General features: G+C 46.9%; 231 protein-coding genes, 1 tRNA gene, 2 riboswitches and 5 other annotated features. Of the genes, 53 read left to right on the top strand and 179 right to left on the bottom strand.

Going from position 1 to position 230,686, the window contains the following annotated elements:
• Positions 1 to 218: 218 nt before the first annotated feature.
• The 3 genes from BLV22_RS09210 to BLV22_RS09220 form a co-directional block, all read right to left on the bottom strand.
• The gene (locus BLV22_RS09210) at positions 219 to 1,412 is read right to left on the bottom strand and encodes an iron-containing alcohol dehydrogenase (RefSeq protein WP_091614296.1); all 1,194 of its coding nucleotides are present in this window, start codon (positions 1,410 to 1,412) and stop codon (positions 219 to 221) included.
• 135 nt (positions 1,413 to 1,547) lie between these two features.
• On the bottom strand, positions 1,548 to 3,344 hold the full coding sequence (locus BLV22_RS09215) for a sigma-54-dependent Fis family transcriptional regulator (RefSeq protein WP_245724061.1): 1,797 nt from the start codon (positions 3,342 to 3,344) through the stop codon (positions 1,548 to 1,550).
• A gap of 243 nt (positions 3,345 to 3,587) precedes the next feature.
• Positions 3,588 to 4,022 (bottom strand): hypothetical protein, encoded by a 435-nt coding sequence (locus BLV22_RS09220; RefSeq protein WP_091614299.1) that lies wholly within the window; start codon positions 4,020 to 4,022, stop codon positions 3,588 to 3,590.
• A gap of 255 nt (positions 4,023 to 4,277) precedes the next feature.
• Between BLV22_RS09220 and BLV22_RS09225 the strand changes: the two genes are divergently transcribed.
• The 4 genes from BLV22_RS09225 to BLV22_RS09240 all read left to right on the top strand — a co-directional run bounded on the left by BLV22_RS09225 (position 4,278) and on the right by BLV22_RS09240 (position 7,139).
• Positions 4,278 to 4,940 (top strand): TVP38/TMEM64 family protein, encoded by a 663-nt coding sequence (locus BLV22_RS09225; RefSeq protein WP_091614302.1) that lies wholly within the window; start codon positions 4,278 to 4,280, stop codon positions 4,938 to 4,940.
• A 163-nt stretch (positions 4,941 to 5,103) separates the two neighbouring features.
• Entirely contained in the window at positions 5,104 to 5,532 is a 429-nt protein-coding gene (locus tag BLV22_RS09230) for an OsmC family protein (protein WP_091614304.1), read from the top strand.
• A gap of 103 nt (positions 5,533 to 5,635) precedes the next feature.
• On the top strand, positions 5,636 to 6,409 hold the full coding sequence (locus BLV22_RS09235; RefSeq protein ID WP_245724062.1) for an SDR family NAD(P)-dependent oxidoreductase: 774 nt from the start codon (positions 5,636 to 5,638) through the stop codon (positions 6,407 to 6,409).
• A gap of 64 nt (positions 6,410 to 6,473) precedes the next feature.
• Positions 6,474 to 7,139 (top strand): haloacid dehalogenase type II, encoded by a 666-nt coding sequence (locus tag BLV22_RS09240; protein WP_091614308.1) that lies wholly within the window; start codon positions 6,474 to 6,476, stop codon positions 7,137 to 7,139.
• A gap of 130 nt (positions 7,140 to 7,269) precedes the next feature.
• Here the strand turns inward: BLV22_RS09240 and BLV22_RS09245 are convergent, their stop codons facing one another.
• On the bottom strand, positions 7,270 to 7,950 hold the full coding sequence (locus tag BLV22_RS09245; protein ID WP_091614310.1) for a Crp/Fnr family transcriptional regulator: 681 nt from the start codon (positions 7,948 to 7,950) through the stop codon (positions 7,270 to 7,272).
• Between the two features lie 91 nt (positions 7,951 to 8,041).
• Between BLV22_RS09245 and BLV22_RS09250 the strand changes: the two genes are divergently transcribed.
• Positions 8,042 to 8,257: a glutaredoxin domain-containing protein gene (locus BLV22_RS09250; RefSeq protein WP_091614313.1), complete on the top strand. Its 216-nt coding sequence runs from the start codon at positions 8,042 to 8,044 to the stop codon at positions 8,255 to 8,257.
• 77 nt (positions 8,258 to 8,334) lie between these two features.
• Entirely contained in the window at positions 8,335 to 8,964 is a 630-nt protein-coding gene (locus tag BLV22_RS09255; protein ID WP_091614316.1) for a flavodoxin family protein, read from the top strand.
• Positions 8,965 to 9,109: 145 nt separating this feature from the next.
• On the opposite strand, the gene BLV22_RS09260 is transcribed toward BLV22_RS09255, so the two are convergent.
• The 10 genes from BLV22_RS09260 to BLV22_RS09305 all read right to left on the bottom strand — a co-directional run bounded on the left by BLV22_RS09260 (position 9,110) and on the right by BLV22_RS09305 (position 20,311).
• Complete coding sequence (locus BLV22_RS09260) at positions 9,110 to 10,132, bottom strand: LacI family DNA-binding transcriptional regulator (protein ID WP_091614319.1); 1,023 nt, start codon at positions 10,130 to 10,132, stop codon at positions 9,110 to 9,112.
• Positions 10,133 to 10,165: 33 nt separating this feature from the next.
• Positions 10,166 to 11,008: a sugar ABC transporter permease gene (locus BLV22_RS09265; protein WP_091614322.1), complete on the bottom strand. Its 843-nt coding sequence runs from the start codon at positions 11,006 to 11,008 to the stop codon at positions 10,166 to 10,168.
• Between the two features lie 5 nt (positions 11,009 to 11,013).
• Positions 11,014 to 12,312 (bottom strand): sugar ABC transporter permease, encoded by a 1,299-nt coding sequence (locus BLV22_RS09270; RefSeq protein ID WP_091614325.1) that lies wholly within the window; start codon positions 12,310 to 12,312, stop codon positions 11,014 to 11,016.
• 78 nt (positions 12,313 to 12,390) lie between these two features.
• Positions 12,391 to 13,674: an extracellular solute-binding protein gene (locus tag BLV22_RS09275; protein WP_091614328.1), complete on the bottom strand. Its 1,284-nt coding sequence runs from the start codon at positions 13,672 to 13,674 to the stop codon at positions 12,391 to 12,393.
• Positions 13,675 to 13,901: 227 nt separating this feature from the next.
• Positions 13,902 to 15,185 carry a GntP family permease gene (locus tag BLV22_RS09280; protein WP_091614330.1) on the bottom strand — a complete coding sequence of 428 codons (1,284 nt, stop codon included), beginning with the start codon at positions 15,183 to 15,185 and terminating at the stop codon, positions 13,902 to 13,904.
• 35 nt (positions 15,186 to 15,220) lie between these two features.
• Positions 15,221 to 15,997 carry a 3-hydroxybutyrate dehydrogenase gene (locus BLV22_RS09285; protein WP_091614333.1) on the bottom strand — a complete coding sequence of 259 codons (777 nt, stop codon included), beginning with the start codon at positions 15,995 to 15,997 and terminating at the stop codon, positions 15,221 to 15,223.
• Positions 15,998 to 16,220: 223 nt separating this feature from the next.
• A complete protein-coding gene (locus tag BLV22_RS09290) occupies positions 16,221 to 17,588 on the bottom strand; it encodes a sigma-54 interaction domain-containing protein (protein WP_091614335.1) in 1,368 nt (455 codons plus the stop codon).
• A 164-nt stretch (positions 17,589 to 17,752) separates the two neighbouring features.
• A complete protein-coding gene (locus BLV22_RS09295; protein WP_091614338.1) occupies positions 17,753 to 18,940 on the bottom strand; it encodes an acetyl-CoA C-acetyltransferase in 1,188 nt (395 codons plus the stop codon).
• Positions 18,937 to 19,599, bottom strand: a complete 663-nt coding sequence (locus BLV22_RS09300) for a 3-oxoacid CoA-transferase subunit B (RefSeq protein WP_091614341.1) — start codon at positions 19,597 to 19,599, stop codon at positions 18,937 to 18,939. The genes BLV22_RS09295 and BLV22_RS09300 overlap by 4 nt, the downstream gene beginning before the upstream one ends.
• A gap of 16 nt (positions 19,600 to 19,615) precedes the next feature.
• Positions 19,616 to 20,311, bottom strand: coding sequence for a CoA transferase subunit A (locus BLV22_RS09305; RefSeq protein WP_091614344.1), 696 nt, complete (start codon positions 20,309 to 20,311; stop codon positions 19,616 to 19,618).
• A 114-nt stretch (positions 20,312 to 20,425) separates the two neighbouring features.
• Between BLV22_RS09305 and BLV22_RS09310 the strand changes: the two genes are divergently transcribed.
• Positions 20,426 to 21,307 (top strand): LysR family transcriptional regulator, encoded by an 882-nt coding sequence (locus BLV22_RS09310; protein ID WP_091614346.1) that lies wholly within the window; start codon positions 20,426 to 20,428, stop codon positions 21,305 to 21,307.
• Between the two features lie 33 nt (positions 21,308 to 21,340).
• Here the strand turns inward: BLV22_RS09310 and BLV22_RS09315 are convergent, their stop codons facing one another.
• Positions 21,341 to 22,660, bottom strand: coding sequence for a short-chain fatty acid transporter (locus tag BLV22_RS09315; protein ID WP_091614349.1), 1,320 nt, complete (start codon positions 22,658 to 22,660; stop codon positions 21,341 to 21,343).
• 301 nt (positions 22,661 to 22,961) lie between these two features.
• Here BLV22_RS09315 and BLV22_RS09320 point away from each other — a divergent pair, with 301 nt between their 5' ends.
• Both BLV22_RS09320 and BLV22_RS09325 read left to right on the top strand, forming a co-directional pair.
• On the top strand, positions 22,962 to 23,882 hold the full coding sequence (locus BLV22_RS09320) for a prenyltransferase (RefSeq protein ID WP_091614351.1): 921 nt from the start codon (positions 22,962 to 22,964) through the stop codon (positions 23,880 to 23,882).
• A 103-nt stretch (positions 23,883 to 23,985) separates the two neighbouring features.
• Complete coding sequence (locus BLV22_RS09325) at positions 23,986 to 24,939, top strand: Gfo/Idh/MocA family protein (RefSeq protein WP_091614354.1); 954 nt, start codon at positions 23,986 to 23,988, stop codon at positions 24,937 to 24,939.
• Between the two features lie 50 nt (positions 24,940 to 24,989).
• Here BLV22_RS09325 and alr read toward each other — a convergent pair whose 3' ends face one another.
• On the bottom strand, positions 24,990 to 26,078 hold the full coding sequence (alr, locus tag BLV22_RS09330) for an alanine racemase (RefSeq protein ID WP_091614357.1): 1,089 nt from the start codon (positions 26,076 to 26,078) through the stop codon (positions 24,990 to 24,992).
• Between the two features lie 240 nt (positions 26,079 to 26,318).
• Between alr and BLV22_RS09335 the strand changes: the two genes are divergently transcribed.
• The 3 genes from BLV22_RS09335 (at position 26,319) to BLV22_RS09345 (ending at position 29,718) form a co-directional block, all read left to right on the top strand.
• Positions 26,319 to 27,200, top strand: a complete 882-nt coding sequence (locus BLV22_RS09335; RefSeq protein ID WP_091614359.1) for an aldo/keto reductase — start codon at positions 26,319 to 26,321, stop codon at positions 27,198 to 27,200.
• A 106-nt stretch (positions 27,201 to 27,306) separates the two neighbouring features.
• The gene (locus tag BLV22_RS09340) at positions 27,307 to 28,041 is read left to right on the top strand and encodes a YqcI/YcgG family protein (RefSeq protein WP_091614362.1); all 735 of its coding nucleotides are present in this window, start codon (positions 27,307 to 27,309) and stop codon (positions 28,039 to 28,041) included.
• 201 nt (positions 28,042 to 28,242) lie between these two features.
• The gene (locus BLV22_RS09345; RefSeq protein WP_091614365.1) at positions 28,243 to 29,718 is read left to right on the top strand and encodes a protein adenylyltransferase SelO; all 1,476 of its coding nucleotides are present in this window, start codon (positions 28,243 to 28,245) and stop codon (positions 29,716 to 29,718) included.
• Positions 29,719 to 29,817: 99 nt separating this feature from the next.
• Here BLV22_RS09345 and BLV22_RS09350 read toward each other — a convergent pair whose 3' ends face one another.
• Positions 29,818 to 30,747 (bottom strand): AEC family transporter, encoded by a 930-nt coding sequence (locus tag BLV22_RS09350; protein WP_245724063.1) that lies wholly within the window; start codon positions 30,745 to 30,747, stop codon positions 29,818 to 29,820.
• Positions 30,748 to 31,116: 369 nt separating this feature from the next.
• On the opposite strand from BLV22_RS09350, the gene BLV22_RS09355 reads away from it, so the two are divergent.
• Positions 31,117 to 32,703, top strand: coding sequence for an L-lactate permease (locus BLV22_RS09355; RefSeq protein ID WP_091614368.1), 1,587 nt, complete (start codon positions 31,117 to 31,119; stop codon positions 32,701 to 32,703).
• 57 nt (positions 32,704 to 32,760) lie between these two features.
• Here the strand turns inward: BLV22_RS09355 and BLV22_RS09360 are convergent, their stop codons facing one another.
• The 4 genes from BLV22_RS09360 to BLV22_RS09375 all read right to left on the bottom strand — a co-directional run bounded on the left by BLV22_RS09360 (position 32,761) and on the right by BLV22_RS09375 (position 36,450).
• Positions 32,761 to 33,465 carry a C40 family peptidase gene (locus BLV22_RS09360; protein ID WP_091614371.1) on the bottom strand — a complete coding sequence of 235 codons (705 nt, stop codon included), beginning with the start codon at positions 33,463 to 33,465 and terminating at the stop codon, positions 32,761 to 32,763.
• A gap of 361 nt (positions 33,466 to 33,826) precedes the next feature.
• Complete coding sequence (locus tag BLV22_RS09365) at positions 33,827 to 34,393, bottom strand: NAD(P)H-dependent oxidoreductase (protein WP_091614373.1); 567 nt, start codon at positions 34,391 to 34,393, stop codon at positions 33,827 to 33,829.
• A gap of 108 nt (positions 34,394 to 34,501) precedes the next feature.
• On the bottom strand, positions 34,502 to 35,689 hold the full coding sequence (locus tag BLV22_RS09370) for an MFS transporter (protein ID WP_091614376.1): 1,188 nt from the start codon (positions 35,687 to 35,689) through the stop codon (positions 34,502 to 34,504).
• A 122-nt stretch (positions 35,690 to 35,811) separates the two neighbouring features.
• A complete protein-coding gene (locus BLV22_RS09375) occupies positions 35,812 to 36,450 on the bottom strand; it encodes an HD domain-containing protein (RefSeq protein WP_022794018.1) in 639 nt (212 codons plus the stop codon).
• A gap of 241 nt (positions 36,451 to 36,691) precedes the next feature.
• Here BLV22_RS09375 and BLV22_RS09380 point away from each other — a divergent pair, with 241 nt between their 5' ends.
• Positions 36,692 to 37,345 carry a TVP38/TMEM64 family protein gene (locus tag BLV22_RS09380; protein ID WP_091614378.1) on the top strand — a complete coding sequence of 218 codons (654 nt, stop codon included), beginning with the start codon at positions 36,692 to 36,694 and terminating at the stop codon, positions 37,343 to 37,345.
• Between the two features lie 76 nt (positions 37,346 to 37,421).
• Here the strand turns inward: BLV22_RS09380 and BLV22_RS09385 are convergent, their stop codons facing one another.
• Both BLV22_RS09385 and mbcS read right to left on the bottom strand, forming a co-directional pair.
• Entirely contained in the window at positions 37,422 to 39,029 is a 1,608-nt protein-coding gene (locus tag BLV22_RS09385; RefSeq protein ID WP_091614381.1) for a solute:sodium symporter family transporter, read from the bottom strand.
• Positions 39,030 to 39,260: 231 nt separating this feature from the next.
• Positions 39,261 to 40,850, bottom strand: a complete 1,590-nt coding sequence (gene mbcS, locus BLV22_RS09390; protein WP_091614384.1) for an acyl-CoA synthetase MbcS — start codon at positions 40,848 to 40,850, stop codon at positions 39,261 to 39,263.
• Positions 40,851 to 41,067: 217 nt separating this feature from the next.
• Here mbcS and BLV22_RS09395 point away from each other — a divergent pair, with 217 nt between their 5' ends.
• Positions 41,068 to 41,403, top strand: coding sequence for a hypothetical protein (locus BLV22_RS09395; protein WP_091614388.1), 336 nt, complete (start codon positions 41,068 to 41,070; stop codon positions 41,401 to 41,403).
• 37 nt (positions 41,404 to 41,440) lie between these two features.
• Here BLV22_RS09395 and BLV22_RS09400 read toward each other — a convergent pair whose 3' ends face one another.
• The 6 genes from BLV22_RS09400 to BLV22_RS09425 all read right to left on the bottom strand — a co-directional run bounded on the left by BLV22_RS09400 (position 41,441) and on the right by BLV22_RS09425 (position 46,166).
• Positions 41,441 to 41,806 (bottom strand): Rieske (2Fe-2S) protein, encoded by a 366-nt coding sequence (locus tag BLV22_RS09400; protein ID WP_091614391.1) that lies wholly within the window; start codon positions 41,804 to 41,806, stop codon positions 41,441 to 41,443.
• Entirely contained in the window at positions 41,806 to 42,909 is a 1,104-nt protein-coding gene (locus BLV22_RS09405) for an amidohydrolase family protein (protein WP_091614394.1), read from the bottom strand. Before BLV22_RS09405 ends, BLV22_RS09400 begins: the two co-directional genes overlap by 1 nt.
• 234 nt (positions 42,910 to 43,143) lie before the next feature.
• Positions 43,144 to 43,467 (bottom strand): cupin domain-containing protein, encoded by a 324-nt coding sequence (locus BLV22_RS09410; protein ID WP_176967732.1) that lies wholly within the window; start codon positions 43,465 to 43,467, stop codon positions 43,144 to 43,146.
• Between the two features lie 97 nt (positions 43,468 to 43,564).
• Positions 43,565 to 44,779 (bottom strand): NO-inducible flavohemoprotein, encoded by a 1,215-nt coding sequence (hmpA, locus tag BLV22_RS09415; RefSeq protein WP_091614399.1) that lies wholly within the window; start codon positions 44,777 to 44,779, stop codon positions 43,565 to 43,567.
• Between the two features lie 293 nt (positions 44,780 to 45,072).
• The gene (locus BLV22_RS09420; protein WP_091614402.1) at positions 45,073 to 45,447 is read right to left on the bottom strand and encodes a DUF488 domain-containing protein; all 375 of its coding nucleotides are present in this window, start codon (positions 45,445 to 45,447) and stop codon (positions 45,073 to 45,075) included.
• Between the two features lie 17 nt (positions 45,448 to 45,464).
• Positions 45,465 to 46,166: an aspartate/glutamate racemase family protein gene (locus BLV22_RS09425; RefSeq protein ID WP_091614404.1), complete on the bottom strand. Its 702-nt coding sequence runs from the start codon at positions 46,164 to 46,166 to the stop codon at positions 45,465 to 45,467.
• Between the two features lie 170 nt (positions 46,167 to 46,336).
• Here BLV22_RS09425 and BLV22_RS09430 point away from each other — a divergent pair, with 170 nt between their 5' ends.
• Complete coding sequence (locus tag BLV22_RS09430; protein WP_176967733.1) at positions 46,337 to 46,789, top strand: flavodoxin domain-containing protein; 453 nt, start codon at positions 46,337 to 46,339, stop codon at positions 46,787 to 46,789.
• A gap of 68 nt (positions 46,790 to 46,857) precedes the next feature.
• Here BLV22_RS09430 and BLV22_RS09435 read toward each other — a convergent pair whose 3' ends face one another.
• The 6 genes from BLV22_RS09435 to BLV22_RS09460 form a co-directional block, all read right to left on the bottom strand.
• Entirely contained in the window at positions 46,858 to 47,616 is a 759-nt protein-coding gene (locus BLV22_RS09435) for an energy-coupling factor transporter transmembrane component T family protein (protein WP_176967734.1), read from the bottom strand.
• Positions 47,609 to 49,273, bottom strand: coding sequence for an ABC transporter ATP-binding protein (locus tag BLV22_RS09440; protein WP_091614412.1), 1,665 nt, complete (start codon positions 49,271 to 49,273; stop codon positions 47,609 to 47,611). The genes BLV22_RS09435 and BLV22_RS09440 overlap by 8 nt, the downstream gene beginning before the upstream one ends.
• The gene (locus BLV22_RS09445; RefSeq protein ID WP_091614415.1) at positions 49,270 to 49,863 is read right to left on the bottom strand and encodes an ECF transporter S component; all 594 of its coding nucleotides are present in this window, start codon (positions 49,861 to 49,863) and stop codon (positions 49,270 to 49,272) included. The genes BLV22_RS09440 and BLV22_RS09445 overlap by 4 nt, the downstream gene beginning before the upstream one ends.
• Positions 49,853 to 50,557, bottom strand: a complete 705-nt coding sequence (gene tenA / locus BLV22_RS09450) for a thiaminase II (RefSeq protein WP_091614418.1) — start codon at positions 50,555 to 50,557, stop codon at positions 49,853 to 49,855. Before tenA ends, BLV22_RS09445 begins: the two co-directional genes overlap by 11 nt.
• A 137-nt stretch (positions 50,558 to 50,694) precedes the next feature.
• Positions 50,695 to 50,798: riboswitch (TPP riboswitch) on the bottom strand.
• A gap of 136 nt (positions 50,799 to 50,934) precedes the next feature.
• Positions 50,935 to 51,495, bottom strand: a complete 561-nt coding sequence (locus tag BLV22_RS09455) for an NADPH-dependent FMN reductase (protein ID WP_091614420.1) — start codon at positions 51,493 to 51,495, stop codon at positions 50,935 to 50,937.
• Positions 51,496 to 51,560: 65 nt separating this feature from the next.
• Positions 51,561 to 52,865, bottom strand: coding sequence for a DUF2254 domain-containing protein (locus BLV22_RS09460; protein ID WP_091614423.1), 1,305 nt, complete (start codon positions 52,863 to 52,865; stop codon positions 51,561 to 51,563).
• 117 nt (positions 52,866 to 52,982) lie between these two features.
• Here BLV22_RS09460 and map point away from each other — a divergent pair, with 117 nt between their 5' ends.
• On the top strand, positions 52,983 to 53,738 hold the full coding sequence (gene map, locus BLV22_RS09465; protein WP_091614425.1) for a type I methionyl aminopeptidase: 756 nt from the start codon (positions 52,983 to 52,985) through the stop codon (positions 53,736 to 53,738).
• A 42-nt stretch (positions 53,739 to 53,780) separates the two neighbouring features.
• Here map and BLV22_RS15045 read toward each other — a convergent pair whose 3' ends face one another.
• Both BLV22_RS15045 and BLV22_RS09470 read right to left on the bottom strand, forming a co-directional pair.
• Positions 53,781 to 53,942, bottom strand: a complete 162-nt coding sequence (locus tag BLV22_RS15045; protein WP_176967731.1) for a YuzK family famiily protein — start codon at positions 53,940 to 53,942, stop codon at positions 53,781 to 53,783.
• Positions 53,943 to 54,086: 144 nt separating this feature from the next.
• The gene (locus BLV22_RS09470) at positions 54,087 to 54,422 is read right to left on the bottom strand and encodes a metal-sulfur cluster assembly factor (RefSeq protein ID WP_022794038.1); all 336 of its coding nucleotides are present in this window, start codon (positions 54,420 to 54,422) and stop codon (positions 54,087 to 54,089) included.
• Between the two features lie 217 nt (positions 54,423 to 54,639).
• Here BLV22_RS09470 and BLV22_RS09475 point away from each other — a divergent pair, with 217 nt between their 5' ends.
• Positions 54,640 to 55,026 carry a rhodanese-like domain-containing protein gene (locus BLV22_RS09475; RefSeq protein WP_091614428.1) on the top strand — a complete coding sequence of 129 codons (387 nt, stop codon included), beginning with the start codon at positions 54,640 to 54,642 and terminating at the stop codon, positions 55,024 to 55,026.
• Between the two features lie 139 nt (positions 55,027 to 55,165).
• On the opposite strand, the gene BLV22_RS09480 is transcribed toward BLV22_RS09475, so the two are convergent.
• On the bottom strand, positions 55,166 to 55,468 hold the full coding sequence (locus BLV22_RS09480) for a hypothetical protein (RefSeq protein ID WP_091614431.1): 303 nt from the start codon (positions 55,466 to 55,468) through the stop codon (positions 55,166 to 55,168).
• A gap of 250 nt (positions 55,469 to 55,718) precedes the next feature.
• Between BLV22_RS09480 and BLV22_RS09485 the strand changes: the two genes are divergently transcribed.
• Positions 55,719 to 57,083 carry an alanine/glycine:cation symporter family protein gene (locus BLV22_RS09485; RefSeq protein ID WP_091614926.1) on the top strand — a complete coding sequence of 455 codons (1,365 nt, stop codon included), beginning with the start codon at positions 55,719 to 55,721 and terminating at the stop codon, positions 57,081 to 57,083.
• A 48-nt stretch (positions 57,084 to 57,131) separates the two neighbouring features.
• Here the strand turns inward: BLV22_RS09485 and BLV22_RS09490 are convergent, their stop codons facing one another.
• Both BLV22_RS09490 and BLV22_RS09495 read right to left on the bottom strand, forming a co-directional pair.
• Positions 57,132 to 58,100 (bottom strand): 2-hydroxyacid dehydrogenase, encoded by a 969-nt coding sequence (locus BLV22_RS09490; RefSeq protein WP_091614433.1) that lies wholly within the window; start codon positions 58,098 to 58,100, stop codon positions 57,132 to 57,134.
• A 2-nt stretch (positions 58,101 to 58,102) separates the two neighbouring features.
• Complete coding sequence (locus tag BLV22_RS09495) at positions 58,103 to 58,948, bottom strand: 50S ribosomal protein L11 methyltransferase (RefSeq protein WP_091614435.1); 846 nt, start codon at positions 58,946 to 58,948, stop codon at positions 58,103 to 58,105.
• A 210-nt stretch (positions 58,949 to 59,158) separates the two neighbouring features.
• Here BLV22_RS09495 and fumC point away from each other — a divergent pair, with 210 nt between their 5' ends.
• Positions 59,159 to 60,547 (top strand): class II fumarate hydratase, encoded by a 1,389-nt coding sequence (gene fumC / locus BLV22_RS09500; RefSeq protein ID WP_091614438.1) that lies wholly within the window; start codon positions 59,159 to 59,161, stop codon positions 60,545 to 60,547.
• A 50-nt stretch (positions 60,548 to 60,597) separates the two neighbouring features.
• Here fumC and BLV22_RS09505 read toward each other — a convergent pair whose 3' ends face one another.
• A complete protein-coding gene (locus tag BLV22_RS09505) occupies positions 60,598 to 61,830 on the bottom strand; it encodes a YeeE/YedE family protein (protein WP_091614441.1) in 1,233 nt (410 codons plus the stop codon).
• Between the two features lie 127 nt (positions 61,831 to 61,957).
• On the bottom strand, positions 61,958 to 63,070 hold the full coding sequence (locus BLV22_RS09510) for an NADH:flavin oxidoreductase (RefSeq protein ID WP_091614444.1): 1,113 nt from the start codon (positions 63,068 to 63,070) through the stop codon (positions 61,958 to 61,960).
• A gap of 208 nt (positions 63,071 to 63,278) precedes the next feature.
• Between BLV22_RS09510 and BLV22_RS09515 the strand changes: the two genes are divergently transcribed.
• Positions 63,279 to 64,658, top strand: a complete 1,380-nt coding sequence (locus BLV22_RS09515) for a Glu/Leu/Phe/Val family dehydrogenase (RefSeq protein ID WP_091614447.1) — start codon at positions 63,279 to 63,281, stop codon at positions 64,656 to 64,658.
• Positions 64,659 to 64,761: 103 nt separating this feature from the next.
• Here the strand turns inward: BLV22_RS09515 and BLV22_RS09520 are convergent, their stop codons facing one another.
• From BLV22_RS09520 to BLV22_RS09535, 4 genes are all read right to left on the bottom strand, one after another.
• A complete protein-coding gene (locus BLV22_RS09520) occupies positions 64,762 to 65,424 on the bottom strand; it encodes a type 1 glutamine amidotransferase domain-containing protein (RefSeq protein WP_091614929.1) in 663 nt (220 codons plus the stop codon).
• Positions 65,425 to 65,578: 154 nt separating this feature from the next.
• Positions 65,579 to 67,021, bottom strand: coding sequence for a YfcC family protein (locus tag BLV22_RS09525; protein ID WP_245724065.1), 1,443 nt, complete (start codon positions 67,019 to 67,021; stop codon positions 65,579 to 65,581).
• 219 nt (positions 67,022 to 67,240) lie between these two features.
• On the bottom strand, positions 67,241 to 68,716 hold the full coding sequence (locus BLV22_RS09530) for a Na+/H+ antiporter NhaC family protein (protein WP_091614449.1): 1,476 nt from the start codon (positions 68,714 to 68,716) through the stop codon (positions 67,241 to 67,243).
• Positions 68,717 to 69,010: 294 nt separating this feature from the next.
• Positions 69,011 to 69,433, bottom strand: a complete 423-nt coding sequence (locus tag BLV22_RS09535) for a universal stress protein (protein WP_091614452.1) — start codon at positions 69,431 to 69,433, stop codon at positions 69,011 to 69,013.
• Between the two features lie 239 nt (positions 69,434 to 69,672).
• Between BLV22_RS09535 and BLV22_RS09540 the strand changes: the two genes are divergently transcribed.
• Positions 69,673 to 70,140: an NUDIX hydrolase gene (locus tag BLV22_RS09540; RefSeq protein ID WP_091614454.1), complete on the top strand. Its 468-nt coding sequence runs from the start codon at positions 69,673 to 69,675 to the stop codon at positions 70,138 to 70,140.
• 36 nt (positions 70,141 to 70,176) lie between these two features.
• Here BLV22_RS09540 and hemG read toward each other — a convergent pair whose 3' ends face one another.
• On the bottom strand, positions 70,177 to 71,562 hold the full coding sequence (gene hemG, locus BLV22_RS09545) for a protoporphyrinogen oxidase (RefSeq protein WP_091614457.1): 1,386 nt from the start codon (positions 71,560 to 71,562) through the stop codon (positions 70,177 to 70,179).
• A 180-nt stretch (positions 71,563 to 71,742) separates the two neighbouring features.
• Here hemG and BLV22_RS09550 point away from each other — a divergent pair, with 180 nt between their 5' ends.
• Positions 71,743 to 72,564 carry an SDR family oxidoreductase gene (locus BLV22_RS09550; protein WP_091614459.1) on the top strand — a complete coding sequence of 274 codons (822 nt, stop codon included), beginning with the start codon at positions 71,743 to 71,745 and terminating at the stop codon, positions 72,562 to 72,564.
• A 97-nt stretch (positions 72,565 to 72,661) separates the two neighbouring features.
• On the opposite strand, the gene BLV22_RS15185 is transcribed toward BLV22_RS09550, so the two are convergent.
• Entirely contained in the window at positions 72,662 to 72,847 is a 186-nt protein-coding gene (locus BLV22_RS15185) for a hypothetical protein (RefSeq protein WP_022795241.1), read from the bottom strand.
• Positions 72,848 to 72,990: 143 nt separating this feature from the next.
• Positions 72,991 to 73,545 (bottom strand): phosphatidylglycerophosphatase A family protein, encoded by a 555-nt coding sequence (locus BLV22_RS09560; protein ID WP_091614462.1) that lies wholly within the window; start codon positions 73,543 to 73,545, stop codon positions 72,991 to 72,993.
• A gap of 127 nt (positions 73,546 to 73,672) precedes the next feature.
• Here BLV22_RS09560 and BLV22_RS09565 point away from each other — a divergent pair, with 127 nt between their 5' ends.
• Both BLV22_RS09565 and BLV22_RS09570 read left to right on the top strand, forming a co-directional pair.
• Positions 73,673 to 74,398 (top strand): alpha/beta hydrolase, encoded by a 726-nt coding sequence (locus BLV22_RS09565; protein WP_091614464.1) that lies wholly within the window; start codon positions 73,673 to 73,675, stop codon positions 74,396 to 74,398.
• A 19-nt stretch (positions 74,399 to 74,417) separates the two neighbouring features.
• Positions 74,418 to 74,846 (top strand): GNAT family N-acetyltransferase, encoded by a 429-nt coding sequence (locus BLV22_RS09570; RefSeq protein WP_176967742.1) that lies wholly within the window; start codon positions 74,418 to 74,420, stop codon positions 74,844 to 74,846.
• A gap of 10 nt (positions 74,847 to 74,856) precedes the next feature.
• Here BLV22_RS09570 and BLV22_RS09575 read toward each other — a convergent pair whose 3' ends face one another.
• The 4 genes from BLV22_RS09575 to fabI all read right to left on the bottom strand — a co-directional run bounded on the left by BLV22_RS09575 (position 74,857) and on the right by fabI (position 79,409).
• Positions 74,857 to 75,177 carry an HNH endonuclease gene (locus BLV22_RS09575; RefSeq protein ID WP_091614935.1) on the bottom strand — a complete coding sequence of 107 codons (321 nt, stop codon included), beginning with the start codon at positions 75,175 to 75,177 and terminating at the stop codon, positions 74,857 to 74,859.
• Between the two features lie 356 nt (positions 75,178 to 75,533).
• Entirely contained in the window at positions 75,534 to 77,570 is a 2,037-nt protein-coding gene (ptsG, locus tag BLV22_RS09580) for a glucose-specific PTS transporter subunit IIBC (RefSeq protein WP_091614470.1), read from the bottom strand.
• Positions 77,571 to 77,759: 189 nt separating this feature from the next.
• On the bottom strand, positions 77,760 to 78,596 hold the full coding sequence (glcT, locus tag BLV22_RS09585; protein ID WP_091614472.1) for a glucose PTS transporter transcription antiterminator GlcT: 837 nt from the start codon (positions 78,594 to 78,596) through the stop codon (positions 77,760 to 77,762).
• Positions 78,597 to 78,626: 30 nt separating this feature from the next.
• On the bottom strand, positions 78,627 to 79,409 hold the full coding sequence (gene fabI, locus BLV22_RS09590; RefSeq protein WP_091614475.1) for an enoyl-ACP reductase FabI: 783 nt from the start codon (positions 79,407 to 79,409) through the stop codon (positions 78,627 to 78,629).
• A 117-nt stretch (positions 79,410 to 79,526) separates the two neighbouring features.
• On the opposite strand from fabI, the gene prpE reads away from it, so the two are divergent.
• Positions 79,527 to 80,264, top strand: a complete 738-nt coding sequence (gene prpE / locus BLV22_RS09595; protein WP_281241108.1) for a bis(5'-nucleosyl)-tetraphosphatase PrpE — start codon at positions 79,527 to 79,529, stop codon at positions 80,262 to 80,264.
• Here prpE and BLV22_RS09600 read toward each other — a convergent pair.
• The 4 genes from BLV22_RS09600 to BLV22_RS09615 are packed head-to-tail and all read right to left on the bottom strand — an operon-like array spanning position 80,240 to position 83,005.
• On the bottom strand, positions 80,240 to 81,136 hold the full coding sequence (locus tag BLV22_RS09600; protein WP_091614477.1) for an RluA family pseudouridine synthase: 897 nt from the start codon (positions 81,134 to 81,136) through the stop codon (positions 80,240 to 80,242). The genes prpE and BLV22_RS09600 overlap by 25 nt on opposite strands.
• Before the next feature lie 4 nt (positions 81,137 to 81,140).
• The gene (locus BLV22_RS09605; protein WP_091614940.1) at positions 81,141 to 81,935 is read right to left on the bottom strand and encodes an NAD kinase; all 795 of its coding nucleotides are present in this window, start codon (positions 81,933 to 81,935) and stop codon (positions 81,141 to 81,143) included.
• 23 nt (positions 81,936 to 81,958) lie between these two features.
• The gene (yjbM, locus tag BLV22_RS09610; RefSeq protein WP_091614480.1) at positions 81,959 to 82,594 is read right to left on the bottom strand and encodes a GTP diphosphokinase; all 636 of its coding nucleotides are present in this window, start codon (positions 82,592 to 82,594) and stop codon (positions 81,959 to 81,961) included.
• Positions 82,595 to 82,627: 33 nt separating this feature from the next.
• Positions 82,628 to 83,005: a UPF0738 family protein gene (locus tag BLV22_RS09615; RefSeq protein WP_091614483.1), complete on the bottom strand. Its 378-nt coding sequence runs from the start codon at positions 83,003 to 83,005 to the stop codon at positions 82,628 to 82,630.
• Positions 83,006 to 83,155: 150 nt separating this feature from the next.
• Between BLV22_RS09615 and BLV22_RS09620 the strand changes: the two genes are divergently transcribed.
• From BLV22_RS09620 to BLV22_RS09640, 4 genes are all read left to right on the top strand, one after another.
• Positions 83,156 to 83,743 carry a CYTH domain-containing protein gene (locus BLV22_RS09620; RefSeq protein WP_091614487.1) on the top strand — a complete coding sequence of 196 codons (588 nt, stop codon included), beginning with the start codon at positions 83,156 to 83,158 and terminating at the stop codon, positions 83,741 to 83,743.
• A gap of 75 nt (positions 83,744 to 83,818) precedes the next feature.
• A complete protein-coding gene (locus BLV22_RS09630) occupies positions 83,819 to 84,538 on the top strand; it encodes a lytic transglycosylase domain-containing protein (RefSeq protein WP_245724066.1) in 720 nt (239 codons plus the stop codon).
• A gap of 181 nt (positions 84,539 to 84,719) precedes the next feature.
• Complete coding sequence (locus BLV22_RS09635; RefSeq protein WP_091614495.1) at positions 84,720 to 85,106, top strand: globin domain-containing protein; 387 nt, start codon at positions 84,720 to 84,722, stop codon at positions 85,104 to 85,106.
• Positions 85,107 to 85,127: 21 nt separating this feature from the next.
• The gene (locus tag BLV22_RS09640) at positions 85,128 to 86,048 is read left to right on the top strand and encodes a ClpXP adapter SpxH family protein (RefSeq protein ID WP_091614498.1); all 921 of its coding nucleotides are present in this window, start codon (positions 85,128 to 85,130) and stop codon (positions 86,046 to 86,048) included.
• A gap of 45 nt (positions 86,049 to 86,093) precedes the next feature.
• Here the strand turns inward: BLV22_RS09640 and pepF are convergent, their stop codons facing one another.
• From pepF to BLV22_RS09675, 8 genes are all read right to left on the bottom strand, one after another.
• Entirely contained in the window at positions 86,094 to 87,908 is a 1,815-nt protein-coding gene (gene pepF / locus BLV22_RS09645) for an oligoendopeptidase F (protein ID WP_091614501.1), read from the bottom strand.
• A 29-nt stretch (positions 87,909 to 87,937) separates the two neighbouring features.
• The gene (locus BLV22_RS09650) at positions 87,938 to 89,128 is read right to left on the bottom strand and encodes a competence protein CoiA (protein ID WP_091614504.1); all 1,191 of its coding nucleotides are present in this window, start codon (positions 89,126 to 89,128) and stop codon (positions 87,938 to 87,940) included.
• A 95-nt stretch (positions 89,129 to 89,223) separates the two neighbouring features.
• Positions 89,224 to 89,886: an adaptor protein MecA gene (mecA, locus tag BLV22_RS09655; RefSeq protein ID WP_022795163.1), complete on the bottom strand. Its 663-nt coding sequence runs from the start codon at positions 89,884 to 89,886 to the stop codon at positions 89,224 to 89,226.
• A gap of 301 nt (positions 89,887 to 90,187) precedes the next feature.
• Positions 90,188 to 90,583, bottom strand: a complete 396-nt coding sequence (gene spxA / locus BLV22_RS09660; RefSeq protein ID WP_091614507.1) for a transcriptional regulator SpxA — start codon at positions 90,581 to 90,583, stop codon at positions 90,188 to 90,190.
• A 381-nt stretch (positions 90,584 to 90,964) separates the two neighbouring features.
• Positions 90,965 to 92,416, bottom strand: a complete 1,452-nt coding sequence (gene aldA, locus BLV22_RS09665; RefSeq protein WP_091614509.1) for an aldehyde dehydrogenase — start codon at positions 92,414 to 92,416, stop codon at positions 90,965 to 90,967.
• A 110-nt stretch (positions 92,417 to 92,526) separates the two neighbouring features.
• Positions 92,527 to 92,667: a hypothetical protein gene (locus tag BLV22_RS15050; protein WP_022795166.1), complete on the bottom strand. Its 141-nt coding sequence runs from the start codon at positions 92,665 to 92,667 to the stop codon at positions 92,527 to 92,529.
• Positions 92,668 to 92,686: 19 nt separating this feature from the next.
• Entirely contained in the window at positions 92,687 to 93,259 is a 573-nt protein-coding gene (locus BLV22_RS09670) for a GNAT family N-acetyltransferase (RefSeq protein WP_091614512.1), read from the bottom strand.
• A 203-nt stretch (positions 93,260 to 93,462) separates the two neighbouring features.
• On the bottom strand, positions 93,463 to 94,671 hold the full coding sequence (locus tag BLV22_RS09675; RefSeq protein WP_091614515.1) for a putative glycoside hydrolase: 1,209 nt from the start codon (positions 94,669 to 94,671) through the stop codon (positions 93,463 to 93,465).
• Positions 94,672 to 94,992: 321 nt separating this feature from the next.
• On the opposite strand from BLV22_RS09675, the gene BLV22_RS09680 reads away from it, so the two are divergent.
• A complete protein-coding gene (locus BLV22_RS09680) occupies positions 94,993 to 95,520 on the top strand; it encodes an HD domain-containing protein (RefSeq protein WP_091614518.1) in 528 nt (175 codons plus the stop codon).
• A 54-nt stretch (positions 95,521 to 95,574) separates the two neighbouring features.
• On the opposite strand, the gene BLV22_RS09685 is transcribed toward BLV22_RS09680, so the two are convergent.
• On the bottom strand, positions 95,575 to 96,450 hold the full coding sequence (locus BLV22_RS09685) for an NAD(P)-dependent oxidoreductase (RefSeq protein WP_091614520.1): 876 nt from the start codon (positions 96,448 to 96,450) through the stop codon (positions 95,575 to 95,577).
• 5 nt (positions 96,451 to 96,455) lie between these two features.
• A complete protein-coding gene (locus BLV22_RS09690) occupies positions 96,456 to 96,737 on the bottom strand; it encodes a YciI family protein (RefSeq protein ID WP_091614523.1) in 282 nt (93 codons plus the stop codon).
• A gap of 176 nt (positions 96,738 to 96,913) precedes the next feature.
• Between BLV22_RS09690 and BLV22_RS09695 the strand changes: the two genes are divergently transcribed.
• From BLV22_RS09695 to BLV22_RS09710, 4 genes are all read left to right on the top strand, one after another.
• Entirely contained in the window at positions 96,914 to 97,909 is a 996-nt protein-coding gene (locus BLV22_RS09695; protein WP_091614525.1) for a sodium:calcium antiporter, read from the top strand.
• 213 nt (positions 97,910 to 98,122) lie between these two features.
• The gene (gene trpS, locus BLV22_RS09700) at positions 98,123 to 99,112 is read left to right on the top strand and encodes a tryptophan--tRNA ligase (protein ID WP_091614528.1); all 990 of its coding nucleotides are present in this window, start codon (positions 98,123 to 98,125) and stop codon (positions 99,110 to 99,112) included.
• A gap of 83 nt (positions 99,113 to 99,195) precedes the next feature.
• On the top strand, positions 99,196 to 99,474 hold the full coding sequence (locus BLV22_RS09705) for a hypothetical protein (RefSeq protein ID WP_091614531.1): 279 nt from the start codon (positions 99,196 to 99,198) through the stop codon (positions 99,472 to 99,474).
• Positions 99,475 to 99,487: 13 nt separating this feature from the next.
• Positions 99,488 to 102,043 (top strand): CBS domain-containing protein, encoded by a 2,556-nt coding sequence (locus BLV22_RS09710; RefSeq protein WP_091614534.1) that lies wholly within the window; start codon positions 99,488 to 99,490, stop codon positions 102,041 to 102,043.
• 36 nt (positions 102,044 to 102,079) lie between these two features.
• On the opposite strand, the gene fabF is transcribed toward BLV22_RS09710, so the two are convergent.
• The 9 genes from fabF to argC form a co-directional block, all read right to left on the bottom strand.
• Positions 102,080 to 103,324, bottom strand: a complete 1,245-nt coding sequence (gene fabF / locus BLV22_RS09715) for a beta-ketoacyl-ACP synthase II (RefSeq protein WP_091614537.1) — start codon at positions 103,322 to 103,324, stop codon at positions 102,080 to 102,082.
• 153 nt (positions 103,325 to 103,477) lie between these two features.
• The gene (locus tag BLV22_RS15055; RefSeq protein WP_176967735.1) at positions 103,478 to 103,651 is read right to left on the bottom strand and encodes a hypothetical protein; all 174 of its coding nucleotides are present in this window, start codon (positions 103,649 to 103,651) and stop codon (positions 103,478 to 103,480) included.
• Positions 103,652 to 103,779: 128 nt separating this feature from the next.
• Positions 103,780 to 104,730, bottom strand: coding sequence for an ornithine carbamoyltransferase (gene argF / locus BLV22_RS09720; RefSeq protein WP_091614540.1), 951 nt, complete (start codon positions 104,728 to 104,730; stop codon positions 103,780 to 103,782).
• Between the two features lie 3 nt (positions 104,731 to 104,733).
• Positions 104,734 to 107,898, bottom strand: a complete 3,165-nt coding sequence (locus tag BLV22_RS09725) for a carbamoyl-phosphate synthase (glutamine-hydrolyzing) large subunit (RefSeq protein ID WP_091614542.1) — start codon at positions 107,896 to 107,898, stop codon at positions 104,734 to 104,736.
• Positions 107,891 to 108,970, bottom strand: a complete 1,080-nt coding sequence (locus BLV22_RS09730) for a carbamoyl phosphate synthase small subunit (RefSeq protein ID WP_091614545.1) — start codon at positions 108,968 to 108,970, stop codon at positions 107,891 to 107,893. Before BLV22_RS09730 ends, BLV22_RS09725 begins: the two co-directional genes overlap by 8 nt.
• Positions 108,971 to 108,994: 24 nt before the next feature.
• Complete coding sequence (locus BLV22_RS09735) at positions 108,995 to 110,152, bottom strand: acetylornithine transaminase (protein WP_091614548.1); 1,158 nt, start codon at positions 110,150 to 110,152, stop codon at positions 108,995 to 108,997.
• Between the two features lie 13 nt (positions 110,153 to 110,165).
• The gene (argB, locus tag BLV22_RS09740) at positions 110,166 to 110,954 is read right to left on the bottom strand and encodes an acetylglutamate kinase (RefSeq protein ID WP_091614550.1); all 789 of its coding nucleotides are present in this window, start codon (positions 110,952 to 110,954) and stop codon (positions 110,166 to 110,168) included.
• Between the two features lie 21 nt (positions 110,955 to 110,975).
• Positions 110,976 to 112,208, bottom strand: coding sequence for a bifunctional glutamate N-acetyltransferase/amino-acid acetyltransferase ArgJ (gene argJ, locus BLV22_RS09745; RefSeq protein ID WP_091614553.1), 1,233 nt, complete (start codon positions 112,206 to 112,208; stop codon positions 110,976 to 110,978).
• Positions 112,209 to 112,224: 16 nt separating this feature from the next.
• On the bottom strand, positions 112,225 to 113,256 hold the full coding sequence (gene argC, locus BLV22_RS09750; RefSeq protein WP_091614556.1) for an N-acetyl-gamma-glutamyl-phosphate reductase: 1,032 nt from the start codon (positions 113,254 to 113,256) through the stop codon (positions 112,225 to 112,227).
• A gap of 366 nt (positions 113,257 to 113,622) precedes the next feature.
• Between argC and BLV22_RS09760 the strand changes: the two genes are divergently transcribed.
• A complete protein-coding gene (locus BLV22_RS09760) occupies positions 113,623 to 114,459 on the top strand; it encodes a Cof-type HAD-IIB family hydrolase (RefSeq protein WP_091614562.1) in 837 nt (278 codons plus the stop codon).
• A 33-nt stretch (positions 114,460 to 114,492) separates the two neighbouring features.
• Positions 114,493 to 114,945: a GNAT family N-acetyltransferase gene (locus BLV22_RS09765; protein ID WP_022793227.1), complete on the top strand. Its 453-nt coding sequence runs from the start codon at positions 114,493 to 114,495 to the stop codon at positions 114,943 to 114,945.
• Positions 114,946 to 114,977: 32 nt separating this feature from the next.
• Here the strand turns inward: BLV22_RS09765 and BLV22_RS09770 are convergent, their stop codons facing one another.
• Complete coding sequence (locus BLV22_RS09770; protein ID WP_091614563.1) at positions 114,978 to 115,544, bottom strand: helix-turn-helix domain-containing protein; 567 nt, start codon at positions 115,542 to 115,544, stop codon at positions 114,978 to 114,980.
• Positions 115,545 to 115,611: 67 nt separating this feature from the next.
• Between BLV22_RS09770 and BLV22_RS09775 the strand changes: the two genes are divergently transcribed.
• Positions 115,612 to 116,322, top strand: a complete 711-nt coding sequence (locus BLV22_RS09775) for an AzlC family ABC transporter permease (RefSeq protein WP_091614566.1) — start codon at positions 115,612 to 115,614, stop codon at positions 116,320 to 116,322.
• Positions 116,319 to 116,621, top strand: a complete 303-nt coding sequence (locus tag BLV22_RS09780) for an AzlD domain-containing protein (protein ID WP_091614568.1) — start codon at positions 116,319 to 116,321, stop codon at positions 116,619 to 116,621. The genes BLV22_RS09775 and BLV22_RS09780 overlap by 4 nt, the downstream gene beginning before the upstream one ends.
• A 34-nt stretch (positions 116,622 to 116,655) precedes the next feature.
• Here the strand turns inward: BLV22_RS09780 and BLV22_RS09785 are convergent, their stop codons facing one another.
• The 5 genes from BLV22_RS09785 to BLV22_RS09805 all read right to left on the bottom strand — a co-directional run bounded on the left by BLV22_RS09785 (position 116,656) and on the right by BLV22_RS09805 (position 119,816).
• Positions 116,656 to 117,126, bottom strand: coding sequence for a BsuPI-related putative proteinase inhibitor (locus tag BLV22_RS09785; protein WP_091614571.1), 471 nt, complete (start codon positions 117,124 to 117,126; stop codon positions 116,656 to 116,658).
• Positions 117,127 to 117,154: 28 nt separating this feature from the next.
• Positions 117,155 to 118,000, bottom strand: coding sequence for a YitT family protein (locus tag BLV22_RS09790; protein WP_091614574.1), 846 nt, complete (start codon positions 117,998 to 118,000; stop codon positions 117,155 to 117,157).
• Positions 118,001 to 118,030: 30 nt separating this feature from the next.
• On the bottom strand, positions 118,031 to 118,786 hold the full coding sequence (locus BLV22_RS09795; protein ID WP_091614577.1) for a serine aminopeptidase domain-containing protein: 756 nt from the start codon (positions 118,784 to 118,786) through the stop codon (positions 118,031 to 118,033).
• 164 nt (positions 118,787 to 118,950) lie between these two features.
• The gene (locus BLV22_RS09800) at positions 118,951 to 119,265 is read right to left on the bottom strand and encodes a hypothetical protein (RefSeq protein WP_091614580.1); all 315 of its coding nucleotides are present in this window, start codon (positions 119,263 to 119,265) and stop codon (positions 118,951 to 118,953) included.
• Between the two features lie 179 nt (positions 119,266 to 119,444).
• Positions 119,445 to 119,816, bottom strand: coding sequence for a rhodanese-like domain-containing protein (locus BLV22_RS09805; protein WP_022793219.1), 372 nt, complete (start codon positions 119,814 to 119,816; stop codon positions 119,445 to 119,447).
• Between the two features lie 127 nt (positions 119,817 to 119,943).
• On the opposite strand from BLV22_RS09805, the gene BLV22_RS09810 reads away from it, so the two are divergent.
• Entirely contained in the window at positions 119,944 to 120,843 is a 900-nt protein-coding gene (locus tag BLV22_RS09810) for a PucR family transcriptional regulator (RefSeq protein ID WP_091614583.1), read from the top strand.
• Between the two features lies 1 nt (position 120,844).
• Here the strand turns inward: BLV22_RS09810 and BLV22_RS09815 are convergent, their stop codons facing one another.
• Both BLV22_RS09815 and BLV22_RS09820 read right to left on the bottom strand, forming a co-directional pair.
• Entirely contained in the window at positions 120,845 to 121,720 is an 876-nt protein-coding gene (locus BLV22_RS09815) for a fumarylacetoacetate hydrolase family protein (RefSeq protein WP_091614586.1), read from the bottom strand.
• Between the two features lie 21 nt (positions 121,721 to 121,741).
• Entirely contained in the window at positions 121,742 to 122,239 is a 498-nt protein-coding gene (locus tag BLV22_RS09820; RefSeq protein ID WP_091614589.1) for a hypothetical protein, read from the bottom strand.
• 231 nt (positions 122,240 to 122,470) lie between these two features.
• Here BLV22_RS09820 and BLV22_RS09825 point away from each other — a divergent pair, with 231 nt between their 5' ends.
• On the top strand, positions 122,471 to 122,911 hold the full coding sequence (locus BLV22_RS09825; protein ID WP_091614591.1) for a hypothetical protein: 441 nt from the start codon (positions 122,471 to 122,473) through the stop codon (positions 122,909 to 122,911).
• A gap of 48 nt (positions 122,912 to 122,959) precedes the next feature.
• Here the strand turns inward: BLV22_RS09825 and accB are convergent, their stop codons facing one another.
• From accB to accC, 3 genes are read right to left on the bottom strand one after another with little or no spacing between them, the layout of a single operon-like run.
• The gene (accB, locus tag BLV22_RS09830; RefSeq protein WP_091614594.1) at positions 122,960 to 123,445 is read right to left on the bottom strand and encodes an acetyl-CoA carboxylase biotin carboxyl carrier protein; all 486 of its coding nucleotides are present in this window, start codon (positions 123,443 to 123,445) and stop codon (positions 122,960 to 122,962) included.
• 29 nt (positions 123,446 to 123,474) lie between these two features.
• Complete coding sequence (locus BLV22_RS09835; RefSeq protein WP_091614596.1) at positions 123,475 to 124,107, bottom strand: TetR/AcrR family transcriptional regulator; 633 nt, start codon at positions 124,105 to 124,107, stop codon at positions 123,475 to 123,477.
• Between the two features lie 23 nt (positions 124,108 to 124,130).
• Positions 124,131 to 125,492, bottom strand: a complete 1,362-nt coding sequence (accC, locus tag BLV22_RS09840; protein ID WP_091614599.1) for an acetyl-CoA carboxylase biotin carboxylase subunit — start codon at positions 125,490 to 125,492, stop codon at positions 124,131 to 124,133.
• A gap of 241 nt (positions 125,493 to 125,733) precedes the next feature.
• Between accC and BLV22_RS09845 the strand changes: the two genes are divergently transcribed.
• Positions 125,734 to 126,591 (top strand): dimethylarginine dimethylaminohydrolase family protein, encoded by an 858-nt coding sequence (locus BLV22_RS09845; RefSeq protein WP_091614602.1) that lies wholly within the window; start codon positions 125,734 to 125,736, stop codon positions 126,589 to 126,591.
• An 18-nt stretch (positions 126,592 to 126,609) separates the two neighbouring features.
• The gene (locus tag BLV22_RS09850; RefSeq protein ID WP_245724067.1) at positions 126,610 to 126,900 is read left to right on the top strand and encodes a 4a-hydroxytetrahydrobiopterin dehydratase; all 291 of its coding nucleotides are present in this window, start codon (positions 126,610 to 126,612) and stop codon (positions 126,898 to 126,900) included.
• A 127-nt stretch (positions 126,901 to 127,027) separates the two neighbouring features.
• Here BLV22_RS09850 and BLV22_RS09855 read toward each other — a convergent pair whose 3' ends face one another.
• On the bottom strand, positions 127,028 to 127,471 hold the full coding sequence (locus tag BLV22_RS09855) for a DUF2188 domain-containing protein (RefSeq protein WP_091614945.1): 444 nt from the start codon (positions 127,469 to 127,471) through the stop codon (positions 127,028 to 127,030).
• A gap of 278 nt (positions 127,472 to 127,749) precedes the next feature.
• Between BLV22_RS09855 and BLV22_RS09860 the strand changes: the two genes are divergently transcribed.
• Positions 127,750 to 128,205: a DUF948 domain-containing protein gene (locus tag BLV22_RS09860; RefSeq protein WP_022793207.1), complete on the top strand. Its 456-nt coding sequence runs from the start codon at positions 127,750 to 127,752 to the stop codon at positions 128,203 to 128,205.
• Positions 128,198 to 128,506 (top strand): YtxH domain-containing protein, encoded by a 309-nt coding sequence (locus tag BLV22_RS09865; protein WP_091614605.1) that lies wholly within the window; start codon positions 128,198 to 128,200, stop codon positions 128,504 to 128,506. Before BLV22_RS09860 ends, BLV22_RS09865 begins: the two co-directional genes overlap by 8 nt.
• Positions 128,507 to 128,524: 18 nt before the next feature.
• Here the strand turns inward: BLV22_RS09865 and BLV22_RS09870 are convergent, their stop codons facing one another.
• From BLV22_RS09870 to BLV22_RS09900, 7 genes are all read right to left on the bottom strand, one after another.
• Entirely contained in the window at positions 128,525 to 130,249 is a 1,725-nt protein-coding gene (locus BLV22_RS09870) for a pyruvate oxidase (RefSeq protein ID WP_091614607.1), read from the bottom strand.
• A 133-nt stretch (positions 130,250 to 130,382) separates the two neighbouring features.
• Positions 130,383 to 130,874 carry a preQ(1) synthase gene (gene queF, locus BLV22_RS09875; RefSeq protein WP_091614610.1) on the bottom strand — a complete coding sequence of 164 codons (492 nt, stop codon included), beginning with the start codon at positions 130,872 to 130,874 and terminating at the stop codon, positions 130,383 to 130,385.
• A gap of 13 nt (positions 130,875 to 130,887) precedes the next feature.
• Positions 130,888 to 131,607, bottom strand: a complete 720-nt coding sequence (gene queE / locus BLV22_RS09880) for a 7-carboxy-7-deazaguanine synthase QueE (protein ID WP_091614612.1) — start codon at positions 131,605 to 131,607, stop codon at positions 130,888 to 130,890.
• Complete coding sequence (queD, locus tag BLV22_RS09885; RefSeq protein WP_091614615.1) at positions 131,608 to 132,048, bottom strand: 6-carboxytetrahydropterin synthase QueD; 441 nt, start codon at positions 132,046 to 132,048, stop codon at positions 131,608 to 131,610. It abuts the gene before it with no gap.
• Entirely contained in the window at positions 132,045 to 132,716 is a 672-nt protein-coding gene (queC, locus tag BLV22_RS09890) for a 7-cyano-7-deazaguanine synthase QueC (protein ID WP_091614618.1), read from the bottom strand. Before queC ends, queD begins: the two co-directional genes overlap by 4 nt.
• A 167-nt stretch (positions 132,717 to 132,883) precedes the next feature.
• The gene (gene dcd, locus BLV22_RS09895; protein ID WP_022793200.1) at positions 132,884 to 133,420 is read right to left on the bottom strand and encodes a dCTP deaminase; all 537 of its coding nucleotides are present in this window, start codon (positions 133,418 to 133,420) and stop codon (positions 132,884 to 132,886) included.
• 155 nt (positions 133,421 to 133,575) lie between these two features.
• Positions 133,576 to 134,082: an IDEAL domain-containing protein gene (locus BLV22_RS09900; RefSeq protein WP_091614621.1), complete on the bottom strand. Its 507-nt coding sequence runs from the start codon at positions 134,080 to 134,082 to the stop codon at positions 133,576 to 133,578.
• A 132-nt stretch (positions 134,083 to 134,214) separates the two neighbouring features.
• On the opposite strand from BLV22_RS09900, the gene BLV22_RS09905 reads away from it, so the two are divergent.
• Positions 134,215 to 134,607: a YhjD family protein gene (locus BLV22_RS09905; RefSeq protein ID WP_091614623.1), complete on the top strand. Its 393-nt coding sequence runs from the start codon at positions 134,215 to 134,217 to the stop codon at positions 134,605 to 134,607.
• A 79-nt stretch (positions 134,608 to 134,686) separates the two neighbouring features.
• On the top strand, positions 134,687 to 135,340 hold the full coding sequence (locus BLV22_RS09910) for a potassium channel family protein (RefSeq protein ID WP_091614626.1): 654 nt from the start codon (positions 134,687 to 134,689) through the stop codon (positions 135,338 to 135,340).
• Positions 135,341 to 135,466: 126 nt separating this feature from the next.
• Here BLV22_RS09910 and BLV22_RS09915 read toward each other — a convergent pair whose 3' ends face one another.
• Both BLV22_RS09915 and mgtE read right to left on the bottom strand, forming a co-directional pair.
• Complete coding sequence (locus BLV22_RS09915) at positions 135,467 to 135,940, bottom strand: RrF2 family transcriptional regulator (RefSeq protein WP_091614629.1); 474 nt, start codon at positions 135,938 to 135,940, stop codon at positions 135,467 to 135,469.
• A 132-nt stretch (positions 135,941 to 136,072) separates the two neighbouring features.
• Positions 136,073 to 137,431: a magnesium transporter gene (gene mgtE / locus BLV22_RS09920; RefSeq protein ID WP_091614631.1), complete on the bottom strand. Its 1,359-nt coding sequence runs from the start codon at positions 137,429 to 137,431 to the stop codon at positions 136,073 to 136,075.
• Between the two features lie 121 nt (positions 137,432 to 137,552).
• Positions 137,553 to 137,720: riboswitch (M-box (ykoK) riboswitch) on the bottom strand.
• A gap of 134 nt (positions 137,721 to 137,854) precedes the next feature.
• On the opposite strand from mgtE, the gene BLV22_RS09925 reads away from it, so the two are divergent.
• A complete protein-coding gene (locus BLV22_RS09925) occupies positions 137,855 to 138,751 on the top strand; it encodes an LCP family protein (RefSeq protein ID WP_091614634.1) in 897 nt (298 codons plus the stop codon).
• Between the two features lie 27 nt (positions 138,752 to 138,778).
• On the opposite strand, the gene BLV22_RS09930 is transcribed toward BLV22_RS09925, so the two are convergent.
• Together BLV22_RS09930 and BLV22_RS09935 are read right to left on the bottom strand one after the other, a co-directional pair.
• Complete coding sequence (locus tag BLV22_RS09930) at positions 138,779 to 139,378, bottom strand: CPBP family glutamic-type intramembrane protease (protein WP_176967736.1); 600 nt, start codon at positions 139,376 to 139,378, stop codon at positions 138,779 to 138,781.
• 71 nt (positions 139,379 to 139,449) lie between these two features.
• Complete coding sequence (locus BLV22_RS09935; protein WP_091614639.1) at positions 139,450 to 140,088, bottom strand: SDR family oxidoreductase; 639 nt, start codon at positions 140,086 to 140,088, stop codon at positions 139,450 to 139,452.
• Between the two features lie 124 nt (positions 140,089 to 140,212).
• Here BLV22_RS09935 and BLV22_RS09940 point away from each other — a divergent pair, with 124 nt between their 5' ends.
• Genes BLV22_RS09940 through BLV22_RS15060 form a run of 3 tightly spaced genes read left to right on the top strand, consistent with a single transcriptional unit; the run spans position 140,213 to position 140,938 of the window.
• Positions 140,213 to 140,437 (top strand): DUF1659 domain-containing protein, encoded by a 225-nt coding sequence (locus BLV22_RS09940; RefSeq protein ID WP_091614642.1) that lies wholly within the window; start codon positions 140,213 to 140,215, stop codon positions 140,435 to 140,437.
• Between the two features lie 36 nt (positions 140,438 to 140,473).
• Positions 140,474 to 140,695 (top strand): DUF2922 domain-containing protein, encoded by a 222-nt coding sequence (locus tag BLV22_RS09945; protein ID WP_091614645.1) that lies wholly within the window; start codon positions 140,474 to 140,476, stop codon positions 140,693 to 140,695.
• 54 nt (positions 140,696 to 140,749) lie between these two features.
• Entirely contained in the window at positions 140,750 to 140,938 is a 189-nt protein-coding gene (locus BLV22_RS15060; RefSeq protein ID WP_091614647.1) for a hypothetical protein, read from the top strand.
• A gap of 29 nt (positions 140,939 to 140,967) precedes the next feature.
• Here BLV22_RS15060 and BLV22_RS09955 read toward each other — a convergent pair whose 3' ends face one another.
• The 53 genes from BLV22_RS09955 to BLV22_RS10215 form a co-directional block, all read right to left on the bottom strand.
• Positions 140,968 to 142,149: an FtsW/RodA/SpoVE family cell cycle protein gene (locus BLV22_RS09955; RefSeq protein WP_091614650.1), complete on the bottom strand. Its 1,182-nt coding sequence runs from the start codon at positions 142,147 to 142,149 to the stop codon at positions 140,968 to 140,970.
• Positions 142,150 to 142,341: 192 nt separating this feature from the next.
• Entirely contained in the window at positions 142,342 to 142,794 is a 453-nt protein-coding gene (locus BLV22_RS09960) for a chemotaxis protein CheW (RefSeq protein ID WP_091614652.1), read from the bottom strand.
• A gap of 12 nt (positions 142,795 to 142,806) precedes the next feature.
• Positions 142,807 to 144,777 (bottom strand): chemotaxis protein CheA, encoded by a 1,971-nt coding sequence (locus BLV22_RS09965; protein WP_091614655.1) that lies wholly within the window; start codon positions 144,775 to 144,777, stop codon positions 142,807 to 142,809.
• Positions 144,778 to 144,988: 211 nt separating this feature from the next.
• Positions 144,989 to 145,645: a phosphate signaling complex protein PhoU gene (gene phoU / locus BLV22_RS09970; RefSeq protein WP_176967737.1), complete on the bottom strand. Its 657-nt coding sequence runs from the start codon at positions 145,643 to 145,645 to the stop codon at positions 144,989 to 144,991.
• A 22-nt stretch (positions 145,646 to 145,667) separates the two neighbouring features.
• On the bottom strand, positions 145,668 to 146,441 hold the full coding sequence (gene pstB / locus BLV22_RS09975; protein ID WP_245724073.1) for a phosphate ABC transporter ATP-binding protein PstB: 774 nt from the start codon (positions 146,439 to 146,441) through the stop codon (positions 145,668 to 145,670).
• Positions 146,442 to 146,514: 73 nt separating this feature from the next.
• Positions 146,515 to 147,414, bottom strand: a complete 900-nt coding sequence (pstA, locus tag BLV22_RS09980; RefSeq protein ID WP_091614663.1) for a phosphate ABC transporter permease PstA — start codon at positions 147,412 to 147,414, stop codon at positions 146,515 to 146,517.
• On the bottom strand, positions 147,415 to 148,365 hold the full coding sequence (gene pstC / locus BLV22_RS09985) for a phosphate ABC transporter permease subunit PstC (protein WP_091614666.1): 951 nt from the start codon (positions 148,363 to 148,365) through the stop codon (positions 147,415 to 147,417). It lies immediately after the preceding gene.
• An 85-nt stretch (positions 148,366 to 148,450) separates the two neighbouring features.
• Positions 148,451 to 149,446, bottom strand: coding sequence for a phosphate ABC transporter substrate-binding protein PstS family protein (locus BLV22_RS09990; RefSeq protein WP_245724068.1), 996 nt, complete (start codon positions 149,444 to 149,446; stop codon positions 148,451 to 148,453).
• A gap of 184 nt (positions 149,447 to 149,630) precedes the next feature.
• Entirely contained in the window at positions 149,631 to 150,371 is a 741-nt protein-coding gene (locus tag BLV22_RS09995) for an MBL fold metallo-hydrolase (RefSeq protein ID WP_091614668.1), read from the bottom strand.
• Between the two features lie 66 nt (positions 150,372 to 150,437).
• A complete protein-coding gene (rpmA, locus tag BLV22_RS10000; RefSeq protein ID WP_091614670.1) occupies positions 150,438 to 150,722 on the bottom strand; it encodes a 50S ribosomal protein L27 in 285 nt (94 codons plus the stop codon).
• A gap of 6 nt (positions 150,723 to 150,728) precedes the next feature.
• On the bottom strand, positions 150,729 to 151,067 hold the full coding sequence (locus BLV22_RS10005) for a ribosomal-processing cysteine protease Prp (protein ID WP_091614673.1): 339 nt from the start codon (positions 151,065 to 151,067) through the stop codon (positions 150,729 to 150,731).
• A 2-nt stretch (positions 151,068 to 151,069) separates the two neighbouring features.
• Positions 151,070 to 151,378 carry a 50S ribosomal protein L21 gene (rplU, locus tag BLV22_RS10010; RefSeq protein ID WP_022793176.1) on the bottom strand — a complete coding sequence of 103 codons (309 nt, stop codon included), beginning with the start codon at positions 151,376 to 151,378 and terminating at the stop codon, positions 151,070 to 151,072.
• An 11-nt stretch (positions 151,379 to 151,389) separates the two neighbouring features.
• Positions 151,390 to 151,462: a sequence feature (ribosomal protein L21 leader region), on the bottom strand.
• A gap of 38 nt (positions 151,463 to 151,500) precedes the next feature.
• Positions 151,501 to 153,015, bottom strand: coding sequence for an Rne/Rng family ribonuclease (locus BLV22_RS10015; protein ID WP_091614675.1), 1,515 nt, complete (start codon positions 153,013 to 153,015; stop codon positions 151,501 to 151,503).
• A 67-nt stretch (positions 153,016 to 153,082) separates the two neighbouring features.
• Complete coding sequence (locus tag BLV22_RS15065) at positions 153,083 to 153,256, bottom strand: hypothetical protein (RefSeq protein ID WP_022793174.1); 174 nt, start codon at positions 153,254 to 153,256, stop codon at positions 153,083 to 153,085.
• Between the two features lie 204 nt (positions 153,257 to 153,460).
• Entirely contained in the window at positions 153,461 to 154,258 is a 798-nt protein-coding gene (gene minD, locus BLV22_RS10020) for a septum site-determining protein MinD (RefSeq protein WP_091614678.1), read from the bottom strand.
• Between the two features lie 79 nt (positions 154,259 to 154,337).
• Positions 154,338 to 155,030, bottom strand: a complete 693-nt coding sequence (gene minC, locus BLV22_RS10025) for a septum site-determining protein MinC (RefSeq protein ID WP_091614681.1) — start codon at positions 155,028 to 155,030, stop codon at positions 154,338 to 154,340.
• A gap of 110 nt (positions 155,031 to 155,140) precedes the next feature.
• The gene (gene mreD / locus BLV22_RS10030; protein ID WP_091614684.1) at positions 155,141 to 155,665 is read right to left on the bottom strand and encodes a rod shape-determining protein MreD; all 525 of its coding nucleotides are present in this window, start codon (positions 155,663 to 155,665) and stop codon (positions 155,141 to 155,143) included.
• Positions 155,662 to 156,603 (bottom strand): rod shape-determining protein MreC, encoded by a 942-nt coding sequence (mreC, locus tag BLV22_RS10035; protein WP_091614687.1) that lies wholly within the window; start codon positions 156,601 to 156,603, stop codon positions 155,662 to 155,664. Before mreC ends, mreD begins: the two co-directional genes overlap by 4 nt.
• 26 nt (positions 156,604 to 156,629) lie before the next feature.
• A complete protein-coding gene (locus BLV22_RS10040; RefSeq protein WP_091614690.1) occupies positions 156,630 to 157,673 on the bottom strand; it encodes a rod shape-determining protein in 1,044 nt (347 codons plus the stop codon).
• Between the two features lie 327 nt (positions 157,674 to 158,000).
• The gene (gene radC / locus BLV22_RS10045; RefSeq protein ID WP_091614693.1) at positions 158,001 to 158,684 is read right to left on the bottom strand and encodes a RadC family protein; all 684 of its coding nucleotides are present in this window, start codon (positions 158,682 to 158,684) and stop codon (positions 158,001 to 158,003) included.
• A gap of 42 nt (positions 158,685 to 158,726) precedes the next feature.
• Complete coding sequence (locus BLV22_RS10050; protein WP_091614696.1) at positions 158,727 to 159,482, bottom strand: prepilin peptidase; 756 nt, start codon at positions 159,480 to 159,482, stop codon at positions 158,727 to 158,729.
• 103 nt (positions 159,483 to 159,585) lie between these two features.
• On the bottom strand, positions 159,586 to 160,878 hold the full coding sequence (locus tag BLV22_RS10055; RefSeq protein ID WP_091614698.1) for a bifunctional folylpolyglutamate synthase/dihydrofolate synthase: 1,293 nt from the start codon (positions 160,876 to 160,878) through the stop codon (positions 159,586 to 159,588).
• Positions 160,879 to 160,935: 57 nt separating this feature from the next.
• Entirely contained in the window at positions 160,936 to 163,575 is a 2,640-nt protein-coding gene (locus BLV22_RS10060) for a valine--tRNA ligase (RefSeq protein WP_091614701.1), read from the bottom strand.
• 40 nt (positions 163,576 to 163,615) lie between these two features.
• Positions 163,616 to 163,831: a binding site (T-box leader), on the bottom strand.
• Positions 163,832 to 163,880: 49 nt separating this feature from the next.
• Entirely contained in the window at positions 163,881 to 165,194 is a 1,314-nt protein-coding gene (hemL, locus tag BLV22_RS10065; RefSeq protein WP_091614703.1) for a glutamate-1-semialdehyde 2,1-aminomutase, read from the bottom strand.
• Positions 165,195 to 165,296: 102 nt separating this feature from the next.
• Positions 165,297 to 166,289: a porphobilinogen synthase gene (hemB, locus tag BLV22_RS10070; RefSeq protein WP_091614706.1), complete on the bottom strand. Its 993-nt coding sequence runs from the start codon at positions 166,287 to 166,289 to the stop codon at positions 165,297 to 165,299.
• Between the two features lie 11 nt (positions 166,290 to 166,300).
• On the bottom strand, positions 166,301 to 167,047 hold the full coding sequence (locus tag BLV22_RS10075) for a uroporphyrinogen-III synthase (RefSeq protein WP_091614708.1): 747 nt from the start codon (positions 167,045 to 167,047) through the stop codon (positions 166,301 to 166,303).
• Positions 167,047 to 167,982, bottom strand: a complete 936-nt coding sequence (gene hemC / locus BLV22_RS10080; protein WP_091614709.1) for a hydroxymethylbilane synthase — start codon at positions 167,980 to 167,982, stop codon at positions 167,047 to 167,049. Before hemC ends, BLV22_RS10075 begins: the two co-directional genes overlap by 1 nt.
• Positions 167,983 to 168,017: 35 nt before the next feature.
• A complete protein-coding gene (locus BLV22_RS10085) occupies positions 168,018 to 168,848 on the bottom strand; it encodes a cytochrome C assembly family protein (protein WP_091614711.1) in 831 nt (276 codons plus the stop codon).
• Between the two features lie 15 nt (positions 168,849 to 168,863).
• Positions 168,864 to 170,264, bottom strand: a complete 1,401-nt coding sequence (hemA, locus tag BLV22_RS10090; RefSeq protein WP_091614712.1) for a glutamyl-tRNA reductase — start codon at positions 170,262 to 170,264, stop codon at positions 168,864 to 168,866.
• 210 nt (positions 170,265 to 170,474) lie between these two features.
• Positions 170,475 to 171,056 (bottom strand): ribosome biogenesis GTP-binding protein YihA/YsxC, encoded by a 582-nt coding sequence (gene yihA, locus BLV22_RS10095; protein WP_091614714.1) that lies wholly within the window; start codon positions 171,054 to 171,056, stop codon positions 170,475 to 170,477.
• Positions 171,043 to 173,376 (bottom strand): endopeptidase La, encoded by a 2,334-nt coding sequence (gene lon, locus BLV22_RS10100; protein ID WP_091614717.1) that lies wholly within the window; start codon positions 173,374 to 173,376, stop codon positions 171,043 to 171,045. The genes yihA and lon overlap by 14 nt, the downstream gene beginning before the upstream one ends.
• Positions 173,377 to 173,611: 235 nt before the next feature.
• A complete protein-coding gene (clpX, locus tag BLV22_RS10105) occupies positions 173,612 to 174,886 on the bottom strand; it encodes an ATP-dependent protease ATP-binding subunit ClpX (protein WP_022793156.1) in 1,275 nt (424 codons plus the stop codon).
• A 327-nt stretch (positions 174,887 to 175,213) separates the two neighbouring features.
• A complete protein-coding gene (gene tig / locus BLV22_RS10110) occupies positions 175,214 to 176,551 on the bottom strand; it encodes a trigger factor (protein ID WP_091614720.1) in 1,338 nt (445 codons plus the stop codon).
• A gap of 145 nt (positions 176,552 to 176,696) precedes the next feature.
• The gene (locus BLV22_RS10115) at positions 176,697 to 177,716 is read right to left on the bottom strand and encodes a tetratricopeptide repeat protein (RefSeq protein ID WP_091614723.1); all 1,020 of its coding nucleotides are present in this window, start codon (positions 177,714 to 177,716) and stop codon (positions 176,697 to 176,699) included.
• Positions 177,717 to 177,865: 149 nt separating this feature from the next.
• Positions 177,866 to 178,456, bottom strand: a complete 591-nt coding sequence (gene leuD / locus BLV22_RS10120) for a 3-isopropylmalate dehydratase small subunit (protein WP_091614725.1) — start codon at positions 178,454 to 178,456, stop codon at positions 177,866 to 177,868.
• A 12-nt stretch (positions 178,457 to 178,468) separates the two neighbouring features.
• Positions 178,469 to 179,884: a 3-isopropylmalate dehydratase large subunit gene (leuC, locus tag BLV22_RS10125; protein WP_091614728.1), complete on the bottom strand. Its 1,416-nt coding sequence runs from the start codon at positions 179,882 to 179,884 to the stop codon at positions 178,469 to 178,471.
• A 17-nt stretch (positions 179,885 to 179,901) separates the two neighbouring features.
• A complete protein-coding gene (leuB, locus tag BLV22_RS10130; protein ID WP_091614730.1) occupies positions 179,902 to 180,990 on the bottom strand; it encodes a 3-isopropylmalate dehydrogenase in 1,089 nt (362 codons plus the stop codon).
• Between the two features lie 37 nt (positions 180,991 to 181,027).
• The gene (locus BLV22_RS10135; RefSeq protein WP_091614733.1) at positions 181,028 to 182,581 is read right to left on the bottom strand and encodes a 2-isopropylmalate synthase; all 1,554 of its coding nucleotides are present in this window, start codon (positions 182,579 to 182,581) and stop codon (positions 181,028 to 181,030) included.
• A gap of 4 nt (positions 182,582 to 182,585) precedes the next feature.
• Positions 182,586 to 183,590: a ketol-acid reductoisomerase gene (gene ilvC / locus BLV22_RS10140; protein ID WP_091614735.1), complete on the bottom strand. Its 1,005-nt coding sequence runs from the start codon at positions 183,588 to 183,590 to the stop codon at positions 182,586 to 182,588.
• A gap of 30 nt (positions 183,591 to 183,620) precedes the next feature.
• Positions 183,621 to 184,139, bottom strand: a complete 519-nt coding sequence (ilvN, locus tag BLV22_RS10145; RefSeq protein WP_091614738.1) for an acetolactate synthase small subunit — start codon at positions 184,137 to 184,139, stop codon at positions 183,621 to 183,623.
• Positions 184,136 to 185,863, bottom strand: coding sequence for an acetolactate synthase large subunit (gene ilvB / locus BLV22_RS10150; protein ID WP_091614951.1), 1,728 nt, complete (start codon positions 185,861 to 185,863; stop codon positions 184,136 to 184,138). The genes ilvN and ilvB overlap by 4 nt, the downstream gene beginning before the upstream one ends.
• A 130-nt stretch (positions 185,864 to 185,993) precedes the next feature.
• Positions 185,994 to 186,246, bottom strand: a binding site (T-box leader).
• Positions 186,247 to 186,283: 37 nt separating this feature from the next.
• Entirely contained in the window at positions 186,284 to 187,189 is a 906-nt protein-coding gene (gene ilvE, locus BLV22_RS10155) for a branched-chain-amino-acid transaminase (RefSeq protein WP_091614741.1), read from the bottom strand.
• A gap of 368 nt (positions 187,190 to 187,557) precedes the next feature.
• Positions 187,558 to 187,634 (bottom strand) — tRNA-Arg (locus BLV22_RS10160).
• Between the two features lie 72 nt (positions 187,635 to 187,706).
• Complete coding sequence (locus tag BLV22_RS10165; protein ID WP_091614743.1) at positions 187,707 to 188,237, bottom strand: metallophosphoesterase; 531 nt, start codon at positions 188,235 to 188,237, stop codon at positions 187,707 to 187,709.
• A gap of 41 nt (positions 188,238 to 188,278) precedes the next feature.
• Entirely contained in the window at positions 188,279 to 188,875 is a 597-nt protein-coding gene (locus BLV22_RS10170; RefSeq protein ID WP_091614745.1) for an XTP/dITP diphosphatase, read from the bottom strand.
• Complete coding sequence (gene rph, locus BLV22_RS10175; protein WP_091614748.1) at positions 188,875 to 189,651, bottom strand: ribonuclease PH; 777 nt, start codon at positions 189,649 to 189,651, stop codon at positions 188,875 to 188,877. The genes BLV22_RS10170 and rph overlap by 1 nt, the downstream gene beginning before the upstream one ends.
• Entirely contained in the window at positions 189,620 to 190,489 is an 870-nt protein-coding gene (gene racE, locus BLV22_RS10180) for a glutamate racemase (RefSeq protein WP_091614751.1), read from the bottom strand. The genes rph and racE overlap by 32 nt, the downstream gene beginning before the upstream one ends.
• 233 nt (positions 190,490 to 190,722) lie before the next feature.
• Positions 190,723 to 192,444: a phosphoenolpyruvate--protein phosphotransferase gene (ptsP, locus tag BLV22_RS10190; RefSeq protein WP_091614757.1), complete on the bottom strand. Its 1,722-nt coding sequence runs from the start codon at positions 192,442 to 192,444 to the stop codon at positions 190,723 to 190,725.
• The gene (locus BLV22_RS10195) at positions 192,444 to 192,707 is read right to left on the bottom strand and encodes a phosphocarrier protein HPr (protein ID WP_022793139.1); all 264 of its coding nucleotides are present in this window, start codon (positions 192,705 to 192,707) and stop codon (positions 192,444 to 192,446) included. The genes ptsP and BLV22_RS10195 overlap by 1 nt, the downstream gene beginning before the upstream one ends.
• Before the next feature lie 343 nt (positions 192,708 to 193,050).
• Entirely contained in the window at positions 193,051 to 193,848 is a 798-nt protein-coding gene (gene sdhB, locus BLV22_RS10200; protein ID WP_091614759.1) for a succinate dehydrogenase iron-sulfur subunit, read from the bottom strand.
• Positions 193,848 to 195,626 carry a succinate dehydrogenase flavoprotein subunit gene (gene sdhA / locus BLV22_RS10205; protein WP_091614761.1) on the bottom strand — a complete coding sequence of 593 codons (1,779 nt, stop codon included), beginning with the start codon at positions 195,624 to 195,626 and terminating at the stop codon, positions 193,848 to 193,850. Before sdhA ends, sdhB begins: the two co-directional genes overlap by 1 nt.
• Positions 195,627 to 195,665: 39 nt before the next feature.
• On the bottom strand, positions 195,666 to 196,277 hold the full coding sequence (locus tag BLV22_RS10210; RefSeq protein ID WP_091614765.1) for a succinate dehydrogenase cytochrome b558 subunit: 612 nt from the start codon (positions 196,275 to 196,277) through the stop codon (positions 195,666 to 195,668).
• 387 nt (positions 196,278 to 196,664) lie between these two features.
• Positions 196,665 to 198,014: a TrkH family potassium uptake protein gene (locus BLV22_RS10215; RefSeq protein ID WP_091614768.1), complete on the bottom strand. Its 1,350-nt coding sequence runs from the start codon at positions 198,012 to 198,014 to the stop codon at positions 196,665 to 196,667.
• A 106-nt stretch (positions 198,015 to 198,120) separates the two neighbouring features.
• Between BLV22_RS10215 and BLV22_RS10220 the strand changes: the two genes are divergently transcribed.
• Positions 198,121 to 198,507, top strand: a complete 387-nt coding sequence (locus BLV22_RS10220) for a DUF2507 domain-containing protein (RefSeq protein WP_091614770.1) — start codon at positions 198,121 to 198,123, stop codon at positions 198,505 to 198,507.
• 55 nt (positions 198,508 to 198,562) lie between these two features.
• On the opposite strand, the gene uvrC is transcribed toward BLV22_RS10220, so the two are convergent.
• The 12 genes from uvrC to BLV22_RS10280 all read right to left on the bottom strand — a co-directional run bounded on the left by uvrC (position 198,563) and on the right by BLV22_RS10280 (position 213,104).
• Positions 198,563 to 200,350: an excinuclease ABC subunit UvrC gene (gene uvrC / locus BLV22_RS10225; protein WP_091614772.1), complete on the bottom strand. Its 1,788-nt coding sequence runs from the start codon at positions 200,348 to 200,350 to the stop codon at positions 198,563 to 198,565.
• A gap of 103 nt (positions 200,351 to 200,453) precedes the next feature.
• Positions 200,454 to 200,768, bottom strand: coding sequence for a thioredoxin (gene trxA, locus BLV22_RS10230; RefSeq protein WP_022793132.1), 315 nt, complete (start codon positions 200,766 to 200,768; stop codon positions 200,454 to 200,456).
• A 112-nt stretch (positions 200,769 to 200,880) separates the two neighbouring features.
• Positions 200,881 to 201,471, bottom strand: coding sequence for a TetR/AcrR family transcriptional regulator (locus tag BLV22_RS10235; protein WP_091614775.1), 591 nt, complete (start codon positions 201,469 to 201,471; stop codon positions 200,881 to 200,883).
• A gap of 251 nt (positions 201,472 to 201,722) precedes the next feature.
• Positions 201,723 to 202,121, bottom strand: coding sequence for a DUF350 domain-containing protein (locus tag BLV22_RS10240; protein WP_091614954.1), 399 nt, complete (start codon positions 202,119 to 202,121; stop codon positions 201,723 to 201,725).
• Between the two features lie 26 nt (positions 202,122 to 202,147).
• Complete coding sequence (locus BLV22_RS10245; protein WP_091614777.1) at positions 202,148 to 204,505, bottom strand: endonuclease MutS2; 2,358 nt, start codon at positions 204,503 to 204,505, stop codon at positions 202,148 to 202,150.
• Between the two features lie 23 nt (positions 204,506 to 204,528).
• Positions 204,529 to 206,244, bottom strand: coding sequence for a DNA polymerase/3'-5' exonuclease PolX (gene polX, locus BLV22_RS10250; RefSeq protein ID WP_091614780.1), 1,716 nt, complete (start codon positions 206,242 to 206,244; stop codon positions 204,529 to 204,531).
• A 137-nt stretch (positions 206,245 to 206,381) separates the two neighbouring features.
• Positions 206,382 to 206,954: a CvpA family protein gene (locus BLV22_RS10255; RefSeq protein ID WP_176967738.1), complete on the bottom strand. Its 573-nt coding sequence runs from the start codon at positions 206,952 to 206,954 to the stop codon at positions 206,382 to 206,384.
• Between the two features lie 5 nt (positions 206,955 to 206,959).
• Positions 206,960 to 207,211, bottom strand: a complete 252-nt coding sequence (zapA, locus tag BLV22_RS10260) for a cell division protein ZapA (RefSeq protein ID WP_022793126.1) — start codon at positions 207,209 to 207,211, stop codon at positions 206,960 to 206,962.
• A gap of 135 nt (positions 207,212 to 207,346) precedes the next feature.
• The gene (pheT, locus tag BLV22_RS10265; protein WP_091614786.1) at positions 207,347 to 209,770 is read right to left on the bottom strand and encodes a phenylalanine--tRNA ligase subunit beta; all 2,424 of its coding nucleotides are present in this window, start codon (positions 209,768 to 209,770) and stop codon (positions 207,347 to 207,349) included.
• Between the two features lie 15 nt (positions 209,771 to 209,785).
• A complete protein-coding gene (pheS, locus tag BLV22_RS10270; protein ID WP_091614790.1) occupies positions 209,786 to 210,820 on the bottom strand; it encodes a phenylalanine--tRNA ligase subunit alpha in 1,035 nt (344 codons plus the stop codon).
• A 48-nt stretch (positions 210,821 to 210,868) separates the two neighbouring features.
• Positions 210,869 to 211,087: a binding site (T-box leader), on the bottom strand.
• A 55-nt stretch (positions 211,088 to 211,142) separates the two neighbouring features.
• Complete coding sequence (locus BLV22_RS10275; protein WP_091614792.1) at positions 211,143 to 211,910, bottom strand: TrmH family RNA methyltransferase; 768 nt, start codon at positions 211,908 to 211,910, stop codon at positions 211,143 to 211,145.
• 105 nt (positions 211,911 to 212,015) lie between these two features.
• Positions 212,016 to 213,104 carry a M42 family metallopeptidase gene (locus BLV22_RS10280; protein ID WP_091614795.1) on the bottom strand — a complete coding sequence of 363 codons (1,089 nt, stop codon included), beginning with the start codon at positions 213,102 to 213,104 and terminating at the stop codon, positions 212,016 to 212,018.
• A 266-nt stretch (positions 213,105 to 213,370) separates the two neighbouring features.
• Between BLV22_RS10280 and BLV22_RS10285 the strand changes: the two genes are divergently transcribed.
• Positions 213,371 to 213,778, top strand: a complete 408-nt coding sequence (locus tag BLV22_RS10285; RefSeq protein ID WP_091614798.1) for a sigma-w pathway protein ysdB — start codon at positions 213,371 to 213,373, stop codon at positions 213,776 to 213,778.
• 41 nt (positions 213,779 to 213,819) lie between these two features.
• On the opposite strand, the gene rplT is transcribed toward BLV22_RS10285, so the two are convergent.
• The 15 genes from rplT to BLV22_RS10360 form a co-directional block, all read right to left on the bottom strand.
• A complete protein-coding gene (rplT, locus tag BLV22_RS10290; RefSeq protein ID WP_091614801.1) occupies positions 213,820 to 214,176 on the bottom strand; it encodes a 50S ribosomal protein L20 in 357 nt (118 codons plus the stop codon).
• A 41-nt stretch (positions 214,177 to 214,217) separates the two neighbouring features.
• Positions 214,218 to 214,421 (bottom strand): 50S ribosomal protein L35, encoded by a 204-nt coding sequence (gene rpmI, locus BLV22_RS10295; RefSeq protein WP_022793119.1) that lies wholly within the window; start codon positions 214,419 to 214,421, stop codon positions 214,218 to 214,220.
• Between the two features lie 42 nt (positions 214,422 to 214,463).
• Positions 214,464 to 215,078 carry a translation initiation factor IF-3 gene (infC, locus tag BLV22_RS10300; protein ID WP_245724070.1) on the bottom strand — a complete coding sequence of 205 codons (615 nt, stop codon included), beginning with the start codon at positions 215,076 to 215,078 and terminating at the stop codon, positions 214,464 to 214,466.
• Positions 215,077 to 215,219: a sequence feature (ribosomal protein L20 leader region), on the bottom strand. Its footprint overlaps the gene before it by 2 nt.
• A gap of 57 nt (positions 215,220 to 215,276) precedes the next feature.
• A complete protein-coding gene (gene thrS, locus BLV22_RS10305) occupies positions 215,277 to 217,217 on the bottom strand; it encodes a threonine--tRNA ligase (RefSeq protein ID WP_091614806.1) in 1,941 nt (646 codons plus the stop codon).
• A 331-nt stretch (positions 217,218 to 217,548) separates the two neighbouring features.
• On the bottom strand, positions 217,549 to 218,658 hold the full coding sequence (gene mqnC / locus BLV22_RS10310; protein ID WP_091614809.1) for a cyclic dehypoxanthinyl futalosine synthase: 1,110 nt from the start codon (positions 218,656 to 218,658) through the stop codon (positions 217,549 to 217,551).
• A 143-nt stretch (positions 218,659 to 218,801) separates the two neighbouring features.
• On the bottom strand, positions 218,802 to 219,728 hold the full coding sequence (gene dnaI / locus BLV22_RS10315; protein ID WP_091614811.1) for a primosomal protein DnaI: 927 nt from the start codon (positions 219,726 to 219,728) through the stop codon (positions 218,802 to 218,804).
• 18 nt (positions 219,729 to 219,746) lie between these two features.
• The gene (locus BLV22_RS10320; RefSeq protein ID WP_091614814.1) at positions 219,747 to 221,150 is read right to left on the bottom strand and encodes a replication initiation and membrane attachment family protein; all 1,404 of its coding nucleotides are present in this window, start codon (positions 221,148 to 221,150) and stop codon (positions 219,747 to 219,749) included.
• A 16-nt stretch (positions 221,151 to 221,166) separates the two neighbouring features.
• A complete protein-coding gene (gene nrdR / locus BLV22_RS10325) occupies positions 221,167 to 221,646 on the bottom strand; it encodes a transcriptional regulator NrdR (protein WP_022793114.1) in 480 nt (159 codons plus the stop codon).
• A 171-nt stretch (positions 221,647 to 221,817) separates the two neighbouring features.
• On the bottom strand, positions 221,818 to 222,201 hold the full coding sequence (gene speD / locus BLV22_RS10330; RefSeq protein ID WP_091614816.1) for an adenosylmethionine decarboxylase: 384 nt from the start codon (positions 222,199 to 222,201) through the stop codon (positions 221,818 to 221,820).
• A gap of 373 nt (positions 222,202 to 222,574) precedes the next feature.
• Positions 222,575 to 223,606, bottom strand: a complete 1,032-nt coding sequence (locus BLV22_RS10335) for a glyceraldehyde-3-phosphate dehydrogenase (protein WP_091614819.1) — start codon at positions 223,604 to 223,606, stop codon at positions 222,575 to 222,577.
• A 138-nt stretch (positions 223,607 to 223,744) separates the two neighbouring features.
• Positions 223,745 to 224,338, bottom strand: coding sequence for a dephospho-CoA kinase (gene coaE, locus BLV22_RS10340; protein ID WP_091614822.1), 594 nt, complete (start codon positions 224,336 to 224,338; stop codon positions 223,745 to 223,747).
• On the bottom strand, positions 224,311 to 225,174 hold the full coding sequence (gene mutM, locus BLV22_RS10345) for a DNA-formamidopyrimidine glycosylase (RefSeq protein WP_091614825.1): 864 nt from the start codon (positions 225,172 to 225,174) through the stop codon (positions 224,311 to 224,313). Before mutM ends, coaE begins: the two co-directional genes overlap by 28 nt.
• Before the next feature lie 12 nt (positions 225,175 to 225,186).
• Positions 225,187 to 227,811: a DNA polymerase I gene (gene polA / locus BLV22_RS10350; RefSeq protein ID WP_091614827.1), complete on the bottom strand. Its 2,625-nt coding sequence runs from the start codon at positions 227,809 to 227,811 to the stop codon at positions 225,187 to 225,189.
• Between the two features lie 262 nt (positions 227,812 to 228,073).
• Positions 228,074 to 229,855 (bottom strand): two-component system histidine kinase PnpS, encoded by a 1,782-nt coding sequence (pnpS, locus tag BLV22_RS10355; RefSeq protein WP_091614830.1) that lies wholly within the window; start codon positions 229,853 to 229,855, stop codon positions 228,074 to 228,076.
• Positions 229,852 to 230,562, bottom strand: coding sequence for a response regulator transcription factor (locus BLV22_RS10360; protein ID WP_091614833.1), 711 nt, complete (start codon positions 230,560 to 230,562; stop codon positions 229,852 to 229,854). Before BLV22_RS10360 ends, pnpS begins: the two co-directional genes overlap by 4 nt.
• Positions 230,563 to 230,686 lie beyond the last annotated feature (124 nt).

The raw sequence follows: 230,686 nt of genomic DNA on the forward strand, positions 1-230,686 counted from the left end.
TGGCCGGGTTGTACACCTTGTCGGTGGCGGACCGGGACTCCACCCATTCGCCGCCGATAAAATTTTTCAATGTCGTTACTGCTTGTTCCTGCATAATAAAATTCCTCCTTTAATATAATAAACCGTTTAAAAAATTGAATACGCTATGACAGTAACGACAGAGCAAGAGAAGCAATCAGCCCTAACATCCCGATAATACTCATTTTTTCCCCTCCCAGTTACCTCATGGTTTCTTCAGCATAATTATAGTCATAGCAAACCCGATATAACTCTTTCATTTCCTCCAAAGAAGGCACTTTAGGATTTTTTCCAGGACTGCCGCTTTCAAATGCATCTTTCACCATTTTATCGACAGCGCTCTCAAATTCTTTTTGTTCAATGCCCCATTCCTGCAGATTAGGTATTTGTAAATCTCGGCAAAGTTCTTTAACAGAGCTAATAGCAATATCTGCCGCTTCTTCATTTGAATATTTTTCAGCTTCCGGCTTGAAGATCCTGCCTAAATCAGCTAAACGCTTAATGGCAGCTTCACGGCTGAACTCCATTACAGCTGGTAGAAGCATAGCGTTTGAAAAACCATGTGGCACATGAAATAGAGCTCCAATTGGCCGCGACATCCCATGAACCAGACATACAGACGAGTTTGAAAAAGCCCAGCCAGCCTGCAAAGCTCCTAAAGCCATTTTCGCCTGTGCCTCCAAGTCTTCTGGATCATCATACGTTTTTTTTAAATTAGAAACGATTAATTCCATAGCCGACAGCGCCATCATATCTGACATGGGATGCGCTTTTTGAGAAATGTATGCTTCAATGGCATGACTTAAAGCATCTACTCCGGTAGCAGCTTTGACTTTTGCAGGAGCGGATTTAGAGAGCTCTGGATCGATAATAGCCACTTCGGGCAAAAACGCCGGCTGCTTTATCATCATTTTCACTTCATTAGCAGTATTTGTAATTATCGTAACGTCTGTAGCTTCCGAGCCAGTACCGGCAGTAGTTGGAATGGCGATATGAGGCGAAGGTAAATGGGAAGTCTGCTTTTTCCCGCCCATATAATCACCTATATATCCACCATTGGTGCTGACCACCGCTACCGATTTAGCTGTATCAATGCAGCTCCCCCCGCCTATGGATAAAACTACATCACACTTCTCCTGATGGAAGAAATGTAATGCTTCTTCCACAAACTTGTCTGTGGGTTCTGATCCTACTCCGTTATAAACGACGCTCTCTACATTTTCTTCCTGCAGATAAGTACGACATTTTTCAATGTATCCTAATTGTTCCATCATTTGATCGCTGATGATAAGTGCTTTTTTCCCTTTTCGGATGGTTTCTTTTCCAACTTCCTGAAAGGAACCTTTGCCATAGTGAATTATTGCTGGCGACTGAAAAGCTGTAGGTATATTCATTAAATTTCTCCTCCTTTACATCATTCTTACTGCAAAAAGCATGCCAACTTGAAATCCCTTTATAATAACGCTTACAAAATAAAAACTGTAGAATTTTTTTACAATCTACAGTTTAGGTGTCATTAATATATACATTCATTTTAGGTTATATTTTTTTAACTTTTGATAAAGAGTGGTACGATGAATTCCTAATTCTTTTGCCGTTTTTAATTTATTTCCTTGATTTTTTTCAAGTGAACTATTAATAATCTGCTTTTCTTTCTCTTCATCATTGGCTTTCAAAATTGGAAGTTCTCCTTTTATACTTCTACTCTCTGTCTCTACCAATAAATAAGAAGGCAGGTGTTTCTTTTCAATTACTTCTTCTTCTAATAAGACCACCAGATTTTCTATTACATTTCTTAACTCCCGAATATTCCCTTCCCATTTATATTGAATAAAGACTTGCAGGGCTTCAGAAGAAATAGATTTCACCTCCACCTGATGCTTGCTGCATATTGACGTTAAATAGTGGGCAATGAGAGAAGGAATGTCTTCTTTTCTTTCTCGAAGAGGAGCAATGGGAATTTCTACGATATTAATTCTATAGTACAAGTCTTCCCGGAAGTTTCCTTTTTTTACTTCTTCATATAGATTCCGATTAGATGCGGCTATAACACGGGCGTCCGTTTTAATCGATTCCAGTCCACCCACCCGTTCAAATTCTCTTTCCTGCAGCACCCGAAGCAGTTTCGTCTGCATGTACGGTGGCATTTCGCCTATTTCATCCAAAAACAATGTTCCTTTCTGAGCTAATTCAAACTTCCCCGGCTTTCCGCCTTTTTTTGCTCCGGTAAAGGCTCCTTCATCATAACCAAAAAGCTCAGATTCAATTAGATGTTCCGGTACTGCTCCGCAATTGACGCTCACAAACCGGCCGGTTGAGAAAGGGCTTAATTCATGAATGCCCTGAGCAAACATTTCCTTTCCAGTTCCACTTTCCCCTGTTAGGAGAACATTTATATGCTTTTTAGCTATTTTCCTTGCCAACGATTTTGAGTGCATTGTACTTTCACTCTGCCCAATAATTTCATCAAGAGTAAACCGGGCACTGCTTTCGATGTTTAAATTTGCTGCTTCATTGGTTAATTGCTCACTTCTGTAGCTTTTTTGCATGTTTTCATATATTTTATATAACTCGTTTAATCCCTCGAAGATAAGCATCCCGACAGCTCCCACTACTTTGCCGTTCTTCCATAGCGGGAGCCGGTGAACCACCATTGCCTGGCCATTAATGTACTGGATAGCCCCACGCTCCGGAAGTCCGGTACGTACCGTCTGATGCAATTTTGTGTTTTCTATAATTTCTTCCACTTGCTTTCCTAACGCGTAATGTTTATCAATTCCGATAAAACGGCTGTACGCATCATTAAATTGAATAATAATCCCGTTATGATCTACTACTGCAACCCCTTCGTAAGCTCGTTCTAAAACAATATCCAAAATTTCAGCTGTATGTTCAAGTTTATCTGCTTTTTGTAATAAATCCGACAGGCCGTCCGAGATATTATTACGATTCAGAACCCCCAGAAGCTTATTGCTTTCATCTCTGACAACAAACCATGTTGAATCATTCCTGTAAACATTCAGCAGCGGCTCATTTTTCTGAATGATAATGAAATCTTCTTTACCTAAACAATCAGCAACCGGGCTGCTTCCTTCCCCAGATAATATATATGGAAGCAGCAGCCGCAGCGTAACGAGTCCAATTGGTTTATTATCACTGCTTACAATGACCACATTTTCCTTGTGGGAAGCTGCCATTAATTCCGCCAGTTCCTGCACACTGTTATCTGCTCTTGCGGTCAAAGGGACAGAATCCATCCAATCCTGCACTAAAAAATTTTCTTCCAGCTCTTTTATTCTTCTTTGCGGTTCGAAGCTATTATTCAAAACAAACCTCCTTGATTAAATTTCAATTAATAATGGTTCAAATACAAAAATTGTTATTATTATCTAACTTCCCGTTTTATTATAATACTTTAAACAATACAAATTGATAGATATGCAACAAGAACATATAGAAAATTCATTATAATAGAAAAATCGTTTTCAGTTTCATTACTATGCAAAAAGAAGCCTTGGCTAGCTCCCGCCAAGACTTCTTTGCGTATTCACTATCACTTTGTCCCGCTGTTATTTTGAAGCTGCAGTCGTTTTCATTTCTGTTCTTTGAGAGGCTTTTACAAGAAGTGTATACACAACCGCTACGACAGCCGTATAAAAGAAGTGGGTGGCGAGTCCCATTAACTGGGCAGGAGCGAATGCCTGTAAAAGAGCCGTTCCCTGCCCCATTAACAAAGGCATCATTACAAGAGGACCAATAATCCAAATCAGGACCGAATATAAAACCGTCAAACTAATAAGAGAGGAAAACCGGAGCGCGAGCAACCCAAAGCCGGCACCGAACACGATGCTGATCATTAGATGAACTATCCATCCTGCAAGAAGACCTGACGAGCCCATCATTGCTGACAGCATTTCAATCTGCCCCATTGTCTGCATAATAATCCCAAATAAGATTCCGCCTGCAATACCGCCGAGACTGCCAAAGAGAACTGTTCTTCCCATTTCGACCCCTCCTTTTTTGTTATGTTCATTGTATCCTTTGTGTATAAATATTAATGTAAGCTAGCTTACTATGCATCTTGTTCCAATTTTAAATATCGTGTAAGTTCCCTTACATTGCGGTACGTATGCTTTGAATAATTACTTTTCACCATGATACATTGTTTCAACAATAGTATTCTCCGCTTACTAAAGGTATAAATGCTTTTATAATGGGTACCACTTGGTACACCTGTGTTTCGAAAGGAATGAAGACTTGTGCTCCCACTTCCGCGCTGGCTGAAAATTGTTTTAGTTTTATTAGCATTCGGCACCGTTTCTTACTTCACTCATTTTCATTTGGAGATCCGTCCGCCCGATATCCGTGACTTCGTATTGTCGTTTGGATGGTGGGGGCCGGTTATTTTCTTCGTTATTTACACTATCGGTCCGTTTGTCTTCTTCCCGACCTCTGTACTGTCGCTTGGAGCAGGCCTTGCCTTTGGGGTCTGGCCCGGTGTTCTTTATATCATTATAGGGGCTACGGGGGCCGCGTCCACAGGCTACGTCATGGCCAGGCTGTTTGGCAGGTCAGTATTAAAAATGGACAGCTTCTCCTGGTCGGAAAAACTGTTCCATCAGATGGAAAAACGCGGATTCTTATATATTTTTGTCCTGCGCCTCATTCCCATTGTGAGCTTTGATTTACTCAGCTACGCAGGGGGGATCGCCAAAGTGCGTTTTTCTTCATTTATTCTTGCCACCGTTCTCGGGATGATCCCCGGAACATTTGCCTACAGCTTTCTTGGTGCCAGTATTGCTTCGGGCAATATTTTTATATTCATCATTGCTGCAGCTTTGTTTTTATTATTAATCGGCATCACGTATTACTTTCGGGATCCCGTAAAACGGTGGCTCGGCCTTTCTCCTGACAAGCCCTAAAAGGGCAGGGCCAAAATATCGGAACAGATGAATGAGTCCCTGTCCAGACAATTTAAATCACCGGGAAGAGCAAATGTAATCTATATTACACCACCTGTTTCAGGTCATAATCTGAAGGCAATACAACGAACAGCACCAATTATTCATTAGGAGGATTTTTATTATGATTGAACACATTAGCGCCGTATCTAAAGGAATGAACACCGAAAGCACTGCTGGAGATCATAAAATCGTCATCGATGAACCAGCCAGCATGGGAGGCACTGATGAAGGCGCCAATCCGCTTGGCACGCTGCTTGCTTCGTTAGCCGGATGCGAAAATGCGATTGCCAACTTTGTGGCGAAAGAAATCGATTTTGACCTTCAGGGTATTGAGTTTGATGTTAAAGGCGAGCTCGATCCCAACGGCATGATGGGCAAAGGCGATGTGCGTCCGTATTTTCAAAGCATCACGGTCAATGCTAAAGTGCACACGAGTGAATCCGATGAACGCATCCAGGAGCTTCAAGAAAAAGTCGATGCCCGCTGCCCGGTCTTCACGACAATGGCAGCTGCAGACGTTGATATGCAGGCAAATTGGGCTAAAGCGTAAAAACCCGTAGATTGAACGAATAGAAACAGGGGTATCCGGACAGGGTATTCCTGTTTTTCTCTTTCTCTATTTTTTTAGAACAAAAAATGAAAGGATCGATAGTATGTCTATGAACTTATTTTCTCTCTCCAGCCAGGTGGCTGTCGTCACCGGTGGCGGAAGCGGTATTGGAAAAGCAATGGCCGAAACACTCGCCGGCGCTGAAGCCCACGTGATTATTCTCGGCCGTACCCAAAGTAAAATTGAAGAAGCAGCTGACGAAATAAGCAGCGAAACAAATGCCGAAGTGACTCCTCTCACCTGCGACGTGACGGACAAAAATCAGGTGTCCGAGACAGTGGCACGTATTATGAACGACTTCGGTCGGATCGACGTGCTTGTTAATAATGCCGGCACCGCCGCTTATGGCAAGGTGGAAGAGATAAGCGAAGAAGATTGGGAGCATGTATTCAATACGAACCTGAAGTCTGCGTTTCTCATGACCCAGGCCGTCGTTCCCCATATGAAAGAAGCTAATTACGGCCGCATTGTGAATACGGCTTCGGTTGCCGGCGGGGTAAGCTTGTTCTTCAGCTCTGTCTATGGCCCTAGCAAGGCAGGACTTATCCACTTTACCAAACAGTTGTCGGGTGAGCTTGCCCCGTATGGTATTACGGTGAACGCGATCAGTCCATGGTTCTTTAAAACAGATTTTAATGCCGAATCCCTTGAAGACGACGACTTCCGGCACTCCGTTGAACAACGCACACCGATCCAGCGTACCGGCCGCCTCGACGAGCTCAAAACCTCTGTCCTGTATCTGGCTGCTCCCGGGTCGAGCTATGTCAACGGCCAGAACATTTACATTGACGGCGGCATGACTTCATTTGGGCTGTAACACGGCCGCCCGCCTTTTGAAATATGTTTACTTTGAAAATATAAATTAAAAAAGGAGCCTTTCAATGTCTGCAAACTCCATTTTTGCCTTTGATGTTTATGGAACGCTGTTTAATATTCAATCGGTCGATGCCACCTGTGAGGAGCATTTTCCCGGCCAGGGAGAAAGCATCGGCCAGCTTTGGAGACAAAAGCAGATCCAGTATTCCTTTCTCCGCCAGGCAATGGGAAAATACGTACCCTTTTCTTCTGTAACAAAAGATGCGCTGCGGTTCTCTTTAGCTTCTCATCACGCCGACTGGACACAGGAAACTGAACAAAAGCTGATGAAGGCCTACAATCATTTATCGCTCTTCGAAGAAAGCATGCACGTACTGCAGAAGCTGAAGGACCAGTCTGCCACCCTGATCGTTTTCAGTAACGGGTCAAGAGACATGCTCGAGCCATTGCTTGAACAGGCCGGGTTGAACGACTATCTCGATCACATCATCAGCGTCGATGACATTAAACAATTCAAGCCTTCCCCGGCGTCGTATCAGCTCGTGTTAGATACCGCCCGCGTGCCTCGCCATGAAATCACCTTTTTATCAAGCAATGGCTGGGACATCAGCGGCGCGAAAGCGTTTGGCTTCACTACGGCCTGGATTAACCGCAGTGAGCAGCCAACGGAAGAGCTGCAGCTCCCTCCTGATTACCACTACACTACGCTAAATCCGTTAATCGAAGGCTGAGTTTCTTTAATCAGATCTCAAAACACAAAATCCGTCCGACTCGTATTAAACACACGAACCGGGCGGGTTTTTTTCTTGTATAAAGGTTATAGTTATACATATTTATCAAAAGCAGCATTCATTTGCCGCTTCATATTTCATCTAATATTTTGTAAGCCCTGTCTGCATTAATGGATAGAAAGCCTTCCTGTTTAATAATCCCCTGCTTTTTAAATGAGCTCAATACCGCACTCGTCGTTTCCCTTGTAGATCCCACCATGTTTGCAATATCCGCATGTGTTAATTTCATCTCAATGGACTGCCACTCATGATGCCGCTTGCCTTCCTTTTCGCTCAGCTTTAACAGCAGAAACAAAATCCGGTACTTCACATCTGATAACGCGATTTTTTCACTCATGGAGTAGGTTTCCTTCAGCCGGTTGGACAATATATTGATCAGCTTCAGCGCAATCTTTGGATGCCGCTCAATGAATAGCTCAAACTCATCCACATTTATAATGCACACGTAGGTATCCGTCATAGCTTCAGCGTATACGTTTTCGTCTGTTAACGAAATGGAGCTCGTTTCCCCAAAAATATTCCCACTCGTCAAAATATCCACTGTAAACTGGCGGCCCTGATGATTCATCCGGTACAGCCGTACCTGGCCCTGCTTTAATAAAAAAAGGGCCGGTATAGGTCTTTCCGGGGAAACGATTACTGCTCCCTTTTTGATTGGTCGCATTTCACTCATTTTATCGATCGTGCGAAGCTCATCCTTTTTCAGTTCTTCGAACAAGCTGATCTGAGAAATCTCTGAAAGTTTATCCATGCTTTCTGCCCTCTCTTTCTATAAAATGTAAGTTATCTTACGGACGTCCCTGCCTGATACTTGTATCATAGCATAAAAGGGGGGGATTCCAATGGTGACACTTTACACCATTGACGGCTGTCAGGACTGTTGGCACTGGCGGGAAATGCTTGAAAAAAATCATATTTCTTTCAGGGAAAAAAACCTTTTCACCGACAAGCAGGCGGTGAATGATTTATTAGCCTCCATTGGAGAAGTGAAAGCCCCGGTCCTTCTTTGCCGCAAGAAACAGATTCCCCTTTCTTCCGTGCTTGCTTCTCACTGTTGAGCGTTTGAGTCATTTCATCCAGCCATGATTTGCACTATACTTTCATCCATGCGATGAATAACAAGGAGAGATGTTTCATGAGCCGTCTATACGCACTGGTACTCAACGCTTCCCTGAAAGGTTCCCCGGAGCCTTCCCACACTGAAGCTCTTTCGGATGAAGTACTCGATATTTTAAAAAGTAAAGGTGCAGAAACAAAGACCATCCGTCTTGCTGATTATTATATTCCCTATGGCATCAGCGGTGATATGGGGAATGGAGACGAGTGGCCGAAAATCTTTGAAGAAGTGCAGAAGGCAAACATTGTTATTATCGGAACACCGCTCTGGCTGGGAGAAAAAAGCAGCCTGGCCACGCTCGCCATTGAGCGGCTTTATGGCAGCAGCGGAGAAACTAATGCCTCCGGCCAGGCCGTTTACTACAATAAAGTCGGCGGTGTTGTCGTTACGGGAAATGAAGACGGTGCGAAGCACGCATCGGCCTCTATCTTGTACGGGCTTTCCCACATCGGCTTCGTCATTCCGCCAAACGTGGATGCTTACTGGGTAGGCGAAGCCGGCCCAGGCCCATCCTATATGGATGGTCACGGAAAAGAAAATGCGTTTACAAAAAAACACGTAGAGATGCTTGCCTACAACACATGGCATCTGGCCTCGTTCTTCCAGGAGCATCCTATCCCGCCGGAAGGCAATACGATGAATGAATAAAAATTAATTTACGGTAGAAAAAATCCCTCTGTGCGAAAGACAGAGGGATTTTATGCTTATTTAACCATTTATGCATCAGCGGCAAGCCGATTTGTCATCCGTTATTTATTTATACAGGGGATGAAGCTCGGGAAAAACTCTCTCTTTAATTCCACACAGTACATGATTCTCTTTTAACGAGATGATGAGGTACAATGGTGTGCTGAATATCTTTGTTGCCCGAATACATTAAATCCACTAAGCTCTCCGCTGCCCGCGCCCCTAAATCGAATATGTGAATATCCACTGTAGTAAGAGGAGGAGTGGACAGCTCGGAAAGCATAAAATTATTAAAGCTGACAATGGAAACGTCGTCCGGCACCTTTTTGTTCATGTCCTGGATCATTCGCAGCACCCCAAAAGCCATCATGTCGTCTGCAGCAATTATTGCGGTCGGCGGGCTCGAAAGTGACATTAATTCAATAGCCGCTTCCTGTCCGCCTTCTTTAATTTCTTCCCGATAAACAACATATTCTTCCCGGAATGGAACCGCTCTTTTCGCCAGGGCGTTTGAATACCCTTCTAAGTGATCTTTCGTTACCATTGAATTTTCATTTCCACCGATAAAACCGATTTTTTTATGATTAAGGAGCAGCAGGTATTCTGTAAGCATTCCGCCTGCTTTCACATTATCATTATTAACGTAGGATATTTGATCTAACTGTGCAGACGGACGTCCAATTAGTACGAAGGGGAAATTTTTCTCTAACAGAAAAGGCATGATGCGGTCATTCTCTTGAGAATACAAAAGAATGATTCCATCCACCCGGCTTTCCACCACCATTTTCACCACTTCATTGTAAATTTCATCCTCCGTCTGCCCTGTAGATAGATACATTCCTATATCCTTATCATGTATTTCAGACGTAATCCCCCTAATCACTTCTGGAAAAAAGGGATTTTGAAATGTCGACTGGGCCGACCTCGGCATCACAATACCTATAGTGTTTGTTGTGTTTTTAACTAAGCTTCTGGCATGGTAATTTGGATTATAGTCAAGCTCTGTAATTGCTTCACGAACCCTGCGTGCTGTACCGGGGCTAATTTTAGAGCTATTAGCAATGACCCGCGATACCGTAGACGCCGCTACATTCGCACGTTTTGCCACATCTTTTATCGTTACAGCCACTGGGGGTCCCTCTTTCCTGCCAGCTCTCATGGTTTATCCTTTTGTCGCTCCAGAGGTAAGTCCTGAAATTAACCACCGCTGCAATAGTAAATAAACGGTTGCAATTGGTACTGCAATTAGAACAGAACCAGCTGCAAAACGAGTGAAATTATTTGAAAATTGGTCGTTAACAAAATTAAATAAACCAAGCGCCAGCGTAAAATTTTCTTCACTTCTTAGTATAATGCTTGGGAGCAGAAAATCCATAAATGGCGTCATGAAATTAAATAATGCCACTACAGCGAGTATTGGTTTTGCAAGCGGGAGCATAATTTTAAACAATACAGAGAAGTGCCCTGCTCCATCAATTCTTGCTGATTCATCCAATTCCTTAGGAATTGTATCAAAATATCCTTTTACAAGGAACGCGTTCATCGGTATCGCTCCGCCTAAATATATCAAAATCAGTCCTAAAAGTGAATCCAGCAGCCCTACCGTGTTTAATAAAATGTATAGAGCAACCATGCCCATTAAAACAGGAAACATTTGTAGAATTAAAAATGTGTATATACCATACTTTCTTCCCCGGAAACGATACCTTGAAAATGAATATGCGGTCAAAGCTACAAAAAATGTAGCTACAATAGAAACCGTAGCGGCAACGATAAGCGTGTTTTTATACCACGTCACATAATTACTTGCGGGATCCGTGAAAAGCCAAATGTAATGCTCAAATGAAAGGTTTTTTGGAATGATGCTCGAAGAATACAGGTTAGTGCCTTCGTTTAAAGACAACCCAAAGGTCCAAAGCAGCGGATAAAAAATAATGATGAACATTACAGCTATCACTGCATAAATTCCGGTTACTTCCAAACGGGATTTCATACGTGCCGACATTACCTCTACCCCTCTTCCTGGAATGATTTTGTGCGTCTGAATTGAAGAATAGCAAATGCCGCAATCATCAGACCCATAATTAATGATATGGCTGCCGCCATGTTAAACATATTATTCTGGAAAGTAAGTTCATAAACCCAGGAAATTAATATATCCGTTCCTCCGGCATTTTGCCCTCTCACTGCCGGGCCGCCTTCATTAAATAAGTAAATGATATTAAAATTATTAAAATTAAACGAATACTGCATGATCAGCAGAGGGGCCGTAGCAAATAATACGTGGGGCAGAGTGATAAATTGAAATTTTTGAAGCTTTGATCCGCCGTCGACGTCCGCTGCTTCGTACCACTCTTTAGATACACTTTGCAGAACCCCCGTAAATAAAGCGAATACAAATGGAAAACCAAGCCATACCTGAATCATAATCAGAGCCGTGCGGGACCATAACGGATCTGTGAGCCATGGGACACTCTGCCCAAATAACGGTTCCATGATGCCCTGATTGACGGCGCCAAAATTATCATTAAACAACGCTGCAAATATAAGTATAGTTACAAAAGCAGGAACTGCCCATGGAAGGATAAATACCGTCCGGATCAACTTTTTTCCTTTTATTCTTTCATCGTTTACAAATACAGCTAAAACCAGGGCCAGTATAATTTGAAGGGTAGTGGCAACAAAAGTCCATACGAGTGTCCATGAAAGTACGGATATAAACGTTTCCCGCCAAATAGGTACATTGATAATGTTGAGAAAGTTTTCAAATCCCACCCATTCCAGCAGATTGCCCGGTGGTGCATTGTATCGGTCGTAATTGGTAAAAGCCAGCAATATCATAAAGAGCAGTGGAAAGACGACGACAAATATAAGAAGCAAAAAGCCCGGCGTTATAAGCGCGTATGGAAAAATAGCATCCCACCAGTTTTTAAATGCGTCTTTTACCGAGGGAAGGATCCAGCCTTCAGAAATCTTCACAGCGTCCTGGCGGGCATCCACGAGGTTAAAAATGTAAAATCCTGCTCCGACCACTATTAAAAACAATGACAGTATTCCTTGAATAATTAATGCCCGGGAATCATCAAGCCCAGGAATGGTGCCGAGTGTGCGCAAACCCCACAGGCCTACACTGATGAACTGGAAAAAAGATATAATGAATGCAGCCGCCATTAAAAAAAGAATGGTTCCTTTAATCCATCTCCTGTTATACCACTGCCCTGCTCCAGGGATAATACTCAAAAGTACAGCAAGGCGCACACTGTGCCGGGACTGTTTATTATTGTGTGAAAGTGCCCTTTCGTTTTGCATAAGAACCCCCCGTCTGATTATTGAACGCGGGCCTTCAGACTTGCTCAAAAGCCCGCGCCACATTTTAATAATTTAAAGTTATTCCTGCAGTTCAATCTCTTCTTTTATTTGACCTTCGGCCTCTTCAAGCACTTCTTTTGCAGCGGCTCCTTCTGCGATGTATTCATGAGCATCTGCCATTGGATCCCACACCTGCGTCATTTCCGGCACGTTTGGCATCGGCTCTGCATGTCTGGTTTGCTCAGCAAATCCTGCAAAATATTCGTCTTCCTGAATGAGATCTGACTCCACGACCGCTTTATTTGCCGGAACTTCTCCAGCGGTTTCAAAATATGTTTCTGAGCTTTCTTCGTTGGTCATAAATAATGCCAGTTCTTCCGCCCAATATTTGCGGTTATCTTCGACGAAATTAGAAACCATCCATCCCTTTACTCCCGAGAATGAAGTTAGTTCTTCACCGTCCTCTGTCGTTGGCAGAGTTGCTACTCCAAGGTTTTCTTCACCTATTGCTTCTTCATACCCCCGCAGAGACCATGGCCCGCTGACTACTGCCCCAACGTCTCCGCTTTCAAACAAACCATTCATCACGTCTGCAGTTATTCCCTGAGGGATATAGCCCTCTTCGTACCATGAACCGATCATTTCTCCGCCCTCTACAGCTCCATCAGTGGCAAGTCCAATATCCTCCGTATTGTAGGTTCCGTCTTCATTTTGTTCAAAAACGTATCCCCCATAAGCTGTGACAAACGGATAGGTGAAATAAAAGTTGGCTGCTTCCATAAGAAATCCATACTCATCATTACCGGCATCCGTGTGCTCTTCGGCTGCCTCTTCGAGTTCTTCCAGAGTCTCCGGCGGCTCCTCCAAAATTTCTTTATTGTACAGCAGCGCGTAAGTTTCTGTTACCGACGGAATTCCATAAAGCTCTCCGTCGTATGTCATTGCCTGTACAGCTTCTTCCTGGTATTCCTCCAGCCTTTCATCTTCTGCATCCAACGGGGAGGCAAGCCCCTGGAGTTGAATATCGCCAATCCGGTCATGCGGTTGAAAAAATAAATCGGGACCATTGCCTGCCGGGCCGTCCAAGGAAATTTTTTCTGTTTGTCCATCAAAGTCCTGGCGTGCAATTTCAACTTCAATACCGGTTTCTTCAGTGAAATTTTCTGTAATTTCTTTATATGCGTTTACCTGCCGGTCATCATCATTTGCCCAGATTTTTAAGCTTTCTGGTTTATCCGGCTCTTCATTCCCCGAACTTCCGCTGCTTTCCTCAGCACCTCCGTCTCTGTCTGGTGCACATCCCGTGAGTATAACTGCTCCGCTTAAGAAAGGAATCGCCAACCATCTAAGTCTTTTCTTCATGTCATTTCCCCCTATTCTAAATTAAGAAAGCAAACGTTTGCATAAATGTTTTTATGAAATCGCTTTCAAATTTAACTTTATTATATTTACAATCGTTGTTAATTGCAATAGCAAATTATTAAAAGATAATAAATTTGAGCAAACGTTTGCAAAGATCATGATGAAATGCTTAACTTTTAAATTAAAAAGACGCCCTGTATATCTACAGAACGCCTCTTTCTTCTTGATTACAAAATACCGATCGTGTTCAGTAGAATTACGACAATAACAGAGATGATCGGAATCAAGACAGCGACAACAAAAATATCCTTATAGCTGTCTTTATGGCTCATGCCTGTAATTGTTAAAAGAGTCAGCACCGCCCCGTTGTGAGGAAGGGCATCCAGTCCACCTGAAGAGAGCGAAGCAATACGGTGAAATGCCTCAGGATCAATCCCTGTATTCATTGCTATCTGGTAGTATTCTTCACCGAGAGCTTCGAGCGCAATCCCCATTCCGCCGGATGCGGAGCCTGTCGAACCTGCAAGAATGTTAACCGCCACAGCTTCGGAAATTAATGGATTTCCGCGCAATCCCATCAATAATGAGGTTAACTGGTCAAACCCCGGCACTTCCCTTACTACGCTGCCAAAACCAACAGCAGCACTCGTATTAATGATGGCAAGCACGGAGCCGCTTGCTCCTCCGTTAACGGCAGGCACAAACTTTTTAAATTTAGTCAGATTAAGAAGCATAATAAGTACTATGCCTGTCAAAAGCGCCACCACAATATCCCATCCGAGGAGATTCAGTGTTAAAAGCACTGTAATCAGCGGAAGTATCGACAGTATAAATGGTGGTGCTTTCTCTTCTTTTTCCATCATACTTTTGTCCTTAGGTTCGGTGAAACGCTCTCCTTTAGCCGTCATCTGTTTTTCACGCCACCGTAAATAGAGATAACCTCCGACCGCCATTACCAGAGCTGCAATAATGCCCATTAACGGTGCGGCAGTGGCGCTTGTACGAAAGTATTCGATTGGAATCAGATTTTGAATCTGCGGCGTTCCCGGAAGTGCTGTCATTGTAAATGTAAATGCCCCTAAAGCCACGGTCGGCGGCAGCAGCCGGCGGCTGATATCTGCTTCCCTGAATAAAGAAAGGGCGAGCGGATATACAGCGAAAATAACAACAAACAAGCTTACACCACCGTAAGTAAGTACCGCAGAAGCAACCAGGACGCCTAAAATCGCCCGACTCGTGCCGATCAGCTTTGTGAGCGCTACGGCAACAGAGCGTGCCATACCAGTGTCTTCCATCAGTTTTCCAAAGACGGCGCCGAGCATAAATACTGGAAACCAGCTTTGCGCGAAATCGACGAAACCGCTCATGTATGTGCCCGTATACGCATCAAGCAGGTCGAGCCCGCCGGTAAGCGCTACAATACCTGCTGCCACTGGAGCCACCCAGATGATGGACCAGCCTAAGTAAGCGAGAACCATTAATGTAATTAAACCTAATAATATTCCAAGCATTATTTTCCTCCTTTTCTATCTTAAGTAAACGCAGACTACTGCGCCGTATAACCTCCATCAATTAATACGCTCTGTCCGGTTACGCTTTTCGCCTGATCCCCGGCTAAAAATAAAGCATAGTCTGCTACTTCCTGTGGATCGAGCAGGCGCTTCTGCGGTACGAGCGGATAGATAACCTCCTCCAGTACTTTTTCTAAAGTAACGCCCCGGTCTGCCGCCAGATCCTCCAACTGATTGCGGACGAGCGGTGTGTCCACGTATCCCGGACAGAGAGCATTTACCGTGATGCCATGCTCTGCCCCCTCTAAAGCGGCTACTTTTGTGAGACCGATTAACCCGTGCTTTGTACTGTTGTATCCTGCTTTTCCGGCAAAACCGATCACTCCGTTGATCGACGACATGTTAATAATGCGGCCGTGCTTTTGTTCTTTCATAATCGGAACCGCTTTTTTCATCATGGAAAAAGGCGCTGTCAGCATTATTTTAGTCATTTTTTCAAATGTTTCGGTCGGAAAATCCTCAAGCTTTGCCACGTACTGCATTCCTGCATTGTTAATGAGAATATCCACCCGGCCAAACACCCGGAGTGTTTCCGCAAAAGCTTCGTCCACCGCGTCTTCATTGGTAACATCGCAGGCCAGGCCGATGCAGGTGAACCCTTCATCTTCAATCTCACTGGCAGCATTCTGTACTTTGTTTTTATCGATATCTGTCAGTACTACCTTCGCCTGCTGCCGGGCAAATGCTTTTCCAATTGCAAGCCCTATGCCGCTTGCTGCGCCTGTGATAAATACCACTCTACCTTGAACCATGTGTATCACTCCTGAATAAATTTTTAAGTAATCGCTTACAAAAACGAATTCTGTTCCAAATCCGTTCTCTCTATGTATTTGCAAAAACCGTGCCAACATCTGCCTGTATGTTTTTTTCTTTGAACCACCGCCGCTAAAGTATTCTTTCACGAGGACCAGCTTAAAAAAATAAAACTATTCCAAAACAATGGAATAGTTTCCGTAAACATGGAAAAACCCGCTGTTATTCCAGGTTGTATTTCATGATTTTATTGTAGAGATTGGACTTTCCTATTCCGAGCAGCTCGCAGGCTGTCCGCTTATCACCCTCTGCTTCCTTTAGCGCCTGCTTTACCGCGTCCTTTTCTGCTTCAGCGATGACTTGTTTCAACGGCTTTATTCCGCTTTTCCGGTTTGCCTGCCCCACATCCATCATACGTGCAGGAAGATCACTCAGCTGAATTGTTTCTCCTTCGGTGAGATGCACGGTTGCCTCAATCGTGTTTTCGAGTTCCCGTACGTTCCCAGGCCACGGGTAATCCAAAAAGCGGTCAAGCACCTGCTGATCGAACGCCGTAATTCGTTTGCCCAGTCTTTCCGTAACCTTTTGGAGCATAAATTTGCTGAGCAGCGGAATATCCTCCGGCCGGTCACGCAGGGGCGGTATTGTAAGTGAGATAACATTGATCCGGTAGTACAAATCCTCCCGGAACTGCTGGTTTTCTATCAGCTCTTCGATTGGCTGATTAGTAGCAGCAACCACCCGCACGTCCACCTGCCGGGGTCCTTGCGCACCAAGTGGCTCAAGTTCTCCCTCCTGAAGCACACGAAGAATTTTCACCTGGGTATTCAGTGGCATATCCCCTATCTCGTCCAGAAAAATGGTCCCCTGGTCAGCCAGCTGGAATTTTCCCGGCTTGCCTCCTTTTTTCGCGCCGGTAAAAGCCCCTTCCTCATAGCCAAACAGTTCAGACTCAAGCAGATCACCCGGGATGGCGGCACAATTCACTTTCACGAAAGGTTTCATGCTTCTTTCGCTTAACTTATGCAGCCCCTGGGCAAACAATTCTTTGCCAGTTCCCGTTTCTCCGCGCAAAAGTACAGATACGTCGCTTGGGGCTACTTTGCGTACGTTTCTTTTCACTTCTTCCATTTCCGGAGATACACTGAGCGCATCGTGCAGGGAATAAGACGTGCCGTTCAGCTGCTCCACCTGCTTTTGATACGATTCGAGTTCCAGCATTAATGTTTTAATGTGCTGGTTCATCTCCGCCCATTCTTTTCTGTCCCGGAACATGACCAGTCCCAGGGCTCCGATAATACGACTGCCATCATATAAAGGCACGCGGTCGGCAATCATATAATTGCCCCTGATATACTGCATATTTGCTTTCTCTGACTCCCCGGAAGCCGCTACGAGATGCATACGTGTGTTTTCAATAACCTCAGTGACATGGCGTCCGACCGCTATTGCACGACTGGTGCCGAGAAAATCATAGTAGCATTTATTCATATACGTGATGACTCCCTGCTCATCGACAATGACCACACAATGGTGAAGACTCCCAAATAATATGTCGTAAATATGTTCCAGCCCTTCTAAATGTTTCATCTTTTCCACCCCGTTATCGCGGTTGACGTTTCTGATTAAATGGTAACGGTCCTGCAGATTTTTTCAATAGTCTAGGAACCTTTATTGAAAAAAACATCCCCGGCAGCCGATGAGTATGCGCCGGCCCGGAGATGTTTTATATTTGCTCATATTAACGTTTTTATTTAAACTCTTTCCACGATGGTAGCAACACCTTGGCCGCCTCCGATGCATAGCGCCGCCAGTCCTGTATCCACCTGCTGGCGCTTCATCTGATGAAGCAGGGTCACGAAAATTCTTGTGCCGCTTGCCCCAATCGGGTGCCCTAACGCGATCGCCCCTCCGTTTACATTCAATTTATCCGAATCGATATTCAAATCTCTCTGCACAGCAAGTGACTGGGCGGCGAACGCTTCGTTTGCTTCAATCAGATCGATGTCTTCCATCGAGACGGATGCTTTGTTTAAGGCTTTGCGGATGGCCGGGACCGGTCCCAGTCCCATCACGCTCGGATCCACGGCAGCACTGGCATTGCCGGTGATCCGGGCCATGCCTGTAACGCCAAGTTCCTTCGCTTTCTTTTCACTCATCACAATAACGGCGGCTGCCCCGTCATTGATCCCGGAAGCGTTTCCTGCGGTTACGCTTCCATCTTTTTGAAACGCCGGTTTTAATTTTTTCAGCTTTTCCACTGTCGTGTCACTTCGGATATGTTCATCTTCTGACACTGACAGGGGATCTCCTTTTCGCTGAGGCACCTGGACAGCCACGATTTCTTCTTTGAACATCCCATTATCTCTCGCTGCCGCTGCCTTCTGCTGACTGGCTGCGGCGAATGTATCCTGTTCTTCCCGTGTAAAGCCGTACTCATGATTGATGTTTTCTGCTGTCACACCCATATGATAGTTTTCCACCGCGCACATCAGTCCGTCGTGGAGCATGCTGTCAACCAGCTTCTGGTCTCCCATGCCAAAGCCGCTGCGCGCGTTCATCTGCAGGTACGGAGCCTGACTCATGTTTTCCATCCCGCCGGCAACGACGATTTCCGCATCGCCGGTCAACACGGCCTGAGCCGCCAGATGGACAGCCTTCAAACCGGACCCGCACACTTTATTAATGGTCATAGCAGGTACATTTTCAGAAAGACCGGCCTTTAAAGAAGCCACCCTTGCCGGGTTCTGCCCAAGACCTGCCTGTAGCACGTTTCCCATAATGACTTCATCTACTTCTTCCTTCGGGACACCGGCACGCTCAAGCGCTTCTTCAATCACAAGCGCGCCCAGATCTACAGCCGGTACATCCTTTAAACTGCCCATAAAGCCGCCGACCGGCGTCCGTACCGCTCCGCCAAGCAGAACCTCTTCCATCTTCATTGTTTCCCCTCCCGGTCTATTAGAGCTTCGTCAATTGTAAAAGAAGCTTCTGTATACTGCTCCACTGTTTTTACGTCTGCCCCGTTCAATACTTCTTTCAACACCATACCCGATGGAGTAAAATCAAAGACCGCCATATCTGTAATCAACCTGCTTACTACTTTTTCCCCAGTCAGCGGCAGAGCGCATTCCGTCCGGATTTTCGATTCCCCTTCTTTATTCGTATGAGTCATGATGATAACTACTTTTTTCGCTCCCTGCACAATATCCATGGCACCGCCCATGCCTTTGACCATTTTCCCGGGAATCATCCAATTCGCAAGATCTCCCTGCCCGGAAACCTCCATGCCCCCGAGAATTGCGAGATCAATATGGCCGCCGCGGATCATAGCAAAGGATTCCGCGTTATCAAAGAAAGAACCTCCCTGCTTCACTGTTACTGTTTCTTTTCCAGCATTAATCAGATCCGCATCCACGTCTTCCTCCTCCGGATACGGCCCGATGCCGAGCAGACCATTTTCGGAGTGAAGAAAGATATCTTTATCTGCCGGAATGTAGTTAGCGATCATTGTCGGCATGCCAATGCCCAGGTTCACAATCGTGCCGTCTTCGACTTCCTTTACTGCCCGTTGTATAATGTTTTCTCTTTGACTACTCATTGTCTTCCTCCTCCTTTTATGCCTGTTGGACCGTTTTACGTTCGATGCGTTTTTCATACGATGTGCCGACAAGAAGATGCTGAACGTAGAGGCTCGGTGTGTGGATAAAGTCCGGATCGAGTTCACCGACGTCAACCAGCTCTTCCACCTCTGCGATTGTAAATTTCCCTGCCGCTGCTGCCAGCGGATTAAAATTCCGGGCTGTTTTCCGGTAAATAAGGTTCCCGTAGGCATCGCCCTTCCAAGCTTTTACAAGAGCCGCATCTCCCTGAATGGCTTCTTCAAGAATGCACTGTCTGCCGCCGATAACCTTATGTTCCTTCCCCTCAGCAATTGGGGTTCCTACACCGGTCGGCGTGTAAAAGCCGGGAATACCGGCGCCGCCTGCCCGGATACGCTCTGCAAGCGTGCCCTGAGGCACGAGTTCCACTTCGAGTTCCCCGTTCAAGTACTGCTCTTCAAAAATTTTATTTTCTCCTACGTAGGAAGCCACCATTTTGTTAATCTGTTTATTTTCCAGCAGCAGTCCAAGACCCCAGTCGTTGACGCCGCAATTATTACTGACTACTGTTAAATTTTTCGTTCCCTTTTCAGCCAGCGCCTGAATGGCTTTTTCCGGAATGCCGCACAGGCCGAACCCTCCGACAATCAGCGTAGCACCGTCCTGAATGCGGGCAACACTCTCTTCAAAAGACGTCTGTACCTTCGTCATTGTATGAACCCCTTTCAGTTCTTTAATTGGTACTTTCACTTTACTAATAGCGCTTTCATAAGTAAAATAGATAAATAATATAAATTTATTACTAAATGGAATAAGAGGTGTCGCATGGATATTAAACAGCTTCGTTTTTTTCTCGAAGTCTGCAAAGAACTAAGCTTTTCCCGGGCCAGCGAAAAGCTTCACATTTCCCAGCCCGCTTTAAGCAAAACGATTCATCAACTTGAGGAAGAAATCGGCCTGCGTCTTCTCGACCGCTCCACCCGTCATCTTTTTGTTACGAAAGAAGGGGAAATTATCCGCCAGCACGCCCGGAAGGTACTTCGCAGTGCAGAGGATCTGTGGCACGAAGCAGAAGAAATCAAACTGCACAAAAAAGGCAGCTTTACGTTCGGACTCCCGCCCGTCATCGGCTCCAGCTTTTTCCCCGAAATTATTGCCGACTTCCGCAGATTCTACCCAGAAGCCGGTATGCGCATTGTCGAAGAAGGCGCGAAAATTATGGAGCAGTCCCTGCTTGAAGGAAATATCGATGTCGGTGTAGCCATTCTTCCAGTCGATGAAGAACAATTTGAGATTCGCCAGATTATCGATCGGAAAATTCTCGCCGTCACCTCGGCGGATCATCCGCTTGCAGGCTGCGAAAGCATACAAATGCGGGATTTAAAACATGAATCCTTTTTAATGTTTCAGCAGGGATTTGCCCTGTACGACCGGGTCTTCGAGTCATGTATTCAGGCCGGATTTGAACCCGGCATTCTTTATGAAAGCTCCCAGTGGGATTTTTTGTTTGAGAGTGCCATAGCAGGCCTGGGCGTTGCCCTCCTTCCCGAAACAGTTGTTCATAAAGCAGATACCAGAAATGTTTCTGTGCTCGCTGTCGACGATGATCTGCTGCACTGGCGGCTCGCGCTCATCTGGCGGAAGCAAAGCTATCAGACGCAGGCCGCCCAGGCGTGGATCGCTTTTGTAGAAGAGGCTTTTGCGTAATAGTGTACGAAAAACTACGCATTTTATTAGCTTTTATAAAAAAGTCAGACCTGCACCAATAACAATTCCACTAATCACAAGAATCCATACACAAAACCCCATAATGTCTCTAGCACGTAAACCGGCAATGGCAAGTGCCGGCAAAGCCCAAAATGGTTGTATCATGTTCGTCCAGGCATCTCCCCAGGCAACAGACATCACTGTTTTCGCTGGATCAACGCCAAGTGTTGCTCCAGCTTCAAGCATAATAGGAGCTTGAACAGCCCACTGTCCTCCTCCGGAAGGCACGAAGAAATTAACTATGCCGGCACTAAGAAAAGAAAACAGTGGGAATGTTGCTTCTGTGGAAAATGCTATAAACCATTCTGAGATTTGCACTGCAAGACCAGAGGTAACCATCATTCCCATAATGCCTGCATAGAATGGAAATTGAATAATAATACCTCCAGCATTTTTCACAGCCTCCGCTACACTGTTTAAGAAGTTTTTTGGAGTTCCGTGAAACAAAATGCCTAATGTTAAGAACATAAAGTTTACAATATTCAAGTCCAATCGAAATCCATTCGTGAAAAAATAGTACACTAGAAAAACTAATCCGAAACCTCCTATAATCATGGCAAACCATCTGCTGTTTTCCAGTTTTTCCGCCGGTGTCCAGACTTCTGGTGAACTCAGAGTTGTTGCTGCTTTATTATCCTCAAGCAGTGTTGGATCTATAGTTACAGCATCATTTTGGTTCATCATTACCCTATTAACAATTGGAACAACGATAAAAAGCGAAGCCACAATAGCCAGATTAAAAGCAGAAAAAATCGTCTGGTTTGTCGATATTAAACCAATTGTATCCTCTGAAATGTTATCCGGAGTTGCGACTGTTAAAGGGATGGAGCCGGCAAGACCTCCATGCCAAACTATAAATCCGCTATATGCACTGGCAATTAATAAGCGATAGTCAACTTTAGGTACTTGTCTCGCTAGTTCTTTTGCAAACAAAGCTCCTATAACCAGGCCAAAACCCCAATTAATCCAGCTGGCTGTCAAAGCTACTATAGTCACCAACACTATAGCTTGACCTGGCGTTTTAGCTATCGAAGCAGTCCTTTCAAGCAAACGATTAAAAAAAGGGCTACTCGCAAGAACATACCCAGTTACTAATACAAGAACCATCTGCATCGCAAATTCCAACAAATCCCAAAACCCTTCTCCCCAATAAGTAACCATGTTGATTGGCGTACTAGGTGTAAGAAACAATCCTGACAAAAAAACCACAATAGTCAAAATAAGAACAAAAAGAAAAGGATCCGGCAGGTATCGTTGTACTAGACTGGTCGAAAATCTCGTTGGTGTTTTCAAATAAACTCCCTCCCGTCGCAATCGCTTACAATAGACTTTATCGAATCATTTCCTGGAAGTGAAATACCTTCGGGTTATATATCTATTCGTTTTCAACATAAGTTATCTGTTTTTTAGTAATAAAAACTGTCGACATGCTTCCAGTGTTAATTCACAACTTGATAAATAGTAAATTAAATCATTAAGAGAACAGGTTAAATATAAAACACGAATCAGGTGTTCAGCTTTTCTTTTTGATATAATTCATAAGCAGTTTTATTTTACTTCTTTATGTTTATTTCGCGAGGAAAGGACGATGCTTATGAAACATACAATTTCTTTCTGGCTTGAAGCCGCGCGGGCAAGTTTTTTGTCTGTCATGCTTATGCCTGTCCTATTAGGAACACTTGGGGCTTTCGCATGGAACGGGGTCTTTGAGCCGCTTTGGTTTATTATTACACTGATCGGAGCATTCAGCGCCCACTTGTTTTCCAACATGGTGAATGATTTGTGGGACTACCGAAACGGTGTCGATACAAAGGCACAGGATACGGCAAACGATGTTTCCACCAATTCCGGCATGCTGACGGGAGGCCGGGTGTCTGAAGAAACATTCGCGTTTGTTACGTGGGCGTTCCTGGCCCTGGCGCTTTTATGCGGCGTCATTTTAAGTATTGCCAAAGGATGGCCGCTTTTAATGCTCGCGGCCGTCGGCGGACTGCTTGCTTATTTTTATGTAGCCCCTCCCTTTAAGTTCGGTTACCGGGGCAAAGGATACGGCGAAATCGCCATTCTGCTTTCGTTCGGGGTTCTTCCCGTAATGGGCAGCTATTACGTACAGACGGGATTTTTTGACGTCCGGTCATTTTTCCTTTCTCTGCCAATCGGCATATTAACCACGATGGTGCTTTACAATCATCATTTTCTTCATTGGCGCGCTGACCGTGACTCCGGAAAAAACACGCTCGTCGTCGTACTCGGGGAAAAGAAAGGGCTTCTTCTTTCGAAAGCCTTTACCCTGCTTGCAATGCTCACTATCCCCTTAGGCATCCTTGTCGGGGCGCTTCCCTGGTACGCGCTGATTGCCGTTGTTTCTGCCTGGCCACTCGTAAAGGCCTATGCTGCCCTGGAAGATACCAACCCTTCTGAATCTTATGGGCCGCTCATGGGGGCGTCGATTAAAAGTACCGTTCTGTGTGGATTTTTCCTGGCTGCAGCGCTTCTGCTGCAGGGAATATTTTAACCGGCGGAACGCTTGCTTGTTCTAAATGGCAGGAAGCTTTTGTCATAATGGTGTACAATGTGGCAGCGAGACTGTATTTTGCAATTAATGAGGAGGCTTTTTGATGAAAACAATTCGCTGGGGAATTTTAGGCACGGCCGATATCGCCAGAAGACAGATGCTGCCTGCACTGCAGCATACGGAAAATGCCGAAGCGTATGCGATCGCAAGCGCCAGCGGAAAAGCAGAGGAACTAGCCGAAGCCTTTCATATTCCGAAGGTATACCAAAGCTACGACGACCTGCTTGAAGACCCGGGCATCGATGCGGTCTATATTCCTCTCCCCAACCATCTCCACAAAGAATGGAGCATCAAAGCTGCCGAAAAGCAGAAGCATGTATTATGCGAAAAGCCGGCGGCACTGACTGAGGCGGAAGCCGGGGAAATAAAAAACGCCTGCGAACAACACGGCGTTCAGTTTATGGAAGCGTTCATGTACCGATTCCATCCCCAGCACCAGCTTGTACAAAAAATGCTTGCAGGTAATGCGATTGGAGACGTTGTGACGATGCGCTCATCTTTCACTTTCCCGCTGCAGCATACCGAAGGCAACATACGGCTTCATTCGCAGGCTGACGGCGGTGGAAGCCTGTATGATGTCGGCTGCTACTGCATTCATGCCATCCGCCAGGTCATGGGGGAACCGGAGCATGCGAGTGCTTTTTATTCATTTCATGAAAACGGAGGCAGTGACTGGGCTGCTGCAGGTGTTCTTACTTTTTCCGATGGCCGGCTTGCCCACTTTGATTCGGGCATGAACGCTGCTCTCCGCAACGAGTACGAAGTAGTAGGCACGAAAGGCGTACTGCGGGCCCACCAGGCGTTTGTACCGACAGAACGTCCGTGCAGGGTTTCTATCGAATTGGAAAGCGGGGAATCCTACAGCGAAACCATCGCAGATAACTATTACATTACCGGCATGCAGTCGCTTTCCCTCGGCCTGCTGGAAGGGAGAAACTGGCCTTCCGATGGACTCGCGGAGAATGCTTCCGTCCTTGAGCAGCTGATAAATTCATAAAAAAATGGCCCGCGGCCGCCTTTTCCTGGCAGCTGCGGGCTTTATTACTGTTATTCTATATACTTCCGTTCAATGGATTCCTGTACATTCATAATCGAAACCCTTGCCGTTAAAGCCTCCCCTTCAGTGACCGATTTTCCGGTCACGTCCACCAGGGAAAACTGCGAACTTGGCTTCCCGACGATCGAAACAGGTTCCCCGCCCCAGAATATTTTCGCTGGCGGCCGGACATAGGAACGGACATTCCTAAGAATGTTGAAGGTCAGCTTTTTTAACGTATCGGGCTGGTTCTCGCGTGCAAAGTTAAATCCGTGGGCTTCTCCGAGTGGAATGAGCCCGATAGTCCTCGGCTCCTCAAGCGGCTTTGTATCCCCGTATCCTGCTGTGCTTCCTGTTTCAATTTCCCGCGTTTCAAGAAGAGGTGTTTTCAGCTCAAACGTTTCTTCAAAACGCAAACCGTTTCTGCTCGCCGCCTGACCGAACATCGCATTGCCGATACGAATCATATTAAATCCAAGATCTGGATGTTTGACAGCTATCGCGCTGTTAGCCATATGCACGTACGTTGGATGAATTTGATAAATTTTCGTTATGATTTCTACGCACTGCTTTAAACGATCACTTTGAACAGTAATTTTTTCTGCATGCTTGTTTGCGGCAAAATGAGAATAAACGCCTTCCATCTTCACTGATTTTAATGTTTGATACGCTTCCAGAAATGCGCCTAAATCTTTTTCATCCAGGCCGAAACGATTTAAAGAAATATTAATTTTTAAATGGAAGGGATACAGCCCCGCATTTTTCTTCCGTGCTGCCTCATCTAATTTTTTCATTTTTTCAATCGTGTCAACGGTAGGCGTTAAGTTGTAATCAATTGTGCGTTCCGCATCAAAATAAGGACCTAAGATTAATATAGGAGCTTTCACACCGTTGTTTCGCAGTTCAATACCTTCTTCCTCCACCCCTGCCGCTAAATAATCAACTTCGTTTTCAATGTACTTGGCCATAGGAACCAGTCCGTGGCCGTAGGCATTACTTTTAACGATGCCAGCAAAAAAATTATCCGGCATCCGGTTTTTAATTTGATGAATATTGTTGCGTACAGCCTTTACGTTAATTTCGATCCATGAAGAATTCATCCATTACACGCCCTTCTCTGTTGAATATTACTCTTTAAACCTGAGAATAATTTCATGCGTCTTCTGTTCTATACCTTTACGTGCCTGCTCGAAAACTACCATTCTATCATCTTCTTTAATATAAATACATTTCCAATCGGCTTTTATTCTTCTGGGAAAAGCATTTGATTAAAAAAACCCCGGCGCGGGTATGATAAACAGGGTATGTATACTTTTGTTTTTACCGAAGGAGGATCATATATGAGTAATTCAGACATTACCGCAGATCAGGCCGGTACGTTCCGGATCGGTGGCGATATAGAAGTAAACCGTTTAGGTTACGGCGCAATGCAGCTGACCGGTGAGGGAGTATGGAAAGAACCTTCCAATCCTGATGAATCCGTTCGTGTGCTCCAACGGGCATCAGAGCTCGGGGTAAACTTTATTGATACCGCAGATGCCTATGGCCCGTTCACGGCCAACCGCCTCATTAAAGAAGCGCTTCATCCATATAATGATGACATGACGATTGCGACAAAGGTCGGCCTCACCCGTGCAGGCCCTAATGACTGGCGCCCGGTGGGACGTCCGGAATACCTGCGTCAGCAGGTGGAGCTGAATCTGATGGACTTAGGTCTTGAACGCATCGATCTTATGCAGCTGCACCGTGTAGACCCTGAAGTCCCTATTGCAGATCAGATCGGTGAGCTGAAAAAAATGCAGGAGGAAGGCAAAATCCGTCACATTGGACTCAGTGAAGTGAATACAGAGCAATTTAAAGAAGCGCAAAAGGCAGCTTCCATTGCTTCTGTCCAAAACCGCTATAACCTGGCCAATCGTGACTCCGAAGAAATGCTCGACTATTGTACCGATAATAATATCGCATTTATCCCGTGGTTCCCTCTTGCTACTGGTGAACTGGCCCAGGAAGGCGGACCGCTCGCCCAGCTGGCAGAAGAGCACAATGCGAAACCAGCACAGCTCGCGCTTGCATGGCTGTTAAAGCGCTCTGATGTCATCCTGCCAATTCCAGGAACGTCCACGGTAAGCCACCTTGAAGATAATATCGCTGCAGCCGGCATTAAACTGAGTGACGAGGAGTTCAATACGCTTACCAACGCCGTGAAGAACAGCAGCAGCTAAACATTTTATACAAGCTTTCAGCCGGCAATGATGCTTCAGAGGCTGAAAGCTTTTTTTACCTGGGGCCCGGCGCCCTTGATTTTTCCTGAATGAAAGGAGCAGCAGTATGTTAAAAACGAACAGCCCTTACCTGCTGACGAAAGAAGACATGGAAACTTCCAACGAGCTTCCCTCCTGGCTGCAGGAGGAATATCAGACCTTTAAGCGTGTTGTAACCAACCCCGAGTTCCCCTGCTTTTTCGGCATGAAGGCACAGCGGAAAGGAGAGCTCCGCTACTCTTATATCAACCATGATCAGTGGGATCACCTTGGCGGCGTACTCGAAAGCTTTCTGCATTTAATGAAAGAACCACCCTTTACCCGGCACGGTCTGTTCCTTTTCGTCGAGCCGGAAACACGTGAGCAGTCCGTCGATTATTATCGTTCTTATTTCTGGGACGTTCTGCAGCACCTGCACGAACAGGACCGGTACAGCTGGCCGGGAGACAAACCAAAGGACCCTGATCATTTTCTGTGGGATTACCATTTTGCCGGCGAACCTGTTTTTGTTTTCGGTAATGCCCCGGCCTATAAGCAGCGGAAAACGAGAGATCTGGGGAACAGTTTGATTCTCGGCTTTCAGCCCAGGGCTATTTTTGAGGGCCTCGAAGGTACAGAAAAAGGTGGCATTATGTCGAGGGAAAAGGTGCGGGGACGCGTAGAAAAGTGGGACGGCCTCCCCACCCACCCGGATATCAGTCATTTCGGGGATCCGACGCACAATGAGTGGAAGCAGTTTTTCATTGGAGATGACATTAAGCCGATAGAAGGCAAATGTCCATTCCATCATAAAGACGTATGACCATTTTTGACCAAGACAGTTAAATATTTTTCCAGCGCTTTCTGCTGAACGCAGGAAGCGTTTTTTATATGTATATATTTTGCATCTTAATATTTGAAGTACCAGGAGGCCGGCCTGTATAATGAAAATGTACATTCTATAAATAATGATTTGCCCAATATAACTTGCTGAGTTTTAAAAATATATTTTAAAGGAGTCTTTATGGCTGAAGAAAATACAGTAAAAAAAGCAGGCTGGCAGCTTGAACACAGCTATGCCTCCCTTCCGAATACCTTTTTTTCCAAGATCACCCCTGCCCCGGCTCAGAGCCCGGAGCTGATTGTATTGAACGAACAGCTTGCTGACTCTCTCGGACTCGACAGCGAGGAATTGAAAGAGGAAGAAGGTGTACAGATACTCGCAGGCAGCCAAACGCCGGAAAACGGCCTCCCGCTTGCCCAGGCCTACGCCGGTCATCAGTTTGGTCATTTTACGATGCTCGGGGACGGGCGCGCCCTGCTTCACGGGGAACAAATAACGCCGGATGGCCGCAGAGTCGATATTCAGCTGAAAGGATCCGGCCGCACGCCTTATTCACGCGGCGGGGACGGACGAGCCGCTCTCGGCCCAATGCTCCGCGAGTATATTATCAGTGAAGCGATGCATGCCCTTGGCATACCGACCACCCGGAGTCTTGCCGTAGTCAAAACCGGTGAACCAGTCTTTCGTGAAAGTGTACTGACCGGTGCAGTGTTAACACGTACGGCCTCAAGTCATCTGCGCGTCGGGACGTTTGAATATGCTTTAAACCGCGGATCGATGAATGATCTGCGGGCTCTTGCCGACTACACAATCGACCGGCACTACCCTGAAGTCCGGGAAACAGAAAACCCGTACCTGATGCTGCTCCGGGAAGTTGTTACACGCCAGGCTTCCTTAATTGCCAAATGGCAGCTTGCCGGCTTCATTCACGGGGTAATGAACAGCGATAATATGGCTCTCAGCGGCGAAACCATCGATTATGGTCCGTGTGCTTTTATGAACATCTATGATCCGAAAACTGTATTCAGTTCAATTGATGCGCGCGGCCGCTATGCTTACGGAAGACAGTCTATCATGGCAGAATGGAACCTGTCCCGGTTTGCCGAAGCCCTCGTCCCGCTGATTGACGAAAACCAGGAAAAAGCCGTTGAGCTCGCGCAGACAGAAATCTCCCGCTTCCCGGAACAGTTTAATGAGTACTGGATTCAGGGTATGCGTGCAAAACTAGGCCTTTTCACGGAAGAAACAGAAGACGAAGCACTAATTACCGACCTGCTCAACCTTATGCAGGAACATGAAGCAGATTACACGAATACCTTCCTGGCTCTCACCTTTAACAAGCTGGATGACTCCGGGCTGTTTACAGACAGCAGATTTGCTTCCTGGCAGGAACAATGGCTTGAACGTATCGGAAGACAAAATGAATCCGAAGAATCTGCCCGCCAGCTGATGTGTGACCACAACCCGGCGGTAATTCCGCGGAATCATCATGTGGAAGAAGCACTTGAAGCTGCCGAAAAAAATGGAGATTACAGCGTCATGAATCAGCTTCTGGATGTACTTTCAGAACCCTATGCCCACACCAGGGAGCAGGAAAAATATTCAGCACCGCCCGCTCCCACGCTTGTGCCCTACCGCACTTACTGCGGCACGTAGAAGAACGATATGCAGTTAAAGGAATCCCCCTCAGCAGTGAACGGGGGTTCCTATTTTTATAAAAAGCTTTTATCAGCGGTCCTGACAGTTTTACCGCCTTTACCCAAACCATATCTGTGATAAAAAGATGACAACGGAAACCGTCAGCCCTCCAAGTATTGTAGAAATAAGCACGCTTTGAGCAGCGTATTCCGGATAATTATCGTATTCGAGCGCAAACAGGGCGCTGTTTCTGGACATGGGAAACGAGCTTGCAATAAATAATGCCTGGGCAATCGTTCCTTCAAGCTGAAGCAGCCAAATAATTCCCAAAGCGATAAGCGGAGCCCCCATTAATCGAAGACTGATGGTAAAAAAGAAGACCGTGGATAAATATTTCAGCTTCGGATAAGCAATCTGTGCCCCAAGGACAAGAAGCGCGAGAGCCGTGAACCCGGCAGCAATCTGATTTAGCACCTGCTCTGCCGCTTTTGGCAGTGAAAGATTAAATATGTAAAACACAAGACCAAGAGCTAAGGCGTAAATCGTGGGCGTTTTAAATAAAGGAGACAGGTTTTCCTTTATTTCTGTTTTCTGTGTAGTTGCAGAAGTAAAAACTCCATATGTAAATGTTAAAAAGTTTTGAAACATCAGCACAATAATTTGGATTGATACCCCGAGCGGGTTGGAAGCGAACACCAGCTGGCTGACCGGCAGCCCGAAGTTTCCTGAATTCATAAGTACTACACTGTTTTTAAATGTCGCAGTAAGCTTCGCATCCATCCCGAACAATCTCGCACATACGCCGGCAAACAGAGCCAGAAAGAAAAACTGGATAAGCAGAAAGGCACCAACCTCAAGCAAAACAGATGATTCCACCTCCATGGTAGAAATGTTTGTGAAAATAACGACCGGGAGAAACAGTCCCGTTAACAGCTTGGACAACGTACTGAGATGAAAATCATATATCCGATGAAGTACTGCTCCGAGTAGCAGCAAAATAAAGATTGGAAGCATTACTTCGAGCATAATTAATGGTAAAAAGGACAAGAAAGCATCTCTCCCCCGCAATCGGTAATATGAATGATTTTTTCATCCTTCATCAATATACTAATAATTCTGTCCAGCAGCAATGATATTGGTAAATTTATCCTCAAATACACTGAATAACTATTCAATGTTTAGAACGCTCAAGCTTAATCAATTTTTAATCAGCTTTAATCCTTAGCTGTGACAATATATTGTCTGATTTATGTCTGAAAAACGACAAAATATTCTACGCCTCCCCTGGATCAGGATCTCCTATTGCATCTATTGATGAAAGCGTTTAACATAGAATTAAGACATCTGATGACCATACCTCCAAAAATGAATTTAACTTTTATTTTTAATTATTTCCCCTCTAAAGGAGATACGTCTATGCTGATGCTCGTCGCGCTAAGCGCTGTTATTTTTCCATTTCTTTTTCTTGTTCTGCTTCGCATGCCTGCCATTAAAGGAATGACTCTCAGTTCTGTGATTGTGCTTCTGCTTGCCGTTACAGTATGGGGCATGGGAAGCCAGGTTATTCTTTCTTCCATTCTGCAGGGCGCTCATAAAACATTAACCATTCTGCTTATTTTATTTGGAGCGCTCGTACTGCTGAATACTCTGCGGAAAAACGGAGCTGTGGACCGTATCAACCAGGGGTTTCAAAGTATCTCAGAGGATATGCGGGTGCAGCTGATCATCGTTGCTTTTCTGTTTGGCTCCCTGCTTGAAGGAGCCGCCGGCTTCGGCACCCCGGCAATGATTACTGCTCCACTGATGCTGGCCTTAGGCTTTAAGCCGCTTGCTGCAGTATCTACAGCGCTTATAGCGGACAGTTCAGCCGTTGCTTTTGGAGCCGTGGGTACGCCTGTGATTGTCGGTCTCAGCACACTTGAGCCAGCAAGCCCTGCCTTTTTTCAGGAAGTCGGTATTTCAGTTACATTAATTGATCTGTTTGGCGGCACTTTTATACCATTTATTCTAATTGTGGTGCTCACTCTGTTTTTCGGAAAAGGCAACGGGTTGAAAGACGCATGGCCAATGCTTCCCTGGACATTGATGATCGGAGCTGTGTACACGTCGTCAGCGTTATTATACGCGTTCTTGTTCGGACCGGAGTTTGTCGCTATTTTAGGAGCGCTCACCGGACTTGCTGCAGCGACATTCACCGCAAAAAAAGGAATTCTGCTTCCAAAAGACATCTGGACGGATGCCCTGCAGGAAGATTTCGAAATTGATACAAAAAAATCCGACATGAGTCTTTTTACCGCCTGGTCGCCGTACTTGATCGTGGTGGCCCTCCTGCTTCTAACAAGAATTGTTCCGTGGTTGCGGGAATTTACGACTACAGTTCTTGACCTTTCCTGGACTAACATTTTAGGGGTTGAAGGAGTAACTTCCAACTGGGAGCTGCTGTATTCTCCCGGAACCATTCTCACTGTTACTGCCCTGCTTGCAGTACTGATTCAACGGCGTTCATTTAAAAATTTCACCGCTTCTTCCAAAGAAGCTCTTTCCACTATCAAAATTACCGGAATTACTTTATTCGCCACGCTTGTGATGGTGCATGTGTTCAGTAATTCCGGAATTAATACCAACGATATAACCAGTATGCCAGAGTATATCGCAGCCGGTATGGCGGCTGCTTTCGGCCCAATGTGGATTCTTGTCGCACCGTTTCTTGGAGAACTTGGATCATTTATTACCGGAAGTGCCACCGTTTCCACTCTTACGTTCTCCCCTGTACAATACAGCATCGCCAATGCTACTGGAGTAGATGCCAGTGTCGTACTCGGCGCACAGCTTGTAGGCTCCGGCGCCGGAAACATGATTTGTATTCATAACGTAGTCGCTGCATGTGCAGTGGTTGGCATGGAGGGAAAAGAAGGCAGCGTAATCCGCAAAACGCTCGGCCCGGCCATCCTTTACGGGGTGCTCGCTGGAGCAGGAGGATTCATTATAATGAATGTATTCTAATACAAAAAACAGGCGTGACCACTAATTGGCGTCACGCCTGTTTTTTTGAATTCTGATTTAAATTTGGCCCGCGCCCATGTAACGTGGACCCCAGTAAGAGCTGTCAAGACTCGATGTAGTTACTCCGGTAGAAGCCCCAGCATGAACAAATTCATTGTTTCCTATATAAATGCCCGCGTGGGAAGCTCCGCCTCTTGTATCAAAGAAGACAATATCTCCCGGGGATGGGCTAGATACCTTTGTACTCGCACTGTAGATTGAAGATACAGTACGCGGCATGCTTTCCCCGTGCTGCGCGTAGACGTAGTTAATGAAACCGCTGCAGTCAAATCCGCTTGGAGACTCGCCGCCCCATACATAAGGTGACCCGATGTATTGCTTAGCGGTACTCGTAATACCCGAGCTGCTGCTTGTAGATGCGCCAGCTACCTGTTCACCCGAAGAGCCTGATCCCATTAAAGAGTCCTGCGTCGATGGACCGGCTACGCCGTAATAACTGCCGGCCGGGGATGAAATGCCGTGATCGGATTGATATTCTTTTACCGCACTTAACGTTTTTGGACCGAACCTTGAGCCGGTATATCCATGGAAATACCCTTCATCCTTTAAGGTTTCCTGTAAATCGTTTACCGAGGAATTAGTGTCTCCGTAAGATAAAGATCCGTGATCATCGATTGATGCGTCTGCTGCCTGCGGGGCGCCAAACAGAACCCCTGCTGTAATTGCTGTTCCAAAAAGATATTTTTTCATTATAATGTTCACTCGTCGCAGCACCTATCACCGAAACTTAATTAAGTAGGTATTATTTATTTTTCTTATATGTTTACTTGCCTTTTTGCCACACGACTGGAGTAACAACGGCTGGTCACGACGGAGTGAAACTGCACCTCCATTAAGTAGTTTAAAAATTTTTATGTGCGTTGAATCAGCGACTCAACATGACCGAGTATATCTGACCCAACATCGTTAAACAACGACATTAGGACATTTGTAATCTCATTTTAATAAAAGTAATATTTTATACATTAATTAGGTAAATAAAGTTTAATATCTCTTTAAATACATCATAAATTTTTACATTAAGGGGCCAAAGCACTTCGTTTTACAAATTCACTTTTAAAAATTATTTATTATTAATAGAAAAATAAAGCTTTAAATGATTATATAAATCTTTTTTATATTTTTCGATGTCAGGATTTTTCTTTACATCGAAACAGGAAAATGTTTTCAACCGCTCCATCCCGGCGTACTTATGGCTTAAATGCAGATGAAATAATACTTCATCGGCCGTTCGGCCTTCGAAAAATGAATCTTCTCTGCCAAAGGAGTCAACAGGTGCATTCCACGTAGTCGAAAATAAATATTTTGTATCATTCAACAGCCCCACGCCTATTCCATACTCTTTTGCTTTTCCTTGAAAATAAACCCCGTATTCATGCGTTTCGTCCAGATACTTTTTGAATAGAGCCGGGACACTGTAATTGTAAATGGGTGTTTGATAAATAACATAGTCCGCCCACAATACCTTTCGCTGTTCTTTTTCCTTTTTAAAACCTTCCTGAAGCACGCTCGTTTTCACTGCATAGTTTTCATTCAACTGCCTGACTATGTAATCAAAAAGAGTTTGATTCAAAGAGCCTTTCGAATGGCGGTAATATTCATGGCCATTGATTACAAGAATATTGGTCATAATACCTTCCTTTTTAAATTTCTAATTTAAATACGTATGTGTCTGAATCATTAACAAGGGCTGTTCCGGATTTTTCCGAATACAGCCCTCATGCTTTGACTCAACTGTTTAAGCTGCACCCGAAGATTCAGCAGCCTCTCTGCTTTCCATCCGGTGAAGCAGTATTGTAAGCAGAATACCGATGACAGAGAGAGCTGCCCCGCAAAGCGTCAGCACAAAAAACGTTACTCCCGCATTCAGTACAATTGTTCCCAGAGTAGCTCCGAGCGCGTTTGCCAGGTTAAAGGCGGCTGCAGCTATTGTTCCGGCAAGAGAAGGAGCATGCTGGCCGGTAATCAGCAGCTTGGCATTTAACAGCGGCACTGTGCCAAACGCAAACATTCCGAGTAGAAAGCTTGCGACAAATAACGTGCCGATAACGCTGATCATTGGTATAAAGAAAATCAAAATGAGTGTCAAAAGCAAAAACGCAATACGCAGCCTGCTCGTTAAATGATGAAGCGGGATGCGGCTTGAAAGGAAGTTCCCGGCCACAGCCCCCGTGCCGAACGCAAATAGCGCAAATGTTACACCTACTACGTCCACACCGCCTATTTCACGCAAAATCGGTTCTTTGAACACATAGGTCGTAAAAACACCTGAATAGCCGAGAATAACGATGGCAAGCGTCATAAGAAATGTCTTTTCTTTAAAAACACCCAGTTCGTTTTTCACTTTCGGGATCTCGGTCGGCTTTTCATTTGGCAGGGTCAGCACAAGTCCGATTAGCGTAATCAATCCAAGGACAGCAATCATCCAAAATACAATTCTCCACTCCAGCATGCCGCCAAGAAACGATCCGAACGGCACCCCAAGCATAATTGAGATAGTTAAGCCGCCCTGCACAGCAGCAATTGCCTGCCCTCTTTTCGACGGAGCTACAATGTGGTGGGCCATAGCAAGACTGAGACCAAAAAACGGAGCGTGAATCGCCGCTGAAATCAGGCGCGCTACCACAAGCACGGTAAAAGACGTCGCCATTGCTGCTAAAGCATTGCTTAGCACAAAGACTGCCATACAGGAAATCAGTACCGGCTTGACCGGAAACTTCATCGTTGTGATACGAAAGATAGGACCAAAAACCGCCACACTGATAGCGTACACACTGAGCAGGAGACCAGTAAGAGAAACAGGTACATTTAAATCGTTCGATAATTGAGTGACAAGACCAGTAATCACGTATTCAGTCATACCAATGGAAAAAGTTCCTATCATAAAAGCGATAATAATGGCCCGGTTCGTACGAAGAATACTCATCTTTGCCACCTCTCTTTTTTAAAACTATGAGAGACTATGGTAAAGCGTTTAACCTAAATTGTCCACCCCTATAAAAAATGCTGCCGTCGAAACGGCAGCACCTCTGTTTGTTTATCGTATTTTTATTCTTTCCACGGAGAATGGAGAACACATTCGCAAAAGTCTGGACTCTTATAATCCGGCATAAACCGCTCGCAGACGTCTGCTTTAATATTTCCGAATGTCGTCTCCGGCTTATGCTTGAACCCTTCATAAAAAGCAGGAAGAATTTTTTCTTTAAAATTATTCCGCGGGTACGCGCTTACGACCTCTTCCCGTAATTTTTCAGGAAACTGATGGTATCCATCTCCCATAACGTCAAGTCCTACTCCTGAATAAAGAAGGGAAACCTCAGACTCTTTATACTCTGCAACCCCAATTGTCGTATGCAGAGCGATAGCGTCCCACACAAGACGGATAGACTCATCCTCCATGTTATGCTGCTGCAGGAAGCTGCGGGCTGCATTGGCCCCGTCTACCTCAAACCGTTTATCAGGACTGCTGTACTGAGTCGTCAACCCGAGATCATGGAACAGAGCACTCACATATAACAGCTCCGAATCATACTTCAATCCGGCTTCCCTTCCCTGAATTTCTCCGAAAAGATAGGCGCGGTTCGAGTGATTCCACAGCAGTTCGGACCCGTATTCCCGCAACAGATCAGCTGCTTCTTTTGCTATTTTACTGTCAGGAATTTTTACTCCTGCTACACTATTTGCCATGTTCATTCATCCTTTCCAGGTATATGTTTATCTGCCTGCTTTAGTGGGTTTCCCTTCTACATCTTCATGTATGCGTTTTTTTAATAATTTATATGATGCCTTTCATTAATTGTCGTTGTATGTATCATCGCGTGTTAAGCTGAAATAGTCTAAATTCGCAGAAACAGCCCCGCTCTACTGCTTGTTTCACAAATATTAAGCAGTATAAACTGCCCAGCTTCTGCAGCAAAGGAGGAAAAACGTGCGCTCACGTATGAATATTACCAAAGGCTTCTTATTTATTGCCGCTTTAATCGGGCTGTATTACCTTTTCAACATCAGAATGAGCATTCGTCCAACAGAAATTCAGAACTTCATCACTTCGTTTGGATGGATTTCACCGTTCGTTTTTCTGCTTGCCTACACGCTGGGCCCTTTTATTTATTTTCCTTCCTCCCTTTTGTCCATTACTGCAAGTATCACCTACGGCATATGGCCCGGAATACTTTATATATGGACAGGTGCCCTTGGAGGAGCAACGAGCGGGTATTTTATCGGACGTTTTATGGGGAAAACCATATTCAGCAAACGTCAGATCCCGTGGAACCCCAGAATGAAATATTTGATGGAAAACCATGGTTTTTTCGTAGTGCTGGTGCTCCGCCTCGTCCCGCTGATGGGGTTCAGCATGCTAAGCTATTTGTCCGGCTTTTCGAAAATAAAGTATCCACATTTTATTTCTGCAACCATGATCGGTATCATCCCCGGGATGATGATGTACGGCACGTTCGGTGAAAGTATTGTCTCCGGCAACCGCGTACTGCTTTGGATCGCCCTCGCTCTTCTTCTCATTTTGAGCACTGCCGGTTTTTTCCTCCGGAAGAAAATCAAAAGATGGCTCGGTATGCAGCCATGAAACGCATATTCAGCCTCAACATAAAGAAAGCTGCAGCACCTCACGGCACCGCAGCTTTCTTAATATCTACTGTTTGTTAAACGGCAAGACCGATTGGAGAGAACAGCAGGTAGGTTACTACCACAGTAATAATAATGACTGCGCTCACCCATTTTCTGTGCTTCCAAGGTGTCATATCAACCTTGTTGATATTTTCCTGGAACTCAAACGGCTTGTCGAGCGGCTTCCACCGGCTTACCAGCCATAAGACGAAAATGTCGACAAAGAACAACACACTGAAGGCGTACAGATAATGGTAATCCATAAATATCCAGAAAATACCGTAAAGTACTACGTGAGTGATAAATGTCACTTTTGCGGCAAAGGCTGTACCATACTTGAAATAGAATCCGAGTATGATAATGACAAGCAGCGGCATACTGTATAGTCCGTTAAACGATTGAACGACATTGTAAAGCCCCGACGGAGCAAAAGAAATCAGCGGAGCAATTAAAATAGCAATTAAAGCTACAATTACTGTAATGAATTTACCAGCCCTCGCTACCTGTCTGTCGCTTGCATCTTTTTTAATTAACGGCTTGTAAAAGTCCAGGGTAAACAGAGTAGCGGTTGCGTTCAAAGCACCGACAAATGAACTTAAAATAGCTCCAAAAATGACTGCTGCAAAAATTCCTTCCACCGACGGCGGCAGTACTTCAGTAACTAAACGTGGATACGCGTTATCTGCTGTTCTAAGTTCGCCGCCAAACAGATTAAACGCAATAATTCCTGGAAAAACTAGAAACAACGCGCCGAATATTTTAAAGAAGCCTACATATAAAGCACCCTTCTGACTTTCCTTTAAGTTTCTTCCAGCCAACGCTTTTTGTACGATCATCTGGTTTGTGCACCAGAAAAACAAGTTATTAAAAAACATTCCTAAAAAGAGCGTCGGCCACGGTACATAAGAAGAATCAATAGCGCCAATAGAGTTTAGCTTTTCAGGAGTATTGGCCTGAATCGTTTCCATACCACGGAAGAAGTTGCCATCACCTAAGGCCATGAGACCAAGAACGGGAATAGTAAGTCCACCGAGCAAAAGAGCAAGGCCATAAACGGTATCACTGAAAGCGCTTAACCTCAAACCGCCCATTAAGAGGTAAAGAAGACCAATAAGTCCTGTTAATCCAGCGATAAAAGCTACGGCTGTTAAGGGCTCTACGCCGAGCAGCTGATCGACTGCAAAAATTTGATTGAATACAAGTGAACCAGAGTACAATACAACAGGTAAAAAAGAAGTCATATAAGTGAAAATAAACAGAAAAGAAGCAATTCGTTTCGTTGTTTTATCGTACCTGGTTTCAATAAAATCAGTAACAGTGTCCACACCATATTTTAAGTATTTTGGAAGAAACACAAGTGCCAGTAATACAATCGCTATAGCTGAAGTTACTTCCCACGCCATCACTTCCATCCCGGAAGCATAGCTTTGGCCGTTTTGCCCGACAATCTGCTCCGTGGACAAATTCGTCATAATAATTGTTCCGGCAATCGTAATACCAGTTAAACTTCTGCCGGCAAGAAAATACCCTTCAGCGCTATCCGTTTTAACTGAGCGGCTGCGGGTAAAAGCAAAAAGCCAAATTGCCCCGACGATAATAATAAATGTAATAAGAGATAAAATAATGAGCCCCCCTTTAATCATATGCTTGCATCATATTTTTAAAATTGAAACAATTGTTACTATTTTTGTTTCAACTCGTTCCCCCTCGGCGGGGTTGTTTTTATTCTAACTGAAAACACTAGTAAGGTAAACGCTTTCCTAAAAATATTTTTAATTTTTACCTAATTTTATATTTTTACGAAACAGGGGTCGCGAAAATATGCGACTGCCCTGCGGCATATGCTGCAGGGCAGTCGATTCAGGCTGTTTCAGCTATTGATCTTTGTTCGCCTTCGCGATCTCCTGTTCGCGTAGTTCTATGCGACGTATTTTTGCAGAGCTTGTTTTTGGCAGTGATTCAACAAACTCAATGCGGCGCGGATATTTATACGGAGCGGTCATTTCCTTTACGTGATTCTGCAGTTCCTTCGTTAAATCCTCTTCATTTTCCACCTGGCCGTTAGGCACGATAAAAGCCTTCACGACATTACCCCGGATATCATCCGGGCTTGCCACAGCGGCACATTCTTTGACCGATGGGTGTTTTGTGAGTGCATCCTCTACTTCGAACGGCCCGATCGTATATCCTGAACTGATAATAATGTCATCACTGCGCCCCTGGAACCAATAGTAATTATCTTCATCCTTCATCGCTCTGTCACCGGTTAAAAAGTAATCGCCCTGGTAGGAATCATTTGTACGTTCGGGCTCTCTGTAATAGCCCTGAAACAGCGATGGAAGATCACGATGTACAGCGATATTGCCAATTTCATTGGCCTCCGCCGGGTTTCCATCTTCATCTACTATTTCAATAAACTGTTCGATCATCGGTTTACCCATAGAACCTATTTTTTCAGGCACGCCCTTCAGCGTTCCGATAAGGAGCGTGCTTTCTGTCTGCCCGTAACCGTCACGCACAGGAAGATTAAACTTGTCCCGGAACACTTGAATGACTTCTTCATTCAAAGGCTCTCCTGCTGAAACCGCGCTGTGCATCGCTGAAAGATCATACTTTTCGAGACCTTCAATTTTAGCCATCAACCGGTACTCTGTCGGGGTGCAGCAAAGCACATTTACTCTTTCGTCCTGAAGCAGCTGCAGGTAAGTCTCCGGATCAAACCGGCCGTTGTAGGCAAATCCGGTGGCGCCCTGACCGAGCACAGATAAAAATGGGCTCCAGACCCATTTCTGCCAGCCTGGTCCGGCGGTAGCCCACACAACATCGTTTTCGTGAATGTCGAGCCACTCATCTGCCGCTACCCTAAGATGGGCATAGGCCCAGCCATGGCTGTGCACGACAGCTTTTGGTTTACCCGTCGTTCCCGACGTGTACGGAAGAAAAGCAGTGTCATCACGGTGAGTCTGTACAATGTTAAAGCTTTGGGATTCTTCAGCTGCCATTGTTTCAATCTCTTTCCATCCCTCTTTGCTGCCACCGATCATCAGCTTATGGTCGAGTGTCTCCGGCATAGGATCCATCCGGTCAATTTCATCTGCGTACGGAGCATACGAAATAATCGCGCGGGATCCGGAATGATCCGCCCGGTACTTAATGTCATCCGCCCGGAGCATTTCTGACGAAGGAATAATCACAAGGCCTGCTTTCAGGCACGCGTAATACGTAACATAGGCTTCCACAAGACGGGGAACCATGACAAGCACTTTATCTCCTTTGGAAAGTCCAAGGCCGGTGAGTACGTTCGCATACTGATTGGCCTGCTGAATCAGTTCATGATATGTAACCTCGCGGCGGCTTCCTTTATCGTCCTGCCATTTCAATGCCAGACGGTCTGAATCATAGCGTTCCATTTCTTCGATTAAATTATAGGTTTCATTTGGTGTCAGCTGATTTGCATCAATCATAATTACATATCTCCCTTACCACTATTTTATCTTTTTCCATCATATGTGCCACAGCAGCGTATGTCTACTTATACGCCTAAAGAAATCTGATTATTTCCATTATGATTTTATCTTTTTTTTTTATGTTTGTTGAAAGAAGGAAACGGTTATAGCAGGAGAGGAACGTTTTTGTACGGTAACTACTATTGATTTGGAAGCAGAAAGGATGAATGTCACGATGAATATTATTATCAGTAAACCTAATGAGGAAATTGAAGTCCGCGAAGTAGAGGGACAAAATGATATCTACAGTATCATGGGCAACGACGCCATCATGCTCGAAATGATTCCGGAGCTTGATATTTACGCTCTTGCGAATGAAAATCAGTATGAAGAAGCGGATTATAAAGTAGAATCCAAGCAGTTCGGGGATCTTACGAATAAATACTCCCTGACAGGAACGTCCGTTATATTGACGTTAGACGCTGCCGGCAACTATGCTGAGTTGAACGACGAGCAGATTGAAGCTGTCCGTCAGCTGCAGGAAGTCCGCGGCGGTAATTTAAACAGCTAATCATTTCCCAGTTAAATATCAATAAAAAAAGAGAGGCTTACGAGCCTCTCTTTAGTTCTACATATACATAGCTGTCTTCTACATAAGCAGAAAACTCTTTTAGTTTACCTTTGACCGGTGCAAGCGGTTTGCCGCTTTCCCGCAGATTGTATTCTCTTCCGTGCCACGGGCACCGGACAATGTCTCCTTCATGTTCAAATGAATATTCCCCAGGGGCCGTGCTCATCGGAGCACCGTCAATTTTGCCCTTCGACATGCATGCTCCCTGGTGAGGGCACCGGTCGATAAATGCCCTGACTTCCCCCTCGGACGTCCGGCAGACAAAAACCGGGATATTATCCACGCTCCCCGGGATCATCTCCTGTTTTTCCAATTCCTCTTCCCTGCAGATAACGGCTGCCATCAGACATCACCCCGTGCCGGCAGTTTCGGATAAAATTTCCTGGCATTTTCGCCGTAGATCCGTTCAAGCACATCGTCTTCAAGTCCTTTTGGCATGGCTTCATCCGGAGAATCGTAATCCCAGTGCGGGTAATCCGTACTAAAACAGATGATTTCATCGGTTCCCATCTGCTCTACTAAGAGATTCCATTCTTTTTTGCTCATTTCTTCAAGCGGCTGGGTCGTAAACGCCATCCGGTTTTTGATAGTATCACTCGGCATTGTCGTTACCCACGGCACTTCGTGCCGAAGATCCTTAAACTGCTGATCAAGTTTCTTCATTAAAAATGGCACGTACGTGAAGCCGCCCTCAATCATCATCAGCTTCAGGTTTGGATATTTTTCAAATACCCCGTTGAAAATCATGCTCGTGATTTGGGCCATATGGGAAGTTGCGATCAGGGAATGCCATTCAATAAAGTATCTCGGCCATTTCCCGAGCGGAGCCGGCGGTTCGTTATGGTGCATGCCGATCATAAGATCATGGCGCTCGGCAGCTTCAAATATCGGGTGGTAGTACGGGTCGCCCCACGCAATATCATCAATGGGCAAAAGCACCTGAATCATTTTTGGGTGAGAGCCGACGCGTTCAATTTCTTTCACCGCATTCGCTACTTCCTGGGCCGCAATGTGAACGGAGCCATACAGGCGGCTGTCTTTATCGAGCCATTCATTAATCTGCCAGTCATTATAGGCACTCGCAAGGGCTGTGGCCATCTCATACCATCCGTGCATCGAGGACGGGGATGGATCAAGCGCTCCGGTTAAAATACCGAATTCGTGATTGTTGGCGTCAAGCAGCTGCTCCTGCATAAACGGAAGGCTTGTGCCCGCTGGTTTTCCGTCCGGCGTTTTTGCGTCGGCCCGGTCCACTCCAGCCACAGCAGGCTGAGTGAATGGCATATGCTTTTCCTGCTGCCAGTGGCAGTCTTCAATATACCTTCTCCACGGCTGCCCTAAGTATGGAAATAAATCTTCATACATTACCCGTTCATGAATATCAGTGTCAATCAGGCTGTATTTTTTTGTTTGGTCAGTTGTAGCTTCGTTGTTTAAAGTCTGCATAAATCAGCATCCTTCCTTTCATCTGCCACCTAACTGTACTAGATTGGGCCTGGAATAAACAAAGCGCCCTAGAAGGCGTCCGGCTCTATAAGCTGTGCCAGTGGATGTCAGTGAGCATCAGTGAGCGTCAGTAGCAGTTTTTCAGTATCTAACGATTTACTTACTAATCTATTACCTATCACTGGCAGGAAAGCTGCTGATATTTATTGCAGAGATCATTTTATTTAACAGATGCTAATTTTCTTCGATATATACTAGTGTGACATACACACTCAAATTGGAAGCACTGTTATTTTCAAAGCCTATTCTTTCCGTGGGACCACATTGGATAAGGTCCCCTTCACTAACAGGAAAATTTTCTTCTTCCGTGCAGCAGATCCCTTCCCCGCTCACAACTAATGCAAATGTTTGAGTGAATGGATGATCATGCAGGGGAAGGCTTTGACCGGGTGAAAAATTAAATACCACAGCTTTGCAGTTGTTCTTTTTAAAAACAACTTCATTTGCCATTCGATCTTCGCTGAAAGGAGCTAATTGTGTAAGACTCTGGATTTTCATATTTTTCATCCATTCTTTAATTGAATTTAAAACAACTGCGGCAGAATCTAAATAAATACGCCGAAGCTGCTGAATCAGTTTTAGCTCTGAGTTTTAATTATTCAATCGTGCTTTCCGGCCCGAAAACTTCATAATGGCGGCGTTCTGCCGGCACTCCTCTGTCCTTTAAAATTTCGTTAACTACTTTCATAAAAGGTATTGGGCCGCAGAAATAAAAATCTGCCTGTTCATCAGGAAGGACGGTTTCCAGCCAATCTGCGTCTATAAACCCTTCTTTATCAAACATTTTATGCGTGCGTTCTTCCTCTGTCGGTGCGGAATAACAGGTGTAGGCCTCAATATTTGAATACGTATCTGCGAGCTGCTCCACATGTGCTTTCATGGCATGCACCTTGCTGCTGTCAGCAGCGTGAATAAACGTCACATTTCGTTTCGTATCTTCCTGCACGAGTGTATTCAGCATACTCATCATCGGGGTCACCCCAACGCCGCCGCTGATTAATACAATTGGCATTTCCTCTGTTTCTATCACAAATTCTCCTGCCGGCGCTGCGAACAACAGTACATCTCCCTCATTTACATCCCGGTGCAGATAATTCGACACAATGCCGGCCGGATTTCCGTTCTCGGAATCCTCCCGCTTCACGCTGATCCGGTAATAATTTTCATTCGGAGCATCCGACAGGCTGTAGTGGCGCATATGTGTGTAAGGCTCGCCCTCGATATCTGCCTGCAGCGTTAAATACTGTCCCGGCTGCTGCGGTATAATCGCCTTCCCGTCCTTCGGCTTTAAGTAAAAAGAAGTGATGACATCGCTCTCCGGCACTTTTTCCGCTACATAAAACGGGCGGTAGCCCGTCCAGCCGCCCCGGGCGGCTTTTACTTCTTCGTACTTGACTGCTTCTTTTTGAATAAAGATTTCAGCAAGCGCGTGATACGCTTCTCCCCAGGCGTCCAGAATCTCCGGGGTGGCTGCGTCTCCAAGCACTTCCTCCACCGCTTCGAGCAGTGTTTCCCCTACTAATCCATAATGTTCCGGCCTGACATCCAGAGCACGGTGTTTTTCAGCTATGCGTTCAATTGTAGGACGAAGCTCTTCCAGACGGTCAATATTCGCTCCAGCCTGGTAGACAGAATAAGCAAGAGCTTCCGGCTGTACGCCTGTTTCCTGGTTCGTCTGGTTAAACATGTTCCGCAGTTCAGGTGCTTTTTCAAATAGCATTTCATAAAATCGGTTGCCGATGGCAGCGGCGTTGGCCTGAATAGCCGGGGCTGTTGCTTTTACAGTTTCAATCGTTTGTGGTTCAAGCATCGAATTCCTCCAATGAAAACGTTTTTAATTTCTATAAAAAGTGTATTATAAATACATATTTAAATCTATACTTTTAGAAATACTTCATTAAACGTTCACATTCAATTTTTATATACAAAATAACTCCGTTTCTACCTGGAAACGAAGTGCTGTATATTTATTTGGCGCATTCAAAGCAATACAGCCGGCCGTTCTCATGAATTCCTTCTAAAAACCCGTCCCGGCAGTAAATTTCTTTACCGCACTCGCTGCAGCGACCCAGATATTCCTCCATCGTTGTCACCCCTTTTTCTTTAAGAATCCTTCGGCTGACGGTCAAGAATTTCTTTTAAGACACGGGCATGATTGTACGTCTCTTCCTTTGCGGCAAACACGAGCGTCACCTGTTTCTGGTGTTCACGCACGGTCTTTTTTAACTGATCGAGAGCTTCAGCCTGTTCGTTATTCTGTTGAAGCTCCTGCCTATACTTCTCTTTAAATTCGCCAAATTTATCCGGATCGTGGGAGAACCATTGCCGCAGCTCCTTTGAAGGAGCAACGTCCCTGCTCCATTCATCCACTTTAGCTTTGTCCTTTGCTATTCCCCGCGGCCACACGCCGTCGATTAAAATCCGGTACCCGTCGTCTTGCTCCGGGGCTTGATAAATTCTTTTCAATTGAATGGCCATCGTAATCCACCTCTGATTTATTTTTCTTCAAACATGAAGTCTACGACCTTGTCTACGTGAACTTGCATCGTATCTAAAAAAGGAATCGAAAAATCTTCTTCAGAAAGAATCATTGGCAGTTCGGTGCAGCCAAGAATCACCGTATCAAGTTTATAATTTTCGATCATTTCCCCGGTGATCCGCTCAAATTCTTTTTTTGTCTCAGGATTTACGATGCCATTCTCAAGTTCACTGACAATTTTTTCGTGTAAATACTGCTGCGTGCTTTCTTCTGGCACATAAATATTCTTTCCATTTTCTTCGAACGGTTTCTTGAAAAATTCCTGTTCCATTGTAAACTTTGTGCCCAAAAGCCCAATATTTTGGGCACCCTGATTTTCTGCTGCTTCCACCGCTGCATCCACAATGCTGAGCATCGGCACCTCGACCTGCTTCTGTACCTCCCCAAATACAAGGTGCGGGGTGTTCGCTGCAATAATGACCCCGTCGACGTCCAGCAGTTCAAGCTTCCGGGCTGCATTTCCCAAATATTCAATCAGATCATCCATTCGTTCTTCCGAAATATACGTAAAAATGTTGTACATATTGATACTGTTAATGTACAATTCCGGAAGCACCTGAAGACTGGCCTTTTTTCCCTGATACTTTTTGATAATGGATTGATAATATTCTACCGTTGATTCCGGACCGAGGCCGCCGATAATACCTATCTGTTTCATTTTTTCTCCCCCTTCACAAAAGTGTTAATATATATTACCAATATATATTTTAACATATTTGGGTGCGCTTCTATTTACCGGGGCAATTGCACAAGCAGGCATCCACATATATAATAAGTATATTAAATATTTATTTTATGCACGAAACTATAAAAGAAAGGAATGGACATATGCGAATACTTTTGTTCTATTCCACAATGACTGGAAACACTGAAGATATGGCGATCGACACAGAAGAAGAACTCATCAATCGCGGGCACGAAGTAGAACTGATGGACATGATTGCCGATGGCCTTCCAAACGAAGATCCCCTTCCGCATGATCTGCTCATTATGGGTACGTACACGTGGGGTGAAGGTGATATCCCGGAAGAAACGGAAGACTTTCTTGAGGATCTTTTCGCCTATGATATTTCCGGCCTTTCGATTTCCATCTTTGGCTCCGGGGATCACGCGTATGAAAATTTCGCCGGAGCTGTTGATGAAATGATCGAACAATTCCGCGAACGTGGACATAAGGGCGATATTCCCACCATGAAAGTTGATGTGGATGAAATGGATAACATTGCTGAAGATATTAAAAGCTATGTCGACCGCATCGAAGAAAAGTTTTTAGTAAAATAATGGTCAGTACGACTAACCCCGGAGGCTCACAGCCCCCGGGGTTACTTTTAACCAATCCCTCTGTCCTGCTACGACATGGGCAGCAGAAAAATGACAGTAATAAACAATATAAATCCAGCAGTAAACCAGACGTCCATTTTTTTATAATTCATCTGCACATATCTCGTTCTTTGCCTGGAGCCGTCAAATCCTTTCGATTCCATTGCCAGCGCTGTTCTTTCTGCTTTTCGTACAGCTCCTGCCATTAACGGCACCGCCATCTCTTTCCATTCCCGCACTTTAGGCTTTTTTCCCATTCCTCTGATCTGCCGGGCTCTCCGGATAACAGCCAGTTCTTCCCGGAGCTGGGGGAGAAAACGGTAGGCGGCCATCATTCCATAGCCGATACTCGGAGGCATGTGCCATTTTTGTATCAGGCTCATCACTAAACTCACTGGGGAGGTGGTGAGAACAAAAAGAAGCGACCAGGAGGCATACACCATTGCCCGTAAGCCGAGCGAGACCCCTGTTTGGATATTTTCAAGAGCTACCGGCATGTGAAATACATAAAAAAGAACCGTAGAACCTCTTTCTTCCGGAAAAACAACCTGAAGCCATACAAAGCTGAATCCAAAGAGCGCAAATGGAAGCAGGAGTCCGAGCAGCAGCTTTAACGGTACTTTTCCCAGAAAGGCGACGACAGCAACCGTTAACAGAAGGACGGCAAGCGGACGCCATATATCATAAACGAAAATCATGCAGAAAAACACGGTGAAAAGACTGAGCAGCTTCAGCGTGGGATGTACGTGCTGCAAAAAAGCGTTCCGGGTCTGGAGTTCTTCAAGCATAGCTGCCTGCCTTCTCTTCCTTCGGGCGCATAAGCTGTACCACCGGCGGCCGGACGCCAATTTTTTCCAAATCCGTGTTCCCATTGAAAAATGCTTCTACGCCGTCATCATAGGCAAGTGTTCGTTCCGCCAGCGCCAAAACCCGTGCAGCTTTTGTATAAACCAGATCCATATCATGCGTCAGCCAGAGAACCGCTTTTCCACGTCGCCGGCACTGCTCAAGCACCTCAAATAAGGCGTCTGTATTTCGCTTATCAAGCCCAAACGTCGGCTCATCCAAAATTAATATGGACTGATTGTTCGTTACCATGACCGCCACCGAGAGACGCCTTTTTTCCCCCTGACTGAGCTGAAATGGGTGATTTCTACGAATATGTCCGAGCTGAAATTGAATCAGCAGTTCGTTTGTCTTGTGAATAATATCTTCTTCGCACCATCCCTCCATTTCCATTCCGTAGCGTATTTCTTTTTCCACGGTCTGTGTTAAAAACTGATGCTCGGGCTGCTGAAAAACAATGCCGAAGGTTTTAGCAATTTCGTACGGCTTCAGACTGGCAATATCCTGTCCGTTAACGTATATATACCCGTTTTTAGGAGGCTCCCATCCGGTGAGGACACGTGCGAGTGTGCTCTTCCCTACTCCGTTTGCCCCAACTAGCGCCGTCATTTCCCCGGGGTACAGGGAAAAAGATACGTTTTCGAAAACCGTCTGCGTGCCATAAGCAAAGGCCGCCTGTTTCACCTCCAGGACAGATGGCTGAAGAGAAGGCTCACTTGCCTTTTTCGGCTGCGGCAGAGATTCAAGAACCGTGGCAGCGGGGTAATCCGCTGCAAACGTCTCCCATTGCCGTAAAGTAATGGGCAGAGCAGCTTTGGATGTTTCTGTCTTTTTCAATAAATTCTTTCCAGCTTCTGCAGGGAGCGGCAGCCACACTCCCTCTGCTTCGAGTACGTCTCCATGAGAGTTGAATATACGTGCCGGGCTTCCATCCGCAGACACCTGACCTTGGCGGTTCAATACGATCGCCCGGTCTACCCACTCCATTACTTCATTTAACTGATGCTCAATCACAACCAGTGTTTTATCAGAATCTGCTGCAATGCGGCCAAGAAGCGAAGCAACTGCTTCCCGGCTTACCGGATCGAGCTGGGAGAGTGGTTCATCCAGAATCCAGATCTGCGGATTCACAGCAGCTAAACAGGAAACAGCTATTTTTTGCTTCATCCCGCCGGATAGCGTGTCGATACGGGCATCGATGCAGCGAAGCATATCCGTAAATTGTAAAGCTTCGAGCATGCGGGCCTCGATCTCCTCTGCAGGCACCCGCAGATTCTCAAGCGTAAATACAAGCTCTTCCCGCACTGTTGGCATGCAGAACTGGGTATCCGGATCCTGGAACAACAGAGCCGCCTGGCCGGCAGCCTCCGTAATGCTTTTTACCGCAGGATTTTCCCCAAATATGCTCAGAATGCCCGAAACCTCCGCCTCCACAGAACGCGGAAGAATTCCCTGAATAGCCAGAGCGATCGTACTTTTACCTGAACCGCTCGGACCGAGCAGCAGCACGTTTTCCCCAGTACGTATTTCTGCTGAAAAACTTTCTACCGAAGGCTCCGCAAAAGGGTACGCAATGGTCACATTGTCCGCATAAATCATACAGTATCCCTCTGCTGTTCGAGACGGTACTGGCGGCCAAGCGCAAAGCGGTCAAGCACTCCAGTCTTGACCAGGGCATCCGTAAAGCTTTTCCCTGCCCATCCGGCTAAAAGAGCGCCGCTTATAAGCATGGTAATCAGCATAAATACAACAACGGAACCTGCATACTGGCTGAATCCATAAAGGACATACTGGGTTAAAAACGCAGCAAACGTTCCGGCCATTCCGGCAAGCATTAATACCGGCAGACGGAACACCCGGTAGAAAAACAGAGCAAAAATAATTTCGGCAGCGAGCCCCTGGGTAAAGCCGAGCACGAGCACTGCCCCTGCACTGACAGATCCAGCCATAACTTCGGTGCCAGCCGCAATAAGTTCTGCAAGCATCGCCGCTCCGGGCTTTTGAACGATATAGGCGCAAACTACCGGCGCAAGGATCCAGAAGCCGGCCATCAGGCCTCCTCCAACTGGGCCGAAAATGCCGGTAACCATTTGCCCGAGCAGCACCCAAAGAAGATAAAGAACGCCAAGAACAGCTGAAATAAATGAGATAACGACGATATCCCGGAGGTTTAAGCGTTTATTTGGCATTAGACTTTTCCCCGCCTGTTAACGTTCTGGCAAACGGCCAGTCTTTTGCATGATAAGCGTCCTCAAAAAACATATACTCGAGCTGGCACCCTTCCATAAACAACGTCCGCCAACGCTGTTTTTCTTCTTCTGCAGCTGTTTCTGCCAATTCATCGAGGCGGTCAATATATTTGTACATTTCCCGTTCCTCACGGTCTCCGTAAAAACGAATCCAGTCGTTAAACGGATGACTTCCGTCCGGCTCCACTTCTTTCATCAGCCTTTCACCCACATTCAAATACACCCACGGGCAGGCGAGCGTTACCGCAATCACATCACCAAGTGTCCCCTTTTCGGCATGATGCAGCATGTGAAGCACGTAATGCTGGGAGGCTGGAGCAAGCGCATAGCCCTGTAATTCCTCATAAGCCACTCCCGCCTGCTCACACAAATTATGGTGCGGATGCGTCTCGCTGTTTAACACAAAATCAATGGTATCTTTAAACATGATCATGTCTTCTCTTGACGTACACTTTGTTACCCCGATTGCTTTTGCCTTTATCATAGCATTTAAGTATTCAAAATCCTGCTTCACGTAATGGACAAGAGATGCCTTTGGCAGTTCTCCTTTCCCGATGCCCTGGACAAACGGGTTTTCCCAGCAGGCTTCAAAAATATGCTCCGTGTCCTGCCATAAAAGCTCTGAAAATTTCATTGTAACTTCCTCCTTTAAATTAGGAGGGAACCACTACGGGAAGTAAAGACCAATGGGGCAAAAAAAGCCACTCCATTGGTGGAGTGGCTTTGAATAAACGTCCTCTATGATAAAGCTGCTGCTTTTGAAATAGACGTATTCTGCCGTCTCCACTTTCCTACGCTGGCCTTAACCAGATCAGGTTCAAAGGGATTAAGGATCGTCCTTATCTCAGCCGTTGCCGGCACCCCTAGTGGATTCCCTATTAAGTTGTCTACACTTTATCACATTATTTCAGGAAGTCAAAGGTTGTTTTTCTGAATGTCCTCCCTTCCCGCATGGCACGGAACCATATGCAAAAACCCTGCAGTATCTGTCTCTGCAGGGTTTTTTTCATGTTACGCGCGGTTCGCTACAGCCCGGGTTTCCTGATAAAAACGTTCAAATTCAGCTACAACATTATCAAGAAAATCAATCGTTCCCTGGTCCGTTAAATTTCCGTCTTCATCCATTTTTTCATGCACAGCACCAATCAGCACTTCATTTCCAGGCAGTACTTTTGCACTCATGCCTGGAGCGCTCAGAATCTGGCGCAGATGCATCTGTGCTTTCACTGTGCCCAGGCCGCCAAGAGAAGCTCCTACAAGCATAGTTGGTTTGCCGGCAAAGTCGTAATCGACCCGGGAGTTCCAGTCAAGAGCGTTTTTAAGCACCCCGGAGATCGAACCATTATATTCCGGAGTAGCGATAAGTACAGCGTCCGCTTCACGTACAGAACGCTTGTATTCCTTCACATAGTCCGGAGCGTTGCTTTCCTCATCCTGATCATAGTGCGGAAGATCGCGGATATCCAGAATATCAATATCCATGATATCGCTGTAACGGTCCTGCATGTACTCCACTAATTTTCCGTTAAATGATTCCTGGCGGATACTTCCTACGATAGCTGCTACCTTCATTTGAGCTTTCATCCTTTCGTGTTAAGCTTTACCTTAACTATCATACACACACGTTATCGGCTGTTTCAAGTTATATGCTTACTTTTTGTAAGTGCCTGCTGCAGAGCCGTATTCTTTTCCCGGACACGCTCCTGCCAGTATTCTTCGTCCCAGTCTGCAAGCTGTCCGTCTTCGACAGCATGCTCCATATAACGGGAGAATGACTCTACTTCTTTTAAAACCGAGGAGTTTCCCGTTTTCACGAGCATCGTCAGTGCTTCCATGCAGGCCCCCATCACTGAAATATCTTCGCGGCCGTAAAGTCTGATCTGGTAAAAGCTTTTGTATAAATACTCTCTAAAGGGTTTTACAGGCAGGAATAGCCGCAGATGACCCTCATTATCGGCAAAATATTGATCGTTTTTGTGTTCATGGCTGAGTTCGGAGAGCAGCGCACCAATACGGTTTATGCAGTTGGCTGCTGTATGTGGATCGTTGATTGCCGGGGAAATGGCCCGCAGTGCTATTTCCACAATTTTCTGCATGGAGAATTCAATGTCCTGAACATTACTTCTTTCTTCTCCCACCAGTACAAAGCCTCTCAGTTTTTCCGGGGAAAAACGCCGCCTGGACCAGCAGCGAAATAAAGGTTCACCCTGATGAACATAATCTCCCACCTGAAACAAGCATTCGACGACGGCTTCCTGCTGCTCGGCCCAGGTAATCAGTTCAGGCATTTTCACCATATTCGTATACCCTGAACGCTCGGCATGAACGATCGTTTCTTCGTCATTTCGGAAATCGTCGTTCCATTCACTGAAGCTGTTCACTCCAGAATAAGTGTAGGCATCCCGAATTACCCTGGAAGCATCGGACCGTATGTGGCTGATTAAATGATTCACCTGAAGCCACTGGGTGGAGTGATAAATAAAGATAATAAAAAAGGCCAGGCAGCCAAGCGCCACAAGCACTGTCAGCATAGGCATCAAGATTTGGCTGTTGCCTTCGCTTGAAAAAAGCAGCATGTTTACCAGGGTGAACAGTACTCCAAACGTAAATACCCCGAGCGTATGCTGCGTCGTCGGGCTCTTCATAAAATCCTGCAGGGCTCTTGGCGTAAACTGGGTCGCATACGTTGTCAGAACGACCATTATCGAAGAAAAGCTGATAGTTGTCAGTGTCAGCAACGCCGTCACTAATGCACTATACAAGGAAGTAGCGGTATTATTTTCTACAAGCAGCATAGAAGGCACATTGTTATAAACAGGACGCAGCAACTGCTGATCCATGATAGAAGTTCCTATTACTATAATTAAACTAAGAATGCCATAACAGCCCGGAATGAACCAAAACTTATCCCTGATCTGTACATACCATTTCTGCTGCTTCATGATTTTCCTCCATTTCTATCGTGCAATTCCGCAATTATAAAGGAAATCATCAAACAATGCATTTCTAATACGAATGTTTTACAATAGTATTTGATACTGAATAAAAGGAGACAGACGATGGTAACGTTAAAGACAGAACGAGAAATTGAGCTTATGCACGAAGCAGGAAAAATTCTTGCCGCCTGTCATAAAGAAATCGCCAAAATGGTAAAACCCGGCGTCACCACTAAACAAATTGACGATTTTGTCGAAAAATTTCTGGCAGAGCGCGGTGCCACTCCTGAACAAAAAGGCTTTCAAGGATACAAATACGCAACCTGCGCCTCGGTAAATGATGAAATCTGCCATGGTTTTCCGAGAGCCCGTCCTCTCGAAAACGGAGATCTCGTTACAATCGATATGGTTGTGAATTTAAACGGAGCTCTGGCGGATTCCGCCTGGACCTATGCCGTTGGGGAAGTAAGCAGTGAACTCGAACGGCTGATGGAGGTTACAGAATCATCTTTATATAAAGGTATTGAACAGGCCAAAGCCGGCAACCGGATCGGTGATATCGGACATGCGATTCAAACATATGTCGAAAATGAAGGCTTTTCGGTCGTCCGGGACTTTACCGGGCACGGCATCGGGCCCACTCTCCACGAAGATCCGCAAATTCCTCATTTCGGTGCCCCCGGCAAAGGCGGACGCTTAAAACCAGGCCATGTTATTACTATCGAACCCATGGTTAACACTGGCGGATGGCAAAGCAAAATGACCTCCAACGGGTGGACCGCCACCACCCGGGACGGAGGACATTCCGCCCAGTATGAGCACACCATTGCGATTACAAAAGAAGGCCCGGTTATTTTAACGGGCCAGGAAAGCATATAAACATTAAAAAGCGCGGCCATTATGGTCCGCGCTTTTCATCACTTATAAATTTTCAATTTTATTGTCTTCATAGTCCTGCTGACGTGCTGCTTCGACCTGCATGATGTTTTCAATCGTGCGAACCGATTCCTCTACGCTCATGCTGTGAGACTGCTGCATCCCTTTGTCGATCATTTCAGTTGTGTTCAGTTGACTGTTTGTCAAAACAATAATGCCTCCTTTGAGTATGTTTACATAATAAACCATTCTCCAATGCATTTCAACCGAAAATTTTATTTTTTCTGATTAATGAAAATAGTTGTAAAACAAAAAGAAGCCGGCTGGATTATGCAGCCGGCTTCCCTTTAATCAATCCGGAATACCTAAGGCGATTTTTGCGTAACGGGACATTTTGTCTTTACTCCAAGGTGGATTCCAAACAATGTCCACGTCCACTTCGCTGATTTCTCCGTATTCCTTTAAATCATTCATGGCGAAATTAATATCGTTAACGATTGTGCCTGCAAGTGGGCAGCCCATTGCGGTCAGGGTCATTTCGATATTCGCCTGTCTGTCGTCATCAACTGTTACTGTATACACAAGTCCCAGGTTTACGATATCAATACCGAGCTCCGGATCAATTACATTTTCCAGTTCCGCCCAAACTCGTTCTTCCAATTCTCTTTTTTCTTCTGTTTCTGGCATGGAAGCTTCACCTCCTACTTTCTGTATTAACCTTATCAAAAATTGCGTTCCCCTGAAACCAATATGCTTGAATTTCATAGGAAGAATTAATAGCATGAAATTGTTATAGGCAATCTATAAAGGGGTAAGTGTAAAAAGCGTAAGCAAAGTTCTTGAATCTGTTCGTAAAAAAATATAGAATATGAATCGCTATAAGAAAGGAATGAGGAGTGCGTTGATGCTTTTTTGGCTTAGTATTACCATAGTTGTTATTGTTCCCGTTATGATACCGGCATTTAAACGCTGGATGCCTGTTTTACGCGTTCCTTGTTCTTCCCTTCCTCAAAGTCAGGAGACCGCGGCCCACATTCTGGACGTCCGCGAATACCAGGAATCAGACCGCAATCCGATACGCGGAGCGTTTGCTCTTCCGTATCCGTATTTAAAAAGACATTTACAGACCGTACCGAAACAAGAAGTATTTCTCGTAGCTCCTGATAAGGTTTCACGAAATCTCAGCACCCGGCTCCTTTTGAAAAACGGCTTTACCGTCACCGGCTACGCCGTGGTGCGAAGAGGCGAGCAGGGCTATCCGCCAGTGAAACTCCCATGCAGCGGTTCGTAATATTTACATAAAGCAGGCAGTCGGTTTAGCGGCTGCCTGCTTTATGTTTTATTCATTTAACTTTTTTATCTTTTAATCAAAAATAACGGTTCAGGTTTCACAGCCTGAACCGTTACTTATTCTTAACTATCGTTCCGTCTTACGAAAAACCGTTTAACGGACCGGTTCCTACAAGCGTTACTACATCTTCATTGGCCACACCGGCGTTGTCAAGTGCTTCCACCGACACGAGGCCGTACATGCTTCCTTTATCGGTTTCAAATGTTAAATGCTTCTTTTCGTTATTTTTTAAGGCATCTGTGAAGAAACGCTGATTCTCGACTCCGTACAGCTTCACTTCCCAATCCTCTCCGTTATCATCACGAACCTCTAATTCACCATCCGTATAACGGAGTTGTTCCTTATCATCTGTAAAAACTTCATCTACTTTTACTTTTTTCATTGTCTAGTCCTCCTTCATCCGATTACGTCTACCTATACGAATGCCCGAATCTTTTATCCCTGAAACATCATATTTTAATTCTTTTAAAGAAATTGTTGTTGTTCTCCTCTGGAAATTTTCACAATTTTTACAAAACATGTACCCAATTTATTAATTTTATAGTAAACTTTTCTAACAAACTGTTCACGTCTTTATAACATCTTATGTACAGTTACACTATGGAAAGGAGTTTTTACATATGTCAGGTTTTATGAACAGCGTTGAAGAATTACTAACCACTATCAGCGGCATTGTGTGGGGGCCGCCATTTTTAATTCTTATTTTGGGAACAGGTATCTTTTTAACAGTCCGTTTAGGGTTTTTGCAATTTTCTACTCTTCCTTATGCCTTAAAGCTTGCCTTTTCCAAGCAGGACAAAAAATCAGAGGGGGACATTTCCCACTTTCAATCGCTGATGACCGCTCTGGCAGCCACTGTCGGAACTGGTAACATCGCAGGCGTTGCTACAGCGGTAGTAATTGGCGGCCCTGGCGCTGTATTCTGGATGTGGATCAGTGCACTCTTTGGAATGGCTACAAAATACGGAGAAGCTATTCTGGCTGTTAAGTACCGGGTTCAAGATGAACGGGGCCGCATGGCCGGCGGACCGATGTACTACATAGAAAAAGGGCTCGGATGGAAATGGCTGGCCGTCCTGTTTGCCGTATTTGCTGCGATTGCTGCATTCGGGATCGGCAACACCGTTCAATCCAACTCTGTTGCCGATGTGCTGGATTCCAACTGGAACGTGCCTACCTGGATCACCGGTATTGCGCTCAGTATTTTAACCGGGGTTGTGATTCTTGGCGGCATCAAATCCATTGGCCGGGTAGTTTCATTTATTGTACCGATTATGGCTGTCTTTTATGTGGTCGGTGGCCTGATTGTTATTTTTGGCAACCTGGATCTCGTTCCGGCCGCAGTCGGCTCAATCGTTTCCGATGCATTCACCGGTCAGGCTGCAGCCGGTGGAGCTGTAGGGGTTGTGATTCAGTACGGGGTGGCCCGCGGGGTTTTCTCCAACGAAGCAGGCCTTGGTTCGGCACCAATTGCAGCAGCCGCAGCCCGTACCGACTACCCGGGCCGGCAGGCTCTCGTCTCCATGACCCAGGTTTTTATTGATACAATCATTATTTGTTCCATTACCGGTATCTCTCTCGTGATGGGCCAAAGCTTTGTGAGTGGTGACTTAGACGGTGCACCGCTTACTGCCGCCACATTTGAACACTTTTTAGGACCTGCTGGAAGTATTATTGTTTCTGTTGGGCTCATTTTCTTCGCCTATTCTACTATTTTGGGCTGGTCTTACTACGGAGAACGCTGTATTTATTATCTTTTCAACACGTATAAGGCTGTTTTTGCCTACCGCGTTGTTTTCGTTATCGCTGTATTCTTTGGTGCTGTGGTTCAGTTCGGAATTGTCTGGTCGCTTGCAGACACTATGAACGGCCTGATGGCGGCTCCAAACCTGATCGCCCTCCTGGGGCTTTCCGGAGTCATCACCGCGGAAACGGTCCGCTTCCGTAAGCGAATGAAGGAAGAAAAGAACGGTACAGCTACCTGGAACAAGTCATAATACAACTAAAGCATCTCACGAGCCTGAAACGGGCTCGTGAGATGCTTTTTATTTTCCGGGCGCTTCATGCGTCAATGACAGCCCATGGAGTCCCTGTAAAATATGGTCTGCAGTCATATCCGCCATCTGCCGGCGTGTTTTTTCGCTGGCACTGCCGATATGAGGGAGCGCCACAACGTTCGACAGGCTGAGAAGTGGATGGTCTGCACCGATAGGTTCGTTTTCAAAGACATCCAGACCCGCGCTGAAAATCTCTCCCTCCCGAAGCGCATTCACCAGTGCCTTCTCATCCACAGTCGTCCCTCTGGAAGTGTTAATAAACACGGCTGTTTTTTTCATTTTACGAAAAGCTTCCGCGTTTATCAGTTTTTCTGTTTCCGGTGTGGCTGGAGCCAGCACGCAGATAAAGTCAGCCTGTTCCAATAGTTCATCCAGTTCAGCGTATACAGCACCCGTCCGTTCTTCCGCTTCCCGCTTCCGTGAACGATTATGGTACAGTATGTTCATATCAAATCCACCAGCCCGTTTAGCCACTGCTTCTCCAATACGACCCATGCCGATAATCCCGAGTGTGGCACCGTAAATATCCTGTCCCGTAAATGCAAACGGCGCCCAGGACCCCCATTCATTCTTCCGGATAGTATCCATGGCTTCCGGCAGTCTCCGTGCTGCGGCCATCAATAAAGCAAAAGTGAGATCCGCTGTCGTTTCTGTCAGTACGCCGGGAGTATGAGCCACTTTAACCCCCTTTTCCTCTGCCGCTTCGAGATCAATGTTATTATATCCGACTGCCATCGTTGCTATTATTTTTAACCGCGGCGCCTGTTCAATAACGTTTCTTGTCACCGGCTCCGATACGGTACAGAACAAACCGTCTGCTTCCGCTGTTCTCCGGACTAATTCCTCTTCGGGCACCGCTTCGTTTTTATTCCACACATCCAGCGTAGCTTCCTGTTCGAGCTTTTCCGTCAGCCAGTGAGGCATTGGCCTTGTAATAAAAACATGTGGTTTTGTCATCCTCAGCCTCTCCTTTGAAATAATATAGTGTGCCATTCATTAGTCTGTTTGGACCAGGCATTCTCATAATTTTTATCCCCAAATGCTTTTTCCACCCGTTCCACTGACCAGTCCACCAATCCGGATACTACAACCTGCTGAGGAAGAACCTCTACGGAATCAGCCCGTTCGAGCCAATCCACCGCAATGTCTGCCCCAATATTGATGACGACTAGATCGTATGACCCGTACGGAAAGACTGGGCCAACTACGTTCTGTTCGTACACCGTAATCCGGTTTTCTACACTGTTTAACGCTGCCTGCTGTTCTATCTCCCGCGTTACCGGCTCCAGGTCGTAGGCAGTCACCTGCATGCCTTTTTTTGCAAGTGCAATCGACAGTACTCCGCTTCCTGCACCAATGTCCGCGGCCCTCGTTCCTTTTGTACAGGTGACGATACATTCGAGAGCGTCCCTTGTTGTTTCATGGATACCTGTACCAAATGCACCCTGCGGATCAAGCCGTAATTCCCGTTCTCCCTGCTTCTCCTGAAATGGAGGATACACAAGCTCCCATCCGTTCGCCAGTCTGACGTTTTCGTAGGAAGACTCTGTCCACTCCGGCGGCTCCCATTCGTGCAAATCGAAAGCATGCACTCCAAGCATCCGGCTTAATTCTTCTTTAGACGTGTTTTCCACGTAGACATACAGCCTGCTTTTTTCCCCGCTGCTGAATTCGTATGTATATCCGTCTTCGTCCTTCATTGTCTGTATGGCTTCATCAACATAAAATGTATAAATGTCATGCTCATAGAGCCTCAGACTCCATGCTTCGTTATCCCCGGACGGGACTTCGAGTGAGTACCACATACCAGCTGCCTCCTTTTTGTAAAAATTATAGCAAAACTACTGTCCATGCAACATTCATTTTTCATGTTTCGTTTCCCTTTGTCTGCCCAGGCGATGAAATTAGTATTTCTCCTTTGAAAAGCCTTTCTTTTTTTAAAAATATTCTTTAATCTAGAGAAAGAGTGCTTACTCTATTTACCTTATTGATACTAGTAGGAGGTCGACCTATCGATGGACTATCGCGTAGAAAAAGATACACTTGGAGACATGCACGTACCGAAAGACAAGCACTGGGGTGCCCAGACCCAGCGCAGCCTGGAAAACTTTAAAATCGGTCAGGAAACTATGCCGATCGACGTCGTACATGCATTTGCCATTTTAAAACGCTCCGCGGCTCTTGCAAACAAACGCCTGGACAAGCTTGAAGCCGAAAAGGCCGATGCAATCGTCGAAGCCTGCGACGAGGTTCTCTCCGGGAAACTCGACGACCACTTCCCTCTCGTTGTCTGGCAGACAGGAAGCGGTACCCAGTCTAATATGAATATGAACGAAGTAGTGGCCCGCCGCGCTTCCCAGCTGCTCGAAGAAAAAGGATCTTCCCTGAGCGTGCATCCAAACGATGATGTTAACCGTTCCCAAAGCTCAAATGATACCTTCCCAACGGCGATGCACGTAGCTGCTGTGCAAAAAGTGGAAGACCAGCTTCTTCCTGCCGTAGAAACGCTTCGTACCACCCTTGAGAACAAAATGAATGCGTTCGAACATGTAATTAAAATCGGCCGCACGCATCTCCAGGATGCTACTCCGCTTACGCTCGGCCAGGAGGTCAGCGGCTGGCACCGGATGCTCGAACGCTCCGCCGAGATGATTACAGAAAGCATTGACCACGTGAAAGATCTTGCAATCGGTGGCACAGCTGTCGGCACAGGCATCAACGCTCATCCTAAATTCGGTGAATATGTCGCTGAAGAAATCAGTGCCTATACCGGCAAATCCTTCCGTTCTGCTCCAAACAAGTTTCACGCCCTCACCAGCCATGATGAAATTTCATATGCACACGGGGCGTTGAAGGCACTGGCAGCAGACGCCATGAAAATTGCAAATGATGTCCGCTGGCTTGCAAGCGGTCCCCGCTGCGGTATCGGCGAAATCTCCATTCCTGCAAATGAACCGGGCAGCTCCATTATGCCTGGAAAAGTAAATCCGACCCAGAGCGAAGCATTGACTATGGTGGCAGCACAGGTGATGGGCAACGACGCGACGATCGGTTTTGCTGCCAGTCAGGGCAATTTTGAACTCAACGTGTTTAAGCCGGTTATTGTTTACAATTTCCTGCAGTCAAGCTACCTGCTCGCTGATGCGCTCGTTTCCTTTAACGACAAATGCGCGGTCGGCATTGAAGAAAACCAGGAACGTATTGATGCGCACCTGCGAAATTCCTTGATGCTCGTCACAGCGCTGAATCCGCACATCGGGTACGAAAACGCAGCAAAAATTGCCAAATCGGCACATGCTAACGGCCAGACGCTGAAAGAAGCTGTGCTTGAAAGCGGTATGCTGAATGAAGAAGAGTTTGAATTGATCGTCGATCCGGCGAAAATGGTTTCTCCGAGTGAATAAACAACGATAAAACAATAGCCTCCCAGGCATCACAGCCTGGGAGGCTATTCTTATTCATCCGTGCGTTTTCCTTCTTCGTAATGATACAATGGCAGCCGGTGACTGATATAGTAGGCGGTGTATACACCAAGTACAGCCATGACAAGCCATATCCACGCGTGCAGACTGAACGAGGCAATACCGCTGAAATATGCCCCAATGTTGGCGCCAAAGGAAATACTTGCCCCGTATCCCATCAGCCCTCCCCCAACCAGGGCAATTAAAGCAACCCGCAGGGGGATTCCCGAAAACCGGATTTGGCGGTTCATTGCCAACGTTACTACAGTTCCCAGAATTACACCGAAATTAATAATGCTCATGGAATCCATCAGCACCGATTGATGAAGGGCAACAAACTGATCCTGTTCAAACCAGTATGTCCATTCGCTCACGTTCATTCCAAGAGCCATTGCTATCTTTGATCCCCATAAAGCAAAAGCGGCTGTCAGCTTCCACGGCTCCCCCTGCACGAGAAAGATGAGCGCGTTTAATACTGCCAGAATAACAGCACCCACCCACAGCGGCCAGGAGCCGAAAATGATCCGGCTCCAGCTTGCAGCTGAAGGCAGCGGAGGAAGAGCCGGAGGCCTTGTTCGCTTTTTATGCACATACGAGCCAAAAGCAACTAATCCGAGAAAAACAATCTGAATCACCCACGCCCATATGTAACCGATCCCCGTATCCACTGCCAGCGATACCGGCTCAAACGAAGGAAGGGAGGTGTTCCAAAAGCCAAAATGGGCGGCCCCTGCCACTGCCCCCGTTATAAAGCCGGCCAGCGTACAAATTAAGGCGGTCCTTCCGCCCTCTGCTTCGTAAAATGAAGAGGGGGCAAGGCCGCTGCCTATTTCCATACCAAAGCCGAAAATGAACGCTCCTGCTATCAGTCCTGCGCTAACAGCGGAAAGTGCCGGTATCGGGCCTGTTCCAAACAAAGCCGGGCTGATGATAAAAATAGCAGCTGAAAAGGTCGATACGAGGATGAGCATCAGCATATGAGCCCGCAGCATTTCTGTATTGCCTTTTTCAATAATCTGCCGGTAGACTGCCGAGAAGCCGAAGCGGGCGTGGAAAAGGGAAAATCCAAGAAAAAAACCAATCCAGAGCAGAATGACATACTGCCAGCCCGATACCTGGTAAGTAATGAAGGAAAGCGTAAGAATGACCAGTAAACATACTAGCGAAACGATATTTTGTTGATTATTTAAAACAGACGTTCCTGCCGTAGCGTTCATTTTTTTCATTTATTTCTCCTGACTGAACCTGTATTAGACCCTTCCTCTTCCTTTCCCCCACAGCAGTGATTCACACATCCAATAAAAAAACTCCCCGGCAGCGGCCGGAGAGTTCATAATTCACTTACAACCGTATTTAATACAACTCACTTAATGCGTCTTTGGTAAACGGTACCAGGTCTTCCGTTCGGCCCTCCTGCATTTTTTTCGCCCAGGCCGGATCCGTTAACAGCGGACGGCCAACTGCGACCAGGTCAAATTCATCGTTTTCAAGCCGGCTGACTAATTCCTGAATATCGTCGTTTTCTGCTTTATCAAAGCTTGTAAAAACGCCGTTCAGCCCAACAGACCCTACCGTCACAGAAGGCTTGCCGGTTAAATACTTCGTCCATCCGGCAAGATTCAATGAAGACCCGTCAAATTCCGGTTCCCAGAAGCGGCGGGTTGAGCAGTGAAAGACATCTACGCCTGCTTCAGACAGTGGCTCCAGGAACTGGGAGAGTTCGTCTGCCGTGACTGCAAGCTTCGCTTCAAAATCAGACATTTTCCACTGCGAAAACCGAAAGAAGATAGGGAAATCTTCACCTACAGCCCGGCGGCAAGCTTCGATTACCTCTACGGCAAACCGGGTCCGTTCGACAAAGTCCCCGCCGTATTGATCGGTGCGCTTATTGGTCTGCTCCCAGAAAAACTGATCAATTAAATACCCGTGGGCACCGTGGATTTCAATGCCGTCAAAGCCAATACGCTTCGCCGCTGCTGCAGCGTCTGCATAAGCCTGGACCAGCTCCTCAATTTCTTCCACTGTCAGCGGTTTTGATACAGCTTCCCCGCTTAAAGCTAAACCGGAGGGTCCAATCGGCACAGCTTCAGGGTTTGGTTCTGCTCCAACTGGCCGGGTCATGCCTACATGCCAGAGCTGGGGAATGATTTTTCCTCCCGCTTCATGCACTGCCTCTACAACCTTTCCCCATCCTTCCAGGGCTTTTTCACCGTAAAAGGCCGGTACTCCCGGGTCTTCCACACTGGCAGGGTGATTGATGCCGGTTCCTTCTGTCACAATCAGTCCCACATTATTTTCAGCCCGGCGCCGGTAATAGGCGACTACGTCTTCATTTGGCACGCCTCCCGGCGAAAATCCTCTAGTCATTGGGGCCATTACTGTTCTGTTTTCAAGATGCAGATCTTTTATTTGGAAGGGTTCAAATAAAGGAGCTGCCGCTTGCTGGTTGGATGTTTCCTCTGCCATTATTACGACTTCCTTTCTCCTGCCACAAAATATTAATTAGCATACAAAAATCAGTATGCACGCATCGTTTTTCCAAACGCAACTTATCCGCTCAAAAACGATACTTTTTTGATTTCAATTTCCCCGAATCCGTTTGCAGTGTCTTTAAAAGTGGTATTCTTTACTAGAACTACTTACATAGGTACAAATACCTTAAGGAGGACATAATATGTCAGATAAAGCGACAAGAATTATTCAGGAATCGCTCGATGCGCTGATGCAGGATGAGACGTTCCTGCCCGACTATGAAGGACAGGAGCGTGAAACGGCCTTTTCTTCTCTTATTTCCATCCTTTCCACACCCAATCATGTACACAAATCGTTTCTTCGCGTTCCTCTTCAAAACGGGGAAGTAGTGCGCGTACCGGCGTACCGGGTGCAGCACAATGACACCATGGGGCCTTACAAGGGCGGCATCCGCTTTCACGAAAGCGTTAATGAAGACGAAGTATCCTCCCTTGCTTCTCTGATGACCATTAAAAACGCCCTTCATGACGTGCCTTTTGGCGGCGGCAAAGGCGGCATCAGTATTAATCCAAAGAAGTTCAGTAAAAAAGAATTAAACCTGGTGTGCAAAAAATACGTTCAGTACTTTAACGATGTTATTGGGCCGGATAATGACATCCCCGCTCCCGATGCCGGCTCAGGCGCCAGGGAAATGGACTGGATGATGGCTGAATACAAAAATATTAATCCGGGTATTCCATATCGCGGAAGCTTCACAGGAAAAAGCGTTAAAAACAGCGGCTCTCTTGGCAGAAGAGAAGCAACCGGAAAAGGAGTTTATTTCACTTTACGCTACCTGCTCCATGACTTTCTGAAAAACCGGCGCGATGAATTCCAGACATCAGAAAATAAATTTTTCAAAACTGCGCTTGAATTTTATGGCCGGCCGCTTACCATAGCGGTGCAGGGCTTCGGAAATGTAGGCTCAGTTACCGCGATGCAGGCGCATAACTGTGATTATCTCGATACCAAAGTGGTGTCCGTAAGCGACCAAAACGTTACGCTCTACAATGAAGACGGGCTCGACGTACCTGCTCTTCTTGATTTCTCCAATGCTCATGATGGTGATCTTCCTACTACGGACGAAGAGATTCATGATCTTGGCATTAGCGCGGATGTTCGGGAACGTGACGATATTCTTTCCCTCGAAGTGGACGCTTTATTTTTCGCCGCTCTCGGCGGTGTCATTCATAAAGATAATGTGCAGGATGTTAAAGCCTCTATTCTTATTGAAGGGGCCAACTCCCCTATTACTTCCGAAGCCGATGCCATTTTGGCTGAACAGGGCGTCGTTATTATTCCTGACATTCTTGCCAACGCCGGCGGTGTTATCGTATCCTATTCCGAATGGCTTCAGGGACGGGAAACGCTTTATTATTCTGAAGAGCAGGTTACAAAGATTTTGTACGATAAAATGAAAGAAACGATGGACCGCGTGCTACCGGAGTTTTTTGGCGATCCATTCGCTCTCCGCCAGAACTGCTATATTCATTCCATCACCTCACTCTGTACGATGCTTCATATTCGCGGAAAATTATATTAATTCAATAACCGAAGACCGTGCGGCAGCCGCACGGTCTTTTCTCTAAAAAACCCCGGCCTCCAACGCGGTTGGAAAGGCCGGGGCTCTCTTTTTTCAGCCAGCTTTAGCTGCCTAGTTTTTGAACAAATTCTTTAGCTACGGCTTCTGTCGATTGCGGGTTTTGTCCGGTGATCAGAAAACCATCGGATTCTACGTGTTCGGTCCAGTTTGGTACCGTAACGAACTCGGCTCCAAGTTCACGCAGACGGCTTTCAAGCAGAAATGGCATGTGTGCTGTGAGGCCGGTATCTTCTTCCTCAGAGTCCGTAAAAGCATTCACCCGCTTACCGGAAACGAGCGGCTCACCGTTTGAAAGTGTCACGTTAACCAGCGCCGCTGGTCCGTGGCAGACCGAAGCCACATATTTGTCCGCTTCATAAAACTCACGGATCAGTTCCTGGACTTTTTGACTTTCCGGCAGGTCAAACATAGCGCCGTGCCCTCCAGGAATAAAAATGGCATCAAAATCTGAAGCAGAAACGGTATCCACCTTCACTGTCTCTTCAAGGTATTTTTCTGCATCAAGAATCTCCTGGCGCGTCTCCTGCTGCACGCTCCCTTCATCAATCGGCGGCTTGCCGCCGTCTACACTCGCGATACTAACATTGTAGCCTTTATTTTGAAATTCAATATATGCTTCCGCAAACTCGGAAAGCCACAGGCCTGTTTTTGCTTCATTGTTCACTTTGGAATGACTTGTTACTACCATTAATACGTTTTTTGCCATGACGATTGTCACCCTTTCCACAATTACCTTCTGATTTAGCATAAAGGAATATAAAGATGCTTTTCCTCTCTCCCATCTTTTCAAACATCCTTTAAGCTGATGCAGAACCTATTCTACTCATATCCAGCAGCCATGCAAAGTAAACTGCTCACGCTCAGCCGTTCCACTGAAACATCTGGGCGCCTGCTAAAAAGATAATTGCGATCCCCATCCAGATGAGAAGCAGAGGAAAATAAAATTTCACCCATTTGTGCCAGGGAACGCCGGCAAGTGCGAGAGTGGCCATGAAATAGCCGGAGGTGGGGAAAATAATATTGCCTAAGCCGTCCCCCAGCTGATAAGCAAGTACTGAGGTCTGCCGTGTCACTCCAAGAAGGTCCGAGAGCGGAGCCATGATCGGCATTGTTACGAGCGCCTGGCCGCTTCCTGACGGAACCAGGAAGTTAAATAAAAATTGAATGACAAACATTCCGACAGCACTGAGTACGACTGGCATACCGCTTACTGCTGTGCCGAGACCATGAACTATAGTATCCATGATCTGTCCTTCCTCCATCACTACGGCTACCGCTCTTGCTACACCAACAATCATAGCCCCAACCAGCACGTCCCGAAAGCCTTCATTGAAACCATCGCACACCTGAGTCGGTGTCAGTCCTGCCACCATGCCGACCACGATGCCCATTATGATAAACAATCCAGCCATTTCAAGCATAAACCATCCCTGGGCGAGTACGCCGTAAACGAGTATTCCAAAAAATATGAAAATAAAAGCGGAAGCAATTTTTTGACGTTTATGAAAATTATATGTTTTTGTATCACCCGTATGCAGATACAATGATCGTTTTTCTTCGTCTTCTTCATAAGTCAGGCTCATCTCCGGCCGCTGTTTTACTTTTCTTGCGTACCTGATTACCCAGAGACCCCCGATCACAGCCAGTGTAAGGAACAAGGCGATACGCAGCCCGAGCCCTGAGTAAAGCGGTACATCTGCTACCTGCTGACCGAGCCCAGTGTTAATGGGGTTCAGAAAGCCGGCCGTAAAACCCGCGGTTGTGGCGATCAGCGCAATAGCCGCCGCGGTCACCGAATCATACTTTAAGGCAATCATCAGCGGCAAAATAACAGGGACATACACAAGACTGAGCTCCTGTGTGCCTATCAGGCTGCATATGAAAGCAAAAACAAACATCAGTACAGGTACTACTGCAAGGCTTTTGTTTGAAAATTTCCGCGTTAACCGGTCCACAGCAACTTCAATAATACCGGTACGGCGAAGCACCATAAACATACCGCCAATCACGAAGGTGAAAAATACTACTTCAGCTGCAGCGACCAATCCATTCGGCACCGCAAGCATAAAATCAACGATTCCTATCGGATCTGAAGCAATCTGCTGGTAAGAATCAGGATCAATCGTCGTTCTTCCTTCCGGCCCTGGGATTTCTTCAAATGTGCCGGCCGGAACTATGTAGGTGGCAATCGCTGCTAAAGCAGTAAAAATGAATAAAATGACGTAAATATGAGGCATGTGAAACCTGCGCTTTTTCTCAGGCTGCGGCTGCTGCATTTCCATCTCTTCTGTGCGCTCTTTCATTTCTTCTCCACCTTTTTTGAATTTCTTACGTATTATATTAGAGAAATCAAAGACAGAGTTCATTGGTCATCCTGATTCAAAATAGAAACTTTTTTCATGCATTTTCACTAATTTTCTTCATTCTGATATTGTTGTTTCGCAGATAATATAACAACAGCCTCTGCTTCTTCAAAAAAATGCCATAAACAAAGCACGCTGCCGAAGCAGCGCGCTTTTGGTTTATTCTGAAGGACGTTCGCGAAGTTCTTCCCCGTTCTTTCCTTCGTAGCGGCGGCCCCATCCGGTAATCGCTGCAAGCAGCATAATCAGGACAAGAAACCACCCCTGGAAGACGAAAGGAAATACTGCAGTAGGTTCAACCACCGGCAGCCAGTTGTACTGCTCCTGCATAGTCTGAATCGTAGACCAGCCAAGAAGCACCGGAGCTCCCCACGGGAAAATGTAGCCGAGCGCCGATGTTACTGCGTCAAGCAGGTTCGCCCGGCGGTAACGGTGAATCCCGTATTTCTCCCCGATATCCCGGACAAACGGGGCAGCTGCAATTTCCGCAGCCGTGTTGATCGTAATGGAACTGTTCAAAAGAGCTACAATGCCCCACATCGACAGTTCTGCCCGGCGCACAGAATTTTTAATCCAGCGAACCAGGCCGTTGGTAATCGCCTGCATAGTTCCACCGAGTCTCATTAAATAAGCTGCCGCCACAATTAATAAAATCAAAATGGCCATGTTCAAATAGCCGGTGACACCATCGATTAAAGCCCCTTCGACTACAGCATCTGCTTCAGGGTTAAAACGAATAATATCTGACAGTGAACCAAGACCGGAAATTACGATTAACGGAATGGCAGACACAATTCCCCACGTTAATGAAGTAATTAAATGCTGGCCGGATAATGCTAATATAAGCACGAGTAAAAATGGCAGAAGCATAATCAGGCCGCCCGGCGAAACGTCTTCCACCACGTTTGCCGCAGAAACGCCGGAGACAGCACTGTCGCCTCCCCCGCCAAATACCGCAAATAATACTGCACTTGGAATAGCTGCTGCTACTGCATATTTGAACCGGCTGCGTACCACGCCCGGCACATCCGCATTCTGCGTTGTCGCTGAAACGATCGTAGTATCAGAAACAGGCGCAAGATTGTCGCCAAATACCGCACCGGCAAGTATTGCAGCGAACAGCAGCACCGGGTCCGCTCCTGTAGCTACGCCGGCTGGAAACATTAGTGTACAAAACGCCACGGTCGTACCATAGCCCGTGCCGACCGCTGTAGAAAAGACTGCAGCAAGCAGAAATGTTACTGCGGTGAACAGGCCCCCTGTCACACCTGTTGCTATTCCTGTCCATACAAGCCCTTCTACTAGCCCACCTACCTGCAGCACCTGGGCAAACATCCCCGCATAAAACCAGGCTACCATGGCGATTACGCCGATAGGCTGGGCCAGACCGTCAAACAGCCCCTGGGCGTAGTCTGCCCACCGGCTTTTACAAAACATCATGCCAAGGGTCAGTCCGATGAGCGCCCCCAGGACCAGTCCAATCTCAGAAGACAACTGGAGCACACTGGTAGTTATCGCCCAAACAACAAAAAACAACAACGGGACCGCAGCTCCAAAAGCCCCAAGCCTGAAATCCAAATTTTCGATAGATTTTGCCCCTACGGCTCTCTCTAACTTCTCTTCTTGTTCTGCCATGTGGAAAACTCCTATGTATAATATTTATTCAGCACGAAAACCATTCTACCACTCCTATGCCTGTTTGTAATGGACAAACGTACACCACGAAAAGAATTTTGCGAATCATAAAAAGCCGCCTGTAAAAATGGCAGCTTTCATGTTTGCGTCTGCGGATTTTTAGCCGGCAGCGCACAGAATATTCCTATTGTCGGGAGGAGAAGAATCATTCGTAGTCTCGACGATCAGCTCTGAAATCATCACAAACGACAGTAATTTTCATACAGCAACCATACCATATCCACTATTGTATAATTATTTTACAACAAGCACGGGGTGCCGGATCTGTTCCACAATTTTTCTGCTGACGCTGCCAATAACCATTTTCTGCAGCGGATTCAGCCCTCTGCTCCCTACAACAACACAATCAAAATCGTATTCGTTGGCGTATTCACTGATAGCCGCTGCCGGGTCCCCGTGGAGCACCACTTTTTCTGCTCTTATTCCTTCTGCGCTCAGTCGTTCGACCGCCGGCTGCAGGATTTCTTCTTCGTTCTGCTTCCGGATATACAATTCGTGTTCACTGAGCCGGTTTGATTTCGGCTGCACAGAGGCGGTGGCATAGACTACCTCCACGTAAATTTCTGCTCGAACCGGCGCGATACTTTCAATTGCTTTTTCCACTGCTCGGGCAGAGTGGTCGGAACCATCTACTGCAATTAATAATCGTTTAAACATACAAGCGTCCCCCTGTTACTTCGCTCTCGATTTCCTGCTTTTAATTTATTGTTCCCGGTTTTCGATCAGTTTATACAGTATTTATCCTGCAATACCGGCGAAATTTATTCACATCTCGATTTTTATTGATTCTTTCACTTTAACATACCATATTTTTACGTATGAATATTGATACTGCTTTTCTCCTGCCCATATTTTCATGATATGGTAGAGAAAACACTACGGAGAGGGAGTTTCATGTGGGGTATGTAGAAAACCTAAGGCGGCTCGTCGGAAAAGAAACAGTAATTCTCGTGGGCGCTCTCGTTATTGCAGAAAACGATGAAGGCCGTATTCTGCTGCAGGAAAGAACCAATCCCCCGGGAAGCTGGAGTTTTCCAGGAGGGTTAATGGAGCTCGGGGAAACGGCCGAAGAAACAGCAGTCCGGGAAACCCTGGAAGAAACAGGTCTCCATGCCGGCGGCCTCCACCTGTTTAATGTGTACTCCGGGGAGGATACGTTTGTGATTGCCCCGAACGGTGACCCTTTTTACTGTGTAATTGTTGCCTACACCGCTGATCATTTAGAAGGTACCATCCAGCCTGATCCTAATGAGTCAGCATCGGTGGCTTTTTTGGATCCTTCGGCCCTGCCTGAAACAATCGTAGACGGCCAGCAGGCGGTTATGAAGGAGTACCTGCGCAGCAGGCATTCAATTGATACGTAAAAAAGCACGCCTTTTCCTTTTGGAAGAGGCGTGCTTTTAAATACTTTTGTACAGAGCTTCGGCAGTATTAATCCCGTTTTGAATGCAGGCGCCGATACCAACCCCGTAATACGAAGCACCGGCCACGTGAACACCTGGAAACTTCTCTTTCAGAAGCCTTTCAAGCTCTTCGACAGCTGACTGATGCCCGATGTGATAATTTGGCATCAGCTGTTCCCAGTCTGTTACTTCCAGCCTTACTGGCTCCTGTTCAATATGAAGGCTTTTCTTCAGGTCATTTAGCGCTGTCTGCTTTATCTGTTCTTCTCCTCCTTCCTGCATTCGTTGATACGCAGGCTTGGAGCTTTTGTAAAACAAACGCACCAGCACATTTTCCCCTTTCGAAGTATGGGTCCATTTCCGGTTGCTCCATGTGCATGCATTACATTCAAGATCGCTGTTCTCTGAAACGATAAATCCCGTCCCGTCCCGCGGCAGACTGTCTGGCGGCAGAGAAAAACCAGCATACACACTTAAAAGAGATGAACTCTGGAACTCGTTAAATGTTTTTGTCATCTCTTCATCCTGCAGCATATGTGCTGCAGTACGGTGCGGTGCAGCTATAACTATGGCGTCTGTGTGCAGGCTTTCTCCGCTGTCGAGATTCACCTGATACGCTTCGTCTTTCTTTTTGATATGCTCCACCTGCCGTCCAAACAGCACCTCTGTTTCGGTTAATTTTGAAAGCAGCGCCTCCGGCAGCGAAGACAAACCATTTTGGAAGGAAATGAATTTTTTCCCCCCACCCGCTCCGAATGTTTTTTTGTTTTTAGCAACTCCCCGCATGATGCTTCCAAAATCATTTTTATAATCCACCAGATACGGCAGCGTCGATGCCATAGTAAGTGAGTAAATATCCCCTGAATACACGCCGGACAAAACCGGTGCAATTTGGTTTTTCACCAGTTCACGGCCCAGAAAGGATTCAAGGAACTCCCCTACCGAGCTTTCTTTCGTGAAGGTTTTATTCTTTTTTACGTAGTCCCCAAGTGCCCGAATCTTTCCTTTCCAGGAAATAAGCGGACTTTTTAAAAGCGACACTGGGCCCGATGGAATGCCAAAGACTGCATCCTTCGGGAGCGGATACAGCTGATCTTTTACATACAGGTACGACACTCCGGTGCTGTTATACACCATTTCTTCTTCGAGTCCCACCTCTTTAACTAATGGAAGCACCGCGCTGTGCCTGGCTACAACAGAATCAGCCCCAGTCTCCATAATAAAATCTTCATGATGGACGGTTCGTATTTTACCGCCTGCTTTTTCTTCTTTTTCCACAAGTGTCAATTCAATATCGCTGTTGCTTTCCAATTTCCATTTCTGCAGGTAATACATAATAGTGAGTCCTGTAATTCCCCCGCCAACTACGGTAATGCGTTTCATCAGCCTTCCTCTTTTCTGCATTCTAACGATTTTATCCTCTATCTAAAATTATGCCGCCGTTCTTTATTTCATGCAAATATATAAATAATTTCATGCATTCGTTTACAAATGTTTACAAAGAGACAGGAACAGGTATTGGTATCAGGCTGAGACCTGCTATTTTTGAAAGGAGAAATACCTATGGGAAAATTAAATGGAAAAACAGCAGTTATAACTGGTGCTGCGAACGGGATTGGAAAGGCCACGGCTGCGGTGTTTGCAGAAGAAGGAGCAGAAGTTGTTTGCGCTGATGTGAATGAAAACGATTTGCTTGAGACTGTCTCTTCCATCAATAATAATAACGGCAAAGCTGCTTCTGTTAAGCTTGACGTTTCAAGCGAATCAAGTGTTCAGGAGTTTGCAGAACATGTGAAAAGCACTTATGGTACCATCGATGTTTTATTCAATAATGCCGGTATCGATCAGGAGGGTGGCAAACTTCATGAATATCCGGTCGAATTATTCGATCAGATTATGAGTGTTGATCTGCGGGGGACCTTTTTAGTGAGCAAATATATAATACCGTTAATGCTTGAAAACGGCGGCTCTATTATCAACGTCTCTTCCATGTCCGGACTCGCTGCTGACCTGGACCGTTCAGGCTATAACGCGGCCAAAGGCGGTATCACGAATATGACGAAAGCAATGGCGATTGATTACGGCCGTAATAAAATCAGGGCGAATGCCCTCGCTCCCGGGACTATTGAAACTCCGTTGGTTGATGACCTTGCCGGCAGCCAAGAGGAAGAAAGCGGCCGGCAGTTCCGCGAGGCACAAAAATGGGTGACTCCAATGGGACGACTTGGAGATCCCCGGGAAATGGCTACGGTAGCTCTTTTTCTTGCCTCGGATGATAGTTCTTTTGTTACTGGGGAAACTATTTTAGCTGATGGGGGGCTGATGGCCTACACCTGGCCGGGCAAAATGCTGTTTGAACAAGGATGGAAGGAAAGCACTGAATAGCTTATCATAACTAAGAGCCGCTTTATGTCCCCTGGCATAAAACGGCTCTTACCTTTTCTTATTCAATCTATTTTTTCTAAAGCTGTATGTGTAAGCTTTAAGCTTCATCGTACGTATATCGCACTACATATTTATTGGAGCGCAGCTTTCTTATTTCTACGAGCGGGCCCAGTTCGTATCCGTTGTGCCAGTTTTCTTCCAGCTTTGCTTTGAGGCAGCCGGCTTGAAACTTTGAATGGAAGGTCTTTTTCCAGTATATCCAACGTGGTTTGGTTTCTTGCACTAGAATTTCTACTCCTTTATCGTATATTTAAGTTTGCTTTTTCTCTACATATTGTACTCCCAATTGCTTTATTTGTTAAGCACAATGATTATCTACACAAAAACCCCGCAGCCAAAAAACTGCGGGGTTACTTATTTTAACTTTCAGCCGATCAATTCTTCATCCTCCCGGTGTTTAATCTGCTTGCTCGTGCGCTCTTCTTCCTTATCACGCATCCGGTGGGCAAGACGTGCAGAAGCACTCGAAGCAATGCTTGCGACCAGATCATCCAAAAAGGTATGCACTTTGTCTTCGCTCGTATCCAAATCGTTAATAATACCGTCTTTGGCTTTATCCAAATATCCAAATGTGGTAACGGCTATACTTCCGAACCCAAATACCGAACCAAGCGCCACCGTTTCGTCAATACCAAATAGGCCTTCATCCGTATCAACCAGTGACTGCAGAGGCTCAGACAGCTGGTTATTTTCAGCCAGCTTGTCGATTTCCACGCCCACTAAGATAGCATGCTGAATTTCTCTTTTATACAATACAGCATCCACGCTTTCCAGGCAGTCGTCCATTGTCAGATTTGGTGCGTATTTTGCCTGCATATTATATACGATATCTGCAATGTCCTGAAGGGAAACTCCACGCTCCTCGAGCATATCCCTTGCTGCTTTTTCTACTTTTTCACTTGAAACTTTTTCTTTAGTCATATTGCTGCCTCCTTTGTCGAGTGCAATCCGGAATACATAAAAGCCCTTAAAATTATGTTACAATAGCTATTGCAACAATAAGGGACTCCACCAATACTATTTCCCTATGAAAGGATTGTGAAACGTTATGGACGGCACCCAGCAGGATGTCACATTTCACAGTGAAATATTGGATCACTCGTTTGATTTACGTATTTATACCCCGGATGGATTCACTCCTATGTCTACATACCATTTAATCATCGCCCAAGACGGTAAGGATTACTTCCGGCTCGGCCATTTAGTCCGCTACGCCGAACAGGCGATGGAGGAAGGAGCTCCCGACACAGTAATCGTCGGCGTGCCCTATCCTTCTGTGCGCCAGCGACGAAACTGGTACCATCCCGATGAGGACGGCCATAATGATTATCTTCAATTTATGGCCTCAGAACTCCTTCCATTTATGGAAAAAGAGTATCACGCTGAGTCTTCACCTGAAGCGAGGACCCTGCTTGGCGATTCACTCGGAGGTACAGTTTCTTTAATGGCTTCTCTCCGCTATCCTAACATTTTTCAGCGGGTCGTAATGCATTCCCCGCTTGTTAACGAAACGGTATTCAATGCCCTGAAAAACTCAGAGGACTGGCCTTCCTTTACGATGTACCATACCATTGGAACTGAAGAGCAGGAAGTAGACACGACAGCTGGTACGGTCGAAGATTTTCTGAAACCAAACCGTGATTTGTACGAATACCTTTCCGTCAAAGCGTCCCACTATCATTATAAAGAACTCGAGGGCGGGCATTTATGGAAGGTGTGGGAGCAGGACGTGCTTCATTCGCTTGCTTACATGTTTGATATTGAACTAGATTGAGGAAGGACTGCGTTTTATGATTGAAGTGTACGAAGTAAGTAACAGGCAGCAGCTCGAAGATGCCTTCCGTGTCCGTTTTGACGTTTTCGTCGAGGAACAGAACGTGCCTGAGGAAGAAGAAATTGATGAATTTGAAGAAGAAGCTGTCCATTTCGTCGTATATGACGGCGAGCAGGCAATTGGAGCATCCCGGCTCCGGCTTGAAGAGGACTACGCTAAAGCGGAACGTGTATGTATTTACTCTTCCTTCCGCGGGACCGGAAGCGGCCGTCTGCTCATGCAGGCCATGGAGTATAAAGCGCTGGAAATGGAAAAGCCCGTCATGAAGCTCAACGCACAAAAGTATGCTTCCGGCTTTTATCAATCCCTCGGATACGAAGTCACCTCCGGAGAGTTTATGGATGCCGGGATCCCTCATGTGGAAATGAAAAAGTCACTTAGCTGGTGAGCAGAGATGCTCATCTTTTTTTCGTTTTCGACCGTCGTACCTTCACTCTTTTTTCTCCCCGTTGCTTTCGTATCCATTTAATAAACCGCCAAATTTTTTCATCGGCCCGCAGCCGTTCAATTGTGTTCAGCCTTACGGCCAGCTCTTTATTGCTGTATAAAGCATGTATCTGACGATGACAGGCTTTGCACAGCCAGACAGTTGCACCGTGTGTTCCTCCTTCATCCTTTGGCACCAGGTGGTGCACCGTTCGTTCGACTTCTTCTCTTCCGCAAAGCTCGCACGTCCCCACCGATTTTTCCTGTTTCAACCACTTTCCCTCCTTTTCCATAATAAAAAGAGAACTGCCGGACGGCAGCTCTCTCAGGCAAGCGTATGAATGCGCCGCCCTTTTTTTATTTTCTTCTTTTAAAATACGCTCAGCCCTCTTTTCGAGTGCCTTATACGCTTCCTGCTGCTCACTCGAATATCGTTTCGGCTCTACCGGCTGTACCCGCTGAACGCGGTGTACTTCAGGTTTTGCCGGCGGCTGCTGACGGTTGGCATAATTAACGGCTGAGGCATTAATATATGGAACTACAAGTGCCATGTTCAGACCCTACTCCACTGGTTACAAGCATGGATTGCTGAAAAAATGATCACTAGTATTCTTTACCCTTGTTTCCATATATTAAGCATTTCAGAACGTTATTTAATCGTAATAATATCGTCTTCCTCCGCCCGAACCGTTTTTCCACTCTCTACACTGACAGTATATTCTTTATCCAGATTGGTGAACACTACTGGTGTCGTTGTAGAAGCTGCTTCCTGGCGGATTTTCCCAAGGTCAGCTTTAACAAGTATATCTCCCTGCTTTACCTTATCGTTTTCTGTTACAAAAACCTCGAAGCCTTCGCCTTTCATATTTACCGTATCCAGACCGATATGGATGAGAATCTCTGTGCCTTCGTCGGTCTGCATCCCTACAGCGTGTTTCGTCGGGAACACAGTAGTAATAGTACCATCGGCAGGCGCATGGAAGGTGCCTTCTTCCGGCACAATTGCAAATCCGTCTCCCATCATTTTTCCGGAAAACACTTCATCTTCCACTTCATCGATACGGATCAACCGGCCGGTGGCCGGACTTGTAATAGACATGGCCTGGATATCTTCAGCAGAAGCAGTATCCATTACAGTAGCTGCTGCTTCTTTTTCTGCTATCGGTTCAGGCGTTTTTCCTGCAATAACGTCCTGCATCTGAGATTTAATCGAATCTGATTTTGGACCAAAAATCGCCTGAACGTTATTGCCGACTTCCATCACACCGGAAGCACCCAGTGCTTTGAGCTGATCTTTATTCACTTTATCTTTTTCATTGACTGTGATCCTAAGCCTTGTGATGCAGGCGTCCAGGTGTTTCAAGTTTTCCTGGCCGCCAAACGCAGCGATGATTTCTCTTGGCAGTTCCTCATCAGAAGCTGCACCAGACATTCCAGCGGCGCCTTCTGCAGCAGCTTCGCGTCCCGGAGTCATCAGGTTGAATTTTTGAATAGCAAACCGGAATCCGAAGTAATAAATTAACGCAAAGCATAGTCCCACCGGAATAACGAGCCACCATTCTGTCCGGTTTGGCACGATTCCGAAGAGCAGAAAGTCGATAACCCCTCCGGAGAAGGTCATGCCAATTTTGACATCAAGCAGCTGCATAATCATAAAGGAAAATCCGGCAAAAATCGCGTGAATCGCAAACAAAAGCGGTGCTACAAACAAGAAGCTGAATTCAAGCGGCTCAGTAATACCTGTCAGAAACGAAGTCAATGCCGCTGAACCCATGATACCTGCGACCATCTTTTTATTTTCCGGACGGGCACAGTGGTAAATTGCGAGGGCCGCAGCCGGAAGACCGAACATCATGAACGGGAATTTCCCTGTCATGAACGTTCCGGCAGTAAATGGCACACCGTCTTTCATCTGTTCAAAGAAAATCCGCTGGTCACCATTGACCGTTTCTCCCGCCTCGTTCACATAGCTTCCAAATTCGAACCAGAACGGTGAATAGAAAATGTGGTGCAGGCCGAATGGTACGAGGGAACGTTCCAGCACACCGAAAATAAATGCGGAGAGCGTTTGGTTTGATTCTGTCACATAGAGGGACAGGGAATTCAATCCGCTTTGAATTGGAGGCCAAACGAGTGTCAAAGCAGCACCGATAACCAGACCGCCAACAGCGGTAGCAATCGGTACAAATCTTTTTCCTGCGAAAAATCCTAAGTAGGTTGGCAGATTAATATTATAAAAGCGTTGGTACATCACTGCTCCTAATATACCGGCGATAATTCCTCCAAACACCCCTGTCTGAAGTGTGGGAATGCCCAGTACTGACGCGTAGCCCGGCTCTTCAAGCATATCTGTATTAACACTTAATAATACGCTCATCGTAACGTTTATAATCATAAACCCAATCAGTGCGGCAAGAGCTGCAACCCCGTCTCCTGCCAGGCCGAGTGCTACACCAACCGCAAATAACACCGCTAAATTATCAAATACTACCCCGCCAGCTTCCGACATCAACTCGGCAATTAATTCTGCCGGAGCAGAAGTCAGAAATGGCAGCAGTTCGATCATTTGCTCTTCCTGCATGGCGGTACCGATAGCAAGAAGCAGGCCGGCCGCTGGAAGAAGGGCAACCGGAAGCATCAGGGCGCGCCCGATACGCTGAAGTACGCCAAATGACTGTTTCCACATATGTATCTCTCCTAACTGTTTTTTTGGAAGGCTCATAATTGACCACAGGTCCCAGCGCATAAAAAAAGGCATGAGAGATACACTAATCGCGAGGTCACAAAGAGAAAAGAAGCTGGTTCTTTCTCCCTTTGGTTTAAACGCGATCAGCATTCTCTCATGCCTGCTTTACCAGTAACACGGAACACTAGATCAATATTTTCGCTTTGATGAAAGCCTTTGCAGATGAATGGTTAAATAAACGGCTTCGCCTTCTGGTATCGTCGTCTGCAAAGCACGCTGCATCGTTCGTATGAGCTTCCAGGACAAATTATAGCAGAAGGGATACTCTGCCTGCAACATTTTTTTTAATGGTTCAGACGCCTCCTCGAACTCACCATTTCTCACCCTTGCGACAGCCTGCTGCAAATGACGGAACAGCCGGCGGTGATCTAAATCTTCCGGAGACAGCTGAATATCAAGAGCCTTCTCCACCATTACCGTCATATCTTTTACAAGCCTCGTATAAGCGTTCACCTGGTCGAGCGGCGTTCTCGTCACTGCCCCGTGCAGGTGCAGTGCGATAAACCCTTTTTCCTCTTCCGGAAGCCGCACCCCTGTCCATTGTTCAATTTCGTCAATGATCCATCCAGCCGCACGGTATTCTTTTTCATAAGCAAGCTGGGTTTCTTTTAAAAATGGGTTGCTGATTGTGAGACCTTTTTTTGTTCTCTCAAGTGCAAAACTTAGATGATCCGTTAACGCTACATGAATGTGTTCTTCGAACGTTTCTGCCCACTCCGCTTCAAGCACCTGCAGAATTTCTGTAATACAAGCGATAAACGTCTCGTCAATATGCTCGATTAACTGTCGGTACTGCGTCTGTTCATTTTCGTTTTTCAGTATGAAAAACTTTTCCGGCGTCTCAGCATCAATGAGGTCCCCCGGGCGTTTAGAAAAGCCGATCCCCCGCCCGGTAAGAATAACTTCCCCGTAGTCCTCATGTTCTGCAATAACAACGTTATTATTTAACCCTTTAATTACTTTCATCTTTTATCACCATGTTCCTGCAGATCTGATTCACATACCGTACGCGTGATAGCCCCCGTCCACATGGATAACTTCACCTGTAATTCCACTCGACATTCCGCTCATCAGAAAGGCGGTGGTGTCTCCGACCTCTTTTTGGGTAACCGTGCGACGCAGCGGAGCATGCTCCTCCATAGCCTTGATGGTATCATTAAAGCCCGAGACGCCTTTAGCTGCCAGCGTACGAATCGGACCGGCTGAGATTGCATTGACTCTAATGGCATCTGCGCCCAGATCGTTCGCTAAATAACGGGTACTCGCCTCCAAAGAAGCTTTCGCTACGCCCATAACGTTATAATTATTCACGATCCGCTCTGCCCCGAGGTAGCTCATCGTAACAAAAGAACCTCCCTCAGTCATTAAATCAAACTCTTTTACAGCCTTTGCCACGGCAGTAAAGGAGTACGCACTGATTTCCTGGGCCAGCAGAAATCCTTCACGGGTAGCATTTAAGTATTCGCCTTCGAGCTCTTCTCTTTTCGCATAAGCCAGGGAATGAACGACACCGTGAATGGTTCCCGCTTCTTCTTTAATTTTTGCAAAGCATTCGCGGATCTGCTCATCGTTGGTGACATCACACTGAACGACGAGTGGTTCTTTCTGGTCCAGCGAATCCGCCAATTTTCTGACACTTTTTTCGGTGCGCTGCTGTCCGTATGTAAATACTAAATCAGCTCCCGCTTCTGCCAGGCTTTCAGCTGCTCCCCAGGCTATGCTTCTTTTATTGGCAACACCCATCACAACAAACGTTTTTCCTTCAAGTGATAATTGCATCGTTGTCTCTCCTTTAGATATGATTGTATCAATATCAAATAATTTCTTTACCTTTATATCATTGAACCGCCGGGCTGTCCAACAGCCGTTATATTTTTTCAGAAGGGAGAGGTCTGAGTGAACAGGCACTTTGACTTTATCAGCGACATTCACGGCTGCGCGCACGAAATGAGCGAAATGCTTTCAGTGCTCGGCTACGATCATAATCAAAATTACACGCACCCCGGCGGTCGTCACCTTGTAATTGTTGGCGACATCACGGACCGCGGGCCGAATTCTATAGACGTCATCCGAATAACAGACCAAATGGTTAAAAGCGGAAATGCCCTGTATTTGCCCGGGAACCATTGCGACAAACTATACCGCTGGTTTTTAGGGCGTCCGGTCCAGGTAGGCCACGGGCTTGAAAAAACCATCCAGGAGTGGGAAGCACTTTTCCCTGGCGAGCAGCAGGAGGTGAAACAAAAGTTTATGGACCTGTTTGAACAGGCACCGCTGTACCAGCTGTTCGACGATGGAAACGTTCTTGCTGCCCACGGGGGCATGAAAGAGGAACTGATCGGCCGAACGGATCGCAAAACCAGGAATGTAGTTTTGTACGGTCCGACAAAGCTAAATGCCAGGCGTGAACCTGAGCGTATAGACTGGGCTCCTTCCTACTGCGGCAGATCTTTCATCATTTACGGCCATACTCCTGTATGGGAAGCGAGGCTCGTCGGCCGGACCTTAAATATCGATACAGGCTGTTCATTTGGACACAAGCTTACCGCCTATCGTTACCCCGAGCATGAATTCGTTGAGATCCCTTCCACTCTGCCGCTGCAGCCGGATCACTTAAATACCTTCAGCCGCTGAGAAGCCAAAAAATCATTAATATCTTCAGGAGGCGGAGCCGTAACGGTGATCATTGTTTCCCGTACTGGATGAAAGAACTCCAGCCGGCAGGCGTGCAGCGCCTGCCTGTTCAAGTATTCATTTCTATTCCCATACAGTGTATCACCAACCAGTGGAAAATCTGAGACAGAGGCATGCACCCGGATCTGATGCGTCCGGCCGGTTTCCAACCCAAACTTTAAGACTGTGTGTTCAGGCAGTACTTCGATTACCTCTGCGGTGGTCACAGCTCTTTTACCGTCCGGTGCTGCCACCTGTTCCACCAGACTGCCCGTACTCGGGCGGATAGGAATATCTATACACGTAAATTCCTGAGGCCACCTGCCCTCAACGATCCCGATGTACTCTTTGGCTCCGGCATTCATATGTTTTTCCATTCGGGAGTGGGCATATGCATGACAGGCAAACGGCACGATGCCGCTCGTTCCGCGATCAAGCCTTGAAACTGGATGAATGGCGGACTGTATGCCTTTGCTTCGAAGATAGCCCGCAAGTCTCCCTGCCAGTGATTCCTCCCCTACTGCTCTCCCGGGAAGCGTCGGCAGGCCCGCAGGCTTGTTGACGACTATGACGTCTTTGTCTTCATAAAGCACTTCCAGCTGCTCCCGGGACTCTTTAAAATGAGCCGGCACCGTTCCTGATGGAATGCTTATCTGCAGCTCGTCCCCGGCACTTAACCGGTCGTTTCCCATGCTTTTTTCCCCATTTATATACAGGGGAAGTGTATCTATTTTTTTCCATGCGCGCCGCGAGACATCCTTAAACTGGCTCAAAAATCTTTTTACCTCCCTGCCTTCTGCGTCGGCAGGCACTTTCCACGTAATCGTCCGCATCCTTTTATTCCCCGATAAACGATTCCTTCACGCGCTTCCAGAAAGGAAACGGGCGGAAGCGGGCGAACCGTACTTTTTCTTCTGCCACCCGGTACTGAATAGACTCAATCCCCTGATCGACAAGGGTGATATGGTCAATAGTGATCTGCATATCCACATCGTTAACCGGGCGCAGAAGACAGGTATGGTGCTGCGGAAGAATTAACGGCGAGCCGATGGTCCGGTAGACCCGGTTATTAATGCTTGCCATTTCGGATATTTGAATACTTGATAAGGAAGGGTGAAGAATCGCCCCACCCAGGGATTTGTTGTATGCCGTACTTCCGGAAGGCGTGGAAATACATAAGCCGTCCCCACGAAACGTTTCAAAATGATCACCTTTAATATCTACATTGCACACGAGGGATCCTTCGAGCGTTTTTACCATACACTCATTTAAGGCTAAGTACCGTTCGAATCTCGTATGTTCATTGTAGCGGACAATTACTTCAAGCAGCGGATATTCCACCACCTGAAACGGTGTTTTTGCAAGATGAATCACCAGTTTTTCCACTTCTTCCGGCTGCCAGTCTGCATAAAAACCGAGATGACCGGTATGTATACCAACAAAGCATACATCTTCAAGCGATTCATAATAATGATGGAACGCCTGAAGAAGTGTACCGTCGCCTCCCACAGTGATGACAATATCCGGATTCACTTCGTCATGGATCAGTCCGAATTCATTCAGATAGGAAAGCAGTTTGTCCCTGATTTCGTTGGAGGTATCGTCTCCGCGGGACGTGACATTATATCGCATGTTTTCATCGGTGGACGGGATGCTCATGTATTTGGACCCTCACTTTCCCTGTTTTGCATATAGATACGCTGTGCTTCCCGTACCTCGCCTTTAATTTTAGACATTTCTTCATCGAGTTGAAACGCAGCTTCTGCAGCGCGCTGCAGCCGATGTTTAATATCCTCCGGAATTTCACCACTGTACTTATAGTTTAAGGAGTGTTCAATAGTAGCCCAGAAATTCATGGCCAATGTCCGTACCTGAATCTCTGTGAGCACGTCTTTGCGGCCGTCAATCGTATGCACAGGATAAGAAACGACCATGTGAAAAGATCGGTAGCCACTCTCTTTTTTTTCCTTGATGTAATCCCGTTCCTCCAAAACCTCAAAATCCTGTCTTGTCCGCATCAGCTCCACAATAGTATCAATGTCGCTGACAAATTGGCAGACGATACGAATACCGGCAATGTCCTGCATTTTTGTGTCGATTTCATCAAGCGGAATATCTTTGCGCTGGGCTTTATCAAGAATACTTGTTACTGGCTTGACCCTCCCGGTAACAAATTCAATCGGAGTGTGCTGTGAAGACATCTGGTACTGCTCTCTTAATCCTTTTAATTTCACCTTTATTTCCTCTACCGCCTGCATATAAGGCGAAAGAAATGTCTGCCAGTTACTCATGGTTTACCACCACTCATTTACATTATTATGAGGTTATACGTTGAATGCTTCTTCAAATGCAGATACCATTTCAGTACCATAATTCCCGTTTCCAGGCACATTATCCATTAAATAATCAATTTCTTCATGAAAGTTTTCTAAATGCAGCGCACTTCCGTTCTTTACATAGACATGCTTTTCATTATCATGAGCTGCTTTCAAAAGAGGCCACACTCTTTTTGGAATGCGCAGCTGCACAAACTCGTCTTCCATATCAAGCACGTAAACAAGTGTCAGCGCATCGGAATCTGCAAGCATCTGTCCGCCATCGCTTAATTTCTGCCATTCTTTTTCCGGCCACTCTTCCACCGGATACATCGTTAATGATTCATTGTCTTCTTCGTAATGATTTACAGTCAATATATGCTGCATGTCATAATTCCTCCAAAACAGGGAAAGTATACGTTTCTTGTCTGTATCTAATTTTATCATAACTTATGTACACAGACAGAGCGCAAACCATATGATAAGATAATGCATAGCGTTTTTCCAGTAATTCGGTATTAGAAAGGACGATTCACCATGGCGAAAGAACAGGAAATTGAAGCGAAGAATCTTTTAACGGAGCAGGAGTTTTCCTCTCTTACAGCTGACTTCGCAATTCAGGAAAGTGATTTTTCTTCGCAGAAAAATACATACTTTGATACCAGCAGCTTCGACCTGCGCTCCCGCAAATCTGCTTTGCGTATACGCGAACGGGGCAACTCATACACCTTAACGTTAAAAGAACCGGCCCCGGAAGGTCTCACCGAATGGAATCAGGCTGTCACTGCCCAGGAAGCCCAGGAGGCTATTACAGCCGGCACGCTTCCTGCCGGTGACGTTTCCGGCCGTCTTCAGGCACTGATTGGTTCCATACATGTTGAAAATATAGGTACACTGATCACTTACCGGGCCTCCCAGTCTTTTCGCGAGGGAGAAATCTTTTTTGACCGGAGCCATTATTTGGGGGTCACGGACTATGAGCTCGAAATAGAAGGACCGAGTGAAAAAGATGTTTCTGCATGGATGAATGAACTGGCTGATCAACATCAATTTCCTCTGCGCAGCACACCGAACAAAATTGAACGACTTTTTCAACGCAGCCGGGAGCAGAATAAAAAACAGTAACATACACATATTGTTCTTCATTTGAAATACTGGTATATTTTTCTTATCTGAATTTTATTAGTGAGGTGAATTTTTTTGACGATTTCTTCCTCTCTTTTCCCATCTTCAACCAATGCAGCTGCGGGTAACGGCCAGCCGTCCATCCCTTCGCAGACAGCTTCTGCTGCCGGGCGTTTCGGCTCTTTTTTATACGATTCCCTGAAATCAACCCAGTCCATCATGTCCGAACAGAACAGCAGCGGATTCAGCCCGGTCTCTTCTTCATTGTTCTTAAATCCATTGAGTGCCAACAGTTATTTCAGCCATTTAGAAGACGAAACATCCAATACTCCGGCCGAACCTGCCGCAAGAGAAGCAAAAAAGGAAACGGCTGCCGCCTCTGAAAGTTCTTCTTCGCCTGAACAACCTTCAGGCTCAGGGGTGGTGCAGACGATTGAGCGTTTATCGGAAAAATACGGCGTAGACAGCAAACTCGTTCGCGCTCTGGTAAAGCAGGAATCCGGATTTAATCCAGATGCTAAAAGCCATGCCGGCGCCATGGGGCTGATGCAGTTGATGCCTGGCACTGCTTCTATGCTTAAAGTAAAAGACCCGATGGACCCCGAGCAAAACCTTGACGGAGGAATTCGCTATTTAAGAGACATGCTCAATAAATACAATGGCAACAAAACGCTTGCCCTTGCCGCTTATAACGCCGGTCCGGGCAACGTTGATAAATATGATGGTATTCCACCGTTTAAAGAAACCCAAAAATACGTACCAAATGTGCTCGCCAACTATCAGGACCTTGTATAAGCCGAAAAAGCAATCCCGTACCGGGGTTGTTTTTTTGCCCCGGCAGCCGTATGTCATTCAAAATATTTGCGGTTGCCGGGTCTCATTGCTAGAATAAAAACTGAAATATAATAATTGCGTTTTGCGCTAGTGCTCTGCCTTTGTAGGCATAAACGTTAAAACGTTGTTCCGGAGGCTTACAATGGCAGCTTTTAAATCAAGCTTCGATAAGCTTGGCGAAGAAAAACTTTCCGAACTTATTGATACGTTTTACAGGAAGGTTGGCAATCATCCGGACCTGGCTCCTATTTTTCCGGATGACCTTACAGAAACTGCCCGTAAACAAAAGCAGTTTATGACCCAATTTTTAGGCGGTCCGCCTTTATATACAGAAGAACACGGCCACCCCCGCCTGCGCGCCCGTCATCTCCCGTTTCCAATTACGGAAACACGGGCAAAGGCCTGGCTGTTATGCATGGATGAAGCGATGGAAGAAATAAATATGGAAAAAGATGTCAGGCAGGAAATGTTTCAGCGGCTTGTGGTGACAGCACAGCACATGATAAATACTACTGAAGAAAATTCATAACGAAAGGAGCGTGAACTGGTCATGGGCAACGAGCATTTTTCTTTTTGTGATGACAGTTCCGGTTCCTGCAGTCTGCCGCAGTCTACCGACACACATTTATCGAAAAAGCCGCTTGAATTATATATTTTTATGGATCCATTATGCCCGGAGTGCTGGGCATTTGAACCTGTATTAAAAAAGCTGCTCATCGAATATGGCCACTATTTCACGCCAAAGCTCCTGCTCACTTCAAACATTGAATGCTGGAGTGAAGAGAAACAGAAGCCAGTGAAAGAAGATATGAAAAAAGAAATGGCCTTGTTTTATGAGGAAGTGGCTACCCGGACCGGCATGCCGGCAGACGGAAGCGTGTGGCTGAAACACTCGGCTCCTACTGCTTACATTCCTGCACTCGCCATGAAAGCAGCAGAAATGCAGGGAAAGCAGCTGGCTTCGGTTTTTTTCCGGAATATAAGAGAGAATTTGTTTCTGCACGGCCGGGACATCTCCACGGAACAAACGCTTGTCCAGATCGCGGAAGCTACCGGCCTGGATATTGAAGAATTTCAGCGCGATATACATTCTGCCTGTACCCGGAAAGCCCTGAATTGTGATATCAGAACCTCCCGCGAGATGGAGGTCGACCAGGCCCCAGCATTCGTGTTCTTTAACGATCATGTTGAAGATGGAGGACTGAAGGTTTCCGGGCTGTACCCCTACCAGGTCTATGAAGAAATCCTCTCCGACATGCTCGGGCACGTACCGGAGCCTTCGCACTCATTAACGCTTGAAAAGTTCCTCTCCCGCTATCCGCGAATTACGACGAAGGAGGTTTCTGTCGTATTCGACTGGAGTGAAAAAGAGGCTGAAAAGCAGCTGAAACAGCTTGTGCTGATGAGAAAAATGAAGCACGTCCCACTAAAAAATGGAGCCTACTGGGAGTATGTGCCTTCCTTTACCTGAAAAAATAAAAATCCGCGGAGATATTTTACATCTCCGCGGATTTTTTTATTGAAGCAGCAGTTCTTCCAGTTCATTCAAGGTATCTTCAAAGGACTTCATTGCCAGTTCAATCGGTCTGGAGGTAGTCATATCGACCCCTGCTTTTTTCAGAACCTCAATCGGATAATCCGAACTCCCGGATTTCAGAAACTGCAGGTAGCGTTCCACCGCAGGTTCCCCCTCCTCTGTAATCTGCTGTGACAAAGCAGCAGCAGCGCTGTAGCCGGTGGCGTACTGATATACATAAAAGTTCATATAAAAATGAGGAATTCTTGCCCATTCAAGCGCAATATCATCATCGAGTGTCATGTGCGGCCCGAAATACTGTTCATTCAACTCATAATAAAGGGAATTCAGCAGATCCGGAGTCAGTGCTTCCCCTGCTTCTGCCTTTTCATGAATTAACTGCTCGAATTCAGCAAACATTGTCTGGCGGAAAACCGTTCCCCGGAAGCCTTCGAGGTACTGGTTCAATAAATACGCCTTTTCTGTTTTATTTGTCGTTTTTGCCAGTAAGTGACGGGTAAGCAGTGCTTCATTGACAGTAGAAGCTACCTCTGCCACGAAGATGGTGTAATCAGCATAAGGATACGGCTGATTTTGATGAGTCAGATAGCTGTGCATTGAATGCCCGAGTTCATGGGCCAGCGTGTATACATTATTAATACTGTCCTGCCAGTTCATTAAAATGTATGGCATTGTCCCATATGCGCCGGAGGAATAGGCTCCGCTCCGTTTTCCAACGTTTTCATAAACGTCCACCCAGCCTTTTTCAAACCCGCCGGCAATCGTTTCTGTATATTCTTTTCCCAGCGGCTCCAGCGCTTTAAGAACGGTTTCTTTTGCTTCCTCGTACGTCATTTTCATATCAATGTCTTTGACCAGTGGTGTATAAAGATCATAGTTATGAATCTCATCGAGTTCAAGCACCTGCTTACGCAGCTTTACGTAACGGTGAAGCAGCGGCAGATAGTCATGAACGGTCGAAACAAGCTGGTCATAAACTTTTTCCGGAATATGATTATTGCTTAGCGCAGCTTCTCTAGCCGAACGGTATTTACGAATACTTGCGTTAAACGTATTCTTTTTCACCTGCCCGCCAAGCGTGCTTGAAATTGTATTTTTAAACCTGCTGTATGTGCTGTAGACAGCTTTAAAAGCTTCTTCGCGCACACGACGGTTGTCGCTTTCCAAAAAGTTCAGCAGGCGCCCGTGTGTCACCTGGGCATCATTTCCGTTCTCATCCTTAATAGACGGAAACTCCAGATCTGCATTATTGAGCATCCCAAAAGTGTTTCCCGGCACAGCCATCACTTCAGAAGCCTGGGCAAGCAGTGCTTCTTCTGATTCTGTCAGCACATGGGGGCGTTCTTTATTGATGGCATCGAGTGCGTGTTCATACAACCGAAGCTCCGGCTCTTCCTCATAGAATGCTTTAATCGTTTTTTCAGGAATAGTCAGGATTTCCGGCACGAGAAAAGCCGTCGCCTGTCCAAGCTGGCTCGCCAGTCTTCTTGCACGATCCTCCATCCCCTGATACAGCGATTCATTTGTATTTTGATCATAACGCATATGCGCATAAACAAATAAACGGCTGAACCGCTCTGTAATTTTATCCTGCTGCTGAAGGGCTTCATACAGCATATGCCCCGAATCTCCAAGGCGTCCTTTATAAGATTCGATTGCCGGAATCAGGCTTTGAATGTGTTTGAATTCTTCTTCCCATTCTTCATTGCTTGAAAAAATATCCTCTAAATTCCATTTATACTGTTCACTGATTTCTTCGCGTTTTGGCAGTTGTTCTACAGCAGATGAACTCAATGGAACGCACCTCCCTTTATCTTTCTCCCCTATTGTATCGAACTATTTCCAGTTGTTCCAATGAATCGTTTTTCTGCTTCAAGCTTTTTGATATAGGCCGTAAATATTCTAGCAACGCTGCGGTCCTGCGACCATCCCGTTTCCGCCGATGCTTCAGGCAGCAGATCTTTCTTCAAGTGCCAGTGCCCGTGGTGAAAATAAACCGCCTTCCGGGCCTTCAGCCATTGCAAAAAATGCCAAACCGCCTGACGCAGGTAAACCTCTGCACGCAGACCAGAGCGTATCAACGGAGCAAGCAGCGGGTCTTTCTGCACTGAATTTACAATATCTTTTAAAGAAGCGTTTTTTTGATGAATAATCCGGTAAAACAGCAGGGTCTGCCATACGAGGGGAGGCCCCCGGAAAACATAACAATATGGCGTCGGCCAGCCCAGGTCCGCAGGATGCATACTAACATGAGAGAGGTATCGGGTATATATCTCCAGGATGGCCCAATACTGTACGCACCCTGTAAATTGATAAGACGAAAAGCGCCACTTGTTTTTATGTTCCAGTATTTCATCAAGACAGCTAAATGACAGCTTCATAGGGGTGAAAAAATACTCCAGCTTTACGGCAGCCAGCGGGAACCTTAAGGCACGGGCTGTTATACGCCTGGGCGAAGTTTCAAAAAACGGCTGCACGATTAAAAGCTCCCGGGAAGATGGTATCAGCACAGGCGCCGCATTAAAATATCCGGAAAATATTGAAGACCATACCGCTTCATTCCAAAACCAGCGCCCGGCTTTTTTTCGCTGCACCAGCTTCGGAACAAAAAACCAAAGTGGAATGATTTCCTTTTCTGTATATGTACGGCTTCTCGTCAAAAGCTGCGGTGAATCAATCGTACTTCTTTGCATTTCCAGAGCCACTTTGCGCCCATTCCACTGAACGAATACATCCGCTCTTCTTCCTTCCTCCGGGAACTGCTTCTCAATAACAGGAGAAAGATTTTGATCTTTAAGCCAGCTGGCGAGCAGAGTTTTCCCCTGAGTATGCTCCTCGGTTTCTCCAACAAGCAGGCGGCAGTCAGTACGCCGGGAATGAACAAAATGAGGACGGGCATTTGATTTTTTACGCAGATGTACTTCGTGCCCGCAATCCGGGCAGTAGTAAGGGGGATAAATAGCGGGATCCAGGCTTGAAACTGCCCGGCCGTTCGCGATGAGGGCATTAAACATGAATATCAGCCTTTCCGGGGGATGTAATGCGGGGATTTTATATAAAATAAAAATAAAAGACCAGCGTCACACGCCAGCCTTTTAGAGACACACACTTATGAGAAGTTTTCATTGAAGGTTTGAAGACCATATTCAGACGCAATTGTCGTACCATACTCACGAATGCGGAAAATGGACAGGTCGGATTCATTTCCATACTCAAGCACATGACTTACCATGTTGTCTTGTTCATCCTCTGTATAACGCTGATCAAATACTAAATAAAGATAATACCGATTTTCAAAGAAATATACTTCGTTGTGAACATCCGATACATGGAAGGCCTTACTCAGGCTGATTAAATCTTCCATGTCCTGGAAGGAAATAACGATTTCCAGATCTTCAGACTCAAGTGAGCCATTTCTGTCCGATTTAGACGAGCGGTATTGTTCATCAAGCATATCCACGATGTTATCGTCCACCGGGGCTTCCTCTTTGTTTTCTGATACCGGAATTTCAAGCTTCACATTTCCATCGGTAACCTGTCCTCTGGTAACTACGATTTCCATGCCCTGATCGAGTGCCTGTACCTGAATCCATAAAGGTCCTTCTATTTCAAAGTTTTCTAAGTCGTGAGCTTCGTTGATCATATCAAAGAATAATTCTTCTCCACGTTCACGGTTATACCAAATCTCATCCCGGTCAAAGCCGCGGTCTTCGATGTCCGTGTACGTAATGTAAAACTTCACTGTCGACTCGTTGATTCTTTCGATTTCCACTATTTTTCTCCCTCCTCAAGCTAGGGTCGGTCTTCTACTTACTATGAAATACTATACCCTAACAATAACATATAGTAATCCTTTTAATCATAGCGCCATACTGGACCCTTTGTGAGTTGTGCTCATCCCAGGATGCAACGTTCGTTGAGGGAGCGGAGCATCAATAATTTAACACTAGTTTGGTTTTATATTTTCAGATAAAATCACACCCATGTCAAGGAAAGAAACTCATTTTAGCAAAACAAAGCGTAATTATAAAAAGAAGAAAAATCCCGACAGGCGCCGAAATTTTTCTTTCTTTTTAGTTTACCATTTTTTGCGCTTCCATCAAGTTAAAAGTACGGACTTTTCTTGGAAGGAAACGACGGATTTCAGCTTCGTTATATCCTACCTGTAAACGTTTATCATCATAAATGATCGGCCGTCTCAAAAGACCGGGATGTTCGCTGATTAACTGGAAAAGGCGTTGCAATGGAAGGCTTTCCATTTCCACGTCTAATTCCTGAAATACTTTTGAACGGCGGGAAACGATTTCATCGGTACCGTCCTCCGTCAAACGGACAATTTCTTTTACTTCATCCACTGTTAATGGTTCCGCAAAAATATTTCTTTCATTATAAGCAATCTCATGTTCGTCCAACCATGCTTTCGCTTTCCGACAGGATGTACAACTTGGAGATGTAAGCAATGTCACCATGTTAACAAATCTCTCCTTCCCCGACTTTGGGAGTAAAATGGGCGAAAACAACGTATAATATTCTCTGCTTTTTAGTCACAAGATTATTATACAATAATTATTCTAATTTGAAAAGAGGTTTTAACTGGTTTGTGAATGATTATACTTTTGGGCTTTAATTCAACAATACTTTATTTATACCTCTTCACCATGGTTTTAAAACTTTCTAAGCGCACAATTTGTTAACGTTTTGTGACAAATTATTTAAACTGTTCACTTTTTACTTTAAATGAACGATTCTCAATTACCTGCTTTGTTTTTCAACAACTCATTTAATTGTTTCCGCCCTTATTATGTATACGTAAGAAAACGGCTGGAGGTTCACCCTCCAGCCAAATTTCTTTAATTTTTTTCATTGTTGTACTGCATATAAACAACGTGGGTGGCTAAAAAGTCTTCCACTCCGTGTTTGCCGTCGGCGCCGCCAAGTCCGGATTTCCGGAAGCCGGCGTGATAGCCCTGCACAGCTTCGAAATTTTCCCGGTTAACGTACGTTTCGCCAAAGCGCAGTTCGTTTACCACTCTCATAATTTCGTTCATATCTTCACTGTAAACGGAGGAAGAAAGACCGAAGACGGTATCGTTGCCTTTTTCTATTGCTTCATCAAGCGTTTGGAACGTATCGATAGGAATAACCGGACCAAAAATTTCTTCCTGCATAATTTCCATGTCATGCCGGGCGTTGCTGATCACCGTCGGCTTATAAAAATAACCTTTTTTTTGATCGCCTGGTTCACCGCCAGCGATCACTTTCGCACCATCTTTTTTAGCACTTTCCACCATCGCATGCACTTCATCGAGGCGGTCTTTGCTTACGAGCGGGCCGACGTCAGCATTTTTGGATGCGCGCGGGTCTCCCATTGTTGTTTGTTCGAACGCTTCCTGCAGGCGATTGGTAAATTCCTCAGCGATACTTTCATGCACATACACCCGCTCTGCGTTCGTACAGGCCTGGCCATTATTAGCGAGCCGGGAGGTTGTAATATGCTTCACTGCAGTATCAATATCTGCGTTCGCCGTTACAATGGCGGGTGCTTTCCCGCCGAGTTCGAGATTAACTTTCGTAATGTTCTGCGCCGCAGCTTCCATTACTTTTGTTCCTGCAGGCACGCTGCCTGTCATTGTTATCATGTCTACATCTTCATGGGAAGCAAGAGCATTTCCAATTTCTGAGCCTGTGCCTGTGATCAGGTTGTAAACCCCTTTTGGTACTTCATCCATTTCATCGATAAGCTTCGTGAATTCGACAGCAGTGTTTGGCGTCTGCTGGCTCGGCTTCAGCACAATCGTGCAGCCGGTAACCAGCGCTGTTGCTACTTTTCTGGCCAGAATGAACACCGGAAAGTTCCACGGCACAATACCGCCCACAACGCCTATAGGTTTCTTGTAAATGAAGATATTCTCATTTTGTCGGTCACTTGGCAGGATTTCTCCTTCAATTCTTCTTGCCCACTCGGACATATAGCGGAAATAATCAATGGCAAGATCCACTTCACCGCTTGCCAGCCCGTAATCTTTGCCCTGCTCCTCCTGAAGAAGATCAATAAACCGGTCTTTGTTTTCTTCTATTTTATCTCCGAGGGCCCGGACAATTTTTCCTCGTTCGATATTTGGTGTCAGTTCCCACCCTTTTTGAGCAGCAGATGCGGCTGCCACAGCTTTATTTACATCCTCTTTTGTCGCTTTTACGGTGCGGGAAATAGTTTCTTCCGTCGCCGGATTTTCAATTTCAATATATTCATCACTAGAAGCGTTTACGTATTCTCCGTTAATATACAGTTGATGTGTCTGCATCAAGAACCCTCCAATTTTTTCTTTACAGGTAAGAGTGTTCCACTGCAGCCGGACCCTTAAACCTTACGGCACAAAAAAGCGCAGCCCATCTGAGCTGCGCATGCACTGTATTAAGCGGTGTGTCTTGAAGGAGTCGGAACGCCCTTTTCGGGCGATTTTTCTTTATTCAGGCCCTTGAGGTTCTTTTTAAGCATGTCTCTGAGTACTTCTCTTTTCATTTTCCTGCGTTTTTTTGCAACTGCATTTTTCATAACCTCTTCGCCCTCCTTTCTAAGCGTTCTTTAATTCGTCTTTGTCATCATACGTAAGCACTTCCGTAACGTCCTGATAAGCTTTTCCGTAAATTTCTTCATCCTTATACGTATGAATGTTTTTGTACGTATGCTTCATTTTTTCATAAATAACTTCTTCTGAGGCATCGTCCGGGGACCAGTATAAAATTTCGAGCGTATTCACTTCGTTGGTTGCCAGGGAAATTCTGCTGTAGCCAATGGACTTCGCCTGACGGAAGCCGGCTCTTTCATAAAAACGAAATCGTTTTGTCGTATCGCTCTCTTCATAATCGAGAGGCTCCACTTCCAGAATAATCGGTTTATTCTTACTTTTAAGGCTATCAAGTAATTTCTGCCCGAGCCCTTCCCCTCTTGCTTCTTTCGACACTAACAAATAATCAATAAAAACAAATTCCTCGGTCTCTACATACATCATAACATGAAGAGGCCCTTCATCTTTATGGTAAATATCACCTTTTTCATCCAACAGAACTTCCATGTGCTTTTTTGACTTCATCTCTTCAACTGGAAAGTATTGGTTCAACTTTTCGTACCAGTTTAGTTTAGACATAATGACCCCCAAATTTGTATTACATACATTATAACGCGAAAGTCTGTATATAGTAAGTGCCTTCAGTACTTATTTAAGACGCTCGGGAGCGCTCTTTACGGCATATTGACCTCACGGTGGGACGTTGTTGCATTTGCTCTTTCTCAGCCTTACATACAGCAAAAAGGAGCGGTTTTTAACTCCCGCCCCTTTGATTCTGCTTTTTACGGCGTATAGTCTGTACCTTTGGAATAGGTGTTCTGGGCATCCCACAGCAGATACTCTTCAATACCGTTATTCTGCAGCGCCTGAATCTGCGCCTCCACTTCAGTACTTCCGTACTGCAGATAATTACCGCTTCCTAAATAACTGGCTGTAAAGTCCTGAATCCATGGCCGGGTTGTCGGCTGCTCATCGAGACTCGATAAAATCTCCGTTTCTGCCTTCGCATAGGCATCGATAACCTCGTACGGCTCTGTGTCCGGCTTGTCGATATTAAAATAGCCGCTTCCCCAATGGCTTGGGTAAATCATGGAGCTGATAACGTCTACATTTTCAGAAATTAACCGAAAATCCTGGCCGATGCCCGGCGCCCGTTCCTGGGTAGCGGAATAACCGAAGATATCCGCCGATACATTTACATTGTACTTTGTTTGAAGCGTTTCTTCAGAAAAGGCGACGAACTCCGTAACAGCATCTACTCTTTCCTGTACGTTGTCATCGCCGCTATCGTAATCCCCTGTGGAATATGTAAGCTGATCGTCTCTCGTTTCAAACCCTTCCGGAAAGCGGATGTAATCGAACTGAATGTCCTGAAAGCCGAGCCTGGCTGCTTCTTCCGCTATTTGAAGATTATAATCCCATACTTCTTTCATAAACGGGTTTGTAAACATATGCCCGCTTCCATTCGACCATGTATCCCCGCTACTTGTCTGATACGAATATTCCGGATGCTTTTCCGCGAGTACATTATCCTTAAAAGTTGTAATGCGGGCAATCGGATATATATCGTGCTCTTCCAGTTTTTTCATCAGCGCTTCGGGGTCCTTAATCATATTTTTTCCTATATCAGGCAGATCCGATCCTTCCGGCACGCTGAACGTTAAATTTCCGTGATCATCTTTAATGTCTATTACCATGGCGTTCAAATCTGTCGAGTCAATGAGATCGATTAACTCATCCATTCGGGCGCCCCCCGCAGAATGACCAGTAACATATATTCCTTTGACCCCTTCCTCCGGATAGCTGAAATTAAGTCCCGAATCATATGTAAAACGCGGCATGCTGCCTTCAAGTGTTAATGTGTGTCCACCAGTCGTCATTGATGCCAGATCACTTTCTTTTCCTTCTTCCGCTTTTGCCTCCGCCGCAGTTAATCCCGAGGTGACAGTTAATACAGCAGCTAAGGTCCAAATACCTAACTTTTTTTTCATATTGTCCCTGCCTTTATTATTTTTTGCGAAAAAATCAATCAAATAGTCACTATTTAATGGAATTTTTTTCTTGTTTTAATTATACGTTTAAATATACATATTACCAACCATCTTTTTTATTTTCCGCTATTTTTTTGCTAATTAATATTCATATTCAAATAATTATTGAATGTTAGTTAATCTTTCATTTTCCTTGCATTCTGAGCGCATAGTTATTATACTATTAAAAATATCTTTAAAACTTGCGATACTTCCACAGGGTCCTCAGCCTTCATTGGCCGGGGCCCCTTTTGCAAAATAATCTATAAAGGAGGAGCACCAATGAGCAGAGTGACGATGATTGATATTTACAAACACCCTATTACTCAAAAATATGTCCGCCGTTCCGGACTTGCCCATGCCATTCGCGTGGCTGATATAGCATTAGAGCTTGCCAGAGAACGAAATGTGGATGTTGATTTAGCTGTAAAAGCCGGTTTTCTGCACGACATGGGCCATTACCTTTTTTACAAAAACGGAAAATGGGACTTCGAAGAATACCGGACGAATGACATTCACGCTATTAAGGGAGCAGAACGGGCGCACAAGCTCTTAATCCGGCTCGGCGAAGAGCCTTCACGGGCAAAGGAAGTCAGTATGGCTGTTTTACTTCATACCGATTCGTATCTCCCGGCTGCCAATATTCAGCGGACCCCGCTGCAGCAGGTAGTTGCCGATGCAGATGAACTCGATGAAGAGCCTTCCGGACGTCATCACTACCGGACTATCACTGAAGATGAGGCCTTCACCCGCCTGCATTCCCTTGACGAACGTCTTGAGCAGGCCGTTGCTGAAGCTATGCATTCGTAAAACGTAAAGAACCCGCCTTCACTTAGGAAGGCAGGTTCCGTGTCTACATATTTTTTATTTTTCGTTGTTTTTCACGAAGTAAAACAGGCTGCTCATGTCTTTTTTTCCAAACCCTTCACGATCTGCCCCTTCGAATAAAGAAAGAACTTCCTTTCCTGCTTTAGGGCTTACTCCGACACGATCACTCATTTCCTTGGCCAGCCCAAGATCCTTTAAAAGCAGTTCCAGAGCAAATCCGGGTTCCTCTTTATTTTCATGAATGAATTCTGTATAGTGCCGGTCGTAGATTTTGCTCTGCCCCATGCTGTTTGTGATAACGGAGTGAAGCATTTCCAGATCAACTCCTGCTTTTTCCGCCATCGTTAACCCTTCGCTTACCGCTGCAGTATGCATACCTACCATATACTGATTAATCAACTTCACTTTTGTGCCTTTGCCGATGCTGCCGGCATACGTAATATTTTTTCCCACTGCTTCAAAGATTGGCCCGGCTTTTTCAAAAGCCTGTTCGCTTCCGCCAACCATGACAGCAAGTGTCCCAGCTTCTGCCCCTGTAGTACCCCCGCTTACCGGAGCGTCCAGATAATCTACACCCTTTTGCGCTGCCTCTGCTTCAATTTTTTCATGAAGCTCTGCAGATACGGTACTGAAATCAATTACAAGAAGTCCGGGGGAAGCATTTGTAATAACGCCGTTTTCACCGAGCATCATTTCTTCTACATGCGCTGGTTTTGGGAGGCAGGTCATAATGATATCCATCTGTCCAACTGCCTCTGCCGGAGTAATGCCGGCAGTGCCCCCGGCTTCCTGAAAACGGTCTTCTTTTTCGTTTCCTTTATTGATCCCGTAAACGTCAAACCCTTTATTCAAAATATTCACGGCCATCGGCATGCCCATGTTTCCAAGTCCGATGAAAGCAGCTTTTTTCATAAGTATTATTTTCCTTTCGTCCAGACATGTGATTTCATATCCCACTCATGCATATGGTAGTCCCGGGCGCCAAGCTGTATGTAAGGATCCTGTTCCACAATTTCCCGGACAGCTTCCTCTTCCTCTCCGCGGTACATGATTAAGCCGCCGGCACCGTCGACGAAACGTCCATACGCAAGCACATTTCCGTTCAGCTCTTCATCTTCGAGAAATTTCAAGTGCTGCGAGCGAAACTTTTGCGATTTTTCTTCATCCCTCATTGTGAGTAATACGGCAAATATTTTCATTATAGTCCTCCTTTGAATTCTTTCTATTTTATTATAGTCGTTATTATCCAATATTTACATAGATGAAGGGGTTTTCACACGGCTTCCTTTTGACCTTGGGGGGAAGTTACGATACACTAACCCTGTTCTAAAGCGTTTTACATCGAAATTTTCGTTTGGGAGAGGGGACACCATCGTTGGTCTTTTTATTCTTTCTTTTGGCAGCTGTCGTTACAGTCATCGCAGCCACCAAACTGTCTTCGTACTCTGACATCATCAGTGAAAAATCCTCTCTTGGCGGTATGATGGTCGGTACCCTTTTGCTGGCCGGAGCCACTTCCCTGCCCGAGGTTACCACCAGTTTAACGGCCGTGTTTTTGGATAACCCGGACATTGCGGTTGGAAACGTGCTTGGGAGTAACTTATTTAATATTCTTATCATTGCCGTATTCGATATTTTTTATCGGCGCAAGAAGCTGTTCAACCGAGTGTCCCCAGGTCATACATATACTGCCGGACTGGGAGCCGTGCTTGCTTTTGTCACGGGGGCGGCTTTTCTTCTGCAGCTTTCCTGGAGCATTTTTGGCGTCGGTGTTGATGCGCTCATCCTTCTGGTGTGCTATGCAGTAGGAATTGTCTGGGCAAACCGCCAGAATGAAGGCGTGATTCCTGACGAAGAAGAACAGGACGTGCCAAAGCCTGACCTCTCACTGCGCCAGGCCGGCACGGGGTTTATTATCGCTGCTTTATTTACGCTCGCTGCCGGTACTGTTCTCACTACCACCGGTGACCGGATCGCTGTCATCACCGGACTTGGCTCGAGTTTTATCGGAAGTTTTTTAATCGCTGCTTCGACCTCCCTCCCCGAAGCCGTTTCTGTTTATGTGGCGATGAAGCTGAAAAACTACAATCTGGCCCTGGGGTCTATTTTGGGCAGCAACCTCTTCAATTTGACTCTGCTTGCCCTGAGCGATATTTTCTATAGAGGCGAACCAATTATTTCCGCAGCAAGCCGGACAAATCTGGTGACTTCGCTCGGCATTACGCTGCTCGCAGTCATAGTGTTTTACGCTGTCCTCCGGGGCAACAAAGGTAGAAGGCCGGCCTTTTACCTTTGGCCCGCCATCACTCTTGTCATCGTTTATTTTATTGCTTCATATTTAACTTTTATTGGTCTCGGGTCAGAGTGGTGATGAAGCTATGACAGACCGGATACGTTTATGGATGGCCGTAACAGCTTTCTTGTGGGTGGCTGCGCTTGTCCTGCAGGCGCGACTTCCAGACTTTCCCGCCTGGCCGGGGTTTTTGCTTTTTATTTTACTCGTATTTGAATGGGCCGCCGTGCTTGTCCTGAAGTATAAAAGCCGGCAGAAATAAGTTTTTTGACAATGAAAGGATGTATACTTATGAAAACCGTTTTTTCCGGTGTCCAGCCGAGCGGCACGCCCACCATCGGTAACTATTTAGGGGCGATAAAACACTTTGTGGATTTGCAGAAAGACTATCGGAGCTTTTTTTGTATTGTGAACCAGCACGCTATTACAGTGCCGCAAAATAAGCAGGAGCTTCAGCACAATACCCGGAGTCTCGCGGCTTTATACATTGCTTCCGGACTTGATCCCGAAAAAGCAACCATTTTTATTCAATCGGAAGTCCCTGCTCACGCCCAGCTTGGCTGGATGCTGCAATGCATTGCCTATATCGGGGAGCTTGAGCGCATGACCCAGTTTAAAGACAAAGCAGAGGGCCGCTCCGGTGTTCCCGGTGCTCTTTTGACTTACCCGCCGCTGATGGCTGCGGACATCCTTTTATATGGCACAGATATTGTTCCTGTCGGGGAAGACCAGAAGCAGCACCTCGAGTTGACGCGAACGCTCGCAGAACGGTTCAATCAGCAATACAACGATATATTCACTGTCCCGGAAACAAAAATCGCGGGCAGCGGAGCACGGATTATGTCCCTTCAAAACCCAGAGAAAAAAATGAGCAAATCTGACTCTAATCAAAAGGCTTTTATATCCATGCTTGACGGCGAAAAGACGATCATGAAGAAAATGAAAAGCGCCGTTACTGATTCCGGACGGGAAATCCGCTACGACCCTGAAAGCAAACCCGGAGTAAGCAACCTCCTCACTATTTATGCCATTTCTAAAAACATCAGCATCAAAGAGGCGGAACAGAAGCTCAGCTCAGAAAGCTACGGCTCTCTTAAAGAAGAGACCGGCGCCGCTGTTGCTGATATTCTCGTACCGCTTCAGGAGCGCCACGCGGAGCTGATGAACTCTTCGGAGCTCGATGACATCCTGGATAAAGGCGCAGAAACGGCCCGTCAGGCTTCCTCAAAAATGCTCGCAAAAGCAGAGCGTGCCATGGGTCTTGAACGAAAAAAACGGTAGGAGCTCCCAAGTCGGGAGCTTTTATTTTTTTCTTCCCGGGTATTAGTATAGGGAAAACACATATCGGACATGGAGGGTCGCAAGTGACTGTACGAGAAGAAAAGCAAAAACAGCTGCGTGAACTGCTGAAAGAGTCCGAACAGCTGCAGCATTCAATCAATCAGCTTGCCCGGGAGCTTGCGAACGAAACCCGGGTACTGCAGGTGCACTTATACAAAGAACAGAAAGACCAGCTTGAAGATATCACCCGGTATTTTGACGAAGTGAATATGGAGGCCGACCAGACGCGCCCCGAAGCCATTCTCACTATGGCTCTCAATCACTTCCACAGCCATTTGATGCATGTGAAAAATAACGACTAAGGAGACAGCCGCCATGGATGTAATTTTAACCCACCGCCATATGGACTTTGACGCCCTCGCTTCTGCTGTAGCTGCTTCCAGACTTTATCCGGAAGCCCGCCTCGTTCTGCAGGATGACCAGTCCGAGGAAGTCAACGAGTATCTCGCCCTTTTCAAGGATGAATTCCCGTTTGTTTCTTCCCGGCATATCGATTGGGACGATCTGCATACGGTGATTTTAACCGATGTCTCCGAGCCGGAGCGGGCCAGGGACGGCCTCACCTTTTCCTCGGCTCCATACTGGATCATTTATGATCACCATACAAATAAAGAAGCACCTGATTCAACGGAAGCGGCCATTGATGCCCGAATTGAACCCACTGGCGCTGCCGTCACTATTCTCATTGAAGAATTGATGCAGCGCCAGCTTTCTCTTACTTCGGTCGAAGCTACCCTTTTTGCTCTCGGGCTGTATACCGATACCGGATCGCTCGTCTATCCGAGTACAACGCTTAGAGATCTGCAGGCGGCTGTATTTTTAATGGAGCAGGGCATGAATTTAGATACTGTCGGCCAATATATGGAGGAGTCGCTTTCTCCGGATCAGCAGTATGCTCTACGGGCCTATCTCGGAGCAGCAGAGGTGATTGAGCGTGAAGGGCTTCAGCTGTTGATTACAAAATTCGATTCAGGCGACAAGCATATCGGCGGCTTGAACACTGTTACCTCCAATTTAATAGAAACGACCGGCGCTAGCGCTGTCATTACTTTGACCAGGGCCCAGGGGAAAATATTTGTTATCGGGCGCTCGGCTACCGACCGCATTCACCTCCCGGACATTTTAGCCCCATTCGGAGGCGGCGGCCATTCCCGTGCCGGTTCGGCCACTATCAAGGATCAGCTGCTCGACGATGTTTACGACCAGATCAAATCACAGCTTCAGTCGGCAGTCGGCCGCTCCATTACGGCAGAAGAGCTGATGAGCCGGCCTGTAAAAACACTGAAGCCTGAAACGACGATCAGGGAAGCAGAAGAAATGGTGCTCCGTTATGGACACAGCGGCTTTCCGGTAGTAAACGATCAATACGAATTAGTCGGCATTATTTCCCGCCGTGATATTGATAAAGCCATGCACCACCAGCTTGGGCATGCTCCTGTCAAAGGCTACATGAGCTCCAATCTTCATACCGCCTCCCCCTATCACCGGTTTGAAGAACTGCAGCAGCAGATGGTCCACCATAACGTTGGCCGACTTCCCATTATTGATCACCGCGGGGCATTAATTGGTCTCGTCTCGCGCAGTGATATCATTGCCCGGCTGCGTGAAGATTCCACTGCTTCCGAAACCGTCAATATGGAGGAAAACATGCGCATGACGCTGCCGGACTCTATCCAACAGTGGCTTCAGGCCGTCGGAGAGGAAGGTGCCCGGCAGCATCTGCGCACATATCTGATCGGCGGAGTCGTTCGCGATATTATTTTGCAAAAGGGAAATGAAGATATCGATATTGCCGTTGAAGGTGACGGCATAGCCTTTGCCTCGGACATTGCTTCCAAATGGAACGGAGAACTTCACAAGCACGAAGCTTTTGGCACTGCTACGATTATCTGGCCGGACGGGTTAAAAATGGACATCGCAAGCTCCCGAACTGAATTTTATGAAAAACCCGGTTCCCTGCCGGACGTGGAGAGTTCCACCTTGAAAGAAGACCTGTTCCGGAGGGATTTTACGATCAATGCCATGGCTCTTGCTCTTCATCCCGAAGAGTTTGGAGATCTCATCGACCACTTTTCAGGACTCGATGATTTAAAACGGGGAGCCATTCGGGTACTTCACAATTTAAGCTTTGTCGAAGACCCGACCCGTATTCTCCGTGCCGTCCGCTTTGAACACCGTTTTGGGTTTGCGATGGACCATGAAACAGAAGCGTTTATTGCGCAGGCGGTTAATGCCATTCATGCGCTGTCTACAGATAGAATACTCGCTGAATTCCAGCGCCTGACCGCTGAAATGCCTCCCGGTCAGTTGTTTTATCGTCTCCAGAAGCTTGACGTTTTATCTGCATTTCTCCCTGGTGCTGTATGGGACGACTCGGCCGAACGGATGCTTCCGTATATTACCAGTCTCCAATCATCTTTGTTTATGACTCTGCTGCCGTTATTTCTGCAGGAAAGCGGCAGGGTGCTTTCTGCCGAGCGGGTGGCCGTCCGGAAACAGGATAAACAGCTTGTCCGGCACGTGCATCACCTGCTTGATGAAAGCTGGGACGCCTCCATCGAAAAACCCGGTGATTTTCACCACACTGCTGCCCGCGTATCCCCTCTCTCTATTGAAATTGCTGCTTACTGCCTTGAATACAGCGCCGGACAGCCGGAAAAAGCGGCTCTGCTCAGACAATACCAGGACAAGTGGCAGGACCTGCCACCGTGGGTTTCCGGTGCTGAACTTCAACGTCTCGGCCTCCGTCCCGGACCGCTTTATAAATTCATTATCAGTGAAACCGAAAAAGGCATTATCAACGAAGAAATTACTTCCTCCCGAGAAGCACTGGATTACGCTGAATCCCTTATTCACAGCTATCAGTCCTAAATGTAAAAAAGCCTGGGCGCATAGGCCCAGACTTTTTTATGCCTGCCATTTTTTAAATGCCAGGGTAGCATTATGTCCGCCGAATCCAAAAGTATTGCTTAAAACGGCCTGGATATCACCTTTCCGGGCTTCGTTTGGCACGTAATCGAGATCACATTCAGGATCCGGTTCGTGCAGGTTAATAGTCGGCGGCACTACATTGTCTTTTAAAGAAAGAATACTGAATATAGCCTCAATACCACCGGTCGCTCCAAGCAGATGACCGGTCATCGATTTTGTTGAGCTCATCCATACATTGTCCGCATGGTCCTGAAATACCTTTCGTACAGCTGTCGTTTCAAATTTATCATTGTACTGCGTACTGGTGCCGTGGGCGTTAATGTACTGAATGTCTTCTGCTGTAAGTCCCGCATCGTCCATAGCCATCTGCATGGAGCGCTGGGCACCTTCACCGTCCGGCGCCGGCGCTGTCAGATGATACGCATCTCCAGTAGATCCGTAGCCGACGATTTCAGCATAAATTTCTGCGCCTCTCGCTTCGGCGGATTCCAGGCTTTCAAGCATCAGTATGCCCGCTCCTTCACCCATTACAAATCCGTCCCGGTTTTTATCAAACGGACGGGACGCCGTATTTGGGTCTTCATTCATCGTAATCGCCTTGGCCGAACTAAAGCCTGCAATCGCCATTTTTGTAATTGGAGCTTCTGTGCCGCCCGTAATCATGGCATCGGCATCGCCACGCTGAATCACTTTATACGCGTCTCCAATCGAGTTGGAGCCTGTGGCACAGGCCGTAACCGTACAGGAATTCACTCCTTTGGCACCTGTATAAATGGACACTTGGCCGGAAGCCATATCCGGGATCATCATCGGTACAAAGAACGGGCTGACGCGTTTATAGCCGCGCTCCATAAAGTTCTGAAACTGGGTCTCGTATGTTTCCATGCCGCCAATGCCGGAGCCTATCCAAACACCGGTCCGTGCTGCATTTTCTTCAGTAATTGTATAGCCCGCATCCTCAAGCGCCTGCATGGAAGCTACAATAGCAAACTGAGTGAAGCGGTCCATTTTCCGCAGCTCTTTCTTTTCCAAATAGGCCGACGGATCGAAGTCCGTTACTTCTCCCCCGATTTTCATCGGAAGCTCGGAGACGTCCACCCTTTCGATAGCACTGATGCCGGAGACTCCATCAACAGCATTTTTCCACGAAGATTCCACTGTCTGGCCCAGTGGGTTGACTGTTCCCATTCCTGTTACAACCACTCGCCTGTTTTCATTCATGCTACTCTCTCCTTTGTTATCTTCCGCATTTTCATGTATATACTCCCTGCCTATGTACGAACCAGGCTGGATGTTTTCATTAGTCTGGGAATAATTTTATACGAGTCACGCACGGTTGTCTACTTTCTGCACGCCGTTTTATTCATATAATCTTTATTCCTTTACGAACGAACGGTGGTATGTCCATTCGGCGATCAGCGCTCCCGTGATAGCTGTAAGAATGGCCGTCGTCTGGCTTCCCTGAAAAAAATAAACGATGCCTAAATATACAGCAATCAATACGCAAATAAAAATAATCACTCCTGTTGCAGCACGTTTCACTGTCATGTCATCCCTCCCGCTGCTTACCGGCTTCCCGGCAATTATACAAGCAGAAACACGCTAATCCAAGTGATTATCCTCCTTTCTTCACATAAAAGAAACCGTTCCTAATATACAGGAACGGTTTCCCCGGTTTAGCTGATGACCGAAGCAAGTATTGCTTTTTGCACGTGCAGCCTGTTTTCCGCTTCATCATAAACAGCTGAATGAGAACCATCAATGACCGAAGCCGCTACCTCTTCTTCCCGGTGGGCCGGAAGGCAGTGCAAAAAGATATAGTCTTCCGCAGCTTTTGCCGTAAGCTCTTCAGAAATCATAAAGCCTTTAAAAGCTGCAAGGCGTTTCGCCTGCTCCTCTTCATAGCCCATACTCGTCCATACATCCGTATAAATAACGTCCGCTCCTTTTGCCGCTTCCTCAGGGTCTCTCGTGCGGGAAACAGATGCTCCCGACTGCTCCGCTGCCTGCTCAATCTGCTTCCAGACTCCGGGATCCGGGCCATACCCTTCCGGTGCTGCGAGCACCGCATCCATTCCCATTTTCACGCTTGCTATTATCCAGGAATGAGCGACATTGTTTCCATCTCCGATAAAGACACTTTTTAAGCCCTCGAAGCTCCCCTTCCGCTCCTGCACAGTCAGCAAATCGGCAAGTGCCTGGCATGGATGATACAGATCAGTAAGGGCGTTAATAACCGGTACATCCGCATGCTCCGCGAGTGCTTCGACTTTCCCGTGATCGTTTGTCCGGATCATCAACGCGTCAACGTACCTCGAAAGCACTTTAGCTGTGTCTTTGATCGGCTCCCCGCGGCCGATCTGCATGTCGCGGGGGCTCAGAAACAAAGAATGACCTCCCATCTGAGTCATAGCCACCTCAAAGGACACGCGGGTTCTCGTCGACGCATTTTCAAAAATCATTCCAAGGGAGCGATGCGCCAGATAGGTATAATATGCGGCAGGATTTTTCTTCATGTCTGCTGCCAGCTCAAGCAGCTGTCTGATTTCCTCCGCGGAAAAATCAAGCAGTGTCAGAACGCTCTGCTGCTGCAGGGGGGAGGCGGAATTGTTCATATTTGTTGCCATTTTCTACACTCCTTTTTCGGACAAAGCGTAATTTTGCAGCCACGATTCGATTGGCGCAGGCAGCTCCGGCGCTCCCTGAATCGCCTGAACCATCACACTCAGCGTACGTGCATTCGTTACGATCGTTTTACGTTCAATTAACGCTTTCTGGCGGCGCTCTTTTCCTGTTTTATGGCCGATCTCCGGAATACTGATAAACGCTGAAGCATCCTCTGAGTAAATCCATTCATCAAACGGCGTGTGCTGCGGGAACACTAATGTGTAACCCATGCCTTCGAGCTTGTCCAGGGATGGTTTTGCTTTGTCGTATTCCCCGTCCGCAATTTCGCAGTAGACACTTCCAGTTTTCTTAAATAGAAGAGGTATTTGCGTTTCCGACCAGGCAAATGCTTTCTGGAAGGCGCCGGAAAGATCTTTTGATATACCGATCAGTTCCCCAGTGGATTTCATTTCTGCTTCCAGTACTGGATCAAGCCCGCTTAATTTATCGTTGGAAAAGACCGGGGCTTTCACTGTGTAATAGCCCGGTTCTTCGTGAAGCCCTTTCTCATTTGTCCATGTGTTAAGTGAATGACCAAGCAGCAGGTGCACCGCCCCTTCAATCACTTTTTCGCCGGTGATTTTGGCAAAGACCGGCACCGTCCGCGATGCTCTTGGATTTATTTCAATTACGTACAATTCGCCGGCATCGTAGACGAACTGGATATTAAAGATACCGTGAAAATTCATGCCTTCCGCAATTTTCTGCGTATAGTCCACCAGAAGCTGCTTTACCTCTTCACTGATGCTGAACGGAGGTGTTACAGCCATGGAATCGCCTGAATGAACACCTGCTTCCTCTACGTGTTCAAATATACCAGGTATCCATATGTCTTTGCCGTCCGTTAACACATCCACTTCAAGCTCTGTTCCCGGCTTATAGGAGTCAATTAATATTGGGTATTCAATATCGTTGGCCGGATCTTCAATATATTCCACCAGTTCTTCTTCTTTGGTCGCAATCGCCATGCCGCGGCCGCCGATCACGTAGGAAGGTCTGAGAAGCACCGGATACCCGATTTCTTCTGCCTGCTTTAGCGTTTCCTTTCTGCTGTGGCCGGAAACTCCCGGAATATGCGGAACGTTCACCTGCTTCATAAACTGGTAGAAGCGGTCCCTGTCTTCGAGCTGATCAATAATATCAGACGTCGTGCCAAGCACTTCCATTCCTGCCTGTTCAAGCGACTCAGTCAGCGATATCCCGGTCTGCCCGCCAAGCTGCACGATTACTTTCGTTACGTGTTCTTCCCTGGCTACGTGAAGCACATCCTCTGCCGTGAGCGGCTCAAAGTACAAGTGGTCCGCCATTTCAAAGTCGGTGCTTACCGTTTCAGGGTTGTTGTTTACAATTACCGCTTCGTAGCCTGCTTCTTTCAATGCCCGCGCCCCGTGCACCGAGCAGTAATCAAATTCAATGCCCTGCCCGATCCGGATCGGGCCGGAACCGACGACCAGCACTTTATTTTCGACCGGTTCAGCCTGACGGTCGCTTTCCTTGTACCAGCTGGAATAGTAGTATGGTGTTTCTGCGGTAAATTCCGCTGCGCACGTATCCACCATGTGGTAGGAAGGGAACATGTTCAGCTTTTCCCGCAGCTGGAGTATTTCTCCAGTTTCCACCCCTGAGAGGGCGTGCAGCTGTTCGTCTGTAAAACCAGCCTTTTTCCATATCAGCAGCTGCTCTTCGCTCCAATTTTCCCAGGAAAGTCCTGCAATATCTTTTTCCTTTTGAATAAGGGTAGCAAAGGTCCGAAGGAAAAAATACTGAATGCCGGTTTTTTCATGGATTGTTTCCATATCCCCGCCACGGCGAAGCCATTCCATAATGTAAAAGAACCGCTTATCGTTCTGCTGCAGGATTTCGTTCAAAATATTTTCATCAGCCGTTTCCCTGCATTCCGGCAGAGCCAGTCCGTCATGTTTGATTTCAAGTGACCTTACCGCTTTCTGCAGAGCAGCCTCCAGATTTCTTTCGATGGCCATGACTTCTCCCGTCGCCTTCATCTGCGTCCCGAGCGTGCGGTCTGCGTAGGAAAATTTATCAAACGGCCAGCGCGGAAACTTCACCACTACATAGTCGAGCGCCGGTTCAAAGCTTGCATACGTATGCCCGGTGACCGGGTTTAACAACTCATGCAGGTGATACCCTATGCTGATCTTGGCTGCCATGCGCGCAATCGGATAGCCGGTTGCTTTAGAAGCAAGAGCGGAAGAACGGCTCACTCTCGGATTTACTTCGATCAAATAGTACTGCTTGCTGACCGGGTCGAGCGCGAACTGAATATTACATCCGCCTACAATGCCAAGAGCCCGGATAACTTTTAACGAAGAGCTCCGAAGCATCTGGTACTCTACGTCCGTCAGCGTCTGGGACGGCGCCACGACAATGGAATCTCCGGTATGAACACCCACCGGATCAATGTTTTCCATGTTGCACACGGTGATGCACGTGTCATTGGCATCCCGCATCACTTCGTATTCAATTTCTTTAAACCCGGCTATGCTCTTTTCCACCAGGCATTGATGAATCGGGCTTGCCTCCAGCCCGCCTTCGATGATGTGGCGAAGTTCCTTTTCATTCTGGGCGATGCCGCCCCCGCCTCCGCCAAGGGTGTACGCCGGGCGCACGATAATCGGATAGCCGGTTCTTTCCGCAAAAGCCAGTGCTTCATCCTTTTTCTCCACAATTTCGCTTTCAGGTACCGGCTCGTCCAGTTCATGCATAAGCGCGCGGAATGCTTCTCTGTCTTCTCCCTGCCGGATGGACTCGATCGGCGTACCGAGAAGCTCCACCCCATGCTTTTCGAGCGTCTGCTGTTCGGAAAAAGCAAGCGCGAGGTTTAATCCGGTCTGTCCGCCAAGGGTTGCCAGCACTCCATCCGGATGCTCCTGTTCAATGATCCTCTCCACTGTTTCTACGGTAAGCGGCTCAAAATATACTTTGTCAGCACAGGTATTATCTGTCATTACGGTTGCCGGGTTATTGTTCAGCAGTATAACTTCAATGTTTTCTTCCCGCAGCGCCAGGCATGCCTGGGTGCCTGAGTAATCAAATTCTGCAGCCTGCCCAATGACGATCGGACCAGAACCGATCACCAGTACTTTGTTTATTTTTTTATCTCTAGGCATAGGTGGCTTCTCTCCCTTTATTCTCTATCGTTTCCAAAAATTCATCAAAAATTTCTTCGCTGTCTGCCGGACCCGGATGGGCTTCCGGGTGAAACTGTGCTGTCATGATTGGAAACTTTGTATGCATCATGCCCTCTACTGAACCGTCATTGACGTTTTTGTATTTTATCCGGAAAGACTCTTTTGGAAGAGACTCATCGGTGACAACATAGCTGTGATTTTGAGAGCTCATAAACACTTTGTTCGTTTCCAGATCCTGCACCGGCTGATTGGCGCCGCGATGGCCAAAACGCAGTTTTTCCGTCTCCCCGCCAAACGCAAGCGCGAGGAGCTGGTGACCCAGGCAGATGCCCAAAGTCGGATAGGTTTCGGCAAGCTCCTTATAGGTGCTCAAATAATGTTCAAGCTGCTTCGGGTTGCCGGGGCCGTTGGAAAACAGCAGGCCGTCAGGAGCCAGACCTTCAATTGTTTCCTTCGGCGTATCATAGGGCACAATCGTAACCTTGCATCCTTTTTTGTTCAGCTGGTCCACCATCGACTGTTTGTAGCCAAAGTCCATCAATACAACATGGCGGTCGCCGCTGCCGACCGTTATCTGTTTGTCCACCGTTACGGTATCAATCACATCGCGCTCTCCGAGCGGCTCATATTCCCCTACATTCACAGATTCTGGATTCCCGCTCATTACAGCACCCATATCGCCTTTTTCCCGGATGTTTTTGACCAAAGCCCGCGTGTCCACGTTTTCCATAACGGGAATTCCGGCCGCAAGCGCTGCCTCCGCGAGTGTCTGGTCTCCTTCATAATGACCCGAAGTGCCGCAGGCTTCGCTGACAATGATACCTGCCGGCTGTGGCTGCGTACTTTCATTGTCTGTTGGATTCACACCGTAATTTCCGATTAACGGATAGGTAAAAACAACTATTTGACCGTGAAAGGAAGGGTCTGTCATCACTTCCTGATAGCCGGTCATTCCTGTAAAAAATACAATTTCCCCATACGTATCCGGAAAGGCTTGCTGCCAGCTGCCTTCAAATATTTCGCCTGTTTCCAATTTTATATAACTTTTCATCTACAAACCCTCCTGGTACGTTTTTTATTTTTCAAGCACTTCTGTCAGTGCTGCTGCGGCTTTTTCCAAGTCATCGTACGAAATTGTCAGTGGCGGCAGAAGCCTCAAAGTGTTAGGCCCTGCTGCAATCAGCAGAAATCCTTTTTTCTGCATTGCGAGTACGTAAGGTGCCGCGCTTTCCGTAAGCTCTATGCCGATCATAAGTCCCGGGCCGCGTATTTCTTTCACCGCGGGCAGGGAGGCTATTTTTTCTTCAAGAAGGTTCGTGAAAAAGCGCCCCTTTTCTGCTGCCATTTTCGGAGCGTTGATACTCATCAGCTTTTGAAGCGTTCCCTCTACTGCAGCCATAGCAAGCGGATTTCCACCAAATGTAGAACCGTGGGCCCCGGGACCAAAGGCTTCCTGTAAATATCCTTTGCCAATCATCGCCCCTACCGGAAACCCGTTGCCAAGAGCCTTCGCCGTCGTTACGATATCTGGCTCCACGCCCGCCTGCTCATAGGCAAACATCGTACCGGTACGTCCCAGGCCTGTCTGTACTTCATCTACAATCAGCAGTGCCCCGTGCTGCTTCGCAAGCGCTGCGGCTTTTTGAATAAATGCCGGATCTCCCGGAATGACACCGCCCTCGCCCTGCACCGGCTCAAGCATGATTGCCGCTGTGTTTTCGTCCACAGCTTTCTCCAGTGCATTCACCTCGTTATACGGTAAATATTCAAAGTCTTCTAGCATGCGGCCGAAGCCCTGATGAATGGCATCCTGGCCGGTTGCTGCCATGCTTCCGTATGTCCGCCCGTGAAAAGACTGGACAAAGCTTTGGATTTTCGTACGTCCGGTATATTTTCTGGCGCACTTTATAGCTGCTTCATTTGCTTCCGTACCGCTGTTTGCAAAAAATACAAGGTCTAAGCCCGTAAGCTTCGTCAAAAGCTCTGCAGTGCGCTCCTGCTGTTCATATTGAAAAAAATTGGAGCCGTGCCATCCAGCGTGCAGCTGTTTCTCTACATGCTTTATCACATCGGGATCACCGTGACCAAGATTGACAACGCTGATTCCAGCCATTAAGTCCGTGTATTCTCTACCTTCTTTATCCGTTACGGTAGAGCCTTCCGCGTGCGAAAAAGTGAGTTCCCATCTTTTGTACGTTTCAAATAGATGTGATTTCTGTTCTGTCTGCTGCATTGTTCTCCTCCTTTCAAGTCAGGGACGGAGCCTGGACCTGTTCTCTGATTATTGCCGTTCCCTTCAGCTTTCCTTCTGCCTTATCTGTGTGTCCGTTTGCGCCGGCAATAACGACTTTTTCCAAATCACCGGTCAGGCTTGCTGCTGCCGCCTGAACTTTCGGTATCATGCCGCCGTAAATTTCTCCGTCGCGGATATGCTGCTCAAGCTTCTCTGCGTGAATATAGTCAGCTTTGCTTCCGTCGATAAGCACGCCTTCAACATCTGTAATAAACAGGAGCTCTTTTGCGCCTACTGCCTGAGCGACAGCCGAAGCAGCCGCGTCAGCATTCACATTTAATTTTTTGCCGTTTTCATCCGCTGCAATAGGAGCGATCACCGGGACAAATCCACTTTCAAGCATAGAATGTATGCAGGAGGTATTAACGTTCACGACGTTGCCGACGAGTCCGAGATCCTGATCGGCCACCTGCTCTGCTTCCAGAAGTCCTCCGTCAATACCGGACATGCCAAACGCCGGAGCGCCGGCGGATTGAAGGGAGGAAACGAGGCATTTATTTACTTTTCCGGACAGAATCATCTCAGCTACTTCAAGTACCTCGGGCGTTGTTTTTCGCAGCCCATTTACAAACTCACACTCAATCTGCATCTGTTCAAGCATACGGTTGATTTCAGGGCCTCCCCCGTGCACAAGCACCGGATTCATGCCTTTTTCTTTCATGGCAGCTATACTTTTGAAAAATTCAGCTGTCAGTTTGTTCACCGTGGAACCGCCGCATTTGACTACAGTGATGCTGTTCATGCTCTTCTCCTCCTTCTTTCCTTACGTCCGGTATCCGGCGTTAATTCTTACATAATCATAGGTCAGGTCGCATCCCCATGCTTTGCCGCTTCCATTCCCCACATGGAGGTTCACCGTTATCTCCACCGTGTCATTTTCCAGGTACGCTTTTGCATCCTCTTCGGAAAAATGAACCGGGGTGCTTGCTTTCAAGGTTTCCATCGGCCCTACTGATATATCCACAGTGTCCGGATCAAGCTCTACTTCACTGTAGCCGAGAGCGACAATCACCCGCCCCCAGTTGGCGTCTGTACCGTATACAGCGGTTTTCACCAGGTCTGATCCAACGATCTGCTTGGCTGCCTGGCCGGCTTCTTTATCTGTAGCGGCGCCTTCGACCTTCACTTCAATCAGCTTGGTGGCGCCTTCCCCGTCTCTTGCAATTTTTTTCGAAAGGGATTCACATGTCTCTTTCAATCCGGTAACGAACGCGTTCCAGTCAGGATGACCGGGATGCAGCGGACTGTTTTCCGCCTTGCCGCTGGCCATGACGACTACCATGTCATTCGTTGACGTATCGCCGTCAATCGTAATCCGGTTAAACGTTTTGTTCGTTATTTCCGAAAGCGCCGTCTGCAGATGATCAGGTGCAATTGCAGCATCCGTAGTCACAAACCCGAGCATCGTGGCCATATTCGGATGTATCATTCCGGATCCTTTCGCTACGCCTCCGATAAACACTGCTTTATTGTCCACCCACGTCTGAAAGCATGCGTGCTTTCCGGCAACATCTGTGGTCATGATTGCTTCATTAAAATCCTGCGCCCGTTCAAATCCGGTTTCCGGCTCGAGGTGTGCAATGCCTTCATTTATTTTATCCATCGGCATCGCTTCGCCGATCACACCAGTAGAAGTTACCGCTACCTGATGTTCCGGCAGACCGAATTTTTCGGCACTGTTTTTTCTCATGGTATAGGCGTCTTCGAGTCCCTGTCTGCCTGTACATGAATTGGCATTTCCACTGTTGACGACGATTGCCCGGAGCTTCCCCTCTTTGGCAATGCTTTCTTTCGTCACCTGCAGCGGTGCTGCCTGAATTTTATTTAACGTATATACAGCGGCACTCGACGCTGGCACGTCACAAATAATAGCTCCGAGATCTTTTCTTTTTCTTTTGACCTTTGTATGAATACCCGCTGCGGAGAAACCGGCAGGACTTAAAATGCTTCCTCCCGATACTTCTATTACCTGCTCTGCTGTCGATGCCTCTACCATGATTTTTCTTCCTTTCTTATGGATAAACCGGAAGCTGAGAAATCCCTTCTTTCTCATCTGCTCCCAGCATCACATTCATATTTTGTATCGCCTGCCCGGAGGCGCCTTTAACTAAGTTATCAATTACTGTAACGACCGTCAGCCGGCTGGTGCGCTCGTCCACTGTCCAGCCGATATCACAAAAATTACTTCCATATACTTCTTTTGTCGCTGGAAATGTTTTTTCTCCACGTATTCTGGCGAAGGGCTCTTTGTCATATGCCTGATGAAACAGCTCTTCTATATGCCCGCTTTTTGTCCCATCGGTAAGCGGCACATACATAGTAGCTAAAATCCCCCTCGTCATCGGCACCAGGTGAGGGCTGAACGTAACAGGGTGGTTTCCACCCGTATGCATGTCCAGTGCCTGTTCAATCTCCGGTGTGTGCTTATGCTCATTCACTTTATAAATTTTAAAATTCCCATCCATTTCACTGAAATGAGTAGTTTCGGACGGTGTCCGTCCCGCTCCTGTAGTACCTGTTTTTGCGTCGATAATGATGTTTGAAGGATCAATAACATCCTTATCCACCAGCGGCAGAAGACCAAGAAGCACCGCTGTCGGATAGCATCCCGGATTTGATAAAAGAGAAGTGCCTGCCACTTCATCTCTGTTCCATTCCGTCAAACCGTAGACAGCCTCCTGAAGCAGGGACTCCGGTGCGCCTTGGCGCTGGTACCACTGTTCGTAAGTTTTTGCGTTCTTCAGCCGCAGATCCCCGGACAGATCAATCACCCTGGTTTGCGCTGCAATGGTTTCGCTCCACTCCGCTGATATACCGGGCGGCGTGGAAAGAAATACAACGTCATAGGCGGACCAGTCAGCCGTCTCAAGCGGCTGCAGAATTTCATTATATAAATCTTTCATATGCGGATACATATCAGAAAGCTTCGTGTTTTGCTTCGAGGAGGAATAAACATCTATTTGTTCAACGCCGCGGTGCTGGGCCAGCATGCGTATTAATTCCACTCCTCCGTAGCCAGTTGCTCCAATAATAGCTGTATTCATAAAGTTGCACCTCTATTTATCTTTATACAATATGTTCTGGTGATTATTATAAGTCTGAATATATATTAATGCAACTGTATTTTTATTTTTTCTTCATATTTTTTCTTTTCCGTCATAAGCTGAGTTTATTAAGGTTTTTCTATTTGTTCAGCCTTTTTTGGAAGAATATAATTTATGTATGAAAATGTACATTTGATGTATAAATGACTGGTAAGCTTTCATCTTTTTTCTCCCATGGCCGTTATTCCTTTTCTTTTCTTTTTGCCTGTATTCCAGTAAAATAAAGAGCGGATCGTGTTTAGCGGCGCTGTTTCTATACAGTCGTACGAATACATTTATATTTCCATCAGGAAAGAAGAGGTTTTTATGAAAAAACATTTGATAGCTCTTGATCTAGACGGGACGCTTCTAAAAGATGATAAAACAATTTCCACAAAGACCTGGAAAGTAATCCAGCAGGCTAAACAAGCCGGACATACAATAGCCATCGCTACCGGCAGACCATACCGGGCCAGTAAAATGTACTATCAGCAGCTCGGCCTTTCTACACCTATCGTTAACTTCAACGGAGCGTATGTGCATCACCCGGCCGATCGCTCTTTCCGCTCCTTCCATCAACCGCTTGACCTGGATCTGGCCCGGACAGTGATTGAGACCTGCCGGACGTTAAATGTTCAAAACATGCTCGCCGAAGTGCTCGATGAGGTGTATATGGATGAGCATGATGAATCCTTTATTGATCTTCTGGCTTTCCAGGGACCGGTAACCGGAGCCGGAAAACTTGAAAGAGTGCTTCCAAACTCTCCTACTTCCCTGCTTGTATATCCCCAGGAAGGTACAGCAGAGCGTCTGCAGGACCTGCTTTCATCCAGTGAAGCCAAGGGGATGCATCAGCGCTCGTGGGGAGAGCCCCACCATATGATTGAAATTATAAAAAAGGGAAATCATAAAGCAAACGGCCTCGAAAAAGTCGCTGCCTATGCGGGGCTCTCGATGGAGGATGTGATTGCTTTCGGGGATGAGGATAATGATCTGGAAATGCTTGAAGCCGCCGGAACCGGCCTCGCAATGGGGAATGCCAGTGCAGACACAAAATCAGTGGCCAATGAAGTTATTGGTACAAATGAAGAAGACGGCATCGCCCATTATTTAGAAGAGCGGTTAAAGCTTTCTGCGGACGACACGGTGCTTTTTAAAAATTAAACGCGTGATTTTGAATAAGGATGTGTTCAAACGATGCAGGTGTATAAAGTACCTACAGATACCGAACAGTACGTGAGAAATCAAATAGCAGATCTGCTCATGGGGCAGATGGATTCCATCGGCATGAAGGATGCTTACCGGTTTCTGCAGCGGGCTATCGATCTTTCCCTTGACTCCGATTCCACCGCCCATATTTTTGTAGCCGAAACAGAGGAGCAGATTGTCGGAGCTGCTTTTTTAAATATTGGCATCAGTCTTGAAAAGGGAGGCTATTATGTCTGGCTGAATGATCTCTACGTGGATCAGCAGTACCGGAACCGGGGTATTGCCAAGAAACTACTGCTAAAAATTATTTACTGGGCAGAGCATAATGACATCAAAGGCATTGAGCTCGAAACCGGCGTGAACAACGCAGCCACAAAAGCATTGTATAATTCCCTCGGCTTTTACGACGTTATTTCCAAGCGCTACGGCTTTCGTTTTTAAGTTCCGTCTTCCCTCCAATGGGAAGGCTTTTTTTATTGCCGGTAAGCTGTATAAAAAAGCATAAGAACACCTTTGACTTTTTCCGGACCGGCATTAATATAGGCGTGGTTATGATCGGCCCGGAAGCGCAGCGCGTCATCCGGACCCATTAATTGTTTACTTGCCTCTTTCGTCTGCACTTCCATCCGCCCTTCGTTTACAATAATGTATTCTTCTACTCCAAATGGGTGGGCAGAGGAATAATGGCTTCCCCCTGAAGCCAGCACAAATTCATACCATTCGACTGGAGCCTGCTCGTGTTTGGAAAAAATATTCCGGACTGCGTAGCCGTTCTCCCCTTCAAGCCATTCAGTTTGATCAGCGGAAACAAATTCCATGTCCGGCCGCTTTTGCTGCAGAAACGTGGAAAACCCTACACCCATCCCTTCTGCAATCTTCCACAGCGTCGTAATCGTCGGGTTCGATGCCCCGCGCTCAATCTGTCCAAGCATCGGCTTGCTTACACCTGTTGCTTCAGACAGTCTATCCAGACTCCACCCACGCTCATGGCGAAGCTGCCGTAATGTTTTGCCGATTTCTTTTCCAATTGATTCTTTCATTTTTTCACCTCTGTTGTATAATATAACATACAAAAATATATTATAATTAAATAGAAAGGAGTTCCTTATGAATAATACGGCTCCATTAGAACACTCCTGGGCCAGCGGCCTTACTCAGGGGCTTCCTATCGCCGCCGGTTATGTTCCTGCAGCTTTGGGATTTGGGCTGCTTGGCGCCAACAGCGGTCTTTCCATTTATGAAACAGCACTTATGAGTATTATCATTTTTTCCGGCGCCGCCCAGTATATGGCTATTGGGCTGATTACTGCCGGGGCTGGTTTATACAGCATTTGGATTTCTACGTTCCTCATAAATATCCGCCATTTATTGATGAGTGCTTCTGCCAAACAATTCCTTTTCTCTGCTTCTAAATGGAAACAGGCTGTTTTAGCGTTTGGTTTAACAGATGAAGTCTTCGCGCTGCTCTCTGCCAGAAGGAATAAAACGAACGTATTTTTCGGGATTGGGGTCTTTTTGGCAGCATATATCAGCTGGGTTACTTTTTCATGTGCCGGATATTATTTTGGTGCCTTCTTTCCCGATTATCTGCAGATCAGCATGGATTTTGCCTTATATGCCCTTTTTGCAGCGCTGTTGTTTCCCGCAATTTTAAAATACCGGATGGCTCTTTACACCGCTGGCCTAAGCGCAGCTATCAACACTTTTCTTGGGACCTGGCTTTCTTCAGGATGGGCTGTTCCAGCTGCAATGACTGCCTCAGTCGTTATTGTCGTATATGTCAGTTCCTTTAAGCAGAAAAAGGGGAGTCAGTCATGAACTTGCTTCTTTTAATCATTGGAATGGGCGTTATTACATATGTAACGAGAGTTGTTCCTTTCTTTTCGCTAAATGTTAACCGCCTGCCCGTCTCCGTGCAGCAGGCGCTCCAGCTCATCCCGTACGCGGCGCTTGGAGCTCTGCTGCTTCCGGGGGCCCTGCGTTCCCCGCCTGATGTCTGGTTCGGCCTGTTCGGTCTCTGCACGGCCTTTTTGATCGCTCTTATAGGCGGCAGATTCACTGCTATCATTTGCGGCACCATCGGTTTGCTTTCTCTCGCTGCTTTTTTTATTTATTGACGCTAAAAAGCAGGAGCTTTGCCAGCTCCTGCACTTACGGGGTGTTAGATGTTTCCAAAGCCGGAGCATCCAGATTTTCAGCAAGGATCCGGAATTCTGCCCGGTACGAATTTTCAGGATCGAGAAGATCTGCATCAAGCTCTTCGTCCCACCTTCGTATATTTCCGGCACTAACCTCCACAGATTTCTCCGCCTGCGTAAACACCTTTCCCTCCGAATATATATAAACTGGTTCGGATACGCCCTCTTCTTTAATAATAACTTCTATTTCCTGGCCGTCCGGAAAATCCAGCTTCATTTCTCCATTGCCCGTATTTTCAAATTCCAAATGCCAGGTGTTGTTTTCAGTATCCAGAGTGCCGGCAAGCTCCCAATCACTTTTTATCATTGAAGCTTCCAGACTTCCGGCGGAAGGCTCTTCAGCAGTCTGTTCGCTGCCGCACGCAGCAGCAGAGAGCGTACAGAAACATACCAGTGCTGCAGCTAACCACTTTTTTAAGGCCATCTCTCTCACTTCCCGGCTTTTATTTTGATTAGTCGTCTTTACGGAACAAACCAAACACAGTTGTCGTGTTGATAATGTTTGTGAATGCCTCCGGGTCTGCCTCCTGAACTACCTGCTGAAGCGTGTACATTTCATAACGTGTAATCACTGTCATTAATATTTCTTTTTCGCTCGCATCAAATCCTCCCCGGGCAGGAATTCGCGTGATCCCCCTGGTCAGATTTTGATGAATAGCATCCCGCATCTCGTCCGGGTTTTTCGTTACAATTAAAGCAGTAAGCTTTACGTGCCGTGTGTGAATAGTATCTATGACCCTTGAGCCGACATAGAGCGTTACCAGGGTGTATAAAGCACTTTCCCAGTTATACAGAAACCCGGCTGCTATAACAATGATTCCGTTCAGCAGCATGAAATACGTGCCTACCGGACGGTCCCCCATACGGGCCAGTACCAGGGCCACAATATCCAGACCTCCCGCAGAAGCCCCCCATTTCAAGGCCACGGCAGCTCCGGCGGCTGTAATCGCCCCGCCAAAGACACTGTTTAATAAAATGTCTCCTGAAAGTTCAGTAATAGGTATAAGGTCAAGAAAAAATGTCGTCAGCGCTACGTGCAAAAAGCTGTAGAACGTAAACAGCCGCCCTACTTTAAACCAGCCGAGCATAGCAATCGGTATATTAATTAAAAACAAGAGCACCCCAGTGGAAAGCGGCAGAAAACCTGCAATAATCTGCGCAATCCCGGTGGCTCCGCTCGCAAATACATTTGCCGGCTCCAAAAACAGGTTCAGGCCGACTGCCATAATCAAAGCCCCGAATACGATAACCAGAACACGTATGACTTCCGATACAATAGATGAATGGCTTGTAAGCATAGTTGTCCTCCTTTCTGCTGCACGTTCACTTTAAATATGGGAAGCAGCCCATTCCGAAGCCGCAATCATCCCTTCTCTCGTTACTTTATGACCCGCTTCCTGCTGCAGATAATAAGCCTGTCCCGAGGAAGCTCTGTCCGGAAGACGTTCATAAAAGCGGTACGATAATTCGTAAGGTACAACGTCATCTTCTTTTCCATGCCAAAAAAAGATAGGTTTTGCTTCCACTTTGGCGGGAGCAAGGGAGAGATCATACGTAGCCAGTTTATCTAACAGCTCCTGCTCCTCGCGTTCCGAGAACTCCCAGTCAGATGTTTTCTTTAATGAACGTATCTGTTCTTCGGCCATTGCTTTCCAGGACGGCGACCCCATCATGATCATGCCCCCCTGGATCCACTCGAAGGATCTGAGTGCCCCGCATGAAATGATTCCTCCCATAGAGGTACCGGAAACATACATACGGCCGCTGTCAATCCATTCATATGTAGTCATTTCATTCAGCAGCGATTCGGTTTCTTCCACTGCCTGCATGACAATATCCCAAAACGCATAGGTTCTTCTGCCGGCATCCATATCACTTTCACGTTCTCCGTGATATAGAGCATCCGGAAGAACGACCCGTATCCCGTTTCCTGCCAAATAATAGGCAAAAGAAAGATTCTGCTCTTTACTGCTGCCAAAGCCATGCCAAAATAAAACCGTCGGCTGCGGATGATGTTTATCTGCCTGCCTGGAAATATGCAGGCTGGGAATATCTGCGATAGTTTGCTTTTCGATAGTAATCATGCCAATCCATCCTTTACAGCCGTTATAGTAGTACACTCTGAATATTGTACCCCAGTAAAGCAATTATTGAAAAGACCGAAGCCTTCCATTTCCTTCAATAAGCTTAAATAACAAAAAAAGACAACTGCGTGCATTAAGCACTTTGACAGCTGTCTTTCCGTTGCCTATTTTTCATCTTTTTCCTTGGCTGTCTCGAGCGGTTCTTCATCTTTTTCTTCTGCTTCTTCATAATGAAGTACAGAGTATTGAGCACCTTCAGAAACCATTTTGTTATCTTCAAAATCCTGAGGGTTCGGGTTACCTACTGTTTCATTCAATTCTTTATCTTCTTCTTCTTTCGTTTTGCCGCCTACCTTGGCCGCCGTACGTTTTGATACGTCTTTCACCTGCGCTCTTGTTTCTCCGTCTTTCAGGAAATAAACGGCTGCGCCAACAATCAGTGCTGTCAACACGGTCCATAAAATACTATTTTTCTGCATACAATACGCCTCCTGTCTCAATCAACTTAATTCAATGCTCTTTTTCGCTATTTCCCAAATCAGTTCATACTAAACCCTTCATCTTGATAGAAAAGAAGCCACGCTCGGCTTTTTCAGTGAAAATTATGGAAGCTGTTATATAAAAAAACTGCAGAAATTACTCTGCAGCTTCTTCTTGGTTACTTTTTATATAAATCGTTTACGTCCTTCAACGGATTTTCCATGCCGGAATTCGTTTCTTCATCCCAGGCGAGCATCCCCCCGGCAAAATTATAAACATTTTCAATCCCGTTGTCCTGAAAATACTGGGCCGTATGCTGGCTTCTCGAACCGCTTCGGCAGATAAACACGTATGATTCATCTTTTTTAAACTGATCGATCACTTCAGGAACCTGATTCATTGGAAGAAGAGGGACACCCGGTATATGACGTTCTTCATATTCGCCCGGCTCTCTTATATCAATCATGATCGGTGTTTTTTTACCGTTATTATATTGTTCTTTCAGCTCGTCTACGTCCAGCTGACGGATTCCTTCTAATTCATAAGCCACTCTCGTTCACCCTTTCTATTTTAACTCTCTGGTTCATTCTATCATCTGTGCCCCGATTCATTAAAAGTCTTGTACCTTAGAATAATCCGTGTCTGATACAATAATGTAAGAATAGGAGGCGGTCAGCTTGCATAATGATATTATTTCGCTATTTCCAGAAGCAGTGCCCCAGGAGCATTGGAAGGAAATCACCCAGCCCGAACACCACCTTTATTACAGGCTTCCGGACGGTACACAAATGGCTCTTCCCATCCAATCCGTTTCCACCCGGGAGAAGCAGCTGCTCGAAACTGTGCTCACGCCTGTCTCCCCCGGGAGCCGGGAAGATTCTCCGTGGGCGGCCTATCTTCAGGCAAAAAGTGATACGCTTCCTGAGCAGATCCCCGAGTCGTTTCGTTTTTTATTTCTTGAAGGGTCCAGCCTTTACCGTTGGAAAAACGATATTCACGATACCCTTCTTGAATATTACCAGCGCTCTGTCACTCTTACCGTCATCGGGGATGAAAAGCTTCTTGCTGTTATCCCGGATGATAACTCAGACGAGGAAGAGGTATTTGAGGCCCAGGAATTATCAAGCCTGCTGATGGGAGACACAATGGTCGATGCTTCTGTTTATTACGGAAGAAAGGTATACCGCAGTGAAAATATCCGTTTAATTTATCAGCAGGAACAGGAGATGTTTTCGTTTCTTCAGGAGCAACAGCCCTCCAGGCGCTCTTTTGCCCCCTTTGAAGCCCTGCCCTGCATTCATATGATTGAAAATACCCGGTTCTCTAAAAAAGAACTGCTCCATTATGCTCTCAGCGGCCTTGAACAGGATGAAGAATTAATGCACACTCTTTATACTTTCTTCCTGGAAAACTTAAACAGCAGCGCCACTGCCAAAAGGCTCCACCTGCACAGGAATACGCTGAAATACCGGCTCGACAAGGTGACAGACCGGATCGGCATCGACGTCAAACAGTTTCTGCACGCTGCTCCGCTCTTTTTGCTTCTTCAGGCGCAGTACGGTTCGGGCATTGCGTAAGCTATACTTTTTTTACTTTATTGGAAAGCGTACCAATCGCCTCCACATGAACATCTACAGCGTCCCCGTCCTTTAAATACTTAGGAGGATTGAACCCTGAGCCGACACCAGCCGGCGTGCCTGTGGCAATAACATCCCCCGGACGGAGCGTCATACCTCTGGATAATTGTTCGATCAGCTCTGCAATATCAAAGATAAGATCCGACATACTCCCGGACTGCCTTTTTTCTCCATTTACATAAGTCTCCAGCGTCCAGTCTGACGGCTGGCTGGAGGGACCAACAGTAACATACGGGCCGATTGGGCCGTAGGTATCTCCGCTTTTGCCAAGGAAAAACTGCTGGTGACGCTTCTGTACGTCCCGGGCAGTAATATCATTGAACAAGGTGTAGCCAAACACGTGATCCGATGCATTTTCTTTTGAAATCCGCCTTCCGGCTTTTCCAATAACTACAGCTATTTCCCCTTCGTAATCCAGAGCTTTTGTAAATGATTCGTCCAATTCTACAGTCTCACCATCCGCGATTAATGAGGAAGACGATTTCGTAAATACCAGCGGTGCCTCCGGAGCATTTTGCGCCCCCATTTCTGCAGCATGATCAGCATAATTTTTTCCGATACAGATAATGTTCTGCCCTTCCCGCTTAACCGGCGGAAGTACTTTTACATTTTCGGCAGCATGCGTTTTGAATTGGTGACGGCTTTCTGCATAATCCTGCCAACGCTCTATAAGCAGGGCCTTTCCGTTGACGGTTTCCTCGAGCCACTTTCTCAAATCACCGTTTTCCCCAATTTCTAAATCGACATACACATCAAATTCTTCATCGTATCCGGCAAGAAAAGAATGGCCGTTTTGTTCCACTGCTGCGATCCGCATGATTATTTTCCTCCTTGAACACTATTCTGTCTGCTCAGCTTCAATCGTTACTCCGTCGAGCTCTAGGCTCCCCCCGTTCAGCAGCCGGCTTTCGGCTTCCTGGGCGGGTGCCCGCCATTCCTTCTCATACGCTTCTTCAAACTCCACACGGGAGTGGTTAAAAAACAGGCCGTTTCCAGCTATATAAGGCTCGTACGATTCCAGAAAGGCCTCTTCGCCCGTTACCTGAACACGGACGAGAACATCGCTGCCATCCCACTGGTCGCTTTTATAATATCCAAAAGCATACACGTTATCGAGCACCGCGTAAGAGCCCAGGGGGATAATTGCTTTCGTTTCCTGCGCTTCTTCAAGGCTGTCGGAGGTTATTAATTGTTCCCCCGGCTGCAGACGGTCGGCAAAACTGAAGCTCAAATAAAAAAATAATCCCACCATAAACACAGCGAGCAGCGGGGAAAGCAGCCGTTCTATCCGCTTTGACCGGTTAGCGCCAGCCCGGTGCAGCGCATACCCTGCCACTCCTCCTATTATTAGTGTAACAATAGCGCAGATGACGTAAAAAACCCAGGGAGTTATTGTCCAAATCATTGTCTAATCCTTTCTTTGTACCTTCGTTAAAAATTTCTTTCCTATCGTATCACATCCTCCCTTTCCATCAGAAACAGAAGCTTTTCCCCTCAAACACATATACGGGTTTAGTTCTATATGAAAGCGGTAATACAAACTTAAATACCTCAGGGGGGATCGTTGATGAATAAACTGCATACCTCACTGGCTGTCTGGGCACTCTTTTTGTTTGTTATGGCCTTTGTCCTCCCCTTTACGACAAACGGCAGCAGCACCCTGGCTGATTTAATGCACAGCTATACGATCTATGGCTTTTTTTCCCTCGTACCAATTATTGTTTACGGCACTATTCTTTCGATCTGTTCAGACTGGATTACCAACCTTTTCTTCAGGCGCATCCCCGAAGTCTCCCTCGTTCTGCACATGATTGGTGGAGCTTTTGTTTATGCTTTTTCCCAGCACTGGAACATCGCACTCATGGGCATTTTCGCCGCTGTTTTATTTTTTACGCTCGACCAGCTGTTCGTTCTCTGGCACCGGCGGTTTTCCTTTGTGGCAAACGTTTCTTTTGTTCTCAGCTTCAGCAGTGTCCTTCTGATGTTTTTCGGTGCTTCTTTTTCCTGAACAGATATAAATATGCCCCAGGACTGAGAAGCCACTGGAGCATATTTTTTATGAAGGGTTCACCCGGAAAAGAGGCTGCCCGTATTCTACTAACTCTCCGTCTTCCACTAAAATCTCTGCGATTTCTCCAGTGACTTCTGCTTCAAGCTCATTCATCAGCTTCATTGCCTCTACGATGCAGACAATTGTGTCCGGCTTAATCGCCGCCCCCTTTTCCACATAGGCCCCTGCTTCCGGTGAAGGTGAACGGTAAAACGTGCCTACCATCGGTGATGTAATTTCGTAATAATTGGAATCCGCTTCCTTCATCCTGCTGTCTTTCGGCCCTTCTTCTTTTTTCGTTTCTGACGGCTGCGGGGCCGGCTGGGCGACTGGCTGCGGAGCCGGCGCTGCGGTCTGCTCTGCCACGGGGCGCATTGCTGCTTCTTTACGTATAGTAACCTTCTCTTTCATGTCGTTGCGGATCTCCAGCTCTCCGACAGAGGACTCGTCCACCGCCTGAATGAGCTCTTTAATTTCTTCAATAGAATACATTAGGGTTCTCTCCTCTCAAAAATAAACACTTACACATGCGTTGAATTCAAGAAAAAACGCTGGTACTTTTGCTGTTTTCTGGCTTCGTCGGTAAGGATTGCATTCATCACCAGATCGCCAAATATGTTCGCGATGTCCTGAAGTGAGTACAGGCCGCTTGATTTGTACCACTTGTATGTCCAGTTCATCATTCCAAATATCGCCATCGACGTAATAGGCACCGGAAGCTCCTTTCGGAACTCTCCTTCTTCAATACCGTCTTCGACCAATTGAAACATCGTGTTTTTGTATTCATCCCGTTTAGCTTCGAGCCGCTTGAAATAATCTGCAGACAAATGCTTTCCTTCCTGATAAAACACTGTTACATGCGGACGGTACACTTCAAACATACGTACAAACGAGCGTATCACTTCATATAGCCGTTCAGCCGGTGTGTCGTATCTGGACTGTACTTCGTCTGCTTTTGTAAGCACATAGGTAATGAAAGATTCATGAATAGTGTACAAAAGTTCTTCTTTGGACGTGAAATTGTGATAAAAACCGCCTTTGGATGTATGGCTTTGTTTCACAATGCGATCGACGGTGACCGCATGGAAGCCAAATTCTTCAAACAGCTCCAGTGCTGCATCCGTAATCCGCTTTTTTGTCGATCTGGTCGCCATCGATCTTTCCGCCTTCCTATATGTTAGACACTGCTTTCTTCTTCCATAATAGAATGGGTGTCCAAAAAGTTTGTAGTAAAGTTTCCGGAAATGAAATCTTCATGGTTCAAAAGCTTCAAGTGAAACGGGATCGTCGTATCCACTCCGTCTACGATGAATTCAAGCAGCGCCCGCTTCATCCGGGCAATCACTTCTTCCCTGTTTTTTCCGCGGACGATCAGCTTGGCTACCATTGAATCATAGTAGGGAGAAATTTTGAATCCTGTATACATTGCACTGTCCACCCGTACGCCGAGTCCTCCCGGAGGCAGATAAAGTTCAAGTTTCCCCGGAGAAGGCCTGAAATTTTTTGCCGGACTTTCTGCATTGATTCTGCATTCCATCGCCCATCCTTCAATTTCAATCTCCTCCTGCTTTACCTGCAGTTCATGGCCGGCAGCTGCGTAAATTTGTTCTTTGATTAAATCAACACCAGTCACTTCTTCTGTCACGGGGTGCTCAACTTGAATTCTCGTATTCATCTCCATAAAATAAAACTTTTTATGGGCATCCAAAAGGAATTCCACTGTACCTGCCCCGCAGTAATCAACTGCTTTTGCGGCCTGAACGGCCGCCTCCCCCATCGCCTTTCTCGTCTCTTCATCGAGAGCCGGTGACGGGGCCTCTTCCACAAGCTTTTGGTGGCGCCTTTGGATCGAACAGTCTCTTTCCCCTAAATGGATAACGTTTCCATGACTGTCTGCCATAACCTGAATTTCAATATGCCTTGGCTCCACGACCAGCTTTTCCATATAAACTCCGGCGTCTCCAAAGGAGCTCTCAGCTTCCTGGCGGGCCATCTGGATGCATTTCTGCAGGTCTTCAGCGGTGTGAGCTGCCCGCATTCCTTTTCCGCCCCCGCCGGCAGTAGCCTTGATCATCACAGGGTAACCGATATCTTCTGCGAGTGCATGAACGTCCGTATTTTCATCAAGCAATCCATTGCTTCCCGGCACAACCGGCACCCCTGCATCTCTCATCGTTTCTCTTGCCACGTCCTTCGTTCCCATCCGGCGGATAGCTTCCGGTGAAGGACCGATAAACGTAATGTCGTGATCAGCACAGATCTCGGCAAATTCAGCGTTTTCTGCTAAAAAACCGTATCCTGGGTGGATCGCCTCAGCTCCTGTTTTTAAAGCAGTGGAAATTAAATTAGTCATCTTTAAGTAGCTCTCTGAGGAAGCGTACGGTCCCACACAGTAAGCTTCGTCTGCCATGTGAACATGCAGGGCGTCTTTATCTGCTTCTGAATATACGGCTACAGTTTCAATCCCAAGTTCCCGGCAGGCTCTTATAATGCGAACTGCGATCTCGCCGCGGTTGGCTATTAATATTCGTTTAAACATACTTCGTGCCTCTCTTTCTGTAAACAACCAGCGGCTGCTCTCCGGCCCCGCTGACGATCTATCTCGAAAACCCTTGATATGTAAGGATTTTTCATAATTATACTACCCTTCATTTTATTCCTTTTGTCAATTCTTCTCAACAATTTTTTTAAAACTTTTCTTTTCTTTCCGTTAAGCATACATAATTCCCGTCGTTTTGTCTGGTATAATGTATGTTTAAAGAGAAAAGGGGCGGGTTCTTTTGACCAACACTATAACTGCGTATGTTGAAGATGAATATTCTGTTTTAGCGGACGTTATCATGTGCGAACCCAGGCATATGGCTATTAAAGAAGTAATAAATGAAATGCAGAAGCAGCACGCTTCCGCCAATATTGATATAGAAAAAGCAGTATTTCAGCATAAACAGCTCACGGCTGTCATTCAGGAATTCGGGGCTGCTGTGCATTTTCTTCCCGCTTCCGCTTCTCTCCCCGAGCAGGTCTTCACCCGCGACATTGGGTTTGTGATTGATGATCAATTGATTTTATCAAATATGGGTACTTCTATTCGTTCGGCAGAAACCATGGCGTTAGCAGACTGGTATGAACAGCGTTACGGGCCGTGCAGCCATTTAAAAAGCGGTACCATCGAAGGCGGGGACGTTATGCTTTCGGAGAAGCTTCTTTTTATCGGCCAGAGCTCCCGGACCTCTAAAGAAGGCCTCGACGAACTTCAGAGGGCCTGCCCTAATAAGCAGATTATACCGGTACATTTCGATAACCGTCATCTGCATCTGGACTGTATTTTTAATATTTTGGACAGCTCTACTGCTATTGCCTATGAACCGGCCTTTGAAACAGAGAGCCTGGAAACAGTCAAACAGTTTTTTAATATTATTTCCGTGCCGGAAGAGGAACAGAGCCGGCTGGGCACAAATGTATTCTCCCTGGGCCGCCGCCATGTTATATCGCTCCCGGAAAATACGCATGTTAACAAGCAATTAAGGGAATACGGATTCATAGTTCATGAAGTGCCCTACGATGAAATTATAAAATCCGGGGGCTCCTTCAGGTGCACTACTCTCCCTTTGCGGCGGGAGAGAAAAAATCATCAATAAAGAAAGGAATGTGGAACAATGATCATGTCTGCAGAAGAAATTCAAAACGAACTGAAAAACCTGCCAAACTGGGATAACAATGAAGACAGGGCCATTGTACGAGAATATAAATTTTCTAATTACCTGGATGGTATTGAGTTTGTTAAAGAGGTGGCAGCTCATGCAGAAAATGTGCAGCACCATCCTAAAATCACCATTGATCACACTCAGGTTACTATTTCATTCACCACTGTAGATCAGGGCGGCGTTACCGAAAAAGACTTTAACGCTGCAAAAGAAGTGGAACGACTGGCTGAAGACGTCCAGTAACTCACGGATTTCTTTTTTTAATAATTTGTATAAAGACAGCTGTCGGGTAAAAAACCCTGTCAGCTGTCCTGTTTCCTAAGACCATTGAACAGAGCAGCTGCGCCTTAGGCAGCTGCTCCTCTTTTATTTAATAGGAATGTCTTTTTTCCACTGTTCCATCTTTTTTGTAAATAATGGCTTCTGTCCCTTTCTTTTCTGCCACTTCTTTTGCACGTTCGACAGCCTCTGATTTGCTGTCATAGACAACATCCGGTTTTTTCGCACTTTTTGCCCGTACAGCCCATCCATCTTCATGAGCTTCTACCAGCTCTGCTTTTTCCATCAGTTCCGGATCTGAACTGCTTTTTCCGCCATCACGGGATTTAGGATCTTCCTCCTCCATGAATTCGTTCACTTCTTGTTTAGAAGCATTGCTGTACCATTCTTTTGCCTGTTCAGTCGCGATTGGAATTGCACGGCCTTCATCGTATCCGTCGTCAAGCATCGAATTGGCTATATCAATCGCTTTCTTCTTCACCGGTCTGTCTAAGTTCTTTAGAGATGAAGGATAGTCATTCATTGTCCAGGGCATGTTTTTTTCCTCCTCGTTATTTTTGTTATCTTTCTCTTCCCATATTATATACATACAAAAACAGGATTTTCTTCAGAACCCATCCCTTCAATTTCCCCGAATCCTGATTTCTTTCCGGAAATTTATAAGAGAATCTGTTTAGGCCTCCAAAAAGCAGGGTACGAGAGAGTTAGACACTATTATATGGTCCGCACGCCCTGGTGCTCTGCCATGAATCATGGTACCATTTATTAGGCTGTAGGATTAATCGCATTTATTGCAAGGAGGAATGGTGAATCATGGATATGATCGGTGGCATAGCTCTACTAATCATCGCGGTAGCTTTTGCAGTATTAGTTATTTTCTTAGCACGCGTCTTAAGCAACCTCACTAAAACATTGAATGGGGTGAATGAAACAGTAGACAAACTGCCGGAACAACTTGATCAGGTGATGAATCAATCGGAGCTGATTTTACATAACAGCAACGAAACGATTCTGGATGTAAATGAAAAGCTCCACTCGTTGAGTCCGCTGTTTTACATTGTTGGTGATGCCGGAGAAGCTTCCAGAAAGCTCACTTCAAGCCTTGTGGATATGACAGCAGGCATGAAAAGGAGTTCCACCGAAGGCAAAGGCAAAGTGAATGAGCAGGCTCTTGGCGGCCTTTACGGCAGCCTTGCTTTAGGATACTATATGTACCAGAAGCGCCAGGCCATTAAGGACTGGAAAGAGGAGAATACAGGAAATGCATAAAAAAAGCCTCTGGTCGGGAGTTGCTGCTGGGTATGCTATATCAGTGCTTACCAGTCTGCTCACTGCTCCGAAGAGCGGGAAAGAATACCGCCGCAAAGTATCTTCCGGAGCAGAAAGTGTTCAGCAGACGCCTGCGCGGGTGAAAGGGAAAGCAAAAGCCCGTTCCGACAAGCTGTATGAATCCGGAAAGGTCCGGTATGAACTGCTTCACGGCAAACTCGATAATATCCGTCTGGAAGCCCGTATCAAAGGTGCAGCAAGTATGCAGCATCAATCAATGCAAAAACCAGCTGATGAATAAAATCAGCTGGTTTTTCTTTTATTTTTTTATTCGTTTCCATCCTTTTTTCAGCGGTGGCAGCGAAAGTTCTCCACGTTCAAAAACATTTTTAATAATAAATTCGCTGTAATGCACCGCCTGCTGATAAGAAATCCGCCCCGGAAGCGGCGGCTGCATATCCACGACGCAATCAATAACTACCGGTCTGGTGGCAAGCACTGCTTTTTGCAGCGCCTCATGCAGCTCAGTTTTAGTTCTGATCCTGTAGCCTTCACCGCCGCAAGCTTTGGCAAATGCCGCAAAATCAATACCGCTAATGTCTGTTTCCGTGTCCAGATGGCCCATCTGCTGCTGCTCGTATTCAATCATTCCAATCTTTTCGTTATTAAATACGACACAAATCATCGGAAGCTGGTACTTTACAGCAGTGGCAAAATCCTGCATCCCCATAGCAAAACCACCATCCCCCGCAAGCATGACCGCCTGCTTTTCAGGCCAGGCCGCTTTTGCGGCAATCGCGCCAGGCAGGCCGCATCCCATCGTAGCCATCCACCCGGAGATTACAAACTCCTGTTTTTTCAGCTTTAAATAACGCGTAGCCCATACGGTGACATTTCCAACATCGACAGACACTACGGCGTCTTCCTCCAAAAACTGCTGCACTTCATGAATCACCTGCGGAGGCTGCAGCCTGTCTGTCTCTTCTGTCATATCTTTTTCGAGTTCGTTCCACCAATCTTTTCTTTTTTCTTTATATTTCTGCATAAAGGCAGAAGGCTCCCGGCGTTCGAGATTTTCTGTATACCACTGAAGCACAGTCCCGAGTTCAGAGACTAAACCTACCGTTACAGGATAGTATTTCCCTATCACTCTGGGGTCAACATCAATTTGAATTGCCTTGGTGTTTTTCGGCATAAAATCACGGTAAGGAAAAGAGGTGCCTGCAAGTATTAACAAATCGGCTTCCTGCACTGCTTCGTATGACGGTGTTGTGCCAATCTGGCCGTTCTGTCCCAGGCTGTGCTCATGCTCATCCGGAACGACACCCTTTGCAAGCAGCGTAGATACTAATGGTGCCTGAATATGTTCAGCAAATGCCAGCAGTTCATCAGTGCTGTACCTGGCCCCTTTCCCCGCCAGAATCACCGGCTTCTGCGCCCCGTGCAGCAGCCTGGCAGCCTCCACCATATCTTCCTTCTCCGGGCGGACCTTCGGCCTCGCAAACACGCCGGAAGATATCGGGGCTTCACGTTTGATTTCCGCAGCCGAAATATCATCCGGGATAACGAGTACAGAGACTCCTTTTTCTGTGTAGGCAGTACGTATCGCCTGATGCAGCATGTCCGGGAGCTGTTCGGCACTCTGGACGCGTTCATTAAATACACTGACGTCAGCAAACATCTGATTCAGCTGGATTTCCTGAAAATTATCTGTGCCGAGGATCGTCGTGTCCACCTGTCCGACCAGAGCAAGTACCGGCACTTTATCTCTTTTCGCATCATACAGGCCGTTTAATAAGTGAACCCCTCCAGGCCCGGCAATCGAAGAACAAACGCCCAGTCTCCCCGTCAGCTTCGCATAAGCGGCAGCAGCAAGGGCCCCTGTCTCTTCATGACGAATCTGGATATATTCCAGACCGTCTTCATCTTTTCGCAATTCTTCCATCAATTCATTGATGGAATCCCCCGGCATGCCATACAGATGGCTTACGCCCCATTCCTTAAGTATTTCCACTACTTTATTTCCCGCTGTTTGATTCCCCATCGTGCCCGTCCCTCCCGTTTTCACAAATTTTCACAATTTCTTAGTTCTCTACCCCTCTTCTTATTTACTTCAAACCTTTGGCCCTCTTGTCCCTTTTCCCCTATAGAAAAAGCCTCTCCCTATCGGGAAAGGCTTAGCGGTTGTCTATCGGCTCAGGATACAAATCATGCTGAAACAGCCGGTTTTCTGCTAACTGCTCGTATTTGCTTCCGGCTCTTCCGTAGTTTACGAATGGATCAATCGAAATACCGCCGCGCGGGGTAAATTTACCCCATATCTCCAGATAACGGGGGTCCATCAACTCTACCAGGTCGTTTACAATCGTATTGATCGAATCTTCATGAAAACCTCCGTGATTTCGGAAGCTGAACAAATACAATTTCAGCGCTTTGCTTTCCACCATTTTTTCGTCCGGGATGTAGCTGATATACAGCGTGCCAAAATCCGGCTGCCCTGTTTTCGGACAGAGGGTCGTAAACTCCGGACAGTTAAATTTCACGAAGTAATCCCGGTATGGGTGGGTGTTTTCAAATACTTCAAGCAGAGAAGGATCATATTCAAATGTATACGCCGTTTTCTCGCTTCCCAGCTGATCTAATTGTTCAATATCTTCTCTTTCCGGCATGTCTTTTTCCTCCTTATACCCCTTGTTTGTTCCCCCAGAGAAGCGTGTGCAGCTGCGGCAGAACCCGCACCCCGTTTAAACGCTCTTCCTGCAGGACTTTTTCTGTAAGCCATTCGTATTTTGCAAGCAGATGATCTCTCAGTTTCTCTACCTGCGGCGTTACGGTATCGTCATTTCCCACCTGCAGGTACATTGTTACGGCAGGATAACGCTCATGTACTTCCATCGCGTAATTCAGATCGCTTTCATCAAAAACGACTACCTTCAGACTGACTTCTTTTTCTTTGCGCGGACGCAGTTCTTCCATATAATAATCCAGCCTGGACCAATCCGTTTTCATCAGCGAACTCGGCGGCTTCGGGGAAACTGTTACCTCATCGATTTCCTTCACCCAGTCATTCCAGATCGAGCCCTGCGTCTCAATCGCTGTTTCGATACCCTGCTCCTGCAAAAGCGCTACAAGTTCTCCAAGACCGGGATGCATAGCCGGGTTGCCTCCGGAAATCGTGACATGGTTAAAGCTTCTGCCCCCGGCTTCTTTTAATTTTTCATAAATAGCTTCCGCACTCATCGCTACAGCTTTTTGTGATCCATCCCATGTAAAGGCGGAATCACACCAGGAGCACCGGTAGTCACAGCCGCCGGTGCGTACAAACATTGTTTTCCGCCCAATAACCATGCCTTCGCCCTGGATGGTCGGACCGAATATTTCCAGTACAGGTGTTGGTTTCATTTAGGCAAAGTCCCCCTCTTTGGGCCGGAACACCGCATAGCTTGTCGGAGTCTCCCTGACGAGTACCTGCAGGCATTTAGGTTTATTCGACGTTTCATCGAGCTTCTGCTGCACTGTTTTCCAGATCACCTGTGCGACTACTTCCGTCGTCGGATAAGCAGCCTCGGTTTCTTCACTGGCAAACTCCGGATGATCATTCAGCAGAGTGTGGTCATAGCGTTTATGGATCCACTTTTTCAAAACGGTAAAATCAATTAAAAACCCGTTCCGGTTCAATTCATCGCCAACAACTGTGACGTTGATTGTATAGGTGTGTCCATGAACCCGGCGGCACTTTCCCGCATCTTCCGAAGGAATATAGTGTGCCGCACTTAAATGCATATCCTTGTTTAATTCGTACCGGTAGTTGTGCGGCCACTGTGGATAATACGAATAAATCATAATTCTTTCCTTTCTTTTTGTTCCATATATTGCTCGTAGCCTGCACGGCGCAGTTTACAGGCTGGGCATTCCCCGCAGCCGTCCCCCGGTATGCCGTGATAACAGGTGAGCGTTTCATCTTTCACATATTCAAGCCTTCCGAGTCGGTCGGCAAGCTCCCAGGTTTCTTTTTTATCGAGCCACATTAAAGGTGTATGCAGCACAAACTCTTTTCCAATAGCCAGATTTAGTGACACATTCAATGATTTCACAAATACATCCCGGCAGTCCGGGTATCCGCTGTAATCCGTCTCACATACACCTGTCACTATGTGTTTTGCCTTTTTCTGTGAAGCAAGAATCGTGGCAAAGGAAAAGAACAACAGATTCCTCCCCTCTACAAACGTAGAAGGAAGCTCCCCGTCTTCTCCTGCCTCCACTTCAATATCATCGCGAGTCAGCGCGTTCGGTGCCAGCTGGCTTAAAAGCCCCATATCCAGCACATGATGCTCAATATTTATATCCTCAGCAATTCGTTTGGCTACTTCTATTTCTTCATCGTGCCGCTGTCCGTAAGAAAAAGTTACGGCAATAACCTCTTCAAATTGTTCCAGTGCCCAGAACAAACAAGTAGTACTGTCCTGGCCTCCACTAAAAACAACGACCGCTTTATCATTTTGAAAACCCAATTGTTATTCCTTCTTTCCACCAAAACATTTCACAGCGCTCCCATTATAACATCTTTTTCCGCCTGTGCCTCTGCTCACGCTTACCTCGAAAAAACCCGTGAACAGTAAAGGTCACGAGTCTTTTGAATCGTTATTTTTCATTTCAACTATGTATGGGCCACGCAGTTTTATTCATTTTCTTGATCCAAAAAGGCGTGACTTCCCATGGCATTGCGCTGCCCCTGGTATTTGCCCGCATAAGGGACGCCGGCTTTTTGATCCATCTCCGCAAAAACGAGTTGTGCGAGCCGCCTTCCAGACGTTAAACGAATAGGCAGCCGGTTGGCGTTATAAAGCTCAAGCGTAATTTCTCCTTCAAATCCCGGGTCCACCCAGCCGGCATTTTGAATAAAGAGACCCATTCGCCCGATAGAGCTTCTTCCTTCCACAAAGGCGGTAATATGCTGGGGGAGTCTGATGTATTCCTTTGTGGTCGCAAGCAGAAACGAATGCGGGGGAATAATCACCTGATCGCTTTCAAATTCGACATACTTAGCGGGCCGGTCCAGTTGAATGGACTCGATAGCGTTCTCGTCGATTTTTAGAAAGTGAGTACCCAGACGGATGTCCACCGATGCCGGCTGGATCTGATGGTCCTCTAATGGATCGATACTAAGATCGCCCTGTTCCATCATTGAGCGGATTGTTTGGTCGGAAAGTATCACCAGCTCTTCCTCCTTCGCGTTTCTTTTCTTTCCCAGTATAAAGAACAATAAGGAAAAACGCCAACACCGCGAAGACCGGAGATTATTTTTACAGATTTATTATGACATGAAAAAGCACCCCTCAGGCGGAACCCAAGGGGTGCTTGTATAAACCTTTATTCAAATTCCAGCTCTAATTTATAGCCTTGTTCGAATAATACTTTGCCGTCTTTGTATTCGCTCATCAATTCTTTATAAGCTTCTGTCCATTCCTTAAAAGCTTTTTCATCATGCATATCCAGGGAGTCATCAATTTTGCGCAGAAGCCGCTCTCTGTTAAATTCAAACACAGCGTACTCCATCATCATTTGAGCATATAGAGACTGAAGAATCTGCCTTGAAGGTCTTCTTCCATTTTGAATTGGTTTCACTTTTTTCATAAAATGCTGCTCATGAGTTGGATGTAACATATTCGTCGAACCCCCTGTTCTTATTGCAGCACCCACCGGGCGCTGATCTTTTTTGAAGCGGGCGACGCGCGCATGGCCTCCCAATGCCTCTCTATTGATTGCCAGTAACTTTTGTGTGTACTGCACTATACCCACCTTTAACGCCAGTAAAACTAATTGTCCGACAACTCCGGGAAGAATAAAAAAATAATGTATCCGCTTACATAATTTCATTATAGACCATTTCCTGCAAAAATTCGAGTTATACAATTGAAAAAATTCAGCGTAAACGAAAAATTTTGTTGAAAAAAGGGAACGTATATTCGTATAATGGATTTAATCATATAACGGAAGGAGAGAACAGAAATGGTGATGACCGAGAAAGAGCATATCGTTATCCATTATGCTGTCCTCCTTCCTATCGTGAAAAAAGTACTGGCACTCGATACCCAGGCGCTTAAATCTTCTGGCGTACGTCTGCAGGGACCCTATGAACGCTTATTTCAACAGGCTTTCGATGCTCTTCAGTACGACCTCTATCAGCTGCGACTCTACATGCAAAAAAAGAATATGCAGATCGTTTTTGAAGAAAATGATGGTGTTTTCACGCATTACGTGTACTATTATAACAGCGGCTCGGGGCGTACCTCCCATTTAAATGCCAATTTAAAAAAGCAGACAGAGCGCTGTCTTCATCTTTATTTCTCCGGCCGTTCCGCTTTAACAGATGACGATGTCCTGCATCCGGCTTCTGTTTGACAAATCATGGCGGCGGCGGTACATTAACGGTACAATTACAGGAAAATGACCCCAAGCTTCGGAAAAAGGAGAAAGCCGTGTGAAAAAACAATTTGCCATTATCGGTCTCGGGCGGTTCGGTGTCAGCGTCAGTACAGAATTGTACAAGCTCGGTCATGACGTGCTGGCCATTGACAACAATGAAGAAAAACTCGACGACATTACCAATCATTCTACGTACAGTGCCGTCGCCGATGGTACAGATGAGAAAGAGCTAAGAAACCTGGGGATTACAAATTTTGATCACGTGATTGTCGCTATTGGTGATGATCTCCAGGCAAGCATTTTGTGCACTCTCTTACTAAAGGAGATGGATATCCCTTCGGTCTGGGTAAAAGCACAGAATTTTCACCACCATAAAGTTCTCGATAAAATCGGAGCAGATAAGATTATCCACCCGGAGCATGACATGGGTAACCGTATTGCCCAACATCTCGTTTCCGACCGTGTCATCGACTATATTGAACTCTCCGCAGAGTATTCCATTATAGAAATTACCGTCCCGGCGTCCATGCATAAAAAAACCCTGGCCCAACTTGACATCCGGGCCAAATTTGGCGTTACCATTCTGGGCATCCGCCGCGGCAAAGAGGTTAATATATCTCCAACAGCCCAGGACCGCCTATACAAAGAAGACGTGCTTATTGCTATCGGCCACAATAACGACCTGCGGCGGTTTGAAGAGACAAACTAACCTTTAGATTATGAAAAGAAGCAGCATCCCCATATCAACAGGGCTGCTGCTTTATTATGTATAATTGGTTTCCTGGATGATTAACGAATGTCACCGTGACCGGGGCAAGCACGATGATATCTTTTCTTAAGAAAAAGAAATCGGCGGCTGATTTTTTGCCGTTGAAGCTGCAAACAGGCCATGAAGCATTTCCTTGTTCGCTGTGATGTCTTTGACCGTATACTTATCGAGCACCGACAAATACGCTTTCAGAGCCTCTCCCAAAACACCCTGGAGTCGGCATCTGCCTGCTAAAATGCACTGGTTCGATTCCGGATCAAAGCATTCCACAAGCGTCAGATTATCTTCTGTCTGCCTTACAAGCCAGCCAATGTTGATTTCCTCCGGTTCTTTGGCCAAACGAATTCCTCCGTTCCTGCCTTTCACCGTGTGAATGACGCCAAGCTTCGACAGCTCATGCCCAACCTTAGTCAGATGGTTGTACGAAATGGAGTATGCAGTCGATATTTGCTTAATACTATGCAGAGACTCGTCTTCATCATGAGCGGCCAGGTACATTACCATCCGTAATGCATAATCCGTATAGGTTGTTAACTGCAAAGCCCTCGCTCCTTTTCATCCAGGATAGTGATAGTTTATCACACCCTGTAAATGTTAATCTAATTAACTGCCCACAAAAAAAGAAGAGACAACGTCTCCTCCTTTCACTATTCTTTTTAGAAAAAACCGTCCTTAAATGCTCTGGATAAGCGACGAAGCTACCGTGAAATAAATCAGCAGGCTGATAATATCAGTGAGCGTTGTAATGAACGGTCCTGAAGCAATGGCAGGGTCGAGCTTCAGTTTGTTGATTACAAGCGGCACAAGCGTACCGATAACACTCGCCATCCCAAGTGAAATCATGATGGAAAAGCCGACAATTACTCCTATCAGGGGCTCGCCGTAAAAAAGATACAATAAGATCGTAATCACAATGCCTGAGGCTACCCCAATCATGATGCCTGTGGAAAATTCCCGGCTGATCGTACGCCACAGCCCTTTTCGTTCAATGTTTCCCGTTGCAAGCGCACGTACGGATACAGCAAGCGACTGCGTGCCCGTGTTTCCGGCCGATCCCATAATCATCGGGATAAACGCTGCAAGCAGAACGACACTTTCGAGGGTACTTTCAAACCAGCCGATTACCTGGGCTGTAAACAGTCCTAAAAACATCAGCAGAATAATCCAGGGAGCACGGAGTCTCGCTGCTTTAAATGCATTTACGCTCACATCTGTGGAACCACGGGACCCGGAGATTTCTCCAATGTCTTCCGACGCTTCTTCTGCAAGCACATCGAGTGCATCATCCACGGTTACAATTCCCGCGAGCCTTCCTTCACTGTCTATAACAGGCGTTGCCAGAAAATCATACTTCTGTATCAGCTGGGCGACCTCTTCCTGATCATCCTCTACATGGACAGACACGACCCGGCTGCTCATTACCTCAGAAACAGTACGGTCTGAGTCCGCTACAATCAAGTCGCGGATCGAAGCAACACCAGCCAGTTTCTCCTCTTCATCCACTACGTACAGATAATAGATCGTTTCTGCGTCCGGGCCCTCCCGCCGGAGGTGATCAATCACTTCATCGATTGTATCCGTTGCTTTGATAGAAACAAATTCTTTTGTCATGATGGCCCCGGCCGTTTTATCTTCATAGGCCAAAAGCTCCCGGACGTCGTTGGCGTCCTCCTGATCCATTGCCTGCAGAATATGTGTCATCTGCCTCGGCTCAAGCTCTCCCAGAAAGTCGGCAACATCATCTGCATACATATTGTTGTATACTTCAGCAGCATACTGATCGTTCAGCTGCAGGGCTACTTCTTTTTGCACTTCGGGTTCAAAGCTGTCAAATACTTCAGCGAATTCTTCCGGAGACAAAAACTCGTAAACCACTGCCCGTTCTTCATCAAGCTCCAGAAAAACTTCTGCCTGATCCGCAGGGTGCAAATCCAAAAATAATTCACGAAACGCTTCCATGCGCTCCTGCTGCAGAGACTTCGCTATTAATTCCACGAACTCTTCCCGTGCCTGTTCGTTTAATTTCTCCATCCTTTTTCCTCCTCTCCAGGCCAGGCAGCTGTACTTCTTCCGCCTGACACTTATTTCAAACAAAAAACGCCTTCCACCGTTGGGAAGACGTGCATAATCAGCCAGTCATCGTATATGCCCGTTCTGTTCCCTTTCGTCGAGCTTTAGCACTGCATAGCGTAGGAATGTATTATCCAGCTTCATTAGAAAACACCTTAATTCGATGGATTCTGTTGACCCATTGGCGTCTTTAGACATTTTTGGGCAGAAGCTTATATCTACACAGGAGCCTCACCTAACGAGATTATAAATAGCAGTAACGTTGAATATAACGTTACGCTCTTTGTTTGTCAACGCAGGGAGCACCCTTTTCTACTGGATATATTCCCTTTTCTGCCGATATAAAAATAGAGATTTTGACTTTTACAGACAGGATGTCCAACTATGCGAAACGTATACTTGTTTTTTATGATCACTTTCCTGCTCACATGCTTCTTATCTCTCGGCGGTCTCTTTTACTATTATTACACTATCACTGCCGGCCAAAAAGAGAAAATCACCCTGGAAACCGCTCCCGAGGATTCTTCTACTGTTTCCGGACCACAGATTATTCTGATAGCGGGTACAGATAAAGAAGAAACAGCTTCCCGCGCTGATGTAATTATGATTATCTCTATCCATTCCGGTAACGAATCCACGCTGCTGTTTAATATTCCAAGAGATACTAAGGTCTCCATTCCAGGAAGAGACGGTACGGATAAAATAAATCATGCCTACAGATATGCAGGGATGCCTTTACTAAAGAAAACAGCGGAAGAGTTTCTCGACACCCCCATCGATTTTACCGTAGAAGCTGATATGAAAGGATTCCGGGAGGTGGTTGATGCTTACGGCGGGGTTACAGTGCAAAACGATTTGGAATTCGTCAAGGACGAAGGAGACCCTTTCACCTACACGAAGGGAAATCTCCAATTAAATGGCGATCAGGCCTTATACTACGTCCGTATGCGCAAGCAGGACCCGAGGGGGGACCTGGGACGGAATCTCCGCCAGCAGCAGGTCCTCGAAGCGCTGCTTGAAAAAGCAAAGAGTCCGGCGACTCTTCAAAAAGCGGAAGAACTGCTTTACGCCCTCGGTGACCACATACACATGGATATGACTTTCCGGGATATCCGCAGCTTTTCTTATCACTATACGCCTGCCCTCACCCAGATCCAGACGACTGAAATTCAGGGAGTTTCTGCTGAAGAGAATGGGATAAGCTATTATCTCGTCTCTTCGGAAGAGCAAGGGAAAGCACAGCTCCGCCTGGATCGTCACCAGGCCGGCAAAAGCTACTGACGTTTCTGGTCCTCCGGCTCAGAATTTTTATTCCTCAACGGCTTCACTTCGTTTCCAAATAAGAAAGGAAACCGCATTGTATCCGGCATGGGCAGCCGCAGCTCCCCACAGCGTTCCCTGCCATAAAAGCAGGCCGCCGAGCAGAAGGCCCAGGGCAAAAATCCACGCATGAATCAGCTGTTGGCCGGCGTATTGAGGCACATGCACCAGCATGAAAATAAATGAAGTAACGCATAAAGCAAAGATATCCGGCAGTACAAGCACCAGTGTTCCGAGCACTGCTGCCCGAAACAATATTTCTTCTGACACCGCCGCTCCGGCTGTTACGGCCCAAAAGCTCCCCCGTCGGCGGATCAGTTCTTTTAAGAGATCAGTATATGTATTGTCCGGCACGGAAAACCACTGCTTTTTGTATGCCCCCCAGGTGAAAAACCCTGCCGCTATTCCCGTGCAGGCTCCGGTGAAACTATCGGCAGCAGCCGTATTAAAGGGAAACAGGCTGCTTATGTACATTAAAGTCTCCCCCTGAAACACAGCAGCAATGATAACAATACCAACTGCAAACAGCAGGAAAAAGTTTAACCATAGGGCTCCTCCAGAAATCCGGGGGCCTGAACTGTTCATCATGGCTGCTCTCCCTCCTACGGTCATTATGTAAAAACAGCCGGCTGTGCAGGGCCGGCTGTTTGCTTTCCTTCTTATAATTCGTTGAGTGCTGCAATAATTTCCTGGTCGCCGCTGATCAGATCAAACTTTTTGCGGATAGTACCAGGCGTGTCCAGAGATGCTGCGATTACTTTTGCCACATCGGCACGTGGAATTTCGCCTTTTTCATTCAGTTTTTGTTTTAACTGTACGGTTCCGCTCGGGTCATCGTTTGTGAGCACTCCCGGCCGTACAATGGTGTAGTCAAGGCCGCTTTCTTCAAGGTAGTCATCGGCTACGCGTTTAGCAATAAAGTAATGACGCATTTTTTCCGGACCGTTCTCCGGCTCATCCGTATTCATCGAACTTACCTGGATGAAGCGTTTCACCCCGTGGGCCTTGGAGGCTTCTACCGATTTTCTCGAACCCCACAAGTCAATAATGGTGGTTTTATCCGGTCCTGTATGGCCGCCTGACCCAGCAGCAAAGACGGCTGCATCTTTGCCGGCAAACGCATCGGAAATATCTCCTTCCAGATCACGGACTAGCGTTTCGTCCGCTCCAAGGCTCTTCAGTTCTTCTGATTGTTCTTCTTTTCTAATTAACGCCGTTACATGGTGATCCGTTTCCTTCAATTCCTCCACCAGGTGGCGTGCAATTTTTCCGTTTGCCCCAATTACAAGTACGTTCATTGTAAATCCTCCTTCGATTAACATTCCATGGTGATATTCCCATAACCTCCATAAAATAAACACAGCCCCCCTCCCCCCTTTTGCTTCGGCCCGTCAATATATACGGTGAAAGGAGGTGAGACACATGGCTCAACTAACAAAAACCGATCTTTCTTTTGAGTTTTATTTAGGCCCCGGCGAAGACGGCAGCGGCGAATACAAGCGAAAAACATTCCGCAACATAAACCCTGAAATTTCAGACGATGACCTGCAGGAAATCGCGGATGGTATTGCTGCTCTCCAGCCTCACGTCGTGCAAAGCGTACAGCGCAACAATGAGTACAACATGCAGGCCCCGGCCCCGTTGTAAAACCGGAAGTGATTTTAAGCACAGGAGGTGAAGATGATGAGCAAACAACTGCAGCTGCGTTTTGAAAGTGATTTCGGCAAAGCTACTACTCTTTCTATCGAAGAGCCGGCAGAACCGGTGGATGAAATGGCAGTAGAGGCCTTAATGGACACCATTATTGCTAAGGAAGCCGTTTTCACAAGTGATGGCATTGTCACTAAAAAAGTGTACGCAAGAGTCGTAGAACGAAACGTAGACACTATCTGGGAAACCAATTAATCCGATGCCCTCAGCCTCTTCGGCTGGGGGATTCTTTATAAAGGAGGATTTTTCATGGAGGAATGGATACAGCTGGCCGGAGACCAGGGAGCGGCTGTCGCACTTGCCTTTTTTCTTGTTTACCGGATGGAGCGGAAATTGGATACGCTCATCTGGACCGTGCAAAGGCAGAGCGAACAGCTTTTCTCATCTTCGAGAAACGCTAAACCACCAAAGAATTCCATGCATATCAAGAAACCATAAACAAAAGCCAGCCGGAATCCGGCTGGCTTTTACTGGTTTTTGTGGTGGGCAAAGAAATAATTTTTTGAATGATAGCGCACACTCATTACGATGCCTAAAATAAACATGGTCCCGACGAGCGAGCTTCCTCCGTAACTGAGAAGCGGAAGCGTAAAACCGGTGACCGGAAGAAGACCAAGGCTTTGCCCGATATTTTGAAATACCTGAAAAGCAAACAATCCAATAACACCCGCACAAATGTATTTGCCGTATGCGTTATGCGACCGCATGCTGATCAGAAGAATCTGGTACAGCAGCACAAAATAAAGTGTAATAACCATAGCTCCGCCCAGAAAACCGTGCACAGAGCCGACAACAGCAAAAATGAAATCCGTGTGGGCTTCCGGAATATACACCTGATCCCCGTCGTTGCCAAACAACCTTCCGGAACCGATAGCCGTCAATGCTCTTGCTGTTTGAAAACCAGCGTCCTGATTTTCAAACGGGTTCAGCCATCCCTGGATTCTGCTCACCTGATAAGGATCCATATTGGAAAATACAAACCGCTCCATCAAATTAGGAAACTGGAAAAAAGAAATGACAAATCCAAGTATTGCTAAAAGCGGGCCACCGATAGCTACTGCCAATATTTTATAGGAAATACCCGAGACCACTAAAAGAGAAACGAAAATAGCTCCTACGAGCATGACACTCCCCATGTCCGGCTGTGTGGCCAGAAGCAGAATGACGGGAAGGGTCGGCAGAAACATTTTCCCTATAAGTATAAAATCAGAGCGCATGTTTTTGCTTCCACTGTACTCTGTATGGTGATTATAAATGATGGCGCTGAGCGTCAAAATCAGAAAAATTCTCATAAATTCTGCCGGCTGAAACTGGCCGAGACCCGGTATTACATACCATGACTGCGCCCCATTAATCACTGGAGCAATGCTTGCCGGAGCGACCAACAGGCCTGCTAAAAGAGCCAGTCCAAAAGCATATAAAAACCAGTGAAGTACCAGATAATACTCAAAATCAAAATGTAGAACCACCATCATAATGGCAAAAGCCAGGACGAAAAAAATAATCTGCTGAATCATAAAATTGCCTTCGTATTGTCCGAGCTGCTGAGCCTGAAAAATATAGAAACAGCTGACTACTGCGAACAAAAACAATACAAACATCATATTGATATCATACTGTTTTTCTTCGGTCGATTGATGTAAACTCATGGAAGCATGTCCCCATTATATAAAATTTCGAACGCACGCTGCCTGGCGTCGCTGTTAACATCATACCTTGTTCTATCTGCGGCGTACAGTCCTGTGACTATATTTCCCCTGTCCGTTTCCTTCTTTAATTTACGTTTCACTCATAACAAAAAGGACTCTTTCTCCTATAGTAAAGGAGAACAGCCCCGGGAATCAAACAGACGCCGTTTCCAGAGATTCGGCTACTGCGTGAACATTTAAAAGAGTAAATATGCGGCTTTCTTTCTTGATCACGTTTTTTAAATACATCTGTTCTTCTTTCGACGCCGCCTGAGGAGGCGCCACGACTTCACTTTCAAACACGTCCATCACATCGTTTGCTGCGTCAACTATAAGACCGGCATGATTGCCTTCAAGAGCTAAAATTAAAATCCGGGTTTCTTCTGTATAAGGAACTTCTTCATAGGAGAGCCTTTTTCGAAGATCTATGATCGGGATAATGACGCCCCGCAAATTAATGACGCCGCGTATACTTTTTTCAGCATTTGGTATACGGATGAAATTCTGCATCCGTTCAATCGACTGGACATGATTTACTTCAACCCCGTATTCTTCGGCCTCCAATCGGAATATAATGACTTTTTTCACAGCATTTTCTTCCGTCATAATACTTCCTCCTTACAATAGAGCATTTGTCTCTACAATTAATGCTACATTACCATCTCCAAGAATCGTCGCTCCTGATATGGCGCGTACGTCCCGCAGGTAATGGCCGAGTGATTTCAATACGACATCCTGCTGGCCAATAAAACTGTCGACAACCAGAGCGGCCATCTTTTCTCCTTTATGCACGACTACGACAGAGTAATTTTCACGGTCCCACTCCCGCTCCACCGGGACTTCAAATACATCCTCCAAAAACATCACCGGAATAATATTTCCGCGAAAATCGATCATTTTCCGCTTGTGCACATAAAAAATGCTGCTGCTCTTAATACTTGCTGTCTCTACGATAGAAGTAAGCGGCAGTCCGTAATGATCTTCACCTACATCAACAAGCATCACATCAATAATCGACAGGGTCAGGGGAAGCTGAATACTGAACCTGGTTCCTCTTCCTTTTTCAGAATGCACGCTGATGACGCCGCCAAGTGATTCAAACGTATTCTTTACTACGTCCAGACCAACCCCGCGTCCTGACAGATCAGTCACTTCATCAACGGTGCTGAAGCCTGCTGAAAAAATGAATTGATGAACGTCGTAATCCGTAAGCGTATCAGCATCTTCGGCAGCTATTACTTCATTTTCCACGGCCTTTTTGAGCACACGTTCACGGTCGATTCCGCCGCCGTCATCCTCAATTTCAATATACACATGATTGCCGCTGTGATAAGCACGCAGCTCGACATGACCCTCTTCCGGCTTGCCGTCCCGCTTTCTCTTTTCCGGCATTTCAATTCCATGGTCGATCGAATTTCGTATAAGGTGAACGAGCGGATCGCCGATTTCATCGATAATAGAACGATCAAGTTCTGTCTCTGCACCAATGACTTCAAGCCCGATTTTTTTACCAAGATCTCTCGACAGGCTGCGCACCATTTTCGGGAAACGACTGAATACCTGATCGACCGGGACCATCCGCATATGTAAAATAATTTCCTGCAGGCTCCCGGTTGTCCGTGACATTCTTTCGACTGTTTCTGTCAACTCACTGCTTCGTATTTCCCCGGATATACGCTCGAGGCGTCCCCGGTCGATAACCAGCTCTTCAAAAAGGTTCATCAATTTATCCAGCCGGTCGATATTGACCCGGATGGTTTTGTTCGTTTCTGTACGCTTACGATCCGGCGAGCTGACTTCTTTTGCATCCGGAGACGGTGCTTTTTCCAAACTTTCCTGGTTGTCTGTGGTCGTCGTTATTTCAATTACCTCTGCCACCACTGTTTCGATTTCCGAAATAGAAGCCACCCGGTTGATCAGCTCTTCTTTTGCAGCGGTTGTTACTACTGCTGCGGTAAATTCGTTATTAAATCGCTCCGCTTCAATATCTGAAGCTTCCGGCACTGATTTAATAACGTGACCGTCTGCTTCAAGAGCTTCAAATACCATATAGGCACGTGCTGCTTTTAACATGGCGTTTTCCTCAAGGGTGACTTGCACCGCATATGCCTGCATGCCGCTTTCCACGGACTGTGCGATCACTGCCCGGTCGTATTCATTCCAATCCATATTGATACTGGTCTTTTCTTTTGTTTCCTGCTCTGCCTCAGGCCGCGTGCTTTGGCCAAGCAGCTTTGCCGTAATAGCCTGTATATCCTTTTTCCCCTCACCGCCGGAAGCAATATCCTCTACAATCTCTTCGGCAACATCTGCTGCTTCAAGCAGTACATCCATTGTTTCCGTATCTGCGAGTTTCGTTTTTTCACGCATTTGGTCGAGAACATTTTCGAGGGCGTGCGTAACATTCGTTAAATCCTCATATCCCATCGTTCCGGCCATGCCTTTCATGGTATGGGCCGAACGAAAAATTTCCCCAATGATCGTTTCATCCTCCGGCTGCTTTTCGAGTTCCAGCAGATGAACGTTAATCGCCTGAATGTGCTCCTGGCTTTCTTCAATAAACATATCCAAATATTCTGTATGGCTCATGCCCGTACCTCCGCCTTTTGAACTCAATACTAATTGATAGTGCACTGTCGCTTCTTCTCTTTTTATATCGACAGGCGGGAGCAGGTATTTGAGATAACATCCGGTTAAATTTTTTCTTTTAGGGAGTTCATTCAATTGACTGCGTGTCTGCAAAAGGACTTAGGAAAGTATAAAAAGTCCCCACCCTCAGGTGGAGACCTCCTGTACATGTTTAGTTTAAATCAAAATGATGTCCGTTTACTTCATAGACAACCCATTCTGCCAGATTAGTCGTATGGTCTGCGAACCGCTCGATATATCGGCCGATGAAAGACAGCTGAGTAATATCTTCCAGCAGCACTTCATCAGCATTTTGCCGAAGCTGTTTCTGGATAAACAATTTGTATTTACTGTCCACATGATCGTCTAACGAAGCAACACGCTGGGCATGCATCAATTCCTGATTTTCATATGCTTCCATCGCCTGGTCAAACATCTGCTTGGCGATTTCCGCCATATCAATTAACTGGTCGATATCCTCGCGGCTTCTATTTTCACTCAGCCTAGATGAAGCTTTTGCAATATCCACCGCGATATCTGCCATCCGCTCGAGGTCACTAGCCATTTTTAAAGCCACGATACACCGGCGCAGGTCTGTAGCCACCGGCTGCTGCTTGGCAATAGTCAGTGTTGCAGCATCCATGATTTTAAGCTCCATGGAATTAATATTTTTATCATCGGTAACAATCTCCCGGGCTAGTGACTGATTATCGTTGGTTTTTAACGCGAGCAGTGATTGGTCGAAAGCATACTTTACATATTTGCCCATGTTGAGTATTTCCTGCTTTAAATACGTCAAATCCTGCTCGTACGCCTTTCGAACGCCCATTATCCCGCCTCTTTCTTCCGGATCAGCCGAACCTGCCGGAAATATAATCTTCCGTTTCTTTTTTCGCCGGCGAAGAAAAGATTTTATCTGTTTGATCATATTCTACAATAACACCGTTCAAAAAGAAGGCAGTATTATCTGAAATACGGGCTGCCTGCTGCATATTGTGGGTAACAATGACGATCGTGTAGTCTTTTTTCAGCTCCTGGATCAGTTCTTCAATCTTCAGCGTAGAAATTGGATCCAGTGCAGAAGTAGGCTCATCCATTAAAATGATGTCAGGTTCAATTGCCAGGCAGCGGGCGATACAAAGACGCTGCTGCTGGCCGCCGGAAAGTCCGAAAGCATTTTCTTTCAGCCGGTCTTTTGTTTCGTCCCAGATAGCCGCTTTTTTCAGGCTTTTTTCCACGATTTCATCAAGCGTCTTTTTATCTTTGATGCCATGAATTTTCGGACCGTATATTACATTTTCATAAATTGATTTGGGAAATGGGTTCGGATTTTGAAACACCATTCCTACTTTAGTACGAAGGTACTCGACACTAAAATCCTTTGCAAAAATCTCGTTTTCCCGATACTTGATGGAACCATTCGTCTTTACAATCGGATTCATTTCAGTCATCCGGTTTAAGGTTTTAATAAATGTTGATTTCCCGCAGCCCGAAGGACCGATAATGGCTGTTACAGACTTTTCCGGAATCTCCATCGAAATATCCTGAAGCGCGTGATTATCAGCGTACCAGAGGTTCAACTGCTCTACGTTATAGGCAAGCGGCGCTTTTTCCTCTGTATTCATGGTTTTATTTCCTTCTCCTGAACGGTTTTCATGCTTAGTTTGCATCTGGCTTCCCCTTTCTTTGGTACCTATATTAAAAACGTTTTTGGAATTTAGTCCGGATGAATACGGCAATTGAGTTCATGAAAAAGAGCATCAGCAGTATGATAATAATTCCTGCCGCCGCAATGTTTTGAAATTCCTCCTGTGGACGTCCGGTCCAGTCATAAATCTGAACTGGCATCGCAGTAAAGTTTGAAAACAGATCTGACGGTGTGGAAGCAACATATGTCAGTGCACCAATTACCAGGATTGGGGCTGTCTCACCAATCGCCCGCGAGAGTGCCAAAATAGTACCTGTCAGTATTCCCGGAAGAGATGTAGGAATAACAATTCTGAAGATTGTCTGCCATTTAGTTGCTCCCATCGCGTAGGAGGCCTGTTTAACGTCTGTCGGAACCGCATTAATAGCCTCCCTGGAGGCGACAACGATAATAGGAAGAACAAGCAGGGACAGCGTCAGTCCCCCTGCCAAAACGCTCGCTCCCAAACCCAGGAGACGGTTGAAAATCGTAAGCCCCAAAAGCCCGAACACAACAGACGGGACACCGGCAAGATTGGAAATGTTCGTTTGAAGCAGCTTGGTAAATCTGTTTACAGGAGCGTATTCCTCCATATAAACAGCGGTGCCAACGCCTAAAACAAAAGAAAGCGGTGCTGCTACAACCATCAGCCAAATTGTCCCTGCCAGCGCAGCCAGCATTCCTGCGTCTTCAGCGTTTCTTGAAGCAAAGTTTACGATAAGGTCCCAGCTTAAAAAACCAATTCCTTGAGTGAGTATTCGTATGAGCAATACGATAAGCATCAGTATGCTAAAAGCCATCGCTCCGAAACAAATGCCTTTAAACGCCTTATTCCAAATATGCCTTTTGCTCAGCCGCTGAGTATTTTCTTCGTATCTTTCATTAGATACTGTTGTATCTGCAAATTTCATTTAGTAATCCTCCCGGAATCGTCGAGAAATGTAATGAGCCAACAGGTTCATCGCCAGAGTAAATACAAACAATGTCATACCGACAGCATAAATACTGTAATAGATCGGCGTTCCAAAACCAGCGTCTCCTTTAACTACCTGCACAATGTACGCTGTCATTGTCTGCACCGCCCCTGTCGGGTCGATTCCCATGCCCGGGCTGGCACCACCTGCCACTGACACGATCATTGTCTCCCCGATCGCACGTGAAATGCCAAGGACGAAGGAGGCAATGACGCCCGATAAAGCTGCCGGCAAAACTACTTTCACGGTTACTTCCATACGCGTGGCTCCTAAAGCGAAAGCCCCTTCCCGGATCGAATTGGGCACCGAACTCATCGCATCCTCTGAAAGGCTCGCAATCATTGGAATAATCATTACGCCTATTATAATCCCTGGGCTCAATGCGTTGAAAACGTCCAACCCGGGTATAACAGCCCTTAGAATCGGTGTCACAAAAGTAAGAGCAAAAAAACCATAAACAATAGTTGGAATACCAGCCAATACTTCTAAAACTGGTTTAACAGTTTTGCGGACTTTTTCTGACGCATACTCACTCAAATAAATGGCGGCACCCAGTCCGAACGGAATGGCTACCATCATGGCAATACCGGCGACCAATAACGTGCCATTGACTAACGGCCAGATACCGTACTGCGGCTCCGAAAAGAATGGATACCATTCAGTGGAAGCAAAAAAATCAGCAAACGGCACACCACGGAAAAAGGTCACTGTTTCAAACAATAACGTAAACACAATACCCAAAGTCGTTAATATCGAAATAATTGCACACAATAAAAAGACGGCCGGCATCAGCTTTTCCATAAAGCTCGAAGAACCGGAGCCCTTTGTTTTCTGCTCGATCCTTTCACTGATCGAAAGCTTTGAACGATCTTCCATTTTGCTGCACATCCCCTTAACAGATGATTTCTTTCAGGCAAGTACAAAAGCAAGGAAGTCAAAGCTTCCTCGCTTTTTGCCCTTTACTGCCTTTGATTTACTCTCCAGCTGCTTCATCAATTTTTTCTTCGTTTTCTTCATATACACTGTCCGGTGCTGCTGCATAGCCTACTTCTTCTGCCAGTTCCCCGGCATTTTCATTGGCAAAGCGCACATATTCTTCTACATCTTCATCATCTTCTACAGAAGAATTTTTGAAATAAGTGAACAATGGACGCGCCAGTGGATACGATTCATCATTGATCGTTTCAGGTGAAGGCTCTACAGCTTCTTCATCATCATCTGTAACTGGTACAGCTTTTAAGTCGTCTTCGTTTTCACTGTAGTAGGAATATCCAAAGAACCCAAGAGCGCTCTCGCTTCCCGCTACACCATTGACGAGAGTATTGTCATCTTCGGACGTTGAAGCGTTCCGGGTGAGGTCAGCGCCGCCAAGTACATTTTCTACAAAGTAATCATGCGTACCGGAATCAGTACCCGGAGCATAAAGATCCAGCTCTTCGTCCGGCCATTCTTCGTTAATATCGGACCAGGTTTCTGCATCACTGTCATCGGAGTAAATCTGCTCAAGTTGATCATAAGTCAATTGATCAACAAAATCATTTTCCGGATTTACCGCCACAGTGATGCCATCGTAAGCCATTGTCAGTTCAGTGTATTCGATCTCTTCTTCTTCAAGAGCCTCTTGCTCTTCTTCAGAAATTTCCCGTGAGGCGTTGTTAAGGTCTGTTTCGCCTTCAATGAAACGTTCAAAACCGCCACCGGAACCGGATACTCCCACCGGTGCTTCTATATCTTCATTTTCTTTCTGGAATTCTTCTGATACAGCTTCCATAATTGGAAAGACTGTAGAGGAGCCGTCAATAGCGATGTCTCCGGATCCGCCTTCCTGGCCGGAGCTTTCTTCTCCGCTGCCTTCACCGCCGGAGCTTTCTTCCGAACCACCTGGTTCTTCTCCCCCACCGCCACATGCGGATGCAAATACTGCCATTGAGGCTAATGTTGGAACCATCCATACTGTTTTAAGTTTCAAATCAACTTCCTCCTCTTTGTTTATGTAATCATGGCAAAGCAACTCTTTTTGCTCCCAATGCTTAGTATAGGACTTAATTGTTAAGAGAAAATAGTTTGATTGTTAAGAATATGTAAAGGCACATGCGGTACCGCTTTCATTTGAACACAAAAAAATCATTTCCCGGAAGAAATGATTAACTGCCTCAGCTGATATTTATTTTAAGCCCTCCTGCCGCTAGCTCCACGGGGCCTGAAAATATACTTTCTGCTTCTCTTTTCAGCTGCGTATGGTCTCCGAAATGAGGCAGGTGGGTTAATATTAACTTACCTGCTTCAGCCCTTTTGGCAAGTGCTGCTGCTTCTTCTGAATTCATATGGCCTGCAAACGAGCCGTCCTGGCCAGCATAAAAGCTGGATTCTGCAATAAGCACATCCACATGGGCGGCGGCCTGCTCAAGCTCTGGTAGATATGAGGTGTCTGCGGTAAAAAACAAGCTGCCCCCGGCTGTCTCAATCCGGAAACCGAAGCAGGGCACAGCGTGTTTTACAGCTGTAGGAGTAATGGTAAACGGTCCGGCGGTAAACGGTTCCTCCGCCCGGTATTCTGTCGGCTGTACTGCTTCTTTATAAAACAGGCGCTGAAAGCCTTCTTCATCCTCCCGGTGCGCATAGACCGCTGTCTGGTGCTGCTTTTCCGGCCAAAGGACAGGTTCAAGCAGGCGATAGTACTGAAAAGCTCCGAAATCGCCAACATGGTCCTGGTGGTAATGGGACAGCAGTACGGCGTCGATGCCGCTAAGCTCCGTGTAATGCTGCAGCTGGGAAATCACTCCGCTTCCACAGTCGAGCAGCAGCTGAAAACCATTTTCTTCAAGCAGATAACCGGAAGCTGCCTCCCCTGCTTCCGGAAATGCATGCCAAAAACCAACAATTGTTACCTGCATCTTTCTGGCCCCTTTCAATAAAAAAATCCGTTCAAACAGAAATATCTGTTTGAACGGATGCGAGCCTTACGCTTCTTTTTCATAAACGCTCACGCGTTTACGTTTTTTCCCGACACGCTCAAATTTCACAACACCGTCGATTTTGGAGAAAAGAGTATCATCTCCGCCTTTACCAACATTGTTACCAGGGAAAATTTTCGAACCGCGCTGGCGGACGAGGATAGAACCACCGGTTACGTGCTGGCCATCGGCCCGCTTGGTACCCAAACGCTTCGAAATGGAGTCACGACCGTTTTTTGTACTACCTACCCCTTTTTTCTGAGCAAAGAACTGCAGGTCTAATTTCAACATCAACATTCACCTCCTATGCTCTTCAATTGATATAAATGCACCGTACTGCTCAGCAATGGTCTCCAAAGAGATAATCATGCCCTCTGCCAGAAGCTCCATTTGACGTTTATCCTCTTCGGTGCTTTCTTCCGGAAGCACACAATGAAAATACCCGCCTTCTGTGCCTAAATCCACTACGGGATCTGTATGGCAGAGAGATGCCATCGCATTTACAGCCCCAAAAGATACTGCCGAGGCGCCGGCACATACCAAGTCATAGCCGTAAGGGCCTGACTCAGCATGGCCAGTCATGGTAACAGAACGAATACGTTCTGCCCCGTCACGGCTCACAGTGACCTGTATCATAACTACGCGTCAATGCTGTTGATTGTAACTTTTGTGTAAGGCTGACGATGGCCCTGCTTACGGCGGTAGTTTTTACGTTTCTTAAATTTGAAAACGATGATTTTTTTGTTACGGCCCTGTCTTTCTACTTTGCCTGTAACTTTAGCTCCCTCAACAAAAGGAGAACCAACTTTCACATCGTCGCCTCCGACAAATACTACATTGCCGAACGTCACTTCATCTCCAGCTTCTACGTCTAATTTTTCAACGAAGATAGTCTGGCCTTCTTCTACTTTTAACTGTTTTCCACCAGTTTCAATAATTGCGTACATCTCTGCACCTCCTAATCACTTAGACTCGCCAATACAGGTGCCTTTCCAGGGCTTAAACCTGTGCTTGTGCGGTTGTAGTTTGGGTGCTTCCAAACAACTAACGTTACAAATGATAGCATATATTAAAAACGAAAGTCAATTCCCCGCTGCTTCATTTGAGCTTTTAAAGCCTGATTTCTTTGTTCCGCTACTTCAAGGTCTCCCGCGTAGCGGACAACGATCTCCTGTTCCTTCGGCTCAGAAACGATAAACAAGCGTCCCGGGGCTATTTGCTGAAGGTCATCATACAACGCCCTGCCTTCCCGGACAAGCAGCCGGTCCGGCACTTCCAGCACGATAGCATCTACATCTTCTTCCATCCAGGAGCCGAGCATTCGTTTTGATCTTTCCATCAGTTCTTTCTCCGAGAGTCTCCGCCCTTTGCCGTACTCTGTACCGAAGGGTTCAAGCATATGTTCCTCGAGACTATGTCGGGAACGCTGGCGGGTCAACTCCACGACGCCGAGATGGGAGAAGCCGGCAACCCGTATTTTCTGCGGATCCTCCGCGGCTTTTTCTTCCAATACCTGCATTAAATGCTGCCGGTCTTTTTCTTCGTGCATCCGTATAAAGTCAATCATCACCATACCGGAAAGATTTCTTACACGCAATTGATGCATCACTTCTGTGGCAGCTTCGAGGTTCGTTTTTACAATCGTGTGCCCGAGATCATGTTTTCCGGTAAACCTTCCCGTATTCACATCAATTGTGATACACATTTCTGTTTTTTCAATCTGTAAAAATCCCCCGCTTTTCAGCCACGCTACAGGCTTTAAGGCACGTTCGAGATCGACTTCCACATTTTCTTTCGAGAAAATATTTTCCGGTTGCTCAAAAAGCACAAATTCCGGACGCTTTTCGGGGTCCCATCCGCTGAATTGTGCTTTGGCTGTCTCCACCGCTTCTCTTGTATCCACAGCGACTCTTTTCACGTATTCCAAAGGCGCATTTGCCAGGCATTTGGTTAAAAAATGCTCCTCCTGCGATACCTTTCCCGGCGAAGACAGCTCTTCTCCCCGAAGAACCATATCCTGCCACAGGCTCTGCAACTGGGAGACTTCCTTTTTTACCACATCCAGGGGCTGTACCGTTCCCTCCGTACGCACAATCAGCCCGTCTCCATTCAACGGCAGCGCTTTTTCCTGTTCGAGCCATTCTTCCTTTACTGCTCCCTCCACCTTTTGTGAAATGAACAATCCCGGTTCATCCGGAAGATACACGCAGTATTTTCCCGGCAGTGACAAATTTTCTTTAAGCTTGGCACCTTTCTTGGCCGTTTCTTCCTTCACGACCTGAACAAATAAATATTCACCCTTTTTGATAAAATCTTTAATGCCCCGCTGCTTTTTTTCGGCAAGCGGCTCTTTCATCAGCCGGTACGCCATAATATTGTCCCGGTGCAGATACCCTTTTTTTCCTTTCCCGATCTCAATAAATGCAGCATCCATGCCCGGCAGCACATCCACTACTCTTCCTTTATAAATATCTCCGGCTGCTGTGTCGTCCATTGCCGACTCGAAAAAGAATTCTGTCACTCTTCCATTATGTTTCAGGGCTGCTCTTGCTTCCCCGGCTTTCATATTTGCAATTAATTCCATCGAACGTTCCTCCAGTGGCGCATTTCTTTCCAAAAGGAAAAAACTGCCACATGATGGTGGCAGTCATTCAGTTAGACTTATTTTCTTCTCTGACCTTCGCCTTTTCATGAAGCAGGGCGATCTGCGTTGTAAGCCGCTTTAATTCCTGTTCGGAAGCTGCTTCCTGCATTTGTTTATTTAAAAGGGCCAGTTTTTGGCGTTCTTCATCGGAAAGATAAGGGTGCTTTTCTATAACAGTCATCAGTGATTCCTCCTTCGCACATTCGGATAGAAACTCGAAGCCTTTCATTCTGCAAAAACCTTTGTAAGAAAGACAGGCGATTCGGGAATCAGCTCCAAAACAGCATGCCCTTTCACTGTTATTATACCACGCGGGTCTTAAAGAAAACAAAATTGACTCAGCTGCATAAAAAGGACAGGAAGCATACTTCCCGTCCTCAGCCTGCTATGATTTTATTCCGAATAAACTTTTCATCTTGGAGAAAAAACTTTTCTTTTCTTCTACTGCCATAAGCGGCACCGATTCCCCGAGCAGCCGGCGGGCGATATTACGATACCCAAGCGAAGCTCTGCTGTTTGGGTTCATCGCAATCGGTTCTCCTTTATGTGCTGCTTTTAACACATGCTCTTCATCTACGATCATGCCAAGCAGATCCACTGCAAGTGTAGCTACGACATCTTCCACATCCAGTACGTTGCCTTCCCGGGAAAGATCGCTCCTCACACGGTTCACTACCAGCTTAGGCGGTTCAATGTCTTCGTTTTCCAGCAAACCGATGATCCGGTCGGCGTCTCTCACAGCAGCCGTATCCGGAGTGGTAACAACGATCGCTTTGTCCGCGCCGGAAACAGCGTTTTTGAACCCCTGCTCAATACCGGCCGGGCAATCGATAAGAATAAAATCGTATTCCGGACGGAGCGTCTCCACGATTTCCTGCATTTGTTCCGGATTCACTGCAGATTTGTCCTTCGTCTGTGCTGCCGGCAGCAAATGCAGGCAGTCGAACCTCTTATCCCGGATTAATGCCTGCTGCACCTTGCAGCGTCCTTCCGCAGCGTCCACCAGATCGTAAATGATCCGGTTTTCCAGACCCATAACGACATCGAGATTCCGAAGTCCGATATCTGTATCAATCAAACATACTTTTTGTCCCTGCAGTGCAAGTGCTGTACCGATGTTGGCAGAAGTCGTGGTTTTCCCGACTCCGCCTTTACCGGATGTAATTACTATTGCCTCTCCCACCAACGGTTCCTCCTTTCAGACCTTACGTGCTTCTCATTCCGGCTAACGGTGTCCGGAAGCTGTTTTCGGCCTGACATGCTTATGTATATGAGACCGAGCGTAAATAATGCCCGAGCATTTTTGTTTCCTCAAATGCAATTGCCTTGTATTCTTCTCCGGTGACATACGCGTACCCCGGCCCTTCAATCGCAGGCTTCTGCTCCTGCTTTTCATGCTTTTCCGGCGCGTAGAAATACGTATCCGAGATAGAAATTTGTTTAGGAATCATCACAGAGGCACATACCACAGCATGACTTTCTCCTTCTGTTCCGGCTCTGGCTATCCCTTTTAATGCGCCGATAACGTAGATGTTACCCGTTGCTTCCACTACTCCGCCGGGATTGACATCGCCGATAATAAGGATATCGCCTGTTTTGCGGAGCACCTGCCCAGAACGCACAATCTGTGTGACAGACGTTACTGTTGCTTTTTCAATTACCTCTTGTGCTTCACCTTTTGTCATCACGTTCGAATGAACTTCATGCACCCGTACTGAACCCGTTTTGTTCAAAACTTCTGTAATTTCTTCTTCGTGACTTTTACTCAAATAACGGTTCCCGGCGTCCACACGGACTTCCACTTGCGGTCCGTTTTCAAACAAACGCTGCTCCCGTTCAATCTTCTTCTTCAATTCCTCAAGAAGTTCATGAAAAGAGCACTGATCATTTAATACAATGGTTAATCCTTCTTTAGTACCTTTAATCGTTACATAATTTCCATTGTTATTCGTCATATTTTCACCCCTGAACCCTTAAGCGCTCTCCATTCTTAGTAAATGTCGTTCTTTCCATTATACGGTTTCATTTCACAGGAATAAACAGCAAACCACTTCTTTTTTTAAAATTATCGCTGCCTGATTTTTTCCTGGTCTTCAATCCATTCAAAAATACGGCGGAAAGGAACAAGCAGCAGTAAAGCAGCAGCCCCGTTAATAAGCCACGAAGCAATCATCCGCTTCACTAAAAATTCTCCGAAAGAAAGTTCGGCAATACCTAACAAAAAATAAATAAAATAGATCAACAGTTCAAATACGAAAAGCGCACAGAATATGATAAGCCACTGCCATCCATAGCTGTTTCGGATCACTGGCAGAGAGTAGGAACTCACGTACGCAATGAAGCCGAAGCAGAATGTATAAACACCAAGAATCTGCGTGTAGGTGAAATCATAGAGAAAACCAACGAAAATACCCGCCCATACTCCTGCGACCGGACCACGGTATATGCTGGTCAAAACTACTCCAATAAGCGCAAATCTCGGCATCCACACCCATCCACTTTCATTTTCCTGAGGAAAGAGGATTTCAAACCATGTTCCTTCGATAAGAAATAAACAAAAGACCGATACGGGGATAAGGAAGCGTGTCATGAGCCCCCGCCGCCTTCTTCACCGACCGGATCCACGGCTTCTTCCTCTTCATTCTCCTGCTCCTGGTCTTCTTCAAGCGAAGGAAATTCTTCACTCAGATCTTCAATGTTCCGGTCCAGAACGTTCACGTACGTTAAATCACTGAAGTCTGCCGCTGGTTCAATAAGGGCATTATACGTTAAACCATATTCATCCGGTTCTATGCTCTCTACTTCTCCGATTGGAATACCGCTTGGAAACGCTCCGCCCATCCCTGAGGTAACTACCTGCTGGCCTTCTTCAATTTCTGCATCACTGCGGATTTTCCGGAGCATAAGACCATCCCGGTCTTCATCCCATCCTTCAATGAAAGCGTTGACCGTCTCATCACCGGCAATTACACTGGCGCTGATACGGTTCGTCCGTTCCCCGTCGGATAGTAATTGGACGGTGGAGGAAAATTCAGAAGCCTCAGCCACACGTCCGATAAGGCCTTCATTCGTAACTACGGCCATATCCTGTTCAATACCGTTCTGGGTGCCCTGATTAATACCGATCGTCTGTGTCCAGCGGTCAGGGTTCCGGTAGACGACAAGTGCCCGGCGGCTTTCATAGTCGCTCAGCATTTCCTGCGTATCAGCCGACTCCCGGAGTGTTTCATTTTCCTGGCGGGTGTTTTCAAGCTCTGCCGAAGTGGCAGCGTATTTTTCCAGCTGTTGTTTAAGGGTTTTATTTTCCTCGTATGTATCCAATAAATTTTCCACGGCTTCGAAGCGATTAGCTGCAAAGTGAGCCGGGCGGCTGATGGTCGACTGGAAAACGCCTACAGAGTCTCTTACGAACTCTTCCGGCCACGGCACCGATTCCCGTTCCCTCATGGAAAACCCTACGAGTATAACAAGAAGAATAATGCTTACCATCAAGATGATCAATCGCTTATTGTTAAAAAAGTGCGGCATGGTTCCCCACCTACTCTAAAGATAGATTAAGCATTCCGGCCTGAGCGGGATGTAATACCTGCTTTCGAGCGGAACAAGTGAATATTTTCTAAAGCGCGTCCTGTACCAAGTGCCACACAATCCAAAGGCTCCTCCGATACTAATACTGGCATGTTCGTTTCTTCGCTGAGAACCCGGTCAATGTGCTGCAGAAGAGCCCCTCCTCCTGTTAACAGGATACCACGGTCCATAATATCTGCTGCTAATTCAGGCGGAGTCTGTTCAAGTGTACTCTTCACCGTATCAATAATAGTGGAGACCGTGTCCTTCAGACATCCTGCAATCTCTTCAGAGGTAATTGTAACTGTTTTTGGAAGCCCGGTCACTACATCTCTTCCGCGAATTTCCATTGTATCATTGTCTTCATTTTCTGCGGGAGCATCAGCAGCGCCAACTTCAAGCTTAATGGCTTCCGCCGTGCGCTCTCCCACCATGACTTTGTACGTTTTTCGGATATAATGAATGATCGCTTCATCCATTTCATCTCCGGCAATGCGGATCGATTGACTCGTAACAATTCCACCAAGAGAAATGATAGCCACTTCTGTCGTGCCGCCCCCGATATCAACGACCATGCTTCCTGTAGGCTCCCACACCGGCAGATCGGCTCCGATCGCTGCTGCAAACGGTTCTTCGATCGTGTAGGCCTCTCTTGCCCCAGCCTGTTTAGTGGCATCCTCCACGGCCCTCTTTTCAACTGCCGTAATACCTGACGGCACGCATACCATTACATTTGGCTTTCTCGAGAATATCGAACGTTTTTTGACCGACTGACCAATAAAATATTCCATCATGGTCGCCGTTGTATCAAAATCAGCAATGACGCCGTCTTTCATTGGACGTATTGCCGTAATATTCCCCGGTGTACGCCCAATCATATTTTTCGCACTGCGGCCTACAGCTTCAATATTTCCCGTGTCTGTCCGCATAGCCACCACCGAGGGTTCACGAAGAATGACCCCTTCTCCTCTGGCGTAAACGAGCGTATTTGCCGTACCTAAATCGATCCCCAGGTCTCTCGTTCCAAACATCTAAGTATATCTCCTCTCGTCTTGCAAAATGCACGGTCGTCCTTTTCAGCAGGTATTGTTCATTAGATCGTCTAATGATTTATTATGTCGGATAATGCATTTTCCGGTACCATTTGTATTCCCATATGTAGCGGGCACGTTCAGCGGTCCCTGGATGAATGATATCATCTTCAGGTTTTCCATCCCTCTGACGCTCTCCCGTTATTATGCATTAAAGTACAACTGTTCCTGCTTGCACTATTTTTTATTATACTGAAAAATATTTGAAAAACATAGGGTCAATGCACCTGTTTTTTTAGGATAGGCTTATTTTCGCATCTTTCTGTTTTACATAAATCCCTGCTCCTTCATGCTCTCAAAGCACTGATCGCCAACAATTACATGATCGAGCAGTTCGATGCCGAGCAGCCGGCCGCATTCTGCCACCCGTTTAGTCACCTGAATATCCTCGCTGCTCGGAGCCGGATCGCCGGATGGGTGATTATGAAGGCAGATAATTGACGCTGCGGATCGCCGCAGCGCTTCTTTGAATAGTTCCCTTGGGTGTACAATACTTGAATTCAGACTGCCGATAAATAACGTCTGCTTATGAATAATTTGATTTTTAGTATTCAGACACAATACTACAAAATGCTCCTGCTGTAAAAATCTCAAGTCCTCCATCATGTATTCCGCTGCGTCTTCGGGTGAACGCACCACGTATCTGTCGGGGTACGAATAGCGAAAGATGCGCTTTCCCAATTCAAGCGCTGCCTGCAGCTCCAGAGCTTTTGTTTTTCCGATGCCCGGAATTTCCATCAGCTCTTCCCTGGTGGCTTCTTTCAGTAATGGCAGAGCATCGAAACGCTCCATCACCTGCGCAGCCAGATCCAGCACCGGGGCCTGCTTTGTACCTGTGCGAAGAAGTACTGCCAGCAGTTCCTGCTCCGTCAGTGACTCCGCTCCTTTTTGTTCCATTTTCTCGCGGGGCCGGAACAGCTCTGTCCCGGCGGAGGATGCAGTCGTTTTCATCAGTAATCGTCTCCTTTATGTGTGGGGGTTTGAAGCGGGGAATTATAAAAAAGCCAGATACCATTTCAGGCATGCTTCTCCGGCAAATAAAGTAAATAAGCTGCCGGCCGCAATGGCAGGGGCAAACGGGAACGGCATTCCTTTTTTGAAAATACCAAATGGATATAGAAGAAAAATAATGATAGAAGCGGTAAACACAGCAGCTATAAAATTGAGGGCAAGAAGGGACGGACCAAAGAAAAAACCAAGAACAGTAAATATTTTCAGATCGCCGCCACCCATTCCTCCCCTTGTGACCAGAATAATGGCTGATAAAAGAAAAAAGCCGGCGAGTGCACCTATGAAGCTTTCGCTCCAGGCAGGTTCTTCCAACCAGAAAAATTTTAAAAGCACCGCTCCAAGAAAAAACAGAAGCGAGACCCTGTCCGGGATGATCATGGCTGTAATATCGCTGATGGTAATAATGAAAAGGTAGGAAATAAGAAGTAAAGCTGCAGCGAATCCTGCAGTTGGTCCGAAGCGGACATAAGCGAGGAAAAACAAGACACCACCGGCGCCTTCCATAAGAGGATAAATCGCAGAAATACGGTTTTTACAGAAGCGGCATTTACCGCCCAGAGACAGATACGAACAGCAGGGGATTAAATCTCTTTTTTTGATCGGCTGGATACATACCGGGCAGTGCGATGGAGGCGACCACACGGATCCGCCGGCAGCCAGGCGCATGCCTGCGGCATTACAGAAGGAACTCACTATCATCCCTGCCGCTGTAAAATACACAGCGAGCAATATGTTCATTACAACACCTCTTCCATTTTTTTCTTATTATAGCATGGTTTTCCGTTCATCAGCTCAAAAATATAATAAAAAGCAGAAGCCGCGGCTTCTGCTTCTCGCTTTCTTATTGACTCCACTCCTGCGTCAACTGGGAAATGAAATACAGGGAGCCGGCAAAGACGATCACGTCTTCCTGATCCCGGGCTGTATTTGCTTTTTCCCACGCCTCCTGCCAGCTTGCTGCTTTTTGAACATCTGCTGTATTCGCTTCAGCAATATCCTCCGGCGCTGCTGCCTCCGGAAAATCAAACGGTACCGCCGTGATGGATTTTACCTCCAGGCCGTCCAGCTGATCGAGCACCGGTGCCTGTAATTTGTCCGTTTTCATTCCGACAATAAAATGAAAATGGCCGTTTGGATAATGCTTGGCCAATGCTTCCTTGAGACTTTTCATTCCTTCTTCATTATGAGCACCGTCAAAAAGGACATGCTCCTCGCCAGGCGCTTTTTCAAGCCTCCCCGGCCAGACTGCTTTTTTCAGACCGGCACGGATATGCTCATCTTCTGCGGGCAGCGCGTAATACATTTTCAGGTAACGTGTTGTGATTACTGCAGCTGCCGCATTCTCCACCTGATGCTCCCCGAGCATGGAGACTTCGAGATCTTCCATGTCTCCAAGAAGGGAATAAAAGGAAAAACGAGTTCCTGACTCCGACGGTTCAAGACGGCGAACGTGAAACTGATTGCCAAGCTGGTAAAATTTCGAGCGCTGGTAATCGGCAGCTTCCTCAAAAATGCCGGCAAGCTCTTCATTCTGCTCACATGTCACTACGGGCACCCCGCCTTTAATAATGCCGGCTTTTTCCCGGGCTACTTCTTCGAGCGTATCCCCGAGGATCCCCTGATGATCGTGCCCAATGTTTGTGATAATGCTCACCATAGGGTGTATGGCGTTTGTAGCGTCCAGACGGCCGCCAAGGCCAACCTCCCATATCACTACGTCCGGAAACGTTTTTCTGGCAAAATACATTGCCGCAATGACGGTAATCACTTCAAACTCTGTCGGTGATCCAAACGGCGTGCGGGCAATGCTTTCCACTACTGGACGAAGAACGGCAGCCAGCTCCAGAAAATCCTCCTCGCTGATCGGTTCGCCGTCTGTCGCAATACGCTCACGGAAATGGTGGATATACGGTGATGTGAACGACCCGCAAACAATGCCTGCTTCTGTCATAATATTTCTCGTAAACGCCGTGGTGGATCCTTTGCCGTTCGTTCCGCCGATATGAATGCCTTTCAGCCGGCGTTCCGGGTTGCCGACAGCTTCAAGCATCATATTCATCCGGTCAAGTCCCGGGCGGATGCCAAACGTTTCGAGTGAGTGGACCCATGCTTCTGCTTCCTTGTATGTGTGCAAAGTAGACCTCCCTTTAAACAGCCATGCAGCAGGCCCCTCGCCGGGGGCGTCTGCTGCTTAGCTTTTTTGCAGTTCTTCCATTCTGGCTGTTACTTTTTCTCTTTTTTGTTCGTAATCCTTCTGCTTTTCTTTTTCTTCCTCAACGACGTGCGCGGGAGCTTTGCTGACAAACCCTTCGTTGTTCAGCTTTTTCGTGACCCGCTCCACTTCTTTATCGAGCTTGTCTTTTTCCCGCTGCAGCCGTTCTATTTCTTCGTCCACATTAATCAGGCCTTCAAGCGGAAGGAAGATTTCCGCGCCGCTCAAGACGTGGGATATGGATTTTTCCGGAGCTTCCAGCGCTGTATCGATAGTCAGCGTATCCGGATTTCCAAACCGTACAATATAGTCCTGCCCCCGTTCGAGTCGTTCCGAGGCCTGGCTGTTGGACGGCTTCAGGCTCATCGGTACCTCTTTGCTCGGTGGAACGTTCATTTCCGCCCGCGTATTCCGGACCGAACGAATAACCTCCTGAATTAATTCCATATCGCGCACCGCTTCCTCGTCAAACAGCTGCGAATCCGCTGTCGGCCAGGAAGCACTCATGATCGACGTTCCTTCGTGAGGAAGGTGCTGCCAGATTTCCTCCGTGATAAACGGCATCATCGGGTGAAGCATGCGCATCGTCTGGTCAAACACATGAACAAGCACAGACTGGGCCATGTGTTTTGGCTGTTCATCTTCCCCGTACAGCGGCAGCTTGGCCATTTCGATGTACCAGTCACAAAGGTCATCCCAAATAAAGTTATAAAGTGTCCTTCCGGCTTCTCCGAACTCGTATTTCTCCATCAGCTGGGTGGCATTCTGCTTTGTTTCCTGCAGACGGTGCAAAATCCAGCGGTCTGCAATCGTTTTTGTGCCTTCGAGCTCGATATCTTCTGCCGTTATCCCTTCCACATTCATCAGCGTAAACCGGGCAGCGTTCCAAATTTTATTGCCGAAATTCCAGTTGGCCTCTACCTTTTCCCACTGAAAACGAATATCATTGCCCGGTGTTGTACCTGTAGCGAGCAGAAAACGCAGAGCATCCGCACCGTACTGGTCGATGACATCCATCGGGTCCACCCCGTTACCGAGGGATTTACTCATTTTCCGCCCTTCACTGTCACGTACCAGGCCGTGAATGAGTACATCCTCAAACGGCCGTTCGCCGGTAAACTCCAGGCCCTGAAAAATCATTCGCGACACCCAGAAGAAAATGATATCGTAGCCGGTCACGAGCGCACTGGTCGGGTAGTAGCGCGCATAGTCCGCGCTTTCTTCCGGCCACCCCATAGTGGAAAACGGCCACAAGGCCGAGCTGAACCACGTATCAAGCACGTCCTCGTCCTGTTTCCACTCCTCCGGGTTTTCCGGTGCCGTACGTCCTACATAAATTTCGCCTGTTTCTTTATGATACCAGGCCGGGATACGGTGCCCCCACCACAGCTGGCGGGAAATACACCAGTCCCGGATGTTTTCCATCCACTGCAGATACGTCTTTTCAAAGCGTTCCGGAACAAAGGTAACTTTTTCTTCCTTCTTCTGAAGCTCTACCGCCTGTTCTGCAAGTGGCCCCATGTTTACAAACCACTGCGTGGAAAGATACGGCTCGACTACCGCGCCGCTCCGTTCCGAATGACCAACAGAGTGCATATGTTCTTCGATATCAAACAGAATGTCCTCTGCCTGCAGGTCCTTTGTCAGCTGCCGGCGGCAGGCAAAACGGTCCATGCCTTCGTAGATGCCTGCATTTTCATTCATACTGCCGTCCTCATTCATCACAAGCACGCGCGGCAGTTCATGACGGTTGCCCATTTCAAAGTCATTGGGATCATGAGCAGGCGTAATTTTCACTGCTCCTGAACCAAAATCCATGTCCACATAGCCGTCTGCGATAATCGGAATTTCTCTTCCGATTATCGGAAGCACGGCCGTTTTCCCGATAAGATGCTTATAGCGTCCGTCCTCCGGATGTACCGCTACTGCCGTGTCCCCGAGCATCGTTTCCGGCCGGGTCGTCGCTACTTCGATCGAGGTATTTTCGCCTTTAACCGGGTAGCGCATATGGTAAAAGTGACCCTGCACTTCTTTGTACTCCACCTCGATATCCGAAAGCGCCGTCTGCGTTTCCGGATCCCAGTTGATAATGTATTCCCCCCGGTAGATAAGCTCCCTTTCGTACAACGAAACAAAGACTTCCCTCACTGCTTCCGACAGGCCTTCATCAAGCGTAAAACGCTCCCTCGAATAATCGAGCGACAGTCCAAGCTTGGCCCACTGGCTGCGAATGAAATCTGCATATTCCTCTTTCCATCCCCACGTTTTTTCCAGGAACGCTTCCCGTCCAAGCTCGTAGCGGCTCGTGCCTTCTTCCTTCAGCTGCGCCTCGACCTTGGACTGGGTAGCAATGCCGGCATGATCCATGCCGGGCAGCCATAAGGTGTCATAGCCCTGCATGCGTTTCATGCGGATTAAAATATCCTGAAGCGTCGTATCCCACGCATGGCCCAGGTGAAGCCGGCCAGTCACGTTCGGCGGCGGAATAACAATTGTATAAGGTGTACCGTCTGTCTGTCCTGCTTCAAACTGCCCGGTCTCCTTCCAGAAGTCATACCAGCGGTTCTCTGTTTCTTTCGGATCGTACTTTTTCGCCATTTCCGTTTCTTGTTTTCCCATACAAATCCCCTTTCTTCTCATAAAAAAACTCTTCATCCCAAGTAAGGACGAAGAGTTTTCGCGGTACCACCTTAATACCTGCCGCAAAGCAGGCACTTTCCCATAACGGCGGTTACCGTCTTTTCTTACTGTATACGTTCAGAAAAGAAGCTCGAGGGCGACTTTCCGCACGGGTCGTTAAAGAATCTCTCAGCCCTGGATCCTTTTTTCTGTACAACGGACCTCCGTGCGTACTCCTCCCTGTTTCTGCTTTTATTATTAATATTGATTTAGTGTCTTTATTTTACGAAACGAGGACGCATGCGTCAACTATCTTCCCCGTGTTCTTTATTTGCAGCAAGGCTTGCAAAGACGCGGTCAGCCGCCTCAATCGTCTTATCGATATCTTCTTCGCTGTGCTCTGTCGATAAAAACAGGCCTTCGAACTGCGAAGGCGGAAGTGAAATGCCTTCTGCCATCATTCCACGGAAATAACGCGCAAACATTCCCAGATCAGATTTCTTCGCAGAAGCAAAATCCACCACAGGTTCATCGGTAAAGAAAAGGCCGATCATCGCCCCCGCACGGTTGATTTGATGGGGGATGCCATGCTTAGAAGCCGCACGGTTCAGCCCTTCTTCAAGATGAGCTGCCCGGGCACGGAACGTTTCATAGCTGCTTTCGTCCACCTGCCTGAGTGTTTCAAGTCCGGCTGTCATCGCCAGCGGATTGCCGGAAAGTGTTCCTGCCTGATAGATAGGCCCATCCGGGGCAATCTGCTGCATGATATCGGCACGGCCGCCGTAGGCTCCCACCGGAAGTCCACCGCCGATCACCTTTCCAAGACACGTGAGATCCGGAGTCACTCCGTAGTGGCCCTGAGCGCTGTTATAGTCCACCCGGAAGCCGCTCATGACTTCATCAAAAATCAGCAGACTGCCGTACTGGTTCGTAATGTCACGGACGCCTTCCAAAAATCCTTCACCCGGAGTGACAACACCCATGTTCCCGGTAACAGGCTCAAGGATGACCCCGGCGATTTCATCTCCGTATTCATCGAATGCCTTCTGCAGGCTGTCGAGATCGTTGTACGGAACGGTAAGCGTGTTCTGGGCGATCGAACCAGGAACGCCCGGACTGTCCGGCAGACCAAGAGTGGCAACGCCGGAGCCGGCTCGAATGAGAAGAGAGTCTCCGTGGCCGTGATAGCAGCCCTCCATTTTTACGATTTTGTCCCGGCCGGTAAACCCGCGGGCGAGACGCAGCGCACTCATTGTCGCTTCCGTGCCGGAGTTCACCATCCGGACGACTTCAATGGAAGGCACCCGGTCCACGACAAGCTCTGCCAGACCGGCTTCTGTTACGTGCGAAGCGCCGAAGCTCGTGCCTTTTTCAGCCACAATTTTTAAACTGTCGACAACATGATCATTTGCGTGCCCGAGAAGAAGCGGCCCCCAGGACATTACATAATCAATGTATTCATTGCCGTCGATATCTTTAATGCGGGACCCTTTGCCTTCGTCCATATAAACGGCCGGATGACCGACAGATTCATATGTCCGTACGGGACTGCTGACACCGCCCGGCATTACTTTTTTTGCTCGTTCATGTGCATGTATTGAATTATGATACGATTTCATGTCATACCTCCTGGATACTTAAAAGTTATCTTTTTTGCTATTCCCGTCCTTAGTATAACGAAAACAAGCCCTGGACTGAATACCTTCCAGAGCTTGTTTCTATCATTTATTGTTTTCCTGCATATAACGGACAGCATCTTTGGCGAAATACGTCACAATCAGATCAGCTCCGGCACGTTTCATGCTTGTGAGCTTTTCCATGACAATATCCTTTTCGTTCACCCATCCGTTCTGGGCGGCGGCTTTAATCATCGCATATTCCCCGGAAACGTTATACGCTACCACTGGATAACCGGTCCGCTCTTTCACTTCTCTTACAATATCGAGATAAGCAAGGGCCGGCTTCACAATGAGAAAATCAGCTCCTTCTTCAACATCAGTTTCCGCTTCTTTTAACGCTTCAAGCCGGTTCGGAGGGTCCATCTGATAGGTTTTCCGGTCCCCAAACGAAGGTGTGCTGTGAGCCGCGTCACGGAACGGCCCGTAAAAGGCACTGGCATATTTAACTGTGTAGGACATCAGCGGCACCGTGACGTGCCCTGCTCTATCGAGCCCTTCCCGAATAGCCGCTGTAAAGCCGTCCATCATGTTCGACGGCGCAATAATGTCTGCCCCGGCTTCCGCCTGGGAGACTGCGGTTTCTGTTAGATTTCTCAGCGACTCATCGTTATCCACGTAGCCGTTATGAATAACCCCGCAGTGTCCGTGGTCTGTGTACTGGCACAGACAGGTATCTGCAATCACTGTTAAAGCCGGATGATTTTCTTTAATCTGCCGGATCGCCCGCTGGACAATTCCGTCTTTCAGAAAAGCCGGCGTTCCTTCGGCGTCTTTTTCCTCCTCGTGAGGCACGCCAAACACGATGACGCTCGGAATACCGAGGGATTCCAATTCGTCCATTTCCGTATCCAAATAATCCAGCGAAACGTGATAGACCCCCGGCATGGACGGTACTTCTTTGCGCACATTTTCCCCTTCGACGACAAAAATAGGATAAATCAAATCGTTGGGTCTTAGTTCATTTTCTCTGACCATTGCTCGTATACCAGGCGTTGTCCGCAATCTGCGGTGCCGGCGGAAATGTAAATCAGCCAATGTTAAGCCTCCTAAATAATTTCCTTGGTTTTTTCTATCATTCCTTCCACGGAATGAATCTCTGCTTCGTAAACATACTTGAATCCGCTCTCGCGGGCAGCGCGTCCAGTCGAAGGGCCGATGGCCACTACGGGAACAGCCAAAAGCTCCTGCCGGTAAGCTCCTGCAAGCCGATACAATGCATCTACAGAGGAAGGGCTTGCTGCCATCAGGACATCAACTTCCCGGTGCTTTAAGGTCGTCTGCAGAACAGACTCATTTTTTTCTTCCGGTACCGTCGTATACAAATGCCATACCCATACGCTTAGACCCTGGGCTGTAAGCGACCGGTACAAGGTGTCAGCCGCCTGGGCGCTTTGAGGAAGAAGCACATTTTCCCGCCGGCCGATTACCCGTCCGGCTGATTCAGCTAACGAAACGGCTTTATATTGTTCTGGCATCAGTTCTACCTGAAAGCCTTCCTGTTCGAGCGCTTGTTTGGTCTTTGGCCCAACAGCAGCAGTTTTTAATCCGGAAGGAACACCCAGACCATACCTTTTTTGCCATTCCGCCAGATAATAGACGGTATTCACGCTGGTTACCAGCATCCAGTCTATCTCACCGCTCTGCCACCACTCCGCCATTGCTTTTTCTCTGCCCAGTACCGGTACGGTTGTAATAACCGGCACCGCTTTGACACAACAGCCTGCAGACTGAAGACCCCGCACCAGACTTGCGTTCTGGCCGGCTCCTCTTGTCACCAGTACTGTTGCTGTCACTACTCTTCCCCCATCTCTTCCCGGGCCTGTTCCAGAATTTCTTTGCCGCCTCGTCCAAGCAGGGCGTGCGCGGCCTTTCTGCCCATTTCTTCCGGATTGTCACCCGTGAGCTTTTCTTTTAGTATTTTGCGTCCATCCGTAGAGCCGATCATTGCGGTTAATTGCACATTACCCTGTTTATTAAGCGTGGCGTATCCGCCGATTGGCACTGCACATCCTCCCTCTACGGCTTTCAGGAAGGCCCGCTCCGCAGCTACACATACTGCTACCGGCTCATCGTGAAGGTGCTGAATGATCTTTAATATATCTTCGTCCCCGCTGCGGCACTCAATACCAAGTGCTCCCTGACCTACAGCTGGTACACACATATTGGGCTCGAGAAATTCCGTGACAATTTCATCGCTCCAGCCCATGCGCTCCAGGCCGGCGGCGGCTAAAATAATAGCATCAAAGCTTTCCTCTCGCAGTTTCCGAAGCCGGGTTTCAATATTGCCCCGAATCCACTGGACGTTTAAATCCGGGCGCTCTGCTTTAATTTGGGATGTGCGCCGCAGACTGCTCGTACCAACCACTGCTCCAAGCGGCAGATTATGAAATTTTACATGATCGTTTGCAATATAAGCATCCCGAGGGTCCACCCGGTTTGTGACAGCGCCGACTTCGAAGCCTTCTGCCATCTCTCCCGGAAGATCCTTCATGCTGTGCACAGCTATATCAATTTCGCCGTCTGCAAGTGCTTGTTCAATTTCCTTTACAAACAGGCCCTTTCCGCCAACTTTAGATAGTGTTCGATCCAGAACACGGTCACCTTTTGTAGAGATTTTTTTCACTTCAAAACGATAAGGCAGGTCCAGCTTTTCAAGCTCCTGCTGCACCCACTCCGTTTGTTTTAATGCCAGATTGCTTTTTCTAGTGCCCAGGGTAATTGTGCGCATGCGTCTAGCCATTCCTTTCTAAGCGTTCATAATTGTTATAAGTACCATATATGAAACTGACTCAAATCACTGGAAATAAAATAGTTAATGAGTAAAACGACAAAGCAGGCAACGTTTAAAAGCGCCATCCGGTACCCGCGCCAGTGATGAACGGCCAGCAAATATATATACGTACTGTAAAAGCTAAGCAGAATGATCGAACCGATGACTTTTGCGTCCTGCCACGGGAGAGAGTCGTACCATCTGCCTGCCCAGAGAAAACCAAACACCAGCCCCACGAATAAAAGAGGCACTCCAATCACAGTAGTCGTGCCTGCCAGCTTCTCCATTTTCGGCAGGTTTTCCATTCTGATTAACCGTTTCCCCCACTGCTTTCTTTTTAAAAGCTGATGCTGCAGCACATACATCGCGGAGAATACAAATGCCAGTGTAAACGAAGCATAAGAAAGCAGAATAAAAATAATATGCACGACGAGTGTCTCAGACAAGAGCAGCGTCTCAAGCTCGTTTGGGATATCGCCGTTAAACGAAAAAGAGCTGAACGTCATCAGCAGAAATCCGATCACATTTAAAAAGAAAACCAGTACATCCATTCGAAAAAACCAGTTCACTATAAGTGAAATGGTCACAAGCGACCACGCATAGAAATACATGCCTTCAAAAGGCGTGATTACTGGTGCACGATCATACATAAATATTCTAAGTACTAAAAAGGCCGTCTGCGAAGTCCAGACAATAGAAAGCAACCAGAAGGCGAGTCGGTTCACCTTCCGGTTGGTTTGAGAAAAATCAACGAAGTAGCAAAGGACGCTCAGGCCGTATAGTACAATCGTTACGATATAAATAATTCCTTCGGCTGCAACCATCCTGACGCCCCTCTCTTAGGAACGAACAGCGACATCTGTCGCATAAGCATATGGAAGACGGAACCCGCGCGATTCTCTGGAGGCATTCCATTCCTCCTCCGCTTCTTCCTTGCGTATCTGGCGCTCCTCTGCTGCTCTGGCTTCTTCTACTTCCTCTTCAAGAGCAAAGATTTCAGTAAACAGCTGCAGCATTTCTTCTGCATCGTTGTTATCAGCCATTTCTTTAGCTTTAGTTATCGGATCTTTAATCATTTGATTGATGATGCTTTTCGTGTGCTTACGCAGCACTTTCTTTTCGCGCTCGGTAAGCTCCGGCAGCTTCCGTTCCACACTGTCCATGGTATCTGCCTGAATAGCCAGAGCTTTTGTCCGAAGAGCTGAAATTACCGGTACAACTCCAAGGGTATGAACCCAGTCCTTGAAGTCCGAGACTTCGGCATGGATCATTCTATCCATCAGTGCTGCAGCTTTTTTGCGTTCTTCCATGTTGGAATTCACAATATCCTGCAGGTCATCAATGTCATACAAAAAAACGTTATCGAGCTGATTCAATGCCGGATCCAAATCTCTTGGAACCGCAATATCAACCATAAACAGCGGTTTGCCTTTGCGTTTTTTATTGGCAGAAGCCACCTGCTCTTTACTCAGCACATATGCATCCGAACCGGTGGAAGAAATTAAAACATCTGCCTGTGCAAGCGCATCAGTCAGTTCTTCCATTGGTTTTGCTTTCCCGTTAAACTGCGTGGCGATCTGTTCTGCTTTTTCATACGTCCGGTTAAACACCGTCACTTCAGCAGCACCGCCGGAGTGAAGATGTTTGGCTGTCAATTCACTCATTTTTCCGGCACCCAAAACAAGCACCCGCTTGTTTTTGAACGAACCGACCACTTTTTTACCAAGTTCAACAGCTGCATAGCTGACTGATACAGGGTTGTCGTTAATTTCTGTTTCGTGATGGGCCCGTTTGGAATACGTGACTGCACGTTTAAACAGTTCATTAAATATCGTGCCGGTCGTTTCATTTTCATGGGCTGTAGCAAGGGCATTTTTCACCTGCCCCAGTATTTGCGTTTCACCAATTACCATGGAATCAAGACCGCTTGCGACCTGAAACAAATGCTGCACCGCTGCATCGTTTTCGCGTATATTTAAAAATGGGCCAAAATCTTCCTGTGGCATTTCGAACCAGCGGCCCAGAAATTTTTTCACAAAGTGTCTTCCTGTATGCAGCTGGTCGACGACTGCATACACCTCTGTCCGGTTACAAGTAGATACGATGACGCATTCCAGGATACTTTTCATGTCACGAAGCTCCTGCAGTGCCTGAGGAAGCGTGTCCTCTTGAAAAGCCAATCGTTCCCTCGTTTCAACTGGAGTTGTTTTATAGTCTAATCCAGCGACAATAATATGCATGTTCGTATCTTCACCCCCTGCGTCATCAATACCATGTTTAATGCAACCACCAAATGTTTAACTCTCTTTATACGTTCCACTCTTCACACAACCCATTGTATCACACAACTATTTATCTTTTGACATCAATTTGTGAACAAGGGCTGACAGTTTTTCTGCTGTATCTGTCTTTTACTCACCGTTCCAATGTAAATCTTCCACATATCATTTTCAAATAAACTGCTCAATGGCACGCCATGCTTCATCTTTGCCCTGTGCGGTTTCTGCAGAAAACACGACCGTCTGGTCCTCCGGCTTCAGCTTAAGCGTTTCTTTAACACGTTTTAAATGGCGTGGGCGTTTATTTTTTGTGATTTTGTCTGCCTTTGTTGCAATAATAACAACCGGCAGCTCATGAAATTTCAAATAATCGTACATGGCAATATCGTCTTTTGTCGGTTCGTGGCGAAAATCAATAATCATAAAAGCAGCCTTCAGTACGTCTCTGCTTTTGAGATACTCCTCCATCATTTCGCCCCAGGCAGCCCGTTCGCTTTTCGATACTTTCGCATAGCCATAGCCGGGGACGTCTACAAACAAAAAGCGGTCTTCGATATTATAAAAGTTGAGTGTACGTGTTTTGCCGGGCTTTGAAGAGGTACGGGCCAGGTTTTTTCTCGCTAACAGGGAATTAATGAACGAAGACTTCCCAACGTTGGACCTCCCGGCCAGAGCTATTTCCGGGAGCCCCCCTTCCGGGTACTGCTTAGGGCTGACCGCACTTATAACCAGCTCCGATTTATGAACTTTCATTTTTCTCCTCCAATGCTTCTTTTAACACTTCATCGAGATGCTTCACCGTGATAAATGTAATATCTTTTTTGATGCTCTCCGGTATATCTTCCAAATCCTTTTCATTATCGGCCGGGATTAGGATCGTCGTCAGACCGGCCCTGTGGGCGCTCATTGATTTTTCTTTCAGTCCGCCGATCGGAAGGACTCTTCCGCGCAGAGTAATTTCGCCGGTCATCCCTACTTCCTTTTTCACTTTCCGACCGGACAATGCAGACACCAGGGCTGTTGCAATCGTAATACCGGCGGAAGGACCGTCCTTTGGAGTGGCCCCTTCCGGAACGTGAATATGAATGTCCCATTTTTCCTGAAAATCCGGGTCGACGCCCCATTCATCCGCTTTGGAGCGAATATAACTGAATGCTGCCTGCGCGGATTCCTTCATGACGTCGCCGAGCTTTCCGGTTAACTGCAGCTGCCCGTTTCCTTTTGCGAGAGATACTTCAATAGATAAAGTCGTTCCGCCGGCAGCCGTATAGGCAAGACCGGTAGCTGCTCCCACCTGGTCTTCCTCTTCTGCACGTCCGTAGCGGTACCGCGGACGTCCAAGCAGTTCTTCGATTTTCGCCGGTGTTACTACTACTTTTTTATTTTCCCCCATGACGATCAGCTTTGCTGCTTTCCTGCACACCGCTGCAATTTCTCTCTCGAGTCCACGGACTCCTGCTTCTCTCGTATACTCGCGTATCAGCTTTAAAAGAGACCCCTGCCGGAACTGGATGCTTCCTTTGGTTAAGCCGTTTTCTTTGATCTGTTTTGCCACCAGGTGGTTTTTGGCAATTCCTTCTTTTTCAAGTTCAGTGTAACCGGCAATGCGGATAACCTCCATCCGGTCGAGCAGCGGCTCAGGGATGGTGTTCATATTGTTCGCCGTGGTAATAAACATCGTTTTGGAAAGATCATAGGGCTCTTCCACATAATGATCTTCAAATGTATTATTTTGTTCCGGATCAAGCACTTCAAGCATTGCTGAAGATGGGTCTCCCCGGAAATCACTGGCCATTTTGTCGATTTCGTCAAGCAGAAATACCGGATTAACGGTTCCGGCTTTTTTCATTCCCTGAATAATACGTCCAGGCATAGCACCGACATAGGTTTTGCGATGGCCGCGGATTTCTGCTTCGTCCCGGATACCTCCAAGACTCATTCTGGTGAAATTACGGTCGAGCGATCGCGCAATAGAACGCGCCAGAGACGTTTTCCCAACGCCTGGCGGCCCAGTCAGACATAAAATCGGGCCTTTCACTGATTCTGTCAGCTGCTGCACGGCTAGGTGCTCAAGTACCCGGTCCTTCACCTTTTCGAGCCCGTAATGATCTTCATCGAGAATCCGCTGGGCACGCTTAATATCGAGCTGGTCTTCTGTTTCCTCATACCACGGTATATCGACAAGCCATTCAATATATGTCCGGATAACGGAAGTCTCTGCAGAAGCTCCTGGCATCTTTTCATAGCGGCGGAGCTCCCGCTCAGCCTTTTCCTGAACCTGTTCCGGCATTTTTGCCTGCTGTATTTTTTCTCTGAGTTCATCCGCTTCGCTTTCTTTTCCATCAGTCTCTCCGAGTTCTTTTTGGATCGCCCGCATTTGTTCGCGAAGGTAATATTCCCGTTGCGTTTTTTCCATCGATTTTTTCACACGCTGCCCGATCTGATTTTCAAGGCCCAATACTTCCTGTTCTTTCTGCAGTATATCGATAATTTTGCGCAGACGCTCCGAAGCAGTGAACTGTTCGAGCAGCTCCTGCTTCTCTGCCACTTTTAACGGCAGATGAGAGCTGATCATATCAGCAAGCCGGTCAGCCCCCGCAATATCCTGCACCGATTGTATCGTTTCACTGGAAATACGCTTAGAAGCAGTAGCATACTGTTCAAAAGCTTCCAGTGCCTTTCTCATTAATGCCTGTTCCTCAGCAGAGTCCGCGTGCTCTTCCGTAGGCAGTACTTCCATTTCCACTTCGAAAAAAGAATCCTTATCGATAAATTCTTTTATCTCTGCGCGCTCCAGGCCTTCCACAAGTACACGGATGGTTCCGTTTGGAAGCTTCAGCATCTGCTTGATTTTTGCCACTGTACCAACATGGTATACATCAGCTTCTCCCGGATTATCTATTGATAAATCTTTCTGCGTCACGAGCAGAATCCGGCTGTCCTTAGCATTCGCCTGCTCCAGGGCTTCCACGGATTTATCTCTTCCCACATCCAAATGAAGCACCATCGACGGAAACACAAGCAGCCCGCGAAGCGGCAGCATCGGTATGGAGATCGTCGTTGTATTTGGCATTCGCTAACACCTCTATTGTCAAATTATGTTCGTTTACTGTTATGCAGTGATGCGGTTGTTACGTACTAAAGGTATACTATTTATTTTATCCTATTTATAAAATTACTGTCTATGAAACATTACTCATTGACAGGAAGTTATCTATAAATGCTATGTATAAATAATCAGAACCCCCGCACCATACGGATGCGGGGGTTTCTGTATAAGGTCCCTTTTCATTCAGGCGAAAAACCGTTTATGCACTTTCTTTTGGTTTGTACTGTTTTAACGTTACTTCTTTGCCATCTTTTGTTTTCAGAAGAGGCGACCCGTCACTATCTACGCTTTCTGCTGTAATAGTGCAGGAAACAATTTCTTCTTTAGAAGGCAGATCATACATTACATCAAGCATGATGCCCTCGATGATGGAACGCAGCCCACGTGCTCCGGTCTTCCGTTCAATTGCTTTTCGCGAAATTGCACGCAGCGCGTCTTCGGTGAATTCGAGCTCGACTTCATCCATTTCGAGCAGCTTCTGATACTGCTTGACGAGCGCGTTTTTCGGCTGGGTCAGGATCTCAATCAATGCTTCCTCATCTAATTGCGACAAGCTGGAAATAACAGGGATACGGCCGATAAATTCAGGAATCAGACCATAGCGCAGCAGGTCTTCCGGAAGAATCCGGCTCATGTATTCATCGTGGCCCATTTCAGCATTTTCAGATTCTGCTCCAAAACCGATAATTTTACGTCCAAGGCGTTCTTTTACAATCTGTTCGATGCCATCAAACGCACCGCCGCAAATGAACAGCACATTGCTCGTATCAATCTGGATAAATTCCTGATGAGGATGCTTTCTGCCTCCCTGCGGAGGAACACTGGCTGTTGTTCCTTCCAGAATTTTCAGAAGCGCCTGCTGAACACCTTCCCCGGATACGTCGCGGGTGATGGAAGGATTTTCTGATTTACGGGCTACTTTATCGATTTCATCGATGTAAATGATCCCTTTTTCTGCTTTTTCTGTATCATAATCAGCTGCCTGAATCAGCTTCAGCAGAATGTTTTCCACGTCTTCACCCACATACCCTGCTTCCGTTAGAGAAGTTGCGTCTGCGATCGCAAACGGAACGTTCAAAATACGGGCCAGCGTCTGAGCTAAGAGCGTTTTCCCGCTACCTGTCGGGCCTAAGAGCGCTATATTACTTTTAGCCAGTTCCACGTCGTCGGTTTTCTTTGTGGAATTCACACGCTTATAGTGGTTATAGACAGCTACAGAAAGCGATTTTTTCGCTCTTTCCTGGCCGATAACATAATCATCGAGTGTTTCATTGATTTCGTATGGCTTCGGAATTTCTTCGAATTCCACTTCTTCTTCTGAGCCTAATTCTTCTTCCACGATCTCCGTGCACAGTTCGATACATTCGTCACAAATGTATACACCGGGCCCGGCGACCAGTTTACGAACCTGATCCTGAGTTTTTCCACAGAAGGAACATTTCAATTGTCCTTTTTCTTCATTGAATTTAATCAACTGGTTCACCCCTCACCTAAATATGAAACATTTAAAGCAGCGTAATGTATACAATCAATCCGTCTGATTAAGCCCTTCGATGACTTTTCTCAACGCGGCATATTCTCTGCTCTGCCTAAACACAAATATTAATTCTTCGTTTACTATATAGGAAGTTTTTAAATAACACAATTATTGCGCTTGAGTTGAATTGTATCATACTTTCCTATGGAAATCGAAACAATACCTCTTAGTCTGGGCAGCCGGAACATGCTGATTTTTGACCTTTTCAGGCGGAAAAATCCTGAAGGCATACCTCACCCTCAGGATTTTTTCAGCATTTCTGCCTTATTCGTTTTCTGCTTCTTCAGCTTCCGGCTTTTCTTTCTTCGGTACAGTTTTGCTGTGCTCAACCAGATAGTCAATAGCACGCTGCAGACGAAGATCCTGCTTCAGCATATCCACGCCGCCCTGCATTTCGATAAGGCTGCGGATTTCTTCTTTATCGCGCTGGTACATATCAGCCATTTTTTGAAGTTCGTTTTCCACGTCTTCTTCACTTGCTTCGAGGTTTTCCTGCTCAGCTACAGCTTCAAGAGTCAGGTTCATGCGGACGCGTTTTTCAGCTTCCGGCTGGAACTGCTCTTTCATGCCTTCTTCGTCTGTACCAGTAACCTGCTGGTACATTTCAAGAGTCATTCCCTGGGACTGAAGGCGCTGGCTGAATTCCTGAAGCATGCGGTCGGATTCTGTGTTGATCATTGCCTGCGGAATCTCCGCAGAAGCTTTCTCCGCTGCTTCTTCAACTACAGCGTCGCGCTCGTGATGTTCTTTTTCATGCTCACGGTCGTGTTCAAGCTGATGGCGTACTGCCTGTTTAAGCTCGTCGAGCGTTTCTGCTTCATGCTCTTCTACGTCCTTCGCGAATTCATCGTCGAGCTCTGGAAGCTCTTTACGCTTGATTTCGTGAAGTTTAACATGAAAGACCGCTTCCTGCCCGGCAAGATTTTCAGCATGGTACTCTTCCGGGAAAGTAACCGTAATATCTTTTTCTGTGCCCGGCTGCATGCCTACAACCTGCTCTTCAAATCCTGGAATGAAGGAATTAGAGCCGATTTCAAGCGAGTGGTTTTCCGCACTGCCGCCTTCAAAAGCTTCTCCATCTACAAAACCTTCGAAGTCGAGCACAGCGGTATCTCCGTCCTGCACTTCACCCTCTTCTACTACGGCAAGGTCTGCATATTTGCTTTGAAGATTTTCAAGCTCCTGGTTTACTTCTTCTTCTGATACAGAGGTATCAAACTCTTCTACTTCGAGTCCTTTAATCTCGCCGAGTTCTACTTCCGGCTTTACGGTTACTGTAGCAGTGAATTTCAGGTCTTTGCCTTTTTCCACTTCTTCTACATCGATTTCCGGGCGGTCCACTGGCTCAATACCCGCTTCATCAACTGCTTCGGCATAAACATCCGGAAGCAGGATGTCCAGGGCGTCCTGGTATAAAGACTCGACTCCAAAACGGCTTTCGAAAAGCTTCCGTGGCACTTTCCCTTTACGAAATCCTGGAATAGATACATCGTTTTTCACTTTATTAAATGCTTGATCCAGAGCTTTGTCAAACCGTTCGGATTCTACATCTACGGTTAAGACTCCCTGGTTTCCTTCTTTCTTTTCCCAACTGGCATTCATTCAAATTCCCTCCAAATAACTAGGTTCTACCGTGTAAACAACTACCCTATTATAACATAACACTAAACCATTTCAATGAATGATTCATTTTCCGCTAAACTTACTCCCACAAGGGATTAAACATCACTTCAAATGGGGGGGCATTTCAGATTTCCTGAATGAACCCCTGGATTCTTTCATATTCCTGCTGCATCGATTTAAAGCTTGGTTCAGCTACTCCATAAAAATCCCTGATACCCTGTTCGTCCGGGAGCGGCTCAAACTGCCGGAACGTCTCAAAATGCAGAACTGCTGCCAGCACTTCAATCTGAACCGAAGGAGGAAAAGGATAGTAATACAATAACAGCTGCTGCAGCAGCTCTTTCGCGTGCTGCAGAAGGACCGGATCTTTGTCACCAAGTGAACGGTCGAGCAGAAACAAGGACTCTTTATACGAGCTGCTCTCTTCCAAAGCCGGAAGCGTTGACGGGGCGAACTCCCCTTTCCTGCCCAGTTTCTGCACCCAGACAGCGTCTTCGATCTGCCAGTCCTTTAAAAGCAGAAGAAGAAAGCTTTTCATTAATGGTGATGTTTCCGGACGGGCCAGCAGCTCCCTTATTGCAGGCATCCATTTTTCCGGCCCTTCTTTCCGAAGCACGTTTAACACATGCAGCTTCTGGTCCTCCGTGCCCATTCGAAGCACCATTTCCCATTCCATCGGAAGCGAAGAACGTCCCTCAAGCGTTGTATCGTATTCTTCCGTTTCCGCTTCCATCTGTATCATGCCGTCGGCCAGGGTATATAACTCCTGAAACTGTTCTCTCAGATGGGCAGGCACTTCTTTTGTATGCTGTACTTCATCCAGTGTTTCAACTACCTGGTCGTACCTGCCAAGCTGTGCTAATACCGGCACGTATACGTGCAGAATTTCGAGAAGGTCACTGGTATTGTCTTTAAGCAGTTCTTCTGCCCATCCGGCTGCTTCCTGCAGCTGTCCTGCTTCCGCATAAGCTAAAAGAAGGCCGTAGGAAGCGTCCGGATTATCGCTCTCGTGAACCAGTGCCTGGCGAAAAACATGAACAGCCTGCTCTTTTTCCCCGGACTTCAGCTGTTCGAGCCCCTGTTTAACCAATTGTCCCGCTGCTCCGGGGAAAGAAACAACCTTCTGATTCAGCCTTTTATCCATCTGAAGCCTCCTTCTTTGCAAATCCGCTATGCCAGTAGATCATAAATTTTTTATATGGGCAGACCAAATAGTATATGTATGTATGAATAACTGCGTTCATTAGAGCTTAATGTAAAAATCAAGACGGCCGCTGTGGGCCGCCTTCCCCGTTAAACTTTGACCCGTTTTTCATAAGCTTCAATATCCTCTTCATATTGGAGCGTAATACTAATTTCATCCCATCCGTTTAACAGCATTTCCTTCCAATACGGATCTATCTCAAATGTTGCCTGAAAATCCGCATCTTTATCAGAGATTTGCTGGTTTTGTAAATCTACTGTCAAGTGGTATTCTTTATCATTCCCATTCTGCATCAGTTCATAAACCTGATCTTCGGGCAGCCGCACTGGCAGTATTCCATTTTTGACGCAGTTATTGTAAAAAATATCTGAATAACTGGGAGCAATAATAACGCGAAACCCGTAATCCTGCAGGGCCCACGGAGCGTGTTCCCTCGACGAGCCTGAACCAAAATTATGATCGGCAATCAAAATTGAGGCATTGGCTGCTGACGGGTAGTTCAGCTCAAAGGAAGGGTCTTCTTCACCATCTGACTTGAAGCGCCAGTCGAAAAATAAAAACTGACCGAACCCGGTACGTTCTACGCGTTTTAAAAACTGCTTCGGAATAATCTGGTCCGTGTCCACGTTTGCCCGTTCAAGTACTGCCGTATTTCCTTCGTGTACTGTGAGTGCTTCCATGCTGCCACCTCCTTATGAAGAAACTGTCTGATCTAATTTTCGTACATCCACAAAGTGTCCATAGATAGCAGCCCCTGCTGCCATAGCCGGGCTGACCAGGTGCGTTCTTGCACCTTTTCCCTGTCTGCCTTCAAAGTTTCTGTTGGACGTGGAGGCACAGCGCTCTCCCTCCGGTACAAAATCAGGGTTCATGCCAAGGCACATGCTGCACCCGGAGTCTCTCCACTCAAATCCAGCTTCTTTAAATACCTGGTCGAGTCCTTCTTCCTCTGCCTGCATTTTCACCTGTTGGGACCCGGGTACCACCATCGCGCGGATACCGTCAGCTACTTTGTTGCCGCGGATAATTTTAGCAGCTTCACGAAGGTCTCCGATACGTGCGTTGGTACAGGAACCAAGAAACACGTGCTGCACATGAATATCTGTAATTTTCGTCCCCGGCTCCAAAGCCATATAATCGAGCGATGTTTTGATCACTTTTTTCTCCGTAGCGCTTTTTCCGTCTTCCGGATAAGGAACCGTACCGTGAATACCTACACCCTGGGACGGGTTGGTTCCCCATGTCACCATCGGTTCGATCTCATCTGCGGGGATCACTACGCGCTCGTCGTATTCGGCTCCTTCATCTGTAGCAAGCTGACGCCACTGTTCCACTTTTTCATCAAATTCTGCGCCCTCCGGTACAAACCGGCGGTCTTTCAAATAATCGAATGTCACCTGGTCCGGGCTGATCAGGCCGGCACGAGCTCCGGCTTCGATAGACATATTACAAATTGTCATCCGCTCTTCCATCGTCAGTCCGCGAATTGCCTCACCGGTGTATTCCAGTACATAACCACTGCCAAAATCAACGCCAAATTTAGCGATGATCGACAAAATAATGTCCTTGGCTGTGACCCCGGTGCCAAGTCTTCCATCCACATGGACCTCCATCGTTTTTGGAGGAGACTGCCAAAGCGTCTGAGTGGCAAGCACATGTTCCACTTCACTTGTACCGATACCAAAGGCCAGGGCCCCAAAAGCGCCGTGCGTTGACGTATGGCTGTCGCCGCACACGATCGTTTTCCCCGGCTGGGTCAGCCCGAGCTCCGGACCGATAATGTGGACAATACCATTGTTCGGGCTGTGAATGTCAGCAAGCTCCACTCCAAATTCTTTGCAGTTGTCAAACAGCGTATCAATCTGCTTTTTGGAAATGGCATCCGTAATAGACTCCCGGTTCAGCGTCGGTACGTTGTGGTCCATCGTCGCAAAGGTCAGATCCGGACGCCTCACCGGGCGCCCGCTCAGCCGAAGGCCTTCAAATGCCTGTGGGGACGTGACTTCGTGGACCATATGAAGATCAACATACATTAAATTCGGTTTGCCCGCTTCGGCACGAACGGCATGTTCGTTCCAAATCTTATCAATGATTGTTCTCGGCTTCATGGAACTTCCTCCTTTTATTATTTTCCTGCCAGCCGTGCAATATGAGTGCATACGGCTTTTGTGACTTCTTCCGTTGAAGCAGCAGATGTTTTATCCCTGCTTAAGTCTGCCGGAAGCAGCCCTTCTGAGAGCACCTGTTCAATAGCTTCCTCCACTACATCTGATTCCCGCTGGAGTCCAAAGGAATATTTCAGCATCATTGCACTCGAAGCAATCGTGGCCAGGGGATTCGCTGTCCCCTGCCCGGCGATGTCAGGAGCCGAGCCATGGACCGGCTCATACAAAGCGGGCTTTTCACTGCCCATGCTCGCAGAAGGCAGCATACCGAGCGATCCTGTCAGCATCGACGCTTCATCGCTTAAAATATCCCCGAACATATTTTCTGTGACGATAACGTCCAGCTTTTTCGGATCGTACATAATCTGCATGGCTGCGTTATCTACGAGCATATGCTCAAGCTCCACATCCGGGTAGTCTTTGGCTGTTTCTTCCGCTGTCTCCCGCCATAGGCGGCTTGATTCAAGAACGTTTGCTTTGTCGACTGATATTACTTTTTGCGTGCGTAAACGGGCAATTTCAAAGGCCTGCTGAACAATTCTACGGATTTCTGATTTTTTATAAACTAATGTGTCCACCGCCGCTTCTTCACCGTCGATAGTCCGGCGCTCTCTCGGCTCCCCAAAATAAAGACCTCCGGTCAATTCCCGGACAATCATTACATCGACTCCGTCGATCACTTCTTCACGCAGGGGTGAACTGTGCAGCAAACTTTTGAAACTGCGGACCGGGCGCAGATTGGCAAACAGTCCTAACTCTTTCCGAATGCGGAGCAGTCCTTTTTCTGGACGCTTCTCTCCCGGAAGGTGGTCCCACGCCGGGCCTCCGACTGCACCGAGCAGAATGGCATCGCTTCTTTTACAAATATCGAGCGTGTGAGCAGGGAGGGGATCATCGTAATCATCCACTGCTCCTCCACCAATATCTGCATATTCAAATGTGAATGAATGGTCAAACGATGCTTCAATCTGCTTCAGTACCTGTGCTGCTGCCTCTACTACTTCCCGTCCGATACCGTCACCGGGCAGGATCGCAATCTTTTTTTCCATTTCGATCTCTCCCTTGTCCGCTGCTTCAGTAATTATTTTATGGCGTGGATATATTTGCTACTTTAGGCTGGTTTTCTGCACGACGCTGGTTTAATACACGGTTTACGGCGTTAATATACGCTTTTGCGGAAGCTTCCAGCACATCGTTATCTGTCCCACGTCCACTGGATTCCGTGTCGTCAAATGCCATCCGGACAAATACTTCTGCCAGCGCGTCCCGGCCGCCGGTAGTGGACTGGATACGGTAATCATGGAGCGTAAAGCCTTCACCTACAATTTTTTCAAGCGTGTTGTAAAGGGCCTCTACACTGCCTGAACCAGTACCTGCTTGTTCGATACGCTCTCCTGCCTGATCGAGCAACGTAACCGTCGCTGTCGGGATATTTGAGGTGCCGTACGTCACCTGCAGTGTCTCAAGAGAATAATATTTCATTGCATCGCCGGCTTTTTCATCGGCCATTAAAGCAAAAATATCCTCATTGGTAATTTCTTTTTTCTTATCTGCAAGCTCTTTGAATGATTTAAATACTTTCTTAATCTCTTCTTCGGTCGCATTATAGCCGAGAGAAATAATCTTTTCTTTAAAAGCATGACGCCCGGAAAGTTTGCCGAGTACCATCCGGTTGGCTTCCACACCGACGAGCTCCGGCGTAATAATTTCATACGTGGATGTTTCTTTCAGCACGCCGTCCTGATGAATCCCGGATTCATGGGCAAATGCGTTGTCGCCGACGACGGCCTTATTGTTTGGAACCTGCATCCCCATCAGTGAACTGACAAGGCTGCTTGTCCGTTTAATTTCGTTCAGCGTAATATTGGTGGATTTTCCGTAAAAATCATTCCGGATATGAAGAGCTACAGCAATTTCTTCCAACGAAGCATTGCCGGCACGTTCCCCGACAGCATTAATCGTACATTCCACCTGCTCTGCTCCGCCTTCTACAGCTGCCAGCGAATTAGCAGTCGCCATGCCGAGATCGTCATGACAATGCGCAGATAGTACAGCTTTATCTGCGTTCGGCACTTCGTTTTTTATATAGCGGAACATGCTGCGAATCTCCTCCGGCATAATAAATCCGACCGTGTCCGGCAGGTTTACTACGTCTGCTCCGGCATCAATGACTGCTTCGACAACTTCCGCCAGGAACGGAAGCTCTGTCCGGCAGGCATCCTCTGCAGAAAACTGGACTTTGGCAAAACGCTCTTTTGCATAGCGTACCGCATTAACTGCTGTCTCAATCACCTGTTCCTGGGTCATGTGGAGCTTATGCTCGCGATGGATGGGGGATGTAGCCAAAAATACGTGGATCCTTGGCTCTGCCCCTCCTTTTAACGCTTCCCAGCAGGCATCGATATCAGAAGTCAGTGCCCGGGACAACCCGGTTACTGAACTGTTTTTGACAGTATCCGCAATTTCCTTCACAGAACGAAGATCGCCTTTAGAAGCGGCTGGAAATCCCGCTTCAATAATATCAACACCCAGACGTTCGAGCTGTTTCGCAATTTGAAGCTTTTCTTCAAAGTTCAGGTTGACGCCCGGCGTCTGCTCTCCATCTCGAAGCGTCGTATCGAAAACGTTAATGTTTTTCACAGCATTACACTCCCTTGGAATTTGGGTTAACAAACGGCATCATTTCGCGGAGTTCGCGGCCTACCTGCTCAACGAGATGATTTCTTTCACGGGCATTGGTAGCGTTGAACTCTGGACGGTTCGCCTGATTTTCTGCGATCCATCCTTTGGCAAAACGGCCAGTTTGAATATCGGTCAGAATGCCTTTCATAGCCTGTTTAGTATCTTCCGTTACGATGCGCGGTCCAGCCTGAAAATCTCCCCACTGGGCTGTGTCTGAAATGGAATGGCGCATGCCTTCAAGGCCGCCTTCATACATCAAATCAACGATCAGTTTCAGCTCGTGCAGGCACTCGAAGTATGCAATTTCCGGCTGATATCCGGCTTCAACAAGCGTTTCGAATCCGGCTTTAACGAGCGCGGACGTTCCGCCGCAAAGAACAGCCTGCTCTCCGAAAAGGTCAGTTTCTGTTTCTTCCTGGAACGACGTTTCCAGAATTCCGGCACGTCCCGCACCGATTTGTTTTGCATAAGCAAGCGCAGAGTCTGTAGCATTTCCGCTTGCATCCTGGTAAACAGCATACAGGGCAGGCACTCCGGCTCCCTGTTCAAATGTCCGGCGAACAATATGTCCCGGCCCTTTCGGTGCCACCATGAATACGTCCACATCTTCCGGTGGGAGAACCTGGCTGAAATGAATATTGAAACCGTGCGCAAACGCAATCGCTTTTCCAGCTTTAAGCTCCGGCTTGATCTCTTCTGTGTAAATCGTCGGCTGATACTCATCCGGAAGCAGGATCATGATGACGTCTGCTTTCGCCGACGCTTCTTTTACTGAATATACTTCAAATCCATCTTCCGAAGCCTTGTCCCACGACTTTCCTTTGCGGAGCCCGATGATAACGTGAACACCGCTTTCCCGGAGGTTTTGTGCGTGAGCGTGCCCCTGTGAGCCATACCCTACGATCGCTACTGTTTTCTCCTGAAGTGCTGCCTCATTTACATCGTTGTTATAAAATACCTTTGCCATTGCTGGAACCTCTCCTTTTATGAATACTCATTAATTAATAATGGAATACCTGGTTTGATCACTGCTTTTTTTCGTTGCCCGTTGAAAGGCCGTTACACCCGTGCGGGCCATTTCTTTAATGCCGTAAGGCCTTAACAGATCGATGAGTGCTTCCACTTTCGGCGTGTCTCCGGTTACCTGAATCGTGACGCTTTCTCTGCCCACATCGATAACTGTGGCCCGGAACGGGGCAATTAAATCCGATATTTCTCCACGCTGGCCGGAGACTGTCATGACTTTAATCATTGCAAGTTCTCTGGATACAATCGCTTCATCGGTAATATCACGGACTTTTAATACATCCACCTGCTTATTCAGCTGCTTGATGACCTGGTCGAGCCCCCGCTGGTCGCTCACATTCACCACAAATGTCATCCTCGACACTTCCGGGTTTTCCGTCATTCCAACCGTAATGCTTTCGATATTAAAATGACGGCGGGCAAACAAACCCGTAATGCGGTTCATCACTCCTGTTGTATTGTTTACTGTCGCTGTAATGGTCCGCCTCATGGTTTCACTCCTTCCATTTGATGGTGCCCCTGCCCGGGAGCGATCATCGGATACACGTTTTCTTCTTCGTGTACTCTGCAGTCGATAAGCACCGGGCCGTTGTAGTTGAATGCTTCTTCAAGCACTCCCGCCACTTCATTTTCGTCGGTAATTTTATATCCTTTAATGTCATACGCTTCCGCCATTTTCACGAAATCCGGCTGAATTGGAAACAGGGAGTTGGAATACCGCTCTTCATAGAAGAGCTGCTGCCATTGGCGGACCATGCCGAGCGAGGCGTTGTTGACCAGAAGTACCTTCACCGGCAGATTCAACTCCTGCAGGATGGAAAGCTCCTGCATCGTCATCTGGAAGCCGGCATCTCCAAGAATAGCCACCACCTGACGGTCCGGCTCAGCGAACTGGGCACCGATAGCGGCCGGAAAACCGAAGCCCATCGTTCCAAGACCGCCGCTTGTTACCCAGGCATTCGGATGGTCAAATTTGTAGTACTGGGCAGCCCACATTTGATGCTGGCCGACGTCCGTCGTAATAATTGCTTCGCCATTGGTTTTTTCGTACACAAGCTCTGTAAGCTTCTGCGGTTTAATATACTCAGAGCCTTCCTTGTACCAGAGCGGGAATTCCTGCTGCCATTCGTCCACTTTCATTCTCCAGCGCACGCTTTCGCCCGGCTTCGGATTCACTTCATTTAACAGGCGCAATGCTTCTTTGGCATCGCCTACTACCGGAATCTGTGTTTCGATGATTTTACCGATTTCTGCCGGATCAACGTCAATATGGGCAACTGTTGCCTGCGGGGCAAAGTGCTCCAAATTGCCGGTGACACGGTCGTCGAAGCGGGCGCCTATATTGATAAGCAGGTCGGCTTCGTGAAGAGCCATATTGGCTGCATACGTCCCGTGCATACCCGCCATGCCGAGCGCCAGTTCATGAGAACCGGGAAACCCGCCAAGCCCAAGAAGCGTAGAAGCGACCGGGATCTGCTGCTGTTCGACAAATTCAAGCAGTTCCGGGGAAGCGCCGGCATGCAGAATGCCTGCTCCCGACAGAATAACCGGACGCTTCGCTTTCGTCACCGCTTCAGCAAGCTTGCGGATCTGAAGCTTGTTCGGTGTGTACGTCGGCTGATACCCGGGGAGATTGGGCTCATCATCGTAATGAAACATCCCGGAGGCAATGGATACGTCTTTGGGAAGGTCAATTACGACTGGCCCCGGACGTCCGGTAGTGGCAATATGGAAGGCTTCCCGGATAATTCTCGGAAGATCCTCCACCGTCCGTGCCTGGAAATTATGCTTAGTGATCGGCATCGTAATACCCAGGATATCCGCTTCCTGAAAAGCATCCGTACCGATCACCGATGTTGCCACCTGGCCGGTCACCACCACAAGAGGGAGAGAGTCAATCATGGCGTCGGCAATGCCGGTTACCACATTTGTAGCTCCGGGGCCTGAAGTCACTACACACACACCGGGCTTCCCTGAAACTCTTGCGTACCCCTCTGCTGCATGAATAGCGCCCTGCTCATGCCGGGAGAGGATATGACGAATACCAGTACGGTAGATTTCATCGTACGTTGGAAGAATGGCTCCGCCGGGATAGCCAAAAATGGTGTCTACATTTTCCCGGGCCAAAGCCTGGATCAGCATGCTTGAGCCACTCATTTCCTGGTTTTCGTCTTTCAATTCGCGCCCTTTTACTTCTCTCACTCTTGTGTTCATACTCGCTCCTCCTTTTATACTCAAATCACTTTTTTTCTCAATACGTTCGTCAATGCCGCCACCCTTAAAAAGGACCTCTCCGGATAATAAAAAACGCCCTTTCACCTCCAATAGACAGCTGCTGCTGCTCTAAAGGGGCGAAAAGACGTATGCTTTTCACGGTACCACCCTTTTTTACAATAAGCTCACGCTTATTGCCTTAAGAACCGTTTTTCCGGTTCGGTTTCCCATAACGGAGGCCGTGCCGGCATCCGGCCTTCCTTACTCAGGTTCAGGAAAGCTCTCAAGGGGGAGTTCAATACGATTTCCTGCTGCTCTTTCAGCCACGGCAGCTCTCTGTGAAGGAAAATCCATTATTTACTGGTCCCTGTCGTCGATTTATCAATAATATTTAATTACATTGTACATCTAATCAGGCAATTAGCCAATCTCTATGCGTGAATTGTCTGAATAAACTTTTACTCCGTCTTCCACTACCTTTTGCCTGAACGCACGCAGAAGCCGGTTTGTCTCTTCTCCCGGCTGGCCATTGCCGATTACTCTTCCGTCTACCTTTACAACGGCAATAACTTCTGCAGCTGTGCCGGTCAGAAAAACTTCTTCTGCGGTATAGACATCATGTCTCGTAAACGCTTCTTCGCGCACGTCATAACCCATGTCTTCAGCCATTTCCAGAATCGCCTGCCGGGTGATGCCTTCCAAAGCACCAATGTACCCTGGCGGTGTCATCAGCACACCGTTTCTAATAATAAAGATATTATCTGCGGAGCCCTCCGCCACATAGCCCTGGTCGTTAAGCATTAACGCTTCACTGACCCCTGCAAGGCTCGCTTCCATCTTCACCAGTATATTATTTAAATAATTTAATGATTTCACTTTCGGACTTAACACATCCGGCCGGTTCCGCCGGGTAGCAACTGTCACAATTTCAAGACCGTGCTCGTAAAATTCTTTCGGATAGATTGCAAGCTCCTCTGCAATAACTATAATAGAAGGGTTTGCACACGATGCTGGATCCAGGCCAAGATTCCCCACACCTCTTGAAACAACAAGCCGGATATAAGCATCTTCAAGTTTATTTTTCTGCAGCGTCTGCCTGATAATTTCCGTCATATCTTCTTTTGATTGAGGGATATCAAGCATAATCGATTTCGCAGAGTGGTATAAACGCAAGAGGTGTTCATCCAGTTTGTAAATATTTCCGTTATATACGCGAATGCCTTCGAAGACACCGTCACCGTATAAAAAACCATGATCATATACGGATATTTTAGCATCTTCCTTTTTGACGAACTCTCCGTCCAAAAATATCCATTGTTCCGCCACTGCTATCACCTCTGCGTCCCTTCAATCTATCGTCTGCCCTCTTAATGAACAGGGTAACGTGTACACCCTCAAAAGGCAAATGTTCTTTCTCTGAATACATTTTTAACGTTTGACGTATATATTACGCCGAATACAGTTTATGGTCAACCATTTTGTATAAACTTTTTAGATAATTTATACTTCTACATCAAATATAAGCTCTATTGTCCACCATCGCGGAACATAACCTGACACTTTTTTCTCTAAAGCCGGAGAAAAAGCACCCTGATGCATTTTCTCCGGCTCCTTTTCTCGCTGCCGGAAATAAATAAAAAAGAGACAGAAAAGGAGGTCCTCTTCTGTCTCTGAACATATTATTAATTAGGAAATGGTGTCCCAGGCAGGACTCGAACCTGCGGCCTACAGCTTAGAAGGCTGTTGCTCTATCCAGCTGAGCTACTGGGACATCTGTTTTTTGCGACATTCATTATGTTAAAATATTTTTTCATAAAAGTCAATAAAGGTTTCCGGAGGGATTTTATTCTCCCTCTGGAAACGGAAAGCTTTGCGAAAGATCAAGAAGCTCGCTGCCTGACTCTCTTTCATAGAAATGGACGTTGATCGACTGGCCCTGGTTAGAGACATTTACGATAGCATATGTCTGCTCAGGTCGCTCCTGCGGCAGAAGCAGGCTTCCTGGATTCACAAAAATCGTCCCATCCTCTTCAAAGGCTCCCGCCACATGAGTATGACCGGAACAAACCAGATCCGCGTTGATCTGCTCAGCCTTGGAAAAGAGCGAAGCATAAGACGTTTTCACCTGGTACAAGTGTCCATGGGTAAGGTACGTTTTAATATGGCCTACATTCACTGTTAATTCATCCGGAAAGTTCCCCGGGCTGTCCACATTGCCCTGGACGATATGCACATTGTTTAACAGCTTATTATCCGGCGAGGCTTCCGAATCTCCGCAATGCAGTACAGCACTCACCCCTCCCTGATGACGGTCAAGCACCTGCCTTAATACTTCTTCACTTCCATGATTGTCGCTTACCACTAAAATGTCCATTAATTCTGCCTCCAGCTCTCTATGATTCGTAAAAATTATTGTCAGTCTTCCTGCAGAAGATTTTGTCCCTGAACGCGCAGCTTTTCAAGCGCCTTGCCCCGATGGCTGATGCGGTGCTTTTCTTCTGCAGTCAGCTCTGCCATCGTTTTCCCGTAGTCCGGCAGATAAAACACAGGATCGTAGCCGAAGCCGTTATCCCCAGCTTTCGCTTCTGCTATTTCCCCTTCACATGTTCCCGTAAATGTATGCACGCTGCCGTCCGGAAATGCCACAGCCAGTACACACACAAAACGGGCACTGCGACCGGTACGGGATACCTGCTCCATTTCATGTAACACTTTCTCTATATTCGCTTCATCATCTTTTTCTTCCCCCGCAAAACGTGCGGAGTAAACACCCGGGCGCCCGTCTAAGGCATCAATCTCCAGACCAGAATCGTCTGCAACCACCGTGCAGTTGAGTTGATCTCTTACAGCCTCTGCTTTAATAATGGCATTTTCTTCAAAGGTGGTGCCGGTTTCTGGAATATCATCAATATTTTTCTCCAGTAACGATTCCACTTTATACTCACTGCCAAACATGTGTTCAAACTCTTTTACTTTTCCTGGGTTCTTCGTAGCTATCACTACCGTTTTCATTACAACACCCTTCCGCTGTCGTCATCTGAAAAGTTCTCCTGAATAGACGCTGCCGCAGGCCCGATAACCTGCTTTTGAAGCTGAATGATTTCATGCATCCCCGCCTCTGCAGAGTCGAGCATACTATTAAGCTGCCCTCTTGTGTACGAGGCTTCTTCGCCTGTGCCCTGTACTTCTACATACTCGCCTTTTCCAGTCATTACTACATTCATATCCACATTTGCCTGCGAATCTTCTGCATAGGCAAGGTCGAGGATAGTTTCCTGGTCAGCATTAAGGCCTACGGAAACCGCTGCTAAGTAATCTGTGATAGGAAAGCCTTTAAATTTCCCCTGCTCATGGTAAGACTGCACAGCCATAGCGAGAGCAATAAAAGCTCCTGTCACTGAAGCCGTACGCGTTCCCCCGTCTGCCTGGATTACGTCGCAGTCAATCCAGACGGTTCGTTCTCCGAGAAGCTTCAGGTCCACTACCGCCCGGAGAGCCCGCCCGATTAACCGCTGTATTTCCATCGTCCTTCCGGTAAGCTTGCCCCGGGCCGCTTCCCGAATATTACGGGTTTCGGTCGCTCTTGGAAGCATCGAATATTCAGCTGCGATCCATCCTCTCTTTTCCCCGCGCATAAAAGGCGGGACCCGCTCTTCAATACTCGCTGTGCAAATTACTTTTGTCTCCCCGAAGGATATCAGTACCGAACCCTCCGGATGCTTTAAATAATCAGTTTCAATTTGAATAGAACGAAGTTCATTCCATTCCCTTCCGTCCAATCGATTCATGCAATCTTCCTTTCTCTTCACTTCCAGCAAACCGGTCGTCAGTATCAAGTTGAATAGATACCACCTGATTTATTTGCTGATCCATCCATTGGTTTGCTATGCTCCGAAATTCTTTTTCGGGTCCGGTAGTGTAAAACCTGTGAACCGGGGGAGTTTCTCCAGTATTTAACGTTTCATGATAATTAAGCAGCGTGCTTACTTCCCTGGCTGTTTCATCACCGGAGGAGATCAGCTGAATATCCGGTCCAACTGCCTCCTGTATTGCATCCTCGAGCAGCGGGTAATGAGTACAGCCTAAAATCAGCGTATCGTATGAATCTTGTTTTAATGGCAGGAGCGTCTGCTTTACAATATCGAGAACGGCTCTGCCTTCGCATTGCCCCTGCTCTACGAGCGGCACGAAGGGCACACATGCAAGTGACGTAATTTCCACATCTTCATTAATAGATTTTAACGCCCGCTCATAGGCACCGCTTTGAATGGTGCCGCTTGTGCCGATCACGGCCACCTGATCTGTTTTGGTCACCTTCAACGCGGATATAGCACCGGGCGTAATCACACCCACAACTGGAATATCCAATGCTTGTTTTACTTCCTCAAGCACTACAGCCGTTGCTGTATTGCAGGCAATCACGAGCATTTTAATATTTTCAGTCTGCAGCCGCGCAATCATCTGCCAGGTAAACTCCCTTACTTCCTCAATCGGCCGGGGCCCGTATGGACACCTGGCAGTATCACCTATGTATATCATTTCTTCTTTAGGCAGCTGCCTTAAAATTTCACGGGCAACAGTCAGGCCCCCAAGACCTGAATCAATAACGCCAATAGGTTGTTCCATGTTTGCTTCTCTCCATTTTCAGATCTGTGTTATCCGGCCTGGAATCATACAGGCTTTCTGATACCTGCCGGGCGGCACCGGAAATGCTGACAATTTTATAATGTCGGCTCAAAAGCTTTTTCAGCTGAGGAACGTCAACTTTTTCAGTATACAAGAAAATGCACGTTTCATCACCCACGAAAAAGCCTGGAACCTACCAACGGTTCCAGGCTTTTCGTTTTCCTGATTTCAGCTTATTGAATGACAAAGCCTCTGCTTTCAACAAGTTCAGCAATTTCATCTGCTGTAGAACATTTCATTGCTTCTTCTACAAGGCCCTCTGCGTCCGTTTTTTTCAACGAACGGAGCTGGGTTCTTGCCGGAAGTACTGAGGTCGCACTCATGCTGAATTCATCCAACCCGAGCCCTAAAAGAAGAGGGACCGCTACAGGCTCGCCGGCCATTTCGCCGCACATGCCTGCCCACTTGCCTTCTTTATGAGCAGCATCGATCACATTTTTAACTAAACGAAGGATCGCCGGGTGATAAGGCTGATACAAATGAGCTACTTTTTCACTCATTCGGTCTGCAGCGAGAGTGTATTGGATCAAATCGTTTGTGCCAATACTGAAGAAATCCACTTCTTTAGCAAAAATTTCTGCTGCTGCTGCTGTGGAAGGAATTTCTACCATAATACCCACTTCAATATCATCGGAGACTTCGATGTTTTCATCCTGCAGCTCTTTCTTAGCTTCTGCAAGCATCGATTTTGCCTCACGCACTTCTTCTACTGTTGCCACCATTGGGAACATAATTTTTAATTTCCCATAAGAACTGGCCCGCAGCAGAGCGCGGAGCTGCGTCCGGAACATATCCTTCTCTTCAAGGCAGAGCCGGATCGCACGAAAACCGAGAAATGGATTCATTTCTTTTGGCAGATCCAGATAAGGGAGCTCTTTGTCACCGCCGATATCAAGTGTACGTATAACGACTGGCTTTCCCTCCATACGCTCAAGCACTTCTTTATAAGCTTCAAACTGCTCTTCTTCGGAAGGAAGTTCATTTCGTCCCATATACAAAAACTCTGTCCGGTACAAACCGATACCTTCAGCGCCGTTGGATAAAACACCGTCGAGATCATTCGGGGTGCCGATATTAGCTGCTAATTCCACCGTGTGCCCGTCTTCTGTTTTTGTCGGTTCGTTGACGAACTTCGCCCACTCTTCTTTCTGGCGGTTAAACTGCTCGAGCTTTTCTTTATACTCCTGCACTTCATCGTCGCTCGGGTTGACGATTACCCGGCCCTCGAGGCCGTCAACAATCAAAAGATCGTCCTGATTAATCGTGCCCGTTGCTTCTTTCGTTCCCACTACAGCCGGAATTTCCATCGATCTGGCCATAATCGCAGAGTGGGAAGTACGCCCGCCGATGTCTGTAGCAAACCCCCGCACATATTCATTCAATTGAGCAGTATCCGACGGAGTCAGATCGTCAGCAATAACGACTACTTCCTGATCAATCGTTGCCAGACTGGTGTTTTCGAGACCAAACAAATGCATGAGTACACGCTTTGACACGTCCCGGATATCTGCAGCACGCTCTTTCATGTATTCATTATCCATGTTCTCAAACATATCTACATACATGTTCGCTACTTCACTGAGAGCATATTCTGCATTGGCACTTTCCTCTGTAATTTTACTGGAGACGCCGTCCATAATCTCAGGGTCTTCCAGCACGAGCAGATGTGCAGAGAAAATCTCAGCCTGATCTTCTCCGATGTCCTGAAGTGTTTTTTCTTTAATAACCTGAAGTTCCTGCTTGGACTCCTGGACTGCTTCTTTAAATCTTGCAATTTCGTCCTGGGCGTTATCCACCGGTTGTTTACTTACATCCAATTCCGGTTGTTCCAAAAGAAAAGCTTTTGCAATCGCTATTCCTTTTGAGGCAGCAATTCCGGTCAGGCTGGCACTCATTATTCTCCGAGCCCTTCTTTAATTACCTGATCCACTGCTTCCATGGCTTCTTCTTCGTCGTTACCTTCAATTTTAACCGTGACTTCGGAGCCTTTTCCAACACCAAGGGACATAACACCCATGATGGATTTAAGGTTTACCGATTTGCCGTTATATTCTAAAGAAATATCTGAAGAAAACTGGCCGGCTTTGTTTACGAGCTGCGTCGCTGGACGCGCGTGAATTCCTGTTTCGTTTGTAATAGTAAATGTTTTTTCCTGCATGATTCATACCCCTTTTCAATATAGATCGCTTTCAATAAGAAATGCGCACCATGTGCACTTTTCTCGAAAGCAGGCTTTTTATATTGTACTTCACCCTTAATAAAGTCGCAACTGCGAACTGCTCTATAAATCCAGAGCATACGGTGCACTGCTTTATCAGCGGTTTCAGTATGTAAATACTGTTACATTGTACCACTCTGATTTACGGGAAACAAGAATAGACGCAGTGGCCGCCTCCTTCAGACAACCGCCAGGCTTTTCCGCCTTTTTGCCGGGCACGGCGTGTCTATAATTTTCATATGACATAAATAAAAAGACAGCCCGCAGGCTGCCTTTTTATCAATTAGTTCCCGCCGCCAAAAAAGTTTTTAAACGACTGGATATTTGTTTCACGGTTCATGGCAGCAATGGAGGTTGTTAAAGGAATTCCCTTCGGACATACTTCCACACAGTTTTGGGCGTTACTGCAGCCGCTGATCCCGCCTTCACCCATCAAGGCTTCCAGACGTTCGGATTTGTTCATTTCCCCTGTCGGATGGGAGTTGAACAGGCGAACCTGGGAAATAGCCGCTGGACCGATGAACGAAGAGTCATCGTTTACGTTCGGGCAGGCCTCGAGACACACGCCGCACGTCATACATTTGGAGAGCTCATACGACCACTGGCGTTTATTTTCGGCCATTCTCGGTCCGGGACCAAGATCATACGTACCGTCAATTGGAATCCATGCTTTAACCTTTTTCAGGGAATCAAACATCCGGCTTCTGTCCACCTGAAGGTCTCTCATGACCGGGAATGTCTTCATCGGCTCCAGACGGATCGGCTGTTCAAGCTGATCAATCAGGGCCGTACAGGACTGACGTGCTGTCCCGTTAACAATCATCGAACATGCGCCGCATACTTCCTCGAGACAGTTCATATCCCAGATGACAGGATTGGCCTGGTTGCCCTGGCTGTCGACAGGGTTTCTGCGGATTTCCATCAGTGCGGAAATGACGTTCATGTTCTCTCTGTAAGGAACTTCAAACTCCTGATCATAGGAAGGACTGTCCGGGTCATCCTGCCGGGTAATAATAAACTTCACTTTTTTGGTGTCGGTTTTTTCTGCGTTACGCGTTTCTTGCGCTTGTGCATCACTCATTAGTTACTTGCTCCCTTCTCAGAAGATGCTTTTCCTTGGGAATAATCCCGTTTTCTCGGCTTGATCAGCGAGGTGTCAACTTCTTCGTACTCAAATTCCGGATGATTGGTCTGCGGATTGTACTGAGCCTTCGTTGTTTTCAGGAAGTCTTCATCATTACGCTCCGGAAACTCCGGCTTATAGTGAGCTCCCCGGCTTTCATTACGGTGATAAGCTCCCAGAGTCATCACGCGGGCCAGGTGGATCATTCCTTTAAGTTGACGGGTGAACATTGCCGCATGATTATTCCATTTGGAGCTGTCATGCATGTTAATGTTCTCCCAGCGTTCGAGAAGCTCCTGGAGTTTATCGTCTGTTTCGAGAAGCTTATCATTTTGCCGGACCACAGTCATATTGTTTGTCATCCATTCACCGAGTTCGTTATGAAGTGCGTAGGCATTCTCAGTGCCGTCCATGTTCATAATTTTGTCGAACTCCTGCTGCTCTTCCTGTTTCTTTGTTTCAAAAAGCGAAGAAGAAAGATCTTCCGCTGATTTTTCCAGACTGTTGGCATACTCCACCGCGTTCGGCCCGGCAACCATCCCGCCGTATATAGAGGAAAGCAGGGAGTTTGCTCCGAGACGGTTACCGCCGTGCTGGGTGTAGTCGCACTCCCCGGCAGCGAAAATACCCGGAATGTTTGTCATTTGGTTATAGTCAACCCACATGCCGCCCATCGAATAGTGTACGGCAGGGAAGATTTTCATTGGTACCTTCCGCGGATCGTCGCCCATGAACTTTTCATAGATTTCCATAATTCCGCCAAGCTTTACGTCGAGCTCATGCGGATCTTTATGGGAAAGATCCAGGTAAACCATGTTTTCCCCATTGATACCCAGTTTTTGGTTAACACAGACATCAAAGATTTCACGCGTGGCAATGTCCCGCGGCACCAGGTTGCCGTAGGCCGGGTATTTTTCCTCAAGGAAGTACCAGGGCTTGCCATCTTTGTATGTCCAGATACGTCCGCCTTCCCCACGCGCAGATTCACTCATAAGCCGGAGTTTATCATCGCCGGGAATTGCAGTCGGGTGGATCTGGATAAATTCACCGTTGGCATAATTGACCCCCTGCAGATAAAGCGAAGAGGCCGCAAATCCGGTGTTGATCATGGAGTTCGTAGATTTACCGAAAATGATGCCGGGACCACCTGTAGCCATAATGATCGCGTCAGCCCGGAATGTTTCAATTTCCATTGAACGCAGGTTTTGGGCAGCAATCCCTTTACAGGCTTGTTCCTCATCCAGAATAGCCGAAAGAAATTCCCATCCCTCATATTTGTTGACAAGTCCTTCTACTTCATAACGGCGAACCTGCTCATCCAGCGCGTACAACAGCTGTTGGCCAGTCGTTGCTCCAGCGTAAGCTGTACGGTGAAACTGGGTGCCGCCGAAACGGCGGAAGTCGAGCAGTCCTTCCGGTGTCCGGTTGAACATAACGCCCATGCGGTCCATCAGGTGAATGATCCCCGGAGCCGCTTCTGTCATAGCTTTCACTGGAGGCTGGTTTGCCAGAAAGTCGCCCCCGTATACAGTGTCATCAAAGTGCTCCCACGGGGAGTCGCCTTCCCCTTTTGTATTGACGGCGCCGTTCATGCCGCCCTGAGCACAAACAGAGTGAGAACGTTTTACCGGTACAATTGAAAATAAGTCCACTTGAGAACCTGCTTCAGCGGCCTTGATTGTTGCCATCAGTCCTGCCAGTCCGCCGCCTACGACAATAACTTTTCCATTACTCATGCGGATGTTTCACTCCTTTAGTTTATTTAAAAACCGATCTTATACGAATGCGAAAATAGCACGAAGGCCAATCACAGACATTGCTACGAAAACGACCAAAGTGAAGTATGTTGCAGCCAGCTGGGCTTTTGGTGTAACCGTAATACCCCATGTAACCAAAAAGGACCATAAACCGTTTGAAAAGTGGAATGTAGCAGCCAGTATACCTACGATGTAAAATGCGAGCATCCAAGGGTTCGCTACGATATCAGCCATCATCTGATAGTTTACATCAGCACCGAAAAACTGTGCCTGCACCCATGTGTCCCAAACGTGCCAGGTAATAAACACTAACAGGAATACCCCGGTGATACGCTGGAAAATGTACATCCAGTTACGAAAGTAGCCGAAGCGCTTCGCATTTGCCTTACCCTGAAATACGATAAAAAGTCCATAAATCCCGTGAAACAATATAGGAATATAAATGAGAAACATTTCTAAAAAGATACGAAACGGTAAATTTTCCATAAAGTGAGCCGCTCCGTTAAACGCTTCAGCACTCCTGGTCGCGAAATGGTTTATTACGAAGTGCTGCATCAAAAATAGTCCAATTGGAATAATACCAAGAAGCGAGTGCAGCCTCCTGGCGGCAAATTCCTTATTTAAAGCCATATTCATCCTCCTCCATTAGCATAAAAATTCTCTCCATCCTGTTTTTTCCGCTTGCTTTCTTTTCCGGCTCCATTACCCCCCTGCTGAACTTTCCATTGCCCGTACAATAAACAGAATTAAAGCCTTCTGTTTTCTATGTACTTGTGTGCAGGCCGTGTCTCCTGTTTCTTTTCCTTTTTGCAAAATGCATATGCATGCACGATACAACCAATTAGTCAAAATATGGAAAAGAAATATTCAAGGAATTGTACGAAACGTTACGTTAATTGTACTCCCCCTAAAATTGCCCGTCAAGAAAACGTATACAGCATTTTAAATGTACATTATTCATCCTTTATACGATTCATTTCCACGGCAATAAAGAGAGCCGGAGACTCCTTTCTCCGGCTATCCAATAATCATGCGTTCTGTTGGATATCTATAATGCGATTTCGTTTCTTTCTTTTTCACCGAGAATAAGAATACGAGTATTCCCACCCGCCCGATAAACATCAAGCACATGAGCAGTACATGACTCGGAGTGGAAAAATCATCCGTCAGCCCTGTCGAAAGCCCACAAGTTCCAAAGGCCGAGCTTGTTTCAAAAATAATATCAATTAATTCCACTTCCGCATTGCCGCGTTCGAATGCGCTGATTAAAGTAATCGCAGCCAATAAACCTACAATGAAAAAGGAAATAACAATAAATGTCCGCTGTTTGTCCTCCGGGTCAATTTGGCGGTTAAATACTTTTACATCCGAGCGTCCAAGCGCAAAGCTCCGAATCGTTAAAAACATTACAGCAAGTGTCGTCGTCCGGATGCCTCCCCCGACACTCGACGGACTCGCCCCAATAACCATCAATCCGGACATCAGCAAAAGAGTCGGGAGAGAAAACGCCGAAACATCCATTACCGATAACCCGGCACTCCTTGTGGTCGCTGAGTTAAACATCGAAAAGAAAAACTGCTGATGCCAGGCCATGCCATCATAATAAAAGCCGAATTCAAGCGCCCATATGCTGACGGCACCGAGCACAAACACGAGAAAGTACGTCGTAGTCGTCACTTTCGTAAACAGGCTGAAATTAAATCGTTCTCTGTTTGTCAAATATTCCCTGACCTCCATCAGAACCGGAAAGCCAATGGCCCCGGCAAAAATCAAAGTCATAACAACAAACAAAACATAGTAGTCTTCTGCAAATGGAATAAGCGACTGCCCGGTGACATCAAAGCCGGCATTGGTAAATGCACTCAGTGCGGCAAAGCCTCCCTGATAATAAGCTTCCCACGTCGAGTCAAAATAACGCAGAAAGTATGTACCCAGTATCAGCATACCCATTGCTTCAATCCCTAAAGCCAGAAGCAATATGTTTCTCATCAACTTGACCATCCCCGAAAACTTATACTGATTTTGGTCCACCATAATCAGTAACCGCTGGGATAAATTAATTTTTCTTCCAAAAACCATCCACACGAATGTGCCCAGAGACATAATTCCAATGCCGCCCACCTGCATCGCCAGTGCTAAAAACGCAATTCCAACAGCGCTCAGGGTGTCAGACACCTGAATGACTGTCAGACCTGTTACGCTCACGGCGGATACTGAGGTGAACAAAGCTTCTATATATGTTAATTCATGCCCCGGCTGATGCGAAATCGGCAGCCAGAGCAGTAAACTGAACAGCAGCATTGAAAAAACGTAGGCACCGATGATCATGCGAAATGGTGTCATTTTTTCTGCAAAAATATTTTTCATATCGGTCCCTCCGTCATAATCGTGCATTAGTATATCATGTATGATTTTGGGAATCTATAGAGATTTCCAACTCCAGCATGTATAATATTAGGTGAAGAAAGTGGTGATGGAAATGGAAGAAGAAACAAATAAACCGGCTGCCTTCGGATATGAATTACTTCGGAAAAATGTTCTTCCTGATATTTTAGGCTCTGATGAGCATGCGATATTATACTGGGCCGGCAAACAGCTCGCCCGACGCTATCCATGCAGTGCCCCCGCAGAGGTCGCTGATTTTTTCCGTGATGCCGGCTGGGGAGAGATTGTATGGAAAAAAGAAAGAAAAAAAGACGTCATTGCTGAACTGTCTGTTTACGAAAAAGAAAATTCGTTCACGAAAGCTTTAGAAGGCGGTTTTTTGGCAGAGCAGTGGTCACAGATGAAGGATACATACGCGGAAACTTACATAGAAGAAAAGAAAAAATCCACGACTATGCATATTAAATGGGAGTAACCTGCACCAGACCACATAGCAAAACGTTCGCTGAGGCTACTCAGCGAACGTTTTTTTACTTCGAAAGTGTTGAATCTTCCTCCAGCTTTTTCATCAGCTCCGTAATAACATCATCCGGGAGCGAAAGCTGTTTAAAATCCTCAAAGGATGCTTCCTTCATTTTTTTCACGGAACCAAAATGCTTTAAAAGCATCTGCTTGCGCTTCTGTCCAATCCCATTGATATCGTCCAGAAGAGAGGAAAACATCGTTTTTCCGCGCGTCTGGCGGTGAAAGGTAATTGCAAAACGGTGCACTTCATCCTGGACACGCTGCAGCAGGTAAAAGGCGGAGCTGTGCCGCTCAAGAGGAACTCTGACGGCTTCTTCTCCCATTAAGAGCTCCGAAGTGCGGTGCTTATCGTCTTTGGCAAGTCCCGCTACCGGAATATTTAAGCCAAGTTCATCCTCGATAACGCTGACGGCCGCACTCAACTGGCCTTTCCCGCCATCAATAAGAATCAGATCCGGCAGCGCCGCTTCGTCTTTTAAGAGCCGGATGTACCTTCTGCGCACAACCTCACGCATGGACGCATAGTCATCCGGGCCCTTTACATCCCGGACCTTATACTTTCTATATCCTTTTTTCCAGGGCTTGCCGTCCACAAAAGTAACCATTGCCGCCACCGGATCTGTCCCCTGGATATTCGAGTTGTCGAAAGCCTCCATACGGTAAGGAGTATCAATGCCCATCGCTTCACCCAGCTGTTCCACCGCTTTTATCGTCCGTTCTTCATCCCGTTCAATCAATGCAAAGCGATCGCTGAGCGCCTGCCGGGCATTTTTTTCTGCCAGATCAAGCAGCTCCCTTTTTTGGCCGCGCTTTGGCTGCTGAACCCGCACGTTTACAAACTGTTCAGCCATGGACGCATCCACTGAGCCCGGAATAAATATTTCCGATGGCTTCATATGCTGTTCCTGCATGTAGAACTGGCCTAAGAAAGTAAGAAAATCCTCCTCCGGCTCCTGATACATTGGGAAAAGGGAAACGTCTCTTTCAATCAATTTCCCCTGCCTGACAAAGAATACCTGCACACACATCCAGCCTTTGTCATAGCTGTAGGCAAAGACATCACGGTTCACCTGATCCTTCACAGACATTTTCTGTTTTTCCATCACGGAATCAATATGCTGTATTTGATCCCTTAGTTCTTTGGCACGTTCAAATTCCAGCTGTTCAGAAGCAGTTTCCATTTTAGTTTGAAGCTCCGCCCGGATTTCATGGTGGCCGTTGCTTAAAAACCGTGCAATCTGCTGAATCATGTCGTCGTACTGATCTTTCGTCACCGTAAATTCACACGGGGCCAGACACTGGCCGATATGGTAATACAAACAGACCCGGTCAGGCATCGTCCGGCATTTACGCAGCGGGTATAATTGATCAAGCAGCTTCTTCGTTTCATTGGCCGCTCCGGCGTTCGGGTACGGGCCGAAGTATTTCCCGCCATCCTTTTTAATTTTTCTCGTAATAATCAGACGGGGATGCTCTTCATTGGTGATTTTAATATACGGGTAGGATTTATCATCTTTAAGAAGCACGTTGTATTTTGGTTCGTACTTTTTAATCAAATTCATTTCAAGGATTAATGCTTCCAGGTTGGAAGACGTCATAATATATTCAAAATCAGTAATTTCCATTACGAGCCGCTGGGTTTTCCCGTCGTGAGACCCTGTAAAATAGGACCTCACTCGATTTTTCAATACCTTTGCCTTGCCTACATATATAACGGTGCCATGTTTATTTTTCATTAAATAGCAGCCAGGCTGATCCGGCAGAATAGCCAGTTTTTCTTTTAATTGAGTCATGTGCCCAACCCCTCTTGGCATGTAATATCTATGGTGTAACTTTTCTTTTTTAAAGAAGGAGAAACAAAAAACTGCCGGCCCAGAGACCAGCAGTTTCGTGTTTTTACAAATGTTTGTTCAAAAGTTCCACCAGTTGTTCCTTAGGCTGAAAGCCGACAACCTGCTCGACGACTTCGCCGTCTTTAAAAATCATTAGTGTTGGAATACTCATTACGCCGTATTTTCCGGCTGTTTCCTGGTTTTCATCAACATCCAATTTAGCAATTTTAATCTGCTCGCCCATTTCAGTGTCGATTTCTTCGAGCACTGGAGCGATCATTTTACAAGGCCCGCACCAGGGTGCCCAAAAATCTGCAAGTACTACTCCGTCGGACGTTTCACCTGCAAAGTTTTGGTCCGATACATTGACAATAGCCATGAATGGTTCCTCCTTTATATCTCTATCTTTGCATTTATTCTTCGTTATTATAGCATTCCCGTGCTTTACTGGCTAACGTTTAGCTTAAACTTTTTCAAAGACTCTGCCTAATTTATACTTCCGTCTGCAGTGCCTGATACACTATTTCTGCAAGCACCGGTCCCTGCGCTGCCAACGAGTAGCTCCCTTTTTCCATCACCCACGTAGTGATCGCCTCATTGAGTATGCCGACAAAACAGATTCTTCCAATTTCTGTGGAAAGCGAAGAAGAGAAGACCTGTTCCTCTTTTCCCCTGTTTACAATATCGATAACCGCCTGAAAAAATGGAAACAGTATGCGCTGCATATTGTCATGAATCTCACCCTTTGTCTGCAAAAGTTCAAAGTGGGCAAGCGTAGCGAGCTCCGGCCGGCTTTCCATGAAATCAAGCTGCAGCTGGGCCATATCAAACAGCTGCTCTTTAACAGAAACATCTTTTTGCATGATTATCTCGAGCTTCTGCATGAACTCCTGCATCTTTTCCTCAAAAATGGAAATTAATATGTGCTCTTTATTATTAAAATACAAATAAATTGTTCCGTCTGCCACCTTTGCCTCTTTAGCAATATCCGATACCTTCGCCTGATGATAACCGTGTTCAGCAATTACCCTGGTCCCCGCCTCGAGAATCTGTGCATGTTTCCTGTTTGGATTTTTCCCCATACATATCTGCCACCCTTTCAAACAAAACCATCCATAATGCCGGTTTCTGTTTCACCCCACCGAAATAATGCCTTTAAAAACGCCTCACTCCCGTAACAGAGTAAGGCGTTTCCTTGCGTTTGGGTAATACTGGCACAGTATTTTAATTAGTTATAAATGTACATAATCCGTAAAGGGATGTCAACCACAATGCACATACATAGTCCTAATTAATTAACTAATTGTGGTTTTTATATTACATTTTTTTCTATTTAAATGATAATTCCAGCACCTATCACAAAAGATATCCCCACCGAGATAATAAAGGAAATGATTCCCACTGCACGGTTGTCTTTGCTGATTTCTTCATCCACCTTAAACATAGGAGTAAGAAATTCAAAAATCAGATAGCTTAAAATTAATAACACAAAACCAAAAAAACCCCATAGAAGCATAAACAGAATGCCGTCGTTATGCATGATGGAATAATGGAGAATGTTGGAAACACCAAACAGTTTCCCGCCTGTCGCCAGAGCGACAGCGATATTTCCTTTCTTGATTTCTTCCCAGTTACGGTAAGGAGTAATAATTTCAAATATCCACAAAAAGATTACCAGGGAGAGCACAGCAACGCTGAAGTTGCCGGCTGTATTTATAAAAGGATTATCCATCCACGCATCCACGTGCACCCCTCCGCTTACTTAAGTTCTGCCACCGTATTACCGATGCCGCCTTCATTCATCCCGCCATCCCTGGTTGCTTTTACGCTGGGATGGTTTTTCAAATATTCTTTTACGCCCTTGCGAAGAGCTCCGGTGCCTTTTCCGTGAATAATATGGACTTCCCGGTAACCGGCAAGCACTACTTCATCGAGGTATTTTTCAAGGCGCTGTACGGCGTCTTCGTACCTTTCACCTCGTAAATCCAGTTCAGGCTTCGCCGGGGCTGCTGTCGAAGTCGTGGCGACCTGCCGTTTAGGCTCTTTTGCGGGCTCTGATTTGAGCTTTTCCATTTCTTCGGGCTTCGCTGTCATTTTCATAATGCCAAGCTGCACCTGAAATTCCTTGTCATTTACCTTTTCCACAATATGTCCGCGCTGCCCGAAGCGAAGCACCTTCACTTCATCCCCGACTTCAAAGGTACGTTCTTTCTGGGCTTTTTGTTTCACCTGTTTCTGTTTTTTAGTCATCGAAGGAGCCGCCTGTTCCATCTGCCTGCGGGCTTCGATCAGGCGGTGCTCTTTGATCTCCGCGCCTTCCTTCTGCATTTCCTTCAGCTCGGCAATAATTTCTTCCGCCTGGGCTTTCGCCTTATCGACTTCGCTTTTTGCTTTACCTTCCGCATTTGCAATAATCTGATCCCGTTTTTGCAGCACTTCATTCCAGGCAGCGTTCAATTCCTGCCAGAGTCTGGATGCTTCCTGCCGAAGGTCGTCTGCCTCCTGCCAAGCTGATTCTGTTTCTTTTCTTTGTTCATCCAGAGAAGCAATCATCGTTTCAACCTGCTTTGTATCTGTGCTCATTTCTTTTTCTGCATTAGAAATAATAGAATCCGGCAGCCCGATCTGTCTTGAAATAGCAAACGCGTTGCTTCGGCCCGGGACGCCTACAAGCAGCCGGTAGGTCGGCCTCAATGTTTCCACGTCAAATTCAACACTCGCATTCATTACCCCGTCGCGGTTGTACGCATACCCCTTCAGTTCACTGTAGTGCGTTGTAGCAATCAGCCTGCCCCCCGCTTCCTGGACATAGTCCAGAATGCTGACGGCAAGGGCAGATCCTTCCTCCGGATCCGTTCCGGCCCCTATCTCGTCAAACAGCACGAACGATTCGCTGTCCACCTGCTTGACAATATCCACAATATTCGTCATGTGGGAAGAAAACGTACTTAAGCTCTGCTCGATCGACTGTTCATCTCCAATATCGGCAAACACTTTTGAAAATACAGCGGCTTCTGCTTCTTCTTCTGCGGGGACAAACAATCCTGACTGGGCCATGAGCGTCAGCAGACCGGCCGTTTTAAGTGTCACGGTTTTACCGCCAGTATTGGGACCGGTAATGACAAGCGTCCCAAACTCTTCTCCAAGCTCCAGGTCAAGCGGCACCATTTCTTCCGGGTCAATGAGCGGGTGCCGGGCCTCCATGAACCGGAATCTTCCTTCATTGTTCAGCTCCGGCTGCACGGCTTTCTGGTCTCTTGCGTAGTAGGCCTTGGCAAATGTGAAATCGAGCTCGGTGAGGGTGTTCATATTCACCAGAATCTCTTCCCCGTCTTCCGCAATATACGAAGACAGCTCCTGGAGAATCCGTTCAATTTCCCGTTGTTCTTTCAGCCTTGCCTCTCTTAGTTCATTATTCATCGAAACGACCGCCTGCGGCTCAATAAAAAGAGTAGCCCCTGTTGAAGACTGATCGTGGACAATACCGCCAAAAGATGAACGGTATTCCTGCTTCACCGGCAGCACATACCGGTCATTACGTATCGTCACGATGGAATCAGACAGGCGTTTTTGCTGGTCCGGCGACCTCGTATACTGTTCAAGCTTCGAACGCACTGACGATTCGAGGCTTCTTATCTGCTGCCGGAGTCCACGCAGGGCAGAGCTTGCGCTATCGAGCACTGCTCCGTTTTCATCTATACAATCACGGATCTGCTTTTCAATCTCCGGGAGCGCCACTATTCTCCGCACCAGCCCCTCAAGCAGCGGGAGATCGACCGTTTCCTCTGTCATATCCAGAATAAATGACCGTATCCGACGGCCGGCGTACAGCGTGTCCGAAACCTCTGTGAGCTCGCCGGCGTTTAGCATACCGCCGATTTGTGCCCGGCGCACGTGGGCATGGATCTGACGAATGCCGCCGAGCGGCGCCTGTCCCCGGAGGCGGATCACTTTGGCCGCTTCCGCGGTAAAATTTTGTGCTTCCTTCGCTTCCCCGAGCTCCCGGTAGGGCTGCAGCTGTTCAATGCGCTCTTTGGCAAGAGTCGATCCGGCATGAGCCTGCAGCTGCTCTTTCATTTTTTCGTATTCCAGCACACGGAGTGTTCTATCATTCAAAAATGCTCACCTCTTTGGTTGTTCTATTGTTTCTTACGCTTCAGCCATTCTTTCAGCTGCTTCGCAGTCATCGTGTTTATGACCTGCTCCGGCTGCAGAAGTGCCTTTTTGGCAATGGATATACCAACGTCCATATGATCAAGCATGCCAGGATTATGGGCGTCCGTATTAATTGCAATACGAACATTATGCTCAGCGGCTTTTCTCAGCCAGTCGGCCGAAAGATCAAGGCGATTGGGATTGGCATTCAGCTCCAGAGCCGTATTTGTTTCGCCTGCCCGCTTCATCAGCCGGTCGACATCCACTTTGTATCCGTCCCGGCGTCCCAAAAGTCTTCCTGTCGGATGGGCAATAACATTTACTTCCGGGTGCTCCAGAGCCTGCTCCATCCGTTTCATAATTTCTTTTTCGGTCTGCGAGAAGGAGGAATGGATGGAAGCAATCACAACGTCGAGCTCTTCAAGAACTTCATCCTCAATATCAAGCGTTCCGTCCGGCCGGATATCCATTTCAATACCGGCAAATATTTGAATATCTTTTTCTTTTTCTCTGACGTTTCGTATTTCTTCTATCTGCCTGCGGATTCTTTCTTCATCCAGTCCATGGGCAATGCGGAGGTATTTGGAATGGTCTGTGAGCGCCAGCCATTCATAGCCGTGCTTCTTCACTTCCTCCACCATCTCGCGAATGGAAAGAGAACCGTCGCTCCACGTGGTGTGCATATGAAGATCACCGCGGATGTGTTTCTTTTCTATATATGGATACGGCTGCCGGAATTTATCCGTTTCATCTCTCCCCAGGCGTGCTTCGGGAGGAATAAAGTGCAGGCCAAAGTGGTCGTAAAATTCGGCTTCATTCTGAAACGTTGTCTTGCGTCCATTTTGATCTTCAATGCCGTATTCACTTAATTTTTCATTTCGTTCCTTTGCCAGCTGGCGCATTTGTACATTATGATCTTTAGATCCGGTGAAATGGTGCAGAGTGCTCGCAAAATCTTCTTCCTCTACCAGGCGAATATCTACTTGAACGTTATATTCCCCTTTAATTTCAATGCTGACCTTGCTTGTACCGTCGTTAATAACCTTCGTTACTTCGGACAGTTCCACCAGCTGTTTGCGGACATTTTCTGCATTTTCCACACTCATAATATAATCCAGGTCCTTCACCGACTCTTCCACCCGGCGCAGGCTGCCCGCCCGTGCGTATCTTTGTACACCTTCCACTTGTTCAAGAGACGCTTCAAGCTTTTCGGCCATTTCCAGCATATAGGCAATCGGCAGCCGTTCCGGACGTTTGCCTTCTTCCGCAAGCGCTTCGAGTATTTTCTGCTCGGTTTTCGCTCCGAAGCCTTCGAGATTCTGCACTTCATGGGTTAAACACGCCTGTTCAAGCGAGTCCCGGTCCGTTATGTCGAGTTCCTGATATAGCTTCGACACTTTTTTCCCTCCGAGTCCGGGCAGCTTCAGCAGCGGAATCAATCCCTCCGGCACTTCTTCTGTCAGCGTCTGCATCAGTTCGGTTTCCCCGTTATTGTCCCGCCATTCTTTTATCAACGCAGCTGTGCCTTTACCGATGCCTTTTAAGCTGCCTGCATCTTCAATTTCATTTAGTGAACGCTCATCATATTCAAGCGCCTGAGCCGCTTTACGGTAGGCAGAAATTTTAAATGGGTTCTCTCCCTTGATTTCCATATATACAGCGATTGTTTCCAAATGGCCGATCAGATCTTTTTTATTCATGCTATTCTCCTCCACATGTCAGCTTTAATCATGTTAGGCATTCTTTTTTGAGTATAACGGGAGTTAATAATTCTGTCTAAGCTCACGCCGCCGGGCTGAAGACATAAAAACAGACTCCCCTGTGAAACGCAGGGAAGTCAGCCTTCATCCTCTATTGGGCCGTCCATGTTCCCAGGGTCTGCCGGCATGATTTGCTCGTACCAGCCGGAAAGCCATGGGGTTTCATGTAATATAAAGCTCGCGACTGCCGAATTGTTTACTACCGGCTCAAGAGCCGGAAACGGCATCAGCATAGCTGCAGCCAGCACAACGAATAAAATCACGTACGCCTCCAGCACCCCAAGTACGCCACCAAGCCAGTAATTGATTGTTCTAAGCACCGGAAGCCTGGCAATGCCGCCTGCGGCTCCGGTTAAAAAGCCGGCGATGATGCGGGTGCCGATAAATAAAAGAAGAAAGGCGATCGAATAATAAAACAGGCTGCGGGTATCAAAAGCAGCCAGGAACGTCCCTTCCGCCTGCTGGCCGAATGGGTAGGGGATCCATTGTTCTAAAAACTGCGCCACTTCTTCATAGAATAAAAACGCAACAATAAACGCTGCCACCAGACTGACAAGGCGTAGCAGTTGAAGAACAAAGCCTCTTTGAAGCCCAGTAAAAAAGCTTCCGATTAAAATCACAACAAGCAGAACGTTTATTACTATTTCCATAGCCATTATCCTTCAGAATCTTTGTCCTTGTTTACTTCTTCTTTGAGTTTTATATAGTCATCTACTACGTTTAAAGCCGTCAATACCGCCAGGCGGGTCGTATCCAAATAAGGATTGTATGCTTTATACTCCTTCATTCGCTTATCTAAATAATTGGCGACCTGATTAATATGCGAGGGTTGTTCATCACCGACAATCGTGTACTGCTGGCCGTATATTGTAACCGTAGTGCGTTTTTTACTTTGATCATCAGCCACGTCTTCCGCCCCCTGTTCTTGAATGTGCCTTTTCTTTAATAGTAACAGATTCCTTAATAGTAACAGAATAAAAAGGCTCTGAATATCCTTCCCTGTACAGTACCTTTATTAAACCGGGAGATGCCCGGCAGCTGTTTACTGCCTGAGCTCTGCCCCCGTTTTTTCTTCAAGCATGCGAAGCACCTGGTCGTGTGCGGAGCTGACCTCTTCATCGGTCAGCGTTCTTTCCGGATCCAGATACACCAGGGTGAACGCCAGGGATTTTTTGCCGGGCGTCAGATTCTCGCCCTGATAAACGTCAAACAGGGAGGTGCTGTACAGCGTACTTCCCCCGGCGGACTCAATGACCTCTTTTACTTCAGCTGCAGGGACGCTTTCATCTACAACGATCGCGATATCACGGGTAGTGGAAGGGAACCGCGGCAGCGTTTGATAACGAACCGGCGTTTCTACCGCCTGAAGCAGGGACGTTAAATCAACCTGCAGGGCATACGTTTCGGCTATATCCCAATCACCCGCCGTCGTTGGATGAATTTGGCCGACATATCCCACCGTCGTCCCGTCAAGCTGTATATCTGCGGTACGGCCGGGGTGCATATCACTGCGCTCTGCCAAAGTGAATGAAGCACGGCTTTCCACGTGCAGCTCTTCAAGAATGCCTTCAGCAATGCCTTTCATCACATAAAAGTCTGTATTTTTCGTTTCTCCCTGCCATAGGTGGCTTTCCCATCTTCCGCTTACTACCGCAGCAAGCATAATACGCTCTTCCGGCTGAACAGCGGCATTTGCTTCTTCGGAAAGAAACACCGAGCCCATTTCAAACAGGGCGATGTCTTTCGTCTGACGGTTGCGGTTATAGCTTACTCCTTCAAGGAGCTGAGGAATCAGGCTCTGCCGCAGCACTCTGCGGTCTTCACTCATCGGCATGGATACTTCCATTGTGTACTTTTCCGGGTACAGCGTGAAACGGGACGCTGAGCTGGCGGTTGTCAGGGAATAGGTGACAGCTTCACTCAGCCCGGCACTTTCCAAAAAGCGGCGGACTGTCCGTTTTCTTTTTTGCTCGGCAGTCAAGCTTCCGGCTGTCGTAGCCCCTTTGGGCAGTGTACTCGGAATATCCTGATAGCCGTGCATCCGGGCAATTTCTTCTGCCACGTCCTCTTCAATGTGAATATCCGGACGCCGGCTCGGGATATATACTTCGATACTGCTCGTTTCCTTGTCGGCGGTCTGAAATCCGAGACGTTCAAGAATACGTACCATTTCTGAACCGCTGAGTTCCATTCCAAGCAGCTGATTGATACGGCGGTCACTCACCCGGACCCAGCGGCCGCCCGGCTCCCGGTGGTCCTCCTGCTCGATGCCCTGCAGCACAGAGGCACCCGCATATTCAGCGAATAAATGTGCCGCCCGGTCTGCTGCCTGCTCTACTCTCTCTGTGTCGAGTCCCCGCTCGTAACGGACACTTGCATCGCTTCGTATCCGCGTATCTTTTGACGCCTGGCGGATCAGGGACGGATGAAACAGGGCTGCTTCAAGCAGAATATTTGTTGTCTGGTCGCTGACCTCAGAGTGCTCTCCGCCCATCACTCCTGCGAGAGCTGTCGGTTTTGTGCCGTTGGTTACGACCAGATGCTCCGTCGAAAGGTGATGCTTATTACCATCGAGCGTTTGTATTTCTTCATCTTCGAATGCTCTTCGCACGAGCACTTCGTCGGAGCCGAAGGCGTCAAAATCAAACGCATGCAGCGGCTGCCCGTATTCAAGCAGCACATAGTTGGTAATGTCCACGACGTTGCTTATCGGCCGGATACCTGCAGCCATCAAACGGTTCTGCATCCAATACGGTGAGGGCTTCACCTGAATATTTTCAGCGATTCTTGCTCCGTAATAAGGAGTATCCTCCCCGTTTTCGATTTTTACATTGACCGCTGCTGATGCAGACTTTTCGCTTTCTTTTACCGAAGTCACGGGGAGCTGAACGGCCCGATCAAGCTGGGCCGCTACTTCGTAGGCGACCCCGAGGATGTTCAGGCAGTCGGCACGGTTTGGCGTAATATCCAGATCCATCACCGTATCGTCCCAGCCAAGAGCTTTTACCGCATCTGAGCCCGTATCTGGATTTTCATCAAAAACGAAAATGCCTTCAGCCACGTGTTTAGGAACCAGCTTGGCTTCCACCCCAAGCTCCTGAAGAGAACAGATCATGCCGTTGGATTCCTGGCCGCGGATTTCCGTGGCCTTAATTTCCATGCCCCCGGGCAGCACAGTGCCCGGCTTTGCCACTACGACCTTCTGTCCGGCTGCCACGTTGTCAGCACCGCAAATAATCTGTACAGTTTCTGCTCCCTGATCCACCTGGCAGATGTTTAAATTATCCGCATCCGGATGCTTTTCGGCTTCGGTAACATATCCGACCACGCATCCCTCAATCGGTTCGGCACGCCGGTACAGGGCGTCCACTTCCACACCTCCCGTAGTCAGGCGATCAGCAATTTCTTCGGGAGTAATATCTTCAATATCTACGTAATCTTTCAGCCATTTATATGAGATCAACATGTCCGCATTCTCCTTCTATACTCGAGTGAATTGTTTTAAAAAGCGCATATCGTTTGTGTAAAAATGCCGGATATCATCAATGCCGTATTTCAGGAGGGAGAAACGTTCCACTCCCATTCCAAAGGCAAAGCCGCTGTATACGTCCGGATCAAAACCGCTCATTTCCAGTACGCGCGGATGCACCATTCCACAGCCGAGCACTTCAATCCACCCGGTATGCTTGCATATGCGGCAGCCTTCCCCGGCGCAGATGCCGCACGAAACATCGAGCTCTGCAGACGGCTCTGTAAACGGGAAGTAGCTTGGGCGGAGGCGGATTTCTCTTTCCTCCCCGAAGTATTTCTTCACAAATGTTTCGAGCACTCCTTTTAAATCACTCATCCGGATATTTTCATCAACCATCAGTCCTTCGATCTGCATGAACTGGTGGGAGTGGGTAGCATCATCATCGTCCCGGCGGTAAACTTTGCCCGGGCAGATGATTTTGACCGGCCCTTCGCCGTGGTGGCGTTCCATCGAGCGGGCCTGTACAGGCGACGTCTGCGTACGCAGCAGCAGATCACTGCTGACATAAAAAGAATCCTGCATATCCCGGGCCGGATGATCTTTTGGCAGATTCATAGCTTCAAAGTTGTAATAATCGGTTTCGACTTCCGGTCCTTCAGTCACTTCGAATCCCATGCCGATAAAGATATCTTCAATCTCTTCCACCACGCTCGTCAGCGGGTGCTTCGCCCCGCGCTGGACTTTACGTCCCGGAAGCGTCACATCAAGCGTTTCTTTTTCGAGCTTTTCCTTTAATGCTTCGTCGGCAAGCGTTTTTGTTTTTTTCTCCAGGCGCTCCTGAATGGCTTCACGCACTTCGTTTCCTTTTTGGCCGACAACAGGACGCTCCTCCTTGGACAGCTGTCCCATTCCCCGTAGCACTTCCGTAATCGGGCCTTTTTTGCCTAAGTATTTTACTCTCACTTGCTCTAATTGTTTTGTATCGCCAGCTTCTTCAATCTGCTGCAGCGCTTCCTGCTGCAGTTCTTCCAAGCGTTCTATCATATCCTGGTTCCCTCCATTTTTATGCCAAATAAAAAGAGCCCTCTCCCTGAAAGGGACGAAGGCTCGCGGTACCACCCTTGTTAGCTGCAGTGCACAGCTCACTTTCCTGTAACGACAGGTTCCGGCACGCTTTTCTTCCACAGGGAATACTCCAGCGGCTGCTCCGAAGTGAATTCACAAATCCTTACTGTAAGGTATTTTCAGTCAACGATACCTTTTCCCTGTTCAGCAGGAAGCAATGCTACTACTCTTCATCTGCGCATTTGTGTTTATATGTTTCAATATGAATTATTATAGAAAAAGCCCGGCCCGATTGCAACCATCACCAATCCGTCTGCTTCAAATGATACAGCAGGATGCCGGCAGAGACTGCTGCATTTAACGATTCTGCCTGACCCGGAATCGGAATGTACAGGTTCTGGTCGGTCCGCTCAAGCCACTTCTTTTGCACACCGGCTCCTTCATTGCCAATAATTAACGCGAAGTAAGGCTGCGGCTCAAGTGCCGAATACGACGTTCCTTCGTCAAGCGAAGTGCCGAAGCACGGAATGTCCGTTTCCTGCAGCCATTCCAGCCATTCGCCCAGGTCCTCCTGCAGGACCGGCACATGAAACAACGAGCCCTGCGTTGCCCGGACCACCTTTTCATTGTAAGCATCCACCGTACCTGTGCCGAGAACAACCACACCTTTTCCAAGCGCATCCACCGTCCGGATAATCGTTCCCAGGTTACCAGGGTCCTGAATGCTGTCGACCAGCACGAAAAACGAATATCCGCCGCTTTTGACATTAGAAAATTCAGGAATTCTGCATACGGCTACGATATTTTTCGGTGTTTCCGTCGAGCTGATTTCTTTCATGACGCTTTCTGTTACCTCTGTCGCCGGTGTTGGTATTTCGTTAAATACCTGCGGCCACTCTTTATGCTCTTCGATAAAAATTTCTTCAATCCAGGCCTGTGACCGGACGGCTTCAGTCAGCGCATGGTCTCCCTCAATTAAAAAAAGCCCTGACTTTTCCCGTTCCTTACGTTTATGAAGTTTTTTTATCTCTTTTACTTTCGGGTTTTTTGTCGATTCTATCCGCTTCACTTCGCTGTCTCCCCCAGTATTTTCTCTCATCGTAGCATATTTTGCCCGGCGGCAGAAAGAAAATAAACAGCCCTCCCGTCCATCGTGGACAGAAAGGCTGTGTTTTTATGCTTCGTACGTTAATGACTCTACTGTGTCGCGGTCCAAACGCTTAGCAATTTCTACGATTAGCTGCACGGCATGCTCGAAGTCGTCCCTGTGCAGTATAGCCGCATGCGTATGAATATAGCGGGTCGGAATCGTAATAGCCATAGCTGGTACTCCTTCTCCGGACAGGTGAATAGACCCTGCATCTGTACCGCCGTTTGCCATCATGTCAAACTGGAAAGGTATTTCTTTCTCTTCAGCCACACCGACAACGAAATCACGCAGCCCTTTGTGTGCGATGACGGAGGCGTCCATCATAAGGAGCTGTGGTCCTTTACCGATTTTCGCTCTGGCATCGCTACTTGTGACGCCCGGCGTATCTCCGGCAATCCCTACATCGACAGCAAAGCCGATATCCGGCTGAATAAGGTTGGTTGCTGTTTTCGCTCCACGCAGGCCAACTTCCTCCTGTACAGCGCCGACGCCGTAAATTTCATTCGGATGGGATTCGTTTTCAAGACGCTTCAGCACCTCAATCGCGATAGCACAGCCAATACGGTTGTCCCAGGCTTTCGCCATCAACAGTTTTTCATTATTCATCACTTCAAAATCACATACCGGCACGACCGAATCCCCCGGACGCACTCCGAATGATTCTGCTTCTTCCTTACTCGAAGCACCGATATCGATGAACATATCTTTAATTTCCATTGCTTTCTTGCGCTGCTCCGCCGGCAGAATATGCGGCGGCTTTGAGCCGATTACGCCGGTAATATTTCCTTTTCTCGTCATTACCTTCACCCGCTGGGCGAGCATCACCTGGCTCCACCATCCCCCAAGGGTCTGGAATTTCAAAAAGCCATTCTCATCGATTCCTGATATCATAAAACCAATTTCGTCCAGATGTCCGGTAATCATTAATTTCGGGCCACCGGCCTGACCGGTTTTTTTAGCAATCAGGCTTCCCAGCCGGTCGGTGCTCATTTCATCGGCATAAGGAGAAATATACTGAGTCATCACTTTTCTCGGTTCCTGTTCGTTCCCCGGAACGCCGTTTGCGTCCGTAAGGTCCTTTAGCATCTGCAATGTTGGATCTAATTCTGCCATTTCATGCTGCCTCCTTTATGTACGGTTGTTTTACACACACAGGCAAAGGGAAAATATTATTAATGCTGCGAATTAATATTCTCGTCAATACAAGCGGTGTGGTGCGGGTTCTTCCATATTCAGTATAAAGAACTTTGCCGCAGGGCTCAAACATAATCTATCATACCCTGGTGCCTGTGAAACTTTTTGGCAGACTGTGCGTATATATTAGAAATGGGGAGACTTATGTACGCTTAATCCGATAGATGCAGAGGAGGGTGTAAAGATTGGGTATTCTTTTACGAGTGCTGCTGTTGATCGCTCTTATTATTATCATATACTCGTTTTGGAGGTACTGGAATAATTCAAGGAGAAAGCTGGAAGCCGCCCACCATAAAAAACAATTCTATCTGCTTGATGACCATCGAAACGTGCGGAAAAATTTACTGGCTACCCATAAAGGCGTCATGTTTGAAGGCGAAAAATACGTAGGTACAACCGAAAAAGCGTTTGAAGTAGTTACGATTTCGCTGTGGGTGATTGAAAGCGAGCATTTGCGCGGCTTCCAGCGCGAGGATTTCACCTTTCTCGAGCGGGAAATTCTCTCCCTCTATCCGGAAGCTGCCATCGAGTGGAACAGTCCGGTGAAGGAGTTCATGCAGCAGCTTGAAGCAAAACAGCCCGAAAAACAATAAAAAGCGGAACGCCTCATTACCGGGCGCTCCGCTTTTTTTGCTTAATTTAAGTTTGATTTCGCTTTTTCAGCAAGCTCTGCGAATGCTTTTTCGTCGTTTACCGCAAGGTCTGCGAGCATTTTACGGTTCATTTGGATACCGCCCTGCTTCAGGCCATGCATCATGCGGCTGTAAGACAAGCCGTTTAACCGAGCTGCTGCGTTAATACGTGCAATCCACAGCTTACGGAATTCGCGTTTGCGCTGGCGACGGTCCCGGTAAGCATACTGCAGGGACTTCATTACCTGTTCCTGTGCTGTTTTAAACAGTCTGTGCTTAGAACCTCTATAACCTTTCGCGAGTTTTAATACTCGTTTACGTCTGCGACGTGCCACATATCCGCCTTTTACTCTTGGCATCGTCAACCCCTCCTTAGCTTATCTCAATTATTTGGTCGTGCTTATTTTTTCGTTTTTGGCAGTAGTGTCTTGATACGCTTGTAGTCGGACTTGGAAACAAGCTCCGGCTTACGAAGGTTACGCTTTTGCTTTTGGGATTTATGCGAAAACATATGGCTCGTGAATGCGCGTGCGCGTTTTACACGGCCGCTTCCTGTTTTGCGAAAACGTTTTGCTGCTCCGCGGTGAGATTTCATTTTTGGCATAAGTGACATCCTCCTTTTTTAATATAACGGAATAACCGCTGTCTATTCTTCTTTTTTGGATTCTTCTTTTTGTTCCCGTTCCTGCTCTGCCTTTGGAGCGAGCATGAGGAACATGCTGCGGCCATCCATTTTCGGCTTCGTTTCAATCGTACTCACGTCTTCACATTCTTTTGCAAACCGGTCAAGTACTTCTTTACCGATATCCGAGTGTGTGATCATACGACCGCGGAAGCGGATAGCTGCTTTTACTTTATCGCCTTTAGACAAAAACTTCCTTGCGTTACGCAGTTTTGTATTAAAGTCGTGTTCTTCAATGCTCGGGCTCAAACGAACTTCTTTCACGTTGATCGTTTTTTGCTTTTTCCGGGCTTCTTTATCTTTTTTCTGCTGTTCAAAACGATATTTACCGTAATCCATAATACGGCAGACAGGCGGTTTCGCGTTTGGAGCGACAAGAACAAGGTCAAGGTTTTCTTTTCCGGCCAGCTCTAAAGCTTCGTTTCTTGATTTTACTCCAAGCTGCTCTCCGTTAGCGTCGATGAGTCGAACTTCACGGGCACGGATGCCCTCGTTTACCTTTTGGTCCTTACGAATAATAAGCCACCTCCAGAAATTTAGTGCGCGGGGCTTCCACGCAAATACATACCATTGGCACAACGAAAAAAACGTGCAGACACCCTCTGAAACAGAGAAGCGCCCACACGTATACAGAATATATGCTCTACACATTCAATATATTGATAATAACCAGCCAACGTTTGTCGGTCAGGTGAGAAGCGGGCGCTTCTTCTTTAAGGGATTAATTATTTTCACACTAGGACATCTTAGCACGGGCTCATTAGGACGTCAACCATTTCATCGATATTCATTAATAGCCGCTGTTACATTTTCCACAAAATCATGCAATGGCTGTGATTCCGAGTCCTGCTGACCGTACCTGCGTACATTTACGGCGTTTGCTTCCTGCTCTTTGTCGCCAAGCACAAGCATGTAAGGAATTTTCTGCGTCTGGGCTTCACGGATTTTGTAGCCGAGCTTTTCATCCCTCGTATCCACTTCAACCCGGACATCCGATGCCTGCAGCGCCATTTCCACTTCTTTCGCGTAATCGAGATGAACGTCAGGTGAGACCGGTATGATTTTCACCTGAACAGGAGAAAGCCACGTCGGCAGAGCTCCTTTGTACTCTTCAAGCAGAAAAGCGATAAAGCGTTCCATCGTGGACACAATGCCCCGGTGGACTACTACCGGGCGGTGTTCGCCACCGTCGCTTCCAACATACGTGAGATCAAAGCGTTCAGGCAGATGGGTGTCGATCTGGACGGTGGAAAGCGTCTCTTCTTTGCCCATTGCTGTTTTTACCTGGACATCGAGTTTCGGACCGTAAAATGCTGCTTCCCCTTCTGCTTCCACGTATTCAGCGTCAATCGCATCCATCGCTTCTTTCAGAATGCGCTCGGAATTTTCCCACATCTGGTCGTCGTCCACGTATTTTTCTTTATCCTCCGGGTCCCGGTAGGAAAGCCGGAAGGTGTAATCTTTGATGCCGAAATCATGGTAGACTTCACGGACAAGGCGCACAGCACGGATGAATTCATCCTTCAGCTGATCCGGACGGGCAAAAATGTGACCGTCGTTTAACGTCATCGCCCGCACCCGCTGCAGACCGGCAAGTGCCCCCGATTTTTCATAACGGTGCATCGTTCCGAGCTCTGCAATGCGGACCGGCAGATCGCGGTAGCTGTGCTTTTTATTTTTATAAACCATCATATGGTGCGGACAGTTCATCGGCCGCAGCACGAGTGTTTCATTATCCATTTCAATCGGCGGGAACATGTCGTCCTGATAGTGGTCCCAGTGGCCCGACGTTTTATACAGTTCAGAGGAACCAAGCACCGGCGTATACACGTGATCATAGCCGAGACGCACTTCTTTATCCACAATATAGCGCTCGATAATACGCCGGATCGTGGCACCGTTTGGAAGCCAGAGCGGCAGCCCCTGTCCGACTGTCTGACTTGTCGTAAATATGTCGAGCTCTCTGCCAATTTTACGGTGGTCGCGCTCCTTAGCTTCTTCGAGCATCTTCAAATGATCATCAAGCTGAGACTGCTTTTCAAAGGCGGTGCCGTAAATACGCTGCAGCATTTTATTGCTGCTGTCTCCGCGCCAGTACGCCCCGGAAATGTTCATCAGCTTAAACTTTTTCAACTTGGATGTCTGCGGTACATGCACACCGCGGCATAAATCGACAAATTCTCCCTGCCGGTAAAGCGCAATCTGTTCTCCTTCCGGGATGTCTTCAATCAATTCCAGCTTCAGCTCATCGCCAAGCTCTTTAAAAAAGCGGACCGCTTCTTCCCGGAACACTTCCTCGCGAATAATTTCAAGATTCTCATCGATGATTTTATTCATCTCTTTTTCGATTTTGGGAAGGTCTTCCGGAGTCAACTGGTGCGGCATGTCAATGTCATAATAAAACCCGTTTTCAATCACCGGGCCGACGCCAAGCTGCACGTCATCAAACAGACGCTTCACCGCCTGGGCCATCGCGTGTGCGGTGCTGTGCCGGAGCACTTCAAGTCCTTCCGGGGACTGGTAGGTGATGATTTCAATCTGACCGTCTTCCCGGAGCGGAGTGCGGAGATCCACCATTTTTCCGTTAATTTTTCCTGCCAGCGCACTCTTTTTCAATCCCGAGCTGATACCGCCGGCTACTTCTTCTGTCGTTGTGCCAATGTCGTATGATTTTTCATTTCCATCTGGAAATATGAGCGTAATTGTCTGTTCTGCCACTGTGATTTATCCTCCTTTTATTACTGTATTAAACAGAAAAATACATAAAAAAGCCCGCCCCCTCGAAAGGGGCGGGCTCAGCCGCGGTTCCACCCTAGTTTCCGTCCCTTGCACAGAGACCACTCTATCCGGGTAACGGCCGGGGGTCCGCCGGCAGATACTGCTGTTCCCTGCCGAAGCTCCGAGGGGGTAAAAACAAAACGGTTCGTAGAGAACTTCCAGCCGTGGTTCTCTTCTCTGGGACGCCTGTTTTATTTTCATGTCCTCATCCTTGCATTTTCCTTTTCGCTATTTCAGCATAGCGAAAAGCTTCTTATCATGCAACCTGTAGTTAGTTTTGCATTACAAAATCTTTTTCGCTGTTCTCTTCTCCCTCAAACACCCGGAGCGTATGATACTTCGTGTTACGCTGAGCCGGCGTGTAGCCTGCTTCACGTATTAAACGAAGAATCCGGTTGATGTTCACTTTGTGTGTGGTACCTGCTGAAGAGACAACATTCTCTTCCATCATGGTACTGCCAAAGTCATTACAGCCGTAGGAAAGGGAGCGCTTCCCTGTCTCAGGCCCTGCTGTTACCCAGGAGGACTGGAAGTTCGGGATGTTGTCCAGGAATAAGCGTGATATGGCTACGTTCCGGAGATAGCCTTCCGGTGTAATACGCTCGCCTTTCATGCTTGTGTAATCCTGCTGGAAGGTCCAGGATATGAAGGCCAAAAAGCAGTTGGATTCGTCCTGGGCCTCACGAATGCGCCACAGGTGTTCTGCCCGCTCTTCATTTGATTCACCAAAGCCGATAACCATCGTTGCCGTGCCGTGCATACCGACCTCTTTAGCCATTTTCATGCAGTCGATCCATTGATCGGCCGTACATTTCAAGCGGCTGATCCGTTTTCTCGTTTTTTCCGTGAGAATCTCAGCACCGCCGCCCGGAAGCGAATCCAGACCTGCTTCGTGCAGAGCCGTTAATACCTCTTTCAATGACAGCCCGGACACTTCCATCATTTTGTACACCTCTGCCGGCGTAAACGAGTGCATCGTCACGTCAGGGAAGTGACTTTTAATTTTTTTGAGCAGGTTCGTATAGTATTCAAATGGGAGATTCGGGTTAGTCCCGCCCTGCATCAGAATTTCGTCTCCTCCAACGTCCTGGAGTTCTTTAATTTTCTGCAGAATCTGGTCATCCGAAAGAAGGTAGCCCTCTTCCGATCCCGGCCGGCGGTAAAATGCACAGAAACGGCAGAAGGTGTCGCAGACGTTTGTATAATTGACATTCCGCCCTATGTTAAAGGTAGCGACAGGCTCCGGGTGCCAGCGTTTTTTAATTTCATCCGCGGCAGCCCCCATTTTTTCTATTTCATCGCTCTCATACAAGCGCACAGCGTCGTCCATTGTCAGTCGTTCTCCGTTCAGTGCACGTTCCAATATTCCATCAATGCTCATTTTTGTATACCCTCCAGAAAATTCCTTTGTGGCGCTCGCATGAAAATATCGCGAATCCAACCCATTTTCTGCATGCTGGGCGCTATCATCATGTTAGCATATTTATTTGTATTATACACTTAGAATGCCCTGTATATTCCCAGTTATCCCCGGCGGTTCTGTCCGTCCATGAATACTTCTTCTGTGAACGGGCGGATGCGCTCCATGATGCGCTTAGCTTTCAGTCTCTCGTTACCGCCTTTCTGGGAATACGTCAAATGCTCTTCAAGTTCACTGTAATCATAATTGGACGTATAGACAGTAGGGAGTTTTTCCATCATCCGGTACTGCAGAATCACCCCTAAAATATCGTCTCTTGTCCAGGCACTCATCGACTCGGCTCCAAGGTCGTCGAGTATGAGCACCGGCACGCCTTTGACGCTGTCCACCTTTTCCCGTACTGTATTATCCGATAACGATTCTTTAATCTCCCGGAAAAAGTCCGGCACGTGTACAATCATCGAGCCGATATTGCGCGCCGCCAGTTCATTCATAATCGCTCCGGCAATATACGTTTTACCGACCCCGAATTTTCCGTACAGATAAAGCCCCTGTCCGTCTTCCCCGGGTACGGTGGTGGATGCGAAGTGAAGTGCTGCGGTCCCTGCCTTCGCTCTTGATTCATGGTCCATATCCACCTGGTCAAAGGAAGCATGCAGTATTTCTTTCGGAATATAATAGCTTTTAATCAGCGCCTGTCTTTTTTTCTTTTCATCATCGTGTACCTTTAATGAACAGCGGTGATAGGCCACCGTTACTTTTCCTTTGTCTTCCATCAGTTCCGGCTGGTACCCCTGCATCAGGTTTGGGCAGTTTTCAAGCCCCGGACAGGCATCACAGTTACTGCGTTCCCGCTTGTACTCAAATAAAGCTGCCTTATTTTTTTCATATTCTTCCGCTGGTATGTGCGGATGACGGCGCTTGAAATCGATAACCCCCGGATAGGCAAATACTTCTTTTTCGAGCCTTGCCATCCGCTCCTTCCAATCCTTATCCATCCATCTGTTCAACGAGGAACCGATTGAATCCATCCAGCCGCCTCCTTTCTTTTAACGATTTGCTCTTTCCCGTCGTTCCTTCAGCATTTCTTCAAAGCGCTCTCTTTCCTTCGACAGCTGCTCATCCCGCTTGGAGCTTTCACCCTCCGCCGGCGTATTTTCCGTCTGCTCTTCTTTTTCCATCCACTTAGGCAGCTTATCGTTTCGGACATACCCCTGAGACCGCTTATTCGTATAATTGTTTTTAGGTGCCGTCCGTTCCTGGGCCTGCTTGTGCTCTTCTTTCGCAAGCTTCATGGCATCCTCTACGGTATGTACTTTTTTCCTTGTCCACTGGCCGGCGATTTTATACACAAGCGCTTTGCTTAATTTCATATTATTTTTCTGCATCACATAATCTGTCAGCACGTTCACCACTCCCGGTGATAAACGGTAGCTGAACAAAAGCTCTTCAACTAGATGAATATCGGACTCCGGTACAGTCGCTCCCCCGGCCACTGAACGAAGAAAAGTCACCGGGGACGTCTGTTCATAAAACTGCTTCATCTGCTCCTGTTCGGACACGGGCCGCTCCTGTGCCGGCACTGGCTCCTGACGTTCTGTACGGTTTCCGAGCGCAGGCGGGGCTGCTCCGTGCTCCATGCGGTAATGATTTTTTGCTTTTTTACGCAGCTCTTCTATATTTACTTCATCGTCCGCGGATAAGGACTCCTGAATTACTTTTCCCATATCAATCGGAGAGAGCTGATACACAAAAGCAAGACGGCGGACGGTCTGCTGCAGCGACGGCGTTAACAGCCGGGAGGCATCAAGAAAGGAAGGAAGCGAAGCTTTTAGCAGCTCCATATCGAATCCATTCTCTTCAAGCTGCAGACGTGACGGTTCACTGCCGCCGATAAACTCTGTTCCCTCGTCTGCCGGAGGCGGTTCAGAAGCCATTTCCGATGCATGCAGGGACGCAAATACTTCATTGAACGAAGCCGTAATTTCTTCTGCGGCCCCGGGCACAGCTGAAATGCCAAACCGCTGGCGCAGCTGAATATATTTGCTTTTCCCAAGGCGGTTATACAAAAATACGCTTAGCACATCATCCTGAAAAAAAGCCCGCGGCGACATGGGCGGCTGGATATCATACACAAATGTTTTATCCTGTGATTGTGTTTCTAATTCATAAACCCTGAGAAGCCCGATGCCCTCAAGCAGGCGGCGGGCAGCGTAAATTTCATTTAAAGGCATCTGCAAAAAAGCCATCAGTTCATGATGGGTTGCTTCGGAGCTTTCATAGCAGTCTTTTTCCAATTTATTCTGCAGAGTCTGGTAGAGAGCGATCGCTTTGCTTCCGACTAACGGCTGGTAGAGCATAGACATCGTTTTATCCGTGCTCTCGCTGAATTCTTTACTTGTGCGAACGTAGTATCCGTCCACCGGTTTCACTTCCATCCAATGCAGACTCAAAGCGCCGCCCTCCTTTTTATGATTTTGATGAATCCTCTTTATTTTCTTTATCAATCAGTTCTTTTAATTCATTGATGAATACATTTATATCACGAAACTGCCGGTAAACAGAAGCAAAACGGACGTAGGCGATTTCATCAATATCCGCGAGCTCTTCCATGACAAGCTCCCCGGCTTCTTCGCTTTTCACTTCCGTCCGTCCTTCTTCCCGCAGTTTATTTTCGACCCTCGAGACGATACCCTCGAGCGTTTCCATTGGGATTGGCCGCTTTTCACAGGCCCTGATCAAGCCTCTCAGCATTTTTTCCCGGCTGAATTCCTCCCGGTTACCATTTTTTTTCACTACGACGAGCGGCAGTTCTTCCACAATTTCAAATGTGGTAAAGCGGTGGTGGCACGTATCACACTGACGCCGGCGCCGGATGGAGCGGCCTTCATTGCTCGGCCTCGAATCCAATACACGCGTGCCATTGGAGTAGCATACAGGGCATTTCATTATTATCATCTCCAATTTGATGGGCGATCTCTATTTTTATTGGTTCTATCATATCACATTCGCTCCTGGCGGGAGGATGACAATTTGTGTATTTCTTTGAATCCCTTTTGCTGCAGGCAATAAAAAACCGTTCAAGCACAGACAGCTGCTTGAACGGTTTTCGTATGCGTATTATAAGGCATTTGCTTCCGGACGTTCTACACGGATAGGCCCTGTGCCGCGGGGAATCTCTATTGTTTCTTCCGCTTCGGCACCGAGTGAACCGGCAATATATTTAGCCGCCGTATTCGGATCAATATGGTCCCCGCAGGTATACACATCGATGCTGGCATAGCCGTGTTCCGGAAAACTGTGAATCGTTAAATGCGATTCTGAAATAATGACTACTCCGCTTACACCCTGCGGAGCAAATTTATGAAAAATCACTTCTCTTATCTCAGCGCCTGCTTTTAAAGCGGCGTTTACAAAGATACGTTCGATTGCATTTACATTGTTTAAAGTTTCTCCGTCACAACCCCAAAGCTCGGAAATAACATGGCGTCCCATTGTTTCCATGGTACGTTTCCCCCTTTGTTTCTTTTTATTACATCATTAGGTCGCTGTATTTATATCGGCCCGTCACGTTTTAAAGGCTACTCTGGGGGAAAGTTAGTCCAATTTGGCACTAACCCTTGCAGTAACCATTGATATGCCCGTATACGCCTGAAAGCTGTGCATTTCTGCCGTTAAATTCAAAGACGCAAAGGCACGAGATTCAGTATACGACGTTTATTTGCAATTTGCAACCAGTTTTCCCACGCAGCGTCTTTAAACCTCGAATATACGGCCTGAATGCCTATATACGCTTCATATCTTCTGTATTTGCTATCTACAGAGGATAAACAAAAAAGCGCCCCGCTCACGGGACGCTTTCCCATATTAACGATTTTTAAAACGAAGCAACGGAAGAGTACCCGACAGCCGGTTCACCGACCATTTTTACCAGGTCCACCACCCGGCAGGAGTAGCCCCACTCATTATCGTACCATGCAAGCACTTTAACCTGGCGTTCATTGATAACCATGGTGGAGAGCGCATCGATAATGGATGAATTTTCGTTTCCATTAAAATCCGTCGATACGAGCGGCTCCTCGCAGTAGGAAATGATACCTTTTAATCCCTGCTCTGAAGCCGTTTTTAACGTTTGATTGATTTCTTCCTCTGTCACCGGACGCTTCATATCAATTACCATGTCCACAAGCGACACGTTCGGTGTCGGCACCCGGAGAGCCATGCCGTTCATTTTTCCCTCCATGGAAGGAATCACCTCTGAAAGAGCTTTAGCCGCTCCGGTAGAGGTCGGGATAATCGACTGGCCGCAGGCTCTCGCCCGGCGAAGATCCTTATGGGGGTTGTCCATATTGTTCTGGTCATTGGTGTATGCATGCACAGTTGTTATTAAACCGCTTTCAATGCCGATGTTGTCTTCAAGCACCTTGACGACCGGCGCAAGGCAGTTTGTCGTGCAGGAGGCATTCGAGATTACGTGGTGGCGTTCCGGATCGTAATCTTTTTCGTTTACGCCCATCACGATGGTTGTATCGACTTCTTTACCGGGAGCAGTTAATACTACTTTTTTCGCTCCCGCTTCTATATGCATTTCAGCGTCCGGTCCACGGTTGAATTTCCCCGTCGCTTCGACCACGATATCTACACCGAGCTCTTCCCAAGGGAGTTCGAGGGGATTACGGTTTTGCAGCAGCCGTATTCGTCTGCCATCCACAATCATCTCGTTCCCTTCGGATTTTACATCAAGCGGAAACGGACCGTGCACACTGTCGTATTTCACTAAATGAGCCAGCGTTTCAGGAGGATACATGGCATTGATGGCCTTCACTTCAATTTCAGGGTCCATCATTGCCTTTCGAAAAACCATACGCCCAATTCGTCCGAAACCGTTGATCGCTATGCTTGTTTTCATTTAATATCCTCCTCTGGAAATATGTTATACTTTTATAAGTAAAATCTAAAAATAGTATAACACATTGACAGCGCATTCTTGCAACCTTTTTTTAAAAATAACCACTTTCTTTTACAAAAAGTGGTTATCCCCGAGTTTCTATTTTATTTTCCATTGGTGAAGCAGCTCGTTCACCTGGGTTTTTGTTTCCTGTTCTGTGCCCGAATTATCGATCACTGCATCTGCGAGGTCTCTTTTTTCTTTCAGAGGCATTTGCGATTTGATTCTCGCAGCCGCATCTTCTTCTCCCCGGCCGTCACGTTCCACCAGCCGCCTTTTTTGTATCGCTTCATTTACATAAACGACGATAACGCGGTCGACCAGAAAGTTTAAATTATTTTCGAGCAGAAGCGGAATGTCGAGCACAACATGTTCATTTCCTTCACGTACAAGATCATCCCGTTTGGTCATCATGCGCTGCCTGACAGCCGGATGAATAATTTGATTGAGCACCTGGCGCTTTTCAGTATCATTAAAAATTACAGAGCCTAATTTTTTTCTGTCGAGTGTTCCATCAAACTGGAGGATTTCCGGACCGAAATGCTCAATAATCTGCTCCAGGGCAGGCTCACCCGGCTCCACCACTTCCCGTGAAATCACGTCAGCATCGATCACCGGCAGTCCCTGCTCCCGCAGGGCGTCTGCCACCAGTGACTTACCGCTTGCTATTCCGCCTGTAAGGCCGATAACCATTCCGTCCCCTCCTTCGTCTGGCAGACTGGACAGTAGTGCGTGCCCCGGCCCGCTACTACAGCCCGTTCGATTTCATGACTGCATACTTTGCACGGCTCCCCTTTTCTTCCATATACAAACAGGTTTAATTGGAAAGCGCCAGCCTGCCCGTCTCCATTCACGTAGGAACGCACCGTGCTTCCTCCCTGTTTTACTGCTTCTTCGATCACTTCTGTTATCTGCTTTCGAAGGATTTCCAGCACAGGCTTGCCAAGTCCTGCCGCTGGAGCGTCCGGCAGAACACCCACCCGGAACAGCGCTTCATCCACATAAATGTTTCCGAGCCCCGCAATAATTGATTGGTCGAGCAGCACCGCTTTAATACTGCGTGAGGTTTTTTGAAATCGGCTGTGCAGGTAATCGGCGGTAAAAGAGGTGTCACGATAAGGCTCCGCCCCGAGCTGGTTCAGCGGTTTTTCGTTCCACTCCTCTCCGCGGTTAAACACGTGCATCGTGCCGAATTTCCGAACGTCACGGTAGCGGAGCTCCGTGCCATCGGTGAAATGAAAACGCACATGCGTGTGTTTGTCCGGCTCTCCGCCATCACTCCATTCGTAACGCCCTTCCATACGCAGGTGGGAAACAACAGCCAGATCTTCAAGATAAATGACTAAAAATTTCCCTTTACGGTGCACCCGCTCAATCGTCTTTCCCCCAAGCATCAATGAAAAAGCTTCATGGTCATCGGGGCGCTTAATAATATTAGGCCAGTATACTTTCACGGTCTCCACCGTTTTTCCAACGGCCGTCTGTTCTAAATTCCGGCGGACCGTTTCAACTTCCGGTAATTCAGGCATCGTTCTCTCTCCTTATTTCGCATCGTACCATGTCGGGCCCTGTGCCACATCTGCTTTTAAAGGCACCGACAGTTCAATTGTCTGCTCCATCAGCTCCGGAACAAGCTCCTGCATGGTTTTCACTTCATTTTCGGGTACTTCAAAGATTAATTCGTCGTGGACCTGCAGCAGCAGGCGGCTTTTCAGGCCTTTTTCTTCAAGGGCTCTGCTTACATCCACCATCGCTTTTTTAATAATATCAGCCGCTGTACCCTGAATAGGAGTGTTCATGGCTGTTCTTTCCGCGAAGCTGCGCTGGTTAAAGTTTCGGCTGTTCATGTCGGGCAGGTACCTGCGGCGGTGAAGCAGTGTCGTAACAAATCCATCGCGCCTGGCTTCATCTTTAATTTCATTCATGTAATTCTGCACATTAGGATAGCTTTTTAAATAGCTCTCAATAAATTCCTTCGCTTCATTTCTCGTGATACCAAGACTCTGCGAAAGGCCGTAATCCGAAATACCGTAAACAATTCCGAAGTTTACAGCTTTCGCACTTCTTCGCATGTTTGACGTCACTTCGTCGTGTCCGGCGCCAAACACGTCCATCGCTGTTTTTGTGTGAATATCCATATTGTTTTGGAAAGCTTCCTTGAGCCCCTCATCGTCTGCGATATGAGCGAGTACCCGGAGTTCAATCTGCGAGTAATCTGCTGATAAAATGGACCACCCGGATTCAGAAGGGATAAAAGCTTTCCGTATCCGTCGGCCTTCTTCAAGGCGGATTGGGATGTTCTGCAGATTCGGCTCAGTAGAACTCAGCCGTCCTGTCTGCGTAATCGCCTGGTTAAACATCGTATGGATTTTGCCTGTAGTTGGGTGAATCACTTTTAACAGCCCTTCAATATACGTAGAGCGCAGCTTCGAAATCTGGCGGTACAACAGCAGACTAGGAATAATTTCATGCTGGTCACTCAGCTTTTCGAGCACATCCGCCGACGTGGAGTAGCCGGTTTTCGTTTTCTTAACGGCAGGCAGCCCGAGTTCCTCAAACAAAATCGGCCCAAGCTGCTTCGGCGAGTTAATGTTAAACTCCCGCCCGGCCTGTTTGTAAATTTCTTTTTCAAGCTCTGTGAGACGGCCGTCCAGCTCCTCACCGATCACCTCAAGCTGCGAACGGTCCACGCAGATGCCCTGGGTTTCCATCTGTCCGAGCACAAGCGACAGCGGCATTTCCAGCTCTTTAAACAGTTCGAGCTGCTCGTTCTGCTTTAAGTCCGCTTCAATTTTTCCCTGCAGCCGGTAAACGGCTTCACCCTTTCGGATCAGGTGCTCTGCCAGTGCTTCTTCCTCCGGCTTCGTACGTTTGGCGCCTTTACCGTAAACGGCTTCGTCGGTGTCCACCACCTGCAGATTCCGGCGCTTCGCTATATCAGACACGTGATGCGAAGATACGGACGGGTCGATTAAATAAGAAGCGATCAATGTATCATGGGTGATGCCCCGGAGTTCCAGCCCTTTCCAGCCGAGAGCGACGACAGCACGCTTTGTATCAAACGTATATTTTTCTTTGGATTCGTCTTTAGCCCAGGCCTGGAACGCTTCACTCTGCAGCGCGTCTTCTGTGGAGATAAAATACCGGCCGGTTTCGTTAATAACCGCTATACCCCAGATACTCCCGTGATGATAATTTTCTTCCGGCACTTCCACCACCAGGGCAGACGGCGAAACGAGCATATCCTCCTGTACGTCTGTCACATGCTTGTATGCCAGCTCATCGAAAGTCTGCTGAGCTTCATCCACGTCATCAAACTTATTTAACAGCGTTTGAAACTCGAGCTCACGGAAAAGATCTGTCACTTCTTTTACGTCATAGTCCTCATGCTTTAACTGCTGAAGCTCCAAATCAAGCGGCGTATTCCGGTAAATAATAGCGAGTTCTTTGCTCATTTTCGCTTGTTCTTTGTTTTCTTCGAGCCGTTCCTTCATTTTTTTTCCGGAAATTTTATCAATGGACTCCAGTACTTTATCCACGGAGCCATACTCCTGCAACAGCTTTAAAGCAGTCTTTTCCCCGATTCCGGGTACTCCCGGGATGTTATCCGAGCTGTCTCCCATCAGCCCCTTCATATCAGTAATCTGAAGAGGAGCAAGGCCATACCGCTCCTGAATGGCATCCGGATCATACAGTTCGGTGTTTGTTATTCCTTTTTTGATAAAGGAAACGTGCACGTGAGGGCTTACCAGCTGCAGCAGGTCACGGTCACCGGTATAGATGCGCACGTCCCAGTTTTCATCCTCAGCCTGTTTCGAGAGTGTACCGATAATATCATCTGCTTCATAGTTTTCCTTCTCAATATAAGGAACTTTAAAAACGTCCAGGACTTCACGAATGACCGGCAGCTGTTCGGATAACTCAGAAGGGGTTTTTTCCCGGCCGGATTTATACTCGCTGTAAGTATCGTGGCGGAAAGTTGTTTTTCCAGCATCAAAGGCTACGAGCACGTGGCTTGGATCCTCATCCTCCAGAACCTTTAAAAGCATGGTTGTAAAGCCGTAAATGGCATTTGTGTAAACGCCTTTATCGTTATTTAAAAGAGGCAGGGCAAAAAACGCCCGGTAAGCAATACTGTTTCCATCCAATAACACTAGTTTACTCAAATCATTGTCCTCCTTATTACAAAAAGCCGAACCGGCTTCTTATGTACATCATCAAGCGGGCTTTGACGTTCATCGTTATATTTTATCATACACCGTGGACAGCGTCAGAATGTCTACCCGAAAAAAAGCATAAAAAAAGAACGAAAGCCAAGGGGTGCTTTCGTTCCAAAGGGGATGCAGCCCGCTGCAAAACAAGCAGCGGATGAAAACCCGTTCGACCACTATGTTATAGCATAAATGTAAACGGGGCGTGTACCAAAGATTAAGAATGTGTAAATTCTTCCTCTCCGGGCTGTTTTCCCCCGGGAAAACGCAGTGTGAATACCGTCCCTGCGTCTTTGGTGCTGTTCACTTCGATACGGCCGCCGTGGGCATCCGTCAGATGTTTAACGATGGCAAGCCCGAGCCCGGTGCCACCCGAACCGCGGCTTCTCGCTTTATCAACACGATAGAACCGCTCAAAAATACGCGGCAGCTGCTCGGGGCTGATGCCGATGCCGTTGTCTTCCACTTCAAGCACTACATCCTCTGCTTCTTTAAACAAACGGACCTGCACTTCCCCGCCTTCCTTTGTGTAAATAATGGCATTATTGACTAGATTGATAATAATCTGTTTTAACCGTGCTTCGTCCCCGTCCATATAAATCTCTGTGTCTACACGCGAAGTAAGCAGCAAATGCTTATCAATCGCTTTAGGCTCAAGCAGACGAACGGCTTCTGCTGTCGTTCTGCTCACATCGAATCGTGCCTGGTTCAATTCAAAATAATCCTGTTCGATTCTTGAAAGCTCCAACAGGTCACTGATCAAATCCTGCAGCCTGTCGCTTTCTTTCCAAATAATCTCCAGAAACTGCCTGCTTAGCGCTTCGTCATCCATGGCCCCGTCCAGGAGCGTTTCGGTAAAGCCTTTTACTGAAGTAACTGGTGTTTTTAATTCGTGTGACACGTTCGCGACAAAATCTTTCCGCACTTCCTCCAGCTTTTTCAACTCTGTAATGTCATGCAAAACAAGTACAATGCCTCGCAGTTCGTCTTTTTCTCCCAGTACTGGAGCGCCGTAAACGTGGTAAAAACGCACTTCAAGTTCATGGAGCATCTGAACAGTGGCACTCGACCGGCTCTCCGTTAAAAATATCTTCTGTATAAGCTTAATGATTTCTTTTTCATCCATCGCTTCATAGTACAGCAAATCTAGCCACTGACTTGTATCTTCCTTAAAAATCCGGGCGCAGTAGGCATTCATCAAAGTAATTTCGCCGCGGCTGTTTATAAACACCAGTCCGCTCTCCATCGTATTGATCAGCGTTTCGAGTCGTTCCTGCTGCTCCTGGTTTTCCTTTGTCACACTCTCAAGATTAAATGCGAGCACGTTAATCGAACGGGTCAGCTGACCGACTTCATCCTGCGTACTCCCGTAAGCCCGGGCGCTGAAATTTCCTTTCGCCAGTTCATTGGCCGTTTTTGTAGCCTGAGTGATCGGTTTGGTTAATTGATTCGTCACTTTTGTTGTAATGTATAAAATGATCAGAAGCGCGATAGCAAAGCTGCCGATTAACGTTCCCCAGATCAGCCAGTTGATCGCATTGATTCGTTCCACTGGAATCGCAAGTCTCATATAATACGTATTATTTTCATACGAAAACGGTACTGCATAATACAGAAGCTCTGCTTCGAGCGTATTACTGTAACGGATATTACTTCCTTCTCCGCTTTCTCGGGCATCCTCTATTTCCGGGCGTCCGAAATGATTGTCCAGTTCCTCTGATTCTGCTTCCGTTTCTCCAATAACCTCGCCGGTTTCATTCATAATCGTCACGCGGACATCCAGCTGACTGCTGATATTCTGTGCCAGTGCTTCCCAGCTTTCTTCATTTCGTTCTTCAGCAATCGAGGCGGAAAGGTTGGCCTCCCTTTCCAGGCTGTTCTCGAGTTCATCTACGTAAAGAGAACGGACAATCTGCCCAATAACAAGCCCCACGACGGTCAAAACGATTAAAATAATCGCCATCAGAGCTACGATCAGACGGGTGCGGAATCGCTTCATGCAGGCGCAGGCTCCTCAAATTTATAGCCTAGACCGCGGACCGTTTTGATGTATACCGGTTTTTTCGTATTCGGTTCAATTTTTTCACGCAGATGACTGATATGTACATCAACTATTCTCGTGTCTCCAACAAATTCGTAATTCCATACTGCATTCAATAGCTGGTCCCGCGTAAGCACCCGTCCTTTATGATTAATTAAGTACACGAGCAGTTCAAATTCCTTCGGGGTCAGCTCAAGCGCTTCTTCCTTCACGTATGCTTCATAATTTTCCGGATACACTGTTAAGTGACCGATGGTTTTACTTTCTATTTTTTCCGTTTCCGTCTCCTGACCAGAATAATCCACTCTGCGCATAATCGCCTTGACACGGGCAACCAGCTCGCGCGGACTGAACGGCTTTGTCATATAATCATCGGCTCCAAGTTCAAGACCGAGCACTTTATCAAATTCTTCGTCTTTTGCAGTCAGCATCAGAATTGGAACCTGAATCTTTTCTGTCCTGATTTTCCGGCACACTTCGAGACCGTCGATCTCTGGAATCATCAGATCAAGCACAATTAAATCGTATTTTACCTCCTGGGCTTTCCGGAGTGCTTCCACACCGTCAAAAGCTGTATCCACCGTGTATCCCGACTGCTCAAGATTGTATTTTAACAGCGTTACGATGGATTCTTCATCGTCTACTACCAATAATCGTGTTGCCATATGAACCCTCCGCCTCTCAGTGCCCCCCTTGGCCCTGATTATTTTCCCGAGCTGCTGCATCTGTCACATTCATCATACTATAAGCGAGCAGGAGAGCTCAATGTTTATCGATTTTCCCCTGTAT

The organism is Marinococcus luteus, from assembly GCF_900106595.1.
Lineage (GTDB): Bacteria > Bacillota > Bacilli > Bacillales > Marinococcaceae > Marinococcus > Marinococcus luteus.

Excerpts from the sequence above, each read along its gene's own strand:
- BLV22_RS09530 (WP_091614449.1), bottom strand. The coding sequence starts at position 68,716 with ATGGCAGAACAAGAAGAGAAGTTAGAGAGAGCCGTAGGGGCAAAATCT.
- BLV22_RS09425 (WP_091614404.1), bottom strand. The coding sequence starts at position 46,166 with ATGAAACAGATAGGTATTATCGGCGGCCTCGGTCCGGAATCAACGGTA.
- BLV22_RS15050 (WP_022795166.1), bottom strand. The coding sequence starts at position 92,667 with ATGAAAAATGCAGTTGCAAAAAAACGCAGGAAAATGAAAAGAGAAGTA.
- BLV22_RS09815 (WP_091614586.1), bottom strand. The coding sequence starts at position 121,720 with ATGCGGATCGCAGCAGTGGAACAAAACGGCCATTCTTTTCTTGCCGGA.
- rpmI (WP_022793119.1), bottom strand. The coding sequence starts at position 214,421 with ATGCCAAAAATGAAATCTCACCGCGGAGCAGCAAAACGTTTTCGCAAA.
- accC (WP_091614599.1), bottom strand. The coding sequence starts at position 125,492 with ATGTTTAAACGAATATTAATAGCCAACCGCGGCGAGATCGCAGTTCGC.
- pheS (WP_091614790.1), bottom strand. The coding sequence starts at position 210,820 with ATGATAGAACGCTTGGAAGAACTGCAGCAGGAAGCGCTGCAGCAGATT.
- BLV22_RS09960 (WP_091614652.1), bottom strand. The coding sequence starts at position 142,794 with ATGACGGAAGAAAATGCTGTGAAAAAAGTCATTATATTCCGATTGGAG.
- BLV22_RS09490 (WP_091614433.1), bottom strand. The coding sequence starts at position 58,100 with ATGACAAAACCACATGTTTTTATTACAAGGCCAATGCCTCACTGGCTG.
- fabI (WP_091614475.1), bottom strand. The coding sequence starts at position 79,409 with ATGCAATTATCACTTGAAGGAAAAACGTTTGTTGTGATGGGTGTTGCC.
- BLV22_RS10165 (WP_091614743.1), bottom strand. The coding sequence starts at position 188,237 with ATGGACATTTTAGTGGTAAGCGACAATCATGGAAGTGAAGAAGTATTA.
- hemL (WP_091614703.1), bottom strand. The coding sequence starts at position 165,194 with ATGAAATCGTATCATAATTCAATACATGCACATGAACGAGCAAAAAAA.
- trpS (WP_091614528.1), top strand. The coding sequence starts at position 98,123 with ATGAAAACCGTTTTTTCCGGTGTCCAGCCGAGCGGCACGCCCACCATC.
- BLV22_RS09370 (WP_091614376.1), bottom strand. The coding sequence starts at position 35,689 with ATGAGTATTCTTCGTACGAACCGGGCCATTATTATCGCTTTTATGATA.
- accB (WP_091614594.1), bottom strand. The coding sequence starts at position 123,445 with ATGTATTCTATTGAAGAAATTAAAGAGCTCATTCAGGCGGTGGACGAG.
- argJ (WP_091614553.1), bottom strand. The coding sequence starts at position 112,208 with ATGGTAGAGGCATCGACAGCAGAGCAGGTAATAGAAGTATCGGGAGGA.
- yjbM (WP_091614480.1), bottom strand. The coding sequence starts at position 82,594 with ATGAGTAACTGGCAGACATTTCTTTCGCCTTATATGCAGGCGGTAGAG.
- rplT (WP_091614801.1), bottom strand. The coding sequence starts at position 214,176 with ATGCCAAGAGTAAAAGGCGGATATGTGGCACGTCGCAGACGTAAACGA.
- BLV22_RS09325 (WP_091614354.1), top strand. The coding sequence starts at position 23,986 with ATGAAAACAATTCGCTGGGGAATTTTAGGCACGGCCGATATCGCCAGA.
- BLV22_RS09550 (WP_091614459.1), top strand. The coding sequence starts at position 71,743 with ATGGGAAAATTAAATGGAAAAACAGCAGTTATAACTGGTGCTGCGAAC.
- BLV22_RS09435 (WP_176967734.1), bottom strand. The coding sequence starts at position 47,616 with ATGCTTGAAGAACTCCAGACCCGGAACGCTTTTTTGCAGCACGTACAT.
- sdhB (WP_091614759.1), bottom strand. The coding sequence starts at position 193,848 with ATGAGTGATGCACAAGCGCAAGAAACGCGTAACGCAGAAAAAACCGAC.
- coaE (WP_091614822.1), bottom strand. The coding sequence starts at position 224,338 with ATGGTTATCGGCCTTACAGGCGGAATAGCAAGCGGTAAGTCACTGGTG.
- BLV22_RS09305 (WP_091614344.1), bottom strand. The coding sequence starts at position 20,311 with ATGACGAAGGTACAGACGTCTTTTGAAGAGAGTGTTGCCCGCATTCAG.
- lon (WP_091614717.1), bottom strand. The coding sequence starts at position 173,376 with ATGCCAAATACAACGACGATCTCCATACCGATGCTGCCGCTTCGCGGG.
- BLV22_RS09670 (WP_091614512.1), bottom strand. The coding sequence starts at position 93,259 with ATGTCTAAACTAAACTGGTACGAAAAGTTGAACCAATACTTTCCAGTT.
- BLV22_RS09235 (WP_245724062.1), top strand. The coding sequence starts at position 5,636 with ATGTCTATGAACTTATTTTCTCTCTCCAGCCAGGTGGCTGTCGTCACC.
- BLV22_RS10360 (WP_091614833.1), bottom strand. The coding sequence starts at position 230,562 with ATGGCAACACGATTATTGGTAGTAGACGATGAAGAATCCATCGTAACG.
- mreC (WP_091614687.1), bottom strand. The coding sequence starts at position 156,603 with ATGCCGCACTTTTTTAACAATAAGCGATTGATCATCTTGATGGTAAGC.
- BLV22_RS09905 (WP_091614623.1), top strand. The coding sequence starts at position 134,215 with ATGGTGATGACCGAGAAAGAGCATATCGTTATCCATTATGCTGTCCTC.
- BLV22_RS09785 (WP_091614571.1), bottom strand. The coding sequence starts at position 117,126 with ATGGCCTTAAAAAAGTGGTTAGCTGCAGCACTGGTATGTTTCTGTACG.
- BLV22_RS09250 (WP_091614313.1), top strand. The coding sequence starts at position 8,042 with ATGGTGACACTTTACACCATTGACGGCTGTCAGGACTGTTGGCACTGG.
- polX (WP_091614780.1), bottom strand. The coding sequence starts at position 206,244 with ATGAATAAAAAAGATCTGATCGGCCATTTGGAAACAATCGCTGTATAT.
- BLV22_RS09780 (WP_091614568.1), top strand. The coding sequence starts at position 116,319 with ATGAACTTGCTTCTTTTAATCATTGGAATGGGCGTTATTACATATGTA.
- BLV22_RS09460 (WP_091614423.1), bottom strand. The coding sequence starts at position 52,865 with ATGAAGCAGCAGAAATGGTATGTACAGATCAGGGATAAGTTTTGGTTC.
- hemG (WP_091614457.1), bottom strand. The coding sequence starts at position 71,562 with ATGAAACGCATTACCGTAGTTGGCGGGGGAATTACAGGACTCACTATT.
- BLV22_RS09510 (WP_091614444.1), bottom strand. The coding sequence starts at position 63,070 with ATGGCAGAGGAAACATCCAACCAGCAAGCGGCAGCTCCTTTATTTGAA.
- BLV22_RS10040 (WP_091614690.1), bottom strand. The coding sequence starts at position 157,673 with ATGTTTGGAACGAGAGACCTGGGGATCGATTTAGGTACGGCAAATACG.
- BLV22_RS09790 (WP_091614574.1), bottom strand. The coding sequence starts at position 118,000 with ATGCTTACAAGCCATTCATCTATTGTATCGGAAGTCATACGTGTTCTG.
- BLV22_RS09600 (WP_091614477.1), bottom strand. The coding sequence starts at position 81,136 with ATGCGGACGATTACGTGGAAAGTGCCTGCCGACGCAGAAGGCAGGGAG.
- BLV22_RS09245 (WP_091614310.1), bottom strand. The coding sequence starts at position 7,950 with ATGGATAAACTTTCAGAGATTTCTCAGATCAGCTTGTTCGAAGAACTG.
- pheT (WP_091614786.1), bottom strand. The coding sequence starts at position 209,770 with ATGTTGATCTCATATAAATGGCTGAAAGATTACGTAGATATTGAAGAT.
- BLV22_RS10335 (WP_091614819.1), bottom strand. The coding sequence starts at position 223,606 with ATGAAAACAAGCATAGCGATCAACGGTTTCGGACGAATTGGGCGTATG.
- BLV22_RS09240 (WP_091614308.1), top strand. The coding sequence starts at position 6,474 with ATGTCTGCAAACTCCATTTTTGCCTTTGATGTTTATGGAACGCTGTTT.
- BLV22_RS10005 (WP_091614673.1), bottom strand. The coding sequence starts at position 151,067 with ATGATACAGGTCACTGTGAGCCGTGACGGGGCAGAACGTATTCGTTCT.
- BLV22_RS15065 (WP_022793174.1), bottom strand. The coding sequence starts at position 153,256 with ATGACTGTTATAGAAAAGCACCCTTATCTTTCCGATGAAGAACGCCAA.
- ptsG (WP_091614470.1), bottom strand. The coding sequence starts at position 77,570 with ATGTGGAAACAGTCATTTGGCGTACTTCAGCGTATCGGGCGCGCCCTG.
- pstA (WP_091614663.1), bottom strand. The coding sequence starts at position 147,414 with ATGAAATTTGCAGATACAACAGTATCTAATGAAAGATACGAAGAAAAT.
- ilvB (WP_091614951.1), bottom strand. The coding sequence starts at position 185,863 with ATGAACACAAGAGTGAGAGAAGTAAAAGGGCGCGAATTGAAAGACGAA.
- BLV22_RS09835 (WP_091614596.1), bottom strand. The coding sequence starts at position 124,107 with ATGGCGACCAGATCGACAAAAAAGCGGATTACGGATGCAGCACTGGAG.
- mqnC (WP_091614809.1), bottom strand. The coding sequence starts at position 218,658 with ATGAGCATTGATGGAATATTGGAACGTGCACTGAACGGAGAACGACTG.
- BLV22_RS09935 (WP_091614639.1), bottom strand. The coding sequence starts at position 140,088 with ATGAACGTACTTGTAATTGGGGCAAACGGAAAAATTGCACGCCACCTG.
- BLV22_RS09535 (WP_091614452.1), bottom strand. The coding sequence starts at position 69,433 with ATGTTTAAACGATTATTAATTGCAGTAGATGGTTCCGACCACTCTGCC.
- BLV22_RS09405 (WP_091614394.1), bottom strand. The coding sequence starts at position 42,909 with ATGCAGACTTTAAACAACGAAGCTACAACTGACCAAACAAAAAAATAC.
- ilvN (WP_091614738.1), bottom strand. The coding sequence starts at position 184,139 with ATGAGGCGGACCATTACAGCGACAGTAAACAATACAACAGGAGTGATG.
- leuB (WP_091614730.1), bottom strand. The coding sequence starts at position 180,990 with ATGGAAAAAAAGATTGCGATCCTGCCCGGTGACGGTATCGGACGGGAA.
- BLV22_RS09355 (WP_091614368.1), top strand. The coding sequence starts at position 31,117 with ATGCTGATGCTCGTCGCGCTAAGCGCTGTTATTTTTCCATTTCTTTTT.
- BLV22_RS09420 (WP_091614402.1), bottom strand. The coding sequence starts at position 45,447 with ATGGCCATTCAATTGAAAAGAATTTATCAAGCCCCGGAGCAAGACGAC.
- BLV22_RS10085 (WP_091614711.1), bottom strand. The coding sequence starts at position 168,848 with ATGGTTGCAGCCGAAGGAATTATTTATATCGTAACGATTGTACTATAC.
- fumC (WP_091614438.1), top strand. The coding sequence starts at position 59,159 with ATGGACTATCGCGTAGAAAAAGATACACTTGGAGACATGCACGTACCG.
- BLV22_RS09965 (WP_091614655.1), bottom strand. The coding sequence starts at position 144,777 with ATGAGCCATACAGAATATTTGGATATGTTTATTGAAGAAAGCCAGGAG.
- BLV22_RS09640 (WP_091614498.1), top strand. The coding sequence starts at position 85,128 with ATGGGCAACGAGCATTTTTCTTTTTGTGATGACAGTTCCGGTTCCTGC.
- BLV22_RS09375 (WP_022794018.1), bottom strand. The coding sequence starts at position 36,450 with ATGGCAAATAGTGTAGCAGGAGTAAAAATTCCTGACAGTAAAATAGCA.
- argF (WP_091614540.1), bottom strand. The coding sequence starts at position 104,730 with ATGGCAACAAATATGAACAATTCCGCCTCCCCCCTGCAGCAGCAGAGC.
- mbcS (WP_091614384.1), bottom strand. The coding sequence starts at position 40,850 with ATGATTGATGCAAATCAGCTGACACCAAATGAAACCTATAATTTAATC.
- BLV22_RS09335 (WP_091614359.1), top strand. The coding sequence starts at position 26,319 with ATGAGTAATTCAGACATTACCGCAGATCAGGCCGGTACGTTCCGGATC.
- aldA (WP_091614509.1), bottom strand. The coding sequence starts at position 92,416 with ATGCAGACACATCAACTGTATATTAACGGAGAATACGTAAACGCTTCT.
- BLV22_RS09770 (WP_091614563.1), bottom strand. The coding sequence starts at position 115,544 with ATGAAAGAATCAATTGGAAAAGAAATCGGCAAAACATTACGGCAGCTT.
- BLV22_RS09210 (WP_091614296.1), bottom strand. The coding sequence starts at position 1,412 with ATGAATATACCTACAGCTTTTCAGTCGCCAGCAATAATTCACTATGGC.
- rpmA (WP_091614670.1), bottom strand. The coding sequence starts at position 150,722 with ATGTTGAAATTAGACCTGCAGTTCTTTGCTCAGAAAAAAGGGGTAGGT.
- BLV22_RS09275 (WP_091614328.1), bottom strand. The coding sequence starts at position 13,674 with ATGAAGAAAAGACTTAGATGGTTGGCGATTCCTTTCTTAAGCGGAGCA.
- pstB (WP_245724073.1), bottom strand. The coding sequence starts at position 146,441 with ATGAATACAGAGGAAAAAGCGCCGCTTGCCTATAACGTAGAGCAGTTG.
- glcT (WP_091614472.1), bottom strand. The coding sequence starts at position 78,596 with ATGAAAGTAATTAAAGGGTTAAATAATAACGTTGTTATTGCAGAACAT.
- leuC (WP_091614728.1), bottom strand. The coding sequence starts at position 179,884 with ATGAAGCCGAGAACAATCATTGATAAGATTTGGAACGAACATGCCGTT.
- BLV22_RS09525 (WP_245724065.1), bottom strand. The coding sequence starts at position 67,021 with ATGAAAGAGCGCACAGAAGAGATGGAAATGCAGCAGCCGCAGCCTGAG.
- BLV22_RS09685 (WP_091614520.1), bottom strand. The coding sequence starts at position 96,450 with ATGAAAAAAGCTGCTTTCATCGGACTTGGAAACATGGGCATGCCGATG.
- BLV22_RS09280 (WP_091614330.1), bottom strand. The coding sequence starts at position 15,185 with ATGCTTGGAATATTATTAGGTTTAATTACATTAATGGTTCTCGCTTAC.
- sdhA (WP_091614761.1), bottom strand. The coding sequence starts at position 195,626 with ATGAGTAATGGAAAAGTTATTGTCGTAGGCGGCGGACTGGCAGGACTG.
- BLV22_RS09475 (WP_091614428.1), top strand. The coding sequence starts at position 54,640 with ATGCTTTTTTGGCTTAGTATTACCATAGTTGTTATTGTTCCCGTTATG.
- BLV22_RS09735 (WP_091614548.1), bottom strand. The coding sequence starts at position 110,152 with ATGCAGCAGACAGAACAGAAATCACATCTATTTGAAACGTACAAAAGA.
- BLV22_RS10215 (WP_091614768.1), bottom strand. The coding sequence starts at position 198,014 with ATGAAAAATATTTTTGCAGAAAAAATGACACCATTTCGCATGATCATC.
- hemC (WP_091614709.1), bottom strand. The coding sequence starts at position 167,982 with ATGCGCACAATTACCCTGGGCACTAGAAAAAGCAATCTGGCATTAAAA.
- BLV22_RS09605 (WP_091614940.1), bottom strand. The coding sequence starts at position 81,935 with ATGCGATATAATGTCACGTCCCGCGGAGACGATACCTCCAACGAAATC.
- mreD (WP_091614684.1), bottom strand. The coding sequence starts at position 155,665 with ATGACACGCTTCCTTATCCCCGTATCGGTCTTTTGTTTATTTCTTATC.
- ilvC (WP_091614735.1), bottom strand. The coding sequence starts at position 183,590 with ATGGCAAAGGTATTTTATAACAACGATGTAAATGAGGCAGCACTTCAG.
- BLV22_RS09865 (WP_091614605.1), top strand. The coding sequence starts at position 128,198 with ATGCATAAAAAAAGCCTCTGGTCGGGAGTTGCTGCTGGGTATGCTATA.
- BLV22_RS09515 (WP_091614447.1), top strand. The coding sequence starts at position 63,279 with ATGTCAGATAAAGCGACAAGAATTATTCAGGAATCGCTCGATGCGCTG.
- BLV22_RS09945 (WP_091614645.1), top strand. The coding sequence starts at position 140,474 with ATGAGCAAACAACTGCAGCTGCGTTTTGAAAGTGATTTCGGCAAAGCT.
- hmpA (WP_091614399.1), bottom strand. The coding sequence starts at position 44,779 with ATGCTTGAACCACAAACGATTGAAACTGTAAAAGCAACAGCCCCGGCT.
- BLV22_RS10220 (WP_091614770.1), top strand. The coding sequence starts at position 198,121 with ATGGAAATGGAAGAAGAAACAAATAAACCGGCTGCCTTCGGATATGAA.
- BLV22_RS09760 (WP_091614562.1), top strand. The coding sequence starts at position 113,623 with ATGAAAAAACATTTGATAGCTCTTGATCTAGACGGGACGCTTCTAAAA.
- BLV22_RS09400 (WP_091614391.1), bottom strand. The coding sequence starts at position 41,806 with ATGGCAGCCGTTATCTGCAGGGAAGAGGAATTGGAAAAACAGGAGATG.
- BLV22_RS09290 (WP_091614335.1), bottom strand. The coding sequence starts at position 17,588 with ATGAAACATTTAGAAGGGCTGGAACATATTTACGACATATTATTTGGG.
- tenA (WP_091614418.1), bottom strand. The coding sequence starts at position 50,557 with ATGAAATTTTCAGAGCTTTTATGGCAGGACACGGAGCATATTTTTGAA.
- radC (WP_091614693.1), bottom strand. The coding sequence starts at position 158,684 with ATGAAAACGACTGCATCCTCCGCCGGGACAGAGCTGTTCCGGCCCCGC.
- mutM (WP_091614825.1), bottom strand. The coding sequence starts at position 225,174 with ATGCCTGAATTACCGGAAGTTGAAACGGTCCGCCGGAATTTAGAACAG.
- BLV22_RS09455 (WP_091614420.1), bottom strand. The coding sequence starts at position 51,495 with ATGAAGGTAGCAGCTATCGTAGGAAGTATCCGCCAGGAATCATTTAAC.
- queD (WP_091614615.1), bottom strand. The coding sequence starts at position 132,048 with ATGATTTATTCGTATTATCCACAGTGGCCGCACAACTACCGGTACGAA.
- BLV22_RS09320 (WP_091614351.1), top strand. The coding sequence starts at position 22,962 with ATGAAACATACAATTTCTTTCTGGCTTGAAGCCGCGCGGGCAAGTTTT.
- BLV22_RS09995 (WP_091614668.1), bottom strand. The coding sequence starts at position 150,371 with ATGCAGGTAACAATTGTTGGTTTTTGGCATGCATTTCCGGAAGCAGGG.
- alr (WP_091614357.1), bottom strand. The coding sequence starts at position 26,078 with ATGAATTCTTCATGGATCGAAATTAACGTAAAGGCTGTACGCAACAAT.
- BLV22_RS09310 (WP_091614346.1), top strand. The coding sequence starts at position 20,426 with ATGGATATTAAACAGCTTCGTTTTTTTCTCGAAGTCTGCAAAGAACTA.
- BLV22_RS09615 (WP_091614483.1), bottom strand. The coding sequence starts at position 83,005 with ATGCAGCATATATTGACTGTAAATCATTACGAAGAAGACAATGAATCA.
- BLV22_RS09410 (WP_176967732.1), bottom strand. The coding sequence starts at position 43,467 with ATGAAAATCCAGAGTCTTACACAATTAGCTCCTTTCAGCGAAGATCGA.
- BLV22_RS09395 (WP_091614388.1), top strand. The coding sequence starts at position 41,068 with ATGAATATTATTATCAGTAAACCTAATGAGGAAATTGAAGTCCGCGAA.
- ptsP (WP_091614757.1), bottom strand. The coding sequence starts at position 192,444 with ATGAGTGCCAGCCTGACCGGAATTGCTGCCTCAAAAGGAATAGCGATT.
- BLV22_RS10015 (WP_091614675.1), bottom strand. The coding sequence starts at position 153,015 with ATGGAATTAATTGCAAATATGAAAGCCGGGGAAGCAAGAGCAGCCCTG.
- BLV22_RS09560 (WP_091614462.1), bottom strand. The coding sequence starts at position 73,545 with ATGACTAAAGAAAAAGTTTCAAGTGAAAAAGTAGAAAAAGCAGCAAGG.
- BLV22_RS10210 (WP_091614765.1), bottom strand. The coding sequence starts at position 196,277 with ATGGCTTTAAATAAGGAATTTGCCGCCAGGAGGCTGCACTCGCTTCTT.
- dnaI (WP_091614811.1), bottom strand. The coding sequence starts at position 219,728 with ATGGATTCAATCGGTTCCTCGTTGAACAGATGGATGGATAAGGATTGG.
- map (WP_091614425.1), top strand. The coding sequence starts at position 52,983 with ATGGTAACGTTAAAGACAGAACGAGAAATTGAGCTTATGCACGAAGCA.
- BLV22_RS09440 (WP_091614412.1), bottom strand. The coding sequence starts at position 49,273 with ATGATTTATGCGGACAATGTGACCATTGCGTACCCTTTTGCGGAGCCT.
- BLV22_RS09775 (WP_091614566.1), top strand. The coding sequence starts at position 115,612 with ATGAATAATACGGCTCCATTAGAACACTCCTGGGCCAGCGGCCTTACT.
- leuD (WP_091614725.1), bottom strand. The coding sequence starts at position 178,456 with ATGGAAGCACTCACAGTACACGAAGGAAATACGGCAGTACTTGAACGG.
- BLV22_RS09270 (WP_091614325.1), bottom strand. The coding sequence starts at position 12,312 with ATGCAAAACGAAAGGGCACTTTCACACAATAATAAACAGTCCCGGCAC.
- BLV22_RS09900 (WP_091614621.1), bottom strand. The coding sequence starts at position 134,082 with ATGAAATTATGTAAGCGGATACATTATTTTTTTATTCTTCCCGGAGTT.
- queF (WP_091614610.1), bottom strand. The coding sequence starts at position 130,874 with ATGCCGGAAAGAGAAGATATTGAACAATTAGATCAGCTGGGAAGCGAG.
- BLV22_RS09445 (WP_091614415.1), bottom strand. The coding sequence starts at position 49,863 with ATGCCAAATAAACGCTTAAACCTCCGGGATATCGTCGTTATCTCATTT.
- yihA (WP_091614714.1), bottom strand. The coding sequence starts at position 171,056 with ATGAAAGTTCATAAATCGGAGCTGGTTATAAGTGCGGTCAGCCCTAAG.
- BLV22_RS09765 (WP_022793227.1), top strand. The coding sequence starts at position 114,493 with ATGCAGGTGTATAAAGTACCTACAGATACCGAACAGTACGTGAGAAAT.
- BLV22_RS09930 (WP_176967736.1), bottom strand. The coding sequence starts at position 139,378 with ATGATGAACAGTTCAGGCCCCCGGATTTCTGGAGGAGCCCTATGGTTA.
- BLV22_RS09650 (WP_091614504.1), bottom strand. The coding sequence starts at position 89,128 with ATGTTTAATGCCCTCATCGCGAACGGCCGGGCAGTTTCAAGCCTGGAT.
- BLV22_RS09675 (WP_091614515.1), bottom strand. The coding sequence starts at position 94,671 with ATGAAAAAAAAGTTAGGTATTTGGACCTTAGCTGCTGTATTAACTGTC.
- pstC (WP_091614666.1), bottom strand. The coding sequence starts at position 148,365 with ATGTGCAGCAAAATGGAAGATCGTTCAAAGCTTTCGATCAGTGAAAGG.
- BLV22_RS09690 (WP_091614523.1), bottom strand. The coding sequence starts at position 96,737 with ATGAAAATATTTGCCGTATTACTCACAATGAGGGATGAAGAAAAATCG.
- BLV22_RS10240 (WP_091614954.1), bottom strand. The coding sequence starts at position 202,121 with ATGGATAATCCTTTTATAAATACAGCCGGCAACTTCAGCGTTGCTGTG.
- pnpS (WP_091614830.1), bottom strand. The coding sequence starts at position 229,855 with ATGAAGCGATTCCGCACCCGTCTGATCGTAGCTCTGATGGCGATTATT.
- mgtE (WP_091614631.1), bottom strand. The coding sequence starts at position 137,431 with ATGGAGAAATTAAACGAACAGGCACGGGAAGAGTTCGTGGAATTAATA.
- rph (WP_091614748.1), bottom strand. The coding sequence starts at position 189,651 with ATGAATCGATTGGACGGAAGGGAATGGAATGAACTTCGTTCTATTCAA.
- BLV22_RS09850 (WP_245724067.1), top strand. The coding sequence starts at position 126,610 with ATGATCATGTCTGCAGAAGAAATTCAAAACGAACTGAAAAACCTGCCA.
- BLV22_RS09485 (WP_091614926.1), top strand. The coding sequence starts at position 55,719 with ATGAACAGCGTTGAAGAATTACTAACCACTATCAGCGGCATTGTGTGG.
- BLV22_RS09430 (WP_176967733.1), top strand. The coding sequence starts at position 46,337 with ATGCGAATACTTTTGTTCTATTCCACAATGACTGGAAACACTGAAGAT.
- BLV22_RS10115 (WP_091614723.1), bottom strand. The coding sequence starts at position 177,716 with ATGGATAAAAGGCTGAATCAGAAGGTTGTTTCTTTCCCCGGAGCAGCG.
- BLV22_RS09495 (WP_091614435.1), bottom strand. The coding sequence starts at position 58,948 with ATGTGGTACTCACTCGAAGTCCCGTCCGGGGATAACGAAGCATGGAGT.
- BLV22_RS09385 (WP_091614381.1), bottom strand. The coding sequence starts at position 39,029 with ATGATTAAAGGGGGGCTCATTATTTTATCTCTTATTACATTTATTATT.
- tig (WP_091614720.1), bottom strand. The coding sequence starts at position 176,551 with ATGAATGCCAGTTGGGAAAAGAAAGAAGGAAACCAGGGAGTCTTAACC.
- BLV22_RS09255 (WP_091614316.1), top strand. The coding sequence starts at position 8,335 with ATGAGCCGTCTATACGCACTGGTACTCAACGCTTCCCTGAAAGGTTCC.
- BLV22_RS09230 (WP_091614304.1), top strand. The coding sequence starts at position 5,104 with ATGATTGAACACATTAGCGCCGTATCTAAAGGAATGAACACCGAAAGC.
- BLV22_RS10235 (WP_091614775.1), bottom strand. The coding sequence starts at position 201,471 with ATGGGGAAAAATCCAAACAGGAAACATGCACAGATTCTCGAGGCGGGG.
- BLV22_RS09860 (WP_022793207.1), top strand. The coding sequence starts at position 127,750 with ATGGATATGATCGGTGGCATAGCTCTACTAATCATCGCGGTAGCTTTT.
- BLV22_RS10050 (WP_091614696.1), bottom strand. The coding sequence starts at position 159,482 with ATGAACATATTGCTCGCTGTGTATTTTACAGCGGCAGGGATGATAGTG.
- queE (WP_091614612.1), bottom strand. The coding sequence starts at position 131,607 with ATGAAACCAACACCTGTACTGGAAATATTCGGTCCGACCATCCAGGGC.
- BLV22_RS09730 (WP_091614545.1), bottom strand. The coding sequence starts at position 108,970 with ATGAAAAGTTATATAAAATTGGAAACAGGCGAAATATTTGAAGGCAGC.
- racE (WP_091614751.1), bottom strand. The coding sequence starts at position 190,489 with ATGGAACAACCTATTGGCGTTATTGATTCAGGTCTTGGGGGCCTGACT.
- BLV22_RS10280 (WP_091614795.1), bottom strand. The coding sequence starts at position 213,104 with ATGGCAGAATTAGATCCAACATTGCAGATGCTAAAGGACCTTACGGAC.
- BLV22_RS15055 (WP_176967735.1), bottom strand. The coding sequence starts at position 103,651 with ATGACAGTGAAACGTGCTGCAACAGGAGTGATTATTTTTATTTGCGTA.
- BLV22_RS09680 (WP_091614518.1), top strand. The coding sequence starts at position 94,993 with ATGAGCAGAGTGACGATGATTGATATTTACAAACACCCTATTACTCAA.
- BLV22_RS09575 (WP_091614935.1), bottom strand. The coding sequence starts at position 75,177 with ATGGAAAAGGAGGGAAAGTGGTTGAAACAGGAAAAATCGGTGGGGACG.
- BLV22_RS09825 (WP_091614591.1), top strand. The coding sequence starts at position 122,471 with ATGAATAAACTGCATACCTCACTGGCTGTCTGGGCACTCTTTTTGTTT.
- BLV22_RS09505 (WP_091614441.1), bottom strand. The coding sequence starts at position 61,830 with ATGAAAAAAATGAACGCTACGGCAGGAACGTCTGTTTTAAATAATCAA.
- BLV22_RS09295 (WP_091614338.1), bottom strand. The coding sequence starts at position 18,940 with ATGAAGATGGAAGAGGTTCTGCTTGGCGGAGCGGTACGGACGCCGGTC.
- BLV22_RS09480 (WP_091614431.1), bottom strand. The coding sequence starts at position 55,468 with ATGAAAAAAGTAAAAGTAGATGAAGTTTTTACAGATGATAAGGAACAA.
- BLV22_RS09870 (WP_091614607.1), bottom strand. The coding sequence starts at position 130,249 with ATGGGGAATCAAACAGCGGGAAATAAAGTAGTGGAAATACTTAAGGAA.
- BLV22_RS09365 (WP_091614373.1), bottom strand. The coding sequence starts at position 34,393 with ATGACCAATATTCTTGTAATCAATGGCCATGAATATTACCGCCATTCG.
- BLV22_RS10060 (WP_091614701.1), bottom strand. The coding sequence starts at position 163,575 with ATGGGAAAACAAGAAACGGAAATGGCGAAAAAGTACGATCCGAAAGAA.
- spxA (WP_091614507.1), bottom strand. The coding sequence starts at position 90,583 with ATGGTGACATTGCTTACATCTCCAAGTTGTACATCCTGTCGGAAAGCG.
- rplU (WP_022793176.1), bottom strand. The coding sequence starts at position 151,378 with ATGTACGCAATTATTGAAACTGGTGGAAAACAGTTAAAAGTAGAAGAA.
- BLV22_RS09285 (WP_091614333.1), bottom strand. The coding sequence starts at position 15,997 with ATGGTTCAAGGTAGAGTGGTATTTATCACAGGCGCAGCAAGCGGCATA.
- BLV22_RS09565 (WP_091614464.1), top strand. The coding sequence starts at position 73,673 with ATGGACGGCACCCAGCAGGATGTCACATTTCACAGTGAAATATTGGAT.
- minC (WP_091614681.1), bottom strand. The coding sequence starts at position 155,030 with ATGACGAATAACAATGGAAATTATGTAACGATTAAAGGTACTAAAGAA.
- BLV22_RS09345 (WP_091614365.1), top strand. The coding sequence starts at position 28,243 with ATGGCTGAAGAAAATACAGTAAAAAAAGCAGGCTGGCAGCTTGAACAC.
- trxA (WP_022793132.1), bottom strand. The coding sequence starts at position 200,768 with ATGGCTATTGTCAATGTATCGGACCAAAACTTTGCAGGTGAAACGTCC.
- BLV22_RS09620 (WP_091614487.1), top strand. The coding sequence starts at position 83,156 with ATGGCGAAAGAACAGGAAATTGAAGCGAAGAATCTTTTAACGGAGCAG.
- argB (WP_091614550.1), bottom strand. The coding sequence starts at position 110,954 with ATGAACAGCATCACTGTAGTCAAATGCGGCGGTTCCACGGTGAACAAA.
- BLV22_RS09300 (WP_091614341.1), bottom strand. The coding sequence starts at position 19,599 with ATGAGTAGTCAAAGAGAAAACATTATACAACGGGCAGTAAAGGAAGTC.
- BLV22_RS09940 (WP_091614642.1), top strand. The coding sequence starts at position 140,213 with ATGGCTCAACTAACAAAAACCGATCTTTCTTTTGAGTTTTATTTAGGC.
- BLV22_RS09925 (WP_091614634.1), top strand. The coding sequence starts at position 137,855 with ATGCGAAACGTATACTTGTTTTTTATGATCACTTTCCTGCTCACATGC.
- argC (WP_091614556.1), bottom strand. The coding sequence starts at position 113,256 with ATGAATACAGCTATTATTGGAGCAACTGGCTACGGAGGAGTGGAATTA.
- BLV22_RS09470 (WP_022794038.1), bottom strand. The coding sequence starts at position 54,422 with ATGCCAGAAACAGAAGAAAAAAGAGAATTGGAAGAACGAGTTTGGGCG.
- BLV22_RS09265 (WP_091614322.1), bottom strand. The coding sequence starts at position 11,008 with ATGTCGGCACGTATGAAATCCCGTTTGGAAGTAACCGGAATTTATGCA.
- BLV22_RS09800 (WP_091614580.1), bottom strand. The coding sequence starts at position 119,265 with ATGCAGAAAAATAGTATTTTATGGACCGTGTTGACAGCACTGATTGTT.
- speD (WP_091614816.1), bottom strand. The coding sequence starts at position 222,201 with ATGGAAACAATGGGACGCCATGTTATTTCCGAGCTTTGGGGTTGTGAC.
- BLV22_RS09520 (WP_091614929.1), bottom strand. The coding sequence starts at position 65,424 with ATGGCAAAAAACGTATTAATGGTAGTAACAAGTCATTCCAAAGTGAAC.
- BLV22_RS10195 (WP_022793139.1), bottom strand. The coding sequence starts at position 192,707 with ATGCAGGAAAAAACATTTACTATTACAAACGAAACAGGAATTCACGCG.
- nrdR (WP_022793114.1), bottom strand. The coding sequence starts at position 221,646 with ATGAAATGCCCTGTATGCTACTCCAATGGCACGCGTGTATTGGATTCG.
- BLV22_RS09220 (WP_091614299.1), bottom strand. The coding sequence starts at position 4,022 with ATGGGAAGAACAGTTCTCTTTGGCAGTCTCGGCGGTATTGCAGGCGGA.
- uvrC (WP_091614772.1), bottom strand. The coding sequence starts at position 200,350 with ATGACTCAATTAAAAGAAAAACTGGCTATTCTGCCGGATCAGCCTGGC.
- BLV22_RS10255 (WP_176967738.1), bottom strand. The coding sequence starts at position 206,954 with ATGGAAATAGTAATAAACGTTCTGCTTGTTGTGATTTTAATCGGAAGC.
- BLV22_RS09855 (WP_091614945.1), bottom strand. The coding sequence starts at position 127,471 with ATGCCCTGGACAATGAATGACTATCCTTCATCTCTAAAGAACTTAGAC.
- BLV22_RS09635 (WP_091614495.1), top strand. The coding sequence starts at position 84,720 with ATGGCAGCTTTTAAATCAAGCTTCGATAAGCTTGGCGAAGAAAAACTT.
- BLV22_RS09340 (WP_091614362.1), top strand. The coding sequence starts at position 27,307 with ATGTTAAAAACGAACAGCCCTTACCTGCTGACGAAAGAAGACATGGAA.
- BLV22_RS09795 (WP_091614577.1), bottom strand. The coding sequence starts at position 118,786 with ATGATTACTATCGAAAAGCAAACTATCGCAGATATTCCCAGCCTGCAT.
- hemA (WP_091614712.1), bottom strand. The coding sequence starts at position 170,264 with ATGCATATTATTGTCGCTGGATTAGACTATAAAACAACTCCAGTTGAA.
- BLV22_RS09955 (WP_091614650.1), bottom strand. The coding sequence starts at position 142,149 with ATGAGTTTACATCAATCGACCGAAGAAAAACAGTATGATATCAATATG.
- BLV22_RS09725 (WP_091614542.1), bottom strand. The coding sequence starts at position 107,898 with ATGCCTAGAGATAAAAAAATAAACAAAGTACTGGTGATCGGTTCTGGT.
- BLV22_RS15060 (WP_091614647.1), top strand. The coding sequence starts at position 140,750 with ATGGAGGAATGGATACAGCTGGCCGGAGACCAGGGAGCGGCTGTCGCA.
- BLV22_RS10170 (WP_091614745.1), bottom strand. The coding sequence starts at position 188,875 with ATGAAAACGGTAGTGATAGCTACGAAGAACCCAGGAAAAGTAAAAGAG.
- phoU (WP_176967737.1), bottom strand. The coding sequence starts at position 145,645 with ATGGGCGTTCGAAAGGCGTACGAGCAGGATTTGACGTATTTAAAGCAG.
- fabF (WP_091614537.1), bottom strand. The coding sequence starts at position 103,324 with ATGAATGAAAACAGGCGAGTGGTTGTAACAGGAATGGGAACAGTCAAC.
- BLV22_RS09710 (WP_091614534.1), top strand. The coding sequence starts at position 99,488 with ATGGATGTAATTTTAACCCACCGCCATATGGACTTTGACGCCCTCGCT.